Genomic DNA, 230,686 nt, shown 5'->3' with positions numbered 1-230,686 from the left:
AGACTCCCGGCTTACGCGTCATAACTGACAGGGGACGCGTAGTTAATATGGCAGGGAGTTTGTAGATGTGCCGCGAAATTTCGTTAATTAAGTGTAAATTTCTGCGCCAGGGTCTGTTACTTCACCTTCACCAGCGTACGGCCTTGCACCTGGTTATTGATGATGGCATCGGCGAACTTCGGCGCATCCGCCAGCGTAATTTCCGTTGCCGCCTGAGCATAGAAAGATTCCGGCAGATCCTTAACCAGACGCGCCCAGGCTTCTGCACGGCGTGCCGGCGGGGTCATCACCGAGTCCACTCCTTGCAAACGAACGTTACGCAGAATGAATGGCATCACCGTGGTTGGCAGAGCGAAACCGCCCGCCAGGCCACAGGCGGCAACACAGCCGCCGTAGTTCATCTGCGCGAGGACTTTCGCCAGAACTTTGTCGCCAACGGTATCCACCGCGCCAGCCCACAGCTGTTTTTCCAGCGGGCGAGATTCAGCAAATTCATCGCGGCCAAGAATGCGGTTAGCGCCCAGGCTTATCAGGTAGTCGTGGGTGCTTTCACGACCCGAAATCGCCGCAACCTGATAACCCAGCTTATGCAGTAATGCAACGGCTGTGCTGCCCACGCCTCCGCTGGCGCCAGTGACGACAATCTCACCGTCTTGCGGACGAATTCCTGCATCTTCAAGCGCCATGACGCAAAGCATGGCGGTAAAGCCAGCGGTACCGATGACCATGGCTTTACGTCCATCCAGCCCTTTTGGCAGCGCAACCAGCCAGTCGCCTTTCACGCGTGCGCGTTCTGCCAGTCCACCCCAATGATTTTCACCCACGCCCCAACCGGTCAGTAAAACCTCCTGACCCGCATGAAAACGGGGATCTTCGCTTGCACGCACGGTACCAGCGAAATCGATACCAGGAATCATCGGAAAATTACGAATGATTTTTCCCTTGCCGGTGATAGCCAGGGCGTCTTTATAGTTCAGGCTTGACCAGTGGACATCCACCGTTACATCGCCTTCCGGTAGCTGATTTTCGTCGAGGGGTTGAACGGATGCGAGGGTTTTTCCGTCCTGCTGTTCTAAGATCAAAGCCTGCATAACCTGTCCTCAATTCGTATAGTGGATTGGAAAATTAATAATGAAGACTATACTCGCTAATCAAAACATGATGCCGATTCTGCGCAATAAATTGCCAGATATACCTGATTTGGTAGTATGCCCTCACAGTTTGTATAAATTGGCGGATTTTGCGGTCAGTTTTGCATTTTAGAGTCGATTTATCACTTTCAGGCCTGTTTCATAACTGTCGGAGTTAACACAAGGATGCGATTAACGACGAAATTTTCAGCTTTTGTCACGCTGCTTACTGGGTTAACGATCTTCGTGACTCTGATCGGCTGTTCGCTGAGTTTCTACAACGCTATTCAATATAAGTTCACCACGCGCGTTCATGCGGTCGCGACGGCGATTGATACGCATCTGGTCTCCAGAGATGTCGTTGCGTTAACCCCGCAAATCGATGAATTGATGGTTTCTGTTGATATCGTGCGCATCGAACTGTTGCAGGGCGGAAATGTGGTGTATGACCACTCACGCACCAGCAGCTACCGACCGGCAGGGACAAACAATCTCTACCGCGAGATTACCGTACCGTTGGTCAAGCATCCGGGTATGTCATTGCGTCTGGTTTATCAGGATCCGATGGGTAACTATTTCCATTCGCTGATGACCACCGCGCCGCTCACGATAGCCATTGCTTTCATTATTCTGATGCTCTTTTTGTCTGTGCGCTGGCTTCAGCGTCAGCTTTCAGGTCAAGAACTGCTGGAGATTCGTTCCACGCGTATTCTGAACGGCGAACGTGGACCGAACGTGCGGGGAACGGTCTATGAATGGCCTGCGCGTACCAGTAGCGCACTCGATATGCTGCTGACTGAAATTCAAAATGCCCGCGAGCAACGCAGCCGCCTGGATACGCTGATTCGTTCCTATGTCGCGCAGGATACAAAAACCGGGCTAAGCAACCGCTTGTTCTTTGATAACCAACTGGCCACGCTGCTGGAAGATCAGGAAAAAGTAGGCTCGCATGGCGTCGTGATGATGGTGCGCCTGCCGGACTTTACGCTGCTGCGCGATAGCTGGGGAATCACTCTCGCGGAAGAACAAATCTCGACGCTGATCAATTTGTTGTCGACTTTTATGACGCGCTATCCGGGCGCGTTGCTGGCGCGCTACCACCGTAGCGATTTTGCTATCCTACTGCCGCACCGTACGCTGAAAGAGGCGGAAAGCATCGCCGGGCAATTATTAAAAGCGGTAGATGCGCTTCCAGCTAATAAAATGATCGATCGTGCCGATATGGTTCATATCGGTATTTGCGTTTGCCGCAGCGGACAGTCGACGGAACAAGTAATGGATCACGCCGAAGCGGCTACGCGGAATTCGGTATTGCAGGGCGGAAACAGCTGGTCGGTCTATGATGACTCGCTGCCGGAAAAAGGTCGGGGCAATGTACGCTGGCGAACGCTGATCGAACAGATGCTCAGCCGGGGCGGGCCAAGAATTTATCAAAAGCCTGCGGTAACGCGCGAAGGCCGGGTGCACCATCGGGAGTTGATGTGCCGTATTTTTGATGGCAACGAAGAGGTCATTTCGGCGGAATATATGCCGATGGTCCTGCAATTTGGTCTGGCAGAAGAATATGACCGTTTGCAGATAAGCCGTCTGATCCTGCTTTTGGGCTACTGGCCGCAGGAAAATCTGGCGATGCAGACAACGGTTGAATCGCTTATTCGTCCACGTTTTCAGCGCTGGCTGCGTGATACGCTGATGCAGTGCGAAAAATCATTACGCAAACGCATAATTATTGAACTTGCTGAGGCAGATGTCTGTCAACATATCAGCCGGTTACAGCCTGTCATCAGATTGATGAATGCGCTGGGCGTGCGTATTGCCGTTACGCAGGCGGGGTTAACGCTGGTGAGCACCAGTTGGATCAAAGAGCTTAACGTTGAGTTATTGAAGCTTCATCCAAGTCTGGTGAGGAACATTGATAAGCGAACGGAAAATCAGCTTCTGGTTCAAAGCCTGGTGGAGGCCTGTTCGGAAACACCCACGCAGGTTTACGCCACGGGCGTACGTTCGCGTAGTGAGTGGCATACGCTGACAGAACGCGGAGTTGCGGGTGGGCAAGGAGATTTTTTTGCCGCATCACAACCACTTGACACTAACGTGAAAAAATATTCGCAAAGATACTCGGTTTAACCTGCCGTTTAATTTGTTTTCACGTAGAATAACGCGCGCTGTGCCTTCTGGGGGTGTGCTTGCCTGCTCGCCAGGTTGTAACAGCAAACATGCAGGTGAATGACCTTTGACAGGTTGCAAACAAAAGCGAGGAGTGCTGCTGATTTATTCAGCCCTGATGGACTCAGGCCGGTTTTGTAACAAAGGAAACGAACTGCACTAATTTTCACCGTAGCAGATGATTTTTGCGCCTTGTCGCTGCTGCGTGTGGTTGGTAAAGTAAGCGGATTTTGTTTTCCGCCCCAGCTTTCAGGATTATCCCTTAGTATGTTGAAAAAATTTCGTGGCATGTTTTCCAATGACCTGTCCATTGACCTGGGTACCGCGAATACCCTTATTTATGTAAAAGGACAAGGCATCGTATTGAATGAGCCTTCTGTTGTGGCCATTCGTCAGGATCGTGCCGGTTCGCCGAAAAGCGTGGCTGCAGTAGGTCATGATGCGAAGCAGATGCTGGGTCGTACGCCGGGCAATATCGCTGCAATTCGCCCAATGAAAGACGGCGTTATTGCTGACTTCTTCGTGACTGAAAAAATGCTCCAGCACTTTATTAAGCAAGTGCACAGCAATAGCTTCATGCGCCCAAGCCCGCGCGTACTGGTGTGTGTACCGGTTGGAGCAACTCAGGTTGAACGCCGTGCGATCCGTGAATCCGCTCAGGGCGCAGGTGCTCGTGAAGTCTTCCTGATCGAAGAGCCGATGGCGGCCGCGATCGGTGCGGGTCTGCCAGTTTCTGAAGCAACCGGTTCAATGGTTGTGGATATCGGTGGTGGTACCACTGAAGTTGCCGTTATCTCCCTGAACGGCGTGGTTTACTCCTCTTCTGTCCGTATTGGCGGCGACCGCTTCGATGAAGCCATCATTAATTATGTTCGTCGTAACTACGGTTCACTGATCGGTGAAGCGACCGCAGAACGTATTAAACACGAGATCGGTTCCGCTTATCCGGGTGACGAAGTGCGCGAAATCGAAGTTCGCGGTCGTAACCTGGCTGAAGGCGTTCCGCGTGGCTTTACCCTGAACTCTAACGAGATTCTGGAAGCTCTGCAGGAACCACTGACCGGTATCGTAAGCGCAGTAATGGTTGCACTGGAACAGTGCCCGCCGGAACTGGCGTCTGACATCTCCGAACGCGGTATGGTGCTGACCGGTGGCGGTGCGCTGCTGCGTAACCTTGACCGTCTGTTAATGGAAGAAACCGGTATTCCAGTTGTTGTTGCTGAAGATCCGCTGACCTGCGTGGCGCGCGGCGGCGGCAAGGCGCTGGAAATGATCGACATGCACGGCGGCGACCTGTTCAGCGAAGAGTAATCGGATGCAGGTTGGGTAGCCCCCGCGGGTTGCCCTTCCGCTCTGATACGAGAATACGCATAGACTATGAAGCCAATTTTTAGCCGTGGCCCGTCGCTACAGATTCGCCTTATTCTGGCGGTGCTGGTGGCGCTCGGCGTTATTATTGCCGACAGCCGCCTGGGTACGTTTAGTCAAATCCGAACGTACATGGATACCGCCGTCAGTCCTTTCTACTTTATCTCAAATGGTCCTCGTGAATTACTCGACGGCGTGTCGCAAACGCTGGCTTCGCGTGACCAACTCGAACTTGAAAACCGGGCGTTGCGTCAGGAACTGCTGCTGAAAAACAGCGAACTGCTGATGCTGGGGCAATACAAACAGGAGAACGCGCGTTTGCGTGAGCTGCTGGGATCGCCATTGCGTCAGGACGAACAAAAGATGGTGACGCAGGTCATCTCAACGGTTAATGACCCTTACAGCGATCAGGTCGTGATCGACAAAGGGAGCGTTAACGGCGTCTACGAAGGCCAGCCGGTTATTAGCGACAAAGGCGTAGTAGGTCAGGTCGTGGCGGTGGCTAAATTGACCAGCCGCGTGCTGCTGATTTGCGATGCGACGCATGCGCTGCCCATTCAGGTACTGCGTAATGATATCCGCGTGATCGCTGCGGGTAACGGCTGCACCGACGATCTTCAGCTCGAACACCTGCCAGCTAACACCGACATTCGCGTTGGCGATGTGCTGGTCACCTCGGGTCTGGGTGGACGTTTCCCTGAAGGTTATCCGGTTGCTGTTGTTTCTTCCGTTAAGTTGGACACTCAGCGCGCTTATACCGTGATTCAGGCTCGCCCGACCGCGGGTCTGCAGCGTCTGCGCTATCTGCTGCTGTTGTGGGGTGCCGATCGTAATGGCGCAAACCCGATGACGCCGGAAGAAGTACACCGCGTTGCGAATGAACGTCTGATGCAAATGATGCCGCAAGTTCTGCCTGCACCAGATACCATGGGACCGCCTGCGCCAATGCCAGCACCTGCAACAGGCGTGGCTCCAGCGCCCGCAGATACCACGCCGCCACAACCTGCTCCGCGTAAGCCGGGAGGACAGTAAGTGGCAAGCTATCGTAGCCAGGGACGTTGGGTGATTTGGCTCTCGTTCCTTATTGCACTGTTGCTGCAAGTCATGCCCTGGCCGGATGACATTCTGGTTTTCCGGCCAAACTGGGTGCTGCTCATCTTGTTGTATTGGATCCTGGCACTGCCGCATCGCGTAAATGTGGGCACGGGATTTGTGGTGGGTGCCATACTGGATCTCATCAGCGGCTCCACGCTTGGCGTGCGCGCATTGTCGATGAGTATCATTGCTTATCTGGTCGCGTTGAAATTCCAGCTATTCCGAAACCTCGCGCTCTGGCAACAGGCGCTGGTGGTCATGTTGTTATCACTGGTCGTGGATATTATTGTTTTCTGGGCCGAGTTTTTAGTGATCAACGTCTCTTTCAGACCTGAAGTGTTCTGGAGTAGTGTAGTGAATGGTGTGCTTTGGCCATGGCTATTCTTACTGATGCGTAAAGTCCGTCAGCAGTTTGCGGTGCAATAAGGTTGATATGAATACTCTGTATCTTGCTTCAGGTTCTCCACGTCGTCAGGAGTTGCTCGCTCAGCTTGGTGTTACGTTTGAACGACTGGTCCCTGGGATTGAAGAACAGCGGCACCCGCAGGAAAGCGCGCAGCAGTACGTTTCCCGTCTGGCGCGCGAAAAAGCGCAGGCTGGCGTAGCGCTGGCCCAGCGCGATTTGCCGGTATTGGGTGCGGATACCATCGTTATCCTTAATGGCGAAGTGTTGGAAAAACCGCACGACGCCGACCATGCCGCAGTAATGCTGCGCAAACTGTCGGGCAAAACGCATCAAGTTATGACGGCCGTGGCACTGGCCGATCGCCAGCACAGTCTGGACTGCCTGGTAGTGACGGAAGTGACATTCAGAGCACTAACCGATGAGGACATCGCGGGCTATGTTGCCAGCGGTGAACCAATGGATAAAGCAGGTGCATACGGTATTCAAGGGTTGGGTGGCTGTTTTGTCAGGAAGATAAATGGCAGCTATCACGCCGTAGTCGGCTTACCGCTGGTAGAAACGTATGAGTTGCTGACCAATTTTAACGCACTGCGTGAGAAAAGGGATAAACATGACGGCTGAATTGTTGGTAAACGTAACGCCATCGGAAACTCGGGTGGCTTACATCGATGGTGGTATTCTGCAGGAAATTCATATTGAACGTGAGGCGCGACGCGGAATCGTAGGCAATATCTACAAAGGTCGTGTAAGTCGTGTACTTCCGGGTATGCAGGCGGCTTTTGTAGATATTGGACTGGATAAAGCCGCATTTCTTCACGCTTCTGACATCATGCCGCACACCGAATGCGTGGCGGGTGAAGAACAAAAACAGTTCACCGTACGCGACATTTCTGAACTGGTGCGCCAGGGTCAGGATCTGATGGTGCAGGTGGTAAAAGATCCGTTGGGAACTAAAGGCGCACGCCTGACGACGGACATCACGCTACCTTCCCGTTATCTCGTCTTTATGCCGGGTGCTTCGCACGTTGGCGTATCCCAACGTATCGAAAGCGAAACCGAACGCGAACGCCTGAAAAAAGTGGTGGCGGATTACTGCGATGAGCAGGGCGGCTTCATCATTCGTACGGCGGCGGAAGGCGTATGCGAAGAGGATCTGGCCTCGGATGCTGCCTACCTGAAGCGCGTCTGGACGAAAGTCATGGAGCGTAAAAAGCGCCCGCAAACGCGCTACCAGATGTACGGTGAGTTGGCACTGGCACAGCGCGTGTTGCGTGACTTTGCCGATGCGCAGCTTGACCGCATCCGCGTCGACTCCCGTCTGACCTATGAGGCGTTACTGGAATTTACGGCGGAATATATCCCCGAGATGACCAGCAAGCTGGAACATTACAGCGGGCGACAGCCTATTTTTGATCTCTTTGACGTTGAGAATGAAATCCAGCGCGCGCTGGAACGCAAAGTTGAGCTGAAGTCCGGCGGTTATCTGATCATCGATCAAACCGAAGCGATGACCACCGTCGATATCAATACCGGCGCGTTTGTTGGGCATCGTAATCTCGACGACACTATCTTTAATACTAATATTGAAGCAACGCAGGCCATTGCTCGTCAGCTGCGTCTGCGTAACCTCGGCGGTATTATCATTATCGATTTTATCGACATGAATAATGAAGATCACCGTCGTCGGGTGCTGCACTCCCTGGAGCAGGCTCTGAGCAAGGATCGCGTAAAAACCAGCATTAACGGTTTTTCACAGCTGGGCCTGGTGGAGATGACGCGTAAACGCACACGTGAAAGCGTGGAACATGTACTGTGCAACGAGTGTCCGACCTGCCATGGGCGTGGTACGGTGAAAACGGTGGAAACCGTATGCTATGAAATCATGCGCGAAATCGTGCGCGTACACCATGCATATGACTCCGATCGTTTCCTGGTTTATGCCTCTCCGGCAGTGGCTGAAACCCTGAAAGGTGAAGAGTCACATGCGCTGGCGGAAGTTGAGATCTTTGTCGGCAAACAGGTCAAAGTACAAATCGAACCGCTGTATAACCAGGAGCAGTTCGACGTCGTCATGATGTAAATCGTGTAGTGGCACCCGCGCATGTAAGCCGGATAAGGCGCAAGCGCCGTTATCCGGCAATATTCACTCAAGGGGTGTGAGTCATATTTTTTGGTAGACAAGGAGAGGCGCGTGAGGCGATTGCCGGGGATTTTACTGCTCACTGGAGCCGCATTCGTTGTCATCGCAGCGCTGCTGGTCAGTGGACTGCGCCTTGCGTTACCTCATCTTGATAGCTGGCGTCCGGCCATTCTTGGCAAGATTGAATCCGCCACAGGTCTGCCTGTTTCCGCCAGCCAGCTTTCTGCCAGCTGGCAAAATTTCGGTCCTACGCTTGAAGCGCGCAATATCCATGCGCAGCTGAAAGATGGGGGAGAATTTTCGGTAAAACGCGTCACGCTGGCGCTGGATGTCTGGCAAAGTTTGCTGCACATGCGCTGGCAATTTCGCGATCTCACCTTCTGGCAACTGCAGTTGCGCACCAATACTCCTATCCAGCGCAGCGAAGGCGGAGATGGGATTGAAACCGGCCATCTCAGCGATCTCTTCCTGCGTCAGTTTGATCATTTCGATCTACGCGACAGCCATATCAGCTTTATAACCCTCTCAGGTCAACGTGCTGAACTGGCGATCCCCCAGCTTACCTGGTTGAATGGTAAAAATCGGCATCGCGCCGAGGGTCAGGTCAGCCTCTCCAGCCTGACCGGACAGCACGGCATTATGCAGGTGCGTATGGATCTGCGTGATGACGAAGGGCTGTTGAATAACGGTCGGGTCTGGCTGCAGGCAGACGACATCGACGTCAAACCATGGCTGGGCAAATGGATGCAGGATAATGTCGCGCTACAAACCGCGCGTTTTAGCCTGGAAGCATGGATGACGATCAGCAAAGGCGTCGTTTCTGGTGGTGATGTCTGGCTGAAAAAAGGCGGGGCAAGTTGGCTGGGTGAAAATCGTACGCATACGCTTTCCGTCGATAATCTGACGGCGCACATCAGCCGTGAAGAGCCGGGCTGGCAATTCTCTATTCCCGATACGCGTATCACCATGGATGATAAGCCCTGGCCGAGCGGGGCATTAACGCTGGCCTGGATCCCTGAGCAGGAAGTCGGTGGTGAGAATAACAAACGCAGTGATGAGCTACGCATTCGTGCCAGCAATCTGGATCTGGCCGGGTTAGAAGGGCTGCGTCCGATGGCATCCAGGCTATCGCCTGCGCTGGGGGATATCTGGCGAGCTACGCAGCCGAGCGGCAAAATAGATGTGCTTGCGCTGGATATCCCGTTACAGGCGACAGAAAAAACCCGCTTCCAGTCCTCGTGGACCGATCTGGCCTGGAAACAGTGGAAGCTGCTGCCGGGGGCAGAACATTTCTCCGGTACGCTTGCGGGAAGCGTTGAAAATGGGGCGCTTACCGCCTCCATGAAACAAGCAAAAATGCCGTATGAAACCGTCTTCCGAGCGCCGTTGGAAATAGAGAACGGCGTGGCGACGCTAAGCTGGCTGAAGAATGATAAAGGCTTCCAGTTAGACGGGCGCAACATTGATGTTAAAGCGAAAGCGGTACATGCGCGCGGTGGTTTTCGCTATCTGCAACCGGCTGATGATGAGCCATGGTTGGGCATTCTGGCCGGTATCAGCACCGACGATGGCTCCCAGGCCTGGCGCTATTTCCCGGAAAACCTGATGGGTAAGGATCTGGTTGACTACCTCAGCGGCGCTATTCAGGGCGGCGAAGCGGATAACGCCACGCTGGTGTATGGCGGTAACCCGAATCTGTTCCCGTATCTGCACAATGAAGGGCAGTTTCAGGTCCTGGTGCCGCTACGCAATGCGAAATTTGCTTTCCAGCCCGACTGGCCTGCGCTAACCGATCTTAATATCGAACTAAACTTCATTAACGATGGCCTGTGGATGAAGACGGATAGCGTCAATCTAGGCGGCGTGAAGGCCAGTAACCTGACGGCTAATATTCCCGACTATGCAAAAGAAAAGCTGCTGATTGATGCCGATATCAACGGGCCAGGCAAGGCGGTTGGACCTTATTTTGATGAGACTCCGTTGAAGGATTCTCTCGGCGCCACGCTGGAACAGTTGCAAATTGACGGTGATGTGAATGCTCGCTTACATCTTGATATTCCGCTAGACGGCTCGCTGGTTACCGCCAAAGGCGACGTCAACCTGCGTAATAACAGCTTGTTTATTAAACCACTCGACAGCACGCTGAAGAATTTGAATGGTAAATTCAGCTTTATCAACGGCGATCTGAAGAGCGAGCCGATGACGGCGAACTGGTTTAATCAGCCGCTGAACGTCGACTTCTCCACCACCGAAGGGGCGAAAGCCTATCAGGTAGCCGTGAACTTGCAAGGCGACTGGCAGCCAACCCGCATGGGGATTTTACCGGCGCAGGTCAACGATGCCTTAAGCGGTAGCATGGCGTGGAATGGCAAGGTGGGTATCGATCTTCCGTATCATGCCGGGCCGACCTACGACATTGAGCTAAAGGGTGACCTGAAGAATGTAAGTAGTCACTTACCTGCTCCGCTGAATAAAGCGCCCGGTGAAGCGTTGCCGGTGAATGTTAAGGCCAACGGTAATCTGCGCAGCTTTGAACTGACCGGCAATGCTGGCAGTAAGAACCACTTTAACAGCCGCTGGTTGCTGAATCAGAAACTGACGCTTGACCGCGCTATCTGGACGTCGGAAAGCCGTACTGTGCCCGCGTTACCCGATCAGCAAGGCATTGAGCTTAATCTTCCCCCTATGGATGGCGCGCAATGGCTGGCGTTGTTCCAAAAAGGCGCAGCGGATAACGTTGGCACTAATGCCAACTTCCCACAACGCATCACCGTGCGTACGCCATCATTATCCCTGGGCGGTCAGCAGTGGAATAATTTGAGTATTGTGTCTGAGCCTGCGAGCAATGGCTCCATCGTGCAGGCGCAGGGTCGTGAAATTAATGCCACGCTGGCGATGCGCAATAATGCGCCATGGCTGGCCAATATTAAGTATCTTTATTACAACCCCAGCGCGGCGAAAGCGTCACCGGGCAACACATCAGCCTCGCCGTTTTCCGCCGTGGACAACTTCAGCTTCCGCGGCTGGCCTGACCTTCAGTTACGCTGTGCCGAGTGCTGGATGTGGGGACAGAAATATGGGCGCATTGATGCCGATGTAGCAATTAAAGGCGACACGCTAACGTTGAGCAACGGTCTGTTGGATACGGGCTTTGCCAGACTGACCACCGATGGCGTGTGGGTGAATGCGCCGGGCAAAGAGCGAACGTCACTGAAGGGTAAACTGAGCGGTAATAAAATTGACTCTGCGGCCAGTTTCTTTGGCGTATCGACCCCGATTCGTAATTCTTCGTTCAACGTGGAGTATGACCTGCACTGGCGTAACCCGCCGTGGGATCCGGACGAAGCATCGCTGAATGGGATTTTGCGTACCCGGTTGGGCAAAGGTGAGCTTACCGAACTCAGTACCGGGCATGCGGGGCAACTGTTGCGACTGCTGAGCTTTGATGCGTTGCTACGTAAACTACGTTTTGATTTTAGCGATACCTTCAGTGAAGGTTTCTATTTCGACTCGATTCGCAGCACGGCGTGGATTAAAGATGGTGTGATGCATACCGACGACACGCTGGTGGATGGTCTGGAGGCAGACATTGCGATGAAAGGCTCAGTGAACCTGGTCCGTCGGGAGCTGGATATGGAAGCCATTGTCGCGCCTGAAATTTCTGCCACCGTAGGGGTTGCCGCTGCGTTTGCTGTCAACCCGATTGTCGGCGCGGCGGTATTTGCTGCCAGTAAGGTTCTGGGGCCATTATGGAGCAAAGTTTCGATTCTGCGCTATCGCATCACCGGTCCGGTCGATAAACCGCAGATTAACGAAGTTCTGCGTCAGCCGCGCAAAGAAAGCCAGCAATGATTTGACGGGGGCAAGTAATTGCCCCAATCTCAGTACATAGTATTGCCGGATGGAGCAGCGCTTATCCGGCCTACAGTAGCCTAACAACGTAGGCCGGATAAGGCGTTTTTGCCGCCATCCGGCAGAATTAAATGAGTAACCAAAACGATGAGTCTGAACCTGGTAAGTGAACAATTGCTAGCGGCGAATGGCCTGAAACATCAGGATCTGTTTGCCATTCTGGGCCAACTGGCCGAACGCCGTCTTGACTACGGCGATCTCTATTTTCAGTCGAGCTATCACGAATCCTGGGTTTTAGAAGACCGCATCATTAAAGACGGCTCTTACAATATCGATCAGGGTGTTGGCGTGCGCGCCATCAGCGGCGAAAAAACAGGGTTTGCCTATGCAGACCAGATCAGCCTGCTGGCGCTGGAGCAAAGTGCTCATGCTGCCCGTACTATCGTGCGTGACAGCGGTGACGGCAAAGTAAAAACGCTGGGAGCGGTTGAGCATCAGGCGCTTTACACTTCGGTTGATCCGTTACAGAGCATGAGCCGCGAAGAGAAACTGGATATTCTGCGTCGCGTTGATAGCGTGGCCCGTGCCGCCGACAAACGCGTCCAGGAAGTAACCGCCAGCCTGACCGGTGTTTATGAACTGATCCTGGTAGCAGCGACCGACGGTACGTTGGCCGCTGACGTTCGCCCGCTGGTACGCCTGTCCGTAAGCGTCCAGGTCGAAGAGGACGGTAAGCGCGAGCGCGGTGCCAGCGGTGGTGGCGGTCGTTTTGGCTATGACTATTTCCTTGGCGACCTTGATGGTGAAGTCCGTGCTGACGCGTGGGCGAAAGAAGCCGTACGCATGGCGTTAGTTAATTTGTCCGCGGTAGCAGCGCCTGCTGGTACGCTGCCGGTAGTACTCGGCGCTGGCTGGCCTGGCGTTCTGCTGCATGAAGCGGTCGGTCATGGTCTGGAAGGTGACTTTAACCGCCGTGGTACCTCGGTATTCAGCGGTCACATGGGTGAGCTGGTGGCGTCGGAACTGTGTACCGTTGTGGATGATGGCACAATGGCGGACCGTCGTGGCTCTGTGGCTATTGATGATGAAGGCACACCGGGTCAGTACAACGTGCTGATCGAAAACGGTATTCTGAAAGGCTACATGCAGGACAAACTGAACGCGCGCCTGATGGGCGTCGCGCCAACGGGTAACGGTCGCCGTGAATCTTACGCGCACCTGCCGATGCCACGCATGACCAACACCTACATGCTGCCGGGGAAATCCACGCCGCAGGAAATCATCGAATCCGTTGAATACGGCATTTATGCGCCTAACTTCGGCGGCGGCCAGGTGGATATCACCTCCGGGAAATTCGTGTTCTCGACGTCTGAAGCGTATCTGATTGAAAACGGTAAAGTAACCAAACCGGTGAAAGGCGCGACGCTGATTGGGTCTGGTATCGAAGCGATGCAGCAGATTTCAATGGTAGGTAACGACCTGAAGCTGGATAACGGGGTTGGTGTGTGCGGTAAAGAAGGGCAGAGCCTGCCGGTGGGCGTGGGCCAGCCGACGCTGAAGGTGGATAACCTGACGGTGGGTGGTACTGCATAACATCATGATGTATGCCCGATAAGCACCAGCGCTATCGGGCATCTTTCCGGACGCGGCGTCAACGCCTTATCCGGCCAATACTCTTTTTATTTCTCTTTTCCCCGGCCGTACATCCCCTGAAAAAGCTGCGCTACATCGACAAAATACTCCGTCAGATAGTTAATCACCACCTGGACCTTGAGCGGCAGTTTGTCTTTTTCGGTATACAGCGCATAGACCGGACGCGGATCCGACTGGTAGCGGGGGAGCAGGATCTCCACTTCGCCACGATTGATCTCATTGATCACCCACATTAGCGGCACATAGGCAATGCCTGCACCCGCAGCCAGCCAGCGCACCAATGTCATCGGATCGTTAGTCACAAAACGACCCTCTGGGATCAGGCGGGTGGAAATTCCTTCCGGAGCGATAAGCTCGAATTCATTATCCGGGCGCACGCTGTATTCCAGCCACGAGTGGTTGCTGAGATCGGCGGGTTTCTCCGGGGCACCAAACTGTGCGAGATAGCTTTTAGCCGCGCAGACTACCATCGGCATGGCACCCAGGCGACGCGAGAACAGACTGGAGTCCTGCAACGCACCGACGCGTATGACCACGTCCAGACCATCGGCGATTAAATCCGGGGCCGGGATGCCTGTTACCAGATTTACCGTCAGACCGGGGTATTCCTTCAGCATTGTCGCGGTCAATCCGGCGAGGACATTTTGTGCCATGGTTGAAGAACAACCAATGCGCAGTGTGCCGATGGGCGTGTTGTTAAAGGCATAAAGCTGCTCGTGAACATCCTGCGCTTCGTGCAGCATTCTCCGGCAGCCCTGGTAGTAAATTTTACCGGCTTCGGTCAGCCCAATGCTGCGTGTACTGCGGTTTAGCAGCTTAACCTGTAGCTCATCTTCCAGTTTGGAGACCGTCTGGCTTATCGATGAAACGCTCATTTGTAGCTGTCTTGCGGCGGCGGTGAAGGAGCCCAGTTCGACGACTTTGGCGAACACCGACATACGTTTTAATCGTTCCATTGTTCACTCTGGCTTAAAAGTGATTTAGATCACATAATATAGATAACAGCATAACAGTTACGTTAATATATTATTATTCAAATAACAGCTATGTCGCTCTCGCCTGGCTCATCCTTGCCCTTCTCTGCGGTGACATACGCTAGAAAATCTATCACCTGCACTCTCTTAAGTTACCAAGGTCAACATGAGTCTGTTTCCCGTTATCGTGGTGTTTGGTTTGTCCTTCCCACCGATTTTTTTCGAATTACTTTTGTCACTGGCGATTTTCTGGCTGGTGCGCCGGATGCTGGTTCCAACCGGCATCTATGATTTTGTCTGGCATCCGGCTCTGTTTAACACCGCGCTGTATTGCTGCCTGTTCTATTTAATAACGCGCCTGTTCGTTTGAGGTTGAAGTGAAAACACTAACAAAAAAACTCTCCCGTACGGCCACGACTCTCGTACTGGTCATTCTGGCCTTCATCGCTATTTTTCGCGCATGGGTGTATTACACCGAGTCGCCATGGACACGTGATGCGCGTTTCAGCGCAGATGTCGTCGCTATTGCGCCGGATGTTGCGGGTCTTATTTCCAACGTTAACGTCCATGATAACCAACTGGTGAAAAAGGATCAGATTCTGTTCACCATCGATCAGCCACGCTATAAGAAAGCCCTTGAGCAGGCCGAAGCTGATGTTTCTTATTATCAGGTTCTGGCCCAGGAAAAACGCCAGGAGGCTGGCCGTCGTAACCGCCTGGGCGTGCAGGCCATGTCTCGTGAAGAGATTGACCAGTCAAACAACGTCCTGCAAACCGTATTACACCAGCTTGCGAAAGCACAAGCGACCCGCGACCTGGCAAAATTAGATCTGGAACGTACCGTCATTCGCGCACCAGCAGACGGTTGGGTCACTAACCTGAACGTTTATAGCGGCGAATTTATTACGCGTGGTTCCACAGCGGTGGCACTGGTCAAACAGCATTCTTTCTATGTGCTGGCTTATATGGAAGAAACCAAACTAGAAGGCGTTCGCCCTGGTTATCGCGCTGAGATCACCCCGTTGGGCAGTAATAATGTCTTAAAAGGCACCGTTGATAGCGTGGCGGCGGGGGTAACAAATGCCAGCAGTACGCAGGATGCAAAAGGTATGGCGACCATTGATTCAAATCTGGAATGGGTGCGCCTGGCGCAGCGTGTACCGGTACGAATCCGCCTTGATGAGCAGCAGGGAACTCTGTGGCCTGCCGGGACAACGGCTACCGTTGTCATTACCGGTAAGCAGGACCGTGATGCAAGCCAGGAGTCCTTCTTCCGTAAAATGGCGCACCGCCTGCGCGAGTTTGGTTAATCGCGATGGGTATTTTCTCCATTGCCAATCAGCATATCCGCTTTGCGGTAAAACTGGCGTGCGCGATTGTACTGGCGCTGTTCGTTGGTTTTCACTTCCAACTTGAGACTCCGCGTTGGGCGGTGCTGACTGCAGCCATTGTGGCGGCAGGCCCGGCCTTTGCTGCCGGTGGGGAACCCTATTCAGGGGCTATTCGCTATCGCGGCATGCTGCGTATTGTCGGGACATTTATCGGTTGTATTGCCGGACTGATCATTATCATCAGTATGATCCGCGCTCCGTTATTGATGATCCTGGTGTGCTGTATCTGGGCCGGATTTTGTACCTGGATCTCGTCACTGGTGAAGATCGAAAACTCCTATGCCTGGGGGCTTTCGGGCTATACGGCGCTGATCATCGTCATTACCATTCAGGCCGAACCGCTGCTGACGCCGCAATTTGCGCTCGAACGTTGCAGTGAAATTGTGATGGGGATTGTCTGTGCCATTGTGGCCGATCTACTTTTCTCTCCCCGTTCGATAAAACAAGAGATTGATGTTGAGCTGGACAGCCTGCTGGTGGCGCAATATCAACTGATGCAGTTGTGCATTAAGCACGGCGACAGCGAGGTTGTGGATAAAGCCTGGGGCGATTTAGTCCGTCGTACGGCAGCGCTGGAAGGTATGCGCAGTAACCTGAATATGGAGTCTTCACGCTGGGGGCGTGCTAACCGCAGGCTTAAAGCATTGAACACGCTGTCGCTCACGCTCATCACGCAGTCCTGTGAAACCTATCTTATTCAGAACACCCGACCGGAACTGATTACTGATACTTTCCGCGAGTTGTTCGATACGTCGGTTGAAACGGCGCAGGATGTCCACAAACAGCTGAAGCGGATGCGTCGGGTGATTGCCTGGACCGGCGAGCGCGAAACGCCGGTCACCATATACAGCTGGGCAGGTGCGGCGACGCGCTACCTGCTGCTCAAACGTGGTGTGGTGAGTAATACCAAGATTAGCGCTACGGAAGAAGAGATCCTGCAAGGTGAGCCGGTGGTGAAAGTGGAGTCTGCCGAGCGTCATCATGCGATGGTTAACTTCTGGCGTACCACGCTTTCTTGTGTGCTGGGGACCTTATTCTGGCTATGGACCGGATGGACCTCCGGCAGCGGTGCAATGGTGATGATTGCGGTCGTCACCTCGCTGGCAATGCGTTTGCCAAATCCTCGCATGGTGGCGATAGACTTTATCTATGGGACGTTGGCAGCGTTACCGCTCGGAGCGCTCTATTTCCTGGTGATTATCCCTAATACGCAACAAAGTATGCTGTTACTGTGCCTGAGCCTGGCGGTGCTGGGATTCTTTCTGGGGATTGAGGTACAGAAACGACGGCTGGGATCGATGGGGGCGCTGGCCAGCACCATTAATATCATTGTGCTGGATAACCCGATGACCTTCCACTTTAGTCAGTTCCTTGACAGTGCGCTGGGGCAGATTGTTGGCTGCGTGTTGGCGTTTATCGTCATTCTGCTGGTGCGTGATAACTCTCGCGACCGAACGGGTCGTGTATTGCTCAACCAGTTCGTGTCGGCGGCGGTTTCAGCAATGACCACCAATGTAGTCCGTCGTAAAGAAAATCATCTTCCGGCACTTTATCAGCAGCTGTTTTTGCTGATGAACAAGTTTCCCGGCGATCTGGCGAAGTTTCGCCTGGCGCTGACGATGATCATCGCGCACCAGCGCCTGCGTGATGCACCGGTACCGGTAAACGAGGATCTATCCGCATTCCATCGTCAGCTTCGGCGTACTGCCGATCACGTAATTTCAGCAGGAAATGACGACAAGCGCCGACGCTACTTTAGCCAGTTACTGGAGGAGCTCGAGGTCTACCAGGAGAAATTAATTATCTGGCAAGCACCGCCGCAGGTGACCGAGCCGGTAAAACGACTCAGTGGGATGCTGCACAAATACCAGCATGCGCTGGTCAGTAATTAAGAGTTGTAAACCGACGCTAAAAGCGTCGGTTTTTTTATGGCTATACTTACCTGAAAATGCGAGAGACCCCTGGATATTGGCGGTCTGTAGAGTAGCTGGCGTCGGGATGGTGGCTATAGATGAACATCTATACATTTGATTTTGACGAGATAGAAGATCAGGGCGATTTCTACCGCGAGTTCACGCGCACATTCGGTCTGGCCCGGGAAAAGGTGGTTGATTTGGATTCTCTGTGGGAGGTGGTGATCGGGGAGGTCTTGCCGCTGCCGCTGGAGATTGAATTTGTCCATTTACCGGACAAGCTGCGCAGGCGATACGGCGCGTTGATTTTACTGTTCGATGAAGCGGAAGAAGAGCTGGAAGGGCAGTTGCGTTTTAACGTTCGTCACTCAATGTAAGACATAAAAAAGCCCCCGGCAGGCGGGGGCAAGTCGTCGGACTTAGACGACGAGGGTTTATTTGTAGAGTTCTGCAGTAGCGTGCCAGTGAGCACCTTCACGGAGTTCGGTGACGCGATAGCTGCTGGCGCCTGCTTTTTCAGCTTTAGCGGCGATGGCCTGACGCATGTCCATTGGTGAACTACCGATCTGAGAGACGGAGACGCTACCGATGGATTGCAGATTCTGTGCTTCTTGTGAGTTCACCTGAGTAACCGCGGCGCTTGCACCGAAGGAGAGAACAGAAAGAAGGCTTAAGGTTGCAATAGTAGTTTTGATTTTCATGATATTTACCTCGTCGAATTCTTTTATTGGGGTCTGTGTTTCGTGACCCTCATCACAAAATCAAGTATACACTAATCACCCGATAAATTAATACCACGCTAATTGTTTCATTGGGTTTTGAGTGTTAAGAAAATGATTTTTTATAACTCAATGGAATTAAAAAGAGCATTTTAAACAGCTTATACAAAATAAATTTAATTAAATCATGTAGATACTTGATTTTGCAAAATGTGCGTTTTTAAGGCTGCACATTCACCATGTGAATGTATTTTGATGGTTAAACGCACCATTTGTTAAATCAATAGCAGTGGAAAAGAGAAGGAGGGGGATGAAAAGAGAGTGTTTTCCCCCGCCGCGAGGCGACGGGGAGGTGGTATTACAGTTCTTGTTCGAACAGTTCCAGAATGGCTTCGTACAGATCTTTTACCGTAAAACCCTTAGCTGGGGTGGTGAAGATGGTATCGTCACCGGCAATCGTACCCAGGATACCTTCCGCTTTCCCCAATGAGTCCAGCAGACGTGCAATCAACTGAGCAGCGCCAGGGCTGGTATGAATAACCACGACCGCATCGTTATAGTCGATATCCAGCACCAGATTTTTCAGCGGACTGGAGGTCGTGGGTACGCCCAGTTCCGCCGGAAGGCAGTACACCATTTCCATTTTCGCATTGCGGGTACGCACGGCGCCAAATTTGGTCAGCATGCGTGAAACCTTGGACTGATTGATATTATCAAAGCCCTGATCCTGCAACGCGAGGACGATTTCGCCTTGAGAGCTGAACTTTTCTTCTTTAAGTAGCGCTTTAAACGCCTTTACTAATTCTTCTTGTTTTGCCGAGCTTCGCATAAGTCACCCGTAATATGGCGGTAGAAACAACATTATTGTGCATACAGATGAATTTTTATGCAAACAGTCTGCCTTGTTCAAGGCTGAAATAATGTTATGAAAGAGCGGAATTTTATCAAATTTCGTTATCAAGAAACATGCCTGTGTCACGGCTCGCAAATAAGGTTAAAAGTAAATTAAATGTTATCAAATTGATGTTGTTTTGAGAGGCGGGTAGGGTATATTGTCAGCACCTGTTGGAAAGTTGCTCTACTGTGTGGGTGGTTTTGAATTACGTAACTTAGGTTTTATTTTACGTAAGTTAAATGCATAAAAGCCAAATTTGCGTGACTACGCATTCTTGACGCGTGGTTGTTGTATTCATTGGATTTGTGAATTAAGGTCGCCGCCGCGGAGCAATAGACATTTTGCTTATCAATATAATAAGGAGTTTAGGATGAAAGTTGCAGTCCTCGGCGCTGCTGGTGGTATCGGTCAGGCGCTAGCATTACTGTTAAAAACCCAACTGCCTTCAGGTTCAGAACTCTCCCTGTACGACATCGCTCCAGTAACACCTGGTGTGGCCGTTGATTTGAGCCATATCCCTACTGCTGTGAAAATCAAAGGCTTCAGCGGCGAAGATGCTACCCCTGCACTGGAAGGTGCTGATGTGGTACTGATCTCTGCGGGCGTCGCACGTAAACCGGGTATGGATCGTTCCGACCTGTTCAACGTCAACGCCGGTATCGTGAAGAACCTGGTGCAGCAAGTTGCTAAAACCTGCCCGAAAGCGTGTATCGGTATCATCACCAACCCGGTGAATACTACCGTTGCTATCGCTGCAGAAGTGCTGAAAAAAGCAGGCGTATACGATAAGAACAAACTGTTTGGCGTGACCACGCTGGACATCATCCGCTCCAACACCTTTGTTGCGGAACTGAAAGGCAAACAACCAGGCGACGTTGAAGTTCCGGTTATTGGCGGCCATTCTGGCGTGACCATCCTGCCACTGCTGTCACAAATTCCTGGCGTAAGCTTCACCGAACAAGAAGCAGCTGACCTGACTAAACGTATCCAGAATGCGGGTACTGAAGTTGTGGAAGCCAAAGCCGGTGGCGGTTCTGCAACCCTGTCTATGGGTCAGGCTGCTGCACGTTTCGGCCTGTCCCTGGTTCGCGCATTGAGCGGCGAAAAAGGTGTGGTTGAATGTGCTTACGTTGAAGGCGACGGTCAGTATGCTCGTTTCTTCTCTCAGCCGCTGCTGCTGGGTAAAAACGGCGTAGAAGAGCGTCAGTCTATCGGCAAGCTGAGCGCGTTTGAACAAAGCTCGCTGGAAGGCATGCTGGATACGCTGAAAAAAGATATCACACTGGGCGAAGAGTTCGTTAAGTAACGCGAGAGAGGCCTGCGTGTATTTGTAGGCCTGATAAGCGTAGCGCCATCAGGCATTACGTACTAACTCTCTACGATACCGCCTAATAAAAACCGGAGCCAACATGCTCCGGTTTTTTTATGGTCAGTAGGCCGCCAGACGTGACGTTAATTGGTGGCTGGGTATTCCTGGATCGTTACCTGCAGCGTCAACTGTTTGTCATCACGCATCACGACAACGGAGATAACTGAACCTGGTCGAATCTCTGCCACCTGGTCCATCGTTTCCAGCGCAGACACCGCCGGTTTGTTATTGACCGAGATAATCAGATCGTTAACCTGAATGCCCGCCTGCGCTGCCGGACCATCCGGGGAAACTTCGTTAACCACAATCCCCTGAATTTGATCCATCCCGCCGCCCTGAGCGTGCAGTGGTGCAATTTCGCGACCGCTGATACCGATGTAGCCACGAATCACGCGCCCGTCACGAATCAGCTTATCCATGATTTTGGTCGCCAACTGAAACGGAATGGCAAAGCCGATCCCTTCCGGGGTTTCGCCATCGTTGCTCTTATCAAATGACAGCGTGTTAATCCCCATCAATTCACCCAGTGAGTTGACCAGCGCACCGCCGGAGTTTCCGTGGTTGATGGAAGCATCTGTTTGCAGGAAGTTTTGCCGTCCTGTCGGGTTCAGGCCAATTCGACCGGTGGCGCTGATGATCCCCTGAGTGATGGTTTGCCCAAGGTTGTACGGGTTACCGATGGCGAGTACCACGTCACCAATGTGCGGCACGCGTTTGTTATTAATTGGGATTGTTGGCAGCCCGCCAGTGGCGTTGATTTTCAGCACCGCAAGGTCGGTTAACGTATCAGACCCTACAAGCAGCGCTTCAAATACGCGGCCGTCCTGCAATGCGACGATGATTTGGTCGGCATCGTTAATGACGTGCTTATTGGTAATGATATAGCCGCGCTGATCCATGATAACGCCTGAGCCGAGCGTGCGGATCTCAAGCTGGTTGTGCGCGGTACTGTTCATACTGCGGTTATAAACGTTCACGACGGCAGGCGCTGCGCGGCGAACCGCCGGGTTATAGCTGGCAGGCGTTTCATCTGCACTGTCGAACTGCGGTGCGGTAAGCGTATTAATTTTTCGCAGAGAGGGCATCGCGGCCAGCAGGATGGCGCCGACGATTAAACCAATCGCGACCGAACGTAAAAGCTTCACAAACATGATGGCGGCGTCATTAATAAAGGGAACGGCAGCAGCATATCACGAGTTTACCGGACATCACACGAGGGGCTGATGTCCGGTTGCATGCGTTAACGCAGGAGCAGGTAAATACTCTCGTTACCGCGCACCACCTGCAGAGCAATGATCGACGGTTTCGCTTCCAGCACTTTTCGCATTTCGGCGATTGAGTTTACGCGATCGCGGTTAACGCCAATGATAACGTCATCTTTATGCAGACCGGCCTGTGCTGCAGGGCTGCTTTTTTCTACGTTATCAATTCTGATGCCTTTGGTGCCGTCTTTTAACTGACCATCGCTGAGCGTGGCCCCTTGCAACGCAGGCGCAATCATCTCTGCGCTGGCGGACGATGATGTGCTGGTATCGAGGGTGACTTCAACCTCCAGCGGTTTACCGTTACGCAGCAGGCCCAGTTTGACCTTGGTCCCAGGTTCAGTTGTCGCAATGCGTGAACGCAGTTCGGCGAAGCTGTTGAGCGGTTTACCGTTGAGGCTGGTAATGACGTCACCAGATTTCACTCCCGCTTTTGCGGAGCCGGAGTTAGGCAGAACCTCACTGACAAACGCGCCACGCTGTACGTCCAGTTTGAACGCTTTGGCGATATCCGAGGTCATTTCGGTGCCTTTGATACCCAACAGACCGCGTTTGATTTCACCAAACTGCATCAGCTGCTGTGCCAGCGTGCGCGCCATGTTGCTCGGGATTGCAAAACCAATCCCGATGCTGCCGCCGCCGGGGGCCAGAATCGCGGTGTTAATACCGATCAGCTCACCGTTCAGGTTGAGCAATGCGCCGCCGGAGTTACCGCGGTTGATAGAGGCGTCAGTCTGAATAAAGTTTTCCAGACCTTCCAGGTTCAACCCACTGCGACCCAAGGCAGATACAATGCCGGAGGTGGCTGTTTGACCCAAACCGAACGGGTTACCCACAGCCACCGCGAAATCACCCACGCGGAGTTTGTCGGAGTCGGCAATGGCAATTTGCGTCAGGTTGCTGGGGTGCTGAATTTGTAGCAGTGCGATATCGCTCTGATCGTCGCTGCCGATAAGCTTAGCGTCGAACTCACGGCCATCATTAAGCTGAACGCTGATTTTTTGCGCCTGATTAATAACGTGGTTATTGGTCAGAACGTAGCCTTTGGCTGCGTCAATGATGACCCCTGAGCCCAGTCCTTCAAAGGGTTGTGACGGTTGATCGGGAAGTTCGTCACCAAAAAACTTTTTGAACTCTTCCGGGACTTTCTGCCCCTGAGTGGCTGTACCTTCAACCCTTACGCTCACCACGGCAGGTAACACTTTCTCCAGCATCGGAGCGAGGCTGGGAAGCGCAGCCTGACCGGGAACCTGGCCGGGGATAGACGCTGCGGCCGGGAATGGCGCCGAGAGAGTTAACCCGACACTTAACGCTAATGCACTCAACAGCTGGGTTTGTTTTTTCATGGATCCTGCTCTCGTACCTTGAGTAAACGGAAGATGATTCAAAACAGGTTGATGTTATTGAATTTTCGGTTAGGTCACAATGCGGCTAACGACTAAATAATAGCTGGGACAGGAAGAGAAGCGGAGGGCGCAATTGCTGCGCCCAATAAATTTCTTAACGATGTGCGGTTAGTCGCGCTTTGCGCCGCTACGCAGCAGGCCGGATGCCCCTTCAGAATAGTCACGTGGCATCTGAACCGGCGCCTGATCGTTGCCTGCTTCAGACTCTGCCAGACGGTTACGGAACGGGTTGTTTTCCGGCGACATACCCGGCAGCAGGTTGCTGGAGCTTTTCGCCATGTGCTGGTAAATCTGACGATAATCGTCCGCCATGTTATCCAGCAATTCAGCGCTGCGGGCAAAGTGGCTCACCAGCTCTTCGCGGTACTCTTCCAGCTCAGCTTTATTTTTTTCCAGTTCGTACTGCAATGCCTGCTGTTGGCGTAATTTACGATTACCAAAACGCATGGCTACAGCACCAATAATGATACCGACGACTAACCCAATTAGCGCATATTCCCAGGTCATGAACATCTCCCGTTGTCTTGTGTTTCCGTAGGGTGTTGGCTTTAGGCTCCATGCCTGCGCCTGATTATGCCACTATAACCGCTAATCCCGTAGAAGTGGAATCCCGTGTTTATATCACGTAATGTAGAACGGCCTTTTTTTCGTCAACCGTGAGCGACGGCACATCTATTCTCAAGGAATAACAATAACATCATGCAAAGCTTTTCCCCTACATCGCGTTACCAGCAAGCCCTCAACGACGGCAGTCATCAACCCGACAACGTACAACTCGAAGCCGTGAATCGACTGGAAACCATTTTCCAGGCGCTTACAACGCCAGCACGTCCTGCGCCGCAGGAGAGTGGACTGATGGCGCGTTTTGGTAAGTTGCTGGGCAAGCGTGAGTCACCGATCAACGCGCCGGTGCGTGGTTTATATATGTGGGGCGGAGTTGGGCGCGGAAAAACCTGGCTGATGGATCTGTTCTACCATAGCCTGCCGGGCGAACGTAAACAGCGTTTGCACTTTCACCGTTTTATGCTGCGCGTGCATGAAGAGCTTACTGCCTTACAGGGGCAGAGCGATCCGCTGGAAATCATCGCCGACCGCTTTAAGGCCGAAACGGACGTGCTGTGCTTCGACGAATTTTTTGTTTCTGATATCACCGACGCCATGCTGCTCGGCGGCCTGATGAAAGCGCTGTTTGCCCGCGGTATTACGCTGGTGGCGACCTCCAATATTCCGCCAGATGAGCTATATCGTAACGGTTTGCAACGCACGCGTTTTCTTCCTGCCATTGATGCGATCAAACAGCATTGCGACATCATGAATGTCGATGCCGGCGTCGATTATCGTCTGCGCACCTTAACGCAGGCGCATTTGTGGTTGTCGCCATTGAATGAGGAAACCCGCCAGCAGATGGATAAGCTTTGGCTGGCATTAGCGGGAACCAAAGTTGAACATGCGCCAACGCTGGAGATCAATCATCGTCCGATGCAGACGCTGGCCGTCGAAAACCAAACGCTGGCGGTGTCGTTTACCACGCTCTGCGTCGATGCCCGGAGTCAGCATGACTACATTGCGCTGTCGCGTCTGTTTCACACGGTGCTGTTGTCTGATGTGCCGGTCATGACCCCGCTGATGGAGAGTGAAGCGCGACGCTTTATCGCATTGGTGGATGAGTTCTACGAACGCCACGTCAAGCTGGTGGTCAGTGCGGCATCACCCCTCTATGAAATTTATCAGGGTGAGCGTCTGAAGTTTGAATTTCAGCGTTGTTTGTCGCGTTTGCAGGAGATGCAAAGCGAAGAGTATCTGAAGCGGGAACATTTAGCCGGTTAAACCTGCCGCAAATCACATAAAGGGGTCGATCTTTGACCCTGACTTCTCTATAATCTTGCGACCCCACGTTACGAGAGAGTTTTTTTCCCAAAACTTTCTATGCGCCGGCATAGGCTATTCGAAGGGGTAGGTTTGCTGGACAATGTCGTGTGAACCTCAACTGACAAAACGTTTGGGTGTTCACCAACGTGTAACTTATTTATTTGGGTAAGCTTTTAATGAAAACTTTTACAGCTAAACCAGAAACCGTAAAACGCGACTGGTATGTTGTTGACGCGACCGGTAAAACTCTGGGCCGTCTGGCTTCCGAACTGGCTCTGCGCCTGCGCGGTAAGCACAAAGCGGAATACACTCCGCACGTAGATACCGGTGATTACATCATCGTTCTGAACGCTGACAAAGTTGCTGTAACCGGCAACAAGCGTACTGACAAAGTGTACTATCACCACACCGGCCACATCGGTGGTATCAAACAAGCGACCTTTGAAGAGATGATTGCTCGCCGTCCTGAGCGTGTGCTTGAAATCGCGGTTAAAGGCATGCTGCCAAAAGGCCCGCTGGGTCGTGCTATGTTCCGTAAACTGAAAGTTTACGCTGGCAACGAGCACAACCACGCGGCACAGCAACCGCAAGTTCTTGACATCTAATCGGGATTATAGGCAATGGCTGAAAATCAATACTACGGCACTGGTCGCCGCAAAAGTTCCGCAGCTCGCGTTTTCATCAAACCGGGCAGTGGTAAAATCGTAATCAACCAACGTTCTCTGGAACAGTACTTCGGTCGTGAAACTGCCCGCATGGTAGTTCGTCAGCCGCTGGAACTGGTCGACATGGTTGAGAAACTGGATCTGTACATCACTGTTAAAGGTGGTGGTATCTCTGGTCAGGCTGGTGCGATCCGTCACGGTATCACCCGCGCTCTGATGGAGTACGACGAATCCCTGCGTGGCGAACTGCGTAAAGCTGGCTTCGTTACCCGTGATGCTCGTCAGGTTGAACGTAAGAAAGTCGGTCTGCGTAAAGCACGTCGTCGTCCTCAGTTCTCCAAACGTTAATTGTACTCTGCTTCGGCAGACGACAATTTGCGAAAAAACCCGCTTCGGCGGGTTTTTTTATCGTTATTTCTCGCCTCAGAACCACGGTAATCCGCTGATTGCCACCTCTTTTTCCCCATTTCAAGAATCGACTCACCACAAAGGTCACAAAATCTGGTAAACTATCATCCAATTTTCTGCCCAAATGTCCGGTATCGTTCATTTTTTGTTTGCATTTTGAGCAGTAATGACTTTCCCGAGTTTGGGTGACATCACTTCTGGCTGGCCACTGAGTGGCTGGTAGCAGTAAAAATTCTGAATATACCTGGAGGTTTTCATGGCTGTCGCTGCCAACAAACGTTCGGTAATGACGCTGTTTTCTGGTCCTACTGACATCTATAGCCATCAGGTCCGCATTGTGCTGGCTGAGAAAGGTGTTAGTTTCGAGATTGAGCATGTGGAGAAGGACAATCCACCTCAGGATCTGATCGACCTCAACCCGAATCAGAGCGTACCGACACTGGTGGATCGTGAGCTGACCCTGTGGGAATCTCGCATCATTATGGAATACCTGGATGAGCGCTTCCCGCATCCGCCGCTGATGCCGGTTTACCCGGTTGCGCGTGGTGAAAGCCGCCTGTACATGCAGCGTATTGAAAAAGACTGGTACACGCTGATGAACGTCATCGTGAACGGTTCTGCATCTGAAGCCGAAGTCGCGCGTAAGCGTCTGCGCGAAGAACTGCTGGCAATCGCGCCAGTATTTGGCCAGAAACCTTACTTCCTGAGCGATGAGTTCAGCCTGGTAGACTGCTATCTGGCGCCGCTGCTGTGGCGTTTACCGCAGCTGGGTATTGAATTCAACGGTGCAGGTTCGAAAGAACTGAAAGGGTATATGACTCGCGTCTTCGAACGAGACTCTTTCCTGGCTTCTCTGACTGAGCCTGAACGTGAAATGCGTCTGGGCCGGGGTTAACCTGTATGGATTTGCCACAGCTAACACCACGCCGTCCGTATCTGCTGCGCGCGTTCTATGAGTGGTTGCTGGACAACCAGCTCACGCCGCATCTGGTGGTGGATGTGACGCTCCAGGACGTGCAGGTTCCAATGGAATATGCGCGTGACGGGCAAATTGTTCTGAATATTGCACCGCGTGCGGTGGGCAACCTGGAACTGGCTAACGATGAAGTGCGCTTTAACGCGCGTTTCGGTGGCGTGCCGCGTCAGGTGTCTGTGCCGTTGGCTGCCGTTCTGGCAATTTATGCACGTGAAAATGGCGCCGGTACGATGTTTGAACCGGAAGCCGCCTACGACGAAGATGTTGCCAGCTTAAATGATGACGACAACGACACGTCTGGTTTTGAGAGTGAAACGGTCATGTCGGTCATTGATGGCGATAAACCTGATAATGGCGACGACAACGATCCGGATGATACTCCGCCACCGCCTCGCGGTGGGCGTCCAGCGCTGCGCGTAGTGAAATAAGTAGTGAAATAAAAAACAGGCCCTTTGGGGCCTGTTCTGTTTTCTGGCTTTGGTATCAATAAAACAGCGCGATGGTGGCTACCATATTCACCACAAATCCTACTGCCATCGGGATTGCTGTACGTTTTACCACTTCAAAGGGCGATACGCCGGCAATACCCGATGTCACGACAATTACAGCGGTTATGGGTGACACCGCGCGGGCAAGCGTAGTGGCAAAATGCATCGGCATAATCATTACTACCGCAGGAATATGCAGCCCGGCGGCAATATCCGGAATGAGGCTGGCAAAAGACATAAACGGCGCGTTGCCTGACCCCATGACGATTGCGCAGGCGGCGATGACCACCGCCATGATGATCATCACGCCGATACCGCCAAGACCGGAATGCTCTGCGCCTTTTATTACGGCATCGACAGTCCCGATAGTCGTCAACCCTTTCGCAAAGATTTCACCCGCGACCACCAGGGTGACAACGTTGGCAAACTGCGTCCCCATGCCGTCAAAAAAAGCCTGCACATCATCCATCGTTTCGCGCAGATTATGTTTATGCAGGAATTCAACAAACATAGTCAGCGTCATGCTCATTAACATCACCACCACCAGATTCAACTCTGCTTTCATTAGCCCCATTTGTGCAAGGGCAAGCGAGCCCAGCATCAGGATCAGCGGCATCACCGGCAAAATGGCGTAATAGAGCGGGGGTTCGTTTTCCAGCGCCTTTTGTTCCGCAAATCCGTTACTTTCCGGTGCGGCTTTTTTATCAAATTGACGCTGAACGAAAAAATGCGCAATGGCGACGGCGACAATGACACACGACGCGACGGGCAACTGGTATTGAAAGAAATAGGTGGCGATTTTCATGCCCGCGACCTGCGCGGCAAAAATAGAGTTGGTTTCCAGAATGCCCCATTCAATCGACATCGAAGTGGCAATGACCGCAACAGCGGATAAACGGCTCACGCCAAGGCTAACCAGCGTTGGGAACAGCGTCACCATCAGCAACATACCTAACCCGGATGCGCTGGTAATGAACTGCGCCATGATCTGACCAATCACATAGGTGGCGGCAAGCACTACATAGGGGGAGCGGATTAGCTTGAGCGGGCGGCTTAACAGGCTAACCATCGCTCTGCTGGCCCCCATTCTGTCCATATAACGGGCATAACCGCCCACCGCCATGATTGATAACCCCAGTCCGGCCGCGCGGTTGGAGAGCATACGCAAAATTTCATTGTAAATATCGACCAGTAGATAGCCACTGCTTTTGTCGTTAGCGACCAACGCGCCGTAGCCCAGCCAGACGCCGCAGATCATCAGGAAGATCCCGGCGGCGGCCAGCACGACCTGCGGTTTGTAGTTTTTGAGGATCAGGTAACCCATCGTAAATAAAACGATGACAGAGATAATGATGCCGAACATTGTTTCACTCCATGCCAGAGAAGAAGATAAATCCGGTAATAACGCTGTTGTCAAAACGGATGTTATATTTTTCTGGGCATTTTTTATGGAGTGAATATCTTATTTTTAATTCGATGGTGTAATTATTTATCGTTATAAAATAGACGGTTATGATAAATTATCACGTTCATATTCATAATTTTCATGAAGGTATTTAACTCCATTCAATTAAAATGAGGCAGAAGATACTCGCTTAAAATAATATTGCTGTTACGTATATTATCAATAGGCCAGCCGGATCAGATCGTCCATCATTTCACCCTGCTTTCGATCCTGTGTTAGGATAAACCCGCTGTTGTTTGTCACCACGACTTAGCTGAATGGACCCTATGAACGCATTTGATTCGCAAGCTGAAGACTCTCCATCCACCATTGGCCGTAGCTTACGCAATCGCCCGTTGGCGCGTAAAAAACTGTCTGAAATGGTTGAAGAAGAACTGGAGCAGATGATTCGTCGTCGGGAATTTGGCGAGGGCGAACAGTTGCCGTCTGAGCGGGAGCTGATGGCCTTCTTTAACGTGGGCCGTCCTTCTGTACGAGAAGCGCTGGCCGCGTTAAAACGCAAAGGTCTGGTACAAATCAACAACGGCGAGCGCGCCCGCGTTTCGCGTCCTTCAGCTGATACCATCATTAGCGAGCTGTCAGGTATGGCGAAAGATTTCCTCGCACATCCCGGCGGCATTGCCCACTTCGAGCAGTTGCGACTGTTCTTTGAATCCAGCCTGGTACGATACGCCGCCGAACATGCGACAGATGAGCAAATCGACAGACTGGCTAAAGCACTGGAGATCAACAGCCAGTCGCTCGATGACAATACGTTGTTCATCCGCTCGGACGTTGATTTTCACCGTGTACTGGCTGAGATCCCGGGCAATCCTATCTTTATGGCTATCCATGTTGCGCTGTTAGATTGGCTGATTGCCGCCCGTCCGACCGTCGCCGATCAAGAGTTGTATGAGCACAACAACGTGAGTTATCAGCAGCATATCGCGATTGTAGAAGCTATTCGCCAGCGCGATCCTGAAGAAGCTGACCGCGCACTGCAAGAACATCTCAATAGCGTTTCCGCGACCTGGCACGCCTTCAGCAAAAGTAAAAAATCGCGTAAGTGATCGCGATCCTGACGATCGTTTAGTGAAGTAGATCGCACTATAAGCGTTCTCTATTGTATTGCTGCTTATTTGATCTGGTATAACAGGTATAAAGGTATGCAGTCAGATAACACTAATCATCATCAGAGGTCGTTATGGCAAGAGATTTAAAAGGCGTAATGCCAGCGTTGTTAACCCCATTCGATAACCAACAGCGACTGGACATCGAGAGTTTGCGCCGCCTGGTGCGTTTCAACATTGGTCAGGGTGTAGACGGGCTCTATGTCGGTGGCTCAACGGGTGAGGCCTTTGTCCAAAACCGCGTTGAAAGAGAGCAGGTACTGGAAATTGTTGCCGAAGAGGCAAAGGGCAAGGTGACGCTGATCGCCCACGTTGGCACGGTGAGCACCGAAGAGAGCCAACAGCTGGCGAGCGCCGCGCATCGCTACGGCTTTGATGCGGTTTCGGCCGTCACACCGTTTTACTATCCGTTTAGCTTTGAAGAGCACTGCGATCACTACCGCGCAATTATTGATTCTGCTGATGGTTTACCGATGGTGGTCTATAACATTCCGGCGCTGAGCGGCGTAAAACTGACGCTGGATCAGATCAACACGCTGGTGACGCTGCCAGGCGTTGGCGCACTGAAGCAAACTTCGGGCGATCTCTATCAGATGGAACAGATCCGCCGCGCTCATCCCGATCTGGTGCTTTATAACGGCTATGACGAAATCTTCGCTTCTGGGCTGCTCGCGGGCGCAGATGGCGGTATCGGTAGCACTTACAACATCATGGGATGGCGCTATCAGGGAATTGTGAAAGCGCTCAAAGAAGGTGACATCCGGACGGCGCAAAAGCTGCAAACCGAGTGCAATAAGGTTATCGATCTGCTTATTAAGGTTGGCGTGTTCCGCGGTCTGAAAACAGTACTGCACTATATGGATGTGGTTTCTGTTCCACTGTGCCGTAAACCCTTTGCTCCGGTAGATGAACGCTTTCTGCCGGAACTGAAAGCGCTGGCAAACCAACTGCTGGCGGAAAAGGCGTAATCACGGGTCGCCGGGGGCGCTTCGCTTGCCCGGCCTGGATTTTTCGACCGTAGGCCGGGTAAGGCAAAGCCACCACCCGGCACAACAACAAAATCATCGGGAGAGTAAAATGAGTACTTCTACCCAGAGCATCCCGTGGTATCGCCATCTCAATCGGGCACAATGGCGGGCATTTTCCGCCGCCTGGCTGGGATATTTGCTTGATGGTTTCGATTTTGTGTTAATCGCCCTGGTGCTGACAGAAGTGCAGGGCGAATTCGGATTGACGACGGTGCAGGCCGCCAGCCTGATCTCGGCCGCCTTTATCTCCCGTTGGTTTGGCGGGTTAATGCTGGGGGCAATGGGCGACCGCTACGGACGCCGCCTGGCAATGGTCACCAGCATCATTCTGTTCTCGGTGGGAACGCTGGCCTGCGGTTTCGCGCCGGGCTACACCACCATGTTTATCGCCCGCCTGGTTATCGGTATGGGAATGGCGGGTGAGTACGGCTCCAGTGCAACCTATGTTATTGAAAGTTGGCCTAAACACCTGCGAAACAAAGCCAGTGGTTTCCTGATTTCAGGCTTTTCCGTTGGTGCCGTGATCGCCGCCCAGGTCTACAGCCTGGTGGTTCCGGTCTGGGGGTGGCGTGCGCTGTTCTTCATCGGCATCCTGCCAATTATCTTCGCCCTCTGGCTGCGTAAAAATATTCCGGAAGCGGAAGACTGGAAAGAGAAACACGAAGGCAAAGCGCCAGTGCGCACGATGGTGGACATTCTCTACCGGGGCGAGCATCGGGTAATTAATATTCTGATGACGCTCGCTGCTGCCACCGCGCTGTGGTTCTGCTTTGCGGGCGACCTGCAAAATGCGGCTATTGTGGCGGTCCTGGGGCTGATATGCGCGTTTATCTTCATTAGCTTTATGGTGCAAAGCAGCGGGAAACGCTGGCCGACGGGCGTCATGCTGATGGTGGTTGTGCTGTTTGCCTTCCTGTACTCGTGGCCGATTCAGGCGCTGTTGCCAACCTATCTGAAAACCGAACTGCTGTACGATCCTTCCACGGTGGCCAGGGTGCTCTTCTTTAGCGGCTTTGGTGCGGCGGTCGGTTGTTGCGTCGGCGGTTTTCTTGGCGACTGGCTGGGCACGCGTAAAGCCTATGTCTGCAGTCTGCTGGCCTCGCAGTTGCTGATTATACCGGTATTTGCGATAGGCGGTTCAAACGTCTGGGTACTGGGTTTACTGCTGTTTTTCCAGCAAATGCTCGGCCAGGGGATCTCCGGGATCTTACCAAAACTGATTGGCGGCTATTTCGATACCGATCAGCGTGCGGCGGGACTGGGCTTCACCTATAACGTGGGCGCACTGGGCGGGGCGCTGGCACCGATCATCGGTGCGCTGATTGCCCAACGTCTGGATCTGGGTACCGCGCTGGGATCCCTCTCTTTCGGTCTGACATTTGTAGTGATCCTGCTGATTGGTCTTGATATGCCGTCCCGTGTACAGCGCTGGCTGCGTCCTGAAGCGTTGCGTACGCATGATGCCATTGATGGTCGACCGTTTAGCGGTGCCGTGCCGTTCGGTGGTGACAAAAGCACTATGGTGAAATCCAAAAGTTAATCCAATTGCCCGGTGCTGAACCGGGCAATAGCAGTAAGGGAAGAAATATGTCGTTCTTAGAGCTACAGAGCGCCACCGCGATGCATGAGGCGGCGTCATGACCACACTGGCGATTGATATTGGCGGCACCAAATTGGCTGCCGCGCTGATAGACAACAATCTGCAAGTCCGCGAGCGGCGTGAACTGCCGACGCCTGTCAGTAAAACGCCGCAAGCGCTGCGCGCCGCGTTACAAACACTGGTTGCCCCGCTACAGGGGCGTGCTAATCGGGTGGCGATCGCCTCGACGGGGATTATCCGTGAGGGGGCTTTACTGGCGCTGAATCCGCATAACCTCGGCGGATTGATGCATTTTCCGCTGACACAAACGCTGGAACAAATCACCGGCCTGCCGACGCTGGCCGTCAATGACGCACAGGCAGCGGCGTGGGCTGAGTACCATGCGCTTGGTGGTGAGTACCGCGATCTGGTGTTTATTACCGTCTCCACAGGCGTTGGCGGGGGAGTCGTCAGCGGTGGGAAACTGCTGACTGGAGTCGGCGGTCTGGCTGGGCATCTGGGACATACGCTGGCCGATCCCCATGGACCCATGTGCGGCTGCGGGCGTGTGGGCTGCGTTGAGGCGATCGCATCCGGTCGTGGAATAGCGGCGGCTGCCGAAGGCGCGCTAGCCGGATGCGACGCCAAAACTATTTTTAGCTGTGCCGGGCAGGGGGATGAGCAGGCAAGCCGGTTGATCCATCGCTCGGCGCGTACTTTGGCAAGGCTTGTTGCCGATGTGAAGGCCACGACCGATTGCCAGATTGTGGTGATTGGCGGCAGCGTTGGGCTGGCTGAAGGGTATCTGGCGCTGGTGGAACATTATCTGGCACAAGAGCCTTGGGCCTATCACGTGGAATTGCTGGCGGCGCATTACCGTCATGACGCTGGATTACTGGGGGCCGCGCTGTTGGCCCAGGGAGAATGATGATGATATCAGATGCGTTGAATTCACTGCCTTCTGCCGGATTACATCCGGTCTTGCAGCAGGCGTTAACGCTTGCCATTGCGGCGAATCCGCAGGAGAAGACGCCTGGGCGCTACACGTTGCAGGGCGAGAATATTTTTATGAATGTCATGCAATTTACAACGCAGAGCCCAGAGCATAAGAAAGCGGAGCTGCATCAGCAGTACATTGATATTCAGATGCTGTTGTCCGGCGAAGAACGGATTCTGTTCGGGATGACCGATTCTGCTCGTCACTGTGAAGAGATGCACATCGAGGATGATTATCAGCTGTGCAGCCAGATTGCCGATGAACAGGCTATGGTACTGAAGCCGGGAAAATTTGTGATTTTTATGCCGGGCGAGCCGCATAAACCGGGTTGTGTGGTGCAGACCCCGATGGACATCAAAAAGGTGGTGATCAAAGTCCGCGCCAACTTATTACAAGCTTGAGAATGAGAGACTGTGTCGGATGGCAAAGCTTACGCCATCCGACATGGAATGTAACGTCCTAGCGCTTAAACGTCACCGTTTCTGGCTGCGTCAGATGCAGTGTGGTTTGGCTTGGGACCGTCTCGGCAATGACTCGACCATGACGAATGGAATAACGGGCAGGCGTCTGGCGACGAACCGCGTCAAACCCATTTTCTGCAGGCAAAATCACCAGATTCGCAGAATTCCCCACGTTCAGACCATAGTCCTGCAGATGCAGGGTTTTCGCGCTGTGGGTGGTGACCAGGTTCAACCCATCGTTAATTTGTCCGTATCCCATCAGCTGGCACACGTGTAATCCCATATGCAGCACCTGCAGCATATTCGCAGTGCCCAGCGGGTACCACGGATCGAAGACGTCATCATGACCGAAGCAGACGTTGATCTCCGCTTCCAGCATCTCTTTGACGCGCGTAACACCACGACGCTTAGGATAAGTGTCAAAGCGCCCTTGCAGGTGAATATTCACCAGTGGATTTGCGACAAAGTTAATGCCGGACATTTTCAACAGGCGGAAAAGACGGGAAGCATACGCGCCGTTGTAGGAATGCATCGCCGTGGTATGGCTGGCGGTCACGCGCTCGCCCATATTGTAGCGATGCGCCAGCGCCGCAACGGTTTCAACAAAGCGGGATTGCTCATCATCGATTTCGTCACAGTGCACGTCGATAAGTTTGTCGTATTTTTGCGCCAGAGCGAAAATCTTATGCAGCGACTCTACGCCATATTCACGCGTGAATTCAAAGTGCGGGATCGCGCCAATGACGTCGGCGCCCAGACGCACGGCTTCCTCCAGGAGCGCTTCACCGTTGGGATAAGAAAGAATGCCTTCTTGCGGGAACGCGACAATCTGTAGCTCTACCCACGGAGCGACTTCTTGCTTCACCTCCAGCATGGCTTTTAGCGCCGTCAACGTAGGGTCGGAAACGTCAACGTGAGTACGGACATACTGGATGCCGTTGGCCATCTGCCACTTCAGGGTCTGCATGGCGCGCGCTTTGACGTCTTCGTGAGTGAGCATTGCCTTACGTTCAGCCCAGCGTTCAATCCCCTCAAACAGCGTACCAGACTGATTCCAGCTCGGCTCGCCCGCGGTTTGCGTAGTGTCCAGATGGATATGTGGCTCAACGAACGGTGGGATAGCCAGACCACCTTCAGCATCAAGCACTTCACCCTGTGGTAACGTCGCTGCGTCTTGAGGCTCAATACGGCTAAAGCGCCCGTTTTCAATCGTGATTTGCCATAACCCTTCACGTCCCTGTAAACGCGCCTGATGAATGGTGATGTTATTATTCTGCATGGCTGACCTCCGGGGATTTAGCAAGGCTGCGATTGAAAAGTGGATTCAGCAGGATATAGCTGAATACGCCGCCAAGTACGGCATTGACGGGCACGATGCCGGGAATATAGTGACCTGCGGCAATGCCCAGTGCAACGGACAGGATCGCTATCCAGTTTACGGAAATAAATTGCGCTTTGCTGAAGTCGGCATAGCGGCGATGGTTCAGCAGATAGTCGGCGATGATCACCCCGCCAATCGGGGGAATCGCTGCCGACAGAAATGTCAGCCAGCCGACAAAGTTATTGTAAAGCCACAGTGCGCACAGTGTGCCAATAATACCGTTAGCCACTGACAGCGTACGGCTGGAAAGGCCGGTAATATTGGCAAATCCCAGGCCCGATGCGTACAGCGCATTATCGTTGGTGGTCCAGATATTCAGGCCGAGAACGATGATCGCGGGCAGCAGCAGTCCCTGGGCAATCATCACGTCAGAGATATCCGCCTGTCCAACCGCAGCCGCGCCCGCAGCGCCGAAGATGAACATAAGCGAATTGCCAAGGAAAAACGCCACCATGGCGATCAGCACCGCGCCTTTGGCGTTGCGGCCAAAACGGACGAAGTCAGCGGTTAACGTCCCTGCGCTGACAAACGAGCCGACTACCAGCGCCAGTGCGGTGGAGAAATCCAGCGGCGTTTGCGGCACTATCGCTTTTAAATGCTCCAAACCGCCGACATCGCTCACTGCCAGCCAGACGGAGTAGCTGCCAAGTACGACGATGGCAGGCACGGCGATGATAGATAAAACGGTCAGCGCTGAGATGCCAAAAAAGATGGTCAGGGTCATCAACAGACCGGAAACCGCAATCAGGATATTGACGTCAATTCCCGTCGCTTTGCCAACCGGGATAGCAAACATGGCCACACCAACGCCAAACCAGCCTACCTGTGTGCCGCCTAACAGCAGAGAGGGAAGCCATGAACCTTTCACACCAAATGAGTAACGCGCCAGAAGGTGGGTTGAGAGCCCTGTTTTTGCGCCGATAAAACCGAGAAATGCAGTGTAAATACCGAGGAGAAGATTACCGAAGAGAACTGCCAGGAAGAAATCATTATAAGAAAGACCGGTACCGAGTGTGCCACCGGTCCACATACTGGCGGAAAAGAATGTGAGTCCCAACATGACAAATGTTAGTGGAACTACGCCTTTTCGCGCCGCCAGAGGGACGGGGCCCTGGCTATAATTGTTGTCTTGCGACACAACGCCTCCATGAATTTTGCCCAAAAAATCCGCCGCATAATATACAGTTCTCAACGTAAAGCAAACGTTTTCGTCTGGTTTTTACATGGTTATTATTCATGATGTTGATCTGTTTGGGGTGTTAAGGTTATTTGCCCTGTTTACTAAACGTGTTGTCAGACTGGCTTAATCGGCAGGTTTGGCGGTATTGCGGCAGGAATTTGGCATCTCACCCACCAGGGCAGATGAGATGCCTTAAGAGGCTGTATTACACTTCCAGGTAGTTCAGGATACCGTCTGCCGCTTTACGACCTTCGGCAATCGCGGTGACTACCAGATCCGAACCGCGCACGATGTCGCCACCGGCGAAGATTTTCGGGTTGCTGGTCTGGAAGGCGTTGTCGCTGCGCTCTGGAGCAATAATGCGGCCCTGAGAATCCAGTTCGACGCTGTGTTTTGCCAGCCACTCCATACTGTGCGGACGGAAGCCAAATGCCAGTACCACCGCATCTGCCGGAACAACGTGTTCGGAACCGGCGACGATCTCCGCACGGCGACGGCCCTTCGCATCCGGTTCACCCATTTCGGTACGCGCCATTTTCACACCGCATACCTTACCGTTGGCGTTCACTTCCACGCCTAAAGGCTGGACGTTGAACTGGAATTCGACGCCTTCTTCACGCGCATTTTTCACTTCGCGTTTGGAACCCGGCATGTTCTCTTCGTCACGACGATAAGCGCAGATGACATGTGCTGCGTTCTGGCGAACCGAGGTCCGCACGCAGTCCATCGCGGTATCGCCACCGCCGAGAACGACGACGCGTTTGCCTTCCATGCTGATGTACGGCTCGTCGCTGCTTTCGCCAAAGCCCATCAACTGTTTGGTATTGGCGATCAGGAACGGCAGGGCATCAAACACACCGGAAGCGTCTTCGTTTTCCAGCCCACCGCGCATCGACTGATAGGTACCTACGCCAAGGAACACGGCGTCATAATCTTTCAGCAGATCGTCAAGCTGTACATCGCGGCCCACTTCCACGTTCAATTTGAACTCAATGCCCATATCGGTGAAGATTTCACGACGGCGGGTCATCACCTCTTTTTCCAGTTTGAAGGCTGGAATACCGAAGGTCAGCAGACCGCCGATTTCCGGGTGGCGGTCAAATACCACCGCCTTCACGCCGTTGCGGGTCAGCACATCAGCACAGGCCAGGCCTGCCGGACCGGCACCGATGATCGCCACGCGCTTGTCGGTTTGACGCACGCCGGTCATATCCGGGCGCCAGCCCATTTCGAATGCTTTATCGTTGATATAGCGCTCGATGTTACCGATAGTCACCGCGCCGAACTCATCGTTCAGCGTACAGGATCCTTCACACAGACGATCCTGCGGGCACACGCGGCCACAGACTTCCGGCAGAGTGTTGGTCTGGTGCGACAGTTCTGCTGCTTCAAAAATACGCCCCTCGTTCGCCAGTTTCAGCCAGTTCGGGATGTAGTTATGCACCGGACACTTCCACTCGCAGTACGGGTTACCGCAGGACAGGCAGCGGTCTGCCTGTGCTTTGGCCTGGCCTTCGGAAAACGGCTCGTAGATCTCGATAAACTCGATCTTACGGATCTTCAGCGGCTTCTTAGGCGGATCAACGCGCTGCAGGTCGATAAATTGGTATACGTTCTGACTCATTGCTGCTACCCCTTACTGCGCCTGCACACGCAGCTCTGCTGCGCTACGACTACGGTGACCCAACAGTGCTTTCACATCACTGGATTTTGGTTTTACCAGCGCGAATTTCGCCGAGAATGCTGGCCAGTTAGCCAGGATCTCTTCGCCGTGTGAAGAGCCGGTATGCTGTACGTGCTCGGTAATCAAACCGCGCAGGTGTTCCTCGTGGATAGCCAGCGAGTCCACGTTCAGCACTTCTACCAGTTCCGGGTTCACGCGTTTGCGGAACTCACCGTCTTCGTCGAGCACGTAGGCGAATCCACCCGTCATACCCGCTCCGAAGTTGACGCCCGTTTTTCCGAGAATACAGACGATGCCGCCGGTCATATATTCGCAGCCGTTGTCGCCAATACCTTCAACCACGGTGATTGCGCCGGAGTTACGTACTGCAAAGCGCTCACCCGCACGACCCGCGGCAAACAGGCGGCCACCGGTGGCGCCATACAGACAGGTGTTACCAATGATGCTCGCCTCATGGCTACGGAAAGCAGAGCCAACCGGAGGACGCACTGCCAGCAGACCGCCCGCCATACCTTTACCGACATAGTCGTTGGCATCACCGGTCAGATACAACTCCACGCCGCCCGCGTTCCACACGCCGAAGCTCTGGCCTGCGGTACCGCTGAAGTGCGCTTTGATTGGGTCAGACGCCAGCCCCTGATCGCCATGCGTTTGCGCGATATAGCCCGACAGCGACGCGCCAACAGAACGGTCGGTGTTGCGGATATCGAACCAGAAGGTTTTGCTCTGGCGCTCGTCGACAAACGGTTTCGCTTGCTGTAACAACTGAGCGTTCAGCACGCCGTTATCAAACGGCGGGTTGTTCTCGGTGCAATGCAGCGCTTTACCCGGATGCGGTTCTGCGGTTTCCAGCAGACGAGACAGTTCCAGTTTCTGTTGCTTGGCGGTAAACCCTTCCAGCTCTTTGAGCAGGTCGGTACGACCAATCAGATCCACCAGACGCTTCACACCCAGTTGCGCCATCAGCTCACGGACTTCGCGGGCGATAAATTCAAAGTAGTTAGTCACTTTGAACGGCAGGCCGTGATAGTGGTTCTTACGCAGTTTGTCATCCTGAGTCGCCACGCCGGTTGCGCAGTTGTTCAGGTGGCAAATACGCAGGTATTTACAGCCCAGCGCCACCATTGGACCGGTACCGAAGCCGAAGCTTTCCGCACCCAGAATCGCCGCTTTAATGATATCGACACCGGTTTTCAGACCGCCATCAACCTGCAGACGAATCTTGTGACGCAGACCGTTAGCGACCAGCGCCTGCTGGGTTTCCACCAGACCAAGTTCCCACGGGCAGCCCGCATATTTCACCGAGGAGAGCGGGCTTGCGCCGGTACCGCCATCGTAGCCAGCAATGGTGATCAGATCCGCATAGGCTTTCGCCACGCCTGTGGCGATGGTGCCAACGCCTGGTTCGGAAACCAGCTTCACGGAGATCATCGCTTTCGGGTTGACCTGTTTGAGGTCGAAAATCAGCTGCGCTAAGTCTTCGATAGAGTAAATATCGTGGTGCGGCGGCGGGGAGATCAGCGTCACGCCCGGCACCGAATAGCGCAGTTTGGCGATGTACGGGGTGACTTTATCACCCGGTAACTGACCGCCTTCGCCAGGTTTCGCGCCCTGAGCGACTTTAATCTGGATGACATCGGCGTTGACCAGATACGCCGGGGTTACGCCAAAGCGACCGGAAGCAACCTGCTTAATGCGCGACACTTTATTGGTGCCATAGCGCGCCGGGTCTTCACCGCCTTCACCGGAGTTCGAGTTGCCGCCGATGCTGTTCATGGCTTCGGCCAGCGCTTCGTGTGCTTCGGGGCTTAATGCGCCGATGGACATAGCTGCGGTATCAAAGCGTTTAAACAGTTCGGTCGCGGGTTCTACTTCGCTAATGCTTACGGCTTCATCGCCAGGCGTAATCGCCAGCAGATCGCGCAGCGTGGCCGCCGGACGCTCATTGACCAGCTTGGCATATTCCTGATAGTCGCTGTACTCGCCGCTTTGTACCGCCTGTTGCAGCGTGCGCACCACGTCCGGGTTGTAGGCATGGTATTCGCCGCCGTGGACGTATTTGAGCAAACCGCCCTGGCTGATAGGTTTACGTGCCAGCCATGCATGTTTGGAGAGGTTCAGCAGATCCTGCTGGAAGTCGCTAAACCCTGCGCCGCTGATGCGGCTGACCACGCCCTGGAAGCACAGCGCCACGACATCATCGTGCAGACCAACCGCTTCAAACAGCTTCGAGCAGCGGTAAGAGGCGATGGTCGAAATGCCCATTTTGGACATGATTTTGTACAGACCTTTGTTGATGCCGTTACGGTAGTTCAGCATCACGGTCCGGTAATCTTTGGCAATCGCCTGAGTGTCGATCAGCCGTCCCAGCGTTTCATACGCGAGATACGGGTAAATGGCCGTCGCGCCAAAGCCGAGCAGGACAGCAAAATGGTGCGGGTCGCGGGCGCTGGCGGTTTCAACGATGATGTTGGCGTCGCAACGCAGACTTTGTTCTACCAGACGCGTTTGCACTGCGCCCACGGCCATCGGTGCCGGAACCGGCAGGCGGTTTTTCGCGATGTTACGGTCAGAGAGCACCAGCAGCACCGTACCGTTACGCACCATCTGTTCCGCCTTATCGCACAATGCTTTGACGGTCTCTTCGAGCGTGGTTTCGGTCACGTCGAAGGTGATATCCAGGCGGTCGGCGCGGTAATGCTCCTCTTTCATGGTGGTGAGCTGGGTAAAATCGGAGTACAGCAGGATCGGCGATTTAAAGCTCAGGCGGTGTGCCTGACCTTCGGCTTCGCAGAAGACGTTCATCTCACGACCGATGCTGGTGGCCAGCGACATAACGTGCGCTTCACGCAGCGGGTCGATCGGCGGGTTAGTCACCTGCGCGAACTGCTGGCGGAAGTAGTCATAAATGATGCGTGGCTGGCTTGAGAGCACCGCAAACGGGGTATCATCACCCATTGAGCCGACCGCTTCCTGACCGTTTTCACCGAGCACGCGGATCACGGAATCCAGCTCTTCGGCGCTGTAGTTAAACTGTTTCTGATAGCTGGCGAGCGTGTCATCGTCCAGTTCGCGGCTGCCGACCTGATCGTCTGCGAGGTCTTCGAACGGCACCAGACGGCGGACGTTCTTCTCCATCCACTCTTTGTACGGATGGCGGCTTTTCAGATCGTCATCGGTTTCGACGGAGTGCAGAATGCGCCCGCTGCGGGTATCGATAACCATCAGCTCGCCAGGGCCGACGCGACCTTTCTCGACGACTTCATCCGGCTGATAATCCCAGATCCCAACTTCAGAAGCGCAGGTAATCAGCTTGTCTTTGGTGATGACGTAGCGCGCCGGACGCAGGCCGTTACGGTCAAGGTTACAGGCGGCAAAGCGGCCGTCGGACATAACAATGCCCGCTGGGCCATCCCACGGCTCCATGTGCATGGAGTTAAAGTCAAAGAACGCGCGCAGCTCCGGGTCCATATCCGGGTTGTTCTGCCAGGCCGGCGGCACCAGTAAACGCATGGCGCGGATAATGTCCATCCCGCCAGCCAGCAGCAGTTCCAGCATGTTATCCATTGAGCTGGAGTCGGAGCCGGTTTCGTTAACGAACGGTGCGGCGTCGTGCAGGTCAGGGATCAGCGGTGTCTGGAATTTATAGGTACGTGCGCGTGCCCACTGGCGGTTGCCGGTGATGGTGTTGATTTCACCGTTATGCGCCAGGTAGCGGAACGGTTGCGCCAGCGGCCAGCGCGGTACGGTATTGGTGGAGAAGCGCTGGTGGAACAGGCAGATGGCCGATTCCAGACGCAGGTCCGCCAGGTCCAGGTAAAAGCGCGGCAGATCCGCCGGCATACACAGACCTTTATAGATATTGACCAGGTTCGACAAGCTACACACGTAGAAGTCTTTATCGTCCTGGAGGCGTTTTTCGATGCGACGGCGCGCGATGAACAGGCGGCGCTCCATATCACGCGGACGCCAGCCCGCAGGGGCGTTGACAAAAATTTGCTCGATACGAGGCAGGGAGGAGAGGGCGATTTCACCGAGAACACCTTCGTTGGTCGGCACGTCGCGCCAGCCGACAATCGACAGGGTCTCCTGCTGTAATTCTTCTTCGACAATGCGACGAGAAGCCGCAGCCAGTTCAGCGTCTTTATTTAAAAAGATCATGCCGACGGCATAGTTTTTAGCTAAACGCCAGCCGCGCTCTTGCGCCACGATGCGGAAAAAGCGGTCAGGTTTTTGTAACAGCAAACCGCAACCATCGCCGGTTTTACCATCGGCTAGAATTGCGCCACGGTGCTGCATGCGGGCCAGTGCGTGTATGGCGGTACGCACTACCTTGTGGCTAGGTTCGCCTTCTATGTGGGCGATCAGGCCGAAACCACAGTTATCCCTCTCAAGGGATTTATCGTACAACATATCAGTGAACCTCCCCAGGCTCTGCGGGATTCCCATCTGGACCGTTGCGCACGGGCACACCAAGAGCATGGCGACGGGGTTTGCGTGTCATACGCTTACCTCGCATTCGCCCTCTTTATCCTTTTCGCATAGGTCAAACAAGTTTGAGGACTTGCTTCAGAGGGAATCTCAATTACTGCATAAATATGATGAGCAGGCTGCTCATCCAGAAAGCTTCCAGCGGATTTCCACGTTATCGGGAATCCACACACAGGTCAAATGGCAATCTTATTTATGCAAAAATGTGCTATAGGGCGATTAACTTTATGAATATGTTGAAATTTAAGGCTTTTTTACATTGATTTAACGCAAGGAGAATGGGGAGCGAAGTGTGATCTGTCTCACTGTCAGAAAGGCTGTATATCCCCCGTCCTCCCTTTGTTTATCGCTATGATTGGCATTTTATGCTGGTTTTTGGAGTTTTGGCGTCTTAAAGATACTGTTTTTATGCTGAGAGTATAAGAAGATAAAAAAAACAGTCGGATATAAGGAAAAGTAATTTCATTTTGAATGAATGAAATTTCGATTATTTTGATTTGTTATGCAATGAATAAAGGCACGCCAGGGCGATTGATCCAGGTCATCGCCGACTGGGGCAAAAAATGGCAGGCTTTGGCCTCTTTTCAAGGCGCGGTCTACCAGATTATGCAGTTACAGAAATTAGTCAATATGTTTGGTGGGGATCTTTCTCGCCGTTATGGGCAAAAGGTTCATAAACTCACGCTTCACGGCGGCTTTAGCTGTCCAAATCGTGATGGCACCATCGGACGTGGTGGATGTACTTTCTGCAATGTCGCCTCGTTTGCCGATGAAGCACAGCAGCACCATTCTATTGCCGAGCAGCTTGAGCATCAGGCGCATCTGGTCAATCGCGCGAAACGCTATCTGGCCTATTTCCAGGCCTATACCAGCACCTTTGCTGAAGTGCAGGTGCTGCGTTCGATGTATCAGCAGGCGGTCAGCCAGGCCAGTATCGTCGGGTTATGCGTTGGGACGCGCCCCGACTGCGTGCCGGATGCGGTACTCGATCTGCTTTGCGAGTATAAAGACCTCGGCTATGAGGTATGGCTGGAACTCGGTTTGCAAACCGCGCATGACAAAACCCTGCATCGTATTAACCGCGGCCATGATTTTGCCTGCTACCAACGCACTACGCGACTGGCACGCGAGCGTGGGCTGAAAGTGTGCTCGCACCTGATTGTCGGTCTGCCGGGAGAAGGGCAGGCAGAATGCCTGCAAACCGTGGAACGTGTAGTGGAGACGGGTGTTGACGGTATTAAGCTGCACCCGCTGCATATTGTGAAAGGCAGTACGATGGCGAAAGCCTGGGAAGCCGGGCGGCTGAACGGAATTGAACTGGACGACTATACGGTTACCGCCGGGGAGATGATCCGTCATACGCCGCCAGAGGTGATTTATCATCGAATTTCCGCCAGCGCGCGTCGCCCAACGCTGTTGGCACCGCTATGGTGTGAAAACCGCTGGACCGGCATGGTCGAACTGGATAAGTACCTTAACAAGTACGGTGTGCAAGGCTCGGCGCTCGGTACGCCATGGGTGCTGCCTGAGAACTAACTCTCCGTAGTCATGTAGGCCTGATAAGCAACGCGCCATCAGGCGGCCCGGCGCACATTGCCTGATGGCGCGTTGCTTATCAGGCCTACGATGGCCTCTCCGCGGTCATTTCACCGATAACCTCCGCATTTCTTGCACAATCTTCAACGTCACGCTGAGAATTGAGTATTATTGTGCCAAGTTGTCGTGAAGGAACCCTCTATGAAGCAAATCCGTATGCTGGCGCAATATTACGTCGACCTGATGATGAAGTTAGGTCTGGTGCGCTTTTCGCTGCTGTTGGCGCTGGCTCTGGTCGTGTTGGCAATTGTGGTGCAGATGGCTGTCACCATGGTGCTGCATGGCCAGGTAGAAAGCATTGATGTCATCCGTTCTATCTTTTTTGGTCTGTTAATTACCCCCTGGGCCGTCTATTTCTTGTCTGTGGTGGTGGAGCAACTTGAGGAGTCCCGGCAACGCCTGTCACGACTGGTACAAAAGCTGGAAGAGATGCGCGAGCGCGATCTGAAGCTCAATGTGCAGTTGAAGGATAATATTGCCCAGCTCAATCAGGAAATTGTTGAGCGTGAAAAAGCCGAAGCAGAGCGCCAGGAAACATTCGAGCAACTGAAGGTTGAAATCAAAGAGCGCGAAGAGGCGCAGATCCAGCTTGAGCAACAGTCTTCCTTTTTACGCTCTTTCCTTGATGCCTCGCCGGATCTGGTTTTTTATCGCAATGAAGATAAAGAGTTTTCCGGCTGTAACCGTGCTATGGAGCTGCTGACTGGCAAAAGCGAAAAGCAGCTGGTGAACTTAAAACCGGCTGACGTTTACTCTCCTGAAGCGGCTGAAAAGGTGATTGAGACCGACGAGAAGGTGTTCCGCCATAATGTTTCGCTCACCTACGAACAGTGGCTGGACTACCCGGACGGGCGCAAAGCCTGCTTTGAAATTCGCAAAGTGCCTTACTATGACCGCGTAGGTAAGCGACATGGTCTGATGGGCTTTGGGCGCGATATTACCGAGCGTAAGCGTTATCAGGATGCGCTTGAGCGCGCCAGCCGCGATAAGACCACCTTTATTTCTACCATCAGCCACGAGTTGCGCACCCCGCTTAACGGCATTGTCGGCTTAAGCCGGATCCTGCTGGATACGGATCTGACTGCGGAGCAGGAAAAATACCTTAAAACAATCCACGTCTCTGCTGTGACGCTGGGGAATATTTTCAACGATATTATCGATATGGATAAGATGGAGCGACGTAAAGTCCAGCTCGATAACCAGCCGATCGATTTCACCAGTTTTATGGCGGATCTGGAAAACCTCTCTGGCCTACAGGCGCAGCAAAAGGGGCTGCGTTTTGTGCTTGAGCCGACGTTACCGCTGCCGCATAAGGTCATTACCGACGGAACGCGTCTGCGTCAGATCCTGTGGAATCTGATCAGCAACGCCGTGAAGTTTACCCAGCAGGGGCAGGTGACCGTGCGGGCGCGCTATGACCAGGGGAATATGCTGCATTTCGAAGTTGAAGATTCTGGCATCGGCATTCCGCAGGATGAGCAGGATAAAATCTTCGCTATGTATTATCAGGTGAAGGACAGTAACGGCGGTAAACCGGCAACGGGGACAGGGATTGGTTTGGCCGTGTCGAAGCGTCTGGCGAAAAACATGGGCGGTGACATTACGGTTTCCAGCCAGGCAGGAAAAGGGTCCATCTTTACGCTAACCGTGCATGCCCCTGCGGTAGCGGAAGAGATTGAAGATGCTTTTGAAGACGATGAAATGCCGCTGCCAGCCCTGAATGTGCTGCTGGTAGAAGACATTGAGCTGAACGTTATTGTTGCGCGCTCCGTGCTGGAAAAATTAGGCAACAGCGTGGATGTCGCGATGACCGGGAAAGCCGCGCTGGAAATGTTTACGCCGGGTGAATATGACCTGGTGCTGCTGGATATTCAGCTACCGGATATGACCGGTCTGGATATCTCGCGGGAGCTCACGCAAAAATATGCCCGTGAAGATCTGCCACCGCTGGTTGCACTCACCGCCAACGTACTGAAAGATAAAAAAGAGTATCTGGACGCAGGCATGGACGACGTGCTGAGTAAGCCGCTGTCGGTTCCGGCGCTAACCGCCATGATCAAAAAATACTGGGATACCCGAAACGAAGAGGAGAGCACTGTGACATCTGAAGAAAGCAGTAAATCGCAAGCGCTGTTAGATATTCCTATGTTGGAACAATACCTCGAGCTGGTGGGACCGAAGTTAATTACCGACGGGCTGGCGGTGTTTGAGAAGATGATGCCGGGATATTTGAGCGTGCTGGAGTCCAACCTGACGGCACGGGATAAAAAAGGTGTTGTTGAGGAAGGCCATAAAATTAAAGGCGCAGCAGGTTCAGTGGGGCTGCGTCACCTGCAACAGCTAGGTCAGCAAATCCAGTCGCCGGATCTTCCTGCCTGGGAAGATAACGTTGCTGAATGGATTGAAGAGATGAAGCAGGAGTGGCAGCACGACGTGGCAGTATTAAAAGCCTGGGTGGCGAGTGTGGAAAAAAAATGACCCCGGCTTGACCGGGGTGCGCGAATACTGCGCCAACACCAGGGAAATCGTGGCTGCGCCGTAAATTATTATCATTGTTTACAAGGGCGCAGCCCTAATTTTCAGGCTGCACGCAGTTAAGATAGCAAATCTTAAATAATTTGTTACATGAATCAGTTAAATGTGTGAAGCGTAGCATTTAAATCATAATAACTAATATGTTTCAGCCAGCTTAGAAAAGGAGTATCGCGATGAAAAAAGTGGGTGTAGTGCTCAGCGGATGCGGCGTGTATGACGGTGCAGAGATCCATGAAACTGTTCTCACGCTTCTGGCCATTACCCGCAACGGCGCTCAGGCTGTCTGTTTCGCACCAGATAAACAACAAGCGGATGTGATTAATCATCTGACCGGCGAGTCGATGCTGGAAACTCGCAATGTGCTGATTGAAGCCGCGCGTATCACACGTGGCGATATTCGCCCACTTGCGCAGGCAGTCTCATCGGAACTGGATGCGTTGATCGTGCCGGGTGGGTTTGGTGCGGCCAAAAATCTGAGCAATTTTGCCAGTCAGGGCAGCGAATGCCGGGTTGACAGCGATTTAGCCGCGCTGGCGGTGGCCATGCATCAGGCGGGTAAGCCGTTGGGGTTTATGTGCATTGCGCCTGCCATGTTACCTAAAATTTTTGACTTCCCGCTGCGTCTGACCATCGGCACTGATATCGACACGGCAGAGGTGCTGGAAGAGATGGGCGCTGAGCATGTGCCTTGTCCGGTTGATGACATTGTCGTCGATGAAGACAACAAAATCGTCACCACGCCTGCCTATATGCTGGCGCAGGACATCGCTCAGGCTGCGAGTGGCATCGATAAACTGGTATCGCGTGTGCTGGTGCTGACTGAATGAGAAAAGGAGTAACCGCCTTTCTGCGACGTATTTTTCTGCGGGTGGTGGTTGTCCTCGCCGTATTCTGGGGCGGGGGCATCGCACTTTTCAGCGTGATGCCTGTGCCTTTCTCGGCGGTAATGGTCGAGCGACAGCTGGGCGCATGGCTGTCCGGTGATTTCGGCTATGTGGCGCACTCGGACTGGGTGAGTATGGATGAGATCTCACCGTGGATGGGACTGGCGGTGATTGCTGCAGAGGACCAGAAGTTTCCAGACCACTGGGGGTTTGACGTCACCGCCATAGAGAAAGCGCTGGCGCACAATGAACGCAATGAAAACCGCATTCGCGGGGCGTCGACGTTATCGCAACAGACGGCGAAAAACCTCTTTTTGTGGGATGGACGTAGCTGGGTGCGTAAAGGTCTCGAAGCCGGGCTAACGCTGGGCATGGAAACCGTCTGGAGTAAGAAACGTATTCTGACCGTCTATTTGAATATCGCCGAGTTTGGCGATGGGATATTTGGCGTGGAGGCGGCGGCGCAACGGTATTTTCATAAACCGGCCAGTCGGTTGAGCCTGTCTGAAGCGGCCTTGCTGGCGGCAGTATTGCCCAATCCTTTGCGTTTTAAGGCGAATGCGCCTTCTGGTTATGTGCGTAACCGCCAGGCCTGGATTATGCGCCAAATGCGCCAGTTAGGTGGTGAGTCGTTTATGCGGGAAAATAAGCTGTATTAGCGTAGTTATTGCCGGATGCGGCGTAAACGCCTTATCCGGCCTACTGGCTACGTTCTGTGTACTCGATTAATCTTCATCAAACCCTGAATTAAACAGGGCAATCACTGCGGCCAGGGCTTCTACTTCCTGTGGTCCCGTGGCTTCGACTTCTATCTGACGCCCTTTGGCTGAATCCAGCATCAGCAGAGCGATAACGCTGTTGGCCTCGGCTTCCGTTCCTTCATCATTGCGCAGCAAAACTTCTGCTTCGAAACCCTGCATCAATTCAAACAGTTTCATCGCTGGGCGGGCATGCATGCCCAGCTTATTGGTGATTTCAACGGTTTGCTTCACGGTCATGATTTACGTTTTTCCAGCGTACGATGGCGTGACTGCACGTTTTTACCGCGTGAGCGGAAGTAGTCTGCCAGCTGCTCTGCAATATACACCGAACGGTGTTTCCCGCCGGTACAGCCGATGGCTACGGTAAGGTAGCTACGGTTGTTGGTCTCCAGCATGGGTAACCATAGCTCAAGATAGCTGCGAGTCTGGTAGATAAAATTGTGTACTTCTGTGTGCCTGTCGAGGAATGCGGCGACGGGGCGGTCAAGACCGGTCATTGGGCGCAGCTTCGGATCCCAGTGTGGGTTAGGCAGAAAGCGCACGTCAAAGACGTAATCCGCATCAATCGGGATACCGTGTTTGAAACCAAAGGATTCGAATACCATCGTCAATTCACGTTCACGTTTACCCAGCAGTCGGGTACGTAACATTTCCGCCAGTTCGTGTACGGACATTTCGGAGGTATCAACGATCAGGTCAGCGCGAGAGCGCAGTGGCTCCAGCAAATCGCTTTCCTTATCGATAGCGCTTTCCAGAGACAAGTTCTTGCTGGAGAGCGGGTGTAAACGGCGCGTGTCGCTGTAGCGACGAATCAGCGTGTTACGGTCTGCATCAAGGAACAGCAGCTGTGGTGAGAAACCCTCGGGCAGATTATTCATTGCCTGCTCAAAAATTTCCGGGGACTCAGGCATGTTGCGCACATCAATGCTGACGGCCGCAGAAATCTGGCGATCGGCCAGTGTACGAGCCAGATCGGGCAACAGCACTACGGGAAGGTTATCCACGCAGTAAAAACCCATATCTTCCAGCGCACGCAGGGCGACAGATTTACCTGACCCTGAACGGCCGCTGACGATCATCAGTACCATGTACTGTTTCTCCTCACAACGACAAAAAAGGATGCCATTGGGTTGTTATGCTTCATCCTGTCCACCTTCGGTGTCCGTGATGATTTGATACAACTCCTGGTCACTCTGCGCGGCGCGCAGGCGACGACAGATGGTTTTATCTGCCAGACGTTTTGCGACCAGTGACAACGTATGCAAATGCGTCTTGGTTTGGTCTGCCGGGACCAGCAGAGCGAAAAGCAGATCGACAGGTTGATTATCAATGGCGTCGAAGGCGATGGGTGTTTCGAGTTGAACAAACACACCAACCGCGCGCATCGTGTCTTCTTCCAGCTTTCCGTGCGGGATAGCAATACCATTACCGATGCCGGTACTGCCCATTTTTTCACGCGTCAGAATGGCTTCAAATACCACCTGAGCAGGCAAGCTAAGCTGTTTTGCCGCAAGTTCGCTGATGATTTCCAGTGCGCGTTTCTTGCTTTGGCAGTGAACGCCTGCGCGTGTACATTCCTGGTTAAGAACAGTGCTCAGTTGTAGAGTCGTATCGTTATTTGTCATAATTTCACCTAAGCGCTAACTGTACAAATGGCCCGTTGTGCTACACAACAGGCCGTCCTGCACCCGCTAACTGCCCGGACAAGTTAGTGCTGTTTCAGTTTATCTTTATGTTTTGTTAACTGCCGAGCCAGTTTATCAATTAAACCGTCAATGGCGGCGTACATATCCTGACCTTCCGCGCTGGCATGAATTTCGCCACCGTTCACATGCAGTGTTGCATCCGAGATATGTGTAACCTTCTCCACTTTCAACACAATATAGACCTGATTAATCCGGTCGAAATATTGTTCGAGCTTGGCAAATTTTGTATTCACAAAATCGCGCAGGGCTTCGGTGATTTCGACGTTGTTTCCAGTGATGTTGAGCTGCATAGTGTCTTCCTTATCGGTTGGGTCACACCAGCTGTTTGCGCTGGTTAGACGGCGGAATGGATAAAGACTCTCGGTACTTCGCAACGGTGCGGCGTGCCACCATGATACCCTGTTCTGACAGCATAGAGGTTAACTTGCTGTCACTCAGCGGTTTCGCGGGGTTTTCCGCAGCAATTAATTTCTTCACCAGCGCACGGATAGCTGTGGATGAGGCTTCACCTCCGCCTTCAGTGTTAACGTGACTGGAAAAGAAATACTTCAATTCAAAAATGCCGCGCGGACTGTGCAGATACTTTTGCGTGGTCACACGGGAAATGGTCGATTCGTGCATCTCGACGGCCTGGGCTATATCCGCCAGCACCATCGGTTTCATAAACTCTTCGCCTTGCTCAAAGAAAGCTTGCTGCTGCTCAACGATGCAGCGGCTGACGCGCAGCAACGTATCATTGCGGCTTTCCAGGCTTTTAATCAGCCACTTCGCATCTTGCAGATTGCTACGAATAAACTGGCTGTCGGCATCGTTGCGCGCGCTATTGCACATGGCGGCGTAGTGCTGGTTAATCTGTAAGCGCGGAATGCTGTCGCCGTTGAGTTCGACCACCCAACGATCGTTATGCTTACGCACCAGCACATCCGGAATGACGTACTCCGGCTCGCCGGTCTGGATCGATTGCCCAGGTCTTGGATCCAGCGACTGAATAAGATTGACGGCTTCTTTCAGCACGTCTTCTTTCAGCCGGGTCACGCGCATCAGGGTGCGGAAGTCATGGTTGGCTAACAGATCGAGGTGATCGCTGATGATCAGGCGCGCTTCTTCCAGCCACGGCGTGGCTTTATCAAACTGCGAAAGTTGGATCAGTAAGCAGTCGCGGAGATCTTTGGCGGCCACGCCAACGGGATCAAAGCGCTGAACGCGTTTAAGCACAGCTTCGATTTCGTCCATACCGACGTCGTCATCGCCCATGCTTTCGAGAATATCGTCCAGGGTCACGGTGAGATAACCGGTTTCGTCTACCGCATCTACAATGGATGTCGCAATGGCGCGATCGGTATCCGAGAACGGGGTCAGTTCCACTTGCCACATCAGGTAATCCTGTAGTGATTGCGTGGTCTCACCCTGATACACAGGCAGCTCGTCGTCGATGTAATCTCCGCTGGTGCCCGAAGGCGTCCCGGCGGTGTAAATTTCATCCCAACTGGCGTCAAGCGGCAACTCCTCAGGCATCTCTTTTTGTTCGAGTGCATCTGCGGTGTCGAGGGTTTCGCTGTCCTGTTTTTCCTGGGTATCAATTTCGTCGTGAAGATCGGTTTGCTCGAGCAGTGGGTTACTTTCCAGCGCTTGCTGAAGTTCTTGCTGAAGTTCCAGCGTGGACAGCTGCAACAGACGGATAGCCTGTTGTAGCTGAGGCGTCATCGCCAGTTGTTGGCTAAGCCTGAGTTGCAAACCTTGCTTCATGTTCAGAGTTGTTTTCTCCTGCAGTGACGTGAAGTCTTCTACCCTATCAGAGTCTGAAGTCTTCCCCAAGGTATACGCGCTTAACGTGCTCATCCTGCAGTATTTCTGTTGGCGTGCCGTGCGCGATCAGGTGCCCCTGACTTACGATATAGGCGCGCTCACACACTGCCAGCGTTTCGCGGACGTTATGGTCGGTAATCAGCACGCCAAGGCCGCTGTCGCGCAGGTGTTCGATGATCCGTTTAATATCAATAACAGAAATCGGGTCAACACCGGCAAACGGTTCATCCAGCAGGATAAATTTCGGATTAGCGGCCAGTGCGCGAGCGATCTCCACGCGGCGTCGTTCACCACCGGAGAGCGACTGACCTAAGCTGTCGCGCAGGTGCTCGATGTGGAATTCTTCCATCAGTTCGTTGGCGCGATCTTCCCGCTGCTCGCTGGTCAGATCGTCACGAATTTGCAGTACCGCCATCAGGTTATCAAACACGCTCAGGCGACGGAAAATCGACGCTTCCTGCGGTAAGTAGCCGATGCCGCGACGCGCGCGCGCATGCAGAGGCAGCAGACTGATGTCTTCGTCATCAATGATAATGTTGCCCGCATCGCGCGGGACAATGCCGACTACCATGTAAAAGGTTGTTGTCTTGCCTGCACCGTTAGGACCGAGCAGACCGACAATCTCCCCGGAGTTGACGGTCAGACTGACATCTTCAACCACACGACGGCCTTTATAGGCTTTTGCAAGGTTCTTTGCAGTTAATGTTGCCATAACGAATCAGTTACCTTTTTTCTCTGCCGGAGCCTTGTTTTTGTCCTGCAACTGCGACGGAACCAGAACGGTGGTGACGCGTTTGCCTTTATCGCTGAAGGCCTGCATTTTCTGCTCTTTTACCAGATAAGTGATCTTATCGCCCGTGATGTTGCTATCGAGTTGTTCCAGATATGCCTTGCCGGTGAGAACGACAAAGTCTTTCGCCAGTTCATAGTGCATGTGTGAGGCGCGGCCTTTCACCGGCTTACCGTTGTCCTGCATCTGGTAAAAGGTGGCGGGATCACCGTAACCATCAATCACTTCTTTACCGTCTTCACCGCCAGGGCGGGTCACGACGACTTTATCGGCGTTAATTTTGATGGTGCCCTGAGTCACAATCACGTTACCAGTAAACGTCACCACGTTGCCCTGCATATCCAGGGACTGCTGGTCCGACTCAATGTGAATCGGCTGCTCGGTATCGCCGGTGACGGCCAATGCCGGGATGCTGGCGGCCAGAAGTGAGCTGGCAAGTACAAGATTAAGGCTGAGTTTGTTTGTTTTGGATTTCATATGAGGTTCTAACCTTTTCAATCAGCTCGGCGTTCTTGCTGCGTAAGTTGCCGCGCATCTTCAGTCCGCTGGAGTTAAATGTTGTGCCATACAACGTCACCAGATCATCGGAAGTGACGTCTTGTGTCACCAGGTTAATCTGCGCGTTATCGGTCGTAATTCTGCGTAGTTGAGAGTCAGGCACCAGGGCGTTAACCTCAACATGGCCGTACAGATACAGCATCCGATCGTTGGTCAATTTGGCTTTGTCGGCCTTGATCGTCCAGGTCGGTACTTTATCCTTATCAAACGTGGTTAATACCGGTTGAGTAAACCACGAAACCGCTTGTTCCGAATAATATTCAACGTGTTGTGCGATCAAGTGATAGCTCAGCGCGCCTTCCGGACTATACACGACGGTATCAGTATGTTCGCTCTTATAGGTTGGCTCGTTGTTATTGACGACGACCTGAGTGGTGTCATCTTTGTCTGCCAGATTAATACCAATCATCACAAGGACAGCCAGCGACAGTAGAATGATAACCCAACGTCTGGTTTTGCTCATATCGATTGCCCTTTGGCCTCGTCCAGTTTGCCCTGCGCCAGGAGTAATAAATCGCAGACTTCACGCACAGCGCCACGTCCCCCATCAATGTGGGTGACATAATCAGCTCGCGGGATCAGCAAAGGGTGGGCATCTGCCACCGCGACGCTTAATCCCACTTTAGCCATCACCGGCCAGTCGATCAGGTCATCGCCAACGTAGGCGACATTCTCCGGCGCGATCGCCAGTTTGCTAAGGAGATCGCCAAAGGCAACCAGTTTGTCTGACTGCCCCTGATACAGGTGGGTGATCCCCAAAGTGGCACAGCGATCTTCTACAAGTTTAGCCTTTCGTCCGGTAATAATGGCAACCTCAATACCGGAAGTGAGCGCACAGCGAATTCCGTAACCATCACGGACGTTAAAAGCCTTCAGCTCTTCACCGTTGTTGCCCATATAAATCAGACCATCAGACAGTACGCCATCCACATCCAGGATCAGCAAACGGATGTTTTCTGCCCGGGTGATAACGTCTGCGCTGACGGGTCCATAACAGGTCGCAAGCGACGCACCTGCTTTACTCATTTTCGTTATCCTTGAGTTTCTTACACTACACCTGCACGCAGCAGATCATGCATATGTAACACACCGAGTAATTGGTCGCCATCAGCAACCATTACCGAGGTGATATGGCGGGACTGCATTAAGTTCAGGGCATCGACGGCAAGAATACCCGGACGCACGCGAATGCCTCCAGGGGTCATCACATCGGCAATGCCTAACTGGCGTACATCAACGCCCATATCGAAGACACGACGTAAATCGCCATCGGTGAAAATACCGTCAATCTTCATGGCATCATCGCAAATGACGGTCATGCCGAGATTTTTACGCGTGATCTCAATTAAGGCATCACGCAGGCTGGCGTTTTTGGTCACATGCGGGATCTCGTCGCCCGTATGCATAATATCGTTAACGCGCAGTAAAAGCTTACGGCCCAGTGCGCCACCGGGATGAGACAACGCAAAATCTTCCGCGGTAAAGCCGCGCGCTTTTAATAATGCCACCGCTAGGGCATCGCCCATCACCAGTGTTGCTGTCGTACTGCTGGTCGGTGCCAGACCTAACGGACAAGCTTCCTTGGGCACTTTAACACACAGATGCACATCTGCCGCACGCGCCATACTGCTTTCAGGACGACCGGTCATGCAGATAAGCGGTACATGAAGACGTTTTAATACCGGGATCAGCGCCGCTATCTCATTGGATTCACCGGAGTTAGAGATGGCGATGACCACATCCTGCGGCGAGACCATACCCAGATCGCCATGTGCGGCTTCGCCTGGGTGTACAAAAAATGAGGGGGTGCCGGTGCTGGCAAATGTGGCTGCCATTTTCCGCCCGATATGGCCGGATTTCCCCATTCCCATCACCACCACTTTGCCCGGGCAGCTGAATATTTTCTCGCATGCGAGGGTAAAATTTTGGTTGATGTACTGATCAAGCTCCGCCAGGCCTTCACGTTCAATTGCCAGGACTTCCTTGCCTGCTTGCTGAAAGTCAAAACCCGGTTGCAACTCTAAGTGCGACATAATGCGTTTCCAGTTATCCAACGAGAAGTGGCGATAACCAATACAGCATCGCCAGCCATATGATAAAACCGCCGGTCAGCAGCGCACCTGCGCCGCGACCAATCTGGCGAGGACGTCGCCAGCAGAGTAGTGCAAAAATCACGCTCACCAGCAGCATAACGCTATAGTCACGGGTGAAGGCCATCGGATTGACTTCACCCGGCGTAATCAGCGCCGGTAGCCCGAGGACGATAACGATATTAAAAATGTTTGCGCCGATAATGTTACCGACGGCAATATCGTTTTCACCTTTACGCAGACCCGCAATCGCTGTTGCCAGCTCCGGCAGGCTGGTACCAATGGCGACCACTGTCAGCCCGATAGTAAGTTCGCTCATGGCGAAATAGTTCGCCAGTACGGTCGCGTTGTCCACCACCATACGTGTTGCCATTGGCATGATAATCAGCGCAATGCCCAACCACAAAAATGCGACTGGCAATCCGCCTTCGCGCGGCAGCTCAGCTATCTGCTCACGTGTCAGGCTGTCATTGCCTTGTCGCTCGGCCAGACGGGCGATTTTAACAATGAATAGCAGCCATAGCACGGCCAGAAGCAGAAGAAAGAAACCGTCGCTGCGGCTTAACTGCCCGTCATACAGGACGGATGCAGCTAAAATACTTACCAGCAACATTAGCGGTAATTCACGACGCAGAACATCAGAATGCACGGTAAAAGGATGAATCAGCGCCGACAGGCCTAAAATAAGCAGAATGTTGGTGATGTTAGAACCTATGGCGGTCCCGACAGCCAGATCGAGTTGCCCATTCATCGATGCGGCAATGGAGACAATTATCTCGGGTAACGACGTACCCATGCTGACCACGGTCATTCCAATGATAATGGGAGGAATACCGAAATTTCGACATAAAATGGATGCGGCAAATACCAGACGGTCGGCACCGTAGACCACCAGAAGTAAACCAATTATTAACAGCGCCGTCGCTAAAAGCATCTAAAGTCCTTTCTTCAGGTATACTCGCCGGTCCACTTGAAGGATCTTCTGGAAGCCGTAACGAAGTCTTAATTTTGACTTTATGCGGCTAAAAAGTAAAACAAATGCCAGCTTTCGCTAACCAGGACAGGCAATAATCTGTAAATATGTTGAGTTCATGGCTGAATTGAGCGCCAAACTCTTCGATCAACGAGGCAATAGTAAAGGATGAATCAATGGGGCAGTCTGTGGCGAATCTAGTCGATATGCGCGATGTCAGCTTTTCCCGGGGTGACCGCTGCATCTTTGATAATATTTCCCTGACGGTACCGCGCGGTAAGGTGACGGCGATCATGGGGCCATCAGGCATCGGCAAAACGACGCTGTTGCGTCTGATTGGCGGACAGATCCCCCCGGATAAGGGCGAGATCCTGTTTGACGGTGAGAACGTCCCGGCCATGTCCCGTTCGCGTTTATTTACCGTGAGAAAGCGCATGAGTATGCTGTTTCAGTCTGGTGCGCTATTTACCGACATGAATGTGTTTGACAACGTCGCGTACCCTCTGCGCGAGCATACGACGTTGCCAGCGCCGTTGCTGAAGAGCACGGTGATGATGAAGCTCGAGGCCGTCGGCCTGCGGGGTGCGGCCAAATTAATGCCTTCTGAATTATCCGGTGGGATGGCGCGTCGCGCCGCGTTAGCACGTGCTATCGCGCTGGAGCCAGACCTCATCATGTTTGATGAGCCGTTCGTCGGCCAGGATCCCATCACCATGGGCGTTCTGGTGAAGCTGATTTCAGAACTGAACAGCGCGCTGGGCGTCACCTGTGTGGTGGTATCCCATGATGTGCCTGAGGTACTGAGTATTGCGGATTACGCCTATATAATGGCGGACAAAAAAATAGTGGCCTACGGTAGTGCTCAGGCACTACAAGAAAATGCCGATCCGCGCGTACGCCAGTTCCTGGACGGCATTGCCGATGGACCGGTTCCGTTCCGTTACCCGGCGGGCGACTACCACATCGATTTACTCAAAACAGGGAGTTAAGCCACCCATGTTGTTAAATGCGCTGGCATCACTCGGACATCGGGGAATAAAAACCCTCAGGACGTTCGGGCGAGCCGGATTAATGTTGTTCAATGCGGTTGTCGGCAAGCCGGAGTTTCGCAAACATGCGCCGCTGCTGATACGCCAGCTCTATAATGTCGGTGTCTTATCGATGCTGATCATTATTGTTTCTGGCGTGTTCATCGGTATGGTGCTGGGGTTGCAGGGATACCTGGTGCTGACCACCTACAGCGCGGAAACCAGCCTCGGTATGCTGGTGGCACTGTCATTGTTACGTGAGTTGGGACCGGTTGTTGCGGCGCTGCTGTTTGCCGGGCGGGCCGGGTCGGCCTTAACCGCAGAAATTGGCCTGATGCGGGCGACCGAACAGCTTTCCAGTCTGGAGATGATGGCCGTCGATCCACTGCGCCGGGTGATTTCCCCACGTTTTTGGGCTGGCGTCATTTCATTGCCGCTGCTGACGATTATTTTTGTCGCAGTGGGTATCTGGGGTGGTTCACTGGTTGGCGTAAGCTGGAAGGGTATTGATGCAGGCTTCTTCTGGTCGGCTATGCAAAATGCCGTCGACTGGCGTCTGGACCTGGTTAACTGTCTGATTAAGAGCGTGGTGTTCGCCATTACGGTCACCTGGATTGCATTGTTCAATGGTTATGATGCGATCCCGACCTCTGCCGGGATTAGCCGGGCAACGACACGCACCGTTGTGCACGCCTCTCTTGCCGTTCTGGGGCTGGATTTTGTGCTGACCGCACTGATGTTTGGGAATTGAGTTCATGCAAACGAAAAAGAATGAAATTTGGGTCGGGTTATTCCTGCTGGTTGCGCTGCTGGCAGCGCTGTTTGTTTGCCTGAAGGCGGCGAACGTTACCTCAATGCGTACTGAGCCGACTTACACGATTTATGCGACCTTTGATAATATTGGCGGCCTGAGAGAGCGTTCTCCGGTGCGGATTGGCGGAGTGGTAGTTGGACGCGTATCGGACATCTCGTTAGATCCGAAAACGTACCTGCCGCGCGTGACGCTGGAAATCGAATCGCGTTTTAACCATATTCCTGACACCAGTTCTCTGAGCATCCGTACTTCCGGTCTGCTGGGCGAACAGTATCTGGCATTGAATGTGGGTTTTGAAGATCCTGAGCTGGGAACGTCTATCCTCAAAGATGGCGGTACGATTCAGGACACGAAATCCGCGATGGTGCTGGAAGATATGATTGGTCAGTTCCTTTACAACAGCAACAGTAAAGGTGATGACAATAAGAATTCTGGCGATGCGCCAGCCGCAACTGACGGCAATAATGAAGCCACTACGCCTGCGGGCGCAACGAAATAATCTCAGGAGAATCGACGTATGTTTAAACGATTGATGATGGTGGCTATGCTGGTGATTGCCCCGCTTAGCGCAGCAACTGCAGCCGACCAAACGAACCCGTACAAACAGATGAATGAGGCGGCGCAGAAGACATTTGACCGTCTGAAGAATGAACAACCTAAAATCCGCGCAAACCCGGATTACCTGCGTCAGGTTGTCGATCAGGAACTATTGCCATACGTGCAGGTTAAATATGCGGGTGCGCTGGTACTGGGTCGCTACTACAAAGATGCGACCCCTGCTCAGCGTGAAGCCTATTTTGCCGCATTCCGTGAATATCTGAAGCAGGCCTACGGCCAGGCTCTGGCGATGTACCATGGCCAGACTTATGAAATTGCACCAGAGCAACCGCTGGGTGATGCGACCATCGTGCCTATCCGCGTAACCATCATCGATCCAAACGGTCGCCCTCCGGTACGTTTGGATTTCCAGTGGCGTAAAAACTCCCAGACCGGTAACTGGCAGGCTTATGACATGATTGCTGAAGGCGTAAGTATGATCACCACCAAACAAAATGAGTGGAGCGACCTGCTGCGTACCAAAGGTATTGATGGCCTGACGGCGCAGCTGAAATCTATTGCTCAGCAGAAAATCACTCTGGAAGAGAAAAAATAATGACGCAGTCACTCACCTGGACGCGTGAAGGCGACAAGCTGGTGCTGGTGGGGGAGCTGGATCAGGACGTGTTAAACCCATTATGGGATGCGCGAATTGAGGCGATGAAAGGGGTATCCTGCATCGACCTGAACCAGGTATCCCGGGTAGATACCGGCGGTCTGGCGTTACTGTTGCATCTGATTAATCAGGGCAAGCAGCAGGGAAACAGCGTTTCGCTCACTGGTGTTAACGATAAAGTGTACACGCTGGCGCAGCTTTACAATCTGCCTGACGACGTCCTTCCGCGTTAATTTTTCCAGGCCGGATAAGGTCTTGTGCCGCTATCCGGCAAAACCCCTGAGGGGGATCTGCCACTAAAGCCTTGTCTGATTTATCAGCGAGGCTTTTTGCTTATTTATGACAGCGCCACTTTGCTCTAAGATGTTGGGCTGTTTTCACTATCTGACGAATGAAGAGCCCATGGAAAATAATGAAATTCAGAGCGTGCTGATGAATGCACTCTCCCTCCAGGAAGTCCACGTTTCTGGCGACGGCAGTCACTTTCAGGTTATTGCCGTGGGTGAGATGTTTGAAGGCATGAGCCGGGTCAAGAAGCAGCAATCGGTCTATGGCCCGTTGATGGAGTACATTGCGGACAACCGCATTCATGCCGTGTCGATTAAGGCGTTTACCCCAGCGGAATGGGCGCGCGATCGCAAACTTAACGGTTTTTGAGCTACGGGTGATGTGCCGGTAGCGAAGATAAATTCTTAACAGAGAACAGAATAATGGATAAATTTCGTGTTCAGGGGCCAACTAAGCTCCAGGGCGAAGTCACAATTTCAGGCGCTAAAAACGCCGCACTGCCGATCCTGTTTGCGGCGCTGCTGGCTGAAGAACCTGTAGAGATCCAAAACGTCCCGAAACTGAAGGACGTTGACACATCAATGAAGCTGCTGAGCCAGCTGGGTGCGAAAGTTGAGCGTAATGGTTCTGTGCACATCGATGCGCGTGATGTGAACGTCTTCTGTGCGCCGTACGATCTGGTGAAAACCATGCGTGCATCCATTTGGGCGCTCGGGCCGCTGGTTGCCCGCTTTGGTCAGGGCCAGGTTTCACTGCCGGGCGGCTGCACCATCGGCGCACGTCCGGTTGACCTGCACATTACCGGCCTGGAGCAGTTAGGCGCGACTATTAAGCTGGAAGAAGGCTATGTGAAGGCGTCCGTTGAGGGCCGTCTGAAAGGCGCGCATATCGTCATGGACAAAGTGAGCGTCGGCGCGACGGTCACCATCATGTGCGCAGCAACGCTTGCCGAAGGCACTACCATCATCGAAAACGCCGCGCGCGAGCCGGAGATCGTGGATACCGCGAACTTCCTGATTGCGCTGGGCGCGAAGATCACGGGTCAGGGCACCGATCGTATTACCATCGAAGGTGTTGAGCGTCTTGGCGGTGGTGTTTATCGCGTTCTGCCAGATCGTATCGAAACCGGTACCTTCCTGGTGGCGGCGGCAATTTCTCGCGGCAAAATTATCTGCCGTAATGCACAGCCGGACACGCTGGATGCCGTACTGGCGAAGCTGCGTGATGCGGGTGCGGATATTGAAGTGGGTGATGATTGGATCAGCCTTGATATGCACGGTAAACGTCCGAAAGCCGTCAATGTGCGTACTGCACCGCATCCGGCGTTCCCTACCGACATGCAGGCCCAGTTCACGTTGCTGAACCTGGTAGCTGAAGGGACCGGCTTCATCACGGAAACCGTGTTTGAGAACCGCTTTATGCACGTGCCTGAGCTGAGCCGTATGGGTGCTCACGCAGAAATCGAAAGCAATACCGTGATTTGCCACGGCGTGGAAACGCTCTCTGGCGCACAGGTTATGGCGACCGATCTGCGCGCATCTGCAAGCCTGGTGCTGGCAGGGTGTATTGCTGAAGGTACGACGGTAGTCGACCGTATTTATCACATCGATCGCGGCTATGAGCGCATCGAAGATAAACTGCGTGCGCTGGGCGCAAACATTGAGCGCGTGAAAGGCGAGTAATCGTCAACGTCTCTTGTAACCCCCAGTTCAGTTGGCCGGGGGTTACAGCTCAATGTTCATTCCGGATTCTTTTTCTCTCTGCGACTCCTCATCATCCGCGTTCTGTCGATGAACTCATGCGTTTTGGCATCGTGATAGCGTGACGGCCAAATCACCCAGGGGTCAGTTCCCAGTGCCCGGGCGATAATCAACTCACCTTTTGGCCATGGTCTCGTTAACGCATTGGCCAGCGTTGATGAACTCAATCCATTTTTACGTGATTCAGCGGCCATTGAGGTCCCTTTCTTGCGCAGTCCGGCGATGATGTCGGCCGGATGCCAGTCAATCAGCTTGCTTTCCATCAATTCATCTCTCCTTTGGTTAACGGCTTACGGTTTCACGATCGGTTGTGCCGACACTATAACGCCCGAAGAACGAATGTTCTAAAATGTTCATGTAAAGTGTGCGTATATTCAGAATATGCCAAGGTTCTTCGTGATTATCTGGAAGGGGGAAATGATTACTGGAACTTATAAGAAAATCCCGTGCAGGGCACGGGATGAGGGAGGATGCTGTAGGGAATTAACGGTCGCGCTGTACGGCAATATGTGCCAGACCAATCAGCGCTTCTCTCCACGGTGTATCAGGCAGCACCTGCAGCGCAGCGATGGCTTTATCAGCCTCTTCTTCTGCCCGCTGACGGGTCCATTCCAGAGAACCACAGGCGTTCATCGCTTCCAGAACCGGTTCCAGAAGGTGACGACCATTACCTTGCTCAATGGCCTGGCGGATCATTAGCGCTTGTTCTGGGGTGCCGTGGCGCATGGCATGCAGCAGTGGCAGCGTTGGTTTACCCTCGTTGAGGTCATCACCGACGTTTTTACCCAGCTGCTCGCCATCTGCGCTGTAATCCAGCAAATCGTCAATTAACTGGAAAGCGGTACCGAGATAACGGCCATAATCCTGCAACCCTTTTTCTTGTTCTTCGCTACAGCCAGCCAGAATACCTGAACATTGGGCTGCCGCTTCAAACAAACGCGCGGTCTTACTGTAGATGACGCGCATATAGTTTTCTTCGGTGATGTCCGGGTCGTTGACGTTCATCAACTGCAAGACTTCGCCTTCGGCAATGACGTTGACTGCTTTCGACATGACTTCCAGCACTTTCAACGAGCCAAGGCTGGTCATCATCTGAAATGCACGGGTATAGATAAAATCGCCAACCAGCACGCTGGCCGCATTACCAAACGCCGCATTTGCTGTGGCTTTCCCACGGCGCATGTCTGACTCATCCACAACATCGTCGTGCAGTAGGGTCGCTGTGTGGATAAACTCGATGAGGGCCGCAATCGTAACGTGCGCATTTTCCTGGTAGCCAACGGCCCGCGCGGCGAGGACGGCGATCATTGGGCGAATGCGTTTTCCGCCGCCGCTAACGATGTAGTACCCCAGTTGATTGATCAACTGAACGTCGGAATTGAGCTGTTCAAGGATTGTCGCATTGACCCCCGCCATATCTTGCGCGGTTAACTCATTGATTTTTTCTAAATTCATCGCAAAAGCCGGGCTTCTCGCCCCGATTACCTTACTGTGTGGGAAGGTAACGTCGGGTTTAGGGTTATAAATATATGCTGATTGTACTGAAAAAACGCCGTAGATAAACGTTACCGTACGTGTTGTGTTTTTTTTCTTCATGTATTGACGGTAGCACTTGTCAAAGGCTCGCGTTTTGCGTAATATTCGCGCCCTATTGTGAATATTTATAGCGCACTCTGAATCATCAAAAAGGTGTGCGCGGAAGCGGAGTTTTTTATGTACGCGGTTTTCCAAAGTGGTGGTAAACAACACCGAGTAAGCGAAGGTCAGACCGTTCGCCTGGAAAAGCTGGACATCGCAACTGGCGAATCTGTTGAATTCGCAGAAGTTCTGATGATCGCAAACGGTGAAGAAGTCAAAATCGGCGTTCCTTTCGTTGATGGCGGCGTTATCAAAGCTGAAGTCGTTGCTCACGGTCGTGGCGAGAAAGTTAAAATTGTTAAGTTTCGTCGTCGTAAACACTACCGTAAGCAGCAGGGCCATCGTCAGTGGTTCACTGATGTGAAAATCACTGGCATCAGCGCTTAAGTTAAGGGGAGCAGATTAAATGGCACATAAAAAGGCTGGCGGCTCGACTCGTAACGGTCGCGATTCAGAAGCTAAACGTCTGGGCGTAAAACGCTTCGGCGGTGAAACAGTTCTGGCTGGTAGCATCATCGTTCGTCAACGTGGTACTAAATTCCACGCTGGCTCCAACGTTGGTTGCGGCAAAGACCACACTCTGTTTGCTAAAGCAGACGGTAAAGTGAAATTTGAAGTGAAAGGCCCGAAAAACCGTAAATTCATCAGCATCGTTGCTGAATAAGTTTTTCGCGTCCCGGTAACGGATAAAAGCCCCGCAACACGTTGCGGGGCTTTTTACATTCGACGGCCGGTAAATACGCTCGTCGCGCCGTGACAACCCGGAAACGAGCCCTTGCAGGGAATACGGCATGAAGCAGCAGGCAGGCATTGGTATTCTGTTAGCACTCACAACGGCAGTATGTTGGGGCGCTTTGCCAATAGCAATGAAGCAAGTGCTGGAGGTGATGGAGCCTCCTACCGTGGTGTTCTACCGTTTTTTAATGGCAAGCGTTGGCCTTGGCGCTATTCTTGCGGTTAAAAAAAAGCTCCCTCCGTTGCGTATTTTTCGCAAAGCGCGTTGGCTGGTGTTGCTGGCTATTGCAACCGGTGGGTTGTTCGGTAACTTCATTCTGTTTAGTTCATCCTTGCAGTATTTGAGCCCAACGGCTTCGCAGGTTATCGGTCAGCTGTCACCGGTTGGTATGATGATCGCCAGCGTCTTTATCCTGAAAGAAAAGATGCGCGGCACGCAGGTGATTGGCGCCATTATGCTTCTGAGCGGCCTGGTCCTGTTTTTTAATACCAGTCTGATCGAAATTTTTACCCGACTCACCGATTACACATGGGGCGTTATCTTTGGTGTCGGTGCGGCGATGGTCTGGGTGAGTTATGGGGTCGCGCAAAAGGTGTTATTGCGCCGCCTGGCATCACCGCAGATCCTGTTTTTACTGTACACTTTATGTACGATTGCGTTGTTGCCGCTGGCTAAACCCGGTGTCATCACGCAGCTCAGCGACTGGCAGCTGGCATGCCTGGTATTCTGCGGCCTGAATACGCTGGTAGGATATGGCGCTCTCGCGGAAGCGATGGCGCGTTGGCAGGCGGCGCAGGTGAGCGCTCTTATCACGCTCACACCGCTGTTTACGTTGTTATTTTCAGATTTATTATCACTGGCCTGGCCCGATTTCTTCGCCAGACCGATGCTAAACCTATTAGGTTATCTCGGTGCGTTTATCGTGGTTGCGGGCGCGATGTATTCCGCCATTGGTCATCGAATTTGGGGCGGTTTACGTAAGCATGAAACGGTGGTTTCGCAACCCCGCTCAGGCGAATGATTTACGGAGAGTAAAATGAAGTTTGTTGATGAAGCATCGATTCTGGTCGTTGCAGGTGATGGCGGTAATGGTTGCGTCAGCTTCCGCCGCGAAAAGTACATCCCAAAAGGCGGTCCGGACGGTGGTGATGGTGGTGACGGTGGTGACGTTTGGCTGGAAGCCGACGAAAACCTGAACACGCTGATCGATTACCGTTTTGAAAAATCATTCCGTGCGGAACGTGGTCAGAATGGCGCGAGCCGTGATTGCACCGGTAAGCGTGGCAAAGACGTTACCATTAAAGTACCTGTTGGTACGCGTGTTATCGATCAGGGCACGGGCGAAACCATGGGCGACATGACCAAACATGGTCAGCGTCTGATGGTCGCTAAAGGTGGCTGGCACGGTCTGGGCAACACCCGTTTCAAATCCTCGGTTAACCGTACTCCGCGTCAGAAAACAATGGGTACGCCGGGTGATAAGCGCGATCTGATGCTGGAGCTGATGCTGCTGGCGGACGTGGGTATGCTGGGCATGCCAAACGCTGGGAAATCGACCTTTATCCGTGCGGTGTCCGCGGCGAAGCCGAAAGTCGCTGATTATCCGTTTACCACCCTGGTGCCGAGCCTGGGCGTGGTGCGTATGGACAACGAAAAGAGCTTCGTGGTTGCCGACATTCCGGGACTGATTGAAGGCGCGGCTGAAGGCGCAGGCCTGGGCATCCGCTTCCTGAAACACCTGGAACGTTGCCGTGTACTGCTTCACCTCATCGATATCGATCCGATTGATGGCTCTGATCCAGTTGAAAACGCCCGTATCATTATTGGCGAACTGGAAAAATACAGTCAGGATTTGGCATCTAAACCGCGCTGGTTAGTGTTCAACAAAATTGATTTGATGGACAAGGCTGAAGCGGAAGAGAAAGCGAAAGCGATCGCCGAAGCGTTGGGTTGGGAAGGTAAATATTACCTGATCTCTGCCGCCAGCCAGCTGGGCGTGAAAGATCTCTGCTGGGATGTGATGACCTTTATCATCGAGAACCCGATTGTTCAGGCTGAAGAAGCGAAACAGCCAGAGAAAGTTGAGTTCATGTGGGATGATTATCACCGCCAGCAGCTCGCTGAAGTCGAAGACGAAGCGGAAGATGACTGGGATGACGATTGGGACGAAGACGACGAAGAAGGCGTTGAGTTCATCTACAAGCGTTAATCTCGTCGCCGGATGGCGCTAGCGCTTATCCGGCCTACGGACGGCATCATATCGTAGGCCGGATAAGACGCGTTAGCGTCGACATCCGGCAATAATGCACTCAGTTGTTCTGATAAATATCCTTGTACAACCGGCTCTCGAAGCGCACCAACGGAATACGGCGATTACGCTGGTCAGCTGGCTCTACCGCATAACCAGATAAATACTGCACGAATGCCATGCGTTGGCCGCTTGCCGTGGTGATGAAACCTGCGAGGTTATAAACCCCCTGCAGCGAGCCTGTCTTCGCCGATACTTTGCCATCCACACCAGCCTGATGCAGACCCGCACGGTATTGCAGAGAGCCGTCGTGGCCCGCCAGTGGCAGCATAGTGATAAAGTTCAGCTCGTTATCGTGTTGAGCGATATATTGCAGCACCTGCATCATGGTCGCTGGGGCAATCAGGTTATGGCGGGAGAGGCCAGAACCGTCGGCAATAATAGTGTTGCCGATATCGACGCCTGCCTGCTGACGCAAAATCTGGCGCACGGCGTCAGAACCCGCCCGCCAGGTGCCCGGCACGTTAAATCGGGCATGACCAATCATACGGAAAACGGTATCGGCAATCATGTTGTCCGATTTTTTCAGCATAATCTTAAGCAGGTCATGTAGCGGCGCAGACTGTTTACTGGCGACCACCGTTCCTGGTTCGTTGACCAACGTCTGGCGCAGCAGTGTACCGCTGTAGGTGATACCTGCTTGTTTTAGCTCATCTTTGATAATTGCCCCGGCATAGCTGGCACCGTCCTGAATGGCGAACGCCAGCGGCAGCGGATCGGCACGTTGTGGCAGGCATCCGGTCAGCGTATAGCGGTTGAGATCGCCGGGAACTACATCCAGTTCACAATATTGCGCTTCCGCAGAACCTCGGGCGAGAGTACGCACCTGACTGAACATGGTGACCGGGTAATAAGATGCCACGCGAATAAAGGCGAGATCGTTGGGTTTTTGCGCGCTGTAGAGTGAAACCGAGAAACAGTTTCTATCGACAATAGCCGCTGCGGGCGGTGCGCTAAAACACTGCGTCATGTCGTTCCAGGGCCAACCGGGCGCTTTATCATGACTGGCAAAAATAGAGGTGTCGATCAGGACATTCCCGGCAATTTGCGTCACACCTGATTTTTTCAGGGTTGCCACCATATTGCGAATATCCTGGCGTTTTAGCGTCGGATCGGCACCAAATCGTGCCACTAAGTCACCCTTCAATACGCCGCCTTCCACGCTGCCTTTGGTCTCAAGCGTGGTGGTAAAACGAAAGTCAGGCCCGAGCTGAATCAATGCCGCCAGCGCGGTGATTACTTTCTGGGTACTGGCGGGCAGCGCCATCTGCTGGCTATGAAAATCAATAGCGGGTGCAGGTGCGCCAACCTTCTGTACCATAAGGGCGAGGTTGGCCCCGGCAGGGAGCTGATTGATATACTCGTCGACGTTCGCAGCCTGAACGCTGAACGCTATACTGGCAGTCAATCCGATGGTAAATCTGGAAAATCGCATAATCTCGCGCTAACAACCTGGAAACAGGCCGTCATACTACGGCGCAACGCCCCAAAAAGTAAACGATGACCCATAAGGAACTCCAGGGTAAAATGATCATCAAATAGAGAATTGTAGCTGACCTGGGACCTTGAGCCCCGGGTCGGTATTTTTTTGCTTCTGACTCTGGCATGACACACGCCAGGGTGGGCTTAGCAGCCGGGGTGAGAGCAACTACCCCCTACAGGAATGTTCAAGAGGTATAACAAATGCAAGCTATCCCGATGACCTTACGTGGTGCTGAAAAACTGCGCGAAGAGCTGGATTTTCTGAAATCTGTGCGCCGTCCTGAAATTATTGCCGCTATCGCTGAAGCGCGTGAGCACGGTGACCTGAAAGAGAACGCGGAGTATCACGCGGCGCGCGAACAGCAGGGTTTCTGCGAAGGACGCATTAAAGATATCGAAGCTAAACTGTCCAACGCGCAGGTAATCGACGTTACTAAAATGCCGAACAATGGCCGCGTTGTTTTCGGTGCGACGGTTACCGTTCTGAATCTCGATAACGATGAAGAGCAGACCTGGCGTATTGTCGGCGATGATGAAGCCGATTTTAAACAGAACCTGATTTCAGTGAACTCGCCTATCGCTCGTGGCCTGATCGGTAAAGAGCAGGATGACGTCGTAGTTATCAAAACGCCGGGCGGCGAAGTGGAATATGAAGTGACGAAGGTAGAATACCTGTAATTCGCATCTTGGTTAAGATGTTGATACATTGTAAAGAAAGGAAAAAGGCCGCATAGCGGCCTTTTATCAACGAAGAGAGCGTGGCATTTTGCTCTCCTGCTAGCGGAAAACCCCGCGTTTTACACAAACTTCGTGTGCAACTTTGGGATATTCTTAGCGTGGCAGCGAGATTTTACGTTCTTTAGTCGGGCGATACAGTACCAGCGTTTTGCCGATGACCTGTACATTGCAGGCGCCGGTTTCGCGTACGATAGCTTCCACGATCAAGGTTTTAGTATCGCGATCTTCCGAGGCGATTTTCACCTTGATAAGTTCATGGTGCTCTAACGCTTGTTCAATCTCGGCCAGTACCCCTTCGGTCAAACCATTATTGCCAAGCATAACTACAGGCTTGAGCGGATGTGCCAGACCTTTCAGGTGCTGTTTTTGTTTAGTACTCAGATTCATCGTATATTTTTGCTTACGTTGGGATTGAAAACGGGTCATTCTACCGCCATCTCCCATATATCACCAAATAGCTGTGTAGAAATTTACACCATTGGTTACGATGAACTGCCCTTTGGGAATGTGAAATGACAGGTAAAAAGCGTTCTGCCAGCTCGAGTCGCTGGCTTCAGGAACACTTTAGCGATAAATATGTTCAACAGGCGCAGAAAAAGGGGTTACGTTCCCGTGCCTGGTTTAAACTTGATGAAATACAGCAAAGTGACAAAATTTTTAAACCAGGGATGACGATAGTTGATCTCGGTGCTGCACCCGGTGGCTGGTCGCAATATGCAGTTACGCAGATCGGTAACACCGGCCGCATTATCGCTTGCGATCTTTTACCTATGGATCCAATCGTTGGTGTGGACTTCCTTCAGGGCGACTTTCGTGATGAATTAGTCCTGAAAGCGTTACTTGAACGCGTAGGTGACAGTAAAGTACAAGTTGTCATGTCTGATATGGCGCCAAATATGTGTGGAACACCGGCGGTGGATATTCCCCGGGCCATGTATCTGGTAGAGCTGGCGCTTGGAATGGCTCGTGATGTATTAGCGCCAGGTGGTAGTTTTGTAGTGAAGGTGTTCCAGGGCGAAGGCTTCGATGAGTATCTAAGAGATATTCGCTCCCTGTTTACGAAGGTCAAAGTTCGTAAGCCGGACTCTTCTCGCGCCCGTTCGCGTGAAGTGTATATTGTAGCGACCGGGCGTAAACCATAACCGGCAGATTTCAAACGAAAGTTTGAAAGAAACTGGATATAGAGTATCCTGACGCTGTTTTTAACACAGTTGTAATATGAGGTTAATCCCTTGAGTGACATGGCGAAAAACCTAATTCTCTGGCTGGTCATTGCCGTTGTGCTGATGTCAGTATTCCAGAGCTTTGGGCCCAGCGAGTCTAATGGCCGTAAGGTTGATTACTCTACCTTCCTGCAAGAGGTCAATCAGGACCAGGTTCGTGAAGCGAAGATCAACGGACGTGAGATTAACGTTACCAAGAAAGATAGTAACCGTTACACGACCTACATCCCGGTTAACGATCCGAAGCTGCTTGATAACCTGCTGACCAAAAACGTCAAGGTTGTTGGCGAACCACCTGAAGAGCCGAGCCTGCTGGCTTCTATCTTCATTTCCTGGTTCCCAATGCTGCTGCTGATTGGTGTCTGGATCTTCTTCATGCGTCAGATGCAGGGCGGTGGTGGCAAAGGTGCCATGTCGTTCGGCAAGAGCAAAGCGCGCATGCTGACGGAAGATCAGATCAAAACGACTTTTGCTGACGTTGCGGGTTGTGACGAAGCAAAAGAAGAAGTCGCTGAGCTGGTTGAGTATCTGCGCGAACCGAGCCGTTTCCAGAAGCTGGGCGGTAAAATCCCGAAAGGCGTCCTGATGGTTGGTCCTCCGGGTACGGGTAAAACCCTGCTGGCGAAAGCTATCGCAGGTGAAGCGAAGGTTCCATTCTTCACAATTTCCGGTTCTGATTTCGTGGAAATGTTCGTGGGTGTCGGTGCATCTCGTGTGCGTGACATGTTCGAACAAGCCAAGAAAGCGGCACCGTGCATCATCTTCATCGATGAAATCGACGCCGTAGGTCGCCAGCGTGGCGCAGGTCTGGGCGGTGGTCACGATGAACGTGAACAGACGCTGAACCAGATGCTGGTTGAGATGGACGGCTTCGAAGGTAATGAAGGTATTATCGTTATCGCAGCAACTAACCGTCCGGATGTGCTTGACCCTGCGCTGCTGCGTCCAGGCCGTTTCGACCGTCAGGTTGTGGTTGGTCTGCCAGACGTTCGCGGTCGTGAACAGATCCTGAAAGTGCATATGCGTCGCGTACCGCTGTCTCCGGATATCGATGCGGCAATCATTGCACGTGGCACGCCTGGCTTCTCCGGTGCGGACCTCGCGAACCTGGTGAACGAAGCGGCGCTGTTTGCTGCTCGTGGCAACAAGCGCGTAGTGTCGATGGTTGAGTTCGAAAAAGCGAAAGACAAAATCATGATGGGTGCGGAACGTCGCTCCATGGTGATGACGGAAGCGCAGAAAGAATCTACCGCGTATCACGAAGCTGGCCACGCGATTATCGGTCGCCTGGTACCGGAACACGATCCGGTGCACAAAGTAACGATTATCCCGCGCGGTCGTGCGCTGGGTGTGACCTTCTTCCTGCCTGAAGGCGACGCAATCAGCGCCAGCCGTCAGAAACTGGAAAGTCAGATCTCCACACTGTACGGTGGCCGTCTGGCGGAAGAGATCATCTACGGTGCTGAACATGTTTCTACCGGTGCGTCGAACGACATTAAAGTCGCGACTAACCTGGCGCGTAACATGGTTACTCAGTGGGGCTTCTCCGATAAACTCGGTCCGTTGCTGTACGCTGAAGAAGAAGGCGAAGTGTTCCTGGGACGTTCTGTGGCGAAAGCGAAACACATGTCCGATGAAACCGCTCGCATTATCGATCAGGAAGTTAAGCTGCTGATTGAGCGTAACTATGACCGTGCACGTCGTTTGCTGAACGAAAACATGGACATTCTGCACTCAATGAAAGATGCGCTCATGAAATATGAGACCATCGATGCGCCGCAGATTGACGATCTAATGGCTCGCCGCGACGTACGTCCGCCAGCGGGTTGGGAAGAACCGGGTTCTTCTAACAACAACTCTGGTAGCACCGGTAAGCCGAGTGCACCGCGTCCGGTTGATGAACCGCGTGCGCCGGACTCTGGCACTATGTCAGAGCAACTGGGCGACAAATAAGTTATCGTTGATGATGACCGTGTTTTAATTGAAAACCCTGGGGCTTGCTCCGGGGTTTTTCTTATCTGCATATTCAAGATTTTACCAGGGATAAAACTATGAAACTCTTTGCTCAGGGTTCTTCACTGGATCTCAGCCATCCGCACGTCATGGGGATTTTGAACGTCACGCCAGACTCATTTTCCGATGGTGGAGCGCACAACTCTCTGGTTGAGGCGGTAAAACACGCAAACCTGATGATTAACGCCGGGGCGACTATCATTGATGTGGGCGGTGAGTCCACTCGTCCGGGCGCGGCTGATGTGAGTGTGGAAGAAGAGTTGCAGCGAGTGATCCCAGTGGTCGAGGCGATTGCTCAGCGTTTTGAAGTGTGGATTTCGGTCGATACCTCAAAACCCGAAGTGATTCGCGAATGCGCCAGAGTTGGCGCGCATATCATCAATGATATTCGCTCACTCTCGGAGCCTGGAGCGCTGGAAGCCGCAGCGGAGACCGGATTACCGGTTTGCCTGATGCATATGCAGGGGCAGCCGAAAACCATGCAGGAAGCGCCAAAGTATGAGGATGTTTTTGCTGAGGTAAACCATTACTTTGTTGAGCAAATAGCACGTTGCGAGCGGGCTGGAATCACAAAAGATAAATTGTTGCTCGACCCCGGATTCGGATTCGGTAAAAATCTCACTCACAACTACACATTACTGGCACGTTTGTCTGAGTTTCATCATTTTAATCTGCCATTGCTGGTTGGGATGTCACGAAAATCAATGGTTGGCCAGTTACTGAATGTGGGGCCATCTGAACGCCTGAGCGGTAGCCTTGCGTGCGCGGTGATTGCCGCAATGCAGGGGGCGCAGATCGTTCGTGTCCATGACGTCAAAGAAACCGTAGAAGCGATGCGTGTGGTGGAAGCCACATTGTCTGCAAAGGAAAAAAAACGCTATGAGTAATCGTAAATATTTTGGCACTGATGGGATCCGCGGTCGCGTAGGCGATGCCCCAATTACTCCTGACTTTGTGCTCAAGCTGGGCTGGGCTGCAGGGAAAGTGCTTGCTCGTCATGGTTCACGTAAAATTATTATCGGTAAAGATACGCGTATTTCCGGCTATATGCTGGAGTCTGCGCTGGAAGCGGGCCTGGCTGCCGCCGGACTCTCAGCCTCATTCACAGGGCCAATGCCAACACCCGCCGTTGCATATCTGACGCGCGCCTTCCGTGCTGAGGCCGGGATTGTTATCTCCGCTTCGCACAACCCGTACTATGACAACGGGATTAAATTCTTCTCTACCGACGGGACTAAACTGCCGGATGCAGTGGAAGAAGCCATTGAAGCCGAGATGGAAAAAGCGATCACCTGCGTGGATTCCGCTGAACTGGGTAAAGCCACGCGTATCGTTGATGCTGCCGGTCGCTATATCGAGTTTTGCAAAGGCACCTTCCCGAACGAACTGAGTCTGAATGAGCTTAAAATTGTGGTGGATTGCGCTAACGGTGCGACGTACCACATTGCGCCAAATGTACTGCGTGAACTGGGTGCAAACGTGATTGCCATTGGCTGTGAGCCAAACGGTGTGAATATCAATGAAGAAGTCGGCGCCACCGACGTCCGTGCTCTGCAGGCGCGCGTGATTGCGGAAAAAGCCGATCTGGGTATTGCGCTGGATGGCGATGGCGACCGTGTCATTATGGTTGACCACGAAGGTAATAAGGTCGATGGCGATCAGATCATGTACATCATCGCCCGTGAAGCCCTGCGTCAGGGTCAGCTGCGCGGTGGCGCGGTAGGTACGCTGATGAGCAACATGGGCCTCGAGCTGGCGCTGAAACAGTTGGGTATTCCGTTTGCCCGTGCAAAAGTTGGCGACCGCTATGTGCTGGAAAAAATGCAGGAAAAAGGCTGGCGTATCGGTGCCGAAAACTCAGGTCATGTGATCCTGCTGGACAAAACCACCACTGGTGACGGTATCGTGGCGGGTCTGCAGGTGCTGGCGGCGATGGTACGCAACCATATGAGCCTGCACGACCTGTGCAGCGGCATGAAAATGTTCCCACAGCTGCTGGTTAACGTACGATACACAGCAGGTAGCGGCGATCCACTGGAACATGAAAACGTGAAAGCGGTGATGGCGGAAGTGGAAGCGGCGCTGGGTAACCGTGGACGCGTACTGCTGCGTAAGTCTGGTACCGAACCGTTAATTCGTGTGATGGTTGAAGGTGAAGACGAAGCGCAGGTGACTGAATTCGCCCACCGTATTGCCGATGCTGTGAAAGCGGCGTAATTCCGAAGAAAGTGAAAGCCGGAGTCTGAGACTCCGGCTTTTTTTACTGTACGGCAAGCTGCCGTTTACGTCGGCGCTGCCAGAAGTAACCACCGACCATCAGTAGCACAAGGACTGCCAGCCACGGCAGAACCGCCAGCAGATGCCCAGACCGGGCAAAGGTTAACGTAATCATCAGTAGCCAACCGCCCAGCATCGGAATCGCGGTACGCTTAACAATATCCACAGGCGAGACACCTGCAATCCCTGCGATAGCAATGATTACGCCGGCGATGGGCGATAGCGTACGACCAATACCCGCCGAGATCTGGATAGGCAACATCATGACAGCGATATCGCTACCGATATGACGGCTGATGTCCGGCACCATGGGTGCGAAGGAGAAAAATGCCGCATTCCCGGAGCCCATCAGCGCTGAAATTGCGAAGGTGATCAGGGTCATCAGCAGGATAATAGAGGCGGCGCTGAGGCCAAATTCACCGGAAAGTGACAACAGTGCGTCAACGGCACCAATGGCTTTCAGTCCGGCGGAAAAAACTTCACCGGCGATAATCAGCGTCACGACGGTGGCAAAAACGCTGCCCATGCTGTCGAAAACCTTTTGTACGCCAGCCATCACCTCGCGCGCCTTGCGATGACGGCAGTACTCACAAACCAGCGTAATAGCGAGGCTTATCAGTACGGCGGTATCCAGCGTAATTTTGAGCGAGCTGAACACTAAATCGCTGCACACCAGCATCAACACCAGCGGCAGCATGGGTAAAAACAGCCAGCCGATCGGGGCGTCGGCTTCTTCGGTCGACGTTAATGTCTGCATTTGCTGAGCTGCATTGTCGCCACTTTCCCGATGGTCGAAAAAGCGTTGCACAACAATATGCAGCAGCGCGATGAAAAGGATAACGGGGACAACGATCGGCAACTGATCCTGCACGAAATAGTTCACGACCTCGATACCTGCGGTTTTGGCGGCGAGAACTGAGTTGCCGGAACCGGGACCAAACTCAACCGCACAGGTACTGGCGATAACGGCGGCAACGGCGGCGCGACTGCAGCCCAGTCGGGTCAGCAGTGGGTAAAGCGTCGCCATTAGCAACAGGCCCAGTCCGGTAGCGCTGCTGATAAACAGCGACAGGAATTGACCCAGCAGCAGCGCCAGTCCCAACAGCAGATAAGGCGAGTTCAGACGCTGCAACGGACGAGAAGTCACCCGAACCAGCACCTGGCTTGCGCCAATGGCCGACATATAGGTAGCGAAGCCACCAATCAACATAATTTGCAGCCCGAGGCCGCCGAGACGCACGCTCAGGGTATCGCGAATAAACTCAAAGGCGTCAAAGGGGCCAAATCCGGTGCTCTTTTTCACCAGGCCACTGAGTGGGGTCATTCCGCTAAAATGCGCGATAAGCAACAGCACAATCCCGGTCAATAACAGTACCGACTGGGGGTGATATTTTTTGAGGATCAGACGTCCGGCAAAAATGATGGCGATTAGCGCCAGTAGCAATGACATTCTTGCCCCCTTACTCGAAGTTGCCGGTAACCAGGCACTCGCCATCCCGCAGCAACGGTTTACCCGCGGCAAACAGATGGGCCAGCGAGAGGTCATCATTGAGTACACAGATATCAGCACGTTCTCCGGCGCAGAGCACGCCCCCGGAAATACCCAGCGAGCGCGCAACGTTTGCCGTCAGCATCGCGATGGCCTGTGACACCGGAATCCCGACATCAATCAGGCGAGGAAGCAGGTTAAGATTGCCTGCGACCGGTGCCGCGCTTAAACCTTCAACGATACCCTGAGCGTTAAAGCGCGGAACGCTGCCATTGCCGTCAGAACTGATCGTGATGCGATCCGCCGGAACCTGCGCTTCCAGGGCGTGGAGGATCGCCTGTTCCTGAGGTGTAAAGCGGCTGCCGCCAGACGTAACGTCGATATGGCCGCCGCGATGGGCGAAAGCAATCGCCTGTTCGAACAAGGGTTCAGTTCTCGCAACATGCGTCGGTGAAATATGGTGAATCGGAATACCCGCATCACACAGCTCAATAAGTTGCGACATCCCTTCCGGCAGATTCCCCAGGTGCACATGCAGCAAGCCCTTTTTCCCAGCCAGCAGGGAAGCGACGCGAATATCGCTCACTATCCTCAGCAACTCCTGGAAAGAGGGGTAAGAACCGCGGTGATCGGCGAGGGCGATTTTTACACCAAGAATTGCCGGAATGAAGGCCATATCATCGCGGATGGATCGCGTAATAGTTGGGCTGGGAACGGCGTAGGCTCCCGTGTGCATAAACGCGCGTAATCCCTCAAGGTTGAGAGACTGCATTTTAGCGTAGAGATCTTTGGGTGAACGAGAAATGGCATCGGTGCCTAACACACCAACCACCGTGGTAATACCTGCCTGAATCAGATCGCGCAGCTTGACGGCTGGCGTCCGACTGGCAAACCCGGCTTCCCCGCCGCCACCGGTAAGATGGACATGCTGATCGATGATACCAGGGATAACCCATTTACCCCGACAATCGATGACCTCTTTGACGCCATCAAAGAGCGAAATATCTTTTTCTACCGCCACAATTCGGTCGGCATGAATGAGCAGGGAGCAGAGGCCTAAATCCTCAGGAGAAAAAACACGGGCATTGGTCAATAAAGTAAACATAGCGGTCCTGTCAAACGTCGAGGGTGAGAGTCGGCAGGTGAAACGAAATATTGTTGTTATGATGCCCACCATAAAGCCATTACTATAACTATGACTATTACCGATTTGTTATTGGAGGATGCGGTTATGGCATGGCGGAGAGCACAACGTGGATTGTAAGTGGCTGGAAGATTTTCTGGCCTTGAGCCAGCATGGAAACTACTCTCAGGCCGCGGCGCAGCGGCATATTACTCAACCTGCGTTGAGTCGGCGTATAAAGGCGCTGGAAGAGGTGCTGGGCGTACCTTTGTTTGACCGGACAACGACCCCTGTCACGCTGACGCGCTATGGTGAACGCTTTGAACCTTATGCCCGGCACGTTCTCAGCACGTTAACAGAGGCACGCCATGAGCTGTCGGCGATGACGCCAGCAACGGATAACACGCTGGTGATGGTCAGCCTGCATACGCTGTCGGTGAATATCCTGCCGGATATGATCAACTACCTGCGACAGAGTGAGCCGCAGTTAAACTTTACGGTCAACGCCAGTATCCAGGGGATAGACAACCACTTCAATGCCCTGATGAACCGGCAAATTGATTTACTGGTGACCTACGATTTACCGTCTGCCCAGCCGGGGCTGGAGATCGCCGGAGGGTTAAAACGTTCACTATGGCGGTATGAGCGATTTATACCGGTTATTTCAGCCCAGTTGGCTGATGCGCTTAATGATCCGCATGCTCCGATTCCGTGGCTATGCTACAGCGACTACACCTTTGTCAGACGTATTATTGAGTCGGCAGAACAACGCGTCCGCCCACGGCTAAAAAAAGTATTTGAGAGTGGTTTAAGCGAAACGATACGAGAAATGGTACTGCGCCATATGGGAATGGCCTGGTTACCTGAATCGATGGTGGCGGAAGAGTTGGTGAATCAGCAAATTATTCACTGCTGGCCAGAAAATACAGACCTGATTTGTGAAATCCCCGTTGTGGTATGGGCTAACCTTGACGATCAACGCGCAGTCATGCAGAGATGCTGGGAGAAATTGCTGCGTTTTTGATTGATATGGCGATTTTTTCCGCAGTTGATACAATGCTAACAAATTGCCCTTGCGAAGGTTATTCGCTTTGGTTAGTATTCACACCCGCTTCAGTGGGAAACAGTAAATATTCCCGCTTTAATGGTCGAAGCATTGTACGCGGCAACTCCGCAAGGAACAGGTTGATTATGCACGAAGCTCTTTTAGTAGTTTTCCTTATTGTGGCAATTGGCCTGGTAGGCTTGATCATGCTGCAGCAAGGCAAAGGCGCTGATATGGGAGCCTCTTTTGGCGCAGGCGCTTCTGGTACTCTGTTTGGTTCAAGTGGTTCTGGTAACTTCATGACCCGTATGACAGCTGTATTGGGAACCTTGTTCTTCATTATCAGTCTGGTGCTGGGTAACATGAACAGCAATAAGACCAATAAAGGAAGTGAGTGGGAAAATCTGAGCGCACCGGCGAAAACCGAGCAAACTCAGCCAGCTGCTCCGGCTCAGCCGACCAGCGATATCCCACGCTAAGTATTCTGTACCGAGGTGGTGGAATTGGTAGACACGCTACCTTGAGGTGGTAGTGCCCTAACGGGCTTGTGGGTTCGAGTCCCATCCTCGGTACCAAATTCCAAAAAAAAAGACGCTGCAAAGCGTCTTTTTTTTCGTCTGTTATTTATGGCTATCCTGTAGGTCGGATAAGGCGTTAACGCCGCCATTCGACATTATTACAACGCCTGATGGCGCTACGCTTATCAGGCCTACAGACATCCTATATTCCGCGCATAAAAAAGGCCGCTTTCGCGGCCTTAAGATAGTGAATCTTTACTTCGCCTTATTTTCCAGATTCTCAACCTGCGGCAGGCCGGTTGCGGAAGAGGCTGTCAGCAGGCCAGACTGCGCATAGCCGAACAGCTTCTCGCGGGTATCGGTGATATCCAGATTACGCATGGTCAACTGACCGATACGATCGTCAGGTGAGAATACTGACTCGCCTTTCTCCATGGTCAGACGCTCAGCCTTATAAGTCAGGTTGTCGGACACGGTATTGAGGATCGAGTAGTCGTTGCCGCGGCGCAGTTCCAGCGTGACTTCGCCGGTAATCTGGCTGGCGACCCAACGCTGCAGACCGTCACGCAGCATCAGCGCCTGAGAGTCGAACCAGCGGCCCTGATACAGCAGACGACCCAGCTGGCGACCGTGCGCGTGATACTGCTCGATGGTATCCTCGTTGTGAATACCGGTCAGCAGACGCTCGTAGGCGATATGCAGCAATGCCATCCCCGGGGCTTCGTAGATGCCACGGCTCTTCGCTTCAATGATACGGTTTTCAATCTGATCGCTCATACCCAGACCGTGACGGCCGCCGATACGGTTGGCTTCCAGCATCATCTCAACGTCGTCGCTGAAGGTTTTACCGTTCAGAGCAACCGGATGACCCTGTTCAAAACGCACGGTCACTTCTTCTGCCGGGATCTTCACGCTCTCATCCCAGAACTTCACGCCCATAATCGGGTTAACGATTTTGACGCTGGAGTTCAGGAATTCCAGATCTTTTGCTTCGTGAGTCGCGCCGAGCATATTGGAGTCTGTTGAGTACGCTTTCTCAACGGACATCTTGTAGTCGAAACCACAGGCAATCATAAATTCGGACATCTCATGGCGACCGCCGAGTTCATCGATAAAATCGGTATCCAGCCATGGTTTGTAAATCTGCAGTTCGGCGTTGGTCAGCAGACCGTAACGATAGAAACGTTCAATATCGTTACCTTTATAGGTGCTACCGTCACCCCAGATATTTACGCCATCTTCTTTCATGGCGGCAACCAGCATGGTGCCGGTCACGGCACGGCCCAGCGGGGTGGTATTGAAATAGGTCAGTCCGCCGGTGGTGTTGTGGAATGCACCGCACTGAATGGCAGCGATCCCTTCGGCAACCAGCTGCTTACGGCAATCTACCAGGCGAGCATTCTCAGCACCATATTCCATTGCACGGCGAGGAATGGCGTCATAGTCATCCTCATCCGGCTGGCCCAAATTCGCAGTATATGCATATGGGACAGCCCCTTTTTGTCGCATCCACAGCAGTGCTGCGCTGGTGTCCAGGCCGCCGGAAAAAGCGATACCAATACGTTGACCTACCGGGAGATGCTTGAGAATCGTCGTCATAAAATAAAACCCTGCTTGATAGACTGGTGAAGAGGTCGGCTTATTATACTAATTGCATTTTTATGCAAAATAAATGAGTTTTCATTTAATCATCTTTTCTGGATGACAGGAAGAGTTTAGTGATAATTTCGTTAAATAACGGCGTGGGCGGCATATTTATCTTGCTGGGCTAGCGCTGGGCAGCATTCATTGATTTGCATAGTCGTAACAAGGTTGACATAACGCATAGTGAATCAATATACTGTGCGCAGATTTTACGTCCCGTCTCGGTACCAAATCCCAGCAGTATTTGCATTTTTTACCCAAAACGAGTAAAATTTGCCACGTTTCAGGCGCGGGGTGGAGCAGCCTGGTAGCTCGTCGGGCTCATAACCCGAAGGTCGTCGGTTCAAATCCGGCCCCCGCAACCACTTTCCCTTAGAGTTCTTTTTCAAATATACTGTGAAGACTTAGGCCTTCGTAGCTGGATTTGAAAAAAATTCTTTCGGAAGGTTCTCCGAACCGCAGGTGCGGTTATAGGGTTCAGTTATCTAAAGCCCCGATTTATCGGGGTTTTTTGTTATCTGACTACAGAATAACTGGGCTTTAGGCCCTTTTTTTATGTCTTGGGGGTGGGCTTGTCCACATTAGAGCAAAAATTAACAGAGATGATTACAGCGCCAGTTGAAGCCCTGGGCTACGAACTGGTCGGCATCGAATTTATTCGTGGTCGCACATCCACACTGCGCATCTATATTGATAGTGAAGATGGCATCAATGTTGATGATTGTGCTGATGTGAGCCATCAGGTAAGCGCCGTGATGGATGTCGAAGACCCAATCACCGTTGCCTATAACCTGGAAGTCTCCTCTCCGGGTCTCGACCGTCCTCTGTTCACAGCTGAACACTACGTGCGTTTCCTGGGTGAAGAAGTCACGCTGGTTCTTCGTATGGCGGTACAAAACCGTCGTAAATGGCAGGGCGTTATCAAAGCGGTGGACGGTGAGATGATCACGGTCACAGTCGAAGGCAAAGATGAAGTGTTCGCGCTGAGTAATATCCAGAAGGCGAACCTGGTTCCCCACTTTTAACAGTCTGGATTGAGGTGAAAAGCCCGCGATGAACAAAGAAATTTTGGCTGTTGTTGAAGCCGTATCCAACGAAAAAGCGCTGCCACGCGAGAAAATTTTTGAAGCGCTGGAAAGTGCGCTGGCTACAGCAACAAAGAAAAAATATGAGCAAGAGATCGACGTTCGCGTAGAAATCGATCGTAAAAGCGGTGATTTCGATACCTTCCGTCGTTGGGTAATCGTAGAAGAAGTTACTCAGCCGACCAAAGAAATTACGCTGGAAGCGGCACGCTTCGAAGACGAAAGTCTGAACGTGGGCGAATATGTTGAAGATCAGATTGAATCTGTCACCTTTGACCGTATCACTACCCAGACCGCGAAGCAGGTTATCGTACAGAAAGTACGTGAAGCTGAACGCGCAATGGTTGTTGATCAGTTCCGCGAACATGAAGGCGAAATCGTCACCGGTGTGGTGAAGAAAGTAAACCGCGACAACATTTCACTGGATCTGGGCAGCAATGCTGAAGCTGTGATCCTGCGTGAAGACATGCTGCCGCGTGAAAACTTCCGTCCTGGTGACCGTATTCGTGGTGTTCTGTACTCAGTTCGCCCGGAAGCGCGCGGTGCACAGCTGTTCGTAACCCGTTCCAAGCCGGAAATGCTGATTGAGCTGTTCCGCATTGAAGTGCCGGAAATCGGCGAAGAAGTTATCGAAATTAAAGCGGCTGCTCGCGATCCGGGATCGCGTGCGAAAATCGCCGTTAAGACCAACGACAAGCGTATTGATCCGGTCGGCGCCTGTGTTGGTATGCGCGGTGCGCGCGTTCAGGCGGTTTCTACCGAACTGGGCGGCGAGCGTATCGATATCGTCCTGTGGGATGATAACCCGGCGCAGTTCGTGATTAACGCAATGGCGCCAGCAGACGTCGCTTCTATCGTGGTGGATGAAGACAAACACACCATGGATATCGCGGTTGAAGCCGGTAACCTGGCTCAGGCGATTGGACGTAATGGTCAGAACGTCCGCCTGGCTTCACAACTGAGCGGTTGGGAACTCAACGTGATGACCGTTGATGACCTGCAAGCGAAGCATCAGGCTGAAGCACATGCAGCCATCGATACCTTCACCAAATATCTCGATATCGATGAAGATTTCGCGACTGTTCTGGTGGAAGAAGGTTTTGCGACGCTGGAAGAACTGGCCTACGTGCCAATGAAAGAACTGCTGGAAATTGACGGCCTGGATGAACAGACCGTTGAAGCGCTGCGCGAGCGTGCTAAAAACGCACTGACCACTCTGGCACTGGCCCAGGAAGAAAGCCTCGGTGATAACAAACCGGCTGACGATCTGCTGAATCTGGAAGGATTGGATCGTGAGATGGCCTTCAAACTGGCGGCCCGTGGTGTTTGTACGCTGGAAGATCTCGCTGAACAGGGCATTGATGATCTGGCTGATATCGAAGGGTTGACCGACGAAAAAGCCGGTGAGCTGATTATGGCTGCCCGTAATATTTGCTGGTTCGGCGACGAAGCGTAATAAACTGTAGCAGGAAGGAACAGTATGACAGATGTAACCGTAAAAACGCTGGCTGCAGAGATACAGACTTCCGTAGATCGCCTGGTACAGCAATTTGCTGATGCCGGTATCCCGAAGTCTGCTGACGACTCTGTGTCCGCACAAGAGAAACAAACCTTACTGGCGCATTTGAACCGTGAAAACGGCTCAGCGCCGGATAAGTTGACATTGCAGCGTAAAACGCGCAGTACTCTCAATATTCCAGGTACCGGTGGAAAAAGCAAATCGGTACAAATCGAAGTCCGCAAGACACGCACCTTTGTGAAACGCGATCCGCAAGAGGCTGAACGCCTTGCCGCGGAAGAGCAGGCGCAGCGTGAAGCGGAAGAGCAAGCCCGTCGTGAGGCAGAAGAAGCTGCCAAACGCGAGGCGCAACAAAAAGCCGAACGTGAGGCCGCAGAACAAGCTAAGCGTGAAGCCGCTGATAAAGCGAAACGTGAAGCTGCGGAAAAAGACAAAGTGAGCAATCAACAGACCGACGATATGACTAAAACCGCCCAGGCCGAAAAAGCCCGCCGTGAAAATGAAGCCGCAGAACTGAAGCGTAAAGCGGAAGAAGAAGCACGTCGCAAGCTTGAAGAAGAAGCGCGCCGCGTAGCGGAAGAAGCTCGCCGTATGGCGGAAGAAAACGAGAAAAATGGTGTGAATAACGCTGAACCTGTCGAAGACACCAGTGATTATCACGTCACCACCTCTCAGCATGCTCGCCAGGCTGAAGACGAGAACGATCGTGAAGTTGAAGGCGGTCGTGGTCGTACTCGCAGCACTAAAGCCGCGCGTCCGGCGAAGAAAGGCAATAAACACGCTGAATCTAAAGCTGACCGTGAAGAAGCACGTGCAGCGGTTCGCGGTGGTAAAGGCGGCAAGCAGCGTAAAGGTTCCGCTCTGCAGCAGGGCTTCCAGAAGCCAGCTCAGGCCGTTAACCGTGACGTTGTGATCGGCGAAACCATCACCGTTGGCGATCTGGCGAACAAGATGGCGGTCAAAGGTTCTCAGGTCATCAAAGCGATGATGAAACTGGGCGCAATGGCGACCATCAACCAGGTCATCGACCAGGAAACCGCACAGCTGGTTGCCGAAGAGATGGGCCACAAAGTTATCCTGCGTCGTGAAAACGAGCTGGAAGAAGCAGTAATGAGCGACCGTGACACCGGCGCTGCGGCTGAACCGCGTGCACCGGTAGTGACCATCATGGGTCACGTTGACCACGGTAAAACGTCTCTGCTGGACTACATTCGTTCAACGAAAGTGGCCTCTGGCGAAGCGGGCGGCATTACTCAGCACATCGGTGCGTACCACGTTGAAACTGACAACGGTATGATCACCTTCCTGGACACCCCGGGTCACGCCGCGTTTACCTCCATGCGTGCTCGTGGTGCTCAGGCAACGGATATCGTTGTTCTGGTTGTTGCAGCAGACGACGGCGTGATGCCGCAGACTATCGAAGCTATCCAGCACGCGAAAGCGGCAGGTGTGCCGGTAGTTGTTGCAGTCAACAAAATCGATAAACCGGAAGCGGATCCAGATCGCGTTAAAAACGAACTGTCCCAGTACGGAATCATGCCGGAAGAGTGGGGCGGCGAGAGCCAGTTCGTTCACGTTTCTGCGAAAGCGGGTACCGGTATCGACGAACTGCTGGATGCTATCCTGCTGCAGGCCGAAGTACTGGAACTGAAAGCTATCCGTAAAGGTATGGCGAGCGGTGCGGTTATCGAATCCTTCCTGGATAAAGGTCGTGGCCCGGTCGCTACCGTCCTGGTTCGCGAAGGTACCCTGAACAAGGGCGATATCGTTCTGTGTGGCTTCGAATATGGCCGCGTTCGTGCGATGCGTAACGAACTGGGTCAGGAAGTACTGGAAGCAGGTCCGTCCATTCCAGTGGAAATCCTCGGTCTGTCCGGTGTTCCGGCTGCCGGTGATGAAGTGACCGTCGTTCGTGACGAGAAGAAAGCGCGTGAAGTTGCACTGTACCGTCAGGGCAAATTCCGTGAAGTTAAACTGGCTCGTCAGCAGAAATCTAAACTTGAGAACATGTTCGCCAACATGACCGAAGGCGAAGTTCACGAAGTGAACATCGTGCTGAAGGCTGACGTACAGGGTTCTGTAGAAGCGATTTCCGACTCTTTACTGAAACTGTCTACCGACGAAGTAAAAGTGAAGATCATCGGTTCTGGCGTAGGTGGTATCACCGAAACCGACGCGACCCTGGCTGCGGCATCCAACGCGATTCTGGTTGGCTTCAACGTACGTGCTGATGCCTCTGCACGTAAAGTTATCGAATCAGAAAGCTTGGATCTGCGTTACTACTCCGTCATCTATCATCTGATCGACGAAGTGAAAGCAGCGATGAGCGGCATGCTGTCTCCGGAACTGAAACAGCAGATCATTGGTCTGGCTGAAGTTCGTGATGTGTTCAAATCACCGAAATTCGGCGCTATCGCAGGCTGTATGGTTACCGAAGGCACGATTAAACGTCACAACCCAATCCGCGTACTGCGCGACAACGTGGTTATCTATGAAGGCGAGCTGGAATCCCTGCGCCGCTTCAAAGATGACGTTAACGAAGTCCGTAACGGTATGGAATGTGGTATCGGCGTTAAGAACTACAACGACGTTCGCGTTGGCGATATGATCGAAGTGTTCGAGATCATCGAGATCAAACGTACAATTGCTTAAGGTTGTTCGGGTGTAGGCCGGATAAGGCGTTTACGCCGACATCCGGCAATGTAATGCCTGATGGCGCTACGCTTATCAGGCCTACAGCCTAATCACCGAATTATTTTCAAAAGGGGCTGAATGCCCCTTTTTTGTCTGGAGAATTTATTATGGCGAAAGAATTTGGTCGCCCGCAGCGTGTCGCGCAGGAGATGCAGAAAGAAATCGCACTCATCCTGCAACGCGAAATCAAAGACCCGCGTGTTGGTATGATGACCACCGTATCGGGTGTTGAGATGTCCCGTGATCTGGCATATGCCAAAGTATTCGTGACTTTCCTCAACGATCAGGACGAAGCTGCCGTGAAAAACGGCATTAAGGCACTGCAGGAAGCCTCTGGTTTTATCCGCTCTCTGCTGGGTAAAGCAATGCGTCTGCGTATCGTGCCTGAGCTGACCTTCTTCTACGACAACTCGTTGGTTGAAGGGATGCGCATGTCCAACCTGGTGACCAGCGTGGTGAAACATGACGATGAGCGTCGTGTGAACCCAGCGGACGACAGCAAGGAGGACTGATGAGTCGTCCTCGTCGTCGTGGTCGCGATATTCATGGTGTCCTGCTGCTGGATAAGCCGCAGGGCATGTCCAGCAATGACGTGCTGCAAAAAGTAAAGCGCATCTACAATGCCAACCGCGCGGGACATACCGGCGCGTTGGATCCGCTGGCGACAGGCATGCTGCCTATCTGCCTTGGTGAAGCGACAAAGTTTTCACAGTATTTGCTGGATTCTGACAAACGCTATCGCGTGGTTGCCCGTCTGGGCCAGCGTACTGACACTTCCGATGCCGATGGGCAGATCGTGCAGGAGCGTCCGGTAACCTTCACCGCAGAACAACTGGCGAGCGCGCTGGAGACTTTCCGCGGCGATATCGAGCAGATTCCGTCGATGTATTCGGCGCTGAAGTATCAGGGTAAGAAGCTGTACGAATATGCGCGTCAGGGCATTGAAGTGCCGCGTGAAGCGCGCCCGATTACCGTCTATGAGCTGCTGTTTATCCGTCACGAGGGTAACGAACTGGAGCTGGAAGTTCACTGCTCCAAAGGCACCTATATTCGTACCATCGTTGACGATCTCGGTGAGAAGCTGGGCTGCGGCGCGCACGTCACGTATCTGCGTCGTTTGACGGTCAGCAAGTATCCGGTGGATCGTATGGTCACGCTGGAACACCTGCGTGAGCTGGTCGAACAGGCAGAACAGCAGAACATTCCGGCGGCTCAGTTGCTTGATCCTTTGTTGATGCCAATGGACAGTCCGGCATCGGACTATCCTGTTGTTAATTTGCCTTTAACATCCTCGGTTTACTTTAAAAATGGTAACCCGGTACGGACATCAGGCGCGCCGCTGGAAGGGCTGGTACGCGTGACGGAAGGCGATGACGGCAAGTTTATTGGCATGGGGGAGATGGACGATGAAGGTCGTGTCGCCCCTCGCCGCCTGGTGGTTGAGTATCCTGCATAGCGCTCTCTGTCTTGCGATAAAAGGGCGCTGCGAGTAGAATACTGCCGCTTAACGTCGCGTAAATTGTTTAACAATCTGCGTGGCGTATACACAAAATCATTCGAGCTGCATCAAGGCGGCAAGTCTGAGGATCCTCAGGAGCTTACTTAGGTAAGTGACTGAGGTGAGCGGACGCAGCCAACGCAGAGTCAGTTTGAAGGATAAAGTGTATACACTGGGATAGCTGAATTAGAGATCGGCATCCTTTCATTCTTATCACTTTGGAGTTTTAAAATGTCTCTAAGTACTGAAGCTACCGCTAAAATCGTTTCTGAGTTTGGTCGTGATGCAAACGACACCGGTTCTACCGATGTTCAGGTTGCTCTGTTGACTGCACAGATTAACCACCTGCAGGGCCACTTTGCGGAGCACAAAAAAGATCACCACAGCCGTCGTGGTCTGCTGCGCATGGTTTCTCAGCGTCGTAAACTGCTCGACTACCTGAAACGTAAAGATGTTGCACGTTACACCGCGCTGATCGAGCGTCTGGGCCTGCGTCGCTAATTCTTTCGAGTTTCAGAAAGAGGGGGCCTTCATGGCCCCTTTTTTCCAGCAGATGGCAGCAATTCGCTGGAAACTAATGTATTGTTGCTATGAATGATCTTCCGTTGCAGAGGTTCGCGCGGCTAATGAGAGGCTTTACTCATGCTTATGGGTTAGGGTTGTCATTAGTCGCGAGGATGCGCAGAAGATCGGGTATTAACGATGGCGCAAAAATGTGCCGTCAAAAAATAGAGAAAGGATATTATTTTGCTTAATCCGATCGTTCGTAAATTCCAGTACGGTCAGCATACCGTTACGCTGGAAACCGGCATGATGGCGCGTCAGGCGACCGCCGCTGTTATGGTTAGCATGGATGACACCGCGGTATTCGTTACCGTTGTTGGCCAGAAAAAAGCGAAACCAGGCCAGGACTTTTTCCCGCTGACCGTTAACTATCAGGAGCGTACTTACGCTGCTGGCCGTATCCCGGGTAGCTTCTTCCGTCGTGAAGGCCGTCCGAGCGAAGGCGAAACCCTGATCGCGCGTCTGATTGACCGCCCGGTTCGCCCGCTGTTCCCGGAAGGCTTCGTTAACGAAGTTCAGGTTATCGCGACCGTTGTTTCCGTTAACCCGCAGGTTAACCCGGACATCGTGGCAATGATCGGTGCATCTGCTGCGCTGACTCTGTCTGGTATTCCATTCAACGGCCCGATCGGTGCTGCACGTGTTGGTTACATCAATGACCAGTACGTTCTGAACCCGACTCAGGACGAACTGAAAGAAAGCAAGCTGGACCTGGTTGTTGCCGGTACTGAAGCAGCCGTACTGATGGTTGAATCCGAAGCTGAACTGCTGAGCGAAGATCAGATGCTGGGCGCTGTTGTGTTCGGTCACGAACAGCAGCAGGTTGTGATTCAGGCGATCAACGAGCTGGCGAAAGAAGCTGGCAAACCGCGTTGGGACTGGCAGCCAGAAGCCGTCAACGAAGCGCTGAACGCACGCGTTGCCGCACTGGCAGAAGCTCGCTTGAGCGATGCTTACCGTATCACTGACAAACAAGAGCGTTATGCTCAGGTTGACGTGATCAAGTCTGAAACCATCGCGACTCTGGTGGCTGAAGACGAAACCCTGGACGCTAACGAACTGGGTGAAATCCTGCACGCTATCGAGAAAAACGTTGTTCGTAGCCGCGTACTGGCAGGCGAGCCGCGCATCGATGGCCGTGAAAAAGACATGATCCGTGGCCTGGACGTGCGTACTGGCGTTCTGCCGCGTACCCACGGTTCCGCACTGTTCACCCGTGGCGAAACTCAGGCGCTGGTTACTGCGACCCTGGGCACCACTCGTGATGCGCAGAACCTCGACGAACTGATGGGCGAGCGTACTGACAACTTCCTGTTCCACTACAACTTCCCTCCGTACTGCGTAGGTGAAACCGGTATGGTCGGTTCTCCGAAGCGTCGTGAGATTGGTCACGGCCGTCTGGCGAAACGTGGCGTACTGGCAGTAATGCCGGAACTGGATAAATTCCCGTACACCGTACGTGTGGTTTCTGAAATCACCGAATCTAACGGTTCTTCTTCCATGGCTTCCGTATGTGGTGCTTCCCTGGCGCTGATGGACGCAGGCGTGCCGATCAAAGCAGCCGTTGCGGGTATCGCGATGGGTCTGGTGAAAGAAGGTGACAACTTTGTTGTTCTGTCTGACATCCTGGGCGACGAAGACCACCTGGGCGATATGGACTTCAAAGTGGCGGGTTCCCGCGACGGTATCTCTGCACTGCAGATGGATATCAAAATTGAAGGTATCACCAAAGAAATCATGCAGGTTGCTCTGAACCAGGCTAAAGGTGCGCGTCTGCACATCCTGGGTGTGATGGAACAAGCGATCAACGCTCCGCGTGGCGATATTTCTCAGTTCGCTCCGCGTATCCACACTATCAAGATCAGCCCGGACAAGATCAAAGACGTTATCGGTAAAGGCGGTTCTGTTATCCGTGCTCTGACCGAAGAAACCGGCACCACCATTGAAATCGAAGATGATGGTACCGTGAAGATTGCTGCGACCGACGGTGAGAAAGCGAAATATGCTATCCGTCGTATCGAAGAGATCACCGCAGAGATCGAAGTAGGCCGTATCTACAATGGTAAAGTGACCCGTATCGTTGACTTTGGCGCATTCGTTGCCATTGGTGGCGGTAAAGAAGGTCTGGTACACATCTCTCAGATCGCTGATAAGCGTGTTGAGAAAGTGACCGACTACCTGCAGATGGGCCAGGAAGTACCGGTCAAAGTTCTGGAAGTTGATCGCCAGGGCCGTGTACGTCTGAGCATTAAAGAAGCAACTGAGCAGTCTCAGCCTGCAGGCGAACCGGAAGCTCCGGCAAGCCAGGGCGAGTAAGGTTGCCATTGCCCTCCGTGAAAGCGGAGGGCCTTTAACCCGGCAGGATGCCTTGTTAGCAACCGGGGAACCTGGACGTTCATTCAATCGTTGTCTTCGGGAGTGGGAAATGAAGCCTTTTTTGCGCTGGTGTTTCGTTGCGACAGCACTCACGCTGGCTGGATGCAGTAATTCCGCCTGGCGAAAGAGTGAAGTCCTCGCAGTACCATTGCAACCGACTTTGCAGCAGGAAGTGATTCTGGCACGTATGGAACAAATTCTTGCCAGTCGGGCTTTAACCGATGACGAACGCGCACAGCTTTTATATGAGCGCGGAGTGTTGTATGATAGTCTCGGTCTGAGGGCACTGGCGCGAAATGATTTTTCACAAGCGCTGGCAATCCGACCAGATATGCCTGAAGTATTCAATTACTTAGGTATATATTTAACGCAGGCAGGCAATTTTGATGCTGCCTATGAAGCGTTTGATTCTGTACTTGAGCTTGATCCAACTTACAACTACGCGCACTTAAATCGCGGTATCGCATTGTATTACGGCGGTCGCGACAAGTTAGCGCAAGATGATCTGCTAGCGTTTTATCAAGACGATCCCAATGATCCTTTCCGTAGTCTGTGGCTTTATCTTGCCGAGCAGAAGCTCGATGAGAAGCAGGCTAAAGAAGCGTTGAAGCAACGCTTTGAGAAATCGGATAAAGAGCAATGGGGATGGAACATTGTCGAGTTCTACCTGGGCAACATTAGCGAAGCAACGCTGATGGAACGCCTGAAGGCGGACGCAACGGATAACACCTCGCTCGCTGAGCATCTCAGTGAAACCAACTTCTATTTAGGTAAGTACTACCTAAGTCTGGGGGATTTGGACAACGCTACGGCATTGTTCAAACTGGCGGTGGCTAACAACGTTCATAACTTTGTTGAGCACCGATACGCATTGTTGGAATTATCGCTCCTGGGCCAGGACCAAGATGACCTGGCAGAATCGGACCAGCAATAGCTGACGTACACATCAGCCCGTAATCTTTTTTGATTGCCATCACCTTCACGGGTGAGGGCGTTGTTGTTCGTTAATACACCTACTTTGAGCCGGTTCACACTTTTCAATGAAAATTGCAGATCAATTTCATGATGAGTTATGTAGACTGGCCGCCATTAATTTTGAGGCACACGTACTACATGGCTGAATTCGAAACCACTTTTGCAGATCTGGGCCTGAAGGCTCCTATCCTTGAAGCCCTTAACGATCTGGGTTACGAAAAACCATCTCCAATCCAGGCAGAGTGCATTCCGCATCTGCTGGGCGGCCGCGATGTTCTGGGTATGGCCCAGACAGGTAGCGGCAAAACTGCAGCGTTCTCTTTACCGCTGCTCAACAATCTTGATCCTGAGCTGAAGGCACCTCAGATTCTGGTGCTGGCACCGACCCGCGAACTGGCGGTTCAGGTAGCAGAAGCCATGACGGATTTCTCTAAACACATGCGCGGCGTGAACGTGGTTGCCCTGTACGGCGGCCAGCGTTATGACGTGCAATTACGTGCCCTGCGTCAGGGGCCACAGATCGTCGTCGGTACGCCGGGTCGTCTGCTGGATCACCTGAAGCGCGGTACTCTGGACCTCTCCAAACTGAGCGGTCTGGTACTGGACGAAGCTGACGAAATGCTGCGTATGGGCTTCATCGAAGACGTTGAAACCATCATGGCGCAGATCCCGGAAGGTCATCAGACCGCTCTGTTCTCTGCAACCATGCCGGAAGCGATTCGTCGTATTACCCGCCGCTTTATGAAAGAGCCGCAGGAAGTACGTATTCAGTCCAGCGTTACTACCCGTCCTGACATCAGCCAGAGCTACTGGACGGTGTGGGGCATGCGTAAAAATGAAGCGCTGGTGCGTTTCCTGGAAGCAGAAGACTTTGATGCGGCGATTATTTTCGTACGTACCAAAAATGCGACCCTGGAAGTAGCAGAAGCGCTGGAGCGTAGCGGTTATAGCAGCGCTGCACTGAACGGCGACATGAACCAGTCCCTGCGTGAGCAGACTCTGGAGCGTCTGAAAGATGGCCGTCTGGATATTCTGATTGCAACCGACGTTGCGGCCCGTGGTCTGGACGTTGAGCGTATCAGCCTGGTTGTCAACTACGACATCCCGATGGATTCCGAGTCTTACGTTCACCGTATCGGCCGTACCGGTCGTGCGGGTCGTGCGGGTCGTGCGCTGCTGTTCGTTGAGAACCGCGAGCGTCGTCTGCTGCGTAACATCGAACGCACCATGAAGCTGACTATTCCGGAAGTAGAACTGCCGAACGCAGATCTGCTGGGCAAACGCCGTCTGGAAAAATTCGCTGCTAAAGTACAGCAGCAGCTGGAAAGCAGCGATCTGGATCAGTACCGTGCTCTGCTGGCGAAAATGCAGCCGGAAGAAGAGCTGGATATCGAAACGCTGGCAGCTGCACTGCTGAAAATGGCTCAGGGCGAACGTCCTCTGATCCTGCCGCCAGATGCGCCGATGCGTCCGAAACGCGAATTCCGCGATCGTGATGACCGTGGTCCGCGTGACCGCAACGATCGTGGCCCTCGTGACCGTAATGACCGTGGTGGTGAAGACCGTCCGCGTCGTGAACGTCGTGATGTTGGTGACATGCAGCTGTACCGCATTGAAGTGGGCCGTGATGACGGTGTTGAAGTTCGTCATATCGTTGGTGCGATTGCTAACGAAGGTGATATCAGCAGCCGTTACATCGGTAACATCAAGCTGTTTGCTTCCCACTCCACCATCGAACTGCCGAAAGGTATGCCGGGCGACGTGCTGCAGCACTTTACCCGTACTCGCATCCTGAACAAGCCGATGAACATGCAGCTGGTTGGCGATGCAGTTCCGCACACCGGTGGTGAGCGTCGTGGCGGTGGTCGTTTCAGCGGTGAGCGTCGTGAAGGCGGTCGCGGTGAAGGTCGTAACTTTAGCGGCGAACGTCGTGAAGGCGGTCGTGGCGATGGCCGTCGTTTCAGCGGCGAACGTCGTGAAGGCAACCGTGGTCCGCGTCGTGACGATTCTTCTGCTCCGCGTCGTGATGACTCTGCTGGTCGTCGTCGTTTCGGCGGTGATGCATAAGTCTTTTAGCTTTATAGCTGTAAAGTAAAATATACGGCCCCGATCTCAACAATCGGGGCTTTTTTTATTTCAATTGTACTCGTGTACTGGTACAGTGCAGCACATTGAGATGTAGTCACAATATAAATGACTGGAGAGATGGCTAAATGGCAACACTAACCACCACCCAAACGTCACCTTCGCTGCTCGGCGGCGTGGTGATCATCGGCGGCACCATTATTGGCGCGGGGATGTTTTCCCTGCCAGTGGTCATGTCCGGGGCGTGGTTCTTCTGGTCAATGGCAGCGCTGATCTTCACCTGGTTCTGCATGCTGCACTCCGGGCTGATGATCCTTGAAGCTAACCTCAATTACCGCATTGGCTCCAGTTTCGACACCATCACGAAAGATCTGCTGGGCAAAGGCTGGAACGTGGTGAACGGCATCTCGATTGCTTTCGTTCTCTATATTCTGACCTACGCGTATATCTCGGCGAGCGGGTCGATCCTGCATCACACCTTCTCCGAGATGTCGTTGAACGTTCCGGCGCGTGCGGCAGGTCTTGGCTTTGCGTTACTGGTGGCGTTTGTGGTGTGGTTAAGTACCAAAGCGGTGAGCCGCATGACGGCAATTGTGCTGGGCGCGAAGGTGATTACCTTTTTCCTGACCTTCGGCAGCTTATTGGGACACGTTCAGCCCACAACGTTGTTTAACGTGGCGGAAAGCAATGCTTCGTATACGCCGTACCTGCTGATGACGCTGCCGTTCTGTTTGGCCTCATTCGGCTATCACGGCAATGTCCCGAGCCTGATGAAGTACTACGGCAAAGATCCGAAGACCATCGTTAAGTGTCTGGTGTACGGCACGCTGCTGGCGCTGGTGCTGTATTCCGTATGGTTGCTGGGGACGATGGGCAATATCCCGCGTCCGGAGTTTATCGGTATTGCGCAGCAAGGCGGTAACATTGATGTGCTGGTACAGGCGTTGAGCGGTGTACTAAACAGCCGCAGTCTGGATCTGCTGCTGGTGGTGTTCTCCAACTTTGCGGTGGCGAGTTCATTCCTCGGCGTTACGCTCGGTCTGTTTGACTATCTGGCGGATCTGTTTGGCTTTGATGACTCGGCAATGGGACGTTTCAAAACGGCATTGCTGACATTTGTCCCGCCAATTATCGGTGGCTTGCTATGGCCGAACGGTTTCCTGTACGCCATTGGCTATGCAGGACTCGCGGCAACCATCTGGGCCGCCATTGTTCCGGCGCTGCTGGCACGTAAATCCCGCGAGCGTTTCGGTAGCCCGAAATTCCGTGTCTGGGGCGGCAAGCCGATGATTGCGCTGATCCTGGTATTCGGTATCGGCAACGCGGTTATCCATATTCTGTCGAGCGTGAATCTGTTGCCTGTATACCAGTAGAACAATTGCCCGGTGGCGCTACGCTTACCGGGCCCACAGAGATTGAGTAGGCCGGATAAGGCGCAGCCGCCATCCGGCACAAATAGTACTACCCCAATAATTCCTGCTTCACATCCATCGCCAAATCAAACGAATGTAGGCGTGCCTGATGATCAAAAATCTGACCGTTAACCATAATCTCATCAGCCTGGGTTTCACGCAGAATGGCGTCGAGACCATGCCGCACTTTTGCCTTATCACCGACCAGCGACATGCTCAGCGCCTGTTGTACGCCGTACTGCTCAGAAGCGGACCACAGCTGCTGCATATTCTCTACCGGCGGCGGTAGCTGGCCGGTTTCGCCACGACGCAGCTTCACAAATGCCTGCTGCATGGAGGTGAAAAGATACTCGGCGTCGCGATTGCTGTCGGCGGCAATAATGTTGATGCACACCATCGCATACGGTTTTGCCAGCCGCGCCGAGGGTTTGAACTGGGTACGATACAAATGCAGCGCCTGATGCAGCATATCCGGGGCAAAGTGCGAGGCGAAGGCAAACGGCAGACCAAGCTGGGCCGCCAGTTGTGCGCTGTACAGGCTGGAGCCTAATAACCAGACCGGGATCTGCTCGCCGTAGCCGGGAACCGGGCGTACATGGGGATTAGGATCGCGGGCGTCGAACCAGTCCACCAGTTCAGCGACGTCGCGTGGGAAGTTATCGATATCACCGCTCATATGGCGGCGCAGTGCGCGCATGGTTGGTTGATCGCTGCCCGGTGCGCGACCAAGCCCGAGATCGATTCGTCCCGGATATAGCGTGTTCAGGGTACCGAACTGCTCGGCGATCACCAGCGGCGAATGGTTAGGCAACATCACGCCGCCAGACCCGAGATGCAGCGTGGTGGTATTGGCAGCCAGATAACCAATCAGCACTGAGGTTGCTGCGCTGGCGATGCCGGTCATGTTGTGATGTTCCGCCAGCCAGTAGCGGTGGTAGCCGCGTTTTTCGGCCAGTTGAGCGAGATCAAGCGAGTGTGTGAAGGCCTCTTTTGCCGAGGATCCTTCAGGGATCGGCGCCAGATCCAGCACCGAGAACGGAATAGTTTTGTCAGTCATAACGGCTCACTTTGTTACCGGTTAATCTTTTAATACTGCATTAAAGATTAGCGAATGTTGTTAACAAAGTGAGCTTTATACGGCGGGCACCGAATATAACATGCCCGATGGCGCTGCGCTTATCGGGCCTACGGGATCGCTATTTGTAGGCCCGATAAGGCATTTATGCCGCATCCGGCTAGGCCTGCAGCTCCAGTCCAGCCAGTCGCTTCCAGTAGCCGTTACAGTCACTGTGGGCGGCAAGCGGTAATGGAGCACTGCCATTTTCATTGGCGCGGAAGGCGTCGAGCATGGCGAATGTTTCAGTGCCTGAAGGGGACAGACGCACAATATCAACCAGCCCCTGCATCGATGTCAGTTCGTTGCCGAGGTTGTAAACATAGCCGCTCATGGTCTGGATCCCGTTGAGGACAAAGACCTGCTGATTCTCCTGCGACAGCACATCGCGCCCGTTCGGATATTTGATGCAGCAGGTTTCACACTCGTCTTTTGGACGGTCTTCAGAGCGCGCGGTAAAGCAGCGGGCAGAGTACGCCAGCGGCAGATGCCCGTAGCTCAGCACCTCAACTTCAAACTGATTGCGAATACCCAGCTCATCACACTGGTTGAGCAGGTTTGCCAGCCAGTCGCGGGAAAGCTCTACCGGCATACACCAGCGCACCATGCCATGTTTGAGCAGAATACGCAGGGTAACCGCGTTGTAGCAGTTGAGCGCATGCCCGGCGACAAACGGCAGCTTACGCTCGGCGCACATGTTTACTACGCCGAGATCGCTGGCTTCCAGCAGGAAGTCACCGTTTTCGACATAGCGCTTCAGCTCTCCCAGTTCAGAAGAGGCCTGTACCAGCGCCAGTGTTGACAGCACAACCTGTTTACCGCTGCCGGCGAGCGATTTCGCCATATCGAGCCAGTCGCCCACTTTGGTGGCGCGGCGTTTACTGCATACCGCTTCGCCAAGATAGATAACGTCGGCCTGGCTTACGGCAGCCTGCTGATAAAAATCTTCCAGCGTTTCTTTCGGCCAGTACCACAGCACCGGCCCTAAGGAATATTTCATTGCTTCTCTCACTGCCATTTACGGTGATACGCGCCAAGCGTGGTCTGTGTGCCTTCGGACATAGAACCGAGCGTTTCCATCCACGCGGCCTGCGGGACGTAGTTTTGCGGGTCGGCCATACAGCGGTCGATCGCCTGACGCCACACTTTCGCCACCTGGCTGACATAGGCCGGACTACGCTGACGACCTTCGATTTTCACCGAGGCAATATTGGCTGCCAGCAGTTCCGGCAGCAGCTCCAGCGTGTTCAGGCTGGTGGGTTCTTCCAGCGCATGATAACGCTCGCCGTCAACCAGATAGCGGCCTTTGCATAGCGTCGGATAACCGGCGTTTTCCCCGTCCTGATAGCGGTCGATCAGCACTTCATTAAGACGGGATTCCAGCCCCTGTTGGGTCTGTTGCCAGCGGACAAAACGGGCAGGTGAGCAGGCACCAACCGTGTTAGGAGACTCACCCGTCAGATAGGACGAAAGATAGCAACGGCCTTCCGCCATAATGCACAGGCTACCGAAGGCGAACACTTCCAGGGGAACAGGTGTGACGCGAGCAAGCTGCTTCACCTGATGAATAGACAGCACGCGCGGCAGCACCACGCGGGCGACGTCAAAGTTGCGATGATAGAAATTAATTGCCTCTTCATTGGTTGCAGATGCCTGAACAGAGACATGGCGCTCAATATGCGGGTAGCGCTCTGCGGCATACTCAAGCATGGCGAGGTCGGCAAGGATCAGCGCGTCTGCACCCAGTTGCGCTGCCATATCAACGGCACGTTGCCAGCGCGCGTAACCATCCGGGTGCGCAAAGGTGTTAATCGCAATGTGCAGCTTACGGCGGTGCTGATGGACAAAACTCACCGCTTCCTGCAATTTTTTCTCGGTAAAATTAAGGCCGGCGAAATGACGGGCGTTGGTATCATCTTTCAGCCCGATGTAGACAGCATCAGCGCCGTTCTCAATGGCCGCCTTAAGCGCCGGTAGGTTTCCGGCAGGGCAGAGCAGCTCCATAATTTATCCTGAACGTTGCGCCGTGATGGGCGCAGAAATGTTAACGAATGGGGATTTTAGTTAACCTTGCTGAGACAATTTTTGATTTGAGGCAGTTAAAGTCGTATTGGTGACACCAATAAAGAGGTAACAATTTCGCATCGAATTGTTGATTTATGCCGCTATGTCGTTTATTTGATATGGCAAAATAGCAGGACTATTGAAACAGGGAGTAAAGCTCGTGTTGGATAAACTGCGTTCACGCTTAGTACAATTTGGTCCTTCTCTGATGAGTGTACCAGTTAAACTGACGCCCTTTGCGCTGAAGCGCCAGGTTCTGGAGCAGGTCCTGAGCTGGCAGTTTAGTCAGGCGCTGGCCGATGGGGAGCTGGAGTTTCTCGAAGGTCGCTGGCTGAGCATTCATGTGCGTGACATTGACCTCAAATGGTATACCTCTGTTGAGAACGATAAACTTATCGTCAGCCAGAATGCAGATGCGGATGTGAGTTTTAGCGCCGATGCCAGCGATCTGCTGATGATCGTGGCCCGCAAGCAGGATCCGGATACGCTTTTCTTCCAGCGTCGTCTGGTGATTGAAGGTGATACAGAATTAGGGCTATACGTAAAAAATCTGATGGATGCCATCGAACTGGAGCAGATGCCTAAAGCGTTGCGCGTCATGCTGATGCAGTTGGCGGATTTTGTTGAGGCGGGGATGAAAACGTCGCCAGAAACCAAACAGACCTCGGTAGGTGAGCCATGCTGATTCGAGTTGAAATTCCCATTGATGCCCCTGGTATTGATGCGCTGCTGCGCCGTTCATTTGAGAGCGATGCGGAAGCGAAATTAGTGCACGACCTGCGTGAAGATGGTTTCTTAACGCTGGGTCTGGTTGCTACCGATGACGAAGGTCAGGTAGTGGGTTACGTCGCGTTCAGCCCAGTCGATGTTCAGGGTGAAGATCTGCAATGGGTCGGCATGGCGCCGCTCGCGGTGGATGAAAACTACCGGGGGCAGGGCCTGGCGCGTCAGCTGGTCTATGAAGGACTCGATTCACTGAACGAGTTTGGCTACGCAGCGGTGGTTACGCTGGGGGATCCGGCCCTGTACAGCCGCTTTGGCTTTGAGCTGGCGGCCCATCATGACCTGCGTTGCCGCTGGCCGGGCACCGAAAGCGCGTTCCAGGTTCATCGCCTGGCGGACGATGCGCTGGATGGCGTGACGGGACTTGTGGAATACCACGACCACTTCAATCGCTTTTAAGCTTCCGGGGTTTGCAGGCTGCTTAGTAGCGCCTCAAACCCTTCGCCTTCGACAAGGCGCTCTTTCTGCCGCTTGGTGAGCTGTTTAACGCGATACTCTATGCGCAGGGCCAGCGAACGGTCGCCGACCTGCGCCGCAAATGCCAACGTGAGTTCCCCCTTTCCGCGTAGCGCCTTCGCGCCTTTCCCACTTTGATGCTGCTTATAGCGGCGCTGCACATCGGTGGTTATTCCGGTGTATAAGGCGTTGTCTGCGGTACGGATCAGGTACAGATACCAGGGTGTCATTGTTACCATCGACGTGATAATTTTCAGGCCTACAGTATAAAAGAGAACAGAAATGGAAACACTGACTGCGGTGTCTCGCTGGCTGGCAAAACAGCACGTCGTGACCTGGTGCGTACACCATGAAGGTGAATTGTGGTGCGCCAATGCGTTTTACCTGTTTGATGCGCAGAAGATGGTGTTCTATGTGCTGACCGAAGAGAAAACGCGGCATGCGCAGATGTCCGGACCACGCGCACCGATTGCCGGTACAGTAAACGGTCAGCCTAAAACCGTCGCTCTGATTCGTGGCGTACAGTTTAAAGGGGAAATCCGGCGTCTTGAAGGGCAGGAGAGCGAAGCTGCGCGTAAAGCCTACAACCGCCGTTTCCCCGTCGCCAGAATGCTGCCAGCGCCCGTATGGGAGATTCGACTGGATGAAGTCAAATTTACGGACAACACGCTGGGCTTTGGTAAAAAGATGCATTGGTTACGTGATCTATAGTTAGAACAGTGATTGAAGACCTGGGGAAGATAAGCGATGAGTCAGGTGTTAATAACGGGAGCCACGGGGCTGGTGGGCGGACATTTGCTGCGTATGCTGCTCAATGAACCCCGGGTCAATGCCATCACGGCACCAACGCGTCGACCGCTGGCAGATACGGTTGGTATCTATAACCCCCATGATCCGCAGCTAACCGATGCTCTGGCACAGGTCACCGATCCGGTCGATATTGTCTTTTGTTGTTTGGGGACTACCCGGCGTGAAGCGGGCAGCAAAGAGGCGTTTATCCATGCTGACTACACGCTGGTGGTAGATACGGCCCTGACGGGACGTAGGTTAGGCGCCCAGCATATGCTGGTAGTGAGTTCAATGGGGGCCAATGCGAATTCACCGTTTTTTTATAATCGGGTGAAAGGTGAAATGGAGCAGGCGCTGATCGCGCAGAATTGGCCACGGCTGACGATTGTCCGGCCTTCAATGCTACTGGGTGATAGGGACAAACAGCGGACGAATGAGATGTTTTTAGCGCCGTTGTTCAGGCTGCTGCCGGGTAACTGGAAGTCGATTGAAGCGCGCGATGTTGCTCGGGCAATGCTGGCAGAAGCGTTGGCACCTGGGCATGAAGGGGTTTCGATCCTGACCTCTTCCGAGCTACGCGAAAGGGCTAAATAAAAAAATGCCGAATGGCGCTGACGCTTATCCGGCCTACAAACGATTACGTTCTGTAGGCCGGATAAGATGCCATCTACAGGCGTGTTACTTAATAAACGTAAAGGCTGTCGTGACGCGTTTCACGCCGCTTACCCGGCTGGCGATATCCGCCGCCGCCTTCGCTTCACGCTCGGTCACCAGACCTAACAGGAACACTTCTCCGTTCTCAGTCGTTACTTTCACGTTAGAGGATTTCACCTGATCGCTGGTCAGTAACTGGGAACGTACTTTGGTGGTTATCCAGGTATCGTTGGACGCATCGCCCAGACCGATTGGCTGGCCCTGACGGATCTCATTAAAGACCTCAGTCGTACCTTCTACGCCCATCGCAATCTGTTTTGCACGTGCAGACAGTTCGCTATTCGGCGACTGGCCGACCAGCAGCACTTTACCCTGATATGCGCTCACGTTGATTCGCGCTTCTTTCTTGATCTGGGCATCTTTCGACAACGCCGTATTGACGCGTAATTCCAGGGTACTGTCATCAACCTGGGTGCCGACACTACGCGGATCCGTCGCGGCTTTAGTCCCGACGGCTGCAGTTCCGACAACGGCGGCAGCTACACAGCCTTGCAGCAGCAGTGCAGCGATAATCACAGCAAGCGGCGAAAATGCCTTCATGTGTACTCCTTAATCATCCTGGTGAGGAAAAAGCGTGTTATCGATGAGATCGCAAAGGCAGTTAACCGTCAGCATGTGCATTTCCTGAACGCGGGCGCTGTGGTGTGAGGGAATACGGATTTCAACATCCTGTGGCCCCAGTAATCCGGCCAGTTCCCCTCCGTCATACCCGGTCAGCGCGACGATTGTCATGTCGCGTGTCACGGCGGCTTCAACGGCTTTTACGATATCGCGGCTATTACCACGCGTAGAGATTGCCAGCAGAACATCACCTGCATGTCCCAGCGCACGGACTTGTTTTGCATAAACTTCGTCGTGGAGGCGATCGTTGGCAATCGCAGTTAAGACCACATTATCAGTATTTAGTGCAATCGCAGGTAAACTTGGGCGTTCTGTTTCAAAACGATTGATCATGCTGGCAGCAAAATGCTGTGCGTTGGCAGCGGACGTCCCATTACCACAACAGAGAATTTTGTTGCCATTGAGCAGGGACTGAACCAGCGTCATGGCGGCACGGGAGATTGCATCCGGAAGTGCTTCAGCCGCAGCTATCTGAGTTTGAATGCTTTCTGTAAAGCAGACTTTAATTCTATCTAACACGCTAATCCTTAAGAACCAGGCTCTGAATCTTCAACTATGAGCGGTCGTTGAACGCGTCCTTAAACCACTCAACATCATTTCCGGTGAAGGCTAACACATCGAACCGGCAATCCACAGTATCAAAACTCCCATTGTGGCGCGCAAGCCACAAGCGGGCGGTCTGTAATAATTTGTGTTGTTTGCTCCGGGTCACACTCGCCGCCGCATCGCCGAACTGTGCTGAGCGTCGGTAGCGAACCTCAACAAATACGGTGGTGTTGCCTTCACGCATTATCAGGTCGATTTCGCCGCCACGTTCACGCACGTTGGCGGCGATAAAATGCAGTCCCTTGCTCAGCAGCCAGTCACGCGCGGTGGATTCCCACGCGTCACCGGTCTGTTTACTCGTTAACTGGAGGGGACGACTTGTCCTTGCTGGTATTTGAGCCATGATAACTTCCTGTTAATCACACAATCCTGCGTTGCGGTTAAGGCCCCGGTATTACCGTTAATTTCGAAACCCTGCACCTGACGCATTTGCGAGAAGTGGTTGGCAAGCGACCAGGCATCGACACCCATGGCATACATACGCGCCAGCGAGTAGTCGTTACGAACCGCGCCAAGCGCCTGCTGCATAAGAGGCGCATTAGCGCCTGCCAGCATCGGAATTTCGCTGTACTGCAAGCCTTCCATCTCCAGACGGAAATCCGGGCCGGCAGTGCCCTGCGCACTACGAGAGCTGGCGTACAGCGTTGCTCCGCTCTGGCTGCCGTTGCGCATGGCGATCATCGGCTTAATAAATGCAATTTCTTCCGGCGTCGCCAGAATATACACGGCATCAACACGACCGCTGCCGCCGGTGATTTGCGCATCGGTAGGTGCTGCCGGGATGGTCAGACCACCAATCGTCACGCCGGGTTGGGCTGGCACAGAGGAGGCCACCGGGCTGCCTGTCAGGGAAATCCCCGAGCCGCCGTTGACGCCCATTTTAAGTTCAGCGGTGGAGCCGAACTTCTGCTGCAATACCACGCCGCCACCCAGTTTTTGCCATTCCTGTGCAAAGGCGTTGGCAACGCGATCGCCTAATGAACTCCGTGGAATCAACAACAGCGGCGTCTGTTTTCCCTGATCGCGGATGTGGCGTGCGGCGTCGCGCGCTTCATCTTCTGGCGACAGGGCGAAGTAGCAGACGTTCGGCAGATTTTTCACCGACTCCGGCTGGTTAAGCGCCAGGACGTTCAATGGCGTGTTGCTTTTCATCAGCTCTTCAACATTGTTCTTCAACAGTGGGCCAACCACGATGCTGGCGCCATCCTGCTGAACCTGAGTCAGGATCTGGTTCAGCGGCTGTGATGAAGTGTCGTAGATTTTTAGCTCAGCGGATGGATTCGCCGGTGCGCTGGCGGTTGTTGGCTGAGCGGGTGCTGCGGGCTGCACAGCAGGGGTTTCTGGCTGAGCCGGCGTCTCGTTGGTCAGATCGCTTACTGACGCCTGAGACGGGCTGGCAACGCCGTCAGTCGTTTGCGGCTGTTCTGTGGTGGTCGCGGCAGCTGGAACTGCGGCAGGTGCGACAGCAACAGGGGCTGCGACAGGTTGAGTGCCCATGTTTTTCGCAGCTTCAAAGCCTTGCTGAATAGTACGGCCAAATACAGCGGCCTGACCGTTCAGTGGTAACAGCAGAGCGATTTTGCTGGTGGAGGCAGGCTTAAAGCTCTGCACGTTAACCAACTGTGTTGGTAACAGTTTTGCTCCTGGGTTTTGCGGATAACGTTTCTGCCAGTCCGCAATACCAGCTTTCATCATGTCCGGATCGTTACGGTTATCGAACCAGACGCGCTGGAGATCCAGCCAGCCTTGCAGCACGTTTTCATCAGCATTGATGACCAGCGCTTGCTCCTGGGTCATGGACGACAGCGCCTGCCAGGTGGCGTCCATATTTTTCTGCTTAGCATTCGCGGCCAGCAGCGGTTCCTGCGCGATCAGGGCGCGCAGCAGCGTCAGAGACGGGCGACCCTGGTTGACGTCGATTTGCGCCTGCCAGTAGCGTGCCTGTTGGTTTTGATCGAAATCGGCGGGAGTTAACTTATCCAGCAGGGCCTGTGCGCCAGCGACATCTTTCTGCGCGAGCTTAATCTCGACGGCCAGCAGTGACTGCTCACGCTGCTGGGTATCGCTTAGCTTCTGCGGTAGCTGGTTAAACAGTTCGATAGCCTGCTGGCTCTTGCCTTCTTTCAGCAGTGCACGAATGGCGAGTAATTGCCAGTTGGTCTTGCTATCATCAGAGCTTTGCTGCATTTGTTGCAGATAAAAGCCGGAATCAGCCTGCGCAGTGCCCTGCATATGGGCTGCACTCTGGTCTGGCGCCTGGGTGCCACAGCCTGCGAAAATCAGTGCTGCCAGAATGACTGGTAGCGCGCGTGCGGCTTTCAAACGAGAAAATGTTGAGGGTACCATACTGTATCCAGTGATATTTTTTTACTCAATGCTCAATATTAAATCGGCAATACGGACGACACAATGAAACAACACGAATCGGCGGATAATTCTCAAGGCCAACTCTTTATTGTACCTACTCCTATAGGAAATTTGGCTGATATTACCCAACGAGCGCTCGAAGTTTTACAAGCCGTTGATTTGATTGCCGCTGAAGACACTCGTCATACAGGATTATTGTTACAACACTTCGCGATTAACGCGCGTCTGTTCGCGCTACATGACCACAACGAGCAGCAAAAGGCTGAAACGCTGGTCGCGAAGCTCAAAGAAGGACAAAACATTGCGCTGGTTTCCGATGCCGGAACGCCGCTGATTAACGATCCTGGCTACCATCTGGTGCGTACCTGTCGTGAAGCGGGGATCCGCGTTGTTCCCCTGCCAGGTCCTTGTGCGGCGATTGCTGCCCTGAGCGCTGCAGGTCTGCCTTCAGACCGTTTTTGCTATGAAGGATTTCTGCCTGCGAAATCGAAAGGGCGTCGTGATGCGATGAAAGCCATTGAAGCAGAACCGCGTACGCTTATTTTTTATGAATCTACCCACCGCTTGCTGGATAGCCTGGAAGACATGGTTGCCGTGTGGGGCGAATCCCGCTACGTGGTGCTGGCGCGCGAGCTGACCAAAACCTGGGAAACTATTCACGGTGCACCGGTTGGTGAACTGCTGGCGTGGGTCAAGGAAGATGAAAACCGTCGCAAAGGCGAAATGGTGCTGATTGTTGAAGGGCATAAAGCGCAGGAAGACGATCTTCCTGCCGATGCGCTGCGTACATTGGCCTTATTGCAGGCAGAACTGCCGCTGAAAAAGGCCGCCGCGCTGGCTGCTGAAATCCATGGCGTGAAAAAGAATGCGTTGTATAAGCACGCACTGGAACAGCAGGGAGAGTAACAGTGAGCACCTACCAACCACCTTTCGTGGTCACCCCATTGATCCTCAACCAGGTTATTGAAATTGGTGAGTTGATGGGGCATTGGGCTGCGATGGCTGGTAGGGCATCTCCTCTTTTGCGCAAAGAGAATCGTATTCGCACGATTCAGGCCTCTTTAGCGATTGAGCATAATTCGTTGACGACGGAACAAGTCACCGCGCTGATGGAGGGCAAACGTATTCTGGCGCCTGCTAAAGACATACAGGAAGTTAGAAATGCGATTCAGGCCTATGAAAAAATGTCGGAATGGAAAAGTGGAAAATTATCCGACCTTTTACAGGCACATCGGGTTCTTATGCTTGGTCTGGTCGATAATCCAGGCCAGTTACGTACCGGAAATGTTGGTGTTTACAGGGATAAACAGCTTATTCACATGGCTCCACCAGCCTCACAAATTTTACGTTTGATGAATGATTTACTGGGCTGGTTGAAAACGACAGAGCTCCACCCACTGATTGCTGGTGCCGTTTTCCATTATGAGTTTGAATTTATTCATCCTTTTGCCGATGGTAATGGGCGGATGGGACGGCTGTGGCAGACATTAATCCTTCGTGAGTGGCGATCGGAATTGGCGTGGTTACCCGTAGAGACACTAATCCACTACCAACAGGACCGCTATTATCAGGTGTTAGGGCTTTGCGATCGGCAAAGTAGCTGCACGCCATTCATAGAATTTATCCTGGAAAACATTATCTCTGCTTTGCAGGAGGGATTGGGAAAACCATCAGCCCTGTCGGAAGAAATGTCGGAAGAAATGTCGGAAGAAATGTCGGCTGATTTACTGGATATAGAAAAACGCATTCTACAAATATTGTCGAATCAGCCGAGCAGATCCGCCAAAAGCATCGCTAATGAGTGTGAAATCTCAGCCCGGACCGTAGAACGCTATCTGAAAGCGTTGCAGCTAAAAGGTAAACTGCAACGCGTTGGCGCGACAAAAGGGGGGATGTGGCGGGTAATTTAAACGACCAGCAGTTCAACGCCTGTTTTGGCCAGCGCTGATTTATCCTGTTTGCTGATACTGTCGTCGGTTATTACGCAGTTAATCTTTTCCATTGGCAGCACCTGATTAAAACCACGTCGATTAAATTTTGTCGCGTCCAGTACGGCAATGACCTTATGTGCCGCCGCTGCCATCACGCTACTAATCGAATAACCTTCGTTGAAGGTCGTAATACCGTTAGTAGCATCAATCCCGTCAGCGCCTACGAACATCAGGTCAGCGCTTATTCCTTGTAGGGAGCGTTCAGCGATAGTGCCATGCATTGAATGCGTTTTGTGGCGCACAGTGCCGCCGCAGACGACCAGCGTAATATCTTTGTTTTCCGATAACGTGAACGCGGCAGGCAGGCTATTGGTAATAACGGTGATATTACTTTTTCGGTTTAGCGCTTCAGCAATCAATAAGGTGGTGCTTCCGCTATCCAGAATTACGGTCATTCCTTCCTCAACCATTGCCGTTGCGGCCTGGGCAATCCGTTTTTTGGGATCGCTGGCAAGCTGATACCGATCTTCTAATAACACTTCCTGATTGTCACCTTCAGCCAGATGGCTTCCTGGTTTTGCCGCACCGCCGTGAAAACGGGTGACCAGACCCTTCTCTTCTAATAACCGTAGGTCGGCGCGAATGGTTACTTCAGAAATACCAAAGGTATTCGAAAGGTCCATTACCAGTACGCTGCCTTGCGTGTTAATCAGGTCGACAATTTTATTCCTTCTCTCAAATGAGTTCATATTGATTTGCCTGATAATTTAATTATCACTAGTTTAATCGAAGGATTGCGAAAGGTGAACGCTAAATTTCGAAAGTAAATGTGAGCCAGCGCAGGTTGCTGGCTCATGGGTTCAGGATAGTTTGAGTAGAATTTTTCCTTGCATCGGCGCGCCGTGGAGTGACTTGACGGCGCTGGCAAAGCTTTCGGCATTGCCAGTGTGAGCAATTAATGGCTCAAGCTGTAAGCGTTTTTCCGTCAATAAACGGGCAGCGGTTTCCCACTCTTCTCCAGGCCATGGGCTGGAATAGTTCATCCAACTGCCAAGAATGGTTAATTCTTTACGTAATATTTGCCCAAAGACACCTGAAGCAAGCGTCAGATCGTGATGTAACGTGCCGACTAACGCTAGTTGAGCACGAGGGCCTGCAATCTCAATCGACAGCGTCACAGTTTGCGGGGTTCCCGCTGTTTCCAGCACGAGTTGGTCAAACTGAATATTTTCCAGGCCTGCGTGGATCTCAGCCGCACTCATCTCCCGACTATTAAACACATGGGTTGCCCCCAGTTCTTTTGCTAATGCCAGCTTTTGCGGATTGATATCAATTGCCGTGATACTTTTGGCACCGAGTTCACGGGCACATTGCATTGCCAGCAAACCGATAGTACCAGCACCAACGATAATCACATTTTTGCCTTCGCATCCCTGAGCCAGATGAAAAGCATGCAGACCGACGGTAATCGGTTCAATGAATGCGCCATCATCAATCGGCATATCTGAAGGCAGGCGGAACAGGTTGGCGCGTTTTACAACCACATATTCTGCGTTCCCACCTTCGCTTCGTGAACCGACAAACTGATAATGTTTACATAACGAGAAGTATCCCCGCTCGCACTGAGGGCAATGAAAGCAGGGAAGCAGCGGTACGCAGGCCACGGCATCACCGGGTTGTAAGTCGGTTACGCTTGCGCCGTAGGACTCAACATAACCACTGAACTCATGCCCGAGCGTGATTGGATAATAGTGCGCACCATGATTGAAGATACGGGGAATGTCTGAGCCGCAAAGCCCTGAACTGACCACTTTGACCAATACATCTTCATCAGTTTGCAGTTGTGGTATGGGACGTTCTTCAACGCGTACGTCGCCCTCAGCGTGAATAACCACTGATTTCATAAGTGTCTCCAGAAATGTGAAGGGGAGCAAATGCTCCCCAGAAATTAAGATGCGGTCTGGCTTTCCGTTATGGCTGCCGCTTTTTCAGCCGCCACGAAATTACGTGCCCGACGCCAGGTCAGCAGTACACCCAACAGGTAAATAGCAGCGATAATGATGAAGCCCACCACGTTCTGCCAGGTGAAGAGCTGGATTAGCAGCCAGGTGATTGGGGAGCCGCCCTGATCCATTGAGGCCACCATGCCACCGGCTTTCAATGCGCCTGCATTAGCGGCAAGCTGGGTATGTAAACCAATAGTTTGTGTGGCTATCCACAGGGTGATACCCATAATGATGACGCCAGAGATCAGCGTGCGGAACAGGTTTCCCTGATGAACGGCTACCGCCATGGCGACAAAGAAACCAATGGTCGCGAGATCGCCGAATGGCAGAACCTGGTTTCCGGGTACCAGAACAGCAATCAGAATGGTCAGCGGGATAAAGATTAGACTGGCGGAAACCACCGACGTATGGCCGAGCAGTAGTGCAGGATCCAGACCGATTAAGAACTCCTGTCCGCCAAATTTTGCCTGCAGGCGTTTACGGGCATGTTTAGCAATAGGAGTCAGGCCATCCATAATCGGTTTAATGACACGCGGCATGAGCAACATAACGGCAGCCGTTTTCACCGCCAGCTGCAGCACAGCTTTAACGTCATATCCAGCCAGCATGCCGATAACTAATCCCATCACAAAACCGACGGTTACAGGTTCGCCGAAGGGGCCGAAGCGTTTTTGGACATCATCCGCGCTGAAATGAATGCGGTTCAGTCCGGGGATTTTTTCAATGATCGTATCAACCAGGACTGCTATCGGGCCCAGGTATGCCGAGGAACCGTGTGGAATGGCAATGCCTTCCAGGCCAAAAAAGTCGCGCGTGTCTTTGGCAAACCAGTCACCCAGTTTATAGACGAATGCGGCATGAACAACCACGCCGAGAATGCCCAGCCAGTATGAGCCGGTCGCCAGATGCAACATGGCACCGGTAAACGTCATATGCCAGATATTCCAGATGTCGACGTTCACCACACGGGTCATGCGGGTAACCAGCATCAGGATATTCACCCCAATGGCGACTGGAATCGCAATTAACGCAATTTGCGAAGCCCAGGTCATTGGTGATGAGCCAGGCCAACCGACATCGATGACATGCAGGTTGATTTGAAATTGTTCTGCCATTGCTTTTGCGGCAGGGCCAATAGAGTCCAGCATCAGGCCGATCACCAGACCGATACCGACGAAGCCAATCCCGATATGCAAACCTGATTTAAAACAATCCCCGAGCTTCATTCCCAGCAATTTTGAGAAGATGATGATCACTAGCGGCAGCATAACCGTTGGACCTAAGTCGAGGATATAACGCATTATTTCGCTAAACATGGCGTTACCCCACGAGGATAGTCAGTATTTTTTGCTGTAATGCTTCGATACCCACACCTGAAACAAAAGGCATGCCGTGGACCACTGGGATATCGCCAAACGTACGGTCAACGCGGGCGGTGGTACAGATAAGATCCGCTCCATCCATATAGGTTTCGATTTCCGTTACCCGACATTGAACCAGGTCGAGTTGGATATTGTTGGCTTCACAGAGTTCTTTAATTTCTTCTGCCGCCATTGTTGAAGTTGCTACAGCACCGCCACAGGCCACAATTACTTTACGTTTCATAGGGTACTCCTTTTATTATCAGTTTTATCAAGCCTGTGCGCAGGGCTCAGACTCAAGGATTTTTTCCCGAAAGAGCATGGCCAGTTCTGCATCAGGCGCATTCAGCAATGCTTCAATGGTGTTCGGGTTTTGTAGCTCACTAAACAGACGACGCAGGAGCTTCAGCTGCGCAGTCGGGTTCTCAACGATTAAGGCGATAATTAAAGAAACGGCTATCTCTTCGTCATCATCTGCTTGTTGAAAGTTGACCGGTGTATCCGGGCGAATCAGATAGATAGCAGGGGATATCGCATGCACAGCTTCACAATGTGGAATCGCAACGGCATGACGTTCCAGCGCTATTCCGGTTGGAAAAGTTGCTTCACGCTCAATCAGGGCCTGCGGATAGCTTTCATACACGACCCCTTTGGCCAGCATCTCCTCCCCAATATGTGTCAGCGCATGCTGACACGAGCTAAAGTTAATTCCTGTTCGAACAAAAAGTTGGCTCATATATTCTCCAGATTTCAGGCAATTACTGGTGCGCAACCAAAGCGATAGGCGCGCAGAACGTCCTGGATTTTGTCGATAATCAGATTATGTGGTGTGGCGGTTAACGTCCCTTCAGTCAGGCGTTCAAATTGCACGGGCATAAACTGGCTAATGAGTCCCAGTGGTAAAGCGATGTCATTAAGGTTGGTGATTAATTTCTCTACACTTTGACGAATGCGGGGATGCGGCCAGTAGTAACGAATACGGTCGGAGAGGCTGAAGTGAATATCGACCATCGCCTGGCTCCAGGTTGGGCGATAATATTTTTTCCAGTAGTCCGGTTCATTCAACATTACTTCGTCAATTACTTCCAGAACCCGGCTCCGTTGTTCTGGGGAGATCAGTTCATTTTCCATTTGCGCAAGGGCAAAAATAGCTTCGCGCAGGGCAAAGGTGAGTGCCGGACCCACTTTCAATATTGCATAGTGATCGCGTACCAGAGCACGGTATGCCTGGCGGGTTTGATAATCGGTAGAATGCGCTTCGTAGACCATTGGGGTCTCTTTTATCCAGGCGGATAGCGCTTCTGCAGCTTGTGGTTGGTAGTGGATGATTTGGGTGTGATCGAACTCGACGCCGGGTTGAACCACAATGGCGATTACACGAGTTAACGCCTCTTCAAGCCCTAATGCGCGGAAGGCAACCTGATGGGTTTCCAGTGTCCGGGCGGCATCTTCTTCGCGTGTGACATGAACGCTGCCAATGGTGCTGGCTTCTCCGCCTGGTACGGGAACTTCTGTTCCAATAACGTAAGTCAGATGGTGTTTCTGTTCTTCGGTTGCCGTTGTTTCTGCGGCCTGGCAAAGCACGGCTGCGCGCTGGGCAACAACCATTGGATCTAAAGGCGTTGGGTCGTCAGCGCAGGACATCGAAGCATCAAGATGGATTTTGCTGAACCCTGCGGCAACGTAAGCTTTGATTAAGGCTACGGATTTTTCCATCGCTTCTGCCGCAGGTTCGTTTTGCCAGCAGTTAGGGCCGAGATGATCGCCACCCAGAATCAGCCTTTCGCGAGGAAAACCAACCGCTTGTGCGATGCTATAGACAAAGTCACGGAAATCAGCGGGTTTCATCCCGGTATAACCACCAAACTGATTAACCTGATTAGAGGTCGCTTCGATTAGAACTTTCGTGTTCGTGTTGAGATCAAAACGTAATGCAGATTCAATAACCAGCGGATGGGCTGAACAAACAGAACAAATACCTAAATGCTCACCTGCTTTATGACGAGAGATTATTTCTTTCACTTCTATCTCCGATATCTTTTGTTTATCTTCATAATATTTTTGGATTGAAGGCAAAGGGTAAAAGCATCTTTCGTGATCCAGCTTTAAAAACAGACCTTTGTCAGAACCCGTGCAATTCGAATTAATTAATCAATCAATTACAACTTTCCTTCGCAGCCGCAGTCGGCAATCACCTTACGTACTACCTCTTTCATGGCCGCTTTTGCTGGCATCATGTAATGCCGTGGGTCGTTCGCATCGGTATGTGCGCTCAGGTAGGTTTTGAGTGCGCCAGCAAAGGCGATTTTAAGTTCGGTAGCGACGTTAACTTTGCAGACCCCTAAGGAGATTGCGCGCTTAATATCATGTGTAGGCAGGCCAGATGCGCCATGTAAAACCAGTGGGATATCAACGTGCTGACGAATCTCGGCTAGTCGCTCGAAATCCAGTTTAGGTTCAGCGTTATACAGACCATGAGCTGTGCCAATCGCGACAGCCAGTGAGTCGATACCCGTTTTTTCCACGAACTCCCGAGCCTGTTCTGGGTGGGTATACAGCGCATCCTTTCCGTCTACGATCAGGTCATCTTCCTGTCCGCCTAACCGTCCCAGCTCAGCTTCAACGCTAACGTCATAGCGGTGGCAGTAATTAGTTACGTGTTTAACTAAGGCAATGTTGTCGGCAAATGGCAGATGAGAACCATCAATCATGACAGAGCGAATACCTGTAGCGACTTTCGCTTCAATATCGGTGGTGCTTTCATGGTGATCGAGATGGATGGCGAGAGGATGGTTCCAGCTTCTTGTCAGTTCACTGGCGATTGCAACGATGTTACCGACCCCTGCATAACTAAAAGTGCCTGGCGTGCCGGCGACGATCAACGGAGAACGTAGTTCGGCTGCTGTTTCCACAACAACCTGTAAGGTCTCCAGATTGTGGATGTTAAATGCTGGTACGGCATAGCCTTCTTGCTGCGCCTTCTTCAGCATCATTTTGCTTGAGATGATAAACATACTTCCTCCGAAGTCTTTCGATTTCTTTCTTCGAAATAAAGTATAGGGTTTCGTAACGTTTTTTTGTGATTTTGATCTGATAAATGAAAGTTTCGAAAGAAAGAGGAGGTTTGCGAAAGGTTGTGGCGAAAAAAAAGCATGCCTGAAGGCATGCTCATTAAGAAAATACGGTAGATAATCAGGTCACTGGCGCCGGGTTAAACACAGCCAGCTGGTTATGCAGTCCCCACTGGTCCGAGAAGGTTTTCTTACGCCCGCTGGCGACGTCGAGAATAAATTCGAACAGTTTCAGACCCACATCTTCAATGGTTTCTTCTCCGGTGGCGATGGTGCCCGCGTTAATGTCCATCAGGTCAAACCAACGGTTGGCCAGCTCGGTGCGTGTCGCCATTTTAATCACCGGCACAGCCATCAGGCCATATGGCGTACCGCGACCGGTAGTGAACACCTGCACGGTGATCCCGGAAGCGACCTGTTGTGTACCGCAAACAAAATCACTGGCGGGGGTTGCAGCGTAAATCAGGCCACGTTTGGTTGGACGCTGACCCGGCGACAATACTTCGACAATCGCGCTCTTGCCAGACTTGGCAATTGAACCCAGCGCCTTTTCCACCACGTTTGCCAGGCCGCCTTTCTTGTTGCCCGGAGAAGGGTTAGCGCTGCGATCCGTTTTGCCCATATCAAGGTAGTTATCGTACCAGGCCATCTCTTCGAGCAGGCGTTTACCTACTTCTTCGTTAATCGCACGTGGGGTCAGAAGGTGGATGGCATCGCGCACTTCGGTTACTTCAGAGAACATTACGGTCGCGCCGCAGCGTACTAACAGGTCGGAGGCATAACCCACCGCCGGGTTGGCCGTCACGCCGGAGAACGCATCGCTACCGCCGCACTGCATACCGACCACCAGTTCTGAAGCCGGACAGGTTTCACGTTGGCGCTGATTGAGCTTTGCCAGATGACGTTCGGCCACCTGCAGAATATCGGTGACCATCGATTGAAAGCCGACGTGCTTTTCATCCTGCAGGCTGACGATACTGGCGCTGTCGACCGGAATACTTTTCACGTCGTGCGTGCCTTCCAGCAGCCGCTCTGGCTGCAGTTTTTCGCAACCGAGGCCGATGACCATCACTTCACCGCCAAAATTTGGGTTAAGCGCAATATTGTGAATGGTGCGAATCGGCACGATGGCGGCTGGAGCATTGATCGCCACGCCGCAGCCGTACAGATGATTGAGCCCCACCACACCGTCGACGTTCGGGTATTTAGGCAGCAGATCGCGCTCAATGATTTTCACCATATAATCCACCACGCCCGCTACGCAGTGCACGCTGGTGGAGATACCGAGTAGATTTTTGGTACCAACGCTACCGTCAGCATTGCGGTAACCTTCAAAGGTATAACCCTCAAGAGGCGGCAGCGGCTCTGGCACTTTAGTTGCCAGCGGCAGCGTCTCCAGCGGCGGGGCTTTGGGCAGCTCAACCATTGATTCATCAATCCAGCTGCCGCGTGGGATATCGCGAACGGCATAGCCTATCACTTCGCCATAACGCACGATTTCGCCATGAACAGGAATATCCAATAGCGCCACTTTATGACCCTGGGGAATATGTTCAATGAGTTCCAGTCCGTCCGGAAAACGCGTTCCGGCTTTCAGACCATTGTCATTGACAATTATCGCCACATTATCTGTTTCGTGAACTTTAATATAAAACGCCGTTGGCGATTCTTGTCTGATTTCGATGTCGGCCATTGTCCAGTATTCTCCAACAAGGTGGTGATAATAGTGTGGATATTTATATTTTGAATCTAATTGTAAGTAATAAAGATTCGGTATCGTGAAATAAGAATGTCAGGAGTTTAACGTGAAGAATGTGACGATGATCACTTAAACTCAGTAAGGCCGCGTCACCAGTGGTAGCAATACGTAAATGTGTGCATTAGCGCCCATGCTTGTGTGCATATGCCCAAAACATTAATTTAATAACGTGTATTTAATGAGCACTTGCACAATGATTAACGTTGTGCTGATGATTATACTAAATCACGGTTTCATAACGTCTGATAAATTATTATCTATTTTTATTATCGGTAATTTATCACGAGAAACACCCACAAAATAATAATAAAAACCTTTTATGTGCCCGAGGTAAATAGAATGATATTGGATACAGTTGTCGAGAAAAAGAAAGGTACGCACACCCGTTATTTAATATTGCTGATAATATTTATTGTTACAGCCGTTAACTATGCGGACCGTGCGACGCTGTCTATTGCCGGAACTGAAGTGGCGAAAGAGTTACATCTCAGCGCCATCTCAATGGGTTACATTTTCTCAGCCTTCGGCTGGGCTTACCTGTTGATGCAAATCCCCGGCGGCTGGCTGCTGGATAAATTCGGCTCGAAGAAAGTCTACACCTACAGTTTGTTCTTCTGGTCACTGTTTACCTTCCTGCAGGGCTTTGTGGACATGTTCCCGCTGGCCTGGGCGGGTATTTCAATGTTCATCATGCGCTTTATGCTGGGCTTCTCGGAAGCGCCATCCTTCCCGGCTAATGCCCGTATCGTGGCGGCCTGGTTCCCAACGAAAGAGCGCGGCACGGCATCTGCGATTTTTAACTCCGCACAGTATTTCTCCCTGGCGCTGTTTTCCCCGCTGCTCGGCTGGCTGACCTTCGCCTGGGGCTGGGAGCACGTTTTTACCGTGATGGGCGTGATTGGTTTTGTGCTTACCGGACTGTGGGTAAAGTTTATTCATAACCCAACCGATCACCCGCGCATGTCGCAAGAAGAGTTGAAGTTTATCTCTGAAAACGGCGCGGTCGTGGATATGGACCATAAAAAACCGGGCGATGTGAAGTCAGGTGGTCCTAAACTGCATTATATCAAGCAGTTGCTCACGAACCGTATGATGCTTGGTGTGTTCTTTGGCCAGTATTTTATCAACACAATTACCTGGTTTTTTCTCACCTGGTTCCCGATTTACCTGGTTCAGGAAAAAGGTATGTCGATTCTGAAAGTGGGCCTGGTGGCTTCGATTCCGGCACTGTGCGGGTTTTTCGGTGGCGTGCTCGGCGGCGTGTTCTCTGATTATCTGATTAAACGTGGTTTCAGCATTACCCTGGCGCGTAAGCTGCCGATAGTGCTCGGCATGTTGCTCGCATCGACCATTATTCTGTGTAACTACACCGATAATACCGCTCTTGTGGTGGCGCTGATGGCGCTGGCGTTCTTCGGTAAAGGTTTCGGCGCACTGGGTTGGCCGGTGATTTCCGATACCGCGCCGAAAGAGATTGTCGGTCTGTGCGGTGGGGTATTTAACGTATTTGGCAACGTGGCTTCCATCGTCACCCCGCTGGTGATTGGGTATCTGGTGAGCGAGCTGCACTCATTTAATGCTGCGCTGATGTTTGTAGGGTGCTCGGCGCTGATGGCAATGGTTTGCTACCTGTTTATTGTCGGTGACATTAAACGTATGGAATTGCAGAAATAAACAAAGGTATAGGCGATGAATAACACGATTTTCCCGAATAAGTTTAAAGCGGCCCTCGCGGCGCAACAAATTCAGATTGGCTGCTGGTCTGCATTGGCCAGCCCAATCAGTACCGAAGTTTTAGGCCTGGCAGGTTTTGACTGGCTGGTACTGGATGGCGAACATGCGCCGAATGATATCTCGACGTTTATTCCGCAATTGATGGCGCTGAAAGGCAGCGACAGCGCGGCGGTAGTGCGTGTACCAACCAACGAGCCGGTAATTATCAAGCGTCTGCTGGATATCGGGTTTTACAACTTCCTGATCCCGTTCGTTGAGACGGAAGAAGAAGCGGTTAACGCTGTGGCGTCGACCCGCTATCCGCCGGAAGGTATTCGCGGCGTGTCCGTATCCCATCGCGCCAATATGTTTGGCACCGTACCGGACTACTTTGCGCAGTCGAATAAGAACATCACCATCATCGTGCAGATCGAAAGTCAGCAGGGCGTTGATAACGTTGACGCAATCGCGGCGACAGAAGGCGTTGACGGTGTCTTCGTCGGACCAAGCGATCTGGCTGCGGCGCTAGGTCACCTCGGCAATGCGTCACATCCTGATGTGCAGAAAGCTATCCAGCACATTTTTGCCCGCGCGAAAGCACACGGCAAACCAAGCGGCATTCTGGCCCCGGTAGAGGCGGATGCGCGTCGTTATCTGGAGTGGGGCGCGACGTTTGTTGCTGTTGGCAGCGACCTTGGCGTGTTCCGTTCAGCCACGCAGAAACTGGCTGATTCTTTTAAGAAATAACCACCATCGACAGTAGAGAGAGATAAAGACATGACAATGAAAGTTGGTTTTATTGGCCTCGGTATTATGGGTAAACCAATGAGTAAAAACCTCCTCAAGGCAGGTTACTCGCTGGTGGTTGCTGACCGTAACCCGGAATCCATTGCGGAAGTAATTGCCGCAGGTGCTGAAACTGCCGCCACGGCGAAAGATATCGCTGAGCAGTGTGATGTGATTATCACCATGCTGCCGAACTCTCCGCATGTTAAGGAAGTGGCACTGGGTGAAGGCGGCATTATTGAAGGGGCGAAACCGGGCACAGTGCTTATCGACATGAGCTCCATCGCGCCGTTAGCCAGCCGTGAAATTAGCGATGCGCTGAAAGCGAAAGGCGTGGATATGCTGGATGCGCCGGTCAGCGGCGGCGAGCCAAAAGCGATTGACGGCACGTTGTCGGTGATGGTCGGCGGCGATAAAGCGATTTTCGACAAGTACTACGATCTGCTGAAAGCGATGGCAGGCTCCGTGGTACATACCGGTGAAATTGGCGCGGGTAACGTCACCAAGCTGGCGAATCAGGTGATTGTGGCGCTGAACATTGCCGCGATGTCTGAAGCGCTAACGCTAGCGACCAAAGCGGGTGTGAATCCGGATCTGGTGTATCAGGCGATCCGTGGCGGGCTGGCAGGCAGCACCGTGCTGGATGCGAAAGCGCCGATGGTGATGGATCGCAACTTTAAACCAGGTTTCCGTATTGACCTGCATATCAAAGACCTGGCGAACGCGCTGGATACCTCTCATGGCGTTGGCGCTCAGTTGCCGCTGACTGCAGCAGTCATGGAGATGATGCAGGCGCTACGCGCAGATGGATTGGGTACTGCCGATCACAGTGCGCTCGCATGCTACTACGAAAAACTGGCGAAAGTGGAAGTCACTCGCTAACAAGAAGGGCGCGGATGTGCGCCCTGTATTTCTTGCCTTGCGCGGCACAGTCAGGCTACATAACTATGAAAATCGTAATTGCCCCAGACTCTTATAAAGAAAGCCTTTCTGCCACCGAGGTAGCTCAGGCAATAGAAAAAGGATTTCGGGAAATTTTCCCCGATGCGCAATATGTTTCTGTTCCGGTTGCCGATGGCGGCGAAGGAACGGTTGAAGCCATGATTGCCGCGACGCAAGGGAGTGAACATTCAGCGCAAGTAACGGGGCCGCTGGGCGAAAAAGTGAATGCCTGCTGGGGCATGTCTGGAGATGGTAAAACTGCGTTTATCGAAATGGCGGCAGCCAGCGGTCTGGCGTTGGTGCCTCCTGAAAAGCGCAACCCTTTAGTCACTACGTCACGCGGTACCGGAGAGCTGATTTTGCAGGCGCTGGATAGCGGTGCGCAGAGCATCATTATTGGCATCGGCGGCAGTGCCACCAACGACGGTGGCGCGGGTATGGTGCAGGCGCTGGGGGCAAAACTTTGCGACGCCAACGGGACAGAAATTGGCTATGGTGGTGGAAGCCTGATGAGTCTGAACTCCATCGATATCTCGGGTCTGGATCCGCGCTTAAAAACCTGTTCCATTCGCGTGGCCTGTGATGTGACTAATCCACTCATCGGCGATTCTGGCGCTTCGCGCATTTTTGGCCCGCAGAAAGGGGCGACGGAAGAACGCATTCTCGAACTGGACCGTAATCTGTCTCATTATGCCGACATTATTAAAAAGTCTCTGCGGGTTGATGTGAAAGATGTGCCAGGCTCCGGTGCGGCAGGTGGAATGGGCGCGGCATTAATGGCTTTTTTAGGCGCCGAGCTGCGCAGCGGTATCGAGATTGTGACCCAGGCGCTCAATCTGGAAGAGCATATTCACGACTGTACGCTGGTGGTGACCGGCGAAGGGCGGATCGACAGCCAGAGCATTCACGGCAAAGTGCCGGTAGGCGTGGCGAATGTCGCGAAGAAGTACCACAAGCCGGTTATTGGTATTGGCGGCAGCCTGACGCGCGATGTGGAGGTCGTGCATCAATATGGTATCGATGCGGTATTTAGCGTATTGACCAGCATCAGCACGCTGGAAGAGGCCTTCCGTGGGGCATTTGATAATATTTATCGCGCCTCAAGAAACATCGCTGCCACGTTAGCGATAGGAATGCGCAGTGCGGGGTGACATTGCCCCGCAAACCCTCTATACTGCGCGCCGAAGCTGACCAGACAGTCGCCGCTTCGTCGTCGTCCTCTTCGGGGGAGACGGGCGGAGGGGAGGAAAGTCCGGGCTCCATAGGGCAGGGTGCCAGGTAACGCCTGGGGGGGAAACCCACGACCAGTGCAACAGAGAGCAAACCGCCGATGGCCCACGCAAGTGGGATCAGGTAAGGGTGAAAGGGTGCGGTAAGAGCGCACCGCGCGGCTGGTAACAGTCCGTGGCACGGTAAACTCCACCCGGAGCAAGGCCAAATAGGGGTTCACAAGGTACGGCCCGTACTGAACCCGGGTAGGCTGCTTGAGCCAGTGAGCGATTGCTGGCCTAGATGAATGACTGTCCACGACAGAACCCGGCTTATCGGTCAGCTTCACTCTTTATAAAACCCCGCTTCGGCGGGGTTTTTGCTTTCTGGGTAAGCCAGATGAATGACTGTCCACGACGCTATGCTCAAAAGAACGCGGCTTATCGGTCAGCTTCACACTTTATAAAGCCTCGCTTCAGCGGGGTTTTTGCTTTCAGGGCGGTTGCCATGCCTGATGGCGCTGCGCTTATCAGGCCTACTGGGGGAGAGACTGGTTTTGTAGGCCGGATAAGGTGTTTACACCGCCATCCGGCAGAGGTTTTACAGCGAGCATTGAGATTGGTTTTCGAGGATGCAGGCGCTTATTTCCTTCTTATCTAATTTTTATATCCCTATTATTTATGCACCGAATTTCTTTTATCTGAGGGGAATGTGTCGGTGGATATTTCTAATTTTGTGACGACCAACACAAAACGCTGTGCGATACGTTTTTCTCGAGAATAATCGAACGCAATCGATCGCCATCACAAAATTACTTGCTAATAAATCGCACAAAATCAGTGTTAATATAATGTTGCATATGATAATTGTTTGTATTTTTTAGATTGAATTTTAATGAATGCAATGTTTCTTTACAAACAAATGTGGCGAAAAAATGTGATGCATAACGTTATTTAATCGCCATAATCATTAAAATATAATTAAATTTGATAAGTTGTTTATTAAATTTAAGCACCATCTTGCCTGATAATTGTTCTGTAATTGATTGAAATATAGCCTTTCATGGTTTTAAAAAATAGTGGAAAAAATGGGGGTGTTATAGCCATAAAAAATCGTTATCCCCCCATCTTTTTTTGACTAAAGTCAGGATAAAGTGAGATCGATAATTCATATCTATATGATTATTAAGTAATTTAAATTTTAACGATAGTCTTACAAAATGTAAGTCAAGGGGATTTGTGAGGGGTAGCACATATCCTTGTTCGCTTAATTTGGTACACTTCCTGCCGTCAACAAAGTAATTAACGCAGGTCGATATGAATACTATTACACTCCCTAAAACACAGCACTTAGTGGTCTTTCAGGAAGTCATTAGAAGCGGTTCTATCGGCTCAGCTGCAAAAGAATTAGGTTTAACTCAACCCGCTGTCAGTAAAATCATCAATGATGTAGAGGCTTATTTCGGTATTGAGTTAGTTGTACGTAAAAATACTGGTGTGACATTGACTCAGGCAGGTCAGGTAATGCTCTCATGGTCTGAATCTATTACCCGTGAAATGAAAAACATGGTTGATGAGATGAACAGCATGACGAGCAACGCGGTCGTTGATGTGTCGTTTGGCTTTCCTTCACTGATCGCCTTCACCATCATGTCCGGCATGATTAAAAAATTCAAAGAAGTGTTCCCGAAGGCGCAGGTTTCTATGTATGAAGCTCAGCTCTCCTCCTTCTTACCGGCAATCCGTGACGGACGTCTGGATTTCGCCATCGGTACGCTGAGTGATGAGATGAAACTGCACGATCTGCATGTTGAACCGCTCTTTGAGTCAGACTTTATCCTGGTTGCCAGCAAGTCCCGAACATGCACCGGCATCACCTCGCTGAGCGCGTTGAAAAACGAACAGTGGGTGTTGCCACAAACGAATATGGGGTACTACAGCGAACTTCTTACCACGTTACAGAATAATGGCATCAGCAGTGAAAACATCGTTAAAACAGACTCTGTCGTTACGATTTATAATCTTGTTCTCAATGCTGATTTCTTAACAGTAATTCCCTGCGATATGACCACACCGTTTGGCTCAAACCAGTTTATTACTATCCCGGTAGAAGAAACCTTACCCGTCGCGCGCTATGCCGCCGTGTGGTCGAAAAATTATCGAATTAAAAAAGCAGCATCTATTTTGGTGGAATTAGCCAAAGAATATTCATCATATAATTGTCGGAGACGAAGGCAATTAATTGAAATTGATTAAAGATTGAATTTGTTTTAACACGAAATAAACGCCATTTGTCTATATCTGACAATGGTCACGGCTATCTATTTACTTTAATACCCATGTAAGAGGTTCTAATGCACATTACATACGATCTCCCAGTTGCAATTGAAGATATCCTCGAAGCGAAAAAAAGACTTGCGGGGAAAATTTATAAAACGGGAATGCCTCGCTCTAACTATTTTAGTGAACGTTGCAAAGGGGAAATTTTCCTCAAGTTTGAAAACATGCAGCGTACCGGTTCATTTAAAATCCGTGGTGCTTTTAACAAGCTCAGTTCATTAACCGAAGCTGAAAGATGTAAGGGCGTGGTGGCTTGCTCTGCAGGTAACCATGCGCAAGGTGTTTCTCTCTCCTGCGCTATGCTCGGAATCGACGGCAAAGTGGTGATGCCGAAAGGCGCACCGAAGTCTAAAGTAGCGGCAACCTGCGATTATTCCGCAGAAGTTGTGCTGCACGGCGACAACTTCAACGACACCATCGCTAAGGTTAGCGAGATTGTGGAAACTGAAGGCCGTATCTTTATTCCACCCTATGATGACCCGAAAGTTATTGCTGGTCAGGGCACTATTGGTCTGGAAATTCTGGAAGACTTGTACGATGTCGATAACGTGATTGTGCCAATTGGCGGTGGTGGACTGATTGCTGGTATTGCGGTGGCAATTAAATCTATTAACCCGACCATTAAAATTATTGGCGTACAGTCTGAAAACGTTCACGGCATGGCGGCTTCTTTCCACGCTGGAGAAATAACCACGCACCGAACGACCGGCACCCTGGCGGATGGTTGTGACGTTTCCCGCCCGGGTACTTTAACGTATGAAATTGTTCGTGAGTTGGTGGATGACATTGTCCTGGTCAGCGAAGATGAAATTCGCAACAGCATGGTGGCATTAATTCAGCGAAATAAAGTTGTGACTGAAGGTGCCGGCGCGCTGGCATGCGCAGCATTATTAAGCGGGAAATTAGATAGCTATATCCAGAACAGAAAAACAGTCAGCATTATTTCTGGCGGTAATATCGACCTTTCTCGTGTATCTCAAATTACTGGTTTAGTTGACGCTTAATATACTTCGTTGAGGATAGGATATGAGTACTACTGATAGCATTGTATCCAGCCAGACAAAACAGTCGTCCTGGCGCAAATCGGACACCACCTGGACACTGGGTTTATTTGGTACAGCCATCGGCGCTGGGGTGCTGTTCTTCCCTATCCGCGCAGGTTTTGGCGGACTGATCCCCATTCTGATCATGCTGGTGTTAGCATACCCCATCGCTTTCTATTGCCACCGTGCGCTGGCACGCCTGTGTCTTTCCGGTTCTAACCCTTCCGGTAACATCACAGAAACGGTTGAAGAGCACTTTGGTAAAACGGGCGGCGTGGTTATCACGTTCCTCTACTTCTTTGCGATTTGTCCGCTGCTGTGGATTTATGGCGTCACCATTACCAACACCTTTATGACCTTCTGGGAAAACCAGCTGCAGATGCCAGCGTTAAACCGTGGCTTCGTGGCGCTGTTCCTGCTGCTGTTGATGGCATTCGTCATCTGGTTTGGTAAAGATCTGATGGTTAAAGTGATGAGCTACCTGGTATGGCCGTTCATTGCCAGCCTGGTGCTTATTTCTCTGTCACTGATTCCTTACTGGAACTCTGCGGTTATCGATCAGGTTGATATCAGCAATATCGCCCTGACTGGCCATGACGGCATCCTGGTTACTGTATGGCTGGGTATTTCCATCATGGTGTTCTCTTTCAACTTCTCGCCAATCGTTTCTTCCTTCGTCGTCTCTAAACGTGAAGAGTATGAGAAAGATTACGGTCGTGAATTTACCGAGCAGAAGTGTTCCAAAATCATCTCCCGCGCCAGTATGCTGATGGTTGCGGTGGTAATGTTCTTCGCCTTTAGCTGCCTGTTCACGCTGTCTCCGGCAAACATGGCGGATGCGAAAGCGCAAAACATTCCTGTGCTGTCTTACCTGGCGAACCACTTCGCTTCACTGTCCGGTACGAAGTCCACCTTCGCAACTGTTCTGGAGTACGGTGCTTCAATCATCGCCCTGGTTGCTATCTTCAAATCTTTCTTCGGCCACTATCTGGGGACGCTGGAAGGTCTGAACGGTCTGGTGCTGAAGTTTGGTTACAAAGGCGATAAAACGAAAGTTTCTGCCGGCAAACTTAATACCATCAGCATGATCTTCATCATGGGCTCCACCTGGGTTGTGGCTTACGCCAACCCGAACATCCTGGACCTGATTGAAGCAATGGGCGCGCCGATTATTGCCTCTCTGCTCTGCCTGCTGCCGATGTATGCCATCCGTAAAGCGCCATCACTGGCGAAATACCGTGGCCGTCTGGATAACGTGTTTGTTACCGTGATTGGTCTGCTGACCATCCTGAACATCGTCTACAAACTGTTTTAATCCTTAAGCTCAGGATGAGCGGAGTAGTGAAATGAATGAGTTTCCGGTAGTACTGGTTATTAACTGTGGTTCGTCTTCCATTAAATTCTCAGTGCTGGATGCAGCAAACTGTGAAGTTTTAATGGCGGGGATCGCAGACGGTATTAACTCTGAAAATGCGTTCATAGCAATTAATGGAGGAGAGCCAGCTAAGCTGGCTCACCACAGCTACGAAGACGCATTAAAAGCAATTGCCGTTGAACTAGAGAAACGTAATTTAATGGACAGCGTGGCCTTAATTGGCCACCGCATTGCCCACGGCGGAAATATCTTTACTGAATCAGCAATTATTACTGACGAAGTTATCGATAATATTCGTCGGGTATCGCCGCTAGCTCCGTTACATAATTATGCGAACCTGAGTGGGATCGAATCTGCTCAGCACCTTTTCCCAGGCGTGCAGCAGGTCGCGGTATTTGATACCAGCTTCCACCAGACGATGGCCCCAGAAGCCTATCTGTACGGTTTACCGTGGAAATATTTTGAGGAGTTGGGCGTTCGCCGTTATGGCTTCCACGGCACGTCGCACCGCTATGTTTCTCAACGGGCGCATGAGCTTCTCGAGTTGCAACATGATGACTCCGGTCTGGTTGTGGCGCACCTGGGCAACGGCGCGTCAATCTGTGCGGTACGTAATGGACAGAGCGTTGATACCTCAATGGGCATGACGCCGCTGGAAGGGCTGATGATGGGCACACGCAGTGGCGACGTCGATTTCGGCGCCATGGCGTGGATTGCCAGCGAAACCAACCAGACGCTGAGCGACCTTGAGCGCGTAGTGAATAAAGAGTCCGGTTTACTGGGTATTTCCGGTTTGTCCTCTGACTTACGTACGTTAGAAAAAGCCTGGCACGAAGGACATGAGCGTGCGCAGCTGGCGATTAAAACGTTTGTGCATCGTATTGCACGCCATATCGCCGGACATGCCGCATCGCTGCATCGTCTTGATGGGATTATTTTCACCGGCGGAATTGGTGAGAACTCGGTATTAATTCGTCGTCTGGTTATTGAACATCTCGCCGTTTTAGGGGTGAATATCGACAGCGAAATGAATAGCCTGCCAAATTCCCATGGCGAAAGAATTATCTCTAATAAAGATGCTCGTGTTATTTGTGCGGTTATTCCCACAAATGAAGAGAAAATGATTGCGCGTGATGCCATTGCCTTAGGCAAAATTAATACGCCAGTAGAATTTGCATAATTAAATTTCAGCAGAGAGATTATTTTTCATGAAGGTAAATATCGATACCAGCGATATGCTGTATGCCGAAGCCTGGAATGGCTTTAAAGGTACGGACTGGAAAGAAGAAATTAATGTCCGTGATTTTATTCAGCACAACTATACGCCTTATGAAGGGGATGAATCTTTCCTCGCCGAAGCAACGCCTGCGACCACTGCATTGTGGGAAAAAGTCATGGCGGGCATCCGTATTGAAAACTCGACGCACGCGCCGGTTGATTTCGATACCAATATTGCGACCACGATAACCGCGCATGATGCGGGTTATATTGAACAAGAACTGGAAAAAATCGTCGGTCTGCAAACGGATAAGCCGCTCAAGCGTGCTCTGCATCCGTTTGGCGGCATCAATATGATCAAAAGCTCTTTTGATGCTTATGGTCGTGAGATGGATGCTGATTTTGAATACCAGTTTACTGAACTGCGTAAAACCCATAACCAGGGCGTATTCGACGCCTACTCTCCGGATATGCTGCGCTGCCGTAAATCCGGCGTGCTGACCGGTCTGCCGGATGGTTACGGTCGTGGTCGTATCATCGGTGATTACCGCCGCGTCGCGCTGTACGGTATCCGCTATCTGGTGCGTGAGCGTGAACTGCAGTTTGCCGATCTCCAGTCGAACCTGGAGTGGGGCCAGAATCTTGAAGCCACGATTCGTCTGCGCGAAGAGCTGTCTGAACACCGTCGCGCCCTGCTGCAAATGCAGGAAATGGCGGCGAAATACGGCTGCGATATTTCCCGTCCGGCGCGTAATGCGCAGGAAGCGGTGCAGTGGGTGTACTTTGCTTACCTGGCTGCGGTGAAATCTCAGAACGGTGGCGCTATGTCGCTGGGCCGTACCGCATCGTTCCTCGATATCTATATTGAGCGCGATTTCAAAGCGGGCGTGTTAAATGAGCAGCAGGCGCAGGAACTGATCGACCACTTCATTATGAAGATCCGTATGGTGCGCTTCCTGCGTACGCCGGAATTCGACACCCTGTTCTCAGGCGACCCAATCTGGGCGACCGAAGTTATCGGCGGTATGGGACTGGATGGCCGCACGCTGGTGACGAAAAACTCGTTCCGCTACCTGCATACGCTACACACCATGGGCCCGGCACCTGAGCCGAACCTGACGGTGCTGTGGTCTGAGCAGCTACCGATAGCCTTCAAAAAGTACGCCGCCCAGGTGTCTATCATCACTTCGTCTTTGCAGTATGAAAACGACGATTTGATGCGTGCCGACTTTGACAGCGATGACTATGCCATTGCCTGCTGTGTCAGCCCGATGGTTATCGGCAAGCAAATGCAGTTCTTCGGGGCGCGTGCCAACCTCGCCAAAACGTTGCTGTATGCAATCAACGGCGGCGTGGATGAGAAGCTGAAAATCCAGGTCGGGCCGAAAACGGCACCGCTGATGGATGACGTGTTGGACTACGACACGGTGATGGAGAGCCTGGACCACTTTATGGACTGGCTGGCCGTGCAGTACATCAGCGCGTTGAACATCATCCACTACATGCACGACAAGTACAGCTATGAAGCTTCGCTGATGGCGCTGCACGATCGTGATGTCTATCGCACGATGGCCTGTGGTATGGCGGGTCTGTCCGTGGCGGCGGATTCTCTGTCGGCTATCAAATACGCTCGCGTGAAACCGATTCGTGATGAAAATGGTCTGGCAGTTGATTTCGAAATCGAAGGCGACTATCCGCAATACGGTAACAACGATGAGCGCGTAGACAGCATTGCCTGCGACCTGGTCGAACGCTTTATGAAGAAAATTAAGGTGTTGCCAACCTACCGTAACGCGGTGCCGACGCAGTCCATTCTGACCATTACCTCCAACGTGGTGTATGGACAGAAAACCGGTAACACGCCGGACGGACGTCGCGCAGGTACGCCGTTTGCGCCAGGGGCGAACCCGATGCACGGCCGCGATCGTAAAGGTGCGGTGGCGTCGTTAACCTCGGTTGCCAAACTGCCGTTCACCTATGCCAAAGACGGTATCTCGTACACCTTCTCCATTGTGCCGGCAGCGCTGGGCAAAGAGGATGGAGTGCGTAAAACCAACCTGGTCGGTCTGCTGGACGGTTACTTCCACCATGAAGCACATGTGGAAGGTGGTCAGCATCTAAACGTTAACGTTATGAACCGTGAAATGTTGATGGATGCCATTGAGCACCCGGAAAACTATCCGAACCTGACGATCCGCGTGTCTGGTTATGCGGTGCGCTTCAACGCGCTGACCCGCGAACAGCAGCAGGATGTTATTTCACGTACTTTCACCCAGGCGCTCTGACGCCGGAGGGACTATGAGAAAAGTAATTGCAACCGAATGTGCGCCAGGGGCGATTGGGCCTTACGTACAGGGTGTGGATCTGGGCAGCATGGTGTTGACGTCAGGTCAAATCCCGGTGTGTCCACAGACCGGTGAAGTGGCTGAAAACGTGGCCGATCAGGCGCGTCAAAGCCTGGAAAACGTGAAAGCGATCGTCGAGTCCGCAGGTTTGAAAGTGAGCGATATCGTGAAGACGACCGTTTTCGTTTCTGACCTGAACGACTTCGCCACCATTAATCAGGTGTACCAGCAGTTCTTTGATGAGCATAAGGCAATCTACCCCACGCGCAGTTGCGTGCAGGTCGCCCGCTTACCAAAGGATGTGAAACTGGAGATTGAAGCCATCGCCGTACGTGGCGACACGCTGTAATCCCTTGCGGGGCGATCTCAGGATCGCCCCGATCCTTAATGAGTGTGAAACCTGGTCTTCACTGAACGGCAATCCGAGGGTGTGGATATGATTAGCGCATTCGATATTTTTAAGATTGGCATTGGACCTTCCAGCTCCCATACCGTGGGGCCAATGAACGCAGGTAAAAGCTTTATCGATCTGTTGGTCAGCAGCGGGGAACTCCCCAAGGCTACGCATATTGTGGTCGATCTTTATGGATCACTTTCCCTGACTGGAAAAGGTCATGCGACAGATGTCGCCATCATGATGGGGCTGGCCGGTAACAGTCCGCAAAACGTTAATATAGATTCTATCGCTGGTTTTACTCAGGAAGTGGCCCGTACCGGACGTTTACCGGTTGCAGAGGGCACGCATATTGTCGATTTCTCCCCAGACAAAAATATCCTCTTTCACGCCGAAACGCTGCCGCGCCATGAAAATGGCATGCGTATCACCGCATGGAACGGCACCGAGACGCTATTAAGCAAAACCTATTACTCCGTCGGCGGTGGTTTTATCGTTGAAGAGGAGCAATTTGGTCAGGCGCATGATGTTGAAGCACACGTGCCCTACAATTTTCATTCCGCCAGCGAACTGCTGAAACTGTGTGAGCGCAACGGGCTGTCTGTTTCCGGCCTGATGATGCAGAACGAGCTGGCGATGCGCAGTAAAGAAGAAATCGATGCTGGTTTTGCCGCCATCTGGGATGTCATGCACGCCGGGATTGAGCGCGGCATGAACACCGAAGGCGTCCTGCCGGGTCCATTGAACGTCCCGCGCCGCGCCGTGGCATTACGTCGGTTACTGGTTTCCAGCGATAATCTGTCCAGCGACCCGATGAACGTTATCGACTGGATCAACATGTTCGCGCTGGCCGTGAGCGAAGAAAACGCCGCCGGGTGCCGGGTTGTTACGGCACCGACCAACGGCGCATGTGGAATTATCCCTGCCGTATTGGCCTATTACGACAAGTTCCGCCGTCCGGTGAATGCAAACTCCATTGCCCGCTACTTGCTGGCCGCGGGGGCGATAGGGGCGCTGTATAAGATGAACGCCTCTATTTCTGGTGCCGAAGTCGGCTGTCAGGGTGAAATTGGCGTAGCCTGTTCAATGGCGGCAGCCGGGCTGACCGAGTTGCTCGGCGGTAGTCCGTCGCAGGTTTGTATTGCGGCGGAAATTGCCATGGAGCATAACCTGGGGCTGACCTGCGATCCGGTTGCTGGACAGGTGCAAATACCGTGTATTGAACGTAATGCGATCAACGCGGTAAAAGCCGTCAACGCCGCACGTATGGCGCTACGTCGCACATCTGAGCCACGCGTTTCGCTCGATAAAGTGATCGAGACCATGTATGAAACGGGCAAAGATATGAACGACAAATACCGTGAAACCTCACGCGGTGGTCTGGCGATTAAAGTGGTCTGTACCTGAGATGAAAGGGTGCGTTTGTAGGCCGGATAAGGCGTAAGCACCGCCGCCTCCCTTGCATCCCAGGCTCCCGGCGGGAAAATCGTCGCTGCGCGAGCTATTCGTCTTATTCCGTCTGCCTGTCGGGTCGGGGGCGAGCCTGCATCCATGCAGGCCGTCCCCTCTGCCCGCATCCCTGCGGGCAGTCCCGGTCAGCCGTCAACGCCTCATCGATTTTCAGCCGGACCGGGGTCATCGCTTCAACCCTCTGACTTCCAGTTAAATCTGTTTTGCTGTTTTAACAAAAAACGCAGAAGGTGAGGTGTTAACTGATCAGCATTAGCACTTTGGCGCAGATTTTTTGTTGTGATCTGCTTCAAAAATAGAATTTAAATCCTATATATGCATATAAAAGAGAAAATATTTCTTAACTTTTAGAAATTACAGGGGTTTGTTTGTGAAGTTTTTCTCTGATCCTGCGCGTATGATTTCTTCATTACTCCAATAGCTCACCTGCACCTAAGTACTGCGTATCGCATTGATGCAGTACGAAAAAAATATAAAAACCTCTACCTACACATTGAGCGGGAAATTATGGAAACGGCAACGAATAGTAGCGTAATACTCGACGCATCTGCTCCGGCACGTCGGGCGGGAATGACCGAAAGCGAATGGCGTGAAGCCATTAAGTTCGACAGCACGGACACCGGCTGGGTCATTATGAGTATCGGTATGGCAATTGGCGCGGGGATTGTTTTTCTTCCTGTCCAGGTAGGATTGATGGGGCTGTGGGTGTTCTTGCTCTCCTCTATCATCGGCTACCCAGCCATGTACCTGTTCCAGCGCCTGTTTATCAACACGCTGGCTGAGTCCCCAGAGTGTAAAGACTACCCGAGCGTGATCAGCGGCTATCTGGGTAAGAACTGGGGCATCCTGTTAGGTGCGTTGTATTTTGTGATGCTGGTTATCTGGATGTTCGTTTATTCCACCGCCATCACCAATGACAGCGCCTCCTATCTGCACACGTTTGGTGTGACGGAAGGTTTACTGTCCGACAGCCCGTTCTATGGCCTGGTACTGATTTGCATCCTGGTGGCTATCTCGTCACGCGGGGAACAAATGCTGTTTAAAATCTCCACCGGCATGGTAATGACCAAGCTGCTGGTTGTGGCAGCGCTTGGCGTGTCGATGGTAGGGATGTGGCATCTGCATAACGCAGGTTCACTGCCGCCGATGGCGCTGCTGATCAAAAATGCGATCATCACTCTGCCGTTTACGCTGACCTCGATTCTGTTTATTCAGACCTTAAGCCCGATGGTTATCTCATACCGTTCACGCAACAAATCCATCGAAGTGGCGCGCCATAAAGCCCTGCGTGCCATGAACATCGCGTTCGGTATTCTGTTTGTTACCGTCTTTTTCTACGCTGTTTCCTTCACGTTGGCGATGGGCCACGACGAAGCGGTTAAAGCTTATGAGCAGAACATTTCCGCTCTGGCTATTGCCGCGCAATTTATCAATGGTGCGGGTGCTGGCTGGGTGAAAATCGTCAGCGTTATTCTGAACATTTTCGCCGTTATGACCGCTTTCTTCGGTGTCTACTTAGGTTTCCGTGAAGCGACTCAAGGGATCGTGATGAACATTCTGCGCCGCTATATGCCGGCTGAGAAAATCAACGAAACCTTTGTTCAGCGCGGCATTATGATTTTTGCCATCCTGCTGGCCTGGAGCGCAATTGTGCTCAACGCGCCGGTGCTGAGCTTCACCTCTATTTGTAGCCCTATCTTCGGCATGGTGGGTTGTCTGATCCCGGCCTGGCTGGTCTACAAAGTTCCTGCACTGCACAAATACAAAGGCGCTTCCCTGTATCTGATTATTTTCACGGGCCTGCTGTTGTGCGTTTCTCCGTTCCTGGCATTTTCCTGAGATATTTGAGCAAAGGTTGTTGTTATGTTTGAGACTACATTGAATCCATTATGGGATAGTTTTATCCGCGCGGTGCAGGAAGAAGTTAAGCCTGCGTTGGGCTGTACAGAACCTATCTCTCTGGCTCTGGCGGCGGCGGTTGCATCCTCTGAGCTGGACGGCGCGGTTGAACGCATTGACGCGTGGGTCTCACCGAACCTGATGAAAAACGGCATGGGTGTTACCGTGCCGGGTACCGGAATGGTCGGGTTACCTGTCGCGGCGGCGCTGGGTGCGCTGGGGGGAAATGCCCGTGCCGGTTTAGAGGTACTGAAAGATGCGTCGCCACAAGCGATCGCCGATGCGAAAGCGATGCTGAGCGCTGGCAAGGTTGCGGTGATGCTGCAGGAGCCTTGCGAGGACATCCTCTTTTCCCGCGCGAAGGTTTACAGCGCTGAAGGATGGGCGTGCGTGACGATTGTGGGCGGTCATACCAACATTGTGCACATCGAGACCAATAAGGGCGTAGTGTTCACCACAGAACAGAATGCTCAGGAAGAGGAACAGGAGTCGCCGCTGGCGGTACTGTCTCACACCTCGCTGGAAGAGATTCTGGCGTTCGTGAATGCGGTACCGTTTGAGTCGATCCGCTTTATCCTCGATGCGGCAAAACTGAACGGTGCGCTGTCTCAGGAAGGGCTGCGCGGTAACTGGGGCTTGCACATCGGAACCACGCTTGAGAAGCAGTGTGCGCGTGGGCTGCTGGCGAACGATCTCTCCACCTCTATTCTGATCCGCACCAGTGCGGCGTCGGATGCGCGAATGGGCGGGGCGACGCTGCCGGCCATGAGCAACTCAGGCTCTGGTAATCAGGGCATTACCGCGACTGTTCCGGTGATGGTGGTGGCCGAGCACTTTGGCGCGGATGAGGAGAAACTGGCACGTGCGCTAATGTTGTCTCATCTGAGTGCTATCTACATCCATCATCAGCTTCCGCGTTTGTCTGCACTGTGTGCGGCAACTACGGCGGCGATGGGGGCAGCAGCGGGGATGGCATGGATCGTAGATGGTCGCTACAACACCATCGCGATGGCGATCAGCAGCATGATTGGCGACGTGAGCGGAATGATTTGCGATGGCGCTTCAAACAGCTGCGCTATGAAAGTCTCAACCAGTGCTTCCGCGGCGTGGAAAGCGGTACTGATGGCGCTGGATGATACTGCTGTAACCGGCAACGAAGGGATTGTGGCGCATAACGTGGAACAATCTATCGCTAACCTGTGTGCGCTGGCGTGTCGTTCAATGCAGGAAACCGACAAGCAGATTATTGAGATCATGGCCAGTAAGGCACATTAATCTATAGGCCGGGTAAGGTGTTGACGCCACCCGGCATAAGTCTAAGCCGCCTGTTCAGGCGGCTTCTTCGTCTTCCAGCCGTAGTTCGGCATCGGCCACAATCGCTTCCAGCTCTGTCAGCATTTCTTCATAGCCGAAGGTAACTGTTTCCTGTTTTTTCGGCTCAACCTGAGGCTGGCGTTTTTTTGATGATTTCTTGCTCAATAGTCGTACTCCATTGTTTTCCCTGACTATACGGGCAAATCTATCAGCAAAGCGCGCAGCGGGGTATCGGCGACTAACGTTATGTTAGTTTCGTCACGAATAAATGCCCCATCGCCACAGGTGAGCGCTTCTTTTTCGGCGCCAGACGTCACCGCATGGAATCTGCCGTGAATCGACTGTAAATAAGCACGTGGCCCATGTAACTGAAAACTCAACGATTCACCTTGCTGCAGCTCAACGTGGTGTACCCATACCTGTTGGCGCAGATGCAGGCTGCCTTGTTCACCGTCCGGCGAGGCCAGCAGCTGATGCTTACCGGTTCCCAGCGTGGCTTTCTGTACACAGGCGTTTTCACGCTGTGGGCAGGCGTCCAGCCAGAGCTGCATCCGGGTTAACGGTTTGTCTTTGCTGATATTGTGTTCGCTATAGCTAATCCCGGGCTGTGTCGCGAGCAGTAAAACTTCACCTGCTTTGGCCTTGATATGGTTGCCTTCGCTGTCTCGGTACTCCGCTTCCCCTTCGAGGATCAGATTGACGATATCCACCTTCGGATAGGTCCGTGGCTGGAAAGAGGCCCCCGGTGCCAGAACTTCCTGGTTCAGAACACGCAGCGAGGCATAACCCAGCAGTTTAGGATCAAAATAGTGTCCAAAGGAGAAGGTATAACGGGCCTGCAGCCAGCCGTAGTCTGCTTGCCCGCATTGTTTGGCTGTACGGGTAGTAATCATAGTTCTTGACCTCTCTTTACTTCCTTTTATGTTAAATGGCTAGACGCTGCATTGTTAGCCAGATATTCTGCCCGGTATGTTCAAATTTCCTGAATGAGAACGAGATGGCCAAAGAAAGGGCTTTAACGCTTGAAGCGTTACGCGTCATGGACGCAATAGACAGACGCGGTAGTTTTGCTGCTGCGGCAGACGAACTGGGACGCGTTCCTTCCGCACTTAGCTATACCATGCAGAAGCTGGAGGAAGAGCTGGACGTGGTGCTGTTTGACCGCTCAGGCCACCGCACAAAATTCACTAACGTTGGGCGTATGTTGCTGGAGCGCGGGCGCGTACTGCTGGAAGCTGCGGATAAACTGACTACCGATGCCGAAGCATTGGCTCGCGGTTGGGAAACGCATCTGACTATCGTTACCGAAGCGCTGGTGCCGACGGCGGCGTTTTTCCCGCTGATCGACAGGCTTGCCGGGAAGGCCAATACCCAGCTTTCCGTTATTACCGAAGTTCTGGCCGGGGCGTGGGAGCGTCTTGAGCAGGGGCGGGCGGATATCGTGATTGCGCCGGATATGCATTTTCGCTCATCCTCAGAAATCAACTCGCGCAAGCTGTACTCGCTGATGAACGTCTATGTAGCGGCCCCGGATCATCCCATCCATCAGGAGCCGGAACCGTTATCGGAAGTCACCCGCGTTAAATACCGTGGGATCGCGGTGGCGGATACCGCCCGTGAACGTCCGGTGCTGACGGTTCAACTGCTGGATAAGCAGCCGCGTCTGACGGTGAGTACGATAGAAGATAAACGTCAGGCGCTGTTGGCAGGACTTGGCGTGGCGACGATGCCGTACCCACTGGTGGAAGAGGATATTGCGGCTGGTCGGCTGCGGGTCGTTAGTCCGGAATCGACAAGCGAGATAGATATTATTATGGCCTGGCGTCGTGACAGCATGGGCGAGGCGAAATCCTGGTGTCTGCGGGAAATCCCCAAGCTGTTTGCGGGTAAATAGCCTGACTGTTACGCCGGATGCGGTGCGAAGCACCTTATCCGGCCTGGAAGACGGAGTATGTTGTAGGCCTGATAAGCGCAGCGCCATCAGGCATCTACATATGCTACGTCAGGATAACTGTTTGGGATCGGGCCCGAAGCGGTTACTCCCCTGAGTCCCGTTTTGACAGTTGAAAATGATGATCACCAGCCAGCCTACGATCGGGATCAGCAGCACCAGTAGCCACCAGGCTGAACGATCGGTGTCATGTAAACGCCGGAACTGTACCGCCCACCACGGAATAAAGACCAGAACCCCGTAAATCGTCGTTAATATGCCTTCTCCACCGGCGCGCTCCCAGCCAAACATTCTGTCCAGAATACCCAGCACGAATGTGAAGATGATGTTGACCAGCACAAACATCCAGTATTCTTTACGACGCGCGCGGCCACCAAAACCAAAGTAATTCTTTAATACGTTTAAATACCAATCCATTTTTGCCTCGTTCTGCATTCAATTACTTGTTTTTAAAGTAATCAAATTAAGAATAGCCGTGAATGAAATGATGGTAAATATTTGCAGTGTTAATTATTTGGTCCTCTGATGGGTAATACTTATCAGTGAACGCCTCAGTTTCAGAAAGTATCAACCTGTGTTGGCGGGAGTAATGAATATGCGCTCTCAGAGAAAGGGTTCCGTTCACCTTATGTTCATCGCTTCTCTTAAGCATTGGTTCATGTGAACGTGTAAAGGGCGTTCTCCGCCACGCCCTTTACAATCCCGGCTCCCGGCGGGAAAATTGCCACTTCGTGGTTCCCTCCGCTTTTTCCTTCAGGCTTTCGGGCCGGGCGCGATGTAACGTCCCTGTAAAGCGCGCCCTGAACCCGCATCCCTGCGGGTTCTCCCGGCCTTACGGAAACACGTCGGCAATTTTCAGCCGGACCAGCCACGCCTGACCACCGGTATTTTTATTTGAATATGTCTGAACAGCATAAGAGATTTAACTGAAAGTCAGAGAGTTGAAGCGATGACCCATGTCCGGCTGAAAATCGATGAGTCGTTGACGGCTGACCGGGTCTGCCCGCAGGGATGCGGGCAGAGGGGACGGCCTGCAAGGATGCAGGCTCGGCCCCGACCCGACAGGCAGACGGCATAAGACGAATGAATCGCGTAGCGACGATTTTCCCGCCGGGAGCCTGGGTTGCAAGGGAGGCGGCGGTGAGCCTCCCTTGCACGTTCACGGGTAACGGCGTTTCAGAGAAATGACACAGCTGAGGTGAACGGAACCCTGAGCAAAAATCACATGTTCGCCATACATGCTTAACTAATCGGCCTAACCCCAAAGTGGACCCGTGTAAATCATGCGAAACGCTCGTCACGCCCATGAGGTTCGTTGAGGTCCTGCCACGGCCCAACAGAAATAATGCCGGTCGGGTTAATGGTTTTGTGGCTACGGAAGTAGTGATTGCGGATATGATCGAAATTGACGGTTTCCGCAATACCCGGCATCTGGTAGATATCACGCAGGAAACCGTACAGGTTCAGATAGTCGCTAATCCGGTGTTTGTCGCACTTGAAGTGGGTGACATACACGGGATCAAAGCGTACCAGCGTGGTCCACAGGCGAATGTCGGCCTCGGTTAACTGGTCGCCGGTCAGGTAGCGATGTTGCCCAAGGATCTGCTCCAGCCGTGCCAGAGATTGAAAGACGTTATCCACGGCGTCGTCGTAGGCTTCCTGACTGGTGGCAAATCCGGCTTTATACACACCGTTATTAACGTTGTCATAAATCCAGCCGTTCAGCTCGTCGATTTTGCTTTGCAGGGCAGGGGGATAGTAATCTCCGGCTTTCGCGCCCAGCGCATCAAACGCGGTGTTAAACATGCGGATGATTTCTGAAGATTCGTTGCTGACAATGGTGTGGTTCTTTTTATCCCACAGCACCGGAACGGTGACCCGACCGCTGTAGTGCGGATCGGCGTGTAAATAGAGCTGATAAAGAAATTCGTGTTGATACAGGGTATCGCCGGTTGCCGCCGGGAAGTTATCGTCAAAGGTCCAGCCGTTTTCCAGCATCAGCGGATGCACAACAGAAACGGAAATAAACGGTTCCAGCCCTTTGAGTTTGCGCAAAATCAGCGTGCGATGCGCCCACGGACAGGCCAGAGAAACGTACAGATGATAGCGGTCTTTTTCGGCAGCAAAGCCACCTTCACCGGTAGGGCCAGGCGCGCCATCCGCGGTGAGCCAGTTACGGAAAGCCGATGCAGAACGTTGAAATTTTCCACCGGTTGATTTGGTGTCGTACCAGGTGTCATGCCAGACGCCGTCAATCAGTTGTCCCATGATTTTCGCCTCCTCAGATAGCAAAAGCGAGGAGATATCTCCTCGCTTTTTGATGTGTTCAGTATAGTTTGCTTACCACTTTTTATTCAGCACGCGGTCAATACTAAATGCGCCTGGACCGGTGATAGCCAGCAGCAGGAAACCGCCTGCGATGGTCAGGTTTTTCATGAACATCAGAGAGTTCACACCTTCCGCAAAGTTGCTGTGGAAGAGGAACGCCGTCAGCAATGTGAAGCCTGCGGTGAACAGTGCGGTTGTACGGGTCAGGAAACCGAACAGAATTGCCAGACCGCCGCCAAATTCAAGCAGAATCACCAGCGGCAGCATAAATCCTGGGACGCCCATGGCTTCCATGTACTGTTGGGTACCCGCATATCCGGTGATTTTTCCCCAACCTGCGGTAATAAACAGGATTGGCATCAGAATGCGCGCTACCAGTACACCAACATCTTCTAATTTCTTCATCATACTCTCCAGGAAACCACTCAGGCGGCTTATTGTGTTTTTTTGTGCATTGACGCTGCAGAGCGCGTCGTTGCTGTCGATGGAGAGAATCATAAACGTGCTTAATGAGAATTGTTAGCAAGGAAAACTGTCAGTATTTTTCAAAAATTTTGAGGTTGGGGGTAAGGAAAGGATTAGCCGCGCAGTTGCTGCTGTCTGATGGTCGATTTCACCAGACGCCAGATACTCCAGACGCTAAAGCCGCGCTTAGCCCAGCGTACCAGCAGATTCGGGTTGCGGATGGTGCGAACCGCCATAATACTGCTCCCGACCAACACCCAGCCACGCAGGTTCAGTAGCGTCTTCCAGCCACGATCGTAGACCTCGGTGGCTTCCAGCCAGTCGCGGCGAGTCGCAGACAGATCCAGCCGTTGCTGCTGGATCTGTCCAAGCAGTTGCGCCTTACGCTTTTGACGTTCGACTTTGCTGCTCATTATGCATCATCCTCCAGGGCTTGCCTGTCATTAGCGAGTTCCTGGCGTGTATGGCGTAGCAGCGTTGTTTTACGTGCTTTACGCAGCGTCCATATCCCGCCAATCAGCGCTAACAGCAACAGCACAACGGTGGTAGCAATCATGGCGTTCAGGCGGTATTGAGGGTCAATGGCCCAGATGATAAGCACCATCAGGCTCATCAGGCCAAACGCCGCGAACAGCATAGTCAGCCCAAGCATCAGCAGGATCTGGATGAGATTGGCTTTTTCCTCTTCCAGCTCAACGACGGCCAGCCGCAGCCGTGTTTCTACGATCTCAACGAGAATCGTCAGGATCCGCTGTCCAATACCCAGTACGCCTTTGCCTGGACCTTGTGCGTGTTGAGAATCAGCCATTGTTAACGGCGCGACAGCAGTACACCAAGCACCACACCGACTGCAGCGCCAATGCCGACGCCTGTCCATGGGTTTTCGCGCACGTAGTTATCGGCTTTAGCCGCGGCCTCACGGGTCTGTTTGGCGATTACATCGCTGGTTTCACTCAGACGATGGCGGCTCTCGCGCAGCGCATGTTCGGCTTTGCTGCGAATTTTACTCATCTCTTCCTTCGACTTATCGCCAGAGGAGCTAAGTACTTCTTCAAGCGTATCCGCAAGAGATTTCAGCTCAGCGCGCAGGTTTTCCGTAGCATTATCTTTCGACATAGTTTTCTCCAGTTGAGTGGCTAGTTACCGTACTTAGTAATCGCGGGTCTCGAGTTCTTTTAGCTCTTGCTGAGCTTCAGCAAGCTTGTGTTCACGCTTTGCTACCTTATCCGCATCGCCTTTTTGCTTAGCTTCGGCTAAGTCACGTTGACGCTCGGCAATCTCATTTTTCTGCTCGGCGATCTTTTTCTGATGGTTAGCGCGCAGTTTGCTGTCAGTACAGTTTGCTCTGACTTCGCTCAGCGCTTTGTTCAGCCCATTGATACGGCTCTGATTGTTGTGTTTTTCGGCATAGCTAATCTCCCGCTGAATGTCTTGTTCTTTTTCCTGACAGAGGGTGGTGGCGTAGCTGCCGGCACTGAGAGCGAAAAGGCTAATTGCCAAAGCGATGCGGTATTTCATTCTTGAACCTTCCATTGTGATTCGACCTCGTCGTTTAGGGTCGATGCTCCAGAATAATAAAGCGTTGGGTCATAAACCCAGTTTATTAATCATAGGCGCTAAACGGTGAAATCACCAAAGTGAGTGATCTAATTCAGATTCCTGGAAATTAACCAAAACGGTGTGGGGTCTCACGTAAGCGGGATAACCACTGAACCGCCTGATTATTATCATCCTGCTGAGCGATAACGAAACCGTGCGGTAACGTTCGATCCAGTACGACCTTTGCCGCTGCGCTCTGTGCACTGGAATCAAAGGTAATAAGCAGGGCGTCATTTTGCGGAGTGATGCTTTTAAAACGAATGCCGTTGGCATCCAGGTGATGCCAGATAGAGAAGCCATCAGGCATGCTGGCTCCCTGGTTTACGGCGCGAATGGCAAGCGTTGACTCCTGCTGGCGAATGACCGACCAGGTCAGGAGCAACGCGCCGATGAACAACATAAAAGTGGTGGACCAGGCAAGTCGTCGGAGCGTTATGCATGATTTCAGCATAATTTACCCTCGGTTCCCGTATTTCTTTTTCCAAAGAACAACCAGTGAACCTGCCAGACCAAACACCAGTAACACCACAGGAAGCAGCATCAGGCAAGACATCAGTTGATCTTCATATTTGAGAAACACCGGTGTTTTGCCAAGCAGATAGCCCAACGATGTGAGAATAAGGACCCAAAGCAGTCCGCTCATCCAGTTGAAGAACTGAAAGCGCGCATTGTTCAGGCCGGACAATCCTGCGATGGTCGGCAGTAATGTTCTGACAAACGCGATAAAGCGACCGACCAGCAGCGCAGACAAGCCATGCTTATGGAACAGATGATGCGCACGCTGATGGTAATGTGCAGGAAGATGAGATAACCAGTTTTGCACTGTGCGGGTATTGCCCAACCATCGACCTTGTATATAGCTGAGCCAGCAACCGAGGCTGGCTGCGGTGGTGAGTAGTAGCACCGTTTGCGGAAAACCCATTGCGCCTTTGGCAATAAGTACGCCGACCAGTACCAGCAAACTGTCGCCAGGTAAAAAGGCTGCTGGCAGCAGTCCGTTTTCCAGAAACAAAATGGTAAAGAGTACAAAATAGAGCATGCCAATCATGGAAGGATTGGCCAGCGTTTCAAAATCCTGAGCCCATAAAGCATTTAGTAATTGAGTCAGTAGTTCCATTCAATATTCCTGGAGAATCGGTTGTCGTCATGCCGGTTTTCTGGCTTTTGTAACACCACGATTTTATTAATATTTTTTACATGACTTGTGGTCTGTTACAAACTCACGGCCTGAACTATTCCCTGTAAAGTTGTGAAGTTAGCAAGCTCTTAAACACAAAAATTCAAACAGCATCTAATTGTAACAAAGGTCAACGTAGTCCGTTATAGAAATTACGGTTGTTGAACTGTGATTTTGCTTATCGCAATGGAGGGTGGCGAGAGGATTTACACAGGCTGACATTTTATACCTAATGCTTACCAAGTGTCAGAAACAGGCGCGTGGTCGCGCCTGCATTGATAAGATTGTTTATTTTGCGCTGTTAGCCGCTGTATCGAGATGAACGACCGGATTTTCGGTAAATAGATAACGGTCCGCATTGAACTCAAAATCATCGCTGGTTTCGTTAAACAGCATCTGCTTCGTGTTCTCAAGATGCTGCCACATCGCCAGTTTGGCGGCATGAGGATCTTTGCGAATCAGCGCCCGAAGGATCTGGTCATGGTCATCACACCAGTTATCAACCGTGCGCAGGTCGATGTGGTCGTGCAATTTCTTCCAGTAGGGGTTGTGAATACGCTGAGTCCACATTTTTTCAACAATCGCGGCCAGAGCCGAGTTCTGCGTTGCCAGGGCGACCTGCACATGGAACTGGAGATCCCACTCGGAGTCACGAAAGCTTTTTTCGTTACGTGATTTCTCCTGAATCTCCATCAGCTTCATGATGTCCTGTTTGGTCACCTGCGTGGCGGCAAACTCGGCAATGTTACTCTCAATGAGCTGACGCGCCTGGAGCAGTTCGAAAGGACCGTAGCTGGCGAATTCCAGGTTTTCATCTGGCGCGACATAGTGTCTGGGTTGGTTGGAAATGACGTGGATCCCCGATCCTTTGCGTACCTCAACGTAACCCTCTACCTCGAGCATGATAATTGCTTCACGAACCACGGTACGGCTGACATTTTTTTCATCGGCGATAAAGCGCTCGGCAGGGAGTTTGTCACCCACCAGATAGACGCCTTGCTCAATGCGTTCTTTCAGATCAGCTGCAAGTTGTTGGTACAAACGTCGTGGTTCGGTGATTTCCATATGCGCTCCAGGCATGATACGGCAGACTATATTTGTTATACCACTTTTGCGATTACTGCTCCACTCGCGGCGATAAAAAAGCCGCCAGATAACTGGCGGCTTCGCATTATATACCCTTGATGAAAAACAGCGGGTTAATTTTGCGGAGCAGGATCGCCAGTCTGTGATCCCGAGTCGACCTCGCTGGCCGATTTGTTCTGCAATACCGTCCAGATAACGAGTGCGCCGAGCAGGTCGAATACCGCCAGTACGGCGAACAGCGGGCTAAAGCCGATGGTGTCAGCCAGTGCGCCAACAACCAGTGCAAACAGCGTACTTGCAAGCCAGGCGGACATACCGGTCAGGCCGTTTGCCGTTGCCACTTCATTACGACCAAATACGTCAGAAGAAAGCGTAATCAGCGCACCGGACAGCGCCTGGTGAGCAAAGCCGCCGACGCACAGCAGGGCGATAGCAATGTACGGGCTGGTGAACAGACCAATCATCCCTGGGCCAATCATCAGCAATGCACCCATGGTGACGACCATTTTACGTGAAACGATCAGGTTAACGCCGAACCAGCGCTGGAACAGCGGCGGTAAGTAGCCCCCAACGATACAGCCCAGGTCAGCAAACAGCATCGGCATCCAGGCAAACATCGCAATCTCTTTCAGGTTAAAGCCGTAGACTTTAAACATGAACAGCGGGATCCAGGCGTTGAAGGTACCCCAGGCCGGCTCTGCCAGGAAACGCGGCAGCGCGATGCCCCAAAACTGGCGGTTACGCAGGATCTGACCGAGCGACATTTTTTTCGAGGTCGCGTTTTTATGCTGTGATTCCTGACCATTCAGAATGTAATCACGTTCTTCATCAGACAGTTTTTTCTGGTCGCGCGGGTGTTTGTAGAACACAAGCCAGCACATCGCCCAGATGAAGCTCAGCGCACCGGAAATAATGAATGCCATCTGCCAGCTGTGCATGACGATTGCCCAGACGACCAGCGGCGGAGCAATCATCGCACCGATAGAAGAGCCGACGTTAAAGTACCCCACGGCAATTGAACGTTCTTTTGCCGGGAACCACTCAGAACTGGCTTTCAAACCCGCAGGGATCATTGCGGCTTCAGCGGCACCTACCGCGCCACGCGCCAGCGCCAGTCCACCCCAACTGCCAGCCAGTGCGGTCGCGCCACAGAAGACGGCCCACAGAACGGCGAACATCGCGTAACCAACTTTTGTGCCGAGCACATCGAGCACGTAGCCGGCAACGGGTTGCATTACGGTGTAAGCAGCAGAATACGCTGCGATGATATAGGAATACTGTTGAGTGGAGATGTGTAACTCTTCCATCAGAGTTGGCGCAGCTGCCGCCACAGTGTTACGTGTCAGGTAACCCAGCACGGTGCCAAGCGTCACCAGTGCAATCATGTACCAACGTAACCCTTTAATTTTACGCATGTAAAACCTCATCGTTTTGTTATGTCCGCGAACGAGCGGTCATCTTCCAGTTCAGGGCGGAGGATGTTCTTTTACGAGGGGGGACCGAAAAAAAGCCGGTACTCCCCGAACTTTGCCATGTCAATAATTGTGCTAATTCGGTTTCCGTACCGGTCAATCCGATGGTTATACATCGGTAATTTGCATTCCGTCGGCTTATGTATCGCGACGGCCAAAAGATAACTTGTCATACAGCTTTAAAAGGTGAGTGCCATCACAAAAGCGTGAATCTTCGTGTGGTCATTATTTCGATTCAGCAAAGCCAGCGCTGGCGCGGCTTGACGCGTGATTTACCTCTTTGAGAGTAATTTTTTTGTCACCATTTGTTGATCTAACTCACGAAAATATCTTCAGTGTATGGAAATTGGTGTGATAACTTTGTCAACATCAAAACATAAGCAATCTGACGCACTCGTTGAGAGGAAGACGATAATGACCCCGTTTATGACTGAAGATTTCCTGCTGGACACCGAATTTGCCCGCCGTCTGTACCATGATTACGCCAAAGACCAGCCGATCTTCGATTACCACTGCCATTTACCACCGCAACAAATCGCTGAAAACTACCGTTTTAATAACCTGTATGACATCTGGCTGAAGGGTGATCACTACAAATGGCGTGCGATGCGTACCAATGGCGTCGCTGAGCGCTTGTGTACCGGCGATGCGTCCGATCGCGAGAAGTTTGACGCATGGGCCGCCACGGTTCCGCACACTATCGGTAACCCGCTGTACCACTGGACCCACCTCGAATTACGTCGCCCGTTTGGTATTACAGGTAAGCTGCTTTCTCCTGCGACTGCTGATGAAATCTGGAACCAATGCAACGAGCTGCTGGCGCAGGATAAATTCTCCGCACGCGGCATCATGCAGCAGATGAATGTGAAAATGGTCGGCACTACCGATGACCCGATCGACTCTCTGGAGCATCATGCGGCCGTTGCTAAAGACGGAAGCTTTGATGTGAAAGTGCTGCCGAGCTGGCGTCCGGATAAAGCCTTTAACATTGAGCTGGCGACCTTTAATGACTACATGGCGAAGCTCGGTGAAGTGTCTGACACGGATATCCGCCGCTTCAGCGATCTGCAAGCTGCACTGACCAAACGTCTGGATCACTTTGCGGCTCACGGCTGTAAAGTTTCTGACCACGCGCTGGACGTGGTGCTGTTTGCCGAATCTAACGAATCTGAACTGGATAGCATTCTGGCGCGTCGCCTGGCGGGTGAAACCCTGAGTGAGCATGAAATTGCCCAGTTTAAAACCGCCGTGCTGGTGTTCCTTGGTGCGGAATATGCTCGTCGCGAATGGGTACAGCAGTACCACATCGGCGCGCTGCGTAATAACAACCTGCGCCAGTTCAAACTGTTGGGCGCGGATGTTGGCTTCGACTCCATCAATGACCGTCCGATGGCTGAAGAACTGTCCAAACTGCTGAGCAAGCAGAATGAACAGAACCTGCTGCCGAAAACCATTCTCTACTGCCTGAACCCGCGTGATAACGAAGTGCTGGGCACCATGATCGGCAACTTCCAGGGCGAAGGTATGCCGGGCAAGATGCAGTTCGGTTCCGGCTGGTGGTTCAACGATCAGAAAGACGGGATGGAACGTCAGATGACGCAGCTGGCCCAGCTCGGCCTGCTGAGCCGTTTCGTCGGCATGCTGACCGATAGCCGTAGCTTCCTGTCATACACGCGCCATGAATACTTCCGTCGCATTCTGTGCCAGATGATTGGCCGTTGGGTTGCTGCAGGTGAAGCACCGGCAGATATCCAGTTGCTGGGTGAAATGGTCAGAAATATTTGCTTTAACAATGCGCGTGATTACTTCGCCATTGAACTGAACTAAGGCCCGGGTGAAGGTATGCAATACATCAAGATCCATGCGCTGGATAACGTCGCGGTAGCGCTCGCTGATTTGGCTGAAGGAACCGAAGTCACCGTTGATGGGCAGGCGGTAACCCTGCGTCAGGCGGTCTCTCGTGGCCACAAATTCGCTTTACGTGATATTGCGAAAGGCGAAAACGTCATTAAATACGGTTTGCCAATTGGTCATACGCTGGTGGACGTTGCGGCGGGTGAGCATATTCATGCTCACAACACGCGCACTAATCTGAGCGACCTGGACACGTATAGCTACCACCCTGATTTTCAGGCGGAAGTTGCACAACCGGCGGATCGCGATGTGCAGATCTACCGTCGTGCCAACGGCGATGTTGGCGTGCGCAACGAACTGTGGATCCTACCGACGGTTGGCTGTGTTAACGCCATGGCGCGCCAGATGCAGAACCGTTTTCTGAAAGAGACTAACGACGCCGAAGGAATCGACGGCGTGCATCTCTTCAGCCACACCTACGGCTGTTCACAGCTCGGCGACGACCACATTAACACCCGCACCATGCTGCAAAACATGGTGCGTCACCCGAATGCGGGTGCGGTGCTGGTGGTTGGCCTTGGTTGTGAAAACAACCAGGTTGATGCCTTCCGCGAAACCTTAGGCGAGTACGATCCTGAGCGCGTTCACTTCATGGTCTGCCAACATCAGGAAGACGAAGTGGAAGCGGGGATTGAACATCTTCACCAGTTGTACAACGTGATGCGTAACGATAAGCGTGAGCCGGGTAAACTGGGTGAGCTGAAGTTTGGTCTGGAATGCGGCGGCTCTGACGGCCTGTCCGGTATTACCGCCAACCCGATGCTGGGGCGTTTTTCTGACTACGTGATTGCCAACGGCGGCACCACCGTACTGACCGAAGTACCGGAAATGTTCGGCGCCGAGCAACTGCTGATGGACCACTGCCGCGATGAAGAAACGTTCGGCAAGCTGGTCACCATGGTCAATGACTTCAAGCAGTACTTCATTGCTCACGACCAGCCGATCTACGAGAACCCATCGCCGGGCAACAAAGCGGGCGGTATCACCACGCTGGAAGATAAATCTCTCGGCTGCACGCAAAAAGCAGGCTCCAGCCAGGTGGTGGACGTACTGCGCTACGGCGAACGTCTGAAGACGCATGGTCTGAACCTGCTGAGCGCACCGGGTAACGATGCGGTGGCGACCAGTGCCCTGGCGGGCGCGGGCTGTCATATGGTGCTGTTCAGTACCGGTCGCGGTACGCCGTACGGTGGTTTTGTGCCGACGGTGAAAATTGCTACCAACAGCGAGCTGGCGGCGAAGAAAAAGCACTGGATCGACTTTGACGCTGGACAGTTGATCCACGGCAAAGCGATGCCGCAGTTACTGGAAGAATTTGTCGATACCATCGTCGAGTTCGCCAACGGCAAGCAAACCTGCAACGAGCGGAATGATTTTAGAGAGTTAGCGATATTTAAAAGCGGCGTAACGTTGTAGTAAATACCTGATGGTACCTGCATGTAGGTCTGCGCAAACCGTAGGCCTGATAAGCGCAGCGCCATCAGGCACAAACCGTTGCCGGATGGCGGCGAACTCGCCTAATCCGGCCTACGAGATAGAATTGGGGTTGCTTGCATGACCGCGTATTGGCTGGCCCAGGGCGTAGGTGTCATCGCCTTTCTGATCGGTATTACCACCTTTTTCAATCGCGATGAGCGCCGGTTCCGGCTGCAACTCGCCGTCTATAGCGCCACCATTGGCGTGCATTTTTTCCTGATGGGGGCCTGGCCTGCGGGAATGAGCGCAGAACTCAACACCATCCGCACACTTGTCTCAATGCATACCCGCAAACTGTGGGTAATGACCGTTTTTATTGTCCTCACCCTGGTTCTCGGGCTGGCGAAATTACAGCATGCGATGGAGCTGTTGCCGATAATTGGCACGCTGGCCAGCACCTGGGCGCTGTTTCGCTGCAAAGGGTTAACCGTACGCTGCGTCATGTGGTGCGCAACCGCCTGTTGGGTTATCCATAATTTCTGGTTGGGATCGATTGGTGGGACGATGATCGAAGGGAGTTTTCTGGTAATGAACGGTCTGAACATTATTCGTTTCCGGCGAATGCAAAAACGCGGAATTGATCCGTTCAAACTTGAAAAAAGCGTACAAGAAAAGAACCCCTCCGCCCGATGACGGAGGGGCGTAGAGATTATCCGCGCAGGGCGTTATTTGCCAGACGCTCGTCTTCTGCCTGGCAGGCTGCAGCGGTAAACAGGACGTCTGTAGAAGAGTTCAACGCCGTTTCACATGAGTCCTGCAATACGCCGATGATAAAGCCAACGGCAACAACCTGCATGGCGATGTCATTCGGGATACCGAACATGTTGCACGCCAGCGGGATCAGCAGCAGAGAACCGCCCGCCACGCCCGATGCACCACAGGCACACAGCGAAGCCACCACGCTCAGTAACAGCGCCGTCGGTAAATCAACCGGAACACCCAGCGTATTCACCGCCGCCAGCGTCAGTACGGTAATGGTGATCGCCGCGCCAGCCATATTGATGGTGGCGCCCAGCGGAATAGACACCGAATAGGTATCACGATCCAGATTCAGTTTCTCACACAGTGCCATGTTCACCGGAATATTTGCTGCCGAACTGCGGGTAAAGAAGGCATACACGCCGCTTTCACGCAGACAGGCCAGCACCAGAGGGTACGGGTTACGGCGAATTTTCCAGAAGACCAGCAGTGGGTTAACCACAAATGCCACCAGCAGCATACAGCCTACCAGTACGGTCAGCAGTTGGGCGTAGCCCCAAAGCGTGGCGAAACCGGTGGTTGCCAGCGTGGAGGAGACCAGACCAAAGATACCGATTGGCGCGAAACGAATCACCAGCTTCACCATAAAGGTGACGGCGTTGGACATATCATTGACCAGATTTTTGGTCGTTTCATTACCGTGGCGCAGTGCAAAGCCCAGACCAACGGCCCATACCAGAATACCGATATAGTTAGCGTTAAGCAGGGCATCAACTGGGTTAGAAACCATGCTCATCAGCAGGCTGCGCATCACTTCAACAATCCCTGACGGCGGTACGATATCCCCCGCACTGCTGGAAAGATGCAGTGTTGATGGGAAAGCAAAGCTGAAGACAACGGCGGTTAATGCCGCTGAAAATGTTCCGAGCAGGTAGAGGAACAGAATGGGGCGGATATTGGTTTTTTGCCCGTGCTGGTGGTTGGCGATAGAAGCCATCACCAGCATCAGAACCAGAATTGGCGCGACGGCTTTTAATGCGCCGACGAACAGCGTACCCAGCAAACCAACGGCTTCAGCCGCAGGTTTTGACACCAGTGCCAGTAAAATCCCCAGTACCAAACCGATCAAAATTTGTTTAACCAGGCTCCCTTGCGCCAAACGCGAGAGTAGCCCCGATGAACGTTGCGTAGTCATGTAGTGATCCTTTCATTGTGTTGTTGCCTTACCTTTGTGCGTTCTGTTGACGCATCTTTCAGGATCGGGCAAATGTTTGCATGGCTGAGTATAAGGAAAGAACAGGGTTCTGGAAGCGAAATATCCTGGATTCCGCGTTGAGATCATATTTTATAACTTTGACTTAACATTATTTTGACATGATAAACAAAAAGCCCGACGCACGCAGTGTGCTGTCGGGCTTTTCAGCTAGCAGATGAAACTTACTGTATTTGCTGCTTTTTATCGTGCTGGTGGTTGACCCAAGCGTTCACAATCAGCGTCACAAACAGAATGCCAAATACCACGCCTAACGAGATAGCGATCGGGATATGGTAGAAATCGACGATCAGCATCTTAATACCGATAAACACCAAAATGACCGACAAGCCGTACTTCAGCATGGAGAAACGCTCCGCCACGCCCGCCAGCAGGAAGTACATCGCACGCAGACCCAAAATAGCAAACAGGTTTGAGGTCAGCACGATGAACGGGTCTGTGGTCACGGCAAAGATAGCTGGAATACTGTCGACGGCAAAAATCACATCGCTCAGCTCAACCAGAATCAACACCAGCATCAGCGGCGTAACAAACAGCAGGCCGTTTTTACGCACGAAGAATTTTTCATCTTCGATGGTATCGGTCATGCGCAAATGACCGCGCAGCCAGCGTACTAACGGTCTGTCGCCAATACCGGAGGCATCTTCTTTCGCCAGCGCCATCTTCACGCCGGTAAACAACAGAAACGCGCCAAACACGTACAACAGCCACTCAAACTGGGTGATAAGCCAGCTGCCCGCGAAGATCATGATCGTACGCAGCACAATCGCACCCAGCACGCCATACACCAGTACCCGACGCTGCAACGCAGGCGGCACGGAGAAGTAGCTGAAGAGCATCAACCAGACAAAGACGTTATCTACTGCCAGTGATTTTTCGATCAAATAGCCGGTAAGGAACGCCAGCGCCTGTGGGTCGGCAACGGCTCGCCCCTGGGTTTCCGCCAGGTACCACCAGAAGGCAGCGTTAAACAGTAACGACAGCGTTACCCAGACGATTGACCAGGCCGCAGCCTGCTTCATTGACATCGTATGCGCGCCACGACGCCCCTGCAACAGCAGGTCGATGGCCAGCATAATTACCACTACGACAGCGAAGCCACCCCATAACAACGGTGTGCCGACAGTATTCATTGTATTTCCCCATGCATAAAAAAAACGGCCAACGCCGAATGACGTTAGCCGCTGCTTTTTATGCATAGACCTTGCCATTCGGCAAGGTCTCACTTACAACAACAAAGGAATACGGTGGCGTATTCCTTTGTTATCGCCCGGTGACCGGATGTGGTTTTTCACACATCGTAATGACGATCAACCGACAACGAAGTTACTCCCCTTTGCAGGTTACAAAATATTACAGGCCATGCTTTCAGTCAATGGCCTGCAACATTCGTTTTACACACCTTTACGCAGTCAGCGATGTTTCCGCTTCGTCTGCCGGGAAAACCACGCCGGTCTGGCGGCGAATCTCCGTTTGCAGTTTGGCGGTAATACGGCTGACGGCCAGTGCCGGGTGATCCACTTCGCCGGATTCAACCAAATGGGCAAAAGCCTCTGCCTCATACAGCATAGTATTGATGTGCTGAGGCGTCGTCAGATCCTGCGTTTTCCCCCCGCGTGGCACGAAGCACACCTTTTGGCATTCGGAGATATGCTCGATGACCAGCGATCCCGACTCGCCCTGAATTTCACTGGCTAATACCGAGTCGCTTACTTTTGAGTGCTGGAGCGTAACGCTGAAATCACCGTAATTCAGCACTACCACGCCGTGGGCATCCACGCCACTTTCCAGCAGGCTGGCGCTGGCCTGAACGCTCTGCGGTTCGCCCCACAGCGCAACCGCCGAGGCCAGGCAGTAAAAACCGATATCCATAATCGAGCCATTGGAGAACGCCGGATTAAACGTGTTCGGATTTTCACCATCCAGATAGCGCTGGTAACGCGAGGAGTACTGGCAGTAATTGATAAACGCTTTCCTGATTTTTCCTACTCTGGGTAGTGATTGCTGTAACAGCAGGAAATTAGGCAGGTAGGCGGTTTTAAACGCTTCAAACAGCACGACCCGATTCTCACGCGCGCAGGCGATAGCGGCTTCGGCTTGCGCCAGATTGGAGGCCAGCGGCTTTTCGCAAATAACATGCTTTTTGTGCCGCAAAAACAGCTCGGTCTGCGGGAAATGCAAAGAGTTTGGACTGGCTATGTAGACGGCGTCGATCGCCTCGCTTTGCGCCATCGCTTCCAGCGAGGTAAACAGATGTTCGACAGGGTAATCGTTGGCGAAGGTCTGCGCCTGCTCAAGGCTACGAGAATAGACTGCGGTTAACTTATATTTGCCGGTTTCATGGGCGGCATCGACAAACTGGCGGGTGATCCAGTTTGTGCCAATTACTGCGAAACGTATCATAAAGGCCTTCAGGCTGCGAAAAGGGATTCTTTCGTCAATTTAGCATGCCCTGAAGACAAAGCCAGTGCGCGACTACGCAGTTTGCTTTAACGATTGTTGCGTTAACCACAGGCGGGTATCGAACTCCAGTTGATGATACTGAGGCTCCATATGACAGCACAGCTGGTAAAACGCTTTGTCGTGCTCTTTTTCCTTCAGATGCGCCAGTTCATGAACGACGATCATGCGTAAAAAGGGTTCTGGGGCGCTGCGAAACACGGTGGCGACGCGGATCTCCGCTTTGGCTTTGAGCTTACCGCCCTGCACGCGAGAGACGGCGGTATGCAGCCCCAACGCATTCTTCAGAACGTGGATCTTGCTGTCATACATGACTTTATTCAGCGGCGGGGCGTTACGCAGAAACTGATTTTTCAGATCCTGGGTATATTGCCAGAGCGCTTTGTCAGTCGCGAAGTCATGCGTACCCGGATAGCGCTTCTCCAGCACTGCGCCCAGGCGCTGCTCAGCAATCAGCGTTCTCACTTGAGAAAGCAAATGTTCCGGGTAGCCCTGGAGGTAAGTTAGTTGGTTCATTCATGTCCACGCAAATCATAAAAGTGTATACTCACGCACCCTTTTCAGGGATACGCCGAAATTTTACCATTCAGGAGGGCCGATGAGCCACATAGACAACGGTTTCCGTTCGCTGTCACTTAAACGTTTCCCGGAAACGGATGACGTTAACCCGCTGCTGGCGTGGGAAGCTGCAGATGAATATCTGCTGCAACAGCTGGACGATACCGAGATTAGCGGCCCGGTGCTGATCCTGAATGATACCTTCGGCGCGCTGGGCTGTGCGCTGGCGGAACATACGCCGTACAGCATCGGCGATTCCTATCTCAGCGAGCTTGCCACGCGCGAGAACCTGCGTCACAACGATATTGCCGAGTCGAGCGTCAAGTTCCTCGACAGTACCGCTGACTATCCGCAGGCGCCGGGCGTGGTGCTGATTAAGCTGCCAAAAACCATGGCGCTGCTGGAGCAGCAACTGCGTGCGCTGCGCGAAGTGGTAACGCCAGAAACGCGCATCATCGCCGGGGCAAAAGCGCGTGATGTACATACCTCGACGCTGGAACTGTTTGAAAAAGTGCTGGGTCCAACCACCACTACGCTGGCGTGGAAAAAAGCCCGATTGATCAACTGTACGTTCAGCAAACCGGAGCTGGCCGCTGCCTCGCAAACGCTAAGCTGGAAGCTGGAAGGCACCGACTGGACTATCCATAACCACGCCAACGTCTTCTCCCGTACCGGGCTGGATATCGGCGCGCGCTTTTTTATCGAGCATCTGCCGGAAAACCTTGAAGGGGAGATTGTTGATCTCGGTTGCGGCAACGGCGTCATCGGTATGACGCTGCTGGCGAAAAATCCAGAAGCCAGTGTGGTATTTGTTGATGAATCGCCAATGGCGGTGGCTTCAAGCCGCCTGAACGTGGAAAGTAACATGCCTGAAGCGCTGGATCGCTGTGAGTTTATGATTAACAACGCGCTGTCTGGCGTTGAACCGTTCCGCTTTAACGCTGTGCTGTGCAACCCACCGTTCCACCAGAAGCACGCGCTGACGGATAACATTGCCTGGGAAATGTTCCACCACGCCCGTCGCTGCCTGAAAATCAACGGTGAGCTGTATATTGTGGCTAACCGTCACCTCGACTACTTCCACAAGCTGAAGAAGATATTCGGCAACTGCGTGACCATCGCCACCAATAATAAATTCGTGGTGCTGAAAGCGGTCAAAACCGGTCGTCGTCGGTAATAGCGGGTGCCGGATGCGGCTAACGCCTTATCCGGCCTACGAAATACATCCTGTTAAATTTCCAGTGCCAGCCTGGTGCCTTGCGCAATAGCGCGTCGGGCATCCAGTTCCATCGCCACATCGCAGCCGCCGATCAGATGCACCGTTTTACCTGCCGCGTGCAGCGGATCGACCAGCTCACGGCGCGGCTCTTGTCCGGCACAAATCACCACGTTATCCACGTTAAAGATCACCTGTTCACCGTTCAACACAACGTGTAACCCATCATCATCAATCTTCTGATAGCTGACTGACGGGATCATTTTCACGCCGCGTGAGAGCAGGGTGGCGCGATGGATCCAGCCCGTCGTTTTACCTAAACCTTGCCCCGGTTTGCTGGCTTTGCGCTGCAGCATCACTATCTGGCGCGGGCTGCGGGATAAGTGCGGGCCTTCCGGGCGTAAGCCGCCAGGCTGTTGCAGGCTGGTGTCGATCCCCCATTCCACGCAGAACTCCGCAATGTTCTGGCTGGTGGGTTCACCGGGCTGACTCAGATACATTGCGGTATCAAAACCGATCCCGCCGCAGCCCACGATCGCCACGCGTTTACCCACTGGCGTCTTATCGCGCAGAACGTCGAGATAGCTCAGCACTTTAGGATGATCGATCCCCTCGATCGGCGGCATGCGTGGCTCGATCCCACTGGCAAGGATCACTTCGTCGAAGGTGTGCAGATCGTGTGCGCTGACAAAGTGATTCAGCTTCAGCGTCACGCCAGTTACGTCGATCATCCGACGGTAGTAGCGCAGGGTTTCATAGAATTCTTCTTTGCCGGGGATCTGTTTGGCGATATTAAACTGCCCGCCAATCTCGCCATGTGCGTCAAACAGTGTCACGTGATGCCCACGCGCTGCGGCATTAATGGCGAAGGCGAGGCCCGCAGGCCCCGCACCGACAACCGCCAGATTTTTCGGCACAGCTGCCGCAACGATCGGCATTTTGGTTTCATGGCAGGCGCGCGGATTGACCAGGCAAGAGGTGACTTTGCCGACGAAGATCTGATCCAGACAGGCCTGGTTACAGCCGATACAGGTGTTGATCTCATCCGCTCGTCCGGTTTGCGCTTTTGACAGCAGTTCGGCATCGGCGAGGAACGGACGGGCCATCGACACCATATCGGCATCGCCACGGGCCAGAATGTCATCGGCGACCTGGGGATCGTTAATGCGGTTGGTGGTGACCAGTGGGATTGTCACATGCCCTTTCAGCTTACGCGTCACCCAACTAAACGCACCGCGCGGTACCGGGGTAGCGATAGTGGGAATACGTGCCTCATGCCAGCCAATACCGGTGTTAATAATGGTGGCCCCCGCGGCTTCTATAGCCTGCGCCAGCTGAACGGTTTCGTCGAAGGTTCCGCCGTTTTCCACCAGATCGAGCATCGACAGGCGGAAGATAATAATAAAGTCATTCCCGGCACGCTGACGTACCGCTCGCACCACCTCAACGGCAAACCGCATGCGGTTGGCATACTCACCGCCCCATTGGTCATCGCGCTGGTTGGTACGCAGTGTCAGGAATTCGTTGATGAGATACCCTTCCGACCCCATCACTTCCACGCCATCGTAGCCCGCTTCCCGCGCCAGCTGTGCGCAGTGGGCAAAATCTTCAATCAACTGCAGCACTTCATCGTGCGTTAATTCATGTGGCGTAAAGCGGTTAATGGGTGCCTGAATAGCAGAAGGCGCCACCAGATGCGGCTGGTAGCTGTAACGTCCGGTATGCAGGATTTGCAGGGCGATTTTGCCGCCTTCATCATGCACAGCATCGGTAATGACGCGATGGTGAGCAAGCTGGCTGGTGTCGTTCAGCATCGCACCGCCTTCCATCCCCACGCCGGAAAGCGCAGGCGCAATACCTCCGCTCACAATTAACGCTACGCCGTGACGGGCGCGCTCGGCGTAGAACGCGGCCAGCCGTTCTGCACCATCAGGATACTCTTCCAGCCCGGTATGCATTGAACCCATCAGCACGCGGTTTTTAAGCGTGGTGAAGCCTAAATCGAGCGGGGCGAACAGCGACGGATAGCTCATAAAGGTGTCCAGTATGTAAAATTATTGTTATGTGGTCGGATGAGTTAATAATTTAGCCGTCGCCGCGTAAAAGGGAAAAGGGGAATGCCGTGATTGTGATGGGATTCAAAAAAGGAGTGGAGCCAGAGGACGAATATGCCGGATATCGGTGCAAGCACCTAATCCGGCCTGTGAAAATGTGTCTTTGTAGGCCGGATAAGCGAAGCGCCATCCGGCGTTATGTCACAGATTACTGTTTTTTAAGAAAATCGTTATACAGCATATAGAGATGCGCCGCGCTCCAGGAGAAATTCGGTGCGCCCTGCTGTGCGCCGGTCAGCGGGTTATAGTTTTCCTGAATCGGACCGTCAGCGGTGAGGCCTTTGGCGTGGCTGAAGAAGGTATCCGCTAGTTTTAACGCGTCATCGCGATAGCCGTAACGCTCCATCCCTTTTAGCCCGAACCAGAACTGATCCACCCAGACGCGCCCGCGCCAGTAGATATCCGCGCCGAAAGCCGGGTTGGTCAGCGCTGCTGTGCCAAGTGGGACAAAGGTGTTGAACTCTTTGGGGTCGAGCATCACCTTAACCACTGCGTCCGCATGGGGCTGCGTTGCTGCGCCGTTAAACAGCGGCGACCAGCCTTCCGGCCCTTTGCCACGTTCGACGATCGGTTTACCCGCGCAGCCGTTTGCCAGCGGTTGGTCCTCAATACGAACGTCATAAAAGAATTTTGTTGCCGGGTCGAACATGCAGGTGTTGATGTAATCTGCGAGGTTTTGCGCCAGTTGGCGATAGCGCTGCGCCTCTTGGTGTTTGCCGAGCAGGGTCGCCATCTGCGCCAGATAATGGTTGTCGCTGTACATGTAGCTGGCCTGATCGACTGACTCCTGCAACAGCGAGTAACCCAGCAAATTACCGTCTTTACTGCGGTTTTCGGCAAATTTCACCACCCAGTCGCTGCGTTTTCCACCGCCAGCGACGTATTTATCCAGTTGACCTTTATCGATAAAACCGAATACAGCCGCATCGTCACGACCGGACTCCCACGAGGCGGCAACCTGTGCTGGGATCTCCAGGCCGTCATACTGACCCTTATCGATCACGGTGGCGTAGTTGTTAAGCCCGGAGAGCGTTTCTTCCTTGTCGCCTTTTTTCACCGTAAACAACATTTCGCCGCGGTCAGTATTGTGGGCTTTATCGCGGGTAGCGCCGTATTCCGGCACGCCGTTGCCGTTATGATCGCGGTTACGCAGCCACCAGTCGTGATACGCAACCAGCTTTGGATACATCTCTTCGAGCCAGGCCTTGTCTTTGGTGACGTTGTAGACCTCCATCACCGACCAGGCCGCCAGGCTGGGCTTGGTGTTGCGCTCGTTCCAGTTACCGCCGTCGCCGCCGCGTTCCGGGCTGAGATTCCAGGCAATCAGGTCGGGAATGAATCCGGCATCCTGCGGGCGAACCGGATCACCGGGTTTAACCTGCCATGAAAAGACGGCGCGAATATTCTCTTTGGCGATCTCCGGGTTAAAGTGCGCCATAGCGAAGGCCTGCTTCCAGGTGTCCCACGGCCAGGTTTGGTTGCCGGAGAACCAGCGGCCGGTGACCGATGGCGTCACGGTATTGTGTTTTACCGCACCGCCTGGCGAGCGCCAGTTGCCGTTCAGCGTTTCAATAGCTTTTACCGCGACCCGGGTTTGTTCCGTTGTGGCATCCGGGTTGGTTAAGCCTTTTTGCAGATAATCTGCCCAGCGCTTTTGTGATGCAGCAAGATACCAGGCCGGGCGCGCCAGAATATCGCGGATCTGCGGCTGCTCTTTCGCCACATCCTCGGCGGTAAGCAGATGAGACCAGGTGGTGTAAATGGTTGTCGAACCACTGATATGGGCCTTCCCCGTAAAGCGATGACCGTTAACCGTGGTTTTCATAGCGACAGATTTATGCACCTGATACTCCGACTCACCGGAGGTGAGCAGATCCCAGGTTGAGCGCACTTTGCCGAAGGTGACTTTCAGACCGTCGTGCGTGGCGGTGATTTTGCGCTGATAGCCAGGGAATTCGCTATCAATGGTTTTATCCGATAGCGCTTTTCCCTCTTTGGCTTCCAGTTTCTCCAGCAGCTCGCCGTCCCACACCAGATCCAGCGGCGTGTTGCTGGTGATTTTGGTTTCCAGCAGCGAGGTGCGCGGGCTGGCAAAACGCAGCGTCATCTCTATTTGCACATGCTTAGATGACAGCTTTTGCACCAGCGCGCCGGGAATGCTGTAGGCCTCAAGCGCGAAATCGACCTTTTTACCGTGCTGGTACACCGTCAGACGGTCAAAATTATTGGCCATAAAATTGATGTATTCTTCGGTCAGCAACGCCACGCCTGGAAAGCCGCCCATCGTTGCAGGGCCGTCCGGGAGCAAATGACCGTGCCAGGCGCCAAGATCGAAAAATGGATTAAAGCGCTGGTGGTCGTCGTGATCGTAGTCATGCATGTAGCCCGGCGCACCGGTGCGATTAATGATGTTTTTAAAGTCGTGAGCACTGGTGGCATGTGCGGAGAAGTTCATCAGCAGGATACAGGCCAGCGGCGTAAGAATAGGTTTCATGTTCATGGTATTCCGGTCCTTGTTACCAATAGAAATATTGCATCAGGAAGATTTGGTCGCTCGGGTCGCCGGATGCATTCTGCATATAGAACCGACTGTCGAAGGCGGTAGCGAAACGGCCGCCGCCATATTCATACCAGATACCGAACTGCATAAAGGAAGTGGTTTCGTCCTCGGCGCGATCCGGTCGGTGTTTGGCGTAGCTATAAGCAGTGGAGAGGTAAACGCCTTTTAGCGCTTCATACATTGCGCTGACCATATAGCCGGTTTCGGTGCCGGACACATCCAGCCCGTCGGCGCGGCCCGTGTGGTGCCAGGCGCGGGCGGCGAAGTTGGGCGAAAGGATGCCGGTCAGGAACAGCTGTCCGGTACCATCTGTTATCTCCAGGCCGTTCATCCAGGTTACACCTTCAGTCAGGTCGTACTGGATATAGCCGTTCATCATGGCCGGATAGGTATATTTATCGTCGTAGCGATCGTATTTACCAAAGTGCAGCCAGGCTTTGCTCTCGTCGTGGTGTCCGGCGGGCGTTGCTGTCACGCTGTAGCGCAAAGGACCGGTCAGGTTTTGCACCTTAATGGCAGTCATGATGTCACGGGTGTTGGGAATAACGTAGCCCAGGTCTGGAGTGAAATCCCCCCACCATTGCAGGTCATCCAGCGAAGAGTCCTGGCGCAGGCTGAGCATCAGCTCCGTTCCGTCATTGGTACGATAACCGCCGTAAAAGCGGTTGATCCCGCCCTCGAATCCACCCCAGCTATGGTCAGGAACCCAGGCATTGCCCTGATGGTCGGCCTGCACGGTCCAGCCCTCGCCGTAGATCAGACCAAACCAAGAGCCGTGTTTTATCTCCAGGCCACCTTCTATATAGGTACCATCACTGTATTTATGTTTGTCTTGTCCTTCTAAATCCATATATCCCCCCATGCCCAATTCGCCATAAAAGCGAAATGAGGGGGAAGATATTTCTGGCGTTTTCGTGTCGTCGTGTTCTGCAGGGCGAACTTCTTCTGCACCCAGAGAGGAGACGCAGAAAAAGGGCAGGGCAATAATTGCCCTGCAACAATGGCTAATGTTTTTCATGCTTCGATCCTAAGCAAATAAAATATAATTTTTATTGTTATAGCCTTGGCGAATATTGTTTATTGTTATTATGTTTTAGTCATTAATTGATATCTGAAGCAGGGGCTGCCTCAATAGCTTTTTCTTCTTTGGTTAGCCCTTTGATATATTTACTGTATTTCCACCAGGCAAAACCGAGGAAAATAACAATCCCACCGACGTTATAGAAAATAATGGTCATGATATTGCCGCCGGTTGGGAAGGTAGAGGCAATAAATCCGATGGTGAAAAGAACGATCAGCATCGACACCACAACAATGCCGGTTTTTTGCGAACCCATACGGAAGTCGCGCGGTAAGTGGTCCAGTTTTGCACGCAGATTCAGGTAAGCCAGCATAATAAACAGCGGCGGCAGCATCGAGGCGGCGGCGGTCATGTTGATGATAGTGTTCATTAAATCCTGCACGGTATTGGAACCGAGCGTCGGGATAATCATCAGCGGGATAACGATCAGGAACTGGATCCATGCTGCACGGGCCGGGACGCCGTTTTCATTCAGTTCGACGGTTTTTTTACCGAAAATACCCGCCGGAATTTCAGAGAAGAAGATCTTCACCGGCGTTGCGGTCCACATCAGCAGGGAGCCGAACATCGCGGTAAAGGAGACCAGGCCGACAAAGCGGTTCACGACCAACTCCGGCAGGCCGAAATATGCCGCCAGGCCGTGGAATACCTGCACCGATCCACCGGTAAACTTTAGCTCTTTGCTGCTGACGAAGACGTTAATCAGCACCGAGGAGATGGAATAGAGCACGCCGATAAAAATTCCGGCAATGATAATGACCTTCACGAATGATTTGGAGCCGCCCTTGACGTCGTTGACGTAAACCGCCACCGACTCCGCGCCGCCTGCCGCCATAAAAATCCAGGTGGTGATACCGAGGAAGGCCCAGTTAAAATTCGGGATCATTGCGTCTACGGTGATAGGGTCAGCAGGCTGTACGCCACCAACCAGCGCCGTACCTGCCAGTAAAATATAGGACAGCGTCAGCAGCAGCATCAACGTGGAGGTGACCGAGGTAATCGGCCCTAACATTTTTGCACCATTGGTCGAAACCCAGGTGGAGAAGGCAAACAGCACCATACTTAACACGGTGGTTGCGAACGGCGTCAGAATGTATTCGTAGCCTAAAAAAGCATATGAGGCGTAGGCAATAACGCGGGGCAAAAGCGAGGTAAAAAAGAACAGGTTAACGAACCAGTAGGTGTAGGCAGTAATAAATGCCCAACGTCCACCCAGCGAACTTTTTACCCATGCGTAGACACCGGCTTCGGAGTTTTTATTCAGCGAAACAAATTCGGCGATGATTAAGCAAAACGGAATAAAGTAGAAAATCGTCGCGAGGAAAAACATCGGTGCGGATGCCAGACCAAGCTCAATATTATTGTTGATTACGTTATTAAAACTATAAACCGCGGCAAAGGTGAGTGAAAGTAAGCCGAACTTGCCGATGGTATTACGTTTGGTATCAGACATAGCACATCTCCGATTCCTGATTATTATAGGGTACTGGCGGCGCAACGTCGGCGCCGCCTGTGTTTTTATTTATTATGAAAATAACCATCTTCGATGGTGACTTTGAGTACGACTTTTTTCACTGCGTTATTACAAATAAAACGATAGGCTTCATGGTTGTCACAAATAACCATTTGTCCTTCGTGCACTTCGACGGTTTTTCCACAACCTTTCAGATATTCGCGATCGGTTTCATCGCGATAATATTCAACCACCTGGAGATCCTCTTTGGCGGCATACTCTATTTTTTGCTGCCCTTGCAGGTAGTAATGGATCTCAAAATAACGACGATGACCGGTAAACAGCGCATCGGTCGCGGAGTCTGTCTCCACGCGGTAGCTCAGGGAATCACCGATAGAGTGGGCGACGCCTGGCTGAATATTGTCAATATTTTCAATGGCCTCGACGCAGCGTTGCCATTTCCGACCTGAAGCATAGCGTTGCTGGAACTGCTCTAAGTTGTCGATGATCCTCATTTTGTATTCTCGCTGTGCATATTCGTGGAAAAGAACCCGGTGCCAAAGGCGCGGTTGGCGGCGGTTTGAGCGCCAGATTCGCTGCCGGAAACCGGCAACAACGTGAAGCCGTAGCTGAATGACGTAAACCAGACGCGCCAGGAATCGAGCACTTCACTTCCCCACGAGTTGGAACCTAAGCCCAGCAACTGGTGGTCCAGATTCAGGGTGATGTCATCGCTACGCTGTAGCGCGTTGCAGTGTTGTGCGGCAAAGATATTTTCCGGCGTATAGCGCCAGGCGCTCAGGTTGACAGGGCGCTGCGGGACCACCAGCAGGCCGTTGCCGTGGCGGTTGGTTAGCGTTGTCCAACGCACGTCCTGACGATTGCCGTTGTTTTGCGGGAAAGGATAATTTTCGAACATCTCATCCACGCTGCTGCGCCAGATGTCGATGATGTTGGCCTGCTGGCTATCGGCATAGTTTTCACCGGGACCACGTCCGTAATACGCCACCTGGCCCAAATCACCGTTGATGCCCATCGTGAAACCGATGCACGGAATAATGTCCCGGTACTCGCCGTAAGGCTGGCCAGAAAGTTCCACATTCAGCTGACCGTCCGCGGCAATGCGCCAGCGATAGGTGCAGCGCATACCGAAATCGAATACCGGCGGGGCGATAATGGTCTGGCTGGTTATCAGCAGCGCATCATCCGTTTGCTCAAGGGTAAATTCGCGCAGATGCTCCTGCATAATCTGTAAATGATTCGGCTGCCAGAGGCCTTCGAACTCTTGCTTGTGGTTATCAATGGTCGGTTTGAAGAAATTAATCTTCGGCTCGCGGGTAATCAGCTCTTCGCCATTGACGTTCCAGGCGATCGGTTTACCGGTCAGCTTTGAGAAGGTCAGATGGAAGTTATAACCGCGAACGGTGCAGCTCTGGCGGCTGTCTTCCAGCGTCAGAGGGTTGGCGTTTTGCAGGCTAAACGGTACGGCAGCCGCCGTTCTGGCCTTCAGCGGGAACTGATAAGTCGCGATGTGATGCCCGGCTTCGCTGTATGACGTGCGGGAATCTTTCGTCACGGTGACGTTAAGGAACGCTTCGCGCGCATCCAGCTCCGGCAGTGCGCATTGCAGCAGCGCGTCGCTGTTGGGAGGAACGTCGCGCAGTTTTATCTGCTGAACAGAGAGCGTATCTCCTTCGGCGCGAACCTCAATATGCAAGGTGTAGTCGTCAAGCGTGGTGAACCAGAGTTTGTTTTCTACCCGTAGCTCGCCGCGGGTCAGATCCTGTGCGCGCACTTTCACCGGCGCAATTACCTGCTTGTACTCTTTCAGCCCCGGTCCTGGGGTTTGATCGGAATAAATCAGGCCATCAAGGCAGAAGTTGTAGTTGTTCGGATAGTCGCCGTAGTCGCCGCCATATTTGTACCAGACGTTGCCGTCGTCATCTTTAGCCTGAATCCCGTGATCGCACCACTCCCAGACATAGTGCCCCTGAATGCAATCATGCTGATAGAAGACGTTCTGATATTCCGTTAGCCCGCCGGGACCGTTGCCCATGGCGTGAGCATATTCACAGATGATGCGCGGTTTAGGATGCGGATATTCACCAAACTCATTCATCAGCGGCACGCGGGTGTACATGGTGGAGATGATATCCACCACTTCAGCGTCACGATCTTCTTCGTAATGGATCAGACGCGTGTCATCCAGCGCTTTCGCAGCGTGATACATGGCGCGGATGTTACAGCCGTATCCGGATTCGTTACCGAGCGACCAGATGATGATCGAAGGGTGGTTTTTCTGCGCATGGACGTGGCGCACGATGCGCTCAACGTAGACATTTTCCCACAGTGGATCGTCGGTGATCCGACTGATATCGCCGATATTGGCGAAGCCGTGAGATTCAACGTCTGTTTCGGCCATCACGAACAGGCCGTAGATATCGCACAATTCATAGAAGCGCGGATCGTTCGGGTAATGGGCGGTGCGTACGGAGTTAATGTTGTGCTGCTTCATTAACAGCAGATCTTTTTCAACGCGATCCATACCGACCGCGCGGCCCTTAAGATGATCGTTATCGTGGCGGTTAACGCCATGCAGCATCACGTAGCGGTTATTGATGTAAAACAGACCGTCGCGAACTTTAATATCGCGGAATCCAACGCGCTGTGGCACGACCTCAAGGATGTTGCCGCTGGCATCTTTCAGCGTCATCACCAGATGGTAGAGATACGGCGATTCCGCCGACCACTGCTGCGGCGCGCTAACCTTGAAATGAAAAGTGGTCTGCGTTTGTTTATCCACTTTTAGGGCGTTAATCACATCGCTATGCAGCGCCTTCTCACCGTCAAACAAGGTGTATTCGAGCGACGCTATCGCTGGCGTAGAGGCCAGGTTTTCCAGCGCAATGTCGCAGGAGAGGGTGGCGTCGCGATAGTCATCATCGAACTCGGTGCGAACGGTAAAATCCTGAATGTGGGTCGCCTGTTTGCCGACCAGATAGACGTCGCGGAAAATTCCCGCCGACCACCACATATCCTGGTCTTCAACGTAGGTGGAATCAGCCCATTGCATTACGCGAACGCACAGCAGGTTATCACCGGTCTTCACCACCGCGCTGATATCAAATTCGGCCGTCAGGCGACTGCCTTTGCTGAAGCCAACGTACTGACCATTCACGTAAACTTCGAAGTAGGTTTCTACGCCATCAAACTTAATCAGCGTCTGTTTGCCCTGCCAGCCTTCGCTGAGGGTGAAAATACGCTGATAGGCCCCGGTGGGGTTATTGGTCGGAACGTAGGGGACATCAATCGGGAAAGGAAAACCTTCGTCGGTATACTGCAGCTTGCCGTGTCCTTCCATCTGCCACATGCCGGGGACGGTGATGCTGCCCCAGTCACTCATAAACTGCGACGTAAAGGCTTCCGGCACCTGCAGCGGATGCTCAAAGAACTGAAAATTCCACTGACCGCTTAGCAGCTGAAAGAGACTGCTGGTTTCGCGGGCAAACGAGCGAGCCTGCGCAACGGAGTCGTAAGAGAAAAAATATGCGCGTGGCGCCAGTCGATTTTCGTGGGTGAGCTGAATGTTTTCCCAGCGATTCATAAGGCCTCCCGGTGGAGAAAAATCGGAACCATTCATTGTAATGGTGGGTAAGTGTAATTGATGGTGATTTTAGTAAAAGTTTTACTAAAATATAGCGGGTGAGGTGATTTACTTTAACTGGATCACGAAAATAATTCGGACGCGGAAAAGAATGCATGACAATGCGCGCCCGGCATCAGAAGAAACCGGGCGGGTTAACGGGGGATTTCAGCGGGTGGTGCCGCGCAGTTTCAGCTTGCTGGGAACAAAAACCAGCAGGGGGAGCGCACGCCCGTCACGGGCCTTTTCGAACAGCAGGTTGACGCCCTGACTGCCCATCATTTCCGAATGAATGCGAACGGTGGAAAGCGGAGGAAAGGTGAAACGCGCCGTTGGGATATCATTAACGCTAATCAGCGAAATATCCTGCGGAATATTCAGACCACGCTCGTGGATGGCGCGCAGAACGCCAATGGCAATCGAGTCTGAAGCCACAAACAGGGCACTGGGATAGTCGGGTTTCGCCAGCATTTCTTTAGCCAGTTCATAGCCTGATGAACTGGAGAAACCGCCGCGATAGATATCCTGTTCAGAAACGACCTGCTGCAGGCGACCGTATTCGACAAACGCGGCTTCGCGGATATCGGCCTTGCCTGGCTGGTCTTCGCCGCCGATGAAACCAATGCGGGTGACGCCCTGGGCAATGAAGAAGTCGATGCTCTCTTTGCTGATGCGGGCCAGATCGATATCGACGGCGTCATATTCGCTGCCGGATTCATGGAAATCGATAAAGCAGATGTTGTCGGTAAGCGCTGTTGCCGCCTCGCGCAGAGCGGGAGAAGGCTTGCCGACAATAAGAATGCCGGTAATGTGTTTGCTCTCCGGCAGCCCACTGTGCTCATAGCAGTTGGTCAGTTCGATCCCGAGTTTCTCACACTGGGTTTCAATCCCATGGCGGATCGCGAGGTAGTAAGGATCGTTGATTTCCAAATCTTGCTGATAGCTGTAGAGCGCCAGAATATGCTGGGGGCCGAGCGCGCTGGTCTGGTTCTTTCGGGCGCTGCTGGTTTTGTACTCCAGCTTTTCCGCGATCTCCAGAATGCGATGCTTAGTCTCTTCTTTTACATTCAGCGTGGGGTCATCGTTTAAAACCCGGGACACTGTCGCCAGGGACACGCCAGCTTCGATTGCGATGTCTTTAAGTGTTGCCATGTTTGCCTTTTCCCTGAGTTACCTGCGCATTGTAAATGAAGTGCTTATCTATTCATCTGTTTTCAGTAAAAAAAGCATGATTAATTGACATGCTCGGGGTAAAACTGGGCTTTCAGAGTGTGATGAGTACGTCATTTTCCCGCTTTTGAGAACAATGCCCGGAAAATATTTTGCTAGTATTTAGTAAAATTTTACCAAAGGAGAAAATAATGGATACCGTCGCATTTGCTGATTTCGCCCGAATGGAAATACGTGTTGGAAAAATCGCACAGGTAAAGCGCCATGACAATGCCGATAAGCTGTATATCGTACAGGTAGATGTGGGAGAGCGTACGCTGCAAACCGTAACCAGCCTGGTGCCTTACTACAGTGAAGAGGAGTTGATGGGCAAAACGGTGGTGGTGCTGTGTAACCTGCAGAAGGCCAAAATGCGCGGTGAGACATCAGAGTGCATGCTGCTGTGTGCGGAAACCGACGACGGTAGTGAAAGCGTACTGTTGACGCCAGAACGCCTTATGCCTGCTGGTGTGCGGATTGTTTAAGTTAGGTTAATTGCCGGATGGCGGCTACGCCTTATCCGGCCTACAAAAGAGTGTCTTCTATAGGCCGGGTAAGGTTGTTACATTTGCTCCACGCTCACCCGTAATGCTGCCAGGGCTTTGCGCGTCGATCGCAATACCAGATCGCATTGCTCGATCGTTAACGTCAACGGCGGTTCGATGCGGATCGTCTTTGCATTGTTAAGCGTGCCGGCGACCAGCACCCGCTGGCGGAACATCTCACTGGCAAAGTTGTAGCCGATTTCATTATCGACAAACTCAATCGCCATCAGCATGCCCTTACCGCGTACATCATGCACCAGGTCCGGGTATTCCCGCGCAAGCTGGCGGAAACCATCCAGCAACATATCGCCTTTCTGCTCCGCCTGAGCCGGTAAATTTTGCTCCAGCAGGACGTTAATGGTGGCCAGCGCAGCTGCACAAGCGAGCGGGTTGCCGCCAAACGTGGTGGTATGCAGGAAAGGATTGTCGAACAGGACGGAGAACACCTCTTCGGTGGCAATGGTCGCGCCAATTGGCATCACACCGCCGCCCAACGCTTTGGCCAGGCACATAATGTCGGGTTGCACGTTTTCGTGTTCGCAGGCGAACATCTTGCCGGTACGCCCCATGCCGGTTTGCACTTCGTCAAGGATCATCAGCGCGCCAAACTCATCGCAAAGTTTACGAACGGCGGTCAAATAACCTTGCGGCGGCAGGATCACCCCTCCTTCACCCTGGATCGGCTCGAGGATCACAGCTGCGACATCGTCACCGGTCTTTTTACACTCGCTGAGCATGGTGCGCATTGCGTTAATATCGCCAAACGGCACATGACGGAAGCCCGGCAGCAGCGGCATAAAGGGTTTACGGAAGGTGGATTTAGCCGTAGCGGACAGCGCGCCCAGTGATTTACCGTGGAATGCGCCGCTGGTGGCAATAAACGTAAATTTACCGCGCGGCGATTGATATGCTTTCGCCAGCTTCAGGGCGGCTTCAACAGACTCGGTCCCGCTGTTACAGAAAAAACTGTATTTCAGTTTACCGGGCGCCAGTGCGGCGAGGGTTTTTGCCAGCATGGCCCGCAGAGGGTCAAGTAACTCCTGGCTGTGCAGAGGTTGTTTCGCGAGTTGATTCTGTACGGCGGAAACCACGACTGGATTACGGTGCCCCACGTTGAAAATTCCAAAACCACCCAGGCAATCGACGAACTCCTGCCCCTGGGTGTCGACAAGCGTATTCAGGCTTCCCGCTTGCCACTCTACGGCTCCGTAATCCCCGCCTGCAGTTACAGATTTTCGATACTCTAAGAACCCCGGATTGACATGCTCCTTGAAGTACTCAATCACCTCTCGGTTTAACGATTTCATTTCCTCATGATCAAGCGTGCGCTTTTCGATGAGATTCAGTGCGTGTGCGCTGCAGGCCAGGGCCGATGCGCTGGAAGGTAACCTGTTCAAAATATGCTCCCGGAGCTCGCGTATCACATGATACTGAATTAAGTATTGCAGGGATTGCGCCATTCCGGCGCGCTTAGCAAAAATCGGGATAAACACCAGGAAACATCTCATTTGCGCAACATTTAATGCCGTGCTTTAACATTTGCTGGCATTTTGCCCAAGTAAGGAGCCTGAAAACAGATCGAATAAACGCAAATTTGCGCTAAAAATGGGCAATATTTGCACTGTGACGGTGCGCTGGTAGAAGTGACGTTGAATAGTTACTAGATGAAAGTATTTTAAATCAATGGATTAGAATGCGTACAGATTTTGAGGTTTAATCGCAAATTGCGATCTAAATCAAATTTAACAACTAAAGATAAAAAAATTATCGCCGAAATAACATAAGCCGAAAGAGTTAACAACCAGATAACCTGCACAGGACGCAATCATGTCTTCTCATCCCTACGTTAGTCAGCAAAATACACCGCTGGATGATGATATCACCCTCATGTCTACCACCGATTTACAAAGCTATATCACCCATGCGAACGATACATTTGTCCAGGTCAGTGGCTATCAGCTGAATGAATTGCTCGATAAGCCGCACAATCAGGTTCGTCATCCGGACATGCCAAAAGCGGCGTTTGCGGATATGTGGTACACCCTGAAGCAGGGCGAGCCATGGAGCGGGATTGTGAAAAACCGGCGTAAGAATGGCGATCACTACTGGGTGAGGGCCAATGCGGTACCGATGGTGCGGGAAGGACGCGTGACCGGGTATATGTCGATTCGTACCCGGGCTACTGACGAGGAAATTGCGGCGGTAGAGCCTTTATATAAAGCGCTGAACGAAGGACGTTGCAACCGACGTATTCATAAAGGGCTGGTGGTACGCAAAGGCTGGCTGGGTAAACTGCCGGCGATGCCGATTCGCTGGCGGGTGCGCAGCGTGATGGCATTCATGTTTGTCCTGCTAGCGGTCGCATTGCAGCAAATGGGCGCCGAATGGCCGTTACAGCTGATGAGTGCATTGGTGATGCTTTTTGGAACGGCTATTTTCGAATGGCAAATTGTGCGTCCTATTGAGAATGTCACCTGTCAGGCGCTGAAAGTGGCGACCGGTGAGCGGAACAGCGTGTCGCATCTTAACCGTAGTGATGAACTGGGCCTGATGCTACGAGCAGTGGGCCAGTTGGGACTAATGTGCCGTTGGCTCATCCATGATGTTTCCAGCCAGGTGAGTTGCGTGCGCAGCGACAGCGAAACGCTGGCGAAAGGCAGCGATGATTTAAACAAGCATACGCAGCAGACCGTCGAGAACGTGCAGGAAACGGTGACCACCATGAATCAGATGGCGGCATCGGTGAAACAAAACTCAGAGACCGCCGCCGCGGCCGATAAGCTCTCTATTGCCGCCAGCAGCGCGGCAACGCACGGCGGTGAGGCGATGGATACCGTCATCAAAACCATGGACGATATCGCCAACAGCACCCAGCGGATCGGCACCATTACGACGCTGATTAACGATATTGCCTTCCAGACCAACATTCTGGCTTTGAATGCCGCTGTTGAAGCCGCGCGGGCGGGCGAGCAGGGGAAAGGGTTCGCCGTGGTGGCGGGAGAAGTACGTCATCTTGCTAGCCGTAGCGCCAGTGCAGCCAATGATATTCGCAAGCTGATTGATGCCAGCGCTGACAAGGTGCAGTCCGGATCTGACCAGGTTCACGCCGCAGGACGCACGATGGACGATATTGTGGCGCAGGTGCAAAACGTCACTCAGCTGATCGCCCAAATCAGCCACTCCACGCTGGAACAGTCAGATGGTCTTTCCAGCCTGACCCGCGCGGTGAATGAATTAAGCAACATTACACAGAAAAACGCCGAACTGGTTGAAGAGAGTGCGCAGATTTCCGCGATGGTGAAACATCGCGCGGGTCGTCTGGAAGATGCGGTTACGGTGCTGCATTAATACTAAAAATACAGGCGGAACGTTGGGCATACGGGTTCCGCCTGCTGTGCAGATTAATCCAGCTGAGTAATATCCAGCGCAGCGCGATCGATAATACCGATGATTTTTTTGATCTGCGCATCGCTGGTATCACCATGATTGACACGTAGATCCAGCACGGCTTTGAAGTTTTCCAGCGCGCGTTTCATCTGTGGATTTTTGCGTAATTCAAAACCCACGCAGCGGGCTTTAATCCGTTCGTGGATATGTTCCAGATGTTCACGGTTCTCATCCAGCCACTGCTGGCCCTGAGCCGTGATCGCAATCTGTTTACGCCCACCTTCCTCGTCGCTGACGGTGATCAGTGCCTGATCCTGCAAGAAATCCAGCGTTGGATAGATAACGCCCGGGCTTGGGGTGTAGTTACCCTGAGTCAGGGTTTCAATCGCTTTAATCAGCTCATAGCCGTGGCTGGCGTCGCGGGTCAAGATATCCAGAATCACCAGGCGTAATTCGCCGTGGCCAAAGAACCGCTGACGACGACCACCGCCGCCACCACGACCGTGGCGATGTCCGCAACCCTGCTCGTGGTGATGTTCTTTGTTACAACCTTCATGGCGATGTTCTTCACCTTTGTAGCAACCTGCATGGTGCTCGTTGTGGCGGCCTTCATGGTGATGTCCTTCACCCTTGCAGCAGCCTTCGTGTTGGTGCTCTGTGTGCTTACAGCAACCTTCATGATGGTTTTGCATCATCGTCTCCTGATGTTATTTAGATATATCTAATTTATATCTAAAAATTATCAGTTTGCAAGTCTACAAATTACATTCTGTATAACGTGATGATTATTAACTGTTTTTATATGGGTGTGATAGCCGGGTAATCATAATTTAACTATATCAAAAAGTGCTTGCAATATTTTTGATTAGCAATCATTATCATTTAAAAAATCAATTTAGATATATCGTATTATCTTCACTAGGCGAAAAAATGACAAAAAACATCTCACGCTACCCACAGCGCTTTCGCAATGAACTGCGTTTTCGAGAACTTACTGTCCTGCGCGTAGAGCGTATTAGCGCGGGCTTTCAGCGTATTGTACTGGGCGGTGACGCTCTGGACGGTTTTAGCTCACGCGGCTTTGACGACCATACCAAGGTCTTTTTCCCTGAACCGGGCAGCAACTTTGTACCACCTGTCGTCACCGATGAAGGCATTGTCTGGGCTGACGGTGTACGTCCGTTATCCCGTGACTACACGCCGTTGTATGACGAAACGCGCCATGAGCTGGCACTGGATTTCTATATTCATGACGGCGGCGTGGCAAGTACATGGGCGATGAATGCCCGTGGGGGTGACAAGCTGACGATTGGCGGGCCGCGCGGTTCTTTGGTGGTACCAGAGGACTATGCGTATCAGGTTTACGTGTGTGATGAGTCGGGAATGCCCGCGTTGCGCCGACGCCTGGAGTCGCTCAGCCGTTTGGCGGTACGTCCGCACGTCACGGCGCTGGTTAGCGTGCAGGATGCAGCCTACCAGGACTATTTTGCCCATCTCGACGGATTTACTCTTCAGTGGTTTATCGGCCATGACGAGCAGGCGGTGAATGAACATTTATCGCGGCTAAGCGTGCCCGCAGACGATTATTTCATCTGGATCACCGGCGAAGGCAAGGTGGTCAAAAACCTGAGTGCTCGTTTTGAAACCGAGGCGTTCGATCAGCAACGGGTTCGTGCAGCGGCTTACTGGCATCAACGCCGTTAATCAGTAATTAGAGGGCGGAACGCCAAACGCCTGGCGGAATGCGTAGCTAAATGCCGCGGTGCTTGAATACCCAACGTCGAGTGCCACGGCGGTTACGCTTTTATTTTTCTTCAGCATTAATACCGATTCAAGTATTCGCATTTTTTGCTTCCAGACGCTGAAAGGCAATCCGGTTTCTTTTTTGAAATGGCGTGAAAAGGTACGGGCAGACATACCCAGATGCTGCGCCCAGTATTCAACCGAATGCTCCAGTGCGGGGGATTCTTGTATTGTTCGGCAGACTTTGGTTAATTCACGATCCTGCGGCCAGGGTAATACAAAAGCGACTTCCGGGAGTTGCAGAATAATATCGACCAGCACACTAACCAGCTTGCCCTCTTTTGACTGACTATCATAATGGCCTGAAATTGAATTCGTGGCGTAATGAATAAACTCTCTGGCGAAATCACTGATAGCCACTACTTTGCATTCATTGATGCTCTCTTCAAGAAAGCCCGGTTTAATATCCAGATTTTCTAAATACACATCATCTAATGCCCAAACCGCATGCTCCGTATTATTTGGGATCCAAATGCCATAATGCGCGGGGATTATCCAGCACTTACCGGCAACATCAATGCGCATGCTGCCTTTGCGGGCGAAATGAAACTGCATAAAAGAGTGTGAATGCTGCGGTACATGGTGGTTGGCTTCCAGGACATAAGAGCGAAAGAATACGTCCTGCGGCAGTTCGGTCATGGAGTTATCCGGGAAGGAGTTCCACTGTTTTTGCGCGAGAGTTTCCATTAATGAATCGTCAATGCTCCCGATGGTGTGTCCGCTGTTCGATAGATCTTGTCCGCGGATCATAATACATACACTCTTTTTTCCATAATAATCTTGCGTAATAATTTTTAGTCCACTTTTGGTAAATACCATGAACTCGCTTTGTTCAGATGCTGTCATCGTCAATGAAACAAATGATAACTGGACCCGAATGGGAAAAGAGCTGCTTTCGCAAGCGGATATCAGAATTAATGGCTCGCGCGCCTGGGACATTCAACTTCATCATACCGGTTTCTTTAAACGGGTATTGCAACAAGGCTCGTTAGGGCTTGGCGAAAGCTATATGGAAGGCTGGTGGGACTGCGAACGGCTCGATATTCTGTTCTGCAAAATCCTGAAAGCAAAACTCGACCAGCAGATGCCAGGTAATCTGAAAGATATTTTACGCATTGCCAGCGCACGCCTGTTTAATTTGCAGTCACGTAGCCGTGCATGGATCGTCGGTAAAGAACATTATGATATTGGTAACGATCTCTTTGCGCTGATGCTTGATCCGCATATGCAATATTCCTGCGGTTACTGGAAAGACGCGACCACCTTAGACGATGCGCAAAATGCCAAATTAAAAATGATCTGCGAGAAGCTGCAGCTTAAGCCGGGTATGCGTTTACTCGATATCGGTTGTGGATGGGGCGGGTTGGCAGAATATGCGGCGCGTCATTATGGCGTGGCGGTAGAAGGCGTTACCATTTCCAAAGAGCAGCAGAAAATGGCGCAGCAGCGCTGTGAAGGGCTGGACGTTAACATTCTGCTGCAGGATTATCGCGATCTTGATAAACACTACGATCGCATTGTGTCCGTGGGGATGTTTGAACACGTCGGGCCGAAAAACTACGACACCTATTTCAGCATCGCTGACCGTTGTTTAAAACCGGATGGACTGTTCCTGCTGCATACCATTGGTAGCAATAAAAAAGGGATGAGCGTCGATCCGTGGATCAATAAATACATTTTCCCGAACGGTTGCTTGCCGGCAATTTCCCATATTGCCGAGGCCAGCGAATCACGGTTTGTGATGGAGGACTGGCATAACTTTGGCAGCGATTACGATAAAACGCTGATGGCCTGGCATGAGCGCTTTAATCAGGCCTGGCCGGAGCTGTCTTCACGTTACTCCGCCACCTTCAGAAGAATGTTTAATTACTATTTATGTGCCTGCGCCGGGGCTTTCCGCGCCAGAGATATTGAGCTTTGGCAGGTGCTGTTTAGCCGCGGCGTAGAGGGCGGGATCCGCGTTTATCGTTAACGCACTGCCGGATGGCGGCGCAAGCGCCTTATCCGGCCTACAAAGGTTTTGTACTCGCAGTACTCGTAGGCCTGATAAGCGCAGCGCATCAGGCGTATCTTCGCCGGATGGCGGCGTAAGTGCCTTATCAGGCACTTATGGCTTAGCCCAATTCACTCTCTGCCAGCGCTTTAAATACCATCGCGACGGCATGCGCGCCGGGGTCCATATTTCCGAGCAGGCTTTCGCTGCTCAGATACGATGCGCGACCCGCATTGGCTTTGCTCGACAAACAGGTTCGTTCGGCTCCCGCTTGCGCGGCGTCGAAGGCGGCCTGCAGATTTTGCGGCTGCGTGAGCAGCGAAGTCAGAGCCGGTTGCAGCGCATCAATCATGGTGCGATCGCCTTCGTCTGCGCCGCCGTAGAACTTCATCTGCGCCAGTCCCGTATTCAGGGCTTCGGCAACGTTAGCTCCCTGTTCCAGTTTCTGCCCGGCGGCGGTAAAGAAAATAGACATCAGCACACCGCTGGAACCGCCCATCACCACGGTCAGACGTTCGCCAATCAGCGCAAACAGCGTGGCAAGGTTATCCAGCGGCAACTGCTGGCGATGCAACAGACCGGCAATTTCCCGCGCGCCTGCGGCAAAGGTTGAACCGGTATCGCCATCGCCGACTTTGGCATCAAGCGCATTAAGATGGGTCTCCAGATCGGAAAGAGTTGTGGTGAAAAGTTCCACAATCCCGGCCACCAGGACGTTCGCCGAAGGCTGGAATTCCACGCGTGCGCTACGCTGAGATGACGGTACACAGCTGATTTCACGCGGTGGGACCGGCGTCGGCCAGTTACTGGTTTCCACCTCTGTGAGCAGCGCTTTTTCGATGCTCTCTTCCAGCACGATGGCCGTCAGTGAAAAGCCTTTCATATCCAGCGCGGTAACCAACGAGGCCGGGCCAATCAGCCAGTCGATACGCGGATGCAGCGGGCTGCTGGCCAGTTCGCGGGTAATGATGGCCATTTCGGCAACAGAAACGCCGCCAAGATTGTTAATCATCACCGCCAGACGGCCGGTTTCAGGCAGGGCAGCCAGCAGTTTATCCACCATCAGGTTCACCACCTGCGCACTGTTCTGGGTGTCGATGACCGAGGCGCCTGGTTCGCCATGAATGCCCATACCCAGCTCCGCGTGGCCCGGATGATGACGCGGTGCGGCGTCGGTTTCTTGCGGCAGATGACAGCTGGAAAGCGCAACGCCCAGACTGAGGGTGTTATTGGCCGCGTATTGCGCTTCACGCAGGACGGTGGCGAGGTTGTAGCCGCGTTCGGCAAAATAGCCCGCGATTTTATGCACCAGGATGGTTCCCGCAATGCCGCGCGGGTGTTTGTTATCCGGCAGGGAGATGTCATCGCCGACAATCAGCATTTCAACGTTGTAACCAAGGCGACGGGCTTTCTCGGCGGCAAGACCGAAATTAAGACGGTCACCGGTGTAATTTTTCACGATCAACAAACAGCCCGCCTCACCGGTTACCGCCTGAATGGCGGTCAGTACCGCATCTACGCTCGGGGAAGCGAACACGTCGCCACAGACTGCGGCGGTTAGCATACCTTTACCGATAAACCCAACGTGCGCGGGTTCGTGCCCTGAACCGCCGCCGGAAATGACCGCTACGTTATTTTTGTTGAGGTCACGACGGACCACGATGCGAATGGCCGGATCGCTTTCCAGACGCGCCAGGTTATTCCACGGGCTGGCGATAATCGTACCGTCGATGACGTCGCTCACGAGATGGGTGCGTTGATTAAAAAAGAATTGAGACATAACGGCTCCTTGAGGTTGAGTGTAAGACAAACCCCCGGAAGCATGGTCATGGTGCGGAGGCGATAGAGAGATTCTGGCGAAGTCAGCGTGGAAAAAAACAACGTTAAAATGAGTTTCATTACGGAACGTTGTTATTGTTTTTTGTTCCGAAATGAAACCTAAAAGAACGGTGAACGACCACAATGCGAGCTCGCTCGACTTTTTCCTCTCGCGATGAATGCAGGTCACACGGTACTGTCAGCTTTTTTTTACCGGTATTTTGGCAAGTGAGTGGGTAAAAGAGAAAGTGAGATTCGTCTGTGCCGGAGATTTGGTGGCAAATGAACGGATCGGGATCGCAAACCTTATATTTTTTATGGTTAAGCGTTCCAATATGAAACATGTGTTGTTTTTATCTGTTTCATATCAGAACAAAAAGACGAAAGATTTTTTTGTGCACGCCTCGCCCTACAGTTATTGCATCGCTCCGGTACCTCCCGTTTTCGCCGTCAGCATCAGGCCAAACAGGTTAACGCCAGGGCTCACCATGTAAAAACATGTACTTATTTGAGGATGAAAGGAATGCTAAAAGTTATTCAATCTCCAGCCAAATATCTCCAGGGTCCTGACGCTTCCACCTTGTTTGGTCAATACGCTAAAAATCTGGCGGACAGCTTTTTCGTGATTGCGGATGACTTCGTGATGAAACTGGCGGGAGAGAAGGTACTCAACGGCCTGCACAGCCACGACATTAGCTGCCATGCGGAACGCTTTAACGGTGAATGTAGCCATGTTGAAATTAATCGCCTGATTACCATTCTGAAACAGCACGGTTGCCGCGGCGTGGTTGGGATTGGTGGTGGGAAAACGCTGGATACCGCCAAAGCGATTGGCTACTACCAGAAGTTGCCGGTGGTGGTGATCCCGACTATCGCGTCTACCGATGCGCCAACCAGCGCGCTGTCCGTTATCTATACCGAAGCCGGTGAGTTTGAAGAGTATCTGATCTACCCGAAAAACCCGGATATGGTAGTGATGGACACTGCAATCATTGCCAAAGCGCCGGTACGTCTGCTGGTGGCCGGGATGGGCGATGCGCTCTCGACCTGGTTTGAAGCGAAAGCCTGTTATGACGCCAGAGCGACCAGCATGGCGGGCGGACAGTCCACCGTGGCGGCGCTGAGCCTGGCGCGATTGTGCTATGATACCCTGCTGGCGGAAGGCGAGAAGGCACGCCTTGCCGCGCAGGCCGGCGTGGTGACCGATGCGCTGGAGCGTATTGTCGAAGCTAACACATACCTCAGCGGCATCGGTTTTGAAAGCAGCGGTCTGGCAGGGGCGCATGCGATCCACAACGGCTTTACGATTCTGGAAGAGTGCCACCATTTGTACCACGGTGAAAAAGTCGCCTTTGGTACGCTGGCGCAACTGGTGCTGCAAAACAGCCCGATGGAAGAGATCGAAACCGTGCTGAATTTCTGTCAGAAAGTAGGCCTGCCGGTAACGTTAGCGGAAATGGGCGTGAAAGAAGACGTTGACGGCAAGATCATGGCGGTGGCGAAAGCGACCTGTGCAGAAGGTGAAACCATCCACAATATGCCGTTCCCGGTAACGCCTGAAAGCGTACATGCCGCTATTCTGACGGCAGACCTGCTGGGACAGCAGTGGCTGGCGCGTTAATCAGTCGTCGGTAGGTTTTTATCCGGCATCTTCTCCCCCTCTGACAGTCTCTGCCGGAGGGGTTGTCTATGGTTAAACAGCGGAAAGGGATATGACGGCGCACACGCATAGCATCGGGAAGGAAGTCTCTTCAGTCATTGCCCAGTCATGGCATCGTTGCAGCAAGTTTATGCAGCGGGAAACCTGGCAGGCGCCGCATCAGGCGCAAGGGCTGACCTTTGAGTCGATTTGTCGTCGCAAGACGGCGTTGCTGACGATTGCTCAGGCTGCGCTGGAAGATGCCTGGGAGTTTATGGACGGCCGCCCGTGCGCGCTGCTGATTCTGGATGAATCAGCCTGTATTCTCAGCCGTTGCGGCGACCCACAGACGGTGGAACAGCTGGCGGAGCTTGGGTTTCGCGACGGCAGCTACTGTGCGGAAAGCATCATTGGCAGTTGTGCGCTGTCGCTGGCGACGATGCCGGGCCAGCCGACAAAAACCTCTGGCGATCAGCATTTTAAACAGGCGCTGCATCCGTGGTCGTTCTGCTCGACGCCGGTCTTCGATAACCATGGTCGACTGTTCGGCTCCATCTCGCTGTGTTGTCTGGTGGAGCATGAGTGCGTTTCTGATTTATCCCTGACGCTGGCGATAGCCAGAGAAGTCGGCAACTCTTTGCTGACCGACAGCCTGCTGGCTGAATCCAACCGCCATCTGAACCAGATGTACGGGCTGCTGGAAAGTATGGATGATGGTGTGATGGCCTGGAACGAACAGGGCGTATTGCAGTTCCTCAATGCGCGTGCGGCGCTGCTTTTGCATCTCGATGCGCAGGCCAGCCAGGGAAAAAATATTCACGATCTGCTCAATCTCCCCATGCTGCTGCGCCGGGCGATCAAACATGCCCGCGGCCTGAATCACGTCGAAGTTACCTTTGAAAGCCAGCATCAGTTTGTTGATGCCGTCATTACCCTGAAACCGATTGTTGAGGAGCAGGGCAACAGCTTTATCCTGCTGCTGCATCCGGTAGAGCAAATGCGCCAGCTGATGACCAGCCAGCTCGGCAAGGTGAGTCACACCTTTGAGCAGATGTCGACTGACGATCCGGAAACCCGCCGTTTGATCCACTTTGGACGCCAGGCGGCGAGGGGGAGTTTCCCGATCCTGCTGTGCGGAGAAGAGGGCGTTGGTAAGGAGCTGCTGAGTCAGGCCATTCACAATGAAAGCGAGCGCGCCAGCGGGCCGTATATCGCCGTGAACTGTCAGCTGTATGCCAACAGCGTGCTGGGGCAGGATTTTATGGGCAGTGCGCCCACCGACGATGAAAACGGTCGGCTGAGCCGTCTTGAACTGGCGAACGGCGGCACGCTGTTTCTGGAAAAAATTGAATATCTGGCGCCGGAGCTGCAATCCGCGCTGTTACAGGTGATCAAGCAGGGGGTACTCACCCGCCTGGATGCCCGTCGGTTGATTCCGGTGGATGTCAAAGTGATCGCCACCACCACGGTTGATCTCGCCAATCTGGTGGAGCAAAACCGCTTTAGCCGTCAGCTGTATTACGCGCTGCACTCTTTTGAGATAGTGATCCCCCCGCTGCGGGCGCGGCGTAACAGTATTCCCTCGCTGATTTATACGCGGCTGAATAGCCTGAAAAAACGCTTTTCATCCAGTTTGAAGATCGACGACGACGCGCTGGCACAGCTGGTGGCCTATTCGTGGCCGGGCAATGACTTTGAGCTGAACAGCATTATCGAAAACATCGCCATCAGCAGTGATAACGGCCATATTCGGCTGAGCAATCTACCGGATTATCTGTTTGCCGAACGTCCTGGTCTGGAGACGGCGTCTTCACTGCTGCCAGCCAGTCTGACCTTTACCGCTATCGAAAAAGAGGCGATTATCCATGCTGCTCGCGTCACCAGCGGGCGCGTACAGGAGATGTCGCAACTGTTGAATATCGGTCGCACTACCTTGTGGCGCAAGATGAAGCAATACGACATTGATGCCAGCCAGTTTAAGCGCAAGCATCTGGACTAGTTTCTTCAATTCTCGCCATCGAGAACAGCGCGTCCGACAGTCGGTTGATGTAACGCCTGGGTTCATCGCGTAACGTCAGCGTTCTGCTCATTGCGATAAGGATCCGCTCCAGTCGGCGCGTCAGGGTTCGCGCAACGTGTAGCTGTGCCGATGGCAGATTTTTCCCCGGAATAACAAACTCTTTGAGCGGGCCGCTTTGCGCCATATTGCGGTCAATAAGCTGCTCCAGCGCCTGAATATCCTCATCGCCAATACGCTGTTGTAAGCGAGCGAGTCCTGTCTCATCGCTGGCGAGTTCCGCACCCAGTACAAACAGCATCTTCTGCATGGCGTGCAGATCCTGGCGTAGTTCAGCCTGGTGCGTGCTGGCATAGCAGACGCCAAGCTGGGAAATCAGTTCATCCACCGTGCCATAGGCCTCAACGCGGATGTCGTCTTTGTCGATACGGCTGCCGCCAAACAGCGCGGTCGTGCCTTTATCGCCGGTTCGGGTGTAGATGCGGTACATTTATTTTATCTCGCTGAAGGGAAGTACTTTAACCAGTTGACCGGCATTGGCGCCAAGCGTTCGGATCTGCGCAATTCCGGCGCGGATATGCCCACGGATCAGCGCCCGATCTTCGGGCAACTGGGCGTGGGTTAAAGCAATATCACCCGTGGCGTTAAGACCCAGACCGACACGTAGCGTTGAGCTTTTGGCCGCAAGTTTGCTCAATGCCAGCGCGCAGTCATGCTCGTCGCAACAGATTGCCCGGCAAGGGACGCCTTGCTCTTCCAGTCCCCAGCACAGCTCATCAAGCACGCGAGTATCCAGCCAGCGTGAGTGATAAAACAGATGTACGCCCGGTGATGAAAGTGACATTGCGCCCCCTGCGTTATCAGAATGCCTGACGGAAGATCTCGGCAATTTCTTTCTCGTTCCCTTTGCGTGGGTTAGAGAAGGCGTTGCCGTCCTTCAGCGCCATTTCCGCCATGTACGGGAAATCGGCTTCTTTGACGCCCAGATCGCGCAGATGCTGCGGAATGCCGATGTCAGCGGAGAGACGGGCAATGGCGTGAATGGCCAGTTCGGCGGCATCCATGGTGGAAAGTCCGTCAGTGTTTTCGCCCATAAATTCTGCGATATCGGCAAATTTCTCCGGGTTAGCGATCAGGTTATAGCGCGCCACGTGCGGGAGCAGAACGGCATTCGCCACGCCGTGTGGCATGTCGTACAGACCGCCAAGCTGATGCGCCATTGCGTGAACGTAGCCGAGGTTGGCGTTGTTGAAGGCCATGCCCGCCAGCAGAGAGGCGTAGGCCATGTTCTCGCGAGCTTTCAGGTTGCTGCCCAGCGCTACGGCCTGACGCAAGTTGCGTGCGATCAGGCGAATAGCCTGAATAGCGGCGGCGTCGGTGACCGGGTTGGCATCTTTGGAAATATAAGCTTCTACGGCGTGGGTCAGGGCGTCCATACCGGTCGCGGCGGTCAGCGGAGCGGGTTTGCCGAGCATAAGCAGCGGATCGTTAATGGAGACCGACGGCAGGTTGCGCCAGCTGACAATCACAAACTTCACTTTGGTTTTGGTATTGGTCAGCACGCAGTGGCGGGTGACTTCGCTGGCGGTACCGGCAGTGGTATTCACCGCAACGATAGGCGGCAGCGGGTTGGTCAGGGTTTCAATCCCGGCATAGCTGTAGAGATCGCCTTCGTGAGTTGCCGCGATACCGATGCCTTTACCGCAGTCATGCGGGCTACCGCCGCCAACGGTAACGATGATATCGCAATGCTCTTTGCGAAAGACCTCCAGACCATCGCGCACGTTGGTGTCTTTGGGATTTGGCTCAACGCCGTCAAAAACCACCACGTCAATGCCCGCTTCACGTAAATGGGCTAGGGTTTTATCTACCGCACCGTCTTTAATAGCCCGCAGGCCTTTATCAGTAACCAGCAGCGCTTTTTTACCGCCTAACAGTTTGCAGCGTTCGCCGACAACGGAAATAGCATTGGGGCCAAAGAAGTTCACATTTGGCACCAGGTAATCAAACATACGATAGCTCATAATATACCTTCTTAGATTTAAATTATAATTCAGAGAAACAATTCAGTGCGGTTTCTGCTAATAATCTGTCTTGTTCGACAGTGCCGCCGCTAACGCCAACGGCACCAATTAATTTACCGTTTAATATGACAGGTAAGCCGCCTCCGAAAATAACAATGCGCTGTTGGTTAGTAAGCTGCAAACCATATAGCGAAGCGCCAGGTTGTACCGCGTCGGTAATTTCATGGGTACCCTGACGCAGGCAGCAGGCGGTATACGCTTTATTAAGAGAGATATCACAGCTGGTGACAAACGCATCGTCCATGCGTTGCATTAGCAGCGTATTCCCGCCGTGATCCACCACGGAAAAGACCACCGGAACGTTGATCTCTAGCGCTTTAGCCTCAACGGCCTGCGCCATTTTTTTTGCAGCCGCCAGCGTAATGGTGGCAATTTGTTGGCTCTTATTCACAGTCTCTCCTGAAAATGTTGTAGGGCTGAGGTCACGAAACATATCGCGCAACAGCTATTTTTATCATTGGCTTTACCTTATTTTCTCGCCGCACGTTATTAAGTCAATAGGGTGGATTTTTCATAAAGATTAAATTCATCTTCCTGATTTTGCGTTTATTGATAATGATCATTTAACCTCGTCACAATTCACGATGAATATTCCTGAATTGCGTTTCAATATGGAACGATGCGTTTTTATTAGGTGCCAAATTGGAACGAAATTAATTTTATTTTTTTATTGCTTGGCTCATTTAGAGTTCGGCCATTGCTGATGAAAGGCGAATGCCGGGTGTTGTGTCCCCGGCAATGCGGCCCGGCGTCCCTATTTTTTACCTTTTGAGTCAATAAATCATGAGAAGATCAAAACGATTCGAAGTGCTTGCGAAGCGGCCTGTAAATCAGGATGGGCTGATTGGCGAATGGCCTGAAGAGGGGCTGATCGCCATGGAAAGCCCCTACGATCCGACGTCGTCGGTGAAGGTGGAAAATGGTCGTATTGTTGAGCTGGACGGTAAGAGCCGAGCCGAGTTCGACATGATCGACCGTTTCATTGCCGACTATGCGATTAACGTGGCCGAAGCTGAGCGCGCCATGCAGCTCGACGCGCTGGAGATCGCCAGAATGCTGGTGGATATCCACGTCAGTCGGGAAGAGATTATTGCCATTACCACCGCCATCACCCCGGCGAAAGCGGTGGAAGTGATGGCGCAAATGAACGTGGTGGAGATGATGATGGCGCTACAAAAAATGCGCGCCAGACGCACTCCCTCCAACCAGTGCCACGTGACTAACCTGAAAGATAACCCGGTACAGATTGCCGCCGACGCTGCTGAAGCGGGGATCCGCGGCTTTTCCGAGCAGGAAACGACGGTCGGGATCGCCCGCTACGCGCCGTTTAACGCCCTGGCACTGCTGGTGGGTTCCCAGTGCGGTCGCCCCGGTGTGCTGACGCAATGTTCCGTTGAAGAGGCTACGGAGCTGGAGCTGGGGATGCGAGGGCTAACCAGTTATGCCGAAACGGTGTCGGTGTATGGCACAGAATCTGTGTTTACCGACGGCGATGACACGCCGTGGTCCAAAGCGTTTCTCGCCTCGGCTTATGCGTCGCGTGGTCTGAAGATGCGCTACACCTCCGGCACCGGCTCGGAAGCGCTGATGGGCTATTCCGAAAGTAAATCGATGCTTTATCTGGAGTCGCGCTGCATTTTTATCACCAAAGGCGCGGGCGTACAGGGGCTGCAAAATGGTGCGGTCAGCTGTATCGGCATGACCGGCGCAGTGCCGTCAGGGATCCGCGCGGTGCTGGCGGAAAACCTGATTGCCTCAATGCTCGACCTTGAAGTGGCCTCCGCCAATGACCAGACCTTTTCCCACTCCGATATTCGCCGTACTGCCCGCACCCTGATGCAGATGCTGCCGGGTACCGACTTTATTTTCTCCGGTTACAGCGCGGTACCCAACTACGACAACATGTTTGCCGGGTCGAACTTCGACGCTGAAGATTTCGATGATTACAACATTCTGCAACGCGATCTGATGGTTGACGGCGGTCTGCGTCCGGTCACGGAAGAGGAAACCATCGCCATTCGCAATAAGGCCGCACGCGCCATTCAGGCAGTGTTCCGCGAACTGGGCCTGCCGCTGATTAGCGATGAAGAAGTCGAAGCTGCTACTTATGCTCACGGCAGCAAAGATATGCCCGCGCGCAATGTGGTGGAAGATCTGGCCGCCGTGGAAGAGATGATGAAGCGCAATATCACCGGGCTGGATATCGTCGGCGCACTAAGCCGTAGCGGTTTCGAAGATATCGCCAGTAACATCCTCAATATGCTGAGACAGCGTGTTACCGGTGATTACCTGCAAACGTCGGCTATTCTGGATCGCCAGTTCGACGTCGTCAGCGCCGTCAACGACATCAATGATTATCAGGGACCTGGTACCGGCTATCGCATCAGTGCCGAACGCTGGGCGGAAATTAAAAATATTGCGGGCGTGGTTCAGCCCGGCTCGATCGAATAAGGCGGTACACAGTGGAATGCACAACTGAACGTAAGCCGGTTTTCACCTTACAGGTGAGCGAAGGCGAGGCGGCTAACGCGGATGAGCGTGTGGATGAGGTGGTGATTGGCGTCGGCCCGGCCTTTGATAAGTATCAGCATAAAACCTTGATTGATATGCCGCACAACGCGATTTTGAAAGAGCTGGTTGCTGGCATCGAAGAAGAGGGGCTGCATGCGCGAGTAGTGAGGATCCTGCGCACCTCAGATGTTTCTTTTATGGCATGGGATGCGGCAAATCTCAGCGGCTCAGGCATTGGGATTGGTATCCAGTCGAAAGGAACCACGGTGATTCATCAGCGCGATCTGCTGCCGCTAAGTAACCTGGAACTGTTTTCTCAGGCTCCGCTGCTGACGCTGGAAACCTATCGTCAGATTGGTAAAAACGCCGCGCGCTATGCACGCAAAGAGTCGCCTTCGCCGGTGCCAGTGGTCAATGACCAGATGGTGCGCCCTAAATTTATGGCCAAGGCCGCGCTGTTTCATATCAAAGAAACCAAACACGTGGTGCAGGATGCTGCGCCTGTCACGTTGCATATTGCACTGGTAAGGGAATGACCATGAACGACAACATCATGACCGCACAGGATTACCCATTAGCCACCCGCTGCCCGGAGAAAATCCGGACGCCTGGCGGCAAGCCGCTAACCGACATTACCCTTGAGAATGTGCTGGCGGGCCACGTAGGACCGCAGGATGTGCGCATTTCTCAGCAAACGCTGGAGTACCAGGCGCAGATTGCCGAGCAGATGCAGCGTCATGCCGTGGCGCGCAATTTTCGTCGTGCGGCAGAACTGATTGCGATCCCGGATGCCCGCATTCTGGAGATCTACAACGCGCTACGGCCGTTTCGTTCTTCGTTCGCCGAGTTGCAGGCCATTGCCGATGAACTGGAGCACACCTGGCACGCCAGGGTGAACGCCGGGTTTGTCCGCGAATCGGCAGAGGTATACCAGCAGAGAAATAAGCTGCGTAAAGGCAGTCAGTGACGGAGGCAGCATGCCGTTAATTGCAGGGATCGATATCGGCAACGCCACCACCGAAGTGGCGTTGGCGCAGGATGGCCGGTTTATCGGCAGCGGGATTGTCGCCACGACCGGGATGAAAGGCACGCGGGAGAATATCGCCGGGGTGGTCGCGTCCCTGCAGCAGGCGCTGGATAAAACGCCGTGGTCGCTGCAGGACGTGGCAAAAATCTGCATCAACGAGGCCGCACCGGTGATTGGCGATGTGGCGATGGAAACCATCACTGAAACCATCATTACCGAATCAACGATGATTGGCCATAACCCGCAAACGCCCGGCGGCGTTGGCGTGGGCATGGGAACCACCATCGCCGTGGAGAAGTTGGCGGCGTTGAGCGAGGATCGATTTGCCCAGGGCTGGATACCGTTGGTGGGTGAGGAGATGGATTTCCTTGAGGCGGTTTGGTTTATCAATGAAGCGCTGGATCGCGGCGTCAACGTGGTGGCGGCCATCCTGAAAAAAGATGATGGCGTGCTGGTGAATAATCGCCTGCATCGGCCAATACCGGTGGTTGATGAAGTCACTCTGCTGGAGAAGGTGCCGGAAGGCGTGCTGGCAGCGGTGGAAGTGGCGGCCCCGGGACAGGTGGTGCGGGTGCTGTCGAATCCTTACGGTATCGCGACCTTCTTTGCCCTGACCCCTGAGGAAACGCAAACTATCGTCCCCATCGCCAGAGCGCTGATTGGCAACCGTTCCGCCGTGGTGCTGAAAACCCCGCAGGGAGATGTGCGATCAAGAGTGATCCCGGCGGGTAAGATCTTTATCCGTGGTGAAAAGCGTGGCGGTGAAGCCGACGTAGCGCAAGGCGCGCAGGCCATTATGCAGGCGATGAGCGCCTGCGCGCCCGTGTGTGATATTCGTGGTGAAGCAGGCACGCACGCAGGCGGCATGCTGGAGCGGGTGCGAAAGGTGATGGCCTCGCTGACCGGTCATGACATGAACACGGTGCATATTCAGGATCTATTGGCGGTCGATACATTTATTCCGCGCAAGGTGCAGGGCGGCATTGCCGGAGAGTGTTCAATGGAGAACGCCGTGGGCATTGCGGCGATGGTGAAATCCGATCGTTTACAGATGCAGGCCATCGCCAGTGAGCTGAGCGCCCGGTTAAATACGCCGGTTGAAGTTGGCGGCGTGGAGGCCAACATGGCCGTAGCAGGGGCGTTAACAACGCCCGGATGCGCCGCACCGCTGGCGATCCTCGACTTAGGCGCAGGATCTACCGATGCCGCCGTCATCAATAGCGACGGCGTAGTGAAAGCGGTACATCTGGCCGGCGCGGGGAATATGGTCAGCCTGTTGATTCAAACTGAGCTGGGCTTAAGCGATGCATTTCTGGCGGAGGAAATAAAAAAATACCCGCTGGCAAAAGTGGAGAGCCTGTTCAGCATTCGCCATGAGAACGGCGCGGTGGAGTTTTTCCGCGAACCGCTCAGTCCGTCAGTATTCGCCAAAGTGGTGTACTTGAAAGAGGGTGAGCTGATCCCGGTAGATAACCAGACCTCGCTGGAAAAAATCCGTCTGGTGCGCCGACAGGCTAAAGAGAAGGTTTTTGTGACCAACTGCCTGCGCGCGTTACGCCAGGTGTCACCCGGTGGCTCTATTCGCGATATGACTTTTGTGGTGCTGGTAGGCGGTTCTTCGCTGGATTTCGAAATCCCGCAGATGATCACCGATGCGCTGGCACATTACGGCGTTGTCGCCGGGCAGGGCAATATTCGAGGTACCGAAGGGCCGCGTAATGCGGTGGCAACAGGACTGGTTTTAGCCGGAGAAGCAAAAAAATAGCGCAGAAAACAGCCGCGCAAGCGTTTAGCTGCGGGGTAAGTCAAATAAAGGCGATGTTCTCTTTGATATCCCGGCGGAGTTGGGTACATAGTATAAATGTGTCTCTCACGTGGTTAATTTTAAGGATAAGAGCATGCCAACAGCAATTGAGAAAGCATTGGATTTTATTGGTGGTATGAACACTTCGGCGTCAGTACCACATTCAATGGATGAAAGTACCGCTAAGGGAATCTTAAAGTATTTGCATGACTTAGGTGTGCCAGCGAGTCCGGAAGTTGTGATGGCACGGGGTGAGCAAGAGGGATGGAATCCCGAGTTCACGAAAAAAGTGGCCGGATGGGCAGAGAAAGTCGCCTCCGGTAACCGCATCCTTATCAAGAACCCAGAGTATTTTTCAACCTATATGCAGGAGCAGCTCAAAGAGCTAGTGTGAGCTGACTATCGAATTAAACTCTAACGGACGTTTCCATCCCAGGATGGCGGCGTCCAGATGGGGTTGCCATTAACATGCTGTTTTCTGAACAGGTGTATCGCGTAAATAGCTTTAGTCCCCGCCAGCCATGTTCTTCCGCGTACTCATTCAACATATTGATGCAAGCAAGTATTGATTTTTCCAGGACAAACTCTTTTTTGCTACATGCCAATTTCTACGGAATACCCATAAAAAAAGGACCTGCGATTTCTCGCAAGTCCTTGAGATTTGGTGGCCCCTGCTGGACTTGAACCAGCGACCAAGCGATTATGAGTCGCCTGCTCTAACCACTGAGCTAAGGGGCCGTGGCGGTGGATTATAAAGTAACTCCGCGTTGCAATCCAGACATAAGCGTACGGATGCTGTTTTTATAAACAATGTATTTTCAGTCCGTTATACTGGTTCCTCTGATGTATTGTTCGGAGTAATTATGGTTAAGGACATACTGGCACCGGAGCTGCGGGTGGTGTTTTGCGGTATCAATCCGGGGCTTTCTTCCGCAGGTACAGGATTCCCCTTTGCGCACCCCGCTAATCGCTTCTGGAAGGTTATCCATCAGGCGGGATTCACCGATCGCCAGCTTAAACCTGAAGAGGCACAGCACCTGCTGGACTTTCGCTGCGGCGTGACTAAGTTTGTCGACAGACCAACGGTACAAGCCAATGAAGTGAAGCTACAAGAGATGCGTAGCGGCGGTCGTCTGCTTATTGAGAAAATAGAAGAGTATCAGCCAGCCGCGCTCGCTATCCTTGGGAAGCAGGCATTTGAGCAGGGGCTTAGCCAGCGTGGGGCACAGTGGGGAAAACAGACGCTGACCATTGGCGCGACGCAGATTTGGGTATTGCCGAATCCCAGCGGATTGAGCCGGATTACACTGGATAAGCTGGTGGAGGCGTATCGCGAGTTGGATGATGCGCTGGTCATGCGCGGGATGTAAAGAAAAACGCCACCTTGCGGTGGCGTTTGAACTTATACGGCGAGATTAATCGTCGAGGAAGCTACGCAGTACTTCAGAGCGGCTCGGGTGGCGCAGTTTACGCAGCGCCTTCGCTTCGATCTGACGGATACGTTCGCGGGTAACGTCGAACTGTTTACCCACTTCTTCCAGCGTGTGGTCGGTGTTCATATCGATACCGAAACGCATACGCAGAACTTTCGCTTCACGGGCGGTCAGGCCAGCCAGAACGTCGTGCGTTGCGGCACGCAGGCTCTCGGTGGTAGCAGAGTCCAGCGGCAGCTCGAGGGTGGTATCCTCGATGAAATCACCCAGATGCGAATCTTCATCGTCGCCGATCGGCGTTTCCATGGAGATAGGTTCTTTAGCAATTTTCAGCACTTTACGGATCTTGTCTTCCGGCATCAGCATGCGCTCAGCCAGTTCTTCTGGCGTCGGCTCGCGGCCCATCTCTTGCAGCATCTGACGGGAGATACGGTTGAGCTTGTTGATAGTCTCAATCATATGTACCGGGATACGGATGGTACGCGCCTGATCCGCGATCGAACGGGTGATCGCCTGACGGATCCACCAGGTTGCATAGGTGGAGAACTTGTAACCACGACGGTATTCAAACTTATCAACCGCTTTCATCAGACCGATGTTACCTTCCTGAATCAGATCCAGGAACTGCAGGCCACGGTTGGTGTATTTTTTAGCGATAGAGATAACCAGACGTAAGTTCGCTTCAACCATCTCTTTTTTCGCACGGCGTGCTTTCGCTTCACCGATGGACATGCGACGGTTGATATCTTTAACCTGCTCGATGGTCAGGCCGGTTTCTTCTTCAATCTGCTGCAGTTTCTGCAGGCCGCGGTGAACGTCATCTGCCACGTCGTGCAGTTTTTCAGACCACGGTTTGTTCATCGCGATTGCCGCGTTGAACCAGGTTTCACTGGTTTCATTGCCAGTAAACAGGGTGATGAAGTTTTTCTTCGGCATTTTGCACTGCTCAACGCAGAGCTTCATGATCAGACGTTCCTGAGTACGCACGCGGTCCATCATGACGCGCATGCTGTTTACCAGGTAGTCGAACTGCTTCGGCACCAGGCGGAACTGTTTGAACACTTCAGACAGCTTCTGAATTTCTTCCTGCGCGGCAGCATGGCTGCGGCCTTTCGCTTTGATGGTGTCGCGAGTGATTTCGTACTGAGTACGCAGTTCACCGAATTTTTCACGCGCTAACTCAGGGTCGATGCTGTTGTCATCATCGCTGCTGTCGTCGTCGCCATCTTCTTCATCTTCGTCTTCATCGTCATCCATCTCTTCCTGAGAGAGTTCAGAACCGACGTGGGTCGCCGTTGGCGCCATGTCTTCTTCCGCATTTGGATCGACAAAGCCAGTGATCAGATCGGAAAGACGTGCTTCTTCAGCTTCTACGCGATCGTACTGCTCAAGCAGGTAGGTGATAGCTTCCGGGTATTCGGCAACGGAGCATTGAACCTGGTTAATCCCGTCTTCGATGCGTTTAGCGATGTCGATTTCGCCTTCGCGGGTTAACAGTTCAACGGTACCCATTTCACGCATGTACATGCGGACCGGGTCAGTCGTACGACCGATTTCGGACTCAACGCTGGACAGAACCTGGGCAGCCGCTTCTTCCGCGTCTTCATCGGTGCTGTTGGAGGTTTCAGCAAGCAGCAGATCATCGGCATCAGGTGCTTCTTCCATCACCTGAATACCCATGTCATTGATCATTTGGATGATGTCTTCGATTTGATCTGAATCGACGATATCTTCCGGCAGATGGTCATTGACCTCGGCATAGGTCAGATAGCCTTGCTCCTTACCACGTTGGACAAGAAGCTTCAGCTGTGACTGCGGGTTTTGCTCCATAAGACGGTATCCACACTTAATTCGTTTGATTGGTGTTGGGCGGTAAAACCGCCAACGGCAAAACGAGGGCATACTTATATTTTGCCGCTGCCTCTCCGTGCGGCTGTCGGGGGCTTCCCGATCGATATTCGGCAGTTAAGCCGTTAAATACTTTTGTCTTTCTGTTATTTCTTGGCCAGTTCCTGGTTCAGTGTCCAGAGTTCCCGGCGTTCTTCGCTGCTTAAACCGTGTGTGCGCTCACGAGCTATCAACTCTTCCTGGCGCAGTTCAAGCATCGAATCAAACATATGGTTGAGTGAGTCGGTGAAGGTTTTTTCCGCGATATCTTTATCTGCTATATCGTCCCACATCGACAGTTTTTCAAGGGTCGCAGCATCATTTGTGCCACGATAGTGTTCTAAAAGTTGCCCGGTGGTCAGACCTGGCTGAGCCAGACAAGTGTTGACCAGTTCTCTGAATAAGCCAAGTCCAGGCAGCTTATTACTATCCAGTGCGCCTAACGGTGGAACCAGCGGGGCGAGGCCCGGGTTCTGTACCAGCAACCCTATAAGTATACGCATGGTCGTACGTTTTAGCTGTGGAACAGGGCGGGAAGCCCCATTTTCTGCCAGTTTAGGCATTAAACGTTCAAGCTGGCTGTCATCCAGAATGCCGAGCTTGTTTCCCAACTCCTGTCGCAGGTAAATGCGCAACGTTTCGCCTGGTACCTGAGTAATCAGCGGTAATGCCAGCGTACTGAGCTGTGCGCGTCCGTCCGGGGTACTCAAATCCACCTGCGGCAGCAGGCTGTTAAATAAAAACGCGGAGAGCGGCAGCGCCTGCTCCATCCGGGCTTCAAAGGCCTCTTTCCCTTCTTTACGCACCAGCGTATCGGGGTCTTCGCCGTCAGGTAAAAACATGAAGCGTAGCTGGCGTCCGTCTGTCATATAGGGCAGTGCGGTTTCCAGCGCGCGCCATGCTGCGTCACGTCCTGCTCGGTCGCCGTCGTAACAGCAAATTACGTTGTTCGTCGCGCGGAACAACAGTTGGATGTGATCGGCAGTAGTTGACGTCCCTAGGGATGCAACGGCGTAGTTAATGCCGTATTGCGCCAGCGCCACCACATCCATATAGCCTTCTACCACTAACAGGCGCTGTGGATCGGCGTTATCCTGCTGGGCTTCATAAAGGCCATACAGCTGGCGACCTTTATGGAAAATATCGGTTTCCGGGGAGTTCAGATATTTCGGCAGGGCATCGCCCAGCACGCGTCCACCAAAACCAATGACTCGACCACGTTTGTCGCGAATGGGGAACATCACCCGTTCGCGGAAGCGATCGTAACTGCGTCCCTGATCGTTGGTGACCAACATCCCCGCATCGACCAGCGATTTGCGATTCTCAGCATTGCCGCCAAACCGTTTCAGGACGTTGTCCCAGCCGGGGGGCGCAAAACCAATAGCAAAACGGGTGATCACGTCGCTACTTAATCCTCGCTTTTCCAGGTACTGGCGCGCAGGGGTAGCGGCGGGCTGCATCAAAGACTGTTGATAAAAAGTGTTCAGGCCGTCCATCAATTGATAAAGGCTTTGCCGTTGATGGCGCTCTATCTGACTGGGGCCACTGCCTGCTTCATAGGGCACTTCGAGGTTGTGCATTGCGGCCAGTTCTTCGACGGTTTCCACAAACTCGAGCTTGTCGTAGTTCATGAGAAAGTCGACGGCGTTGCCATGCGCGCCACACCCAAAGCAGTGATAAAACTGTTTTTCACCGTTTACGGTGAAAGAGGGGGTTTTTTCGTTATGGAACGGACAGCACGCGTGATAATTTTTGCCCTGCTTTTTCAGCTTTACCCGCGCGTCGATGAGATCGACGATGTCGGTTCTTGCCAGCAGGTCATTGATAAAAACGCGAGGAATTCGTCCAGCCATAAGCCCCTGTTTTTTGATGACTCATATACACAAAATCATTCAGGATGCATCAAGGCGGCAAGGAAGCGAATCCTCAGGAGCGTACAGCAGTACGTGACTGGGGTGAGCGACTGCAGCCAACACTGAGGCAGCTTGAATGATGACGTGTATAAACGAAAATAAGCCGCGCATTCCTTCCGGAAGCACGGCCTTACAACTACAACTCAGTCTGAATTGAGAGCTTTGGCTCTCAATGGATTAGTACAGACGAGTACGGCGTGCGTTTTCGCGAGCCAGTTTCTTCGCGTGACGTTTCACAGCAGAAGCTTTAGCGCGCTTACGTTCGGTAGTCGGTTTTTCATAGAACTCACGACGACGAACTTCCGCCAGAACACCTGCTTTTTCGCATGAACGCTTGAAGCGACGCAGTGCTACGTCGAACGGCTCGTTTTCACGTACTTTAATTACCGGCATGTAACTCTCACCTTTAATAAATTCGGTTTGCCGCTGGCATCAACGCCAGCTTATTTCAAAATGGTGCGGAATTTTACTGCAATTGCTGCTGCTTTGTAAAGCACCGACGCGATTTTGAAAGGGACTTTTATAAGGACAAGGAGTATACACGAGCCGAACTCCTGGGGCGAACAAAGTTTTACATCAACCCGCATTGGTCCTACACTGCGCGGTAATAGAGCGAGGTAAAACAAGTCATGCGTGTACTGGGTATTGAAACATCCTGCGATGAAACCGGCATCGCCATTTACGACGATGAAAAAGGTCTTTTAGCCAACCAATTGTATAGTCAGGTGAAATTACATGCTGACTACGGCGGCGTAGTGCCTGAACTGGCCTCGCGCGATCACGTACGTAAAACCGTACCGTTGATCCAGGCCGCGCTGAAAGAAGCGGGACTGACGGCAAAAGAGATCGATGCGGTGGCGTATACCGCAGGTCCTGGTCTGGTTGGTGCGCTGCTGGTTGGTGCAACCGTAGGACGTTCGCTGGCGTTCGCCTGGGGCGTACCGGCAATTCCTGTGCACCACATGGAAGGGCATCTGCTGGCGCCAATGCTGGAAGATAATCCCCCTGCGTTCCCGTTCGTCGCGCTGCTGGTTTCCGGCGGTCACACGCAGCTGATCAGCGTCACCGGTATCGGTCAGTATGAATTGCTGGGCGAATCGATTGATGATGCTGCCGGTGAAGCGTTCGACAAAACCGCCAAGCTGCTGGGATTGGATTATCCTGGTGGCCCAATGCTGTCAAAGCTGGCATCACAAGGCGTTGAAAAACGTTTTGTCTTCCCGCGTCCGATGACTGACCGTCCGGGGCTGGATTTCAGCTTCTCAGGTTTGAAAACCTTCGCTGCGAATACCATTCGTAATAACGAAAATGACGATCAGACCCGCGCTGATATCGCCCGTGCGTTTGAAGACGCGGTAGTTGATACGCTGATGATCAAGTGCAAACGCGCGCTGGATCAAACCGGTTTTAAACGTCTGGTGATGGCGGGAGGCGTGAGTGCGAACCGTACGCTGCGCGCAAAGCTGGCTGAGATGATGCAAAAACGTCGTGGCGAAGTGTTTTACGCGCGTCCGGAATTTTGTACCGATAACGGGGCGATGATCGCCTACGCAGGCATGGTGCGCTTTAAAGCGGGTGCAACGGCGGATCTTGGCGTAACCGTGCGTCCACGCTGGCCGCTGGCGGAATTACCGGCAGCATAAGTTTTTTTGCCCGGTAGAGCTGCGTTTACCGGGCTTACAAAACCGTAGGCCGGGTCAGGCGAATCCGCCGCCCGGCGATAGCTCTCACTACATCCGTAACATTCCTTTCTCTTCCAGAAACGCGATAATTTTTTCCAGGCCTTCTCCAGATTTTAAATTACTAAACGTCCATGGACGCTCGCCGCGCATGCGCAAAGTATCGCGCTCCATCACCTCCAGCGATGCGCCGACGTAAGGGGCAAGATCGGTTTTATTGATCACCAGAAAATCGGATTTGGTGATCCCCGGACCACCTTTACGCGGGATCTTCTCGCCTTCAGCAACATCGATCACATAGATCGTCAGATCCGCGAGTTCCGGGCTGAAGGTGGCGCTCAGGTTATCGCCGCCGCTTTCCACAAAAATCAGATCCAGATTGCCGAATTTCTCGCTCAGCGCTTCTACGGCGGCCAGATTCATCGACGCATCTTCGCGGATGGCGGTATGCGGGCAGCCACCGGTTTCCACGCCGACGATCCTCTCTGGCTCCAGTGCGCCCGCCTCGGTGAGAATGCGCTGATCTTCTTTGGTGTAGATATCATTGGTCACTACCGCCAATTGATAGCTGCTGCGCATGGCTTTGCATAACGCTTCCAGCAGCGCCGTTTTGCCCGAGCCGACCGGGCCGCCAACGCCCACACGCAGGGGATGCTTGTAGTTACTCATTTTTTCTCCTCAGGAGCGGAATAATCGGGAATATTGGGTTTCATGCCGGGCAGACGCGATAGCGGCCAACGGCGTTGCGGAGCCGAGGTTGGTGTCAGGACACGTCAGCGCCTGTGCCAAACCCTGCGCATAGCGATCGCAGAGCGCAATAATCAAACGCTGGGCCGCCTGTTGTCCAAAAGGAACCAGCTTGACGCCAGCCATGACAGCGCTCTCAATCCAGCTGTAGCCGAGGCTTAACGCCAGCTCCGTCAGTGGAATTTTCCAGCGCACGCCCAGCCAGGCCATGCCGCAGAGTTGGCTGTCGACAAAGAGGGTGCGCCATTCTCGCGAGCAATCCGACTCCCAGTCGGTGACCAGCCGCGTAAACGCCGCACCCCGACTGCGTTCTTCATCCCGCAGTTCGCGGGTTTCGCGACAGGCCAGCAGGTAAGCGCTCCAGCGGCGTGCTGCGTCGAGATCGTCCAGCTCGCAGGCGCGATACAGTCTCGCCAGCAGCGGTAGGTCAACGGTAAAAAAGTTCTGCTCCATCTGCTGGATTTGCCAGGCAGAGAAGTCATCGACGCTTTTCACCCAGCCGATTTCCACCGCCCATTCCAGACCCTGGGACCAGGTAAATGACCCTACCGGGAGCGCGCTGCTGGCGAGCTGCATCAGACGTAGCTGTTGGCTGTTATGCATCAGTGCGTATGGCCGTGGTGATGCCCGTGTGATTCACTGGCATAAGCGCCTGCTTCAGGTTCAAACGGTAACTGGGCGAATGTCACCTCAAGATTGAACTGGCGCAGCATGTCGTCCAGCACATGATCGTGATGGTAACGCAGTTCATCAGGCAGGATTTGCAGCGGAACGTGGCGATTACCGAGGTGATAACAGGCTTTGGCGAGCAGGAAAGGATCGGTGCAGCGCACCACGGAAACCGACTCCGGTGCGGCGATCACTTCGATCACTTCGCTGCCATCTTCGGTACTTAGCAGATCGCCACCGCGCAGCAGCAAACCACGCGGTAGCATTAGCCCGGCTTCGCGACCGTCGTTCAGTGCTACCCTGGCACGACTTTTTACCCGGACATCAATGGGCAGCGTGACGCTTGCAGTAACGCGGTGAGCGTGGTCAAGGCGTTGGGTCAGATAGATCATCGTTACTCCTCAAAACAGAAAATAGCGTTGCGCCATCGGCAAAACATCTGCCGGTTCGCTGGTGATAAGTTCGCCATCAATACGCACCTCGTAAGTCTGAGCATCGACGGTGATATTGGGTTGCAGGCCGTTGTGGATCATGTCGACCTTTTTCACCGTCCGGCAGCCTTTGACGACGGCGATAGCGCTTTGCAGATTGAGCTGCTGCGGGATGTTTTGCGCGTCAGCGGCCTGCGAAATAAAGGTCAGCCGGGTGTGGTGCCGCGCCGCGCCAAGCGCGCCGAACATCATGCGGTAATGCACCGGCTGCGGGGTGGGGATCGAGGCGTTGATATCGCCCATTGGCGCGCAGGCAATCATCCCGCCCTTGACGATCGTCGCCGGTTTTACGCCAAAAAAGGCGGGCGACCACAGCACCAGATCGGCCAGTTTGCCAGTCTCAACGGAGCCGACTTCATGGGCGATACCGTGGGTTAATGCCGGGTTGATGGTGTATTTGGCGACGTAGCGTTTAACGCGCAGGTTGTCGTTGTCACCGGTTTCTTCTGCCAACGGGCCACGCTGAACCTTCATGCGGTGCGCCACCTGCCAGGTACGCAGGATCACTTCGCCCACGCGCCCCATCGCCTGTGAGTCGGACGAGGTCAGGGAAAACGCGCCAATGTCATGCAGCACATCTTCGGCAGCGATTGTTTCCCGGCGAATGCGGGATTCGGCAAAGGCCACGTCTTCGGCGATATCCGGATCGAGGTGGTGGCAAACCATCAGCATGTCGAGATGCTCGTCGATGGTGTTGACGGTATAGGGCAGCGTCGGATTCGTGGAGGAGGGCAGAATATTCGGATGCGCGCAGGCGGTGATGATATCCGGCGCATGGCCGCCGCCCGCGCCTTCAGTGTGAAAGGTATGAATGGTGCGATCGCCAATCGCCGCCAGCGTATCTTCAACGAATCCGGACTCGTTGAGCGTATCGCTGTGCAGCGCGACCTGGATGTCCATCTCGTCGGCTACGGTCAGCGCGCAGTCGATAGCGGCAGGCGTGGCGCCCCAGTCTTCATGGATTTTCAGGCCAATTGCACCCGCGCTGATTTGCTCGCGTAGGGCGTCAGGGTTTGAGCCATTACCTTTGCCCAGTAAACCGATGTTAACCGGCAACGCATCTGCCGCCTGCAGCATGCGTGCGATGTACCAGGGGCCCGGTGTGCAGGTGGTGGCGTTGGTTCCTGCTGCCGGACCGGTGCCTCCGCCGATCATCGTCGTCACGCCAGAAACCAGCGCCTCCTGCGCCTGCTGTGGGCAAATCCAGTGAATATGCGTATCCACGCCGCCCGCGGTGACGATCTTGCCTTCCCCGGCAATGACTTCAGTTCCCACGCCTATCGGGATCGTGACGTTGGGTTGAATATCGGGATTACCTGCTTTGCCGATGGCGAAGATCCTGCCGTTTTTGATGCCGATATCCGCTTTCACGATCCCCCAGTGATCGACGATCAGCGCGTTGGTTATAACCAGATCCACGCATGCATCGGCGCGCATTTGTCCCTGGCCCATGCCGTCGCGGATCACTTTTCCGCCGCCGAATTTGACCTCTTCGCCGTAGGTGGTGAAGTCTTGTTCCACCTCGATCCACAGGTCGGTATCCGCCAGGCGCACTTTATCGCCGGTGGTTGGGCCAAACATGTCGGCGTATGCCTGCCGGGAAATGTCACTCATTATCTGCCTCCAGTGCGCCCATCACTTCGCTGCGAAAACCCACGATCCTTTGTGCACCAGCAACGCGCACCAGTTCGACTTCGCGTTTTTGTCCCGGCTCAAAACGCACCGCTGTGCCCGCAGCAATGTTCAGACGAAAACCGCGTGCAGCCAGCCTGTCAAAGCGCAGCGCCGGGTTCACTTCGTAAAAGTGATAGTGCGATCCCACCTGGATGGGTCTGTCGCCATGATTTTCCACCACGATCGTGCAGATCTCCCGCCCCTGATTAAGCGCAATATTGCCTTTTGCGATCTGATATTCACCTGGGATCATTGCCGCTCCTTAGACGATCGGATTGTGGACGGTGACCAGCTTCGATCCGTCCGGAAATGTGGCTTCAACCTGAATATCCGGGATCATCTCCGGTACGCCTTCCATCACCTGATCGCGGCGCAGGACGTGACGCCCGTCTTCCATCAGCGCGGCCACGGTTTGCCCGTCCCGCGCCCCTTCCATGATGAAAGCACTAATTAGCGCCACCGATTCCGGGTAGTTCAGCTTCAGCCCGCGGGCCAGGCGACGTTCCGCCACCAGCGCGGCGGTAAATAGCAACAGCTTGTCTTTTTCTCTGGGAGTCAGTTCCATTAGGGTTCTCTTAGGTTTGCCAGATTCGCGGGAGTACGGGCGCTTTATGTGTCAGCAGCGGGCGCAGAAATTGCCAGATGTCGCGCATAACGCGCTGGACAACCAGGTTGTCGTTAGCAAGAAAACGGATTGTCAGCAACGAATCGTTAAGCGTTGCCCCGGCGTAATCGCCAAGCGCCGTAAGCCGCTCCCGCGTGCCCTCGAGCATATGTTCGCTGGCCGGATAACACAGCAACGTGCCGACCCAGGGATGATGTGCGACGCCGCTCAGATTCCCCTCCTGCAACTGCAAGCGTTCTATCAGCAGTGGCTGCCCATCTCGCCATACTTCCAGGCGGTTTTGCAGCGTGCCGTAACTGAAGGTCTCCTGCATAACCGGTCGGCCAAGACACAGCAGATCCCAGGCTAGCAGGCGGCTTGCGGATGTCAGATGAAAGACGGTCTGAATAGCGGCGTTGGCGCCGGGAAAGAGGATCGTATCCTGCGGCAGCCACTCCAGCGTCGCGTGGGGTGCGAGGGTAAAATGCTGGCGCAGCAATGCCTGCGGTCCACGGCTGCGGTAAAACTTTCCCGCGCCAGGCTGGGTGATTAACGCGTGGCTGTTTTCGTCGAGCGTTACGGCGATATGGAGCTCATCCCCGCCGACGATCCCCGCCGGTGGATGAAGCAAATAGAGATGGCAAACGTCCTCTTCCGGGTAAAACGGGCGTTGAACCGTCAATGGACCATGATGACGCGCCGAGGCGAGCACCGTTTTGTGCCCGGTGCAGGTAAAATGCAGATCCAGTTCGGCCTGCCAACCCCGTGTGAGTGTCTCGTGCGCAACCGTGTCCAGAGCGTTTCCCCTATCAGCATGAGGGTGTTTGCATACAAAAAAGTATGCCTCAGCGCATCGGGAAATCGATCATATGAGAAGCTTATGGATAAAGGGGCGACAATACGCCGCCCCACCAGGGTTTTACAGTAAAACGAGGGGCATCCAGACCAGACCGGTAATCACCAGTAGCACGAGGAAAATCAGGCCAAAAATAGCACCGAGTCGCCAGTAATCCACCGTTGGTAAATAGCCGCTGCCGTAGTAGATAGGGCTAGGGCCGGTGGCGTACGGGGTCAGAATGCTGCCCAGACCAATGGCGGCGCCGACCATCAGGCAGAAGACAGGTAGCGGGATTTCCGGCATTGCCAGCGCGGCTGCAATCATCATCGGTGCGAGGGCGGAGGTATAGGCTGTGGCGCTGGCAAAGAAGTAACGCAGCAGATAGAACACCACGATCAGTGCTACCATCACCATCATCGGCGAATAGCCACTCAGCCCGTTTGCCAGCAGCTTGCCGAACCAGGTAATAAAACCGGTGTTATTGAGCCCGGTGGCCAGCGTGATCAGCGAGGCCAGCCAGAAAAAGACGTTCCATGCGGCTTTATTGCTGACGATGTCATCCCAGCTAATGATGCGCAGCACCAGCATCAACGCCACCACGCTGTATCCGACCATCGCAGCGTCAATATAATCGCCGCCGAAGATCCACAGCACCAGCGCGCCGACCATCAGCACCAGCATCTTTTTCTCGCGAGCGCAGAGCGGTCCCATCGCTTTTAGTTCGGTATCCGCCCAGCGTGGAACCTGATCACCGGATTTCAGCATCGGTGGATATAACTCGTACGCCAGCCACGGCACGATCAGCACCAGTAAAATGCTCAGCGGCAGCATGCCTAAGAACCAGTCACCCCAGCTCAGCGCGGTGTGGGACGCGCCTTTCATCAGACCGATCAACAGCAGGTTCGGCGCCATCGCCGTTAAGAAAATAGCGCTGGTGACGCAGTCGGCGACAATGCCCATCCACATGATGTATGAGCCAATGGAGCGTGAACTGGCGCTATTGGGCTGTGAGTTATACAGCGGCGGCAGGTTGCGGATAATCGGGTAGATTATTCCGGCCCCACGGGCGGAGTTGGAAGGTGTGACGGGAGCGAGGATAAGTTCGGAGAACATCACCGCATAGCCGAGAAACAGCGTCCTATGCCCCATCTTTTTCACCAGCATCAGCGCGATTCGCCGACCGAGTCCGGTTTTCTCATAGCCCGTGCCAAACATAAAGGCCGCGAAGATCAGCCAGATGACCGAGTTTGAAAAGCCAGATACCGCCCACGACAGCGATTTGGCGGTAAATTTAAAACCGTCCTGCGCGAGTTGCTCCGGGCTGAACAGCAGCCACGGTGAAAGGACGGCGATGATCGAAATGCCAATCATCGCCACTACCGCGCCCGGTACAGGTTCCAGAATAAGCCCGACAATCACACCGGTAAAGACGGCAAAATAGAGCCAGGTGTGGCTCTCAAGACCGGTGGGGACGGGTAGAACAGCAATAATGGCGATGACCACCAGCGGAGCCAGGTATCGCCACCAACCAGCTAAAGGTGCCATTGTTGTATCCCTACGAAAGGGGAGAGGCGTAGCGCCTCTCCGGGAGGGTTATTTGATGTAATGCACGTGCTCGCAGATTTCATCGACGATAGGGTCGCGACGTTCAGCGAACAGCTTTTTGTTTTCAGCGATCAGGTTATTGCCGTGGGTATCGATGGAAACGATCAGCGGGCCGAACTCTTTTACCCGACACACCCACAGGGACTCCGGCATGCCGAGTTCCGTCCAGTGCACCTCTTCGATCTCCTCAACCTGGGTTGCCGCCACGACCGCGCAGCCTGCCGGGAAGATGACGTGCAGCGCTTTAAACTGCTTGCAGCCTTCTTCCGTCAGCGGTCCCATGCCGCCCTTGCCGACCACCAGTTTGACGCCAGTCTGTTCGATAAAGTCTTTCTCAAACGCTTCCATACGCATGCTGGTGGTTGGGCCGACAGAAACCATTTCCCATTTTTCACCGTTCTTACGTACGATCGGGCCCGCGTGGAAAATGGCTTTGCCGTTCAGGTCATAAGGAATCGGGCGCTTCAGTTCGATCAGGCGGCGGTGGCAAACGTCACGGCAGGTCACCAGCGTACCGGTCAGGTAAATGACATCGCCAACGCGAATGTCTGCCAGATCTTCGGCTTTGATCGGGGTTGTGAGGATCTTTTTCATAACGCGCTCCGGGTGTGAGACAGGTTTTCGAAGGAGAGGTCAGCATGAACCAACAGCGTGCCGCGACGGTGGGCCCAGCAGCCGGTAGAGACGGCAACGCCGATAGTCGACGGGTGGCGCGCGGCGGATTCGATATGCACGCCCATCACCGAGCTATTACCGGTCAATCCTTGCGGACCAATGCCCAGACGGTTAAGTCCTTCTTCCAGACGCAGTTCCAGTTCGGCCGCTTTCGGATTCGGATGACGTGAGCCGATAGGGCGCAGCACCGCTTTACGAGAAAGAACGGCGGCGGTTTCTACGGAGGTGGCAATACCTACGCCCACCAGCACCGGCGGACAGGCGTTGACTGCCAGCGTGGAGATATTTTCAAAAACAAATTTCACCACACCTTCGTAGCCCTCAGAAGGCATTAACACTTTCGAGCGTCCCGGTAGCGTACAGCCGCCGCCTGCCATGTAGACTTCGATTTCCGCGTCATCGTTATCGGGGATGATGTCCCAGGTGACCCACGGCACACCGGTACCTGTATTTTTGCCGGTATTCACTTCGTCAAAAATCTCGACCGCGTTATGGCGCAGAGGCGCTTTTACCGTGGCGTCTTCAACGGCCTGCTTCAGAATGCTTTGCAGTTCGCCGAGGAGCGGAAAACGGGAACCGACCTTCACGAAGAACATAATCTCGCCGGTGTCCTGACAGGCTGGGCGGTTCAGATCGATAGCCTTCTGCATGTTGTCAAACATGGTGTGGTAGATGATTTTACCCATCGGCGAGGTTTCGCCTTCACGCAGCTGTTTTAATTTATCCACGACGTCATCGGGCATGCGGGTAGAAATCATGGCGGTAAAATCAGCGACAATGTTCGTCAGCGTATTTATCGCATTTTGGTTATTTTGATTGCTCATCTTGTTAACTCCAGTTCTTTTATTTATCTGGAAATAAATTCTCCGCCACAAACTACCACTAAAAATGTGGATTAATATTATTTGCCACTGTGAATATCTAATTAACAGTTCGTGAATGATGTCCGGATAAGGCAATAAAAATTGCGCAAAGGCAGGGTTTAAGACGCATGAGAGAATTACACTGCGGTGAACAACATTACGGATAGACCGATCATGCTGAACACGTATCCCCTGGCGAAAGACCTGCAGGTGTTGGTTGAAATTGTGCATAGCGGCAGCTTCAGCGCCGCCGCCGCGACGCTGGGGCAGACGCCGGCGTTTGTGACAAAACGCATTCAGATCCTAGAGTCCACGCTGGGGACGACGCTGCTAAGCCGCTCTGCGCGTGGTGTAGCGCTCACGGAGAGTGGTCAACGTTGCTATGAACATGCGCAGGCGATCCTCGCGGGCTATCAGCATCTGGTCGATGACGTCACGCAACTCAAAACGCGCCCGGCAGGGATGATTCGTATCGGCTGTAGTTTTGGCTTTGGGCGCAGTTATATTGCGCCGGCAATTACCGAATTGATGCATAGCTACCCTGAATTACAGGTGCATTTTGAGCTTTACGATCGGCAAATTGATTTGGCGCAGGATAATATCGATTTGGATATTCGTATTAATGACGAGATACCGGATTATTATATTGCGCATTTGTTAACGAAAAACAAAAGAATATTGTGTGCGGCCCCACCGTACTTACAAAAATACGGTGAGCCGATGACGTTACAGGAATTAAGTCGTCATGATTGTCTGGTCACCAAAGAACGCGATATGACTCACGGGGTGTGGGAACTGGACAATGGTCAGGAGAAAAAGTCGGTCAAGGTGGCGGGACATCTTTCCTCTAACAGCGGTGAGATTGTGTTGCAGTGGGCGCTACAGGGAAAAGGGATTATGTTGCGTTCCGAATGGGATGTGCAGCCGTTTCTGGCCAGCGGTGAACTGGTGCGTGTGCTGCCGGACTATGCGCAGAGCGCTAATATCTGGGCGGTTTATCAGGAGCCGCTGTATCGCAGCGTGAAGCTGCGCGTGTGCGTGGAGTTTCTGGCGACGTGGTGTCAGAACCGATTAGGCAAACCGGTGGAGGGGTATCACATCCCCCACGCCGGATAAGACGCCGTTGCGTCGCTATCCGACAATAAAATCACTCGGGGTCTCGTTCGCGTTTTTTCTTCAACTTGGTCCAGATCTTCGGCTCCTGACGACGCCACAGACGCTGAATGTTGTCATGGTGACGAAGCAGAATTAAGCACGACAGCATGGACACCGGGAAAGTGAACTGGGGATTGAACCACCAGACGTAAAAAGGGGCGATCAACGCGCTGACGATAGCGCCTAACGACGAGTAGCCGCTCAACAGGACGGTCAGCAGCCAGGTCCCTGCCATCACGCCAGTTAAGTCCCAACCAATCGGCGCAATCGCGCCAAAGGCTGTGGCAACGCCTTTCCCACCTTTAAAGCCGAAGAACACCGGCCAAATGTGGCCCAGACAGGCGGCGATTGCGATCAATCCCAGCCAGAAGGGGCTGACGCCTAGCGCATAGGCACCCCAGACGGGTAACATACCTTTCAGGACGTCGAAAATCAGTACCGCGACGGCGGCTCCCTTGCCACCGATGCGCAGCACGTTTGTCGCGCCCGGATTCCCAGAGCCGCTGTCGCGCGGGTCCGGCAATCCAGCAAGGCGGCATACCAGAATAGCACTGGAAATTGAGCCACAGAGGTACGCGAAGATAATCATTCCAGGCGCGATTGCACTCATAAGCTGTTCCGTTTTGAAAATGTCGTGTAAAACGCTACTTCTGTGGATAATACGCATATTTCGCCGGAAGTGGTATCCGGGTTAGCCAAAAAGCAGGCAGGTCGTGATGGATATTGTATTTATAGAGCAACTTTCTGTAATCACCACTATTGGTGTTTACGACTGGGAACAAACGATCGAACAACGGTTGGTGTTCGATATCGAAATGGTATGGGATAACCGCAAATCGGCTAAAAGCGATGATGTGGCTGATTGCCTGAGCTATGCTGATATTGCTCAAACGGTTGTTAATCATGTGGAAGGTGGGCGCTTTGCGCTGGTAGAACGGGTTGCGGAAGAGGTGGCGGATCTGCTGCTTAGCCGCTTTAATTCTCCCTGGGTACGGATCAAACTCAGTAAACCTGGCGCGGTAGCCCGTGCGGCGAACGTCGGGGTTATCATTGAGCGTGGCAATAATCTGAAAGAAAATAATTAATTTAATAATTTCTAAAACAAACGGGTATAAAAGGGTCCTTTCGTCGGCTCTTTTTTGCCGTGGTTTCTCTATCTAGGGGTTTATTAATGAGTGATATGCACTCGCTGCTGGTGGCGGCAATTTTGGGCGTGGTCGAAGGATTGACGGAATTTTTACCCGTTTCCAGTACCGGCCATATGATTATTGTTGGCCACCTGTTGGGTTTTGAGGGTGACACTGCGAAAACATTCGAAGTGGTTATCCAGTTAGGTTCTATCCTGGCCGTTGTGGTGATGTTCTGGCGACGTCTGTTTGGCCTGATCGGTATTCACTTCGGCAAGGCTCCGCATGAAGGCACTGGCAAAGGTCGGTTGACGCTGGGACATATCCTGTTGGGGATGATTCCAGCCGTGGTACTGGGGCTAATCTTCCACGACACCATCAAATCGCTGTTTAACCCGATCAACGTGATGTATGCGCTGGTGGTGGGTGGTGTACTGCTGATTGCCGCAGAATGCCTGAAGCCGAAAGAACCGCGTGCGCCGGGTCTGGATGATATGACCTATCGCCAGGCGTTTATGATTGGCTGTTTCCAGTGTCTGGCGCTGTGGCCGGGTTTTTCTCGCTCCGGGGCGACGATTTCTGGCGGCATGCTGATGGGCGTGAGTCGTTACGCGGCCTCGGAATTCTCCTTCCTGTTGGCCGTGCCGATGATGATGGGCGCGACGGCGCTGGATCTCTACAAGAGCTGGTCTTTCCTTAGCGCATCAGATATCCCGATGTTTGCAGTCGGATTTGTGACGGCGTTTATCGTGGCGCTGGTGGCGATCAAAACCTTCCTGCAACTGATTAAACGCATCTCGTTCATTCCGTTTGCGATTTACCGCTTTATTGTGGCGGCTGCCGTTTACGTCGTGTTCTTCTGATGACTTACCGTGGTGCCGGATGGCGGCGTTCCGCCTTATCCGGCCTACGGGTTATATCCATTTCGAACCTGTAGATCGGATAAGCACAGCGCATCCGGCAACGCAGTGTCTACGCTTTCGGGCAACGCTGCTCCTTCCAACTGGCTACCGCCGCGATGCGACGCCGGGTCAGTTCTTCACGAATTGCCTGACCTTTGAATCCAGCTTCAACCACGTCTTTCGTTGGCACCGCCTGCGCAACCTGCCAGGCTTCGCGCAACAGTCTGCCTTGCGGATAATCTGCCGCTTCAAAACCGGTTCGCCCACGCACATCGGCCTCGCTGGTGAGGGCGATTTGCTCCACGCGCTGCGGTTTGCGCCAGGCATCGATGGAATCAAACAGCTTAACGATGGTTTTCGGCTGCAGGATCGGGAAGGTATGAATGAGGTCGTGGAACTCGGAAACCAGTTTGGCTAAATCACGGATGTCATTCGGCACGCGCAGGCGCTGGCACAGTTGTTCGACAAGCTTAACACCCGCCGGACCGTGGCCGTGATGGCGCGGCCACAGCGCTTTAGGCGTCAATGCCTTGCCAAGATCGTGGCACAGCGTAGCAAAACGCACGTCGACCTCCGGACTTAACATGGCTGCCATCGACAGCGTCATCAGCGTGTGAATGCCGGTGTCGATTTCCGGATGCCACTGCGCGGGAGCTGGAACGCCAAACAAAGCATCCACTTCCGGAAACAGGACGCGCAGTGCGTCGCAGTCGCGCAGGACCTGGAAAAATACCTGTGGGTTACGGGTGGTTAATGCGCCTTCGGTTTCTTTCCACACCCGCTCTGGTGTCAGATGCTCCAGTTCACCAGCGGCGGTCATGTCACGCATTAGCGTCATGGTTTCGTCAGCAATCCGAAAACCGAGATGTGCGTAGCGGGCAGCAAAGCGTGCCACGCGCAGTACGCGCAGCGGATCTTCGCTAAAGGCAGATGAAACATGGCGCAGCAGACGGTTTTCCAGATCGTCGCGTCCGTTATACGGGTCGATAATCTCCCCGTCGTCATCGCGGGCGATTGCGTTGATGGTCAGGTCACGACGCTGAAGATCGGCCTCCAGCGTGACATCTGCGGCGGCATAGCAGGTGAACCCGGTATACCCCGAGCCTGACTTACGTTCGGTACGCGCCAGCGCATACTCTTCGCGGGTTTGCGGATGCAGAAACACGGGAAAATCGCGGCCTACCTGCTGGTAGCCCGCGTCGAGCATCTCTTGCGGCGTGGCGCCAACAACAACCCAATCTTTATCTTTAATCGGTAGCCCTAATAACGCATCCCGAACAGCACCACCGACCAGATAAATCTTCACGCCATTTTCCTTTTGAAAACTATGATCCCTTAATCATATGTCAGTGTGGCGGAGAAGGCGATTCAGTTCATCCAGCGATCTTTGCGTTTACGGCTTGGGATCATGTGTGGCAGAACCAGGCCGAGCAGCAGACCAAGACCCAACACGCCGCCACCGTACATAAACCACTGCATGATGATGGTGCGCTGTTTGTCATCAAGCTGAAGGTTGGCTGCGCTGACCTTCTTTTGCGCCACGATAAGCTCGTTTTTCAGCTTCTGGTTTTCTTGTTTCAGCCCGTCGATCACGCTGTCGCTTTGCGCGACCTTTTGCTGCATATCAGCGGTGCGCTGATTCCACGTGGTATCGATATTATTGAGCTTATCGGTCAAGGTCTTAACCTGGTTTTCCAGGTCGGGAACGCGGGTACGCAGGCTCGGCGTACTGTTCAGCTCTTTCAGTGGGATCCAGGCGGTACGTCCGGTGCTGTCTTTCACCTGGCCGTAGTTAGTGTTGGCATCGGTCTGTAATAGCGTGACTTCCTCGCCGGCATTAACCGTACCCACGAGGCGATAATTATCTCCCGGACCGCTGCGGACCCAAGTGTTCAGTTCGTCAGAGACATAGCGCTTTTCTTCGGCATGAGAGACTGCAGTGGCGCTAAGTGCGAGTAAAGTTAATCCAATCAGGCGTAATTTTGGCATCAGGCTGTCGTTATTGTCATAGAAAGTGGAACGATAGTAGTGGCATCAGTGTCTCTACGCAAAGCATTCGACATCAATCGGAATCATCTGTGTCCTTTTTGCCACCACTCGAAACTTTTACGCCCGTCAAATTGCTCGTTGCATGGCAATTTGGCGCAAAATACTATCTACTGACCATAAAGAACGAACTTAGTTCGCAGTCAGTTTTCTCAACTGTGACATAACCCATAAGTACAAGACCATGGCCCAGGAAATCGAATTAAAATTTATCGTCAATAATGACGCTGTAGATGCGCTACGTGAACGTCTGAATACGCTGGGGGGAGAGCATCATGCGCCCAGCCAGTTGCTGAATATCTACTACGAAACACCGGATGCGTGGTTGCGTGGTCACGATATGGGGCTGCGTATTCGCGGTGAAAATGGTCATTACGAAATGACCATGAAAATTGCCGGACGCGTGACGGGCGGACTGCACCAACGGCCGGAATATAACGTTGCGCTAAACGCGCCTGAGCTGGACCTCACCTTGTTCCCAACGGAAGTCTGGCCTGATGGCGAGCTGCCTGCTGAACTTGCTTCTCAAGTACAGCCGTTGTTCAGCACCGATTTTTACCGTGAGAAATGGTTGGTTGATGTTGATGGCAGCCGGATTGAAATGGCCCTCGATCTGGGGGAGGTGAAAGCGGGCGAGTTTGCAGAACCTATCTGTGAGCTTGAACTTGAACTGCTAAGCGGCGATACCCGTGCGGTACTGAAGCTGGCAAACCAGCTGGTTTCGCAAACCGGTTTACGCCAGGGTAGCTTGAGCAAAGCAGCGCGCGGTTATCACTTGGCTCAGGGGAATGCGCCGCGCGAACTCAAACCGACACGCATTTTGAAAGTTCCGGCGAAAGCGAGTATTGAGCAGGGGCTGGAAGCGGCGCTGGAGCTGGCATTATCACAGTGGCAGTACCATGAAGAGCTGTGGGTGCGCGGCGTTAAAGGGGCGAAAGCCGAGGTGCTGGCGGCTATGGGCCTGGTGCGTCACATTCTGATGCTGTTTGGCGGTAATGTACCGCGAAAAGCGAGCGCTCACTTACGTGATTTGTTGACCCAGTCGGAAGCGATCATTTTGTCGGACGTTTCTGCTGTTTCGGCGGTTTACAGCACGCAAACGGCAATGGCCAAGCTGGCGCTGACCGAATGGCTGGTGACCAAAGGATGGCAGCCGTTCCTTGATGCGAAGGCGCAGGGAAAAATTGCCGACTCCTTTAAGCGTTTCTCGGATACCCATCTTTCACGCCATGCCGCTGAGCTGAAAACCGCTTTTGCGCAGCCGCTGGGCGATCAGTACGCCGATCAGCTTCCACGTTTGACGCGCAACATTGATAGCATGCTGATGCTGGCGGGATACTACGATGAAAATGTCGCATCAGAATGGATCGCCAACTGGCAGGGTTTGCGCCACGCCATTGCGGCCAACCAATATATTGAAATTGAACACTTCCGTAACGAGGCAATTGCACTGGAACCGTTCTGGCTGCACAGCGGAAAACGATAATCAGGGCCGAGGCCGGGATGCCTGATGGCGCTGCGCTTATCAGGCCTACGCGATGTGTAACTGTCATGTAGGCCGGATAAGGCGAAAAGACGCATCCGGCACCATTCAAAGGATAACCCGTAAATGAAGCAGCTCTCTTCACCGTTACAGCAGTACTGGCCGACCGTTGTTGAGCGGCTGCCAGCAGCAATATCTGAGTCCTCGCTTAGCGTTCAGGCGAAGTCAGTACTTACATTCAGTGATTTTGTCCGTGACAGCATTATTGCCCATCCCGAATGGCTGGCTGAGCTGGAAAGCGCTCCACCCCTGGCAGATGAATGGCAACACTATGCCGACTGGTTACAGCAAACATTGGCTGACGTTAGTGATGAAAACACGCTGATGCGTGAGTTACGCCTGTTTCGCCGTCGCATTATGGTGCGTATCGCCTGGGCACAGACGCTGTCGCTGGTGACTGAAGAGAGTATTTTGCAGCAGCTAAGCCATCTGGCTGAAACGTTGATCGTCGCCGCGCGCGACTGGTTATACGCCGCCTGCTGTCGCGAATGGGGTACGCCCTGTAATCCTGAAGGTGTGGCGCAGCCGCTGCTGATTTTAGGCATGGGGAAACTGGGCGGCGGCGAGCTGAATTTTTCCTCCGATATCGACCTGATTTTTGCCTGGCCAGAACATGGCAGCACACAGGGCGGGCGACGCGAGCTGGATAACGCCCAGTTCTTTACCCGTATGGGCCAGCGGCTCATCAAGGTATTAGATCAGCCCACAATGGATGGGTTTGTCTATCGGGTGGATATGCGTTTACGCCCGTTTGGCGACAGCGGTCCGTTGGTACTGAGCTTCTCTGCGCTGGAGGATTATTACCAGGAGCAAGGGCGCGACTGGGAACGCTATGCGATGGTCAAAGCCCGCATTATGGGCGATGCCGACGGCACTTACGTCAGCGAGCTTCGTGCCATGCTGCGGCCTTTTGTTTTCCGTCGCTATATTGATTTCAGCGTGATCCAGTCGTTGCGTAACATGAAAGGGATGATTGCGCGTGAAGTGCGCCGCCGTGGTCTGAAAGACAACATCAAGCTGGGGGCGGGCGGTATTCGCGAAATCGAATTTATCGTGCAGGTATTCCAGCTGATTCGCGGCGGACGTGAACCGTCGCTGCAATCCCGCTCGCTGTTACCGACGCTTAGCGCCATCAATGCGCTGCACCTGCTGTCTGATACCGATACGGAACAACTGCGAGCAGCCTATCTCTATTTACGCCGCCTGGAAAACCTGCTGCAAAGCATCAATGATGAACAGACCCAAACGCTGCCAGGCGATGAACTGAATCGCGCGCGGCTGGCGTGGGGGATGAACGTTGATGACTGGCAGCAATTAACTGATGTGCTGGCCAATCATATGGACAACGTGCGCCGGGTATTTAACGAGCTGATTGGCGATGACGAAGCTGAAAGCCAGGAAGAGTCGCTTTCAGAACAGTGGCGCGAACTGTGGCAGGATGCATTACAGGAAGATGACACCACGCCGGTGCTGACGCATCTGGCGGATGACGATCGCCGGCGCGTGCTGTCTCTGATTGCTGATTTCCGCAAAGAGCTGGATAAACGCACCATTGGCCCACGCGGACGCCAGGTGCTGGATCATTTAATGCCGCATCTGCTGAGCGATGTCTGTACGCGTGACGATGCCTCAGTCCCGCTATCGCGCATTACCCCTCTGCTGGTGGGGATTGTTACCCGTACGACCTATCTGGAACTGCTGAGCGAATTCCCCGGGGCGCTGAAGCATCTGATTTCGCTCTGTGCGGCCTCGCCGATGGTCGCCAGCCAGCTGGCGCGGTATCCGCTGTTGCTCGATGAACTGCTGGATCCGAACACCCTGTATCAACCTACCGCGACGGATGCTTACCGTGATGAGCTGCGCCAGTATTTGCTGCGCGTGCCGGAAGATGACGAAGAGCAGCAACTTGAGGCTCTGCGCCAGTTTAAGCAAACGCAGCTACTGCGTATTGCCGCGGCCGATATCGCCGGTACACTGCCGGTGATGAAGGTGAGCGATCATTTAACCTGGCTGGCGGAAGCTATTATTGATGCGGTAGTCCAGCAGGCGTGGACGCAGATGGTCGCGCGCTACGGTCAACCCACTCATCTTAGCGAACGCGAGGGGCGTGGTTTTGCCGTCGTCGGCTATGGCAAACTGGGCGGTTGGGAGTTGGGTTACAGCTCGGATCTCGATTTGATCTTCCTGCATGACTGTCCGATGGACGTGATGACGGACGGTGAGCGTGAGATTGACGGGCGACAGTTCTATCTGCGTCTGGCGCAGCGCATTATGCACCTCTTTAGTACCCGTACTTCGTCCGGTATTTTGTACGAAGTGGATGCGCGTTTGCGTCCGTCAGGAGCGGCGGGGATGCTGGTGACATCAGCTGACGCTTTTGCCGATTATCAGCGTAACGAAGCCTGGACATGGGAGCATCAGGCTCTGGTGCGTGCTCGCGTAGTGTATGGCGACCCGCAGTTGACCTCTCAGTTTGATGCGATTCGTCGCGATATCATGACCCTCGTCCGTGATGGGAAAACTTTGCAGACCGAGGTGCGCGAAATGCGTGAGAAAATGCGTGCCCATTTGGGCAATAAGCATCGCGATCGTTTTGATATCAAAGCGGATGAAGGCGGCATCACAGACATTGAGTTTATTACGCAGTATCTGGTGCTGCGCTATGCGCATGAAAAACCGAAGCTGACGCGCTGGTCGGATAACGTGCGCATTCTGGAATTACTGGCGCAAAACGACATTATGGACGAGCAGGAAGCGTTGGCGCTTACCCGAGCTTATACGACGTTGCGTGATGAACTTCACCATCTTGCATTGCAGGAACTTCCGGGCCATGTGGCGCCGGAGCACTTCGACGCTGAACGTACACTGGTGCGTGACAGCTGGCAGAAGTGGCTGGGTGCCGAGTGAAGTGTGCTATTATCGCGCGCAAATTTTAAGACACTCAGAGAATCTCTTAGGAGACAGGAATGAAAGTAACTCTGCCAGAGTTTGAACGTGCAGGAGTCATGGTTGTCGGTGATGTGATGCTGGATCGCTACTGGTACGGTCCTACCAGCCGTATTTCACCTGAAGCGCCTGTTCCGGTGGTAAAAGTGGATACCATCGAAGAACGTCCCGGTGGCGCAGCAAACGTGGCGATGAACATTGCCTCTCTGGGAGCGAATTCGCGCCTGGTGGGCCTGACCGGTATTGACGACGCGGCGCGTGCGCTGAGCAAAACGCTGACGGATGTAAACGTAAAATGCGATTTCGTATCCGTGCCGACCCATCCGACGATCACCAAACTGCGCGTGCTTTCCCGCAATCAGCAGCTGATTCGCCTGGATTTCGAAGAAGGTTTTGAAGGTGTGGATCCGCAGCCGCTGCACGAGCGTATTAACCAGGCGCTGGGTTCTATCGGTGCTCTGGTGCTCTCCGACTACGCCAAAGGCGCGTTGGCAAGCGTGCAGCAGATGATTGCTCTGGCGCGTAAGGCTGGGGTGCCGGTGCTTATCGATCCGAAAGGAACCGATTTTGAACGCTACCGTGGCGCAACGCTGCTGACGCCGAACCTGTCTGAGTTTGAAGCGGTGGCGGGCAAGTGCAAAAGCGAAGATGAACTGGTTGAACGCGGCATGAAAGTGATTGCTGATTTCGACCTTTCCGCACTGCTGATCACGCGATCCGAGCAGGGGATGACGTTGCTGCAACCGGGCAAATCGCCGCTGCATATGCCGACGCAGGCGCAGGAAGTGTATGACGTGACCGGTGCAGGCGATACGGTTATCGGCGTGCTGGCGGCGACGCTGGCGGCGGGTAACTCACTGGAAGAGGCGTGCTATTTTGCTAACGCCGCAGCCGGTGTTGTCGTTGGTAAGCTGGGGACCTCCACTGTTTCTCCGATTGAACTGGAAAACGCCGTGCGCGGGCGGGCTGATACTGGTTTTGGCGTGATGAGCGAATCTGAGCTGAAACAGGCCGTTGCCAGCGCCCGCAAGCGCGGCGAGAAAGTGGTAATGACCAACGGTGTGTTCGACATCCTGCATGCGGGCCATGTTTCCTATCTGGCGAATGCGCGCAAGCTGGGCGATCGCCTGATCGTGGCGGTCAACAGCGATGCTTCGACCAAACGTCTGAAAGGTGAAACGCGTCCGGTCAACCCGCTGGAACAGCGTATGATCGTACTGGGCGCGCTGGAATCCGTCGACTGGGTGGTCTCTTTTGAAGAAGATACGCCGCAGCGTCTGATTGCTGGCATTCTGCCGGATCTGCTGGTCAAAGGCGGCGACTATAAGCCGGAGCAGATTGCGGGTAGTGAAGAGGTGTGGGCGAACGGCGGTGAAGTGCTGGTGCTGAACTTCGAAGATGGCTGCTCCACGACTAATATCATCAATAAGATCCAGAAAGACAGCGATAAATAACACCTGAAAAGTTTGCCGGATGGCGGTGTAAACACCTTATCCGGCCTACGTGACGTAACGTTTGTAGGCCGGATAAGACGCTTTCGCGTCGCCATCCGGCATTTTTACGTTTTATTCTTGAGCCACAGCGCTACTTTCCACTGATTTTAACAGCTCGGCCAGTGCTGACAGAGAACCGCTGGACAATCCAATTTCACTTAACAGCGAGTCAATCAGCGGCGCTTGTGTACGATAAGGAAGAGTTGTCGGAAACTGTGAACCCGCGCAGTAGATTTGCGCACAATATGTACAGAATAACTTCGTATCCAGGGAAATACTGAAATTAGAAAAAGCATATGGCCTTAGCAGATATTCAATAACTGGAGGGTATGCTCATGAACAGCAATATGTATTCACTGAACAATTTCGATTTCCTGGCCCGTAGTTTTGCCAGGATGCAGGCTGAGGGCCATCCCATTGATATCCAGGCGATAACCGGGAATATGGATGAAGAACATCGTAGCTGGTTTTGCAAACGCTATGCGCTGTACTGCCAGCAAGCGACGGAAGCCAGGAAGCTAGAACTGGAACACTAACAGAAAAACGGGCCTTGCGGCCCGTTGTCGTTTTTACTCTTGCGGATCAACTGACGGGATCGCGGGGGCAGGCTTAACGTCTGCCGTTTTATCACGTGATTCAAGCTCAGTCAGACGTTGCTCAAGCAGCGCCAGCTTTTCACGCGTGCGCAATAAAACCTGAGTCTGTACATCGAATTCTTCGCGGCTTACCAGATCCAGACGGGTCAGCTGTGACTGCAGCGTTTGACGAATTTTCTTCTCGACGTCTTCGCCAAACTCGCGGATCCCTTTCGGCATCGACTCGTGAACCTGACGAGCAATCTGCTCAATTTTTTTCGGGTCAATCATTGTGGTTTCCCTGAACTGGTACGTGTTGCTGCCTATTGTAGTGCGAACTGGCACAGGCATAAACCAGAATTGTGTGAAGCTAAGACGAGTAAAGGCGTTGATGAAGGTAATCAATAGCGTTATAGTTAACCCGCTTATTCTCAGGGCGGGGCGAAATTCCCCACCGGCGGTAAATCAACTGATGTTGAAAGCCCGCGAGCGCTTTTTGTTACGGCAAAAAGGTCAGCAGATCCGGTGTAATTCCGGGGCCGACGGTTAGAGTCCGGATGGGAGAGAGTAACGATCCAGTCGGGCATGGACCCGCTCACGTTATTTTTTTGCCGCTTAGACGGTACTCCTAAGACTGCCCTGATTCTGGTAACCATAATTTTAGTGAGGTTTTTTTACCATGAATCAGACGCTACTTTCCTCTTTTGGTACGCCTTTCGAACGTGTTGAACATGCGCTGTCTGCGCTGCGTGAAGGACGCGGTGTAATGGTGCTTGACGACGAAGACCGTGAAAACGAAGGCGATATGATTTTCCCGGCAGAAACCATGACCGTAGAACAGATGGCGCTGACCATCCGTCACGGTAGCGGTATTGTTTGCCTGTGCATCACTGAAGACCGACGCAAACAGCTCGATCTGCCAATGATGGTGGAAAATAATACCAGCGCTTACGGTACCGGTTTTACCGTGACCATTGAAGCCGCAGAAGGCGTAACCACCGGCGTTTCCGCAGCAGACCGTGTTACAACGGTGCGTGCGGCAATTAAGGATGGCGCAAAACCTTCCGATCTTAACCGTCCGGGGCACGTTTTCCCGCTGCGTGCTCAGGCAGGCGGCGTGTTGACCCGCGGTGGTCATACTGAAGCAACCATCGACCTGATGACGCTGGCAGGGTTTAAACCAGCCGGTGTGCTGTGCGAACTGACCAATGATGACGGCACCATGGCCCGTGCGCCAGAGTGCATCGAATTTGCCGGTAAGCATAATATGGCTGTAGTGACTATCGAAGACCTGGTTGCTTACCGTCAGGCGCATGAGCGCAAAGCCAGCTAATTGCTGACTACCGCGACAACCGTGGTAGGGATAAAAAAACCGAAGTCAGTTTCCTGGCTTCGGTTTTTTGTTATTACAACCTGGCTATTTTTTTCTGGCCAGTTTAAGTGCCCAGGCTCCGCTCATTACCAGCAACAGCACTAAACACAAACCAAAAGCGAGCAGGCAGGCCTGCGCCATATTCATAAAATGCCATGGCGGGAGCAGATACCAGCCTTCGGACTGCTGGTACAGATCGACAAACCACTTTTGCACACTGCTAAGCGCTACGCCATCAGGAACGACAGGTGCGTCATAGCCGCAATCTCCAGTGGGCTTAAACCATTCTGGAGCCCAGTTTGCCAGCGGCAAATTGAAAGGGAATGTCGGATCGGTGGAACATCCCTGTACGCCAAAGAGCGAATCCGGGTCCGGGTTATGTACCGCATAATGAATGCCATTAAGTTTGATGGAGAACTTAATACCTATAATGCTGCCATAAAATGCCGCAATGCAGCCGACCAGTTTTAGAATAAGGTTTTTAGGGTTTATTGCCGCGATCAGCCCACCCAAAACCATCACAAACATGGCAAAGCGGATGTATACACATTGCTCGCAGGGGGCCATGTAGAGATAGATTTGGAAGAACGAGTGCGCCAGAATAATTAACCCACCCATGGCACAAGCCATTAGCAACCACAAAAAGCGTCGCTCCTGCCATCTCACCAGGGTATCAACCGGTGCGGTACATAAGTCTCGCCACAATCCTTTAATAAAAGCCATAGCCGGTTCCCTGTTTATTTTGTCGCCAGCTCTCTGACAAGCTCAGCCATGGAATCAATCGATTTGATGCTTTTGGTGTAGATCAGGTACTTACCATTGACGACGTAAGCCGGAACGCCCTGAATTTTGGCAACATCATAAGCCGCTTTCCATTTTTCCAAGGTCTCCTGGACTACGGGTTCTTTTAAGGCGATCTCGAAGTCTGCTTGACTCATACCCGCAGCATCCAGCCCTGTTTTGATGAATGAAGCGGGATCTTTACCGTCAGACCAGCGTTCCTTCTTGTCGTGGTAGGCAGTGTAGTAAGCAAACTTGGCTTTTTTAAACTGTGATTTGGCGTCAAACAATGAGACCCCTGCGGCCTGATCCTTCGCAATCATTACTGCAAATACTTCACTGGCCTGTTTGCCATATTTTCCTTTGGTTTCGAGATGAAACGGTGTGAAGGCGACGAGATCGGCAACTTTTTCTGACACCGGGCCGGTCACGGCTTTATCATATTTGTAGCAGAATGGGCAGTCGTAGCTGAATACTTTTATCAACGTCTTATCAGCATTGGGAATCGGTTTCTCCAGTACCATATAGTCAGTACCTTCAGTAAAAGCCGATGCTGCAAATGGTGATACCAGCGCCGCCGTTAATACCACGCTTTTAAATAATGAAGTAATCCATTTAGATGACATAATTAATCCTTAATCTAACGAAATTATTTAAACATTTGTTGTGGGCGAACCAGTAATGCGCGGTAGTGCGTTTGGTTTGGTTTATCGGAAAGGACATCAATTTCGACTTTGACTTCTTTTGTTTTGTAGTCAATTTCGTTGATTTTGCCGATGGTTGGCTGTCCAACGTCAAATAAATTAATAGAACCACCAAATCCAAACATCGTGTCGCGGTCTTTTTGATATTCAATTACCGACGTGATAGGACTGTAGAAATCATAACCGCGCTCTTTCCCGTATTCCCAAACCTGCTGAACGGTTCCTTTTTTCTCGTCAATTTTATATTCGACGAATCGGGAGTATTTCATTGTAGGTAGAGCCGGTTGTTCGAGTCCACGGCCATCGCCATTGTCAAAGATGGTTAGTGTTCCTTTGCTGGAGAGCCAGGCGGTGTGTTGGGTGTAGGTAAAATCGAAATCAGTATTCTCGCACTTACCGTTTTCATCACACTTCAGCGCGTTGCCCTTATCATCAACCGGTTTTAACAGTTTGCTTGCCAGCGCCTTATTCCAGCCTTTAGACGGTGCCAGGATCCATTTAACCTGTTTATCACGACCGATTTTGACGACACCCTGATGGCGGGAAGAAAGAATGATGGAGTCATCTTTAGCGTCATAGGCAATGGAGTTTACGTGAGCCCAGTTACGGCCCGCACCAACGCCGAGGGCGTCACCATAGGGGGTATCTGGCTCTAGTTTTGCCTGTTGGCCTGCATGAGCGAGATCCACGTTGACGCATACCGCGCCTGCGTCCAGAGCACCCAGCAGCGCGTCACGCATCGGGTCGAGAATTTGTGTCAGATCCCATACGTCAACAACACGTCCAGATTTATCGACTTCAATAATCTGGTCGCGGATGGTATGTACGTGAAGGCCATCTTCTTTGCGATAATCGCGTTTACCTACGCGTAGCAGTACGGTGCCGTTCACTGTTTCGACCGACTCATGTGAAGCATCCAGGAATCCGCGAGGCAGCTTATGGTCGGCCAGAATTTGCCCCAGCATATCGAATTCATACCAGTGCTGGCCCTGGACGGCGGTGAAGGTGCCTCGCGGTGTTTCACGAATACCCATCAGGTAGCCGCGCTTGTTGATATCCATGTCATGGCCGTCATAGAAGGTGTCCTGATCCAGCCACCACCGATATTCACCTTCCGTATCGACGACAAAGGTAAAGGGTGCGATATCAAAGGGGAGTGCGCCGCCAGCTGGACCCGCATCCAGGATGCCGGCATTTTTATCTTTTTCACCATGCCAGTGGAATTCCGCCCCCTGCGGGGTAAAGGTGTGGGTATTCACCAGATAAAGACGATCTTCAAAACCCGGTGCTACTTTAATCACTTTTGTTTGCTGTAAATCAGATATTGAGCGGTTATCCATGTAGTGATTTACGATGGCGGAAGTTTGCACCACATAATCATCTTTCATGGCCTTACCGTTTTCTTTATATTCAACGGTTACCTTATTTGCGAACTTTTGATAAAGGCCAAAAATAGGAATGCCATCGTACGTGGCGAGTGACTCTTTGCCGACGGTATAAGTCACCGGAACGCCTTTTTCACCTTTACCATGGACGGTAACTTTAACATCTGAAATAACGTGGCTATCTAATTCAACCAGCGCAGTAAGTGGGGCATTTCCATAAGGGTCAACTACTATTGCGCCCAATTTTCCTGCAGGTTGGGCCGGTTGAAAACCAGCGGCAAGAGAGTTTCCTGCTGCTAATCCAAATGTCAGTGCCAGAGTCCCTGCCAGAAGTGTTTTTCGGTATTGTGTAAACATGGATATATCTCCTTATATTACCTATAAATATAATCTTGCTGAATATATTATGTTTTTACTGTTTTGATAAAATAAAGCAGCATTGCTAATACTACTTTTGTAATGCATTGATTAATATTGATGAAATGTATTATTCTGCAGAAACTAATTTTTATTATTTTTTTTGATAGTATGAGTGAGATATTTTAAGAACAATATTTATTATTGCGTAGTGTGATCTTGTCGACATTGTTTTAATTGTTTATAACGAGTTTGGCTAATAGCGTAGCCGCTGATTTATATGATCGAAATCATATATTTGTTTCTGAAATATGCCACTATATGAGTATGTCAGAATAAGTTTGTGTAAAATTTTAACGTTAAATGTTTAATGATGTTAAATTTTAAGGGTAAAAGAATGTTTATTGCCTGGTATTGGATTGTATTAATTGCACTCGTTGCGCTGGGGTATTATTGCCATATGAAACGTTATTGTCGGGCATTCCGCCAGGACAGAGATGCCTTACTTGAAGCGCGAAACAAACTCTTTCGCCGCTCTGGTGAAGATAACAGCGCGGTTAAGGAACAGGATTAGTCCTTCATATTCTGCTATGGATGAGCGGATGCTGTAAATTTGCAGGGTGGCATCCGCCCTCTGGATTATCCGATTCCCATCGACTGGAGGATGACGAGGCTTAATCCCATCACCGACATTCCACATAACACCCCATAGCTGGGATTATTATTGGGATCGATCTCTTTTGCCAACGGCATCAATTCATCGACGGACAGCGCCACCATAATACCTGCGACTGCCGCCATTATTGCCGCCATCACCACCGGTGATATCAGGCTACCGAGAATTAACCACGCCAGTACGCCGCCCAGTATTTCTGCCATACCTGAAATCCCTGCCCAGAATATCGCCGTACGTTTGGAGCCTGTGGCTGCATAGACGGGACCCGCCACCGCTAATCCTTCAGGAATATTGTGCAATGCAACGGCGAGGGCAATACCAAAGCCCAGCTCAAGGTTGCTACTGGCGGTAACAAACGTCGCAATCCCTTCAGGAAAGTTGTGCAGGCTGATGCCGAGCGTTAATAAAATCGCGGTGCGTTTAATAGAGCCGGGTAGAGGCTGCGTTGTTTTTTGTACCAGATCCTGAGGGTGCGCGTGCGGCAATAGACGGTCCAGGCCAAAGTAGCCCAGTAAGCCGACGATAAACATTCCGTAGCCCAGCACTGGCGACATACCTTCAGCGGCCAGCGCAGCAGGTAGCATCTCCATAAGGGAGATCAGTAGCATAATCCCGGCGGCGAAGCCTAAAGAAAAGGCAAGAACGCGGTTAGACGGTTTTTGCCCTAACACGCCGAGAAATGCGCCGATAAACGTGGCGGCACCTGCCAGTAAAGTCAGAAGTAAAGGTACTGACATCGACAAATAAAACTCCTTATCAATCTGCTGTCCGGGTTAGATCGTCAAAATAACTGATGATCTTCATCATGGTTATCTGAGTTCTTCATCAACCGAATAAGCGTATTGTGGTGGTATCAAAATGACTCCCTCAGTAAGGATATCATCATGTCTTCAACTCGTATGCCAGCATTGTTTTTGGGTCACGGTAGCCCGATGAATGTTCTGGAAGATAACGTTTATACCCGTGCCTGGCAGCAACTGGGGGAAACGTTGCCGCGTCCGAAAGCCATTGTGGTGGTCTCGGCGCACTGGTTCACCCGTGGAACGGGTGTGACTGCGATGGAAGCCCCCAAAACGATCCACGATTTTGGCGGTTTTCCGCAAGCATTATATGACACCCATTACCCGGCTCCCGGCTCGCCTGAACTGGCGCAGCATCTGGTTGACTTACTTGCTCCAGTGCCTGTGACCCTGGACAAAGAAGCCTGGGGTTTTGACCACGGTTCCTGGGGCGTTCTGATCAAGATGTATCCGAATGCGGACATTCCGATGGTGCAGTTGAGTATCGACAGCACCAAACCCGCGTCATGGCATTTTGAGATGGGCCGTAAGCTGGCGGCGCTGCGTGATGAGGGCATTATGCTGGTGGCCAGTGGTAACGTGGTGCATAACCTGCGCACTGCGCGTTGGCACGGTGAGAACACGCCTTATCCGTGGGCGACTTCATTCAATGACTATGTTAAGGCAAACCTGACATGGCAGGGACCGGTTGAGCAGCACCCATTGGTGAACTATCTCGATCATGAAGGTGGATCGTTGTCGAACCCGACGCCGGATCACTATCTGCCGCTGCTGTATGTACTCGGGGCTTGGGACGGTAAAGAGTCTGTCACGATCCCGGTAGATGGTATTGAGATGGGAAGTTTAAGTATGTTGTCGGTGCAGGTTGGATGATGAATGCCCGATGGCACTGCGCTTATCGGGCATTAAGTTCGCGTCGTAGGCCGGGTAAGGCGAAGTCACCACCCGGCTCTCTCAATTATTCGACAAAAATATGCGGATAGAAACGTGACAGATCCTGCGTGATTAATGCGCGGTCTTCACGAATGCCGATCCCGGCTGGTTGATCGTTGATCAGCCAGCTGCCAATCAGCATATAGCTGTCGCCAAACTTCGGTAGCTGATGAAACTGCTGCACGATCATGCCTTCTTCACCGTACGGTCCTTCCACGGATTCGATCGTTTTACCGTTCTCAACGATGGAGACGTTAGCCCCCTCGCGCGAGAAGATCGGTTTTACGACGAATTTATCCATCTGCGGATGGTCGTCTTCGGCGAAGTACGCTGGCAGCAGGTTCGGATGGTCCGGGAACATTTCCCATAACAGCGGCAACAGTGCTTTGTTGGAGATAATGCTCTTCCAGGCCGGTTCCAGCCAGCGAACGCCAGCGTCTTCCAGCTTGGTGGAGAACATTTCACGCAGCATGAATTCCCACGGATAGAGCTTGAACAGGTTAGCAATTACCTGATCCTGCATGTCGGTGAACTGACCTTTTTCACCAAGACCAATATCTTCTACATAGAGGAATTCTGTTGCGATCTCAGCTTCGGCAGCGCAATCCTGCAGATACTGGATCGTACCGCGATCTTCTACCGTATCACGACAGCAGGTCAGATGAAGCAGTTGAAAACCATACTGCTCACGCAGCTCGGTGAAACGCTCGATCAGTTTTTCCTGCAGACTGTTGAACTGATCGCTGCCTTCCGGCAGGTTGCCCGCATTGAGCTGATCTTCCAGCCAGATCCACTGGAAAAACGCGGCTTCGTACAGCGAGGTTGGCGTATCGGCGTTGTTTTCTAAAAGCTTGGGTTCACCCGTGCCGTCCCATGCCAGATCGAGACGTGAATAGAGCGACGGTTGCTGTGTCTGCCAGGACTGGCGGACAAAGCCCCAGGTATGCTTCGGAATGCGAAACTTGGTCATCAGCTCATCGCTGGCGATGACCTTTTCCACTACCTTGAGGCACATTTGATGCAGCTCTGCGGTGACCTCTTCCAGCTTTTCAACCTGAGCAAGGGTGAGCTTATAGTACGCGTCTTCACACCAGTACGGTTCGCCGTACATAGTGTGAAAATTGAAACCGTATTCGGTGGCTTTGTCGCGCCAGTCCGGGCGCTCAACAATACTGACTCTTTCCATGACGATCAGCCACCCATTGAACGTGTGGTGGTACCGCTTGCGCTACGCTGCATGGTGCTCTGTTTGGCCACAGACTCACCAAATCCGCCGCGGGTTACGGTAGAGGTGGTGGCAGGTTTCGGTGCCATAGCGGTTTTCGGTACGGTCATGGTGCGACCCGGCGTTGCTGCGCCGTAGTTTTTACCGCTGGCATCCGTGTATTTGCCGTAAGCCGGGCTGGCTGGGTTTTTCGAGCTGAACAGCGGTTGCTGAGCGCCCATTCCGCCGCCCATCAGTCGACCCATCATGTAGCCCGCCATCAGCGGCATCCAGAAGCTGCCGCTGCTTTGATTCTGTGCCTGAGCCTGGCCTTCACCGGTCGGCGCCATACCCGCTTGCGCAGGAGCCTGCTGGCACTGGCCTTCGCCGAATTCAGCGATACAGTCTTCACGAGTGGCGTATTTTGGCGCGGTACGTTCAGCTTCTTTCAGCGCATTGTTAAACGCGGTAGTACATTCGGCGCTTTTACCCGGATTCGCCGCAGAGCAGTCGTCAGCGTTCTGATAAAGCGAAACCGTTTCGTCGCTCTTTTCACAGCCCGCGAGCATAAACACAGCGGTAACTGCCAGGGCGACAGGAGTCAGATGGCGCGCGCTCCAGCTTTTGCGGAACGAGGCGTGATGTATAGATTTTGTCCGTTTCATTTATGTCTTCCAGTACCCAGTGGTAACTCTGCTCAGAATAGAGGATGACTGGTCGAAATTGAAGCGGTAAGAGGCGAGAATGCGGAAGAAGGGGCGGATCTTTACGTTGTCTTACGTTCAGACGGGGCCGAAGCCCCGTCATCAGCATCAGTTACGGAACGGGTTGTTGCCGGTGCTGCTGGTTGAACGTACTGCTGTCGGCTGCGCCGCAGGTGTCGCGCTGTTGGACGTATAACCGTCCGCCGCGGCGTCTTGCTGCGCATTTTCCGGCGCGATCGTATCCGGAGTCGTGGATACTGGTTTACCCAGCGTATTGTTCAGTGCCACCAGATCCTGCTCGTTCAGCGTACCGAGCGCAGATTTGACGTTTAACTGGTTGATAAGATAGGTATAACGCGCATTCGCCAGTTGCTGCTTGGCGTTGTAAAGCGTGGTGGTGGCATCCAACACATCCACAATGGTACGTGTACCTACGGAATAGCCAGCTTCCATCGCATCCAAAGAACTTTGTGCAGAGACAACCGCTTGTTTGTACGCGTTAATGCTACTGATAGACGCATTAATGTTGTTGAACGAAGAACGAACGGTCTGCACCACGCTGCGGTGTGCGCTTTCCAGTTGTTCACTCGCGCCAACAAAGTTGTACTGCGCTTGTTTCACCTGCGAGTTAACCATTCCGCCCTGGTACAGCGGCAGTGAGAAGCTCAGACCGATTTTATTCTGGCCCATGTTGCTGTCGTCATACTGGGAGGTGTTGGTTTTAGACCCGCTGTACGAGGTGTCAGATACCCCGGTAGAGGCGGTCAAATCCAGGGTCGGTAAATGACCATCCTGCGCCAGACGAATCTGCTCACGTGCCAGATCCTGGCTCAAACGGGCCTGCAATAACGACAGGTTGCGGTTTTCTGCTTCTTTCAGCAGCGCGTTCACCGCCTGCGGTTTGTTGGTTTTAAAACCATCAACGTTCAGTGAAGCCAGTTCCGGGTAGTAGTTACCGGTTACCTGGCGCAGCTGTTCTACCGCGTTATCCAGATTGTTACGCGCGGTAACTTCATTCGCCAGTACAGTATCGTATTGTGAACGGGCGTTTTGTACGTCAGTGATGGCAACCAGGCCAACGTTAAAACGCTGAGTGGTCTGATCTAACTGACGATAGACCGCATCTTTCTGTGCCTGAGTGTAAGAAAGCACGTCAATTGCGTTTAGTACGTTAAAATAGGCCGTGGCGGTATTCAGGATCAGCGTTTGCTGATCGGTCTGATAGGTCACGTCCTGGATGCCCGCTGATTTTTCTTGCAGCGTCAGGGCACGCCATTTAGACATGTCAAAAATAGACTGAGTTAACTGCAAAGATGCGCTGGTGGCGTTGGAGTTGACGCCATTTGCATCACGGTAGCCATTGCTGTAGGTGTAATCGGCACCTAAACCCAGTTGCGGCAGTAATGGGCTACGCGCTTCGTTAATTTTTTCGAATGCAGCATCGCGATCGGCGGCGGATTTACGCAATTCCGGGTTGCTCAGGCGTGCTTGCTGATAAACCTGCATCAGGTTTTCTGCCTGGCTCAAAGTACTGAACCCCGACAGGCTCAGGCCGATAAGGATGGGGAGCAATTTCTTCATTTGCATTCCTTGTTGTGAAGCAGTATTTAGCGCTGATCAAATTGTAAAAATATTTGCTGATTCTAGCAGAATCCGCCACTTCAAAAAGTTGGCGTTACGTGCCATACGGCGTTAATTTGCATCAATTTAACACAAGGGCGTTCAAACATCAGTCAAACGACCTTGAAATTCACATTTTAATCACTATTGGTTTCAGGACAGCACAATGCGTAAACCAGACAACTTGCCAATGACTTTCACTAAAAATGATGTAGAAATTATTGCACGAGAAAAGCTATACCGCGGTTTTTTTTCACTGGATCTTTATCGGTTTCGCCATCGCCTGTTTAACGGGGGGATGAGCGGCGAGGTAACGCGCGAAATTTTTGAGCGCGGACACGCGGCAGTCTTGCTACCCTTTGACCCTGAGCGAGATGAAGTGGTGCTGGTCGAGCAGATCCGTATCGCGGCATTTGATACCAGCGAAAGCCCGTGGTTACTGGAAATGGTGGCCGGGATGATCGAAGAGGGCGAAACCGTTGAAGATGTAGCCCGTCGTGAAGCAATGGAAGAGGCCGGGCTGGAAGTTAAGCGGACGAAGCCCGTTCTGAGCTATCTGGCAAGCCCGGGTGGCACCAGTGAGCGCCTGTCTATTTTAGTCGGCGAAGTGGACGCCACGACCGCGAGCGGGATCCATGGTCTGGCTGATGAAAACGAAGATATTCGTGTTCATGTGGTAAGCCGGGAACAGGCTTACCAATGGGTAGAAGAGGGGAAAATCGACAACGCAGCGTCTGTCATCGCCTTGCAATGGTTACAGCTGCACTATCAAGAGTTAAAAACTGAGTGGAAAAAATGAAGCGTTACACACCTGACTTCCCTGAAATGATGCGTCTGTGCGAAACCAACTATTCGCAATTGCGCCGCCTGCTGCCACGTAATGATGCAGCCGGTGAAACAGTGAGCTATCAGGTAGCAAACGCACAATATCGGTTAACGATCGTGGAATCGACCCGATACACTACGCTTGTTGCGATCGAACAAACGGCACCGGCCGTCACATACTGGAGCCTGCCTTCATTGACCGTGCGCCTGTATCATGACGCAAGGGTGGCTGAAGTGTGTTCAAGTCAGCAGATCTTTCGCTTCAAAGCGCGGTATGATTATCCAAATAAAAAGTTGCATCAACGCGACGAAAAGCATCAAATTAATCAGTTTTTGGCCGACTGGTTACGGTACTGTTTAGCACATGGAGCGATGGCGATTCCGGTTTATTAGCGTCGTGAAACCTAAGGACACCATTTGGAAAGCCTGTTAACCCTTCCTTTGGCTGGTGAGGCCAGAGTCAGGATCTTACAAATTACAGACACTCACCTGTTTGCCGAAAAGCATGAAACGCTGCTGGGTGTGAACACCTGGGACAGCTATCAATCCGTACTGGATGCAATACATGCAGAGTCGCCTGAGTACGATCTGATCGTCGCGACGGGTGATTTGGCGCAGGATCAATCCGCTGCGGCTTATCAGCATTTTGCTGAGGGCATCGCAAGTTTTCGTGCACCCTGCGTTTGGCTACCGGGCAATCACGATTTTCAGCCGGCAATGTACAGCGCGCTGCAGGATGCGGGCATTTCCCCGGCCAAACGCGTTTTCATTGGCGAACAGTGGCAAATCTTGCTGCTCGACAGCCAGGTGTTCGGCGTTCCCCACGGTGAGTTAAGTGAATTCCAGCTCGAATGGCTGGAGCGTAAACTTGCTGATGCGCCAGAGCGTAATACCTTGCTGCTTCTGCATCATCATCCTCTGCCTGCGGGCTGCAGCTGGCTCGATCAGCACAGTCTGCGTAATGCCGCTGAGCTGGATAACGTGCTGGTGAATTATCCTCGCGCCAGGTATCTATTGTGCGGGCATATTCATCAGGAACTGGATCTGGACTGGAACGGTCGCCGTCTGCTGGCGACGCCGTCGACCTGCGTGCAATTTAAACCGCACTGTTCCAACTTCACATTGGATACCATCAGCCCAGGCTGGCGGACGCTGGAGCTTTTTGCCGACGGGACGTTGCAGACTCAGGTACGTCGTCTGCAGGGTAATCGGTTCCACCCTGATACCGCTTCAGAAGGCTACTGATGTCTACGCTTCTCTATCTTCACGGATTTAATAGCTCTCCTCGTTCGGCGAAGGCGTGTTTACTGAAAAACTGGCTGGCAGAACACCACCCGCACGTTGAGATGATCGTGCCGCAGCTACCTCCGTATCCTGCGCAAGCCGCAGAGATGCTGGAATCGATCATTCTTGAACACGGCGGGGAGTCGCTGGGGATTGTCGGTTCCTCTTTAGGCGGCTATTACGCCACCTGGCTGTCGCAATGTTTTATGCTGCCGGCAGTGGTGGTGAACCCTGCTGTACGGCCTTATGAACTGCTGGTCGACTATCTCGGTCAAAACGAGAACCCCTACACGGGACAGCAATATGTGCTAGAGTCACGCCATATTTACGATCTTAAAGTCATGCAGATTGACCCGCTGGAAGCGCCGGATTTGATCTGGCTGCTCCAACAAACGGGCGATGAAGTGTTGGACTACCGCCAGGCGGTGGCGTATTACGCCTCCTGCCGTCAGACAGTTATTGAGGGCGGAAACCACGCATTCACGGGCTTCGAAGATTATTTCAACCCGATTGTCGATTTCCTTGGACTGCACAGTTTCTGACGATCAATTCGAATTGCTTATTTAAACCATGACGCAAACTTATAACGCTGATGCCATTGAGGTACTCACTGGGCTTGAGCCGGTACGCCGTCGCCCTGGGATGTACACCGATACGACCCGTCCGAACCATCTTGGGCAGGAAGTGATTGATAACAGTGTGGATGAAGCACTGGCGGGCCACGCAAAACGCGTGGACGTGATCTTACATGCCGACCAGTCTCTGGAAGTCATTGATGACGGACGCGGCATGCCGGTAGATATTCACCCTGAAGAAGGCGTTCCGGCGGTTGAGCTGATCCTCTGTCGTCTGCACGCGGGCGGCAAGTTCTCTAACAAGAACTACCAGTTCTCCGGTGGTCTGCACGGTGTGGGTATCTCCGTTGTTAACGCCCTGTCCAAACGTGTGGAAGTGAACGTGCGCCGCGACGGGCAGGTATACAACATCGCGTTTGAGAATGGCGATAAAGTGCAGGATTTACAGGTTGTCGGTACCTGCGGCAAACGCAATACCGGGACCAGCGTGCACTTCTGGCCGGATGAAAGCTTCTTTGACAGCCCGCGTTTTTCTGTTTCGCGCTTAACGCACGTACTGAAAGCAAAAGCGGTACTGTGCCCAGGCGTTGAGATCACTTTTAAGGATGAGGTCAACAACAGCGAACAGCGCTGGTGCTACCAGGATGGTTTAAATGACTATCTGAGCGAAGCGGTGAATGGCCTACCGACGCTGCCGGAAAAACCGTTTATCGGTAATTTCAGCGGTGAGACGGAGACGGTGGACTGGGCGCTGCTCTGGCTGCCGGAAGGCGGCGAGCTGCTGACCGAAAGCTATGTGAACCTGATCCCAACCATGCAGGGCGGTACGCACGTTAACGGTCTGCGTCAGGGACTGCTGGATGCGATGCGCGAGTTCTGCGAGTACCGTAACATCCTGCCGCGTGGCGTGAAGCTGTCGGCGGAAGATATCTGGGATCGCTGTGCTTATGTGTTGTCGGTAAAAATGCAGGATCCGCAGTTTGCCGGACAAACCAAAGAGCGCCTCTCTTCGCGTCAGTGTGCGGCATTCGTCTCTGGCGTGGTGAAAGATGCATTCAGCCTGTGGCTGAACCAGAACGTGCAGTCAGCCGAACTGCTGGCTGAGATGGCGATTTCCAGCGCGCAGCGTCGTCTGCGTGCAGCGAAAAAAGTAGTGCGTAAAAAGCTGACCAGCGGGCCGGCGCTGCCGGGTAAACTGGCGGACTGTACCGCACAGGATCTTAATCGCACCGAACTGTTCCTTGTCGAAGGTGACTCGGCGGGCGGATCGGCCAAGCAGGCGCGCGATCGTGAATATCAGGCGATCATGCCGCTGAAAGGTAAGATCCTCAATACCTGGGAAGTCTCTTCCGATGAAGTGCTGGCTTCGCAGGAGGTTCACGATATTTCCGTGGCGATCGGTATCGATCCGGACAGCGACGATCTGAGCCAATTGCGCTATGGCAAGATCTGTATCCTGGCGGATGCGGACTCCGATGGCCTGCACATCGCCACGCTGCTGTGCGCGCTGTTTGTGAAGCACTTCCGCACGCTAGTGAAACACGGTCACGTCTACGTGGCGCTGCCGCCGTTATACCGTATCGACCTCGGCAAAGAGGTCTATTACGCGCTGACGGAAGAAGAGAAAGCGGGCGTACTGGAGCAGTTAAAGCGCAAGAAAGGCAAGCCGAACGTGCAGCGCTTTAAAGGTCTGGGTGAAATGAACCCGATGCAGCTTCGTGAAACTACGCTGGATCCGAACACCCGTCGCCTGGTGCAGCTCATTATCGATGATGAAGACGATCAGCGTACCAACGCAATGATGGATATGCTGCTGGCCAAGAAGCGTTCTGAAGATCGTCGTAACTGGTTGCAGGAGAAAGGCGACCTGGCGGATCTCGAAGGGTAATTGCATGTAGAAAAGCCGGAGACGGGCGTAAAATGCCTTATCCGGCTCTCATCTGACGAAGCGATTTATGCCGGATAGCTAAGCGTCACCCGGCAAATCGACAATCTTAAATGCCCGACTCCAGAATACGAATATTCATGTCCAGCACGTCACCTTTCACGGCTTCGCTGTAGGCTTTCATATGCGGGGTCTGCAAATGCGCTTCAAGATGCGCGATGCTTTCCCACTGCTCAACCATCACGATTGAATCTGGTGCTGTAGTCTGAAAACTCACACCTGCGGCATGATCCACCATCGGCGCATAGCCGTGGCAGCCTTCTTCTTTCAGTACGGTCGGAACGATTTTGGCAAACTGATCCAGTACCGCCTGGCGGTGATGTTGACCTGGACGTGTACGGATTTCTGCAATAACGGTAAGCATGGTTAACTCCTTCTAATTCCAGGTTACCAGTTAACCAAAAATTTCGGTCAGATGCTTGCGATATTCTGCGATATAACGCGGGACGTCCGGCATTTTAATCACGTCATTGGTGATAAAGGTCGGCAGCGCTTCCATTCCCAGGAACTGGTTTGCTTTATGGAAAGGGAGATAGACGCCATCAACGCCAACGCCATGGAAGAACTGGTCTTTTTCAGTGAAGGCTTCCATCGGTGCGTTCCAGGTCAGGGACAGCATGTATTTTTTGCCCTGAATCAGCCCGCCGGAACCGTATTTTTTTGACGCATCTGAACGCGTGCGACCATCGCTGGCGTACAGCGTACCGTGCCCGGCAGTGAACACGTCATCAATGTATTTCTTCACCGTCCACGGCGCGCCCATCCACCAACCCGGCATCTGCCAGATAACCGCATCGGCCCAGACGAAATTCTGCACTTCTGCTTTTACGTCATAATCGCTGTCTGCGCGTACGACTTTAACATCATGCCCGAGGTCGCGCAGGATACCGTCCGCGACCTCGGTCAGGGTGTCATTCAATTGCCCATTAGAATGGCCAAATTTTTTCGCACCGTTGATAATCAGAATGTTGCTCATTTTGTGTCCTCAAGGAAATACGTTTGAGGACGATTTTACTCCCACCAGCGGTGCGGTGAAATTAGCAAAATGTGCAAAGTCTTTTGCTATATGAGCAACAATAACGCAATTACCAACTGACTTTTGCTTCAAAGCCACCTTCCGGAGCGTTGCCAAACGAGGCTGACATTCCATGCAATATCGCGATACGACGGACAATCGACAGGCCGAGACCGCTGCCGGTCACGCTTTGCCCCGGTGGACGATAAAAGCGTTCTCCAATGTGCATCAGAACTTCCGGCGCAATACCTGGACCATTGTCTTTGACGCTAAAATTGCGGGCGTTGAGCGTCACTTCCACAATACTTCCCCGTGGACTATAGCGAATCGCATTATCCAGCAGATTTCGCACCATCAGGCTGAGTAACAGCGGTTGCCCGGTACATGTGATGCCGTGCGCGTTAATCTGCAAACGTACGTCAATATGCGCCTGCTGGGCCGAATGGTAGATATCCATCACCGAAGATTGCAGCAACTCCTCCAGCGAGATTTCTGCCACATCCTGAAGATTATCGAGGGAGTCGAGGCGCGAAAGCGTCAGGAGCTGATCGACCAGTCGGGTGGCGCGATCGATCCCGGCCTGCATCTGCATTAAGGCTTTTTGCCGTGCCTGCGGGTCATCGTCAGACAGTTGCGCCACTTCGGTTTGCACTTTCAGCGCCGTCAACGGACTACGCAGCTCGTGAGCGGCATCTGAAGTAAAGCGCCGTTCACGCACCATGGTGGTATGAATACGGGTGAAAAGTTGGTTGAGTGATTCAACCAGCGGGCGAACCTCGCCAGGAATGCCTTTCAAACTGAGCGGTTCTTCTGATTCCGGGTCGCGTAAACGTAGCGCCTGCGCCAGTTTCTTCAGTGGCTTAAGTTCAAGACTTAACAACACAATCAGGATTAACAGCATCAGCGGCAGAGCGACCAACCACGGCACCAATTGTGCTGTCACAATCGCTAAAGCCATATCTTCACGATATTCCCATTCCTGGCCGACAACGATTCGATACTTTTTATCTGCGGAAGTCAGCCAGACAAAACGCCATTTATCGTTGTCGCCATTCAGATAGCCATCGTCAAAACCTTCCCGGCGGTAGCTGTAGGGAATGTATTGGCCATTGTCGCCATCGTGAAGAACCATTTTCCCTTCTGGCGTGTAGGCCGCGAAGGTCAGTACATCGTCGTCAATATGACCATGCTTGAATTTTTTCGGGGTATGCGCGATGCGTTCAGAGGCTTTGAGTTCATCAAGATCCAGCGTGACCAGACGCTTGGCGAACAGCATTTGCTGCGTGTCGAACATCTCATTCACGTTATCGGTGGTTTGCTTCCAGGCGACAAAGCTGGAAATCAGCCAGGTCACTAAAACCAAAATCATGAAGATAAGCGTTAGCCTGATGCGCAGGCTGAGGCGTTGTGCGAGTTTCATGCGTCACCCAGGGTGTAGCCAATGCCATGCACGGTACGGATAAAGTCGCTGCCGAGCTTACGGCGTAAGTGATGGACGTGTACTTCAACCGCATTGCTGGAGACGTTTTCGCCCCAGGTATACAGTTTTTCTTCAATCAGTTTGCGGGGCAGGACGCGGCCCTTGTTACGCATAAGCAGCTCCAGCAGCGCGAACTCTTTGGGCTTAAGAGACAACGGTTCGCCAGCCGCCGTGGCGACCAGCGCGCCGGGATCAAGCGTCACCTCGCCATGGCGTAATGTGTTGCTGGCCTGGCCGCTGGCACGACGCACCAGCGCCTCCAGCCTGGCGGCAACTTCAATCAACGCGAAGGGTTTACACAGATAGTCGTCCGCGCCCAGGCGTAAGCCTTCAACGCGTTCTGCCAGCGCGTCGCGAGCGGTCAGAATCAGCACAGGCTCCTGCTTTCCGTTGGCTCGCCATTCGCGCAAAATGTCCCGTCCGTCTATGCCTGGCAGCGTCAGGTCGAGGATTACCGCATCATAAGGTGCGCTGTAGAGTGCTTCTTTCCCTTGGCGACCTTCGGTAAACCAGTCGATGCTGAAACCCATTTTACTCAGACCTGTTTTCAGGCCATCGCCAATCAACGTGTCATCTTCGATCAGTAAAATACGCATATGTTCATCCCTGCGAACTCATTTGCAGTTAGTAAACCTGTGGCTACAGCCTCTGTACAGCAAAAAAAGTATCTTTTTTTGCCTTAAGAACTTGTTAAGGATTAACTTATTTAATAGTCGTAAACCAACATGAAAGGGAGACATGACGATGAAAAAATTAGCTGCAATGGTTGCCGTAATGGCACTGTGTTCCGCACCTGTTCTGGCAGCTCAGCAGGGCGGCTTCTCTGGGCCAACGACAACCACCACGCAGAGCCAAAACGGCGGATTTGTCGGCCCGAACGGTAGCAGCACGACGGTAGAAAGCGCCAAATCACTGCGTGATGACACCTGGGTTACCCTGCGCGGGAACATCGTTGAGCGTATTTCCGACGACCTGTACGTGTTTAAAGATGCGACCGGCACGGTGAATGTGGATATCGACCACAAGCGCTGGAACGGCGTAACCGTCACACCGCAGGATGTGGTTGAAATCCAGGGTGAAGTGGATAAAGACTGGAACTCCGTTGAAATCGACGTAAAACAGATTACCAAAGTTGCTAAGTAATCCCCATCAGGGCCGCATTCGCGGCCCTTTTCTTTAGAGCTAGTCTTAATCCCAGTTGCCATAGGGGTAGGTTTTACCGTTGATAAACGCCTGCGTTGACGGGAGGAAGGTAAAACTGCCGCCCGGGACGACGTAGTCTTTACACAGGGTCAGGTCCTTGCCGGAGCGGGTTGTCAGTTTCAGGGGCGTGACCGGCAGGCTGGG

Annotated in this window: 215 protein-coding genes, 3 tRNA genes, 1 other RNA gene, 1 pseudogene and 1 riboswitch; of the genes and pseudogenes, 112 read left to right on the top strand and 108 right to left on the bottom strand. The window is 52.8% G+C overall.

Going from position 1 to position 230,686, the window contains the following annotated elements; translation table 11 throughout:
• Positions 1–116: 116 nt before the first annotated feature.
• Positions 117–1,091, bottom strand: coding sequence for an acrylyl-CoA reductase (NADPH) (acuI, locus tag OGY09_RS05640; RefSeq protein WP_032945155.1), 975 nt, complete (start codon positions 1,089–1,091; stop codon positions 117–119).
• A gap of 225 nt (positions 1,092–1,316) precedes the next feature.
• Between acuI and csrD the strand changes: the two genes are divergently transcribed.
• From csrD to tldD, 8 genes are all read left to right on the top strand, one after another.
• Positions 1,317–3,257 (top strand): RNase E specificity factor CsrD, encoded by a 1,941-nt coding sequence (gene csrD / locus OGY09_RS05635; RefSeq protein ID WP_032945154.1) that lies wholly within the window; start codon positions 1,317–1,319, stop codon positions 3,255–3,257.
• A gap of 306 nt (positions 3,258–3,563) precedes the next feature.
• Positions 3,564–4,607: a rod shape-determining protein MreB gene (gene mreB / locus OGY09_RS05630; RefSeq protein ID WP_000913396.1), complete on the top strand. Its 1,044-nt coding sequence runs from the start codon at positions 3,564–3,566 to the stop codon at positions 4,605–4,607.
• Between the two features lie 66 nt (positions 4,608–4,673).
• Positions 4,674–5,696 carry a rod shape-determining protein MreC gene (mreC, locus tag OGY09_RS05625; RefSeq protein WP_003828827.1) on the top strand — a complete coding sequence of 341 codons (1,023 nt, stop codon included), beginning with the start codon at positions 4,674–4,676 and terminating at the stop codon, positions 5,694–5,696.
• The gene (gene mreD, locus OGY09_RS05620) at positions 5,697–6,185 is read left to right on the top strand and encodes a rod shape-determining protein MreD (protein WP_003025196.1); all 489 of its coding nucleotides are present in this window, start codon (positions 5,697–5,699) and stop codon (positions 6,183–6,185) included.
• A 7-nt stretch (positions 6,186–6,192) separates the two neighbouring features.
• Positions 6,193–6,786 (top strand): Maf family protein, encoded by a 594-nt coding sequence (locus tag OGY09_RS05615; protein ID WP_032945152.1) that lies wholly within the window; start codon positions 6,193–6,195, stop codon positions 6,784–6,786.
• Positions 6,776–8,245, top strand: a complete 1,470-nt coding sequence (gene rng, locus OGY09_RS05610; protein ID WP_003025190.1) for a ribonuclease G — start codon at positions 6,776–6,778, stop codon at positions 8,243–8,245. The genes OGY09_RS05615 and rng overlap by 11 nt, the downstream gene beginning before the upstream one ends.
• A gap of 111 nt (positions 8,246–8,356) precedes the next feature.
• Positions 8,357–12,157 carry an AsmA2 domain-containing protein YhdP gene (gene yhdP, locus OGY09_RS05605; protein ID WP_032945150.1) on the top strand — a complete coding sequence of 1,267 codons (3,801 nt, stop codon included), beginning with the start codon at positions 8,357–8,359 and terminating at the stop codon, positions 12,155–12,157.
• A gap of 147 nt (positions 12,158–12,304) precedes the next feature.
• A complete protein-coding gene (tldD, locus tag OGY09_RS05600; protein WP_003025183.1) occupies positions 12,305–13,750 on the top strand; it encodes a metalloprotease TldD in 1,446 nt (481 codons plus the stop codon).
• 86 nt (positions 13,751–13,836) lie between these two features.
• On the opposite strand, the gene aaeR is transcribed toward tldD, so the two are convergent.
• Entirely contained in the window at positions 13,837–14,766 is a 930-nt protein-coding gene (gene aaeR / locus OGY09_RS05595; RefSeq protein ID WP_008785957.1) for an HTH-type transcriptional activator AaeR, read from the bottom strand.
• A 184-nt stretch (positions 14,767–14,950) separates the two neighbouring features.
• On the opposite strand from aaeR, the gene aaeX reads away from it, so the two are divergent.
• The 4 genes from aaeX to OGY09_RS05575 all read left to right on the top strand — a co-directional run bounded on the left by aaeX (position 14,951) and on the right by OGY09_RS05575 (position 18,465).
• Positions 14,951–15,154: a p-hydroxybenzoic acid efflux pump operon protein AaeX gene (gene aaeX / locus OGY09_RS05590; protein ID WP_003828816.1), complete on the top strand. Its 204-nt coding sequence runs from the start codon at positions 14,951–14,953 to the stop codon at positions 15,152–15,154.
• Positions 15,155–15,161: 7 nt separating this feature from the next.
• A complete protein-coding gene (gene aaeA / locus OGY09_RS05585; protein ID WP_057067981.1) occupies positions 15,162–16,094 on the top strand; it encodes a p-hydroxybenzoic acid efflux pump subunit AaeA in 933 nt (310 codons plus the stop codon).
• Positions 16,095–16,099: 5 nt separating this feature from the next.
• The gene (gene aaeB, locus OGY09_RS05580; RefSeq protein WP_204192245.1) at positions 16,100–18,067 is read left to right on the top strand and encodes a p-hydroxybenzoic acid efflux pump subunit AaeB; all 1,968 of its coding nucleotides are present in this window, start codon (positions 16,100–16,102) and stop codon (positions 18,065–18,067) included.
• A gap of 119 nt (positions 18,068–18,186) precedes the next feature.
• Positions 18,187–18,465, top strand: coding sequence for a barstar family protein (locus OGY09_RS05575; protein ID WP_003025168.1), 279 nt, complete (start codon positions 18,187–18,189; stop codon positions 18,463–18,465).
• A gap of 57 nt (positions 18,466–18,522) precedes the next feature.
• Here OGY09_RS05575 and yhcN read toward each other — a convergent pair whose 3' ends face one another.
• Both yhcN and argR read right to left on the bottom strand, forming a co-directional pair.
• On the bottom strand, positions 18,523–18,789 hold the full coding sequence (gene yhcN, locus OGY09_RS05570) for a peroxide/acid stress response protein YhcN (protein ID WP_003828812.1): 267 nt from the start codon (positions 18,787–18,789) through the stop codon (positions 18,523–18,525).
• A gap of 376 nt (positions 18,790–19,165) precedes the next feature.
• Positions 19,166–19,636 (bottom strand): transcriptional regulator ArgR, encoded by a 471-nt coding sequence (gene argR / locus OGY09_RS05565; RefSeq protein ID WP_003025162.1) that lies wholly within the window; start codon positions 19,634–19,636, stop codon positions 19,166–19,168.
• Between the two features lie 436 nt (positions 19,637–20,072).
• On the opposite strand from argR, the gene mdh reads away from it, so the two are divergent.
• Positions 20,073–21,008, top strand: a complete 936-nt coding sequence (gene mdh / locus OGY09_RS05560) for a malate dehydrogenase (protein WP_008785953.1) — start codon at positions 20,073–20,075, stop codon at positions 21,006–21,008.
• 146 nt (positions 21,009–21,154) lie between these two features.
• Here the strand turns inward: mdh and degS are convergent, their stop codons facing one another.
• The 3 genes from degS to zapG form a co-directional block, all read right to left on the bottom strand.
• Positions 21,155–22,222 carry an outer membrane-stress sensor serine endopeptidase DegS gene (gene degS / locus OGY09_RS05555; protein WP_008785952.1) on the bottom strand — a complete coding sequence of 356 codons (1,068 nt, stop codon included), beginning with the start codon at positions 22,220–22,222 and terminating at the stop codon, positions 21,155–21,157.
• Positions 22,223–22,311: 89 nt separating this feature from the next.
• The gene (degQ, locus tag OGY09_RS05550; RefSeq protein ID WP_008785951.1) at positions 22,312–23,679 is read right to left on the bottom strand and encodes a serine endoprotease DegQ; all 1,368 of its coding nucleotides are present in this window, start codon (positions 23,677–23,679) and stop codon (positions 22,312–22,314) included.
• A gap of 168 nt (positions 23,680–23,847) precedes the next feature.
• Entirely contained in the window at positions 23,848–24,246 is a 399-nt protein-coding gene (gene zapG / locus OGY09_RS05545; protein ID WP_003025147.1) for a Z-ring associated protein ZapG, read from the bottom strand.
• 192 nt (positions 24,247–24,438) lie between these two features.
• On the opposite strand from zapG, the gene zapE reads away from it, so the two are divergent.
• The 5 genes from zapE to sspB all read left to right on the top strand — a co-directional run bounded on the left by zapE (position 24,439) and on the right by sspB (position 28,085).
• Positions 24,439–25,566 (top strand): cell division protein ZapE, encoded by a 1,128-nt coding sequence (gene zapE, locus OGY09_RS05540; RefSeq protein WP_048236865.1) that lies wholly within the window; start codon positions 24,439–24,441, stop codon positions 25,564–25,566.
• A gap of 218 nt (positions 25,567–25,784) precedes the next feature.
• Positions 25,785–26,213, top strand: coding sequence for a 50S ribosomal protein L13 (gene rplM / locus OGY09_RS05535; RefSeq protein ID WP_003025141.1), 429 nt, complete (start codon positions 25,785–25,787; stop codon positions 26,211–26,213).
• Between the two features lie 15 nt (positions 26,214–26,228).
• A complete protein-coding gene (gene rpsI / locus OGY09_RS05530; protein WP_003025138.1) occupies positions 26,229–26,621 on the top strand; it encodes a 30S ribosomal protein S9 in 393 nt (130 codons plus the stop codon).
• Between the two features lie 316 nt (positions 26,622–26,937).
• Positions 26,938–27,576: a stringent starvation protein SspA gene (sspA, locus tag OGY09_RS05525; RefSeq protein ID WP_003025132.1), complete on the top strand. Its 639-nt coding sequence runs from the start codon at positions 26,938–26,940 to the stop codon at positions 27,574–27,576.
• 5 nt (positions 27,577–27,581) lie between these two features.
• Positions 27,582–28,085, top strand: a complete 504-nt coding sequence (gene sspB, locus OGY09_RS05520; RefSeq protein WP_032945142.1) for a ClpXP protease specificity-enhancing factor — start codon at positions 27,582–27,584, stop codon at positions 28,083–28,085.
• 55 nt (positions 28,086–28,140) lie between these two features.
• Here the strand turns inward: sspB and dcuC (OGY09_RS05515) are convergent, their stop codons facing one another.
• Positions 28,141–29,508, bottom strand: a complete 1,368-nt coding sequence (dcuC, locus tag OGY09_RS05515) for an anaerobic C4-dicarboxylate transporter DcuC (protein WP_032945140.1) — start codon at positions 29,506–29,508, stop codon at positions 28,141–28,143.
• A 359-nt stretch (positions 29,509–29,867) separates the two neighbouring features.
• Between dcuC (OGY09_RS05515) and nanR the strand changes: the two genes are divergently transcribed.
• The 5 genes from nanR (at position 29,868) to nanQ (ending at position 34,724) form a co-directional block, all read left to right on the top strand.
• Positions 29,868–30,659, top strand: coding sequence for a transcriptional regulator NanR (gene nanR / locus OGY09_RS05510; RefSeq protein ID WP_032945138.1), 792 nt, complete (start codon positions 29,868–29,870; stop codon positions 30,657–30,659).
• Between the two features lie 134 nt (positions 30,660–30,793).
• Entirely contained in the window at positions 30,794–31,687 is an 894-nt protein-coding gene (nanA, locus tag OGY09_RS05505) for an N-acetylneuraminate lyase (RefSeq protein ID WP_032945137.1), read from the top strand.
• 109 nt (positions 31,688–31,796) lie between these two features.
• Positions 31,797–33,287 (top strand): MFS transporter, encoded by a 1,491-nt coding sequence (locus OGY09_RS05500; RefSeq protein ID WP_032945135.1) that lies wholly within the window; start codon positions 31,797–31,799, stop codon positions 33,285–33,287.
• 97 nt (positions 33,288–33,384) lie between these two features.
• Positions 33,385–34,254: an N-acetylmannosamine kinase gene (nanK, locus tag OGY09_RS05495; RefSeq protein ID WP_032945133.1), complete on the top strand. Its 870-nt coding sequence runs from the start codon at positions 33,385–33,387 to the stop codon at positions 34,252–34,254.
• Positions 34,255–34,256: 2 nt separating this feature from the next.
• Entirely contained in the window at positions 34,257–34,724 is a 468-nt protein-coding gene (gene nanQ, locus OGY09_RS05490) for an N-acetylneuraminate anomerase (protein WP_032945519.1), read from the top strand.
• Between the two features lie 58 nt (positions 34,725–34,782).
• On the opposite strand, the gene OGY09_RS05485 is transcribed toward nanQ, so the two are convergent.
• The 4 genes from OGY09_RS05485 to gltB all read right to left on the bottom strand — a co-directional run bounded on the left by OGY09_RS05485 (position 34,783) and on the right by gltB (position 43,442).
• Positions 34,783–36,063 carry a cytosine deaminase gene (locus tag OGY09_RS05485; protein WP_032945132.1) on the bottom strand — a complete coding sequence of 427 codons (1,281 nt, stop codon included), beginning with the start codon at positions 36,061–36,063 and terminating at the stop codon, positions 34,783–34,785.
• Complete coding sequence (gene codB / locus OGY09_RS05480; RefSeq protein ID WP_032945130.1) at positions 36,053–37,303, bottom strand: cytosine permease; 1,251 nt, start codon at positions 37,301–37,303, stop codon at positions 36,053–36,055. The genes OGY09_RS05485 and codB overlap by 11 nt, the downstream gene beginning before the upstream one ends.
• Positions 37,304–37,550: 247 nt before the next feature.
• Positions 37,551–38,969: a glutamate synthase small subunit gene (locus tag OGY09_RS05475; RefSeq protein WP_032945128.1), complete on the bottom strand. Its 1,419-nt coding sequence runs from the start codon at positions 38,967–38,969 to the stop codon at positions 37,551–37,553.
• A 12-nt stretch (positions 38,970–38,981) separates the two neighbouring features.
• The gene (gene gltB / locus OGY09_RS05470; RefSeq protein WP_122973812.1) at positions 38,982–43,442 is read right to left on the bottom strand and encodes a glutamate synthase large subunit; all 4,461 of its coding nucleotides are present in this window, start codon (positions 43,440–43,442) and stop codon (positions 38,982–38,984) included.
• Between the two features lie 684 nt (positions 43,443–44,126).
• On the opposite strand from gltB, the gene mnmL reads away from it, so the two are divergent.
• The 4 genes from mnmL to mtgA all read left to right on the top strand — a co-directional run bounded on the left by mnmL (position 44,127) and on the right by mtgA (position 49,194).
• Positions 44,127–45,056: a tRNA modification radical SAM protein MnmL/YtqA gene (gene mnmL, locus OGY09_RS05465; RefSeq protein ID WP_122973815.1), complete on the top strand. Its 930-nt coding sequence runs from the start codon at positions 44,127–44,129 to the stop codon at positions 45,054–45,056.
• A 201-nt stretch (positions 45,057–45,257) separates the two neighbouring features.
• Positions 45,258–47,594, top strand: coding sequence for an aerobic respiration two-component sensor histidine kinase ArcB (gene arcB / locus OGY09_RS05460; protein WP_020996355.1), 2,337 nt, complete (start codon positions 45,258–45,260; stop codon positions 47,592–47,594).
• Positions 47,595–47,824: 230 nt separating this feature from the next.
• Positions 47,825–48,478, top strand: coding sequence for an isoprenoid biosynthesis glyoxalase ElbB (gene elbB / locus OGY09_RS05455; RefSeq protein WP_032945124.1), 654 nt, complete (start codon positions 47,825–47,827; stop codon positions 48,476–48,478).
• On the top strand, positions 48,475–49,194 hold the full coding sequence (gene mtgA / locus OGY09_RS05450; RefSeq protein WP_003828772.1) for a monofunctional biosynthetic peptidoglycan transglycosylase: 720 nt from the start codon (positions 48,475–48,477) through the stop codon (positions 49,192–49,194). The genes elbB and mtgA overlap by 4 nt, the downstream gene beginning before the upstream one ends.
• Positions 49,195–49,260: 66 nt before the next feature.
• Here the strand turns inward: mtgA and npr are convergent, their stop codons facing one another.
• The 11 genes from npr to OGY09_RS05395 all read right to left on the bottom strand — a co-directional run bounded on the left by npr (position 49,261) and on the right by OGY09_RS05395 (position 57,180).
• The gene (gene npr, locus OGY09_RS05445; RefSeq protein WP_003828770.1) at positions 49,261–49,533 is read right to left on the bottom strand and encodes a PTS phosphocarrier protein NPr; all 273 of its coding nucleotides are present in this window, start codon (positions 49,531–49,533) and stop codon (positions 49,261–49,263) included.
• On the bottom strand, positions 49,530–50,384 hold the full coding sequence (gene rapZ, locus OGY09_RS05440) for an RNase adapter RapZ (RefSeq protein ID WP_003025085.1): 855 nt from the start codon (positions 50,382–50,384) through the stop codon (positions 49,530–49,532). The genes npr and rapZ overlap by 4 nt, the downstream gene beginning before the upstream one ends.
• Positions 50,385–50,429: 45 nt before the next feature.
• Positions 50,430–50,921 (bottom strand): PTS IIA-like nitrogen regulatory protein PtsN, encoded by a 492-nt coding sequence (ptsN, locus tag OGY09_RS05435; RefSeq protein WP_032945121.1) that lies wholly within the window; start codon positions 50,919–50,921, stop codon positions 50,430–50,432.
• 83 nt (positions 50,922–51,004) lie between these two features.
• On the bottom strand, positions 51,005–51,292 hold the full coding sequence (hpf, locus tag OGY09_RS05430; RefSeq protein ID WP_003025078.1) for a ribosome hibernation promoting factor: 288 nt from the start codon (positions 51,290–51,292) through the stop codon (positions 51,005–51,007).
• A gap of 22 nt (positions 51,293–51,314) precedes the next feature.
• Entirely contained in the window at positions 51,315–52,748 is a 1,434-nt protein-coding gene (gene rpoN / locus OGY09_RS05425) for an RNA polymerase factor sigma-54 (RefSeq protein ID WP_032945120.1), read from the bottom strand.
• A 46-nt stretch (positions 52,749–52,794) separates the two neighbouring features.
• The gene (lptB, locus tag OGY09_RS05420; protein ID WP_003828761.1) at positions 52,795–53,520 is read right to left on the bottom strand and encodes an LPS export ABC transporter ATP-binding protein; all 726 of its coding nucleotides are present in this window, start codon (positions 53,518–53,520) and stop codon (positions 52,795–52,797) included.
• Positions 53,521–53,526: 6 nt separating this feature from the next.
• The gene (lptA, locus tag OGY09_RS05415) at positions 53,527–54,075 is read right to left on the bottom strand and encodes a lipopolysaccharide ABC transporter substrate-binding protein LptA (protein ID WP_032945118.1); all 549 of its coding nucleotides are present in this window, start codon (positions 54,073–54,075) and stop codon (positions 53,527–53,529) included.
• A complete protein-coding gene (lptC, locus tag OGY09_RS05410) occupies positions 54,044–54,619 on the bottom strand; it encodes an LPS export ABC transporter periplasmic protein LptC (RefSeq protein ID WP_008785932.1) in 576 nt (191 codons plus the stop codon). The genes lptA and lptC overlap by 32 nt, the downstream gene beginning before the upstream one ends.
• Positions 54,616–55,182: a 3-deoxy-manno-octulosonate-8-phosphatase KdsC gene (kdsC, locus tag OGY09_RS05405; RefSeq protein ID WP_032945113.1), complete on the bottom strand. Its 567-nt coding sequence runs from the start codon at positions 55,180–55,182 to the stop codon at positions 54,616–54,618. The genes lptC and kdsC overlap by 4 nt, the downstream gene beginning before the upstream one ends.
• A gap of 20 nt (positions 55,183–55,202) precedes the next feature.
• Positions 55,203–56,189 carry an arabinose-5-phosphate isomerase KdsD gene (gene kdsD / locus OGY09_RS05400; protein ID WP_003025063.1) on the bottom strand — a complete coding sequence of 329 codons (987 nt, stop codon included), beginning with the start codon at positions 56,187–56,189 and terminating at the stop codon, positions 55,203–55,205.
• 13 nt (positions 56,190–56,202) lie between these two features.
• Complete coding sequence (locus OGY09_RS05395; protein ID WP_008785929.1) at positions 56,203–57,180, bottom strand: calcium/sodium antiporter; 978 nt, start codon at positions 57,178–57,180, stop codon at positions 56,203–56,205.
• A gap of 215 nt (positions 57,181–57,395) precedes the next feature.
• Here OGY09_RS05395 and mlaF point away from each other — a divergent pair, with 215 nt between their 5' ends.
• From mlaF to murA, 7 genes are all read left to right on the top strand, one after another.
• Positions 57,396–58,208, top strand: coding sequence for a phospholipid ABC transporter ATP-binding protein MlaF (gene mlaF, locus OGY09_RS05390; RefSeq protein ID WP_003828749.1), 813 nt, complete (start codon positions 57,396–57,398; stop codon positions 58,206–58,208).
• 7 nt (positions 58,209–58,215) lie between these two features.
• Positions 58,216–58,998: a lipid asymmetry maintenance ABC transporter permease subunit MlaE gene (mlaE, locus tag OGY09_RS05385; protein ID WP_003025053.1), complete on the top strand. Its 783-nt coding sequence runs from the start codon at positions 58,216–58,218 to the stop codon at positions 58,996–58,998.
• A 4-nt stretch (positions 58,999–59,002) separates the two neighbouring features.
• Entirely contained in the window at positions 59,003–59,560 is a 558-nt protein-coding gene (mlaD, locus tag OGY09_RS05380; RefSeq protein WP_003828747.1) for an outer membrane lipid asymmetry maintenance protein MlaD, read from the top strand.
• 18 nt (positions 59,561–59,578) lie between these two features.
• Complete coding sequence (gene mlaC / locus OGY09_RS05375) at positions 59,579–60,214, top strand: phospholipid-binding protein MlaC (RefSeq protein WP_008785928.1); 636 nt, start codon at positions 59,579–59,581, stop codon at positions 60,212–60,214.
• A complete protein-coding gene (gene mlaB / locus OGY09_RS05370; RefSeq protein ID WP_003025045.1) occupies positions 60,214–60,507 on the top strand; it encodes a lipid asymmetry maintenance protein MlaB in 294 nt (97 codons plus the stop codon). The genes mlaC and mlaB overlap by 1 nt, the downstream gene beginning before the upstream one ends.
• A gap of 169 nt (positions 60,508–60,676) precedes the next feature.
• Entirely contained in the window at positions 60,677–60,931 is a 255-nt protein-coding gene (gene ibaG / locus OGY09_RS05365) for a BolA family iron metabolism protein IbaG (protein WP_003025040.1), read from the top strand.
• 53 nt (positions 60,932–60,984) lie between these two features.
• A complete protein-coding gene (murA, locus tag OGY09_RS05360; protein ID WP_032945112.1) occupies positions 60,985–62,244 on the top strand; it encodes a UDP-N-acetylglucosamine 1-carboxyvinyltransferase in 1,260 nt (419 codons plus the stop codon).
• A gap of 56 nt (positions 62,245–62,300) precedes the next feature.
• On the opposite strand, the gene sfsB is transcribed toward murA, so the two are convergent.
• Both sfsB and ispB read right to left on the bottom strand, forming a co-directional pair.
• The gene (gene sfsB / locus OGY09_RS05355; RefSeq protein ID WP_003025035.1) at positions 62,301–62,585 is read right to left on the bottom strand and encodes a DNA-binding transcriptional regulator SfsB; all 285 of its coding nucleotides are present in this window, start codon (positions 62,583–62,585) and stop codon (positions 62,301–62,303) included.
• Positions 62,586–62,805: 220 nt separating this feature from the next.
• Positions 62,806–63,777 carry an octaprenyl diphosphate synthase gene (gene ispB, locus OGY09_RS05350; protein WP_003839953.1) on the bottom strand — a complete coding sequence of 324 codons (972 nt, stop codon included), beginning with the start codon at positions 63,775–63,777 and terminating at the stop codon, positions 62,806–62,808.
• Between the two features lie 258 nt (positions 63,778–64,035).
• Between ispB and rplU the strand changes: the two genes are divergently transcribed.
• From rplU to cgtA, 4 genes are all read left to right on the top strand, one after another.
• Positions 64,036–64,347, top strand: a complete 312-nt coding sequence (rplU, locus tag OGY09_RS05345) for a 50S ribosomal protein L21 (protein ID WP_003025032.1) — start codon at positions 64,036–64,038, stop codon at positions 64,345–64,347.
• Between the two features lie 19 nt (positions 64,348–64,366).
• Positions 64,367–64,624, top strand: a complete 258-nt coding sequence (rpmA, locus tag OGY09_RS05340; RefSeq protein WP_003025030.1) for a 50S ribosomal protein L27 — start codon at positions 64,367–64,369, stop codon at positions 64,622–64,624.
• A gap of 127 nt (positions 64,625–64,751) precedes the next feature.
• Positions 64,752–65,717 carry a DMT family transporter gene (locus OGY09_RS05335; protein WP_032945110.1) on the top strand — a complete coding sequence of 322 codons (966 nt, stop codon included), beginning with the start codon at positions 64,752–64,754 and terminating at the stop codon, positions 65,715–65,717.
• Between the two features lie 15 nt (positions 65,718–65,732).
• The gene (gene cgtA / locus OGY09_RS05330) at positions 65,733–66,905 is read left to right on the top strand and encodes an Obg family GTPase CgtA (protein WP_003828732.1); all 1,173 of its coding nucleotides are present in this window, start codon (positions 65,733–65,735) and stop codon (positions 66,903–66,905) included.
• A 100-nt stretch (positions 66,906–67,005) separates the two neighbouring features.
• Here cgtA and dacB read toward each other — a convergent pair whose 3' ends face one another.
• The gene (gene dacB, locus OGY09_RS05325; RefSeq protein WP_032945109.1) at positions 67,006–68,439 is read right to left on the bottom strand and encodes a serine-type D-Ala-D-Ala carboxypeptidase; all 1,434 of its coding nucleotides are present in this window, start codon (positions 68,437–68,439) and stop codon (positions 67,006–67,008) included.
• Positions 68,440–68,687: 248 nt separating this feature from the next.
• On the opposite strand from dacB, the gene greA reads away from it, so the two are divergent.
• The gene (greA, locus tag OGY09_RS05320) at positions 68,688–69,164 is read left to right on the top strand and encodes a transcription elongation factor GreA (protein WP_003025019.1); all 477 of its coding nucleotides are present in this window, start codon (positions 68,688–68,690) and stop codon (positions 69,162–69,164) included.
• Positions 69,165–69,317: 153 nt separating this feature from the next.
• Here the strand turns inward: greA and yhbY are convergent, their stop codons facing one another.
• Positions 69,318–69,611, bottom strand: coding sequence for a ribosome assembly RNA-binding protein YhbY (gene yhbY / locus OGY09_RS05315; RefSeq protein WP_003025016.1), 294 nt, complete (start codon positions 69,609–69,611; stop codon positions 69,318–69,320).
• Positions 69,612–69,736: 125 nt separating this feature from the next.
• Between yhbY and rlmE the strand changes: the two genes are divergently transcribed.
• The 4 genes from rlmE to glmM all read left to right on the top strand — a co-directional run bounded on the left by rlmE (position 69,737) and on the right by glmM (position 74,677).
• On the top strand, positions 69,737–70,366 hold the full coding sequence (gene rlmE / locus OGY09_RS05310) for a 23S rRNA (uridine(2552)-2'-O)-methyltransferase RlmE (RefSeq protein ID WP_032945107.1): 630 nt from the start codon (positions 69,737–69,739) through the stop codon (positions 70,364–70,366).
• A 99-nt stretch (positions 70,367–70,465) separates the two neighbouring features.
• On the top strand, positions 70,466–72,400 hold the full coding sequence (gene ftsH, locus OGY09_RS05305) for an ATP-dependent zinc metalloprotease FtsH (protein ID WP_003025013.1): 1,935 nt from the start codon (positions 70,466–70,468) through the stop codon (positions 72,398–72,400).
• A gap of 98 nt (positions 72,401–72,498) precedes the next feature.
• Positions 72,499–73,347: a dihydropteroate synthase gene (folP, locus tag OGY09_RS05300; protein WP_020996352.1), complete on the top strand. Its 849-nt coding sequence runs from the start codon at positions 72,499–72,501 to the stop codon at positions 73,345–73,347.
• On the top strand, positions 73,340–74,677 hold the full coding sequence (gene glmM, locus OGY09_RS05295; protein ID WP_008785919.1) for a phosphoglucosamine mutase: 1,338 nt from the start codon (positions 73,340–73,342) through the stop codon (positions 74,675–74,677). The genes folP and glmM overlap by 8 nt, the downstream gene beginning before the upstream one ends.
• A gap of 43 nt (positions 74,678–74,720) precedes the next feature.
• Here the strand turns inward: glmM and dcuC (OGY09_RS05290) are convergent, their stop codons facing one another.
• Both dcuC (OGY09_RS05290) and iadA read right to left on the bottom strand, forming a co-directional pair.
• Positions 74,721–76,187, bottom strand: coding sequence for a C4-dicarboxylate transporter DcuC (dcuC, locus tag OGY09_RS05290; protein ID WP_032945106.1), 1,467 nt, complete (start codon positions 76,185–76,187; stop codon positions 74,721–74,723).
• A gap of 10 nt (positions 76,188–76,197) precedes the next feature.
• A complete protein-coding gene (iadA, locus tag OGY09_RS05285) occupies positions 76,198–77,331 on the bottom strand; it encodes a beta-aspartyl-peptidase (RefSeq protein WP_032945104.1) in 1,134 nt (377 codons plus the stop codon).
• A gap of 148 nt (positions 77,332–77,479) precedes the next feature.
• Between iadA and OGY09_RS05280 the strand changes: the two genes are divergently transcribed.
• The 3 genes from OGY09_RS05280 to OGY09_RS05270 all read left to right on the top strand — a co-directional run bounded on the left by OGY09_RS05280 (position 77,480) and on the right by OGY09_RS05270 (position 78,969).
• The gene (locus tag OGY09_RS05280; RefSeq protein WP_032945102.1) at positions 77,480–78,373 is read left to right on the top strand and encodes a LysR family transcriptional regulator; all 894 of its coding nucleotides are present in this window, start codon (positions 77,480–77,482) and stop codon (positions 78,371–78,373) included.
• 167 nt (positions 78,374–78,540) lie between these two features.
• The gene (secG, locus tag OGY09_RS05275; protein WP_003025000.1) at positions 78,541–78,873 is read left to right on the top strand and encodes a preprotein translocase subunit SecG; all 333 of its coding nucleotides are present in this window, start codon (positions 78,541–78,543) and stop codon (positions 78,871–78,873) included.
• 9 nt (positions 78,874–78,882) lie between these two features.
• Positions 78,883–78,969, top strand: a tRNA-Leu gene (locus OGY09_RS05270).
• 198 nt (positions 78,970–79,167) lie between these two features.
• Here the strand turns inward: OGY09_RS05270 and argG are convergent.
• Complete coding sequence (gene argG / locus OGY09_RS05265) at positions 79,168–80,511, bottom strand: argininosuccinate synthase (protein WP_032945101.1); 1,344 nt, start codon at positions 80,509–80,511, stop codon at positions 79,168–79,170.
• A 333-nt stretch (positions 80,512–80,844) separates the two neighbouring features.
• Between argG and OGY09_RS05260 the strand changes: the two genes are divergently transcribed.
• The 12 genes from OGY09_RS05260 to mtr all read left to right on the top strand — a co-directional run bounded on the left by OGY09_RS05260 (position 80,845) and on the right by mtr (position 94,725).
• Positions 80,845–80,921, top strand: a tRNA-Met gene (locus OGY09_RS05260).
• Between the two features lie 207 nt (positions 80,922–81,128).
• On the top strand, positions 81,129–81,581 hold the full coding sequence (gene rimP, locus OGY09_RS05255) for a ribosome maturation factor RimP (RefSeq protein WP_003024996.1): 453 nt from the start codon (positions 81,129–81,131) through the stop codon (positions 81,579–81,581).
• A 28-nt stretch (positions 81,582–81,609) separates the two neighbouring features.
• Positions 81,610–83,097 (top strand): transcription termination factor NusA, encoded by a 1,488-nt coding sequence (nusA, locus tag OGY09_RS05250; RefSeq protein WP_003024992.1) that lies wholly within the window; start codon positions 81,610–81,612, stop codon positions 83,095–83,097.
• Positions 83,098–83,121: 24 nt separating this feature from the next.
• A complete protein-coding gene (gene infB / locus OGY09_RS05245; RefSeq protein ID WP_032945099.1) occupies positions 83,122–85,812 on the top strand; it encodes a translation initiation factor IF-2 in 2,691 nt (896 codons plus the stop codon).
• Between the two features lie 149 nt (positions 85,813–85,961).
• Positions 85,962–86,366: a 30S ribosome-binding factor RbfA gene (rbfA, locus tag OGY09_RS05240; protein ID WP_003024988.1), complete on the top strand. Its 405-nt coding sequence runs from the start codon at positions 85,962–85,964 to the stop codon at positions 86,364–86,366.
• Entirely contained in the window at positions 86,366–87,310 is a 945-nt protein-coding gene (truB, locus tag OGY09_RS05235; protein ID WP_003024986.1) for a tRNA pseudouridine(55) synthase TruB, read from the top strand. Before rbfA ends, truB begins: the two co-directional genes overlap by 1 nt.
• Positions 87,311–87,583: 273 nt before the next feature.
• Positions 87,584–87,853, top strand: coding sequence for a 30S ribosomal protein S15 (gene rpsO / locus OGY09_RS05230; RefSeq protein WP_000059465.1), 270 nt, complete (start codon positions 87,584–87,586; stop codon positions 87,851–87,853).
• Positions 87,854–88,099: 246 nt separating this feature from the next.
• Complete coding sequence (pnp, locus tag OGY09_RS05225; protein WP_008785911.1) at positions 88,100–90,232, top strand: polyribonucleotide nucleotidyltransferase; 2,133 nt, start codon at positions 88,100–88,102, stop codon at positions 90,230–90,232.
• 109 nt (positions 90,233–90,341) lie between these two features.
• Complete coding sequence (gene nlpI, locus OGY09_RS05220; RefSeq protein ID WP_003024982.1) at positions 90,342–91,226, top strand: lipoprotein NlpI; 885 nt, start codon at positions 90,342–90,344, stop codon at positions 91,224–91,226.
• Between the two features lie 106 nt (positions 91,227–91,332).
• Positions 91,333–91,413, top strand: coding sequence for a protein YrbN (gene yrbN, locus OGY09_RS05215; RefSeq protein WP_010723222.1), 81 nt, complete (start codon positions 91,333–91,335; stop codon positions 91,411–91,413).
• Positions 91,406–93,334, top strand: a complete 1,929-nt coding sequence (locus OGY09_RS05210) for a DEAD/DEAH family ATP-dependent RNA helicase (RefSeq protein ID WP_003828643.1) — start codon at positions 91,406–91,408, stop codon at positions 93,332–93,334. The genes yrbN and OGY09_RS05210 overlap by 8 nt, the downstream gene beginning before the upstream one ends.
• Before the next feature lie 146 nt (positions 93,335–93,480).
• Positions 93,481–94,725, top strand: a complete 1,245-nt coding sequence (gene mtr / locus OGY09_RS05205; RefSeq protein ID WP_032945098.1) for a tryptophan permease — start codon at positions 93,481–93,483, stop codon at positions 94,723–94,725.
• Between the two features lie 88 nt (positions 94,726–94,813).
• Here the strand turns inward: mtr and OGY09_RS05200 are convergent, their stop codons facing one another.
• The 3 genes from OGY09_RS05200 to ubiU form a co-directional block, all read right to left on the bottom strand.
• Positions 94,814–95,821, bottom strand: coding sequence for a luciferase-like monooxygenase (locus OGY09_RS05200; protein WP_032945097.1), 1,008 nt, complete (start codon positions 95,819–95,821; stop codon positions 94,814–94,816).
• 178 nt (positions 95,822–95,999) lie between these two features.
• Positions 96,000–96,878 (bottom strand): U32 family peptidase, encoded by an 879-nt coding sequence (locus OGY09_RS05195; protein ID WP_122973810.1) that lies wholly within the window; start codon positions 96,876–96,878, stop codon positions 96,000–96,002.
• Positions 96,879–96,886: 8 nt separating this feature from the next.
• Positions 96,887–97,882, bottom strand: coding sequence for a ubiquinone anaerobic biosynthesis protein UbiU (gene ubiU / locus OGY09_RS05190; protein ID WP_003024971.1), 996 nt, complete (start codon positions 97,880–97,882; stop codon positions 96,887–96,889).
• Positions 97,883–98,102: 220 nt separating this feature from the next.
• On the opposite strand from ubiU, the gene ubiT reads away from it, so the two are divergent.
• Together ubiT and OGY09_RS05180 are read left to right on the top strand one after the other, a co-directional pair.
• The gene (gene ubiT, locus OGY09_RS05185) at positions 98,103–98,627 is read left to right on the top strand and encodes a ubiquinone anaerobic biosynthesis accessory factor UbiT (protein ID WP_003828637.1); all 525 of its coding nucleotides are present in this window, start codon (positions 98,103–98,105) and stop codon (positions 98,625–98,627) included.
• A complete protein-coding gene (locus OGY09_RS05180) occupies positions 98,621–99,124 on the top strand; it encodes a GNAT family N-acetyltransferase (protein ID WP_008785907.1) in 504 nt (167 codons plus the stop codon). Before ubiT ends, OGY09_RS05180 begins: the two co-directional genes overlap by 7 nt.
• Here the strand turns inward: OGY09_RS05180 and OGY09_RS05175 are convergent.
• Positions 99,121–99,411: a GIY-YIG nuclease family protein gene (locus OGY09_RS05175; protein WP_032945094.1), complete on the bottom strand. Its 291-nt coding sequence runs from the start codon at positions 99,409–99,411 to the stop codon at positions 99,121–99,123. The two genes, OGY09_RS05180 and OGY09_RS05175, sit on opposite strands and share 4 nt — an antisense overlap.
• Positions 99,412–99,463: 52 nt before the next feature.
• On the opposite strand from OGY09_RS05175, the gene OGY09_RS05170 reads away from it, so the two are divergent.
• Both OGY09_RS05170 and OGY09_RS05165 read left to right on the top strand, forming a co-directional pair.
• Complete coding sequence (locus tag OGY09_RS05170) at positions 99,464–99,892, top strand: YhbP family protein (RefSeq protein ID WP_032945092.1); 429 nt, start codon at positions 99,464–99,466, stop codon at positions 99,890–99,892.
• Positions 99,893–99,928: 36 nt separating this feature from the next.
• The gene (locus OGY09_RS05165) at positions 99,929–100,564 is read left to right on the top strand and encodes an NAD(P)H-binding protein (RefSeq protein WP_003828632.1); all 636 of its coding nucleotides are present in this window, start codon (positions 99,929–99,931) and stop codon (positions 100,562–100,564) included.
• An 84-nt stretch (positions 100,565–100,648) separates the two neighbouring features.
• Here OGY09_RS05165 and dolP read toward each other — a convergent pair whose 3' ends face one another.
• The 4 genes from dolP to OGY09_RS05145 are packed head-to-tail and all read right to left on the bottom strand — an operon-like array spanning position 100,649 to position 104,257.
• The gene (gene dolP, locus OGY09_RS05160) at positions 100,649–101,224 is read right to left on the bottom strand and encodes a division/outer membrane stress-associated lipid-binding lipoprotein (RefSeq protein ID WP_008785904.1); all 576 of its coding nucleotides are present in this window, start codon (positions 101,222–101,224) and stop codon (positions 100,649–100,651) included.
• A 9-nt stretch (positions 101,225–101,233) separates the two neighbouring features.
• Positions 101,234–101,824, bottom strand: a complete 591-nt coding sequence (gene diaA, locus OGY09_RS05155) for a DnaA initiator-associating protein DiaA (protein WP_003024948.1) — start codon at positions 101,822–101,824, stop codon at positions 101,234–101,236.
• Positions 101,825–101,858: 34 nt separating this feature from the next.
• Positions 101,859–102,254 (bottom strand): YraN family protein, encoded by a 396-nt coding sequence (locus OGY09_RS05150; protein WP_032945091.1) that lies wholly within the window; start codon positions 102,252–102,254, stop codon positions 101,859–101,861.
• Positions 102,212–104,257, bottom strand: a complete 2,046-nt coding sequence (locus OGY09_RS05145) for a penicillin-binding protein activator (RefSeq protein WP_275399130.1) — start codon at positions 104,255–104,257, stop codon at positions 102,212–102,214. The genes OGY09_RS05150 and OGY09_RS05145 overlap by 43 nt, the downstream gene beginning before the upstream one ends.
• 63 nt (positions 104,258–104,320) lie before the next feature.
• Here OGY09_RS05145 and rsmI point away from each other — a divergent pair, with 63 nt between their 5' ends.
• Both rsmI and OGY09_RS05135 read left to right on the top strand, forming a co-directional pair.
• On the top strand, positions 104,321–105,184 hold the full coding sequence (gene rsmI / locus OGY09_RS05140; RefSeq protein ID WP_003024942.1) for a 16S rRNA (cytidine(1402)-2'-O)-methyltransferase: 864 nt from the start codon (positions 104,321–104,323) through the stop codon (positions 105,182–105,184).
• A 2-nt stretch (positions 105,185–105,186) separates the two neighbouring features.
• On the top strand, positions 105,187–106,188 hold the full coding sequence (locus OGY09_RS05135) for a Fic family protein (protein ID WP_032945087.1): 1,002 nt from the start codon (positions 105,187–105,189) through the stop codon (positions 106,186–106,188).
• Here OGY09_RS05135 and OGY09_RS05130 read toward each other — a convergent pair.
• The 8 genes from OGY09_RS05130 to garD form a co-directional block, all read right to left on the bottom strand.
• Complete coding sequence (locus tag OGY09_RS05130) at positions 106,185–106,958, bottom strand: DeoR/GlpR family DNA-binding transcription regulator (RefSeq protein ID WP_003828620.1); 774 nt, start codon at positions 106,956–106,958, stop codon at positions 106,185–106,187. The genes OGY09_RS05135 and OGY09_RS05130 overlap by 4 nt on opposite strands.
• Positions 106,959–107,069: 111 nt before the next feature.
• Positions 107,070–108,113: a galactitol-1-phosphate 5-dehydrogenase gene (gene gatD, locus OGY09_RS05125; RefSeq protein WP_032945086.1), complete on the bottom strand. Its 1,044-nt coding sequence runs from the start codon at positions 108,111–108,113 to the stop codon at positions 107,070–107,072.
• A 44-nt stretch (positions 108,114–108,157) separates the two neighbouring features.
• A complete protein-coding gene (locus tag OGY09_RS05120; RefSeq protein ID WP_003828618.1) occupies positions 108,158–109,531 on the bottom strand; it encodes a galactitol-specific PTS transporter subunit IIC in 1,374 nt (457 codons plus the stop codon).
• A 4-nt stretch (positions 109,532–109,535) separates the two neighbouring features.
• The gene (gene gatB / locus OGY09_RS05115; RefSeq protein ID WP_003828616.1) at positions 109,536–109,820 is read right to left on the bottom strand and encodes a PTS galactitol transporter subunit IIB; all 285 of its coding nucleotides are present in this window, start codon (positions 109,818–109,820) and stop codon (positions 109,536–109,538) included.
• A gap of 27 nt (positions 109,821–109,847) precedes the next feature.
• On the bottom strand, positions 109,848–110,312 hold the full coding sequence (gatA, locus tag OGY09_RS05110; RefSeq protein ID WP_003828615.1) for a PTS galactitol transporter subunit IIA: 465 nt from the start codon (positions 110,310–110,312) through the stop codon (positions 109,848–109,850).
• A 14-nt stretch (positions 110,313–110,326) separates the two neighbouring features.
• Positions 110,327–111,598, bottom strand: coding sequence for a tagatose-bisphosphate aldolase subunit GatZ (gene gatZ / locus OGY09_RS05105; RefSeq protein ID WP_032945085.1), 1,272 nt, complete (start codon positions 111,596–111,598; stop codon positions 110,327–110,329).
• 137 nt (positions 111,599–111,735) lie between these two features.
• Positions 111,736–112,590: a tagatose bisphosphate family class II aldolase gene (locus OGY09_RS05100; protein WP_032945084.1), complete on the bottom strand. Its 855-nt coding sequence runs from the start codon at positions 112,588–112,590 to the stop codon at positions 111,736–111,738.
• A 178-nt stretch (positions 112,591–112,768) separates the two neighbouring features.
• Positions 112,769–114,340: a galactarate dehydratase gene (garD, locus tag OGY09_RS05095; protein ID WP_032945083.1), complete on the bottom strand. Its 1,572-nt coding sequence runs from the start codon at positions 114,338–114,340 to the stop codon at positions 112,769–112,771.
• Between the two features lie 405 nt (positions 114,341–114,745).
• On the opposite strand from garD, the gene garP reads away from it, so the two are divergent.
• The 14 genes from garP to OGY09_RS05025 all read left to right on the top strand — a co-directional run bounded on the left by garP (position 114,746) and on the right by OGY09_RS05025 (position 132,414).
• On the top strand, positions 114,746–116,080 hold the full coding sequence (gene garP / locus OGY09_RS05090) for a galactarate/glucarate/glycerate transporter GarP (RefSeq protein WP_008785890.1): 1,335 nt from the start codon (positions 114,746–114,748) through the stop codon (positions 116,078–116,080).
• Positions 116,081–116,095: 15 nt separating this feature from the next.
• The gene (garL, locus tag OGY09_RS05085) at positions 116,096–116,866 is read left to right on the top strand and encodes a 2-dehydro-3-deoxyglucarate aldolase (protein WP_008785889.1); all 771 of its coding nucleotides are present in this window, start codon (positions 116,096–116,098) and stop codon (positions 116,864–116,866) included.
• A 30-nt stretch (positions 116,867–116,896) separates the two neighbouring features.
• Positions 116,897–117,787, top strand: coding sequence for a 2-hydroxy-3-oxopropionate reductase (garR, locus tag OGY09_RS05080; RefSeq protein ID WP_003828600.1), 891 nt, complete (start codon positions 116,897–116,899; stop codon positions 117,785–117,787).
• Positions 117,788–117,852: 65 nt separating this feature from the next.
• Complete coding sequence (garK, locus tag OGY09_RS05075) at positions 117,853–118,998, top strand: glycerate 2-kinase (RefSeq protein WP_032934186.1); 1,146 nt, start codon at positions 117,853–117,855, stop codon at positions 118,996–118,998.
• A 32-nt stretch (positions 118,999–119,030) separates the two neighbouring features.
• Positions 119,031–119,407: RNase P RNA component class A (gene rnpB, locus OGY09_RS05070), an RNA gene on the top strand.
• Between the two features lie 965 nt (positions 119,408–120,372).
• Positions 120,373–121,311, top strand: coding sequence for a transcriptional regulator TdcA (tdcA, locus tag OGY09_RS05065; RefSeq protein ID WP_003828596.1), 939 nt, complete (start codon positions 120,373–120,375; stop codon positions 121,309–121,311).
• A gap of 98 nt (positions 121,312–121,409) precedes the next feature.
• A complete protein-coding gene (gene tdcB / locus OGY09_RS05060) occupies positions 121,410–122,399 on the top strand; it encodes a bifunctional threonine ammonia-lyase/L-serine ammonia-lyase TdcB (RefSeq protein ID WP_003828594.1) in 990 nt (329 codons plus the stop codon).
• 22 nt (positions 122,400–122,421) lie between these two features.
• A complete protein-coding gene (gene tdcC / locus OGY09_RS05055) occupies positions 122,422–123,753 on the top strand; it encodes a threonine/serine transporter TdcC (protein ID WP_008785886.1) in 1,332 nt (443 codons plus the stop codon).
• Positions 123,754–123,784: 31 nt separating this feature from the next.
• Positions 123,785–124,993, top strand: a complete 1,209-nt coding sequence (gene tdcD / locus OGY09_RS05050) for a propionate kinase (RefSeq protein ID WP_032945082.1) — start codon at positions 123,785–123,787, stop codon at positions 124,991–124,993.
• Positions 124,994–125,021: 28 nt separating this feature from the next.
• A complete protein-coding gene (gene tdcE / locus OGY09_RS05045) occupies positions 125,022–127,316 on the top strand; it encodes a 2-ketobutyrate formate-lyase/pyruvate formate-lyase (protein ID WP_003828587.1) in 2,295 nt (764 codons plus the stop codon).
• 13 nt (positions 127,317–127,329) lie between these two features.
• Complete coding sequence (locus tag OGY09_RS05040) at positions 127,330–127,725, top strand: enamine/imine deaminase (protein ID WP_003828585.1); 396 nt, start codon at positions 127,330–127,332, stop codon at positions 127,723–127,725.
• An 87-nt stretch (positions 127,726–127,812) separates the two neighbouring features.
• A complete protein-coding gene (gene tdcG, locus OGY09_RS05035; RefSeq protein ID WP_008785882.1) occupies positions 127,813–129,177 on the top strand; it encodes an L-serine ammonia-lyase in 1,365 nt (454 codons plus the stop codon).
• Positions 129,178–129,747: 570 nt separating this feature from the next.
• Positions 129,748–131,079 (top strand): SLC5/6 family protein, encoded by a 1,332-nt coding sequence (locus OGY09_RS05030; protein ID WP_020996346.1) that lies wholly within the window; start codon positions 129,748–129,750, stop codon positions 131,077–131,079.
• Between the two features lie 24 nt (positions 131,080–131,103).
• On the top strand, positions 131,104–132,414 hold the full coding sequence (locus OGY09_RS05025) for an L-cysteine desulfidase family protein (protein ID WP_008785880.1): 1,311 nt from the start codon (positions 131,104–131,106) through the stop codon (positions 132,412–132,414).
• A gap of 54 nt (positions 132,415–132,468) precedes the next feature.
• Here OGY09_RS05025 and OGY09_RS05020 read toward each other — a convergent pair whose 3' ends face one another.
• Together OGY09_RS05020 and OGY09_RS05015 are read right to left on the bottom strand one after the other, a co-directional pair.
• Positions 132,469–132,618, bottom strand: coding sequence for a protein YhaL (locus OGY09_RS05020; protein WP_003828578.1), 150 nt, complete (start codon positions 132,616–132,618; stop codon positions 132,469–132,471).
• A gap of 26 nt (positions 132,619–132,644) precedes the next feature.
• Positions 132,645–133,346: a pirin family protein gene (locus OGY09_RS05015; RefSeq protein WP_003024860.1), complete on the bottom strand. Its 702-nt coding sequence runs from the start codon at positions 133,344–133,346 to the stop codon at positions 132,645–132,647.
• Between the two features lie 104 nt (positions 133,347–133,450).
• Between OGY09_RS05015 and yhaJ the strand changes: the two genes are divergently transcribed.
• Entirely contained in the window at positions 133,451–134,347 is an 897-nt protein-coding gene (gene yhaJ / locus OGY09_RS05010) for a DNA-binding transcriptional regulator YhaJ (protein ID WP_003024855.1), read from the top strand.
• Positions 134,348–134,455: 108 nt separating this feature from the next.
• On the opposite strand, the gene OGY09_RS05005 is transcribed toward yhaJ, so the two are convergent.
• The 11 genes from OGY09_RS05005 to OGY09_RS04955 all read right to left on the bottom strand — a co-directional run bounded on the left by OGY09_RS05005 (position 134,456) and on the right by OGY09_RS04955 (position 142,474).
• Positions 134,456–134,821, bottom strand: a complete 366-nt coding sequence (locus OGY09_RS05005; RefSeq protein ID WP_008785879.1) for a DUF805 domain-containing protein — start codon at positions 134,819–134,821, stop codon at positions 134,456–134,458.
• 864 nt (positions 134,822–135,685) lie between these two features.
• On the bottom strand, positions 135,686–136,672 hold the full coding sequence (yqjG, locus tag OGY09_RS05000; protein ID WP_032945081.1) for a glutathionyl-hydroquinone reductase YqjG: 987 nt from the start codon (positions 136,670–136,672) through the stop codon (positions 135,686–135,688).
• A 72-nt stretch (positions 136,673–136,744) separates the two neighbouring features.
• Positions 136,745–137,137, bottom strand: a complete 393-nt coding sequence (locus OGY09_RS04995) for a DoxX family protein (protein WP_003024847.1) — start codon at positions 137,135–137,137, stop codon at positions 136,745–136,747.
• 173 nt (positions 137,138–137,310) lie between these two features.
• Positions 137,311–137,610: a YqjK-like family protein gene (locus tag OGY09_RS04990; RefSeq protein ID WP_003828569.1), complete on the bottom strand. Its 300-nt coding sequence runs from the start codon at positions 137,608–137,610 to the stop codon at positions 137,311–137,313.
• The gene (locus tag OGY09_RS04985) at positions 137,610–138,005 is read right to left on the bottom strand and encodes a phage holin family protein (RefSeq protein WP_003828567.1); all 396 of its coding nucleotides are present in this window, start codon (positions 138,003–138,005) and stop codon (positions 137,610–137,612) included. The genes OGY09_RS04990 and OGY09_RS04985 overlap by 1 nt, the downstream gene beginning before the upstream one ends.
• Before the next feature lie 2 nt (positions 138,006–138,007).
• Positions 138,008–138,313 carry an ElaB/YgaM/YqjD family protein gene (locus OGY09_RS04980; protein ID WP_003024832.1) on the bottom strand — a complete coding sequence of 102 codons (306 nt, stop codon included), beginning with the start codon at positions 138,311–138,313 and terminating at the stop codon, positions 138,008–138,010.
• A gap of 33 nt (positions 138,314–138,346) precedes the next feature.
• Complete coding sequence (locus OGY09_RS04975) at positions 138,347–138,715, bottom strand: DUF1090 domain-containing protein (RefSeq protein WP_032941739.1); 369 nt, start codon at positions 138,713–138,715, stop codon at positions 138,347–138,349.
• 148 nt (positions 138,716–138,863) lie between these two features.
• Positions 138,864–139,232: an EnvZ/OmpR regulon moderator MzrA gene (gene mzrA, locus OGY09_RS04970; protein WP_162623447.1), complete on the bottom strand. Its 369-nt coding sequence runs from the start codon at positions 139,230–139,232 to the stop codon at positions 138,864–138,866.
• 18 nt (positions 139,233–139,250) lie between these two features.
• Positions 139,251–139,913: a DedA family general envelope maintenance protein YqjA gene (yqjA, locus tag OGY09_RS04965; protein WP_003828561.1), complete on the bottom strand. Its 663-nt coding sequence runs from the start codon at positions 139,911–139,913 to the stop codon at positions 139,251–139,253.
• A 348-nt stretch (positions 139,914–140,261) separates the two neighbouring features.
• Entirely contained in the window at positions 140,262–141,038 is a 777-nt protein-coding gene (gene exuR, locus OGY09_RS04960; RefSeq protein WP_003828559.1) for a transcriptional regulator ExuR, read from the bottom strand.
• Between the two features lie 134 nt (positions 141,039–141,172).
• Entirely contained in the window at positions 141,173–142,474 is a 1,302-nt protein-coding gene (locus OGY09_RS04955; protein ID WP_003828557.1) for an MFS transporter, read from the bottom strand.
• Between the two features lie 471 nt (positions 142,475–142,945).
• On the opposite strand from OGY09_RS04955, the gene uxaC reads away from it, so the two are divergent.
• The 3 genes from uxaC (at position 142,946) to OGY09_RS04940 (ending at position 146,554) form a co-directional block, all read left to right on the top strand.
• On the top strand, positions 142,946–144,358 hold the full coding sequence (gene uxaC, locus OGY09_RS04950; RefSeq protein ID WP_032945079.1) for a glucuronate isomerase: 1,413 nt from the start codon (positions 142,946–142,948) through the stop codon (positions 144,356–144,358).
• A 15-nt stretch (positions 144,359–144,373) separates the two neighbouring features.
• Positions 144,374–145,861: a UxaA family hydrolase gene (locus OGY09_RS04945; protein WP_032945078.1), complete on the top strand. Its 1,488-nt coding sequence runs from the start codon at positions 144,374–144,376 to the stop codon at positions 145,859–145,861.
• Positions 145,862–145,999: 138 nt separating this feature from the next.
• Positions 146,000–146,554, top strand: coding sequence for a YgjV family protein (locus OGY09_RS04940; protein ID WP_032945077.1), 555 nt, complete (start codon positions 146,000–146,002; stop codon positions 146,552–146,554).
• A gap of 16 nt (positions 146,555–146,570) precedes the next feature.
• Here the strand turns inward: OGY09_RS04940 and sstT are convergent, their stop codons facing one another.
• The 4 genes from sstT to OGY09_RS04920 form a co-directional block, all read right to left on the bottom strand.
• A complete protein-coding gene (sstT, locus tag OGY09_RS04935; RefSeq protein WP_032945076.1) occupies positions 146,571–147,815 on the bottom strand; it encodes a serine/threonine transporter SstT in 1,245 nt (414 codons plus the stop codon).
• Between the two features lie 242 nt (positions 147,816–148,057).
• Positions 148,058–149,026: a TerC family protein gene (locus OGY09_RS04930; RefSeq protein ID WP_003828551.1), complete on the bottom strand. Its 969-nt coding sequence runs from the start codon at positions 149,024–149,026 to the stop codon at positions 148,058–148,060.
• A gap of 271 nt (positions 149,027–149,297) precedes the next feature.
• Entirely contained in the window at positions 149,298–150,296 is a 999-nt protein-coding gene (locus tag OGY09_RS04925) for a Gfo/Idh/MocA family protein (RefSeq protein WP_008785868.1), read from the bottom strand.
• A gap of 72 nt (positions 150,297–150,368) precedes the next feature.
• On the bottom strand, positions 150,369–150,869 hold the full coding sequence (locus OGY09_RS04920) for a M48 metallopeptidase family protein (RefSeq protein WP_008785867.1): 501 nt from the start codon (positions 150,867–150,869) through the stop codon (positions 150,369–150,371).
• 82 nt (positions 150,870–150,951) lie between these two features.
• Here OGY09_RS04920 and rlmG point away from each other — a divergent pair, with 82 nt between their 5' ends.
• A complete protein-coding gene (gene rlmG / locus OGY09_RS04915) occupies positions 150,952–152,088 on the top strand; it encodes a 23S rRNA (guanine(1835)-N(2))-methyltransferase RlmG (protein WP_008785866.1) in 1,137 nt (378 codons plus the stop codon).
• Between the two features lie 53 nt (positions 152,089–152,141).
• Here the strand turns inward: rlmG and OGY09_RS04910 are convergent, their stop codons facing one another.
• The 7 genes from OGY09_RS04910 to ebgR form a co-directional block, all read right to left on the bottom strand.
• Positions 152,142–154,160 (bottom strand): oxidoreductase, encoded by a 2,019-nt coding sequence (locus OGY09_RS04910; protein ID WP_032945075.1) that lies wholly within the window; start codon positions 154,158–154,160, stop codon positions 152,142–152,144.
• A 229-nt stretch (positions 154,161–154,389) separates the two neighbouring features.
• Positions 154,390–156,741, bottom strand: coding sequence for an alpha-glucosidase (gene ygjK, locus OGY09_RS04905; protein WP_286590048.1), 2,352 nt, complete (start codon positions 156,739–156,741; stop codon positions 154,390–154,392).
• A gap of 16 nt (positions 156,742–156,757) precedes the next feature.
• A complete protein-coding gene (gene ygjJ / locus OGY09_RS04900) occupies positions 156,758–157,819 on the bottom strand; it encodes a protein YgjJ (protein ID WP_032945071.1) in 1,062 nt (353 codons plus the stop codon).
• 82 nt (positions 157,820–157,901) lie between these two features.
• Positions 157,902–159,335, bottom strand: coding sequence for an amino acid permease (locus tag OGY09_RS04895; protein WP_003828538.1), 1,434 nt, complete (start codon positions 159,333–159,335; stop codon positions 157,902–157,904).
• Positions 159,336–159,400: 65 nt separating this feature from the next.
• Positions 159,401–159,850: a beta-galactosidase subunit beta gene (locus OGY09_RS04890; RefSeq protein WP_003828536.1), complete on the bottom strand. Its 450-nt coding sequence runs from the start codon at positions 159,848–159,850 to the stop codon at positions 159,401–159,403.
• Entirely contained in the window at positions 159,847–162,939 is a 3,093-nt protein-coding gene (gene ebgA / locus OGY09_RS04885; protein WP_032945070.1) for a beta-galactosidase subunit alpha, read from the bottom strand. The genes OGY09_RS04890 and ebgA overlap by 4 nt, the downstream gene beginning before the upstream one ends.
• A 207-nt stretch (positions 162,940–163,146) precedes the next feature.
• Entirely contained in the window at positions 163,147–164,130 is a 984-nt protein-coding gene (gene ebgR, locus OGY09_RS04880; protein ID WP_032945068.1) for a transcriptional regulator EbgR, read from the bottom strand.
• A 209-nt stretch (positions 164,131–164,339) separates the two neighbouring features.
• On the opposite strand from ebgR, the gene OGY09_RS04875 reads away from it, so the two are divergent.
• Positions 164,340–164,672 (top strand): tRNA-binding protein, encoded by a 333-nt coding sequence (locus OGY09_RS04875; RefSeq protein WP_016157522.1) that lies wholly within the window; start codon positions 164,340–164,342, stop codon positions 164,670–164,672.
• A gap of 77 nt (positions 164,673–164,749) precedes the next feature.
• Here OGY09_RS04875 and ygjG read toward each other — a convergent pair whose 3' ends face one another.
• The gene (gene ygjG, locus OGY09_RS04870; protein ID WP_167371260.1) at positions 164,750–166,129 is read right to left on the bottom strand and encodes a putrescine aminotransferase; all 1,380 of its coding nucleotides are present in this window, start codon (positions 166,127–166,129) and stop codon (positions 164,750–164,752) included.
• Between the two features lie 430 nt (positions 166,130–166,559).
• Here ygjG and OGY09_RS04865 point away from each other — a divergent pair, with 430 nt between their 5' ends.
• Positions 166,560–168,080: a methyl-accepting chemotaxis protein gene (locus tag OGY09_RS04865; protein ID WP_032945066.1), complete on the top strand. Its 1,521-nt coding sequence runs from the start codon at positions 166,560–166,562 to the stop codon at positions 168,078–168,080.
• Positions 168,081–168,133: 53 nt separating this feature from the next.
• On the opposite strand, the gene OGY09_RS04860 is transcribed toward OGY09_RS04865, so the two are convergent.
• Positions 168,134–168,814 carry a PadR family transcriptional regulator gene (locus OGY09_RS04860; RefSeq protein ID WP_164079428.1) on the bottom strand — a complete coding sequence of 227 codons (681 nt, stop codon included), beginning with the start codon at positions 168,812–168,814 and terminating at the stop codon, positions 168,134–168,136.
• A gap of 235 nt (positions 168,815–169,049) precedes the next feature.
• Here OGY09_RS04860 and OGY09_RS04855 point away from each other — a divergent pair, with 235 nt between their 5' ends.
• On the top strand, positions 169,050–169,823 hold the full coding sequence (locus OGY09_RS04855) for a siderophore-interacting protein (protein WP_275399132.1): 774 nt from the start codon (positions 169,050–169,052) through the stop codon (positions 169,821–169,823).
• Here the strand turns inward: OGY09_RS04855 and OGY09_RS04850 are convergent, their stop codons facing one another.
• Entirely contained in the window at positions 169,824–170,672 is an 849-nt protein-coding gene (locus OGY09_RS04850) for a helix-turn-helix domain-containing protein (protein ID WP_032945513.1), read from the bottom strand. It lies immediately after the preceding gene.
• 67 nt (positions 170,673–170,739) lie between these two features.
• On the opposite strand from OGY09_RS04850, the gene cfa reads away from it, so the two are divergent.
• Positions 170,740–171,894 (top strand): cyclopropane fatty acyl phospholipid synthase, encoded by a 1,155-nt coding sequence (cfa, locus tag OGY09_RS04845; RefSeq protein ID WP_008785859.1) that lies wholly within the window; start codon positions 170,740–170,742, stop codon positions 171,892–171,894.
• A 142-nt stretch (positions 171,895–172,036) separates the two neighbouring features.
• Here cfa and OGY09_RS04840 read toward each other — a convergent pair whose 3' ends face one another.
• Entirely contained in the window at positions 172,037–173,695 is a 1,659-nt protein-coding gene (locus OGY09_RS04840; protein WP_032945061.1) for a glycerone kinase, read from the bottom strand.
• A gap of 561 nt (positions 173,696–174,256) precedes the next feature.
• Here OGY09_RS04840 and OGY09_RS04835 point away from each other — a divergent pair.
• Together OGY09_RS04835 and dhaR are read left to right on the top strand one after the other, a co-directional pair.
• The gene (locus OGY09_RS04835) at positions 174,257–175,354 is read left to right on the top strand and encodes a glycerol dehydrogenase (RefSeq protein WP_032945060.1); all 1,098 of its coding nucleotides are present in this window, start codon (positions 174,257–174,259) and stop codon (positions 175,352–175,354) included.
• Between the two features lie 91 nt (positions 175,355–175,445).
• Positions 175,446–177,371 carry a dihydroxyacetone kinase operon transcriptional regulator DhaR gene (gene dhaR, locus OGY09_RS04830; protein ID WP_003828512.1) on the top strand — a complete coding sequence of 642 codons (1,926 nt, stop codon included), beginning with the start codon at positions 175,446–175,448 and terminating at the stop codon, positions 177,369–177,371.
• On the opposite strand, the gene OGY09_RS04825 is transcribed toward dhaR, so the two are convergent.
• From OGY09_RS04825 to OGY09_RS04810, 4 genes are read right to left on the bottom strand one after another with little or no spacing between them, the layout of a single operon-like run.
• On the bottom strand, positions 177,349–177,879 hold the full coding sequence (locus tag OGY09_RS04825; RefSeq protein ID WP_032945059.1) for a cob(I)yrinic acid a,c-diamide adenosyltransferase: 531 nt from the start codon (positions 177,877–177,879) through the stop codon (positions 177,349–177,351). The genes dhaR and OGY09_RS04825 overlap by 23 nt on opposite strands.
• Positions 177,880–178,233: a glycerol dehydratase reactivase beta/small subunit family protein gene (locus tag OGY09_RS04820; RefSeq protein WP_032945057.1), complete on the bottom strand. Its 354-nt coding sequence runs from the start codon at positions 178,231–178,233 to the stop codon at positions 177,880–177,882.
• 16 nt (positions 178,234–178,249) lie between these two features.
• Positions 178,250–179,413, bottom strand: coding sequence for a 1,3-propanediol dehydrogenase (gene dhaT, locus OGY09_RS04815; RefSeq protein WP_003024734.1), 1,164 nt, complete (start codon positions 179,411–179,413; stop codon positions 178,250–178,252).
• A 22-nt stretch (positions 179,414–179,435) separates the two neighbouring features.
• Entirely contained in the window at positions 179,436–179,864 is a 429-nt protein-coding gene (locus OGY09_RS04810) for a GlcG/HbpS family heme-binding protein (protein WP_003828504.1), read from the bottom strand.
• Between the two features lie 392 nt (positions 179,865–180,256).
• Between OGY09_RS04810 and OGY09_RS04805 the strand changes: the two genes are divergently transcribed.
• The 5 genes from OGY09_RS04805 (at position 180,257) to OGY09_RS04785 (ending at position 185,209) form a co-directional block, all read left to right on the top strand.
• Complete coding sequence (locus OGY09_RS04805; protein ID WP_032945056.1) at positions 180,257–181,924, top strand: propanediol/glycerol family dehydratase large subunit; 1,668 nt, start codon at positions 180,257–180,259, stop codon at positions 181,922–181,924.
• Between the two features lie 11 nt (positions 181,925–181,935).
• Positions 181,936–182,520: a propanediol/glycerol family dehydratase medium subunit gene (locus OGY09_RS04800; protein ID WP_008785852.1), complete on the top strand. Its 585-nt coding sequence runs from the start codon at positions 181,936–181,938 to the stop codon at positions 182,518–182,520.
• A gap of 2 nt (positions 182,521–182,522) precedes the next feature.
• Positions 182,523–182,951: a diol dehydratase small subunit gene (locus OGY09_RS04795; protein WP_032945054.1), complete on the top strand. Its 429-nt coding sequence runs from the start codon at positions 182,523–182,525 to the stop codon at positions 182,949–182,951.
• A 10-nt stretch (positions 182,952–182,961) separates the two neighbouring features.
• Entirely contained in the window at positions 182,962–184,776 is a 1,815-nt protein-coding gene (locus OGY09_RS04790) for a diol dehydratase reactivase subunit alpha (RefSeq protein WP_032945052.1), read from the top strand.
• Between the two features lie 109 nt (positions 184,777–184,885).
• Complete coding sequence (locus OGY09_RS04785; protein WP_001573898.1) at positions 184,886–185,209, top strand: DUF1889 family protein; 324 nt, start codon at positions 184,886–184,888, stop codon at positions 185,207–185,209.
• Between the two features lie 268 nt (positions 185,210–185,477).
• On the opposite strand, the gene OGY09_RS04780 is transcribed toward OGY09_RS04785, so the two are convergent.
• Positions 185,478–185,553: transfer RNA gene (locus tag OGY09_RS04780), tRNA-Ile, on the bottom strand.
• Positions 185,554–185,678: 125 nt separating this feature from the next.
• On the opposite strand from OGY09_RS04780, the gene mug reads away from it, so the two are divergent.
• Positions 185,679–186,185, top strand: a complete 507-nt coding sequence (gene mug / locus OGY09_RS04775; protein ID WP_008785849.1) for a G/U mismatch-specific DNA glycosylase — start codon at positions 185,679–185,681, stop codon at positions 186,183–186,185.
• A 45-nt stretch (positions 186,186–186,230) separates the two neighbouring features.
• Here mug and rpoD read toward each other — a convergent pair whose 3' ends face one another.
• The 3 genes from rpoD to rpsU form a co-directional block, all read right to left on the bottom strand.
• Positions 186,231–188,078: an RNA polymerase sigma factor RpoD gene (gene rpoD, locus OGY09_RS04770; protein ID WP_003024699.1), complete on the bottom strand. Its 1,848-nt coding sequence runs from the start codon at positions 188,076–188,078 to the stop codon at positions 186,231–186,233.
• A 164-nt stretch (positions 188,079–188,242) separates the two neighbouring features.
• Entirely contained in the window at positions 188,243–189,988 is a 1,746-nt protein-coding gene (gene dnaG, locus OGY09_RS04765) for a DNA primase (protein ID WP_003828467.1), read from the bottom strand.
• A gap of 237 nt (positions 189,989–190,225) precedes the next feature.
• On the bottom strand, positions 190,226–190,441 hold the full coding sequence (rpsU, locus tag OGY09_RS04760; RefSeq protein ID WP_001144069.1) for a 30S ribosomal protein S21: 216 nt from the start codon (positions 190,439–190,441) through the stop codon (positions 190,226–190,228).
• A 236-nt stretch (positions 190,442–190,677) separates the two neighbouring features.
• Between rpsU and tsaD the strand changes: the two genes are divergently transcribed.
• Entirely contained in the window at positions 190,678–191,691 is a 1,014-nt protein-coding gene (gene tsaD, locus OGY09_RS04755) for a tRNA (adenosine(37)-N6)-threonylcarbamoyltransferase complex transferase subunit TsaD (protein WP_003024694.1), read from the top strand.
• A gap of 87 nt (positions 191,692–191,778) precedes the next feature.
• Here tsaD and ureG read toward each other — a convergent pair whose 3' ends face one another.
• The 10 genes from ureG to ttdA form a co-directional block, all read right to left on the bottom strand.
• Positions 191,779–192,396, bottom strand: a complete 618-nt coding sequence (ureG, locus tag OGY09_RS04750) for an urease accessory protein UreG (RefSeq protein ID WP_003828463.1) — start codon at positions 192,394–192,396, stop codon at positions 191,779–191,781.
• Between the two features lie 9 nt (positions 192,397–192,405).
• Positions 192,406–193,077, bottom strand: a complete 672-nt coding sequence (locus OGY09_RS04745; protein WP_032945051.1) for an urease accessory protein UreF — start codon at positions 193,075–193,077, stop codon at positions 192,406–192,408.
• On the bottom strand, positions 193,077–193,535 hold the full coding sequence (gene ureE, locus OGY09_RS04740; RefSeq protein ID WP_032945049.1) for an urease accessory protein UreE: 459 nt from the start codon (positions 193,533–193,535) through the stop codon (positions 193,077–193,079). Before ureE ends, OGY09_RS04745 begins: the two co-directional genes overlap by 1 nt.
• Positions 193,536–193,544: 9 nt before the next feature.
• Positions 193,545–195,248 (bottom strand): urease subunit alpha, encoded by a 1,704-nt coding sequence (gene ureC / locus OGY09_RS04735; RefSeq protein WP_032945047.1) that lies wholly within the window; start codon positions 195,246–195,248, stop codon positions 193,545–193,547.
• Positions 195,241–195,561, bottom strand: coding sequence for an urease subunit beta (locus OGY09_RS04730; RefSeq protein ID WP_003828455.1), 321 nt, complete (start codon positions 195,559–195,561; stop codon positions 195,241–195,243). Before OGY09_RS04730 ends, ureC begins: the two co-directional genes overlap by 8 nt.
• Before the next feature lie 9 nt (positions 195,562–195,570).
• Positions 195,571–195,873, bottom strand: coding sequence for an urease subunit gamma (locus OGY09_RS04725; protein WP_003024678.1), 303 nt, complete (start codon positions 195,871–195,873; stop codon positions 195,571–195,573).
• Between the two features lie 10 nt (positions 195,874–195,883).
• Positions 195,884–196,708 (bottom strand): urease accessory protein UreD, encoded by an 825-nt coding sequence (locus OGY09_RS04720; RefSeq protein WP_206196572.1) that lies wholly within the window; start codon positions 196,706–196,708, stop codon positions 195,884–195,886.
• A 123-nt stretch (positions 196,709–196,831) separates the two neighbouring features.
• Positions 196,832–198,295 carry an anion permease gene (locus OGY09_RS04715; protein WP_032945044.1) on the bottom strand — a complete coding sequence of 488 codons (1,464 nt, stop codon included), beginning with the start codon at positions 198,293–198,295 and terminating at the stop codon, positions 196,832–196,834.
• A gap of 48 nt (positions 198,296–198,343) precedes the next feature.
• Complete coding sequence (gene ttdB, locus OGY09_RS04710; protein WP_003828447.1) at positions 198,344–198,949, bottom strand: L(+)-tartrate dehydratase subunit beta; 606 nt, start codon at positions 198,947–198,949, stop codon at positions 198,344–198,346.
• Complete coding sequence (ttdA, locus tag OGY09_RS04705) at positions 198,946–199,854, bottom strand: L(+)-tartrate dehydratase subunit alpha (protein ID WP_003828445.1); 909 nt, start codon at positions 199,852–199,854, stop codon at positions 198,946–198,948. The genes ttdB and ttdA overlap by 4 nt, the downstream gene beginning before the upstream one ends.
• A 213-nt stretch (positions 199,855–200,067) precedes the next feature.
• Here ttdA and ttdR point away from each other — a divergent pair, with 213 nt between their 5' ends.
• Positions 200,068–201,009 carry an L-tartrate utilization transcriptional activator TtdR gene (gene ttdR, locus OGY09_RS04700; protein ID WP_032945042.1) on the top strand — a complete coding sequence of 314 codons (942 nt, stop codon included), beginning with the start codon at positions 200,068–200,070 and terminating at the stop codon, positions 201,007–201,009.
• A gap of 31 nt (positions 201,010–201,040) precedes the next feature.
• Here ttdR and plsY read toward each other — a convergent pair whose 3' ends face one another.
• Positions 201,041–201,658: a glycerol-3-phosphate 1-O-acyltransferase PlsY gene (gene plsY / locus OGY09_RS04695; protein WP_003828443.1), complete on the bottom strand. Its 618-nt coding sequence runs from the start codon at positions 201,656–201,658 to the stop codon at positions 201,041–201,043.
• Positions 201,659–201,764: 106 nt separating this feature from the next.
• Between plsY and folB the strand changes: the two genes are divergently transcribed.
• Together folB and bacA are read left to right on the top strand one after the other, a co-directional pair.
• A complete protein-coding gene (gene folB / locus OGY09_RS04690; RefSeq protein WP_275399135.1) occupies positions 201,765–202,133 on the top strand; it encodes a bifunctional dihydroneopterin aldolase/7,8-dihydroneopterin epimerase in 369 nt (122 codons plus the stop codon).
• Positions 202,134–202,219: 86 nt separating this feature from the next.
• Positions 202,220–203,038, top strand: a complete 819-nt coding sequence (gene bacA / locus OGY09_RS04685) for an undecaprenyl-diphosphate phosphatase (protein ID WP_003828439.1) — start codon at positions 202,220–202,222, stop codon at positions 203,036–203,038.
• Between the two features lie 109 nt (positions 203,039–203,147).
• Here bacA and OGY09_RS04680 read toward each other — a convergent pair whose 3' ends face one another.
• Positions 203,148–204,383, bottom strand: a complete 1,236-nt coding sequence (locus tag OGY09_RS04680) for a multifunctional CCA addition/repair protein (RefSeq protein ID WP_032945041.1) — start codon at positions 204,381–204,383, stop codon at positions 203,148–203,150.
• A 62-nt stretch (positions 204,384–204,445) separates the two neighbouring features.
• Positions 204,446–205,066 (bottom strand): TIGR04211 family SH3 domain-containing protein, encoded by a 621-nt coding sequence (locus OGY09_RS04675; protein WP_003828434.1) that lies wholly within the window; start codon positions 205,064–205,066, stop codon positions 204,446–204,448.
• Between the two features lie 241 nt (positions 205,067–205,307).
• Between OGY09_RS04675 and OGY09_RS04670 the strand changes: the two genes are divergently transcribed.
• The 3 genes from OGY09_RS04670 (at position 205,308) to hldE (ending at position 211,066) form a co-directional block, all read left to right on the top strand.
• Positions 205,308–206,609, top strand: coding sequence for a CYTH domain-containing protein (locus OGY09_RS04670; protein ID WP_008785839.1), 1,302 nt, complete (start codon positions 205,308–205,310; stop codon positions 206,607–206,609).
• A 123-nt stretch (positions 206,610–206,732) separates the two neighbouring features.
• A complete protein-coding gene (glnE, locus tag OGY09_RS04665) occupies positions 206,733–209,573 on the top strand; it encodes a bifunctional [glutamate--ammonia ligase]-adenylyl-L-tyrosine phosphorylase/[glutamate--ammonia-ligase] adenylyltransferase (RefSeq protein WP_032945039.1) in 2,841 nt (946 codons plus the stop codon).
• Between the two features lie 59 nt (positions 209,574–209,632).
• Entirely contained in the window at positions 209,633–211,066 is a 1,434-nt protein-coding gene (gene hldE, locus OGY09_RS04660; RefSeq protein ID WP_008785837.1) for a bifunctional D-glycero-beta-D-manno-heptose-7-phosphate kinase/D-glycero-beta-D-manno-heptose 1-phosphate adenylyltransferase HldE, read from the top strand.
• Between the two features lie 111 nt (positions 211,067–211,177).
• Here the strand turns inward: hldE and OGY09_RS04655 are convergent.
• Positions 211,178–211,306: pseudogene (locus OGY09_RS04655) on the bottom strand (hypothetical protein); the annotation flags it as partial.
• A gap of 128 nt (positions 211,307–211,434) precedes the next feature.
• On the opposite strand from OGY09_RS04655, the gene glgS reads away from it, so the two are divergent.
• Entirely contained in the window at positions 211,435–211,641 is a 207-nt protein-coding gene (glgS, locus tag OGY09_RS04650; RefSeq protein WP_008785836.1) for a cell surface composition regulator GlgS, read from the top strand.
• A gap of 33 nt (positions 211,642–211,674) precedes the next feature.
• On the opposite strand, the gene ubiK is transcribed toward glgS, so the two are convergent.
• Positions 211,675–211,971, bottom strand: a complete 297-nt coding sequence (ubiK, locus tag OGY09_RS04645; RefSeq protein ID WP_020996337.1) for a ubiquinone biosynthesis accessory factor UbiK — start codon at positions 211,969–211,971, stop codon at positions 211,675–211,677.
• A 132-nt stretch (positions 211,972–212,103) separates the two neighbouring features.
• Positions 212,104–212,253, top strand: a riboswitch (FMN riboswitch).
• Between the two features lie 106 nt (positions 212,254–212,359).
• Between ubiK and ribB the strand changes: the two genes are divergently transcribed.
• Positions 212,360–213,013, top strand: a complete 654-nt coding sequence (ribB, locus tag OGY09_RS04640) for a 3,4-dihydroxy-2-butanone-4-phosphate synthase (RefSeq protein ID WP_003828424.1) — start codon at positions 212,360–212,362, stop codon at positions 213,011–213,013.
• Positions 213,014–213,097: 84 nt separating this feature from the next.
• Here ribB and dsbI read toward each other — a convergent pair whose 3' ends face one another.
• From dsbI to assT, 3 genes are read right to left on the bottom strand one after another with little or no spacing between them, the layout of a single operon-like run.
• On the bottom strand, positions 213,098–213,775 hold the full coding sequence (gene dsbI / locus OGY09_RS04635) for a protein-disulfide oxidoreductase DsbI (protein WP_032945038.1): 678 nt from the start codon (positions 213,773–213,775) through the stop codon (positions 213,098–213,100).
• Between the two features lie 14 nt (positions 213,776–213,789).
• Positions 213,790–214,458 (bottom strand): thiol:disulfide interchange protein DsbA/DsbL, encoded by a 669-nt coding sequence (locus OGY09_RS04630; RefSeq protein ID WP_032945036.1) that lies wholly within the window; start codon positions 214,456–214,458, stop codon positions 213,790–213,792.
• A gap of 23 nt (positions 214,459–214,481) precedes the next feature.
• Positions 214,482–216,278 carry an arylsulfate sulfotransferase AssT gene (assT, locus tag OGY09_RS04625; RefSeq protein WP_008785832.1) on the bottom strand — a complete coding sequence of 599 codons (1,797 nt, stop codon included), beginning with the start codon at positions 216,276–216,278 and terminating at the stop codon, positions 214,482–214,484.
• A gap of 397 nt (positions 216,279–216,675) precedes the next feature.
• Between assT and OGY09_RS04620 the strand changes: the two genes are divergently transcribed.
• Positions 216,676–216,852, top strand: a complete 177-nt coding sequence (locus OGY09_RS04620; RefSeq protein ID WP_020996336.1) for a hypothetical protein — start codon at positions 216,676–216,678, stop codon at positions 216,850–216,852.
• A gap of 65 nt (positions 216,853–216,917) precedes the next feature.
• Here OGY09_RS04620 and zupT read toward each other — a convergent pair whose 3' ends face one another.
• On the bottom strand, positions 216,918–217,691 hold the full coding sequence (gene zupT / locus OGY09_RS04615) for a zinc transporter ZupT (protein WP_003024600.1): 774 nt from the start codon (positions 217,689–217,691) through the stop codon (positions 216,918–216,920).
• Positions 217,692–217,838: 147 nt separating this feature from the next.
• Between zupT and ygiD the strand changes: the two genes are divergently transcribed.
• Positions 217,839–218,627, top strand: a complete 789-nt coding sequence (gene ygiD / locus OGY09_RS04610) for a 4,5-DOPA-extradiol-dioxygenase (RefSeq protein WP_032945034.1) — start codon at positions 217,839–217,841, stop codon at positions 218,625–218,627.
• Positions 218,628–218,712: 85 nt separating this feature from the next.
• Here ygiD and OGY09_RS04605 read toward each other — a convergent pair whose 3' ends face one another.
• The 3 genes from OGY09_RS04605 to tolC form a co-directional block, all read right to left on the bottom strand.
• On the bottom strand, positions 218,713–219,873 hold the full coding sequence (locus tag OGY09_RS04605) for a glutathionylspermidine synthase family protein (protein ID WP_008785828.1): 1,161 nt from the start codon (positions 219,871–219,873) through the stop codon (positions 218,713–218,715).
• A 5-nt stretch (positions 219,874–219,878) separates the two neighbouring features.
• Positions 219,879–220,556: a DUF1190 family protein gene (locus tag OGY09_RS04600; RefSeq protein WP_003024591.1), complete on the bottom strand. Its 678-nt coding sequence runs from the start codon at positions 220,554–220,556 to the stop codon at positions 219,879–219,881.
• A 147-nt stretch (positions 220,557–220,703) separates the two neighbouring features.
• A complete protein-coding gene (gene tolC, locus OGY09_RS04595) occupies positions 220,704–222,182 on the bottom strand; it encodes an outer membrane channel protein TolC (protein WP_122973808.1) in 1,479 nt (492 codons plus the stop codon).
• Between the two features lie 199 nt (positions 222,183–222,381).
• Between tolC and nudF the strand changes: the two genes are divergently transcribed.
• Genes nudF through parE form a run of 5 tightly spaced genes read left to right on the top strand, consistent with a single transcriptional unit; the run spans position 222,382 to position 226,787 of the window.
• Positions 222,382–223,014: an ADP-ribose diphosphatase gene (gene nudF, locus OGY09_RS04590; protein WP_032945031.1), complete on the top strand. Its 633-nt coding sequence runs from the start codon at positions 222,382–222,384 to the stop codon at positions 223,012–223,014.
• Positions 223,011–223,433, top strand: a complete 423-nt coding sequence (locus OGY09_RS04585) for a DUF1249 family protein (protein ID WP_003024582.1) — start codon at positions 223,011–223,013, stop codon at positions 223,431–223,433. Before nudF ends, OGY09_RS04585 begins: the two co-directional genes overlap by 4 nt.
• 24 nt (positions 223,434–223,457) lie before the next feature.
• On the top strand, positions 223,458–224,285 hold the full coding sequence (gene cpdA / locus OGY09_RS04580; protein ID WP_008785825.1) for a 3',5'-cyclic-AMP phosphodiesterase: 828 nt from the start codon (positions 223,458–223,460) through the stop codon (positions 224,283–224,285).
• Positions 224,285–224,866, top strand: coding sequence for an esterase YqiA (gene yqiA, locus OGY09_RS04575; protein WP_003024575.1), 582 nt, complete (start codon positions 224,285–224,287; stop codon positions 224,864–224,866). The genes cpdA and yqiA overlap by 1 nt, the downstream gene beginning before the upstream one ends.
• A 28-nt stretch (positions 224,867–224,894) precedes the next feature.
• The gene (gene parE / locus OGY09_RS04570; protein WP_003024571.1) at positions 224,895–226,787 is read left to right on the top strand and encodes a DNA topoisomerase IV subunit B; all 1,893 of its coding nucleotides are present in this window, start codon (positions 224,895–224,897) and stop codon (positions 226,785–226,787) included.
• Positions 226,788–226,893: 106 nt separating this feature from the next.
• On the opposite strand, the gene OGY09_RS04565 is transcribed toward parE, so the two are convergent.
• The 4 genes from OGY09_RS04565 to qseB form a co-directional block, all read right to left on the bottom strand.
• Positions 226,894–227,208 (bottom strand): putative quinol monooxygenase, encoded by a 315-nt coding sequence (locus OGY09_RS04565; protein ID WP_003024557.1) that lies wholly within the window; start codon positions 227,206–227,208, stop codon positions 226,894–226,896.
• 30 nt (positions 227,209–227,238) lie between these two features.
• On the bottom strand, positions 227,239–227,820 hold the full coding sequence (locus OGY09_RS04560) for an NAD(P)H-dependent oxidoreductase (protein ID WP_032945029.1): 582 nt from the start codon (positions 227,818–227,820) through the stop codon (positions 227,239–227,241).
• 109 nt (positions 227,821–227,929) lie between these two features.
• Positions 227,930–229,279 (bottom strand): quorum sensing histidine kinase QseC, encoded by a 1,350-nt coding sequence (gene qseC, locus OGY09_RS04555; RefSeq protein WP_032945028.1) that lies wholly within the window; start codon positions 229,277–229,279, stop codon positions 227,930–227,932.
• A complete protein-coding gene (qseB, locus tag OGY09_RS04550; RefSeq protein ID WP_032945026.1) occupies positions 229,276–229,935 on the bottom strand; it encodes a quorum sensing response regulator transcription factor QseB in 660 nt (219 codons plus the stop codon). Before qseB ends, qseC begins: the two co-directional genes overlap by 4 nt.
• A 148-nt stretch (positions 229,936–230,083) precedes the next feature.
• Here qseB and OGY09_RS04545 point away from each other — a divergent pair, with 148 nt between their 5' ends.
• Complete coding sequence (locus tag OGY09_RS04545; RefSeq protein WP_003024544.1) at positions 230,084–230,482, top strand: YgiW/YdeI family stress tolerance OB fold protein; 399 nt, start codon at positions 230,084–230,086, stop codon at positions 230,480–230,482.
• The last annotated feature ends 204 nt before the right edge of the window (positions 230,483–230,686 follow it).

It is taken from the genome of Citrobacter sp. Cpo071, from assembly GCF_030332765.1.
GTDB lineage: Bacteria > Pseudomonadota > Gammaproteobacteria > Enterobacterales > Enterobacteriaceae > Citrobacter > Citrobacter portucalensis.
Note: the sequence above shows the minus strand (reverse complement) of the source record. Positions and strands in the feature narration are given on the sequence as shown.

Coding starts and splice junctions, on each gene's coding strand:
- OGY09_RS04600 (WP_003024591.1), bottom strand. CDS start 220,556: ATGAAACGGACAAAATCTATACATCACGCCTCGTTCCGCAAAAGCTGG.
- rpsO (WP_000059465.1), top strand. CDS start 87,584: ATGTCTCTAAGTACTGAAGCTACCGCTAAAATCGTTTCTGAGTTTGGT.
- ttdB (WP_003828447.1), bottom strand. CDS start 198,949: ATGAAAAAGATCCTCACAACCCCGATCAAAGCCGAAGATCTGGCAGAC.
- rsmI (WP_003024942.1), top strand. CDS start 104,321: ATGAAACAACACGAATCGGCGGATAATTCTCAAGGCCAACTCTTTATT.
- OGY09_RS04725 (WP_003024678.1), bottom strand. CDS start 195,873: ATGGAACTGACTCCCAGAGAAAAAGACAAGCTGTTGCTATTTACCGCC.
- OGY09_RS04675 (WP_003828434.1), bottom strand. CDS start 205,066: ATGCCAAAATTACGCCTGATTGGATTAACTTTACTCGCACTTAGCGCC.
- qseC (WP_032945028.1), bottom strand. CDS start 229,279: ATGAAACTCGCACAACGCCTCAGCCTGCGCATCAGGCTAACGCTTATC.
- yhbY (WP_003025016.1), bottom strand. CDS start 69,611: ATGAATCTGAGTACTAAACAAAAACAGCACCTGAAAGGTCTGGCACAT.
- rng (WP_003025190.1), top strand. CDS start 6,776: ATGACGGCTGAATTGTTGGTAAACGTAACGCCATCGGAAACTCGGGTG.
- aaeB (WP_204192245.1), top strand. CDS start 16,100: ATGGGTATTTTCTCCATTGCCAATCAGCATATCCGCTTTGCGGTAAAA.
- OGY09_RS05130 (WP_003828620.1), bottom strand. CDS start 106,958: ATGAACTCATTTGAGAGAAGGAATAAAATTGTCGACCTGATTAACACG.
- OGY09_RS04565 (WP_003024557.1), bottom strand. CDS start 227,208: ATGCTTACCGTTATTGCAGAAATCCGTACACGTCCAGGTCAACATCAC.
- OGY09_RS04620 (WP_020996336.1), top strand. CDS start 216,676: ATGTTTATTGCCTGGTATTGGATTGTATTAATTGCACTCGTTGCGCTG.
- tdcG (WP_008785882.1), top strand. CDS start 127,813: ATGATTAGCGCATTCGATATTTTTAAGATTGGCATTGGACCTTCCAGC.
- OGY09_RS04795 (WP_032945054.1), top strand. CDS start 182,523: ATGAACGACAACATCATGACCGCACAGGATTACCCATTAGCCACCCGC.
- cgtA (WP_003828732.1), top strand. CDS start 65,733: ATGAAGTTTGTTGATGAAGCATCGATTCTGGTCGTTGCAGGTGATGGC.
- zupT (WP_003024600.1), bottom strand. CDS start 217,691: ATGTCAGTACCTTTACTTCTGACTTTACTGGCAGGTGCCGCCACGTTT.
- rlmE (WP_032945107.1), top strand. CDS start 69,737: ATGACAGGTAAAAAGCGTTCTGCCAGCTCGAGTCGCTGGCTTCAGGAA.
- OGY09_RS04925 (WP_008785868.1), bottom strand. CDS start 150,296: ATGATACGTTTCGCAGTAATTGGCACAAACTGGATCACCCGCCAGTTT.
- tdcE (WP_003828587.1), top strand. CDS start 125,022: ATGAAGGTAAATATCGATACCAGCGATATGCTGTATGCCGAAGCCTGG.
- elbB (WP_032945124.1), top strand. CDS start 47,825: ATGAAAAAAGTGGGTGTAGTGCTCAGCGGATGCGGCGTGTATGACGGT.
- glnE (WP_032945039.1), top strand. CDS start 206,733: ATGAAGCAGCTCTCTTCACCGTTACAGCAGTACTGGCCGACCGTTGTT.
- garK (WP_032934186.1), top strand. CDS start 117,853: ATGAAAATCGTAATTGCCCCAGACTCTTATAAAGAAAGCCTTTCTGCC.
- OGY09_RS05150 (WP_032945091.1), bottom strand. CDS start 102,254: ATGGCTCAAATACCAGCAAGGACAAGTCGTCCCCTCCAGTTAACGAGT.
- mreB (WP_000913396.1), top strand. CDS start 3,564: ATGTTGAAAAAATTTCGTGGCATGTTTTCCAATGACCTGTCCATTGAC.
- murA (WP_032945112.1), top strand. CDS start 60,985: ATGGATAAATTTCGTGTTCAGGGGCCAACTAAGCTCCAGGGCGAAGTC.
- OGY09_RS04955 (WP_003828557.1), bottom strand. CDS start 142,474: ATGCGTAAAATTAAAGGGTTACGTTGGTACATGATTGCACTGGTGACG.
- OGY09_RS04745 (WP_032945051.1), bottom strand. CDS start 193,077: ATGCATAACAGCCAACAGCTACGTCTGATGCAGCTCGCCAGCAGCGCG.
- OGY09_RS04990 (WP_003828569.1), bottom strand. CDS start 137,610: ATGAGCAGCAAAGTCGAACGTCAAAAGCGTAAGGCGCAACTGCTTGGA.
- mtr (WP_032945098.1), top strand. CDS start 93,481: ATGGCAACACTAACCACCACCCAAACGTCACCTTCGCTGCTCGGCGGC.
- OGY09_RS04890 (WP_003828536.1), bottom strand. CDS start 159,850: ATGAGGATCATCGACAACTTAGAGCAGTTCCAGCAACGCTATGCTTCA.
- gatD (WP_032945086.1), bottom strand. CDS start 108,113: ATGAAATCAGTGGTTATTCACGCTGAGGGCGACGTACGCGTTGAAGAA.
- ribB (WP_003828424.1), top strand. CDS start 212,360: ATGAATCAGACGCTACTTTCCTCTTTTGGTACGCCTTTCGAACGTGTT.
- assT (WP_008785832.1), bottom strand. CDS start 216,278: ATGTTTACACAATACCGAAAAACACTTCTGGCAGGGACTCTGGCACTG.
- mug (WP_008785849.1), top strand. CDS start 185,679: ATGGTTAAGGACATACTGGCACCGGAGCTGCGGGTGGTGTTTTGCGGT.
- OGY09_RS04630 (WP_032945036.1), bottom strand. CDS start 214,458: ATGTCATCTAAATGGATTACTTCATTATTTAAAAGCGTGGTATTAACG.
- npr (WP_003828770.1), bottom strand. CDS start 49,533: ATGACCGTGAAGCAAACCGTTGAAATCACCAATAAGCTGGGCATGCAT.
- OGY09_RS05210 (WP_003828643.1), top strand. CDS start 91,406: ATGGCTGAATTCGAAACCACTTTTGCAGATCTGGGCCTGAAGGCTCCT.
- mreC (WP_003828827.1), top strand. CDS start 4,674: ATGAAGCCAATTTTTAGCCGTGGCCCGTCGCTACAGATTCGCCTTATT.
- degS (WP_008785952.1), bottom strand. CDS start 22,222: ATGTTTGTGAAGCTTTTACGTTCGGTCGCGATTGGTTTAATCGTCGGC.
- OGY09_RS04835 (WP_032945060.1), top strand. CDS start 174,257: ATGCTAAAAGTTATTCAATCTCCAGCCAAATATCTCCAGGGTCCTGAC.
- garD (WP_032945083.1), bottom strand. CDS start 114,340: ATGGCCGACATCGAAATCAGACAAGAATCGCCAACGGCGTTTTATATT.
- tdcD (WP_032945082.1), top strand. CDS start 123,785: ATGAATGAGTTTCCGGTAGTACTGGTTATTAACTGTGGTTCGTCTTCC.
- mdh (WP_008785953.1), top strand. CDS start 20,073: ATGAAAGTTGCAGTCCTCGGCGCTGCTGGTGGTATCGGTCAGGCGCTA.
- yhaJ (WP_003024855.1), top strand. CDS start 133,451: ATGGCCAAAGAAAGGGCTTTAACGCTTGAAGCGTTACGCGTCATGGAC.
- nudF (WP_032945031.1), top strand. CDS start 222,382: ATGCGTAAACCAGACAACTTGCCAATGACTTTCACTAAAAATGATGTA.
- lptC (WP_008785932.1), bottom strand. CDS start 54,619: ATGAGCAAAACCAGACGTTGGGTTATCATTCTACTGTCGCTGGCTGTC.
- OGY09_RS04920 (WP_008785867.1), bottom strand. CDS start 150,869: ATGAACCAACTAACTTACCTCCAGGGCTACCCGGAACATTTGCTTTCT.
- OGY09_RS04840 (WP_032945061.1), bottom strand. CDS start 173,695: ATGTCTCAATTCTTTTTTAATCAACGCACCCATCTCGTGAGCGACGTC.
- dnaG (WP_003828467.1), bottom strand. CDS start 189,988: ATGGCTGGACGAATTCCTCGCGTTTTTATCAATGACCTGCTGGCAAGA.
- ureE (WP_032945049.1), bottom strand. CDS start 193,535: ATGATCTATCTGACCCAACGCCTTGACCACGCTCACCGCGTTACTGCA.
- OGY09_RS04895 (WP_003828538.1), bottom strand. CDS start 159,335: ATGTCTGATACCAAACGTAATACCATCGGCAAGTTCGGCTTACTTTCA.
- tolC (WP_122973808.1), bottom strand. CDS start 222,182: ATGCAAATGAAGAAATTGCTCCCCATCCTTATCGGCCTGAGCCTGTCG.
- OGY09_RS04930 (WP_003828551.1), bottom strand. CDS start 149,026: ATGAATACTGTCGGCACACCGTTGTTATGGGGTGGCTTCGCTGTCGTA.
- OGY09_RS05500 (WP_032945135.1), top strand. CDS start 31,797: ATGAGTACTTCTACCCAGAGCATCCCGTGGTATCGCCATCTCAATCGG.
- infB (WP_032945099.1), top strand. CDS start 83,122: ATGACAGATGTAACCGTAAAAACGCTGGCTGCAGAGATACAGACTTCC.
- yqiA (WP_003024575.1), top strand. CDS start 224,285: ATGTCTACGCTTCTCTATCTTCACGGATTTAATAGCTCTCCTCGTTCG.
- parE (WP_003024571.1), top strand. CDS start 224,895: ATGACGCAAACTTATAACGCTGATGCCATTGAGGTACTCACTGGGCTT.
- OGY09_RS05165 (WP_003828632.1), top strand. CDS start 99,929: ATGAGTCAGGTGTTAATAACGGGAGCCACGGGGCTGGTGGGCGGACAT.
- ptsN (WP_032945121.1), bottom strand. CDS start 50,921: ATGACAAATAACGATACGACTCTACAACTGAGCACTGTTCTTAACCAG.
- tdcB (WP_003828594.1), top strand. CDS start 121,410: ATGCACATTACATACGATCTCCCAGTTGCAATTGAAGATATCCTCGAA.
- sstT (WP_032945076.1), bottom strand. CDS start 147,815: ATGACTACGCAACGTTCATCGGGGCTACTCTCGCGTTTGGCGCAAGGG.
- mlaD (WP_003828747.1), top strand. CDS start 59,003: ATGCAAACGAAAAAGAATGAAATTTGGGTCGGGTTATTCCTGCTGGTT.
- mlaE (WP_003025053.1), top strand. CDS start 58,216: ATGTTGTTAAATGCGCTGGCATCACTCGGACATCGGGGAATAAAAACC.
- OGY09_RS05180 (WP_008785907.1), top strand. CDS start 98,621: ATGCTGATTCGAGTTGAAATTCCCATTGATGCCCCTGGTATTGATGCG.
- OGY09_RS05025 (WP_008785880.1), top strand. CDS start 131,104: ATGTTTGAGACTACATTGAATCCATTATGGGATAGTTTTATCCGCGCG.
- aaeX (WP_003828816.1), top strand. CDS start 14,951: ATGAGTCTGTTTCCCGTTATCGTGGTGTTTGGTTTGTCCTTCCCACCG.
- ureC (WP_032945047.1), bottom strand. CDS start 195,248: ATGAGTGACATTTCCCGGCAGGCATACGCCGACATGTTTGGCCCAACC.
- dsbI (WP_032945038.1), bottom strand. CDS start 213,775: ATGGCTTTTATTAAAGGATTGTGGCGAGACTTATGTACCGCACCGGTT.
- lptA (WP_032945118.1), bottom strand. CDS start 54,075: ATGAAATCCAAAACAAACAAACTCAGCCTTAATCTTGTACTTGCCAGC.
- nanR (WP_032945138.1), top strand. CDS start 29,868: ATGGACCCTATGAACGCATTTGATTCGCAAGCTGAAGACTCTCCATCC.
- OGY09_RS04980 (WP_003024832.1), bottom strand. CDS start 138,313: ATGTCGAAAGATAATGCTACGGAAAACCTGCGCGCTGAGCTGAAATCT.
- rbfA (WP_003024988.1), top strand. CDS start 85,962: ATGGCGAAAGAATTTGGTCGCCCGCAGCGTGTCGCGCAGGAGATGCAG.
- gltB (WP_122973812.1), bottom strand. CDS start 43,442: ATGTTGTACGATAAATCCCTTGAGAGGGATAACTGTGGTTTCGGCCTG.
- truB (WP_003024986.1), top strand. CDS start 86,366: ATGAGTCGTCCTCGTCGTCGTGGTCGCGATATTCATGGTGTCCTGCTG.
- OGY09_RS05015 (WP_003024860.1), bottom strand. CDS start 133,346: ATGATTACTACCCGTACAGCCAAACAATGCGGGCAAGCAGACTACGGC.
- aaeR (WP_008785957.1), bottom strand. CDS start 14,766: ATGGAACGATTAAAACGTATGTCGGTGTTCGCCAAAGTCGTCGAACTG.
- nanQ (WP_032945519.1), top strand. CDS start 34,257: ATGATATCAGATGCGTTGAATTCACTGCCTTCTGCCGGATTACATCCG.
- nanA (WP_032945137.1), top strand. CDS start 30,794: ATGGCAAGAGATTTAAAAGGCGTAATGCCAGCGTTGTTAACCCCATTC.
- sspB (WP_032945142.1), top strand. CDS start 27,582: ATGGATTTGCCACAGCTAACACCACGCCGTCCGTATCTGCTGCGCGCG.
- mlaB (WP_003025045.1), top strand. CDS start 60,214: ATGACGCAGTCACTCACCTGGACGCGTGAAGGCGACAAGCTGGTGCTG.
- ebgA (WP_032945070.1), bottom strand. CDS start 162,939: ATGAATCGCTGGGAAAACATTCAGCTCACCCACGAAAATCGACTGGCG.
- sspA (WP_003025132.1), top strand. CDS start 26,938: ATGGCTGTCGCTGCCAACAAACGTTCGGTAATGACGCTGTTTTCTGGT.
- OGY09_RS05005 (WP_008785879.1), bottom strand. CDS start 134,821: ATGGATTGGTATTTAAACGTATTAAAGAATTACTTTGGTTTTGGTGGC.
- ygjJ (WP_032945071.1), bottom strand. CDS start 157,819: ATGAAAAACATTAGCCATTGTTGCAGGGCAATTATTGCCCTGCCCTTT.
- cfa (WP_008785859.1), top strand. CDS start 170,740: ATGAACTCGCTTTGTTCAGATGCTGTCATCGTCAATGAAACAAATGAT.
- tdcA (WP_003828596.1), top strand. CDS start 120,373: ATGAATACTATTACACTCCCTAAAACACAGCACTTAGTGGTCTTTCAG.
- ubiU (WP_003024971.1), bottom strand. CDS start 97,882: ATGGAGCTGCTCTGCCCTGCCGGAAACCTACCGGCGCTTAAGGCGGCC.
- OGY09_RS04865 (WP_032945066.1), top strand. CDS start 166,560: ATGTCTTCTCATCCCTACGTTAGTCAGCAAAATACACCGCTGGATGAT.
- yrbN (WP_010723222.1), top strand. CDS start 91,333: ATGAAAATTGCAGATCAATTTCATGATGAGTTATGTAGACTGGCCGCC.
- uxaC (WP_032945079.1), top strand. CDS start 142,946: ATGACCCCGTTTATGACTGAAGATTTCCTGCTGGACACCGAATTTGCC.
- zapE (WP_048236865.1), top strand. CDS start 24,439: ATGCAAAGCTTTTCCCCTACATCGCGTTACCAGCAAGCCCTCAACGAC.
- ygjK (WP_286590048.1), bottom strand. CDS start 156,741: ATGAACATGAAACCTATTCTTACGCCGCTGGCCTGTATCCTGCTGATG.
- exuR (WP_003828559.1), bottom strand. CDS start 141,038: ATGGAAATCACCGAACCACGACGTTTGTACCAACAACTTGCAGCTGAT.
- hpf (WP_003025078.1), bottom strand. CDS start 51,292: ATGCAGCTCAACATCACTGGAAACAACGTCGAAATCACCGAAGCCCTG.
- dhaR (WP_003828512.1), top strand. CDS start 175,446: ATGACGGCGCACACGCATAGCATCGGGAAGGAAGTCTCTTCAGTCATT.
- gatA (WP_003828615.1), bottom strand. CDS start 110,312: ATGAGCCAACTTTTTGTTCGAACAGGAATTAACTTTAGCTCGTGTCAG.
- dhaT (WP_003024734.1), bottom strand. CDS start 179,413: ATGAGCTATCGTATGTTTGATTACCTGGTGCCAAATGTGAACTTCTTT.
- nanK (WP_032945133.1), top strand. CDS start 33,385: ATGACCACACTGGCGATTGATATTGGCGGCACCAAATTGGCTGCCGCG.
- greA (WP_003025019.1), top strand. CDS start 68,688: ATGCAAGCTATCCCGATGACCTTACGTGGTGCTGAAAAACTGCGCGAA.
- OGY09_RS04560 (WP_032945029.1), bottom strand. CDS start 227,820: ATGAGCAACATTCTGATTATCAACGGTGCGAAAAAATTTGGCCATTCT.
- OGY09_RS05615 (WP_032945152.1), top strand. CDS start 6,193: ATGAATACTCTGTATCTTGCTTCAGGTTCTCCACGTCGTCAGGAGTTG.
- OGY09_RS04605 (WP_008785828.1), bottom strand. CDS start 219,873: ATGGAAAGAGTCAGTATTGTTGAGCGCCCGGACTGGCGCGACAAAGCC.
- OGY09_RS05175 (WP_032945094.1), bottom strand. CDS start 99,411: ATGACACCCTGGTATCTGTACCTGATCCGTACCGCAGACAACGCCTTA.
- ftsH (WP_003025013.1), top strand. CDS start 70,466: ATGGCGAAAAACCTAATTCTCTGGCTGGTCATTGCCGTTGTGCTGATG.
- zapG (WP_003025147.1), bottom strand. CDS start 24,246: ATGACCTGGGAATATGCGCTAATTGGGTTAGTCGTCGGTATCATTATT.
- OGY09_RS04670 (WP_008785839.1), top strand. CDS start 205,308: ATGGCCCAGGAAATCGAATTAAAATTTATCGTCAATAATGACGCTGTA.
- OGY09_RS04545 (WP_003024544.1), top strand. CDS start 230,084: ATGAAAAAATTAGCTGCAATGGTTGCCGTAATGGCACTGTGTTCCGCA.
- OGY09_RS04585 (WP_003024582.1), top strand. CDS start 223,011: ATGAAGCGTTACACACCTGACTTCCCTGAAATGATGCGTCTGTGCGAA.
- OGY09_RS04945 (WP_032945078.1), top strand. CDS start 144,374: ATGCAATACATCAAGATCCATGCGCTGGATAACGTCGCGGTAGCGCTC.
- OGY09_RS04860 (WP_164079428.1), bottom strand. CDS start 168,814: ATGATGCAAAACCATCATGAAGGTTGCTGTAAGCACACAGAGCACCAA.
- OGY09_RS04975 (WP_032941739.1), bottom strand. CDS start 138,715: ATGAAATACCGCATCGCTTTGGCAATTAGCCTTTTCGCTCTCAGTGCC.
- OGY09_RS05200 (WP_032945097.1), bottom strand. CDS start 95,821: ATGACTGACAAAACTATTCCGTTCTCGGTGCTGGATCTGGCGCCGATC.
- bacA (WP_003828439.1), top strand. CDS start 202,220: ATGAGTGATATGCACTCGCTGCTGGTGGCGGCAATTTTGGGCGTGGTC.
- OGY09_RS04715 (WP_032945044.1), bottom strand. CDS start 198,295: ATGGCACCTTTAGCTGGTTGGTGGCGATACCTGGCTCCGCTGGTGGTC.
- argR (WP_003025162.1), bottom strand. CDS start 19,636: ATGCGAAGCTCGGCAAAACAAGAAGAATTAGTAAAGGCGTTTAAAGCG.
- mtgA (WP_003828772.1), top strand. CDS start 48,475: ATGAGAAAAGGAGTAACCGCCTTTCTGCGACGTATTTTTCTGCGGGTG.
- tsaD (WP_003024694.1), top strand. CDS start 190,678: ATGCGTGTACTGGGTATTGAAACATCCTGCGATGAAACCGGCATCGCC.
- mnmL (WP_122973815.1), top strand. CDS start 44,127: ATGCAGTTACAGAAATTAGTCAATATGTTTGGTGGGGATCTTTCTCGC.
- rlmG (WP_008785866.1), top strand. CDS start 150,952: ATGAGCCACATAGACAACGGTTTCCGTTCGCTGTCACTTAAACGTTTC.
- kdsD (WP_003025063.1), bottom strand. CDS start 56,189: ATGTCGCACTTAGAGTTGCAACCGGGTTTTGACTTTCAGCAAGCAGGC.
- OGY09_RS05395 (WP_008785929.1), bottom strand. CDS start 57,180: ATGCTTTTAGCGACGGCGCTGTTAATAATTGGTTTACTTCTGGTGGTC.
- rpoN (WP_032945120.1), bottom strand. CDS start 52,748: ATGAAGCAAGGTTTGCAACTCAGGCTTAGCCAACAACTGGCGATGACG.
- ispB (WP_003839953.1), bottom strand. CDS start 63,777: ATGAATTTAGAAAAAATCAATGAGTTAACCGCGCAAGATATGGCGGGG.
- csrD (WP_032945154.1), top strand. CDS start 1,317: ATGCGATTAACGACGAAATTTTCAGCTTTTGTCACGCTGCTTACTGGG.
- OGY09_RS05485 (WP_032945132.1), bottom strand. CDS start 36,063: ATGCAGAATAATAACATCACCATTCATCAGGCGCGTTTACAGGGACGT.
- OGY09_RS04910 (WP_032945075.1), bottom strand. CDS start 154,160: ATGAGCTATCCGTCGCTGTTCGCCCCGCTCGATTTAGGCTTCACCACG.
- rplM (WP_003025141.1), top strand. CDS start 25,785: ATGAAAACTTTTACAGCTAAACCAGAAACCGTAAAACGCGACTGGTAT.
- mlaF (WP_003828749.1), top strand. CDS start 57,396: ATGGGGCAGTCTGTGGCGAATCTAGTCGATATGCGCGATGTCAGCTTT.
- OGY09_RS05120 (WP_003828618.1), bottom strand. CDS start 109,531: ATGTTTAGCGAAATAATGCGTTATATCCTCGACTTAGGTCCAACGGTT.
- dacB (WP_032945109.1), bottom strand. CDS start 68,439: ATGCGATTTTCCAGATTTACCATCGGATTGACTGCCAGTATAGCGTTC.
- tldD (WP_003025183.1), top strand. CDS start 12,305: ATGAGTCTGAACCTGGTAAGTGAACAATTGCTAGCGGCGAATGGCCTG.
- rplU (WP_003025032.1), top strand. CDS start 64,036: ATGTACGCGGTTTTCCAAAGTGGTGGTAAACAACACCGAGTAAGCGAA.
- sfsB (WP_003025035.1), bottom strand. CDS start 62,585: ATGGAAAGCAAGCTGATTGACTGGCATCCGGCCGACATCATCGCCGGA.
- mlaC (WP_008785928.1), top strand. CDS start 59,579: ATGTTTAAACGATTGATGATGGTGGCTATGCTGGTGATTGCCCCGCTT.
- iadA (WP_032945104.1), bottom strand. CDS start 77,331: ATGTTTACTTTATTGACCAATGCCCGTGTTTTTTCTCCTGAGGATTTA.
- OGY09_RS04855 (WP_275399132.1), top strand. CDS start 169,050: ATGACAAAAAACATCTCACGCTACCCACAGCGCTTTCGCAATGAACTG.
- qseB (WP_032945026.1), bottom strand. CDS start 229,935: ATGCGTATTTTACTGATCGAAGATGACACGTTGATTGGCGATGGCCTG.
- rpoD (WP_003024699.1), bottom strand. CDS start 188,078: ATGGAGCAAAACCCGCAGTCACAGCTGAAGCTTCTTGTCCAACGTGGT.
- OGY09_RS05145 (WP_275399130.1), bottom strand. CDS start 104,257: ATGGTACCCTCAACATTTTCTCGTTTGAAAGCCGCACGCGCGCTACCA.
- kdsC (WP_032945113.1), bottom strand. CDS start 55,182: ATGAGTAAAGCAGGTGCGTCGCTTGCGACCTGTTATGGACCCGTCAGC.
- lptB (WP_003828761.1), bottom strand. CDS start 53,520: ATGGCAACATTAACTGCAAAGAACCTTGCAAAAGCCTATAAAGGCCGT.
- OGY09_RS05100 (WP_032945084.1), bottom strand. CDS start 112,590: ATGTTTATCATCTCAAGCAAAATGATGCTGAAGAAGGCGCAGCAAGAA.
- yqjG (WP_032945081.1), bottom strand. CDS start 136,672: ATGGGACAACTGATTGACGGCGTCTGGCATGACACCTGGTACGACACC.
- plsY (WP_003828443.1), bottom strand. CDS start 201,658: ATGAGTGCAATCGCGCCTGGAATGATTATCTTCGCGTACCTCTGTGGC.
- OGY09_RS04730 (WP_003828455.1), bottom strand. CDS start 195,561: ATGATCCCAGGTGAATATCAGATCGCAAAAGGCAATATTGCGCTTAAT.
- ttdR (WP_032945042.1), top strand. CDS start 200,068: ATGCTGAACACGTATCCCCTGGCGAAAGACCTGCAGGTGTTGGTTGAA.
- OGY09_RS04995 (WP_003024847.1), bottom strand. CDS start 137,137: ATGAAGAAATTAGAAGATGTTGGTGTACTGGTAGCGCGCATTCTGATG.
- OGY09_RS04985 (WP_003828567.1), bottom strand. CDS start 138,005: ATGGCTGATTCTCAACACGCACAAGGTCCAGGCAAAGGCGTACTGGGT.
- yhcN (WP_003828812.1), bottom strand. CDS start 18,789: ATGAAAATCAAAACTACTATTGCAACCTTAAGCCTTCTTTCTGTTCTC.
- rpmA (WP_003025030.1), top strand. CDS start 64,367: ATGGCACATAAAAAGGCTGGCGGCTCGACTCGTAACGGTCGCGATTCA.
- OGY09_RS05170 (WP_032945092.1), top strand. CDS start 99,464: ATGGAAACACTGACTGCGGTGTCTCGCTGGCTGGCAAAACAGCACGTC.
- argG (WP_032945101.1), bottom strand. CDS start 80,511: ATGACGACGATTCTCAAGCATCTCCCGGTAGGTCAACGTATTGGTATC.
- tdcC (WP_008785886.1), top strand. CDS start 122,422: ATGAGTACTACTGATAGCATTGTATCCAGCCAGACAAAACAGTCGTCC.
- folP (WP_020996352.1), top strand. CDS start 72,499: ATGAAACTCTTTGCTCAGGGTTCTTCACTGGATCTCAGCCATCCGCAC.
- nlpI (WP_003024982.1), top strand. CDS start 90,342: ATGAAGCCTTTTTTGCGCTGGTGTTTCGTTGCGACAGCACTCACGCTG.
- glmM (WP_008785919.1), top strand. CDS start 73,340: ATGAGTAATCGTAAATATTTTGGCACTGATGGGATCCGCGGTCGCGTA.
- ureG (WP_003828463.1), bottom strand. CDS start 192,396: ATGAGTAACTACAAGCATCCCCTGCGTGTGGGCGTTGGCGGCCCGGTC.
- yqjA (WP_003828561.1), bottom strand. CDS start 139,913: ATGGAACTACTGACTCAATTACTAAATGCTTTATGGGCTCAGGATTTT.
- OGY09_RS04820 (WP_032945057.1), bottom strand. CDS start 178,233: ATGTCACTTTCATCACCGGGCGTACATCTGTTTTATCACTCACGCTGG.
- garL (WP_008785889.1), top strand. CDS start 116,096: ATGAATAACACGATTTTCCCGAATAAGTTTAAAGCGGCCCTCGCGGCG.
- garR (WP_003828600.1), top strand. CDS start 116,897: ATGACAATGAAAGTTGGTTTTATTGGCCTCGGTATTATGGGTAAACCA.
- ubiK (WP_020996337.1), bottom strand. CDS start 211,971: ATGATTGACCCGAAAAAAATTGAGCAGATTGCTCGTCAGGTTCACGAG.
- secG (WP_003025000.1), top strand. CDS start 78,541: ATGCACGAAGCTCTTTTAGTAGTTTTCCTTATTGTGGCAATTGGCCTG.
- gatB (WP_003828616.1), bottom strand. CDS start 109,820: ATGAAACGTAAAGTAATTGTGGCCTGTGGCGGTGCTGTAGCAACTTCA.
- rapZ (WP_003025085.1), bottom strand. CDS start 50,384: ATGGTACTGATGATCGTCAGCGGCCGTTCAGGGTCAGGTAAATCTGTC.
- rpsI (WP_003025138.1), top strand. CDS start 26,229: ATGGCTGAAAATCAATACTACGGCACTGGTCGCCGCAAAAGTTCCGCA.
- OGY09_RS04825 (WP_032945059.1), bottom strand. CDS start 177,879: ATGTACCGCATCTACACCCGAACCGGCGATAAAGGCACGACCGCGCTG.
- OGY09_RS04940 (WP_032945077.1), top strand. CDS start 146,000: ATGACCGCGTATTGGCTGGCCCAGGGCGTAGGTGTCATCGCCTTTCTG.
- glgS (WP_008785836.1), top strand. CDS start 211,435: ATGCTCATGAACAGCAATATGTATTCACTGAACAATTTCGATTTCCTG.
- nusA (WP_003024992.1), top strand. CDS start 81,610: ATGAACAAAGAAATTTTGGCTGTTGTTGAAGCCGTATCCAACGAAAAA.
- ttdA (WP_003828445.1), bottom strand. CDS start 199,854: ATGAGCAATCAAAATAACCAAAATGCGATAAATACGCTGACGAACATT.
- OGY09_RS05040 (WP_003828585.1), top strand. CDS start 127,330: ATGAGAAAAGTAATTGCAACCGAATGTGCGCCAGGGGCGATTGGGCCT.
- OGY09_RS04805 (WP_032945056.1), top strand. CDS start 180,257: ATGAGAAGATCAAAACGATTCGAAGTGCTTGCGAAGCGGCCTGTAAAT.
- ibaG (WP_003025040.1), top strand. CDS start 60,677: ATGGAAAATAATGAAATTCAGAGCGTGCTGATGAATGCACTCTCCCTC.
- OGY09_RS05195 (WP_122973810.1), bottom strand. CDS start 96,878: ATGAAATATTCCTTAGGGCCGGTGCTGTGGTACTGGCCGAAAGAAACG.
- OGY09_RS04875 (WP_016157522.1), top strand. CDS start 164,340: ATGGATACCGTCGCATTTGCTGATTTCGCCCGAATGGAAATACGTGTT.
- ygiD (WP_032945034.1), top strand. CDS start 217,839: ATGTCTTCAACTCGTATGCCAGCATTGTTTTTGGGTCACGGTAGCCCG.
- dolP (WP_008785904.1), bottom strand. CDS start 101,224: ATGAAGGCATTTTCGCCGCTTGCTGTGATTATCGCTGCACTGCTGCTG.
- folB (WP_275399135.1), top strand. CDS start 201,765: ATGGATATTGTATTTATAGAGCAACTTTCTGTAATCACCACTATTGGT.
- ebgR (WP_032945068.1), bottom strand. CDS start 164,130: ATGGCAACACTTAAAGACATCGCAATCGAAGCTGGCGTGTCCCTGGCG.
- OGY09_RS04850 (WP_032945513.1), bottom strand. CDS start 170,672: ATGATCCGCGGACAAGATCTATCGAACAGCGGACACACCATCGGGAGC.
- arcB (WP_020996355.1), top strand. CDS start 45,258: ATGAAGCAAATCCGTATGCTGGCGCAATATTACGTCGACCTGATGATG.
- OGY09_RS04790 (WP_032945052.1), top strand. CDS start 182,962: ATGCCGTTAATTGCAGGGATCGATATCGGCAACGCCACCACCGAAGTG.
- dcuC (WP_032945140.1), bottom strand. CDS start 29,508: ATGTTCGGCATCATTATCTCTGTCATCGTTTTATTTACGATGGGTTAC.
- OGY09_RS05575 (WP_003025168.1), top strand. CDS start 18,187: ATGAACATCTATACATTTGATTTTGACGAGATAGAAGATCAGGGCGAT.
- degQ (WP_008785951.1), bottom strand. CDS start 23,679: ATGAAAAAACAAACCCAGCTGTTGAGTGCATTAGCGTTAAGTGTCGGG.
- acuI (WP_032945155.1), bottom strand. CDS start 1,091: ATGCAGGCTTTGATCTTAGAACAGCAGGACGGAAAAACCCTCGCATCC.
- hldE (WP_008785837.1), top strand. CDS start 209,633: ATGAAAGTAACTCTGCCAGAGTTTGAACGTGCAGGAGTCATGGTTGTC.
- dcuC (WP_032945106.1), bottom strand. CDS start 76,187: ATGTCATTGCTACTGGCGCTAATCGCCATCATTTTTGCCGGACGTCTG.
- OGY09_RS05475 (WP_032945128.1), bottom strand. CDS start 38,969: ATGAGTCAGAACGTATACCAATTTATCGACCTGCAGCGCGTTGATCCG.
- OGY09_RS05335 (WP_032945110.1), top strand. CDS start 64,752: ATGAAGCAGCAGGCAGGCATTGGTATTCTGTTAGCACTCACAACGGCA.
- OGY09_RS05030 (WP_020996346.1), top strand. CDS start 129,748: ATGGAAACGGCAACGAATAGTAGCGTAATACTCGACGCATCTGCTCCG.
- rpsU (WP_001144069.1), bottom strand. CDS start 190,441: ATGCCGGTAATTAAAGTACGTGAAAACGAGCCGTTCGACGTAGCACTG.
- garP (WP_008785890.1), top strand. CDS start 114,746: ATGATATTGGATACAGTTGTCGAGAAAAAGAAAGGTACGCACACCCGT.